At 72.7% G+C, this 230686-nt stretch carries 196 protein-coding genes and 5 pseudogenes (2 of these 201 cut by a window edge); 116 read left to right on the top strand and 85 right to left on the bottom strand.

The features are described from left to right. Positions 1-172, bottom strand: the 5' portion of a protein-coding gene (locus WHN02_RS25140) for a GntR family transcriptional regulator (protein WP_434741125.1). Its footprint begins 56 nt before the window's first position; the window shows 172 of its 228 coding nt (coding positions 1-172); its start codon is at positions 170-172; its stop codon lies off the left edge, out of view. A 311-nt stretch (positions 173-483) separates the two neighbouring features. On the opposite strand from WHN02_RS25140, the gene WHN02_RS25135 reads away from it, so the two are divergent. The 3 genes from WHN02_RS25135 to WHN02_RS25125 all read left to right on the top strand — a co-directional run bounded on the left by WHN02_RS25135 (position 484) and on the right by WHN02_RS25125 (position 2409). Then, on the top strand, positions 484-945 hold the full coding sequence (locus WHN02_RS25135; protein WP_434741124.1) for a hypothetical protein: 462 nt from the start codon (positions 484-486) through the stop codon (positions 943-945). Next, a complete protein-coding gene (locus tag WHN02_RS25130) occupies positions 920-1237 on the top strand; it encodes a hypothetical protein (protein WP_434741123.1) in 318 nt (105 codons plus the stop codon). The genes WHN02_RS25135 and WHN02_RS25130 overlap by 26 nt, the downstream gene beginning before the upstream one ends. Before the next feature lie 197 nt (positions 1238-1434). Next, positions 1435-2409: a zinc-binding dehydrogenase gene (locus tag WHN02_RS25125; protein ID WP_434741122.1), complete on the top strand. Its 975-nt coding sequence runs from the start codon at positions 1435-1437 to the stop codon at positions 2407-2409. Between the two features lie 128 nt (positions 2410-2537). Here WHN02_RS25125 and WHN02_RS25120 read toward each other — a convergent pair whose 3' ends face one another. The 7 genes from WHN02_RS25120 to WHN02_RS25090 form a co-directional block, all read right to left on the bottom strand. Continuing rightward, entirely contained in the window at positions 2538-4187 is a 1650-nt protein-coding gene (locus tag WHN02_RS25120) for a SulP family inorganic anion transporter (protein WP_434741121.1), read from the bottom strand. A 433-nt stretch (positions 4188-4620) separates the two neighbouring features. Next, positions 4621-5313 carry a hypothetical protein gene (locus WHN02_RS25115; protein ID WP_434741120.1) on the bottom strand — a complete coding sequence of 231 codons (693 nt, stop codon included), beginning with the start codon at positions 5311-5313 and terminating at the stop codon, positions 4621-4623. A 170-nt stretch (positions 5314-5483) separates the two neighbouring features. Beyond that, entirely contained in the window at positions 5484-6707 is a 1224-nt protein-coding gene (locus tag WHN02_RS25110) for a S8 family peptidase (RefSeq protein WP_434741119.1), read from the bottom strand. Positions 6708-6821: 114 nt separating this feature from the next. Beyond that, positions 6822-7598 carry a nucleotidyltransferase domain-containing protein gene (locus WHN02_RS25105; RefSeq protein ID WP_434741118.1) on the bottom strand — a complete coding sequence of 259 codons (777 nt, stop codon included), beginning with the start codon at positions 7596-7598 and terminating at the stop codon, positions 6822-6824. Position 7599: 1 nt separating this feature from the next. After that, entirely contained in the window at positions 7600-8070 is a 471-nt protein-coding gene (locus WHN02_RS25100; RefSeq protein WP_434741117.1) for a roadblock/LC7 domain-containing protein, read from the bottom strand. After that, positions 8067-8438, bottom strand: a complete 372-nt coding sequence (locus WHN02_RS25095) for a hypothetical protein (RefSeq protein ID WP_434741116.1) — start codon at positions 8436-8438, stop codon at positions 8067-8069. Before WHN02_RS25095 ends, WHN02_RS25100 begins: the two co-directional genes overlap by 4 nt. A 277-nt stretch (positions 8439-8715) precedes the next feature. Then, entirely contained in the window at positions 8716-9258 is a 543-nt protein-coding gene (locus tag WHN02_RS25090) for an NUDIX hydrolase (protein WP_434741115.1), read from the bottom strand. Positions 9259-9410: 152 nt separating this feature from the next. Here WHN02_RS25090 and WHN02_RS25085 point away from each other — a divergent pair, with 152 nt between their 5' ends. The 3 genes from WHN02_RS25085 (at position 9411) to npdG (ending at position 11520) form a co-directional block, all read left to right on the top strand. Continuing rightward, positions 9411-9614 carry a hypothetical protein gene (locus WHN02_RS25085; protein WP_350899888.1) on the top strand — a complete coding sequence of 68 codons (204 nt, stop codon included), beginning with the start codon at positions 9411-9413 and terminating at the stop codon, positions 9612-9614. 82 nt (positions 9615-9696) lie between these two features. After that, positions 9697-10719: a hypothetical protein gene (locus WHN02_RS25080; RefSeq protein WP_434741114.1), complete on the top strand. Its 1023-nt coding sequence runs from the start codon at positions 9697-9699 to the stop codon at positions 10717-10719. A 102-nt stretch (positions 10720-10821) separates the two neighbouring features. Then, positions 10822-11520, top strand: coding sequence for an NADPH-dependent F420 reductase (npdG, locus tag WHN02_RS25075; protein WP_434741113.1), 699 nt, complete (start codon positions 10822-10824; stop codon positions 11518-11520). A 160-nt stretch (positions 11521-11680) separates the two neighbouring features. On the opposite strand, the gene WHN02_RS25070 is transcribed toward npdG, so the two are convergent. The 4 genes from WHN02_RS25070 to WHN02_RS25055 all read right to left on the bottom strand — a co-directional run bounded on the left by WHN02_RS25070 (position 11681) and on the right by WHN02_RS25055 (position 15670). Continuing rightward, positions 11681-12145, bottom strand: a complete 465-nt coding sequence (locus WHN02_RS25070) for a hypothetical protein (RefSeq protein WP_434741112.1) — start codon at positions 12143-12145, stop codon at positions 11681-11683. Between the two features lie 151 nt (positions 12146-12296). Continuing rightward, complete coding sequence (locus WHN02_RS25065) at positions 12297-12782, bottom strand: hypothetical protein (RefSeq protein WP_434741111.1); 486 nt, start codon at positions 12780-12782, stop codon at positions 12297-12299. Between the two features lie 158 nt (positions 12783-12940). Then, on the bottom strand, positions 12941-13786 hold the full coding sequence (panB, locus tag WHN02_RS25060) for a 3-methyl-2-oxobutanoate hydroxymethyltransferase (RefSeq protein ID WP_434741110.1): 846 nt from the start codon (positions 13784-13786) through the stop codon (positions 12941-12943). Between the two features lie 102 nt (positions 13787-13888). Continuing rightward, the gene (locus WHN02_RS25055; RefSeq protein WP_434741109.1) at positions 13889-15670 is read right to left on the bottom strand and encodes an NAD+ synthase; all 1782 of its coding nucleotides are present in this window, start codon (positions 15668-15670) and stop codon (positions 13889-13891) included. A 250-nt stretch (positions 15671-15920) separates the two neighbouring features. Between WHN02_RS25055 and glnA (WHN02_RS25050) the strand changes: the two genes are divergently transcribed. Both glnA (WHN02_RS25050) and WHN02_RS25045 read left to right on the top strand, forming a co-directional pair. Then, positions 15921-17270: a type I glutamate--ammonia ligase gene (gene glnA / locus WHN02_RS25050; protein ID WP_350897276.1), complete on the top strand. Its 1350-nt coding sequence runs from the start codon at positions 15921-15923 to the stop codon at positions 17268-17270. 358 nt (positions 17271-17628) lie between these two features. Next, positions 17629-20307, top strand: coding sequence for an alpha-amylase family glycosyl hydrolase (locus WHN02_RS25045; RefSeq protein WP_434741108.1), 2679 nt, complete (start codon positions 17629-17631; stop codon positions 20305-20307). A 225-nt stretch (positions 20308-20532) separates the two neighbouring features. On the opposite strand, the gene WHN02_RS25040 is transcribed toward WHN02_RS25045, so the two are convergent. Both WHN02_RS25040 and WHN02_RS25035 read right to left on the bottom strand, forming a co-directional pair. Then, positions 20533-21027, bottom strand: a complete 495-nt coding sequence (locus tag WHN02_RS25040; RefSeq protein ID WP_434741107.1) for a hypothetical protein — start codon at positions 21025-21027, stop codon at positions 20533-20535. Between the two features lie 160 nt (positions 21028-21187). After that, complete coding sequence (locus WHN02_RS25035; protein ID WP_434744061.1) at positions 21188-22063, bottom strand: S66 peptidase family protein; 876 nt, start codon at positions 22061-22063, stop codon at positions 21188-21190. A 278-nt stretch (positions 22064-22341) separates the two neighbouring features. On the opposite strand from WHN02_RS25035, the gene WHN02_RS25030 reads away from it, so the two are divergent. The 4 genes from WHN02_RS25030 to mptB (WHN02_RS25015) all read left to right on the top strand — a co-directional run bounded on the left by WHN02_RS25030 (position 22342) and on the right by mptB (WHN02_RS25015) (position 29424). Continuing rightward, positions 22342-23112 (top strand): type 1 glutamine amidotransferase, encoded by a 771-nt coding sequence (locus WHN02_RS25030; protein WP_434741106.1) that lies wholly within the window; start codon positions 22342-22344, stop codon positions 23110-23112. Positions 23113-23119: 7 nt separating this feature from the next. Further along, positions 23120-26332 carry a bifunctional [glutamine synthetase] adenylyltransferase/[glutamine synthetase]-adenylyl-L-tyrosine phosphorylase gene (locus tag WHN02_RS25025; protein ID WP_434741105.1) on the top strand — a complete coding sequence of 1071 codons (3213 nt, stop codon included), beginning with the start codon at positions 23120-23122 and terminating at the stop codon, positions 26330-26332. Next, complete coding sequence (locus WHN02_RS25020) at positions 26329-27939, top strand: hypothetical protein (protein WP_434741104.1); 1611 nt, start codon at positions 26329-26331, stop codon at positions 27937-27939. The genes WHN02_RS25025 and WHN02_RS25020 overlap by 4 nt, the downstream gene beginning before the upstream one ends. Before the next feature lie 72 nt (positions 27940-28011). Next, on the top strand, positions 28012-29424 hold the full coding sequence (gene mptB / locus WHN02_RS25015) for a polyprenol phosphomannose-dependent alpha 1,6 mannosyltransferase MptB (protein WP_350897284.1): 1413 nt from the start codon (positions 28012-28014) through the stop codon (positions 29422-29424). Here the strand turns inward: mptB (WHN02_RS25015) and WHN02_RS25010 are convergent. Next, positions 29411-30076: an SAM-dependent methyltransferase gene (locus WHN02_RS25010; protein WP_434741103.1), complete on the bottom strand. Its 666-nt coding sequence runs from the start codon at positions 30074-30076 to the stop codon at positions 29411-29413. The genes mptB (WHN02_RS25015) and WHN02_RS25010 overlap by 14 nt on opposite strands. 86 nt (positions 30077-30162) lie before the next feature. On the opposite strand from WHN02_RS25010, the gene mptB (WHN02_RS25005) reads away from it, so the two are divergent. Together mptB (WHN02_RS25005) and WHN02_RS25000 are read left to right on the top strand one after the other, a co-directional pair. Continuing rightward, positions 30163-31680: a polyprenol phosphomannose-dependent alpha 1,6 mannosyltransferase MptB gene (gene mptB, locus WHN02_RS25005; RefSeq protein ID WP_434741102.1), complete on the top strand. Its 1518-nt coding sequence runs from the start codon at positions 30163-30165 to the stop codon at positions 31678-31680. A 494-nt stretch (positions 31681-32174) separates the two neighbouring features. Next, positions 32175-32645, top strand: coding sequence for a hemerythrin domain-containing protein (locus tag WHN02_RS25000; RefSeq protein ID WP_434741101.1), 471 nt, complete (start codon positions 32175-32177; stop codon positions 32643-32645). Between the two features lie 97 nt (positions 32646-32742). Here the strand turns inward: WHN02_RS25000 and glnA (WHN02_RS24995) are convergent, their stop codons facing one another. Then, complete coding sequence (gene glnA, locus WHN02_RS24995) at positions 32743-34167, bottom strand: type I glutamate--ammonia ligase (RefSeq protein WP_434741100.1); 1425 nt, start codon at positions 34165-34167, stop codon at positions 32743-32745. Positions 34168-34394: 227 nt separating this feature from the next. On the opposite strand from glnA (WHN02_RS24995), the gene WHN02_RS24990 reads away from it, so the two are divergent. Continuing rightward, positions 34395-34793: an RDD family protein gene (locus WHN02_RS24990; protein ID WP_434741099.1), complete on the top strand. Its 399-nt coding sequence runs from the start codon at positions 34395-34397 to the stop codon at positions 34791-34793. A gap of 171 nt (positions 34794-34964) precedes the next feature. Here WHN02_RS24990 and WHN02_RS24985 read toward each other — a convergent pair whose 3' ends face one another. The 9 genes from WHN02_RS24985 to lpdA form a co-directional block, all read right to left on the bottom strand. Beyond that, positions 34965-35657, bottom strand: a complete 693-nt coding sequence (locus WHN02_RS24985) for a DUF4191 domain-containing protein (protein WP_350897264.1) — start codon at positions 35655-35657, stop codon at positions 34965-34967. A 120-nt stretch (positions 35658-35777) separates the two neighbouring features. Next, positions 35778-37283, bottom strand: a complete 1506-nt coding sequence (locus WHN02_RS24980) for an NAD(P)/FAD-dependent oxidoreductase (RefSeq protein ID WP_434741098.1) — start codon at positions 37281-37283, stop codon at positions 35778-35780. Between the two features lie 131 nt (positions 37284-37414). Next, on the bottom strand, positions 37415-38455 hold the full coding sequence (gene lipA, locus WHN02_RS24975; protein WP_434741097.1) for a lipoyl synthase: 1041 nt from the start codon (positions 38453-38455) through the stop codon (positions 37415-37417). A 46-nt stretch (positions 38456-38501) separates the two neighbouring features. Further along, positions 38502-39143: a lipoyl(octanoyl) transferase LipB gene (gene lipB, locus WHN02_RS24970; protein WP_434741096.1), complete on the bottom strand. Its 642-nt coding sequence runs from the start codon at positions 39141-39143 to the stop codon at positions 38502-38504. A 48-nt stretch (positions 39144-39191) separates the two neighbouring features. Further along, positions 39192-41009, bottom strand: coding sequence for a DUF2079 domain-containing protein (locus WHN02_RS24965; RefSeq protein WP_434741095.1), 1818 nt, complete (start codon positions 41007-41009; stop codon positions 39192-39194). A 62-nt stretch (positions 41010-41071) separates the two neighbouring features. Then, positions 41072-41971, bottom strand: a complete 900-nt coding sequence (locus WHN02_RS24960; protein WP_434744060.1) for a TIGR01777 family oxidoreductase — start codon at positions 41969-41971, stop codon at positions 41072-41074. Positions 41972-42061: 90 nt separating this feature from the next. After that, positions 42062-43405 carry a low temperature requirement protein A gene (locus tag WHN02_RS24955; protein WP_434741094.1) on the bottom strand — a complete coding sequence of 448 codons (1344 nt, stop codon included), beginning with the start codon at positions 43403-43405 and terminating at the stop codon, positions 42062-42064. Positions 43406-43534: 129 nt separating this feature from the next. Further along, positions 43535-45349: a 2-oxoglutarate dehydrogenase, E2 component, dihydrolipoamide succinyltransferase gene (gene sucB, locus WHN02_RS24950; RefSeq protein ID WP_434741093.1), complete on the bottom strand. Its 1815-nt coding sequence runs from the start codon at positions 45347-45349 to the stop codon at positions 43535-43537. A gap of 63 nt (positions 45350-45412) precedes the next feature. Further along, positions 45413-46843, bottom strand: a complete 1431-nt coding sequence (lpdA, locus tag WHN02_RS24945; protein WP_434741092.1) for a dihydrolipoyl dehydrogenase — start codon at positions 46841-46843, stop codon at positions 45413-45415. Positions 46844-46981: 138 nt separating this feature from the next. On the opposite strand from lpdA, the gene WHN02_RS24940 reads away from it, so the two are divergent. Next, positions 46982-47311 carry a hypothetical protein gene (locus WHN02_RS24940; RefSeq protein ID WP_350897255.1) on the top strand — a complete coding sequence of 110 codons (330 nt, stop codon included), beginning with the start codon at positions 46982-46984 and terminating at the stop codon, positions 47309-47311. 109 nt (positions 47312-47420) lie between these two features. Here the strand turns inward: WHN02_RS24940 and WHN02_RS24935 are convergent, their stop codons facing one another. Further along, on the bottom strand, positions 47421-48989 hold the full coding sequence (locus WHN02_RS24935; protein ID WP_434741091.1) for a leucyl aminopeptidase: 1569 nt from the start codon (positions 48987-48989) through the stop codon (positions 47421-47423). Positions 48990-49150: 161 nt separating this feature from the next. Between WHN02_RS24935 and gcvT the strand changes: the two genes are divergently transcribed. Beyond that, on the top strand, positions 49151-50275 hold the full coding sequence (gene gcvT, locus WHN02_RS24930) for a glycine cleavage system aminomethyltransferase GcvT (protein ID WP_434741090.1): 1125 nt from the start codon (positions 49151-49153) through the stop codon (positions 50273-50275). Positions 50276-50317: 42 nt separating this feature from the next. Here the strand turns inward: gcvT and WHN02_RS24925 are convergent, their stop codons facing one another. From WHN02_RS24925 to WHN02_RS24910, 4 genes and pseudogenes are all read right to left on the bottom strand, one after another. Beyond that, complete coding sequence (locus WHN02_RS24925; RefSeq protein ID WP_434741089.1) at positions 50318-51607, bottom strand: DUF2314 domain-containing protein; 1290 nt, start codon at positions 51605-51607, stop codon at positions 50318-50320. A gap of 67 nt (positions 51608-51674) precedes the next feature. Next, positions 51675-52478 (bottom strand): adenosylcobinamide-GDP ribazoletransferase, encoded by an 804-nt coding sequence (gene cobS, locus WHN02_RS24920; protein ID WP_434741088.1) that lies wholly within the window; start codon positions 52476-52478, stop codon positions 51675-51677. 164 nt (positions 52479-52642) lie between these two features. Next, a pseudogene (locus tag WHN02_RS24915) lies at positions 52643-54625 on the bottom strand (bifunctional adenosylcobinamide kinase/adenosylcobinamide-phosphate guanylyltransferase); the annotation flags it as partial. 53 nt (positions 54626-54678) lie between these two features. Continuing rightward, entirely contained in the window at positions 54679-54891 is a 213-nt protein-coding gene (locus WHN02_RS24910; RefSeq protein WP_434741087.1) for a hypothetical protein, read from the bottom strand. 160 nt (positions 54892-55051) lie between these two features. Between WHN02_RS24910 and WHN02_RS24905 the strand changes: the two genes are divergently transcribed. Both WHN02_RS24905 and WHN02_RS24900 read left to right on the top strand, forming a co-directional pair. After that, on the top strand, positions 55052-55252 hold the full coding sequence (locus WHN02_RS24905) for a hypothetical protein (RefSeq protein WP_350895802.1): 201 nt from the start codon (positions 55052-55054) through the stop codon (positions 55250-55252). After that, positions 55252-56055, top strand: a complete 804-nt coding sequence (locus tag WHN02_RS24900; protein ID WP_434741086.1) for a site-2 protease family protein — start codon at positions 55252-55254, stop codon at positions 56053-56055. The genes WHN02_RS24905 and WHN02_RS24900 overlap by 1 nt, the downstream gene beginning before the upstream one ends. A 103-nt stretch (positions 56056-56158) precedes the next feature. Here the strand turns inward: WHN02_RS24900 and WHN02_RS24895 are convergent, their stop codons facing one another. The 5 genes from WHN02_RS24895 to nadA form a co-directional block, all read right to left on the bottom strand. Then, positions 56159-57157, bottom strand: a complete 999-nt coding sequence (locus WHN02_RS24895) for an aldo/keto reductase family protein (RefSeq protein ID WP_434741085.1) — start codon at positions 57155-57157, stop codon at positions 56159-56161. A 129-nt stretch (positions 57158-57286) separates the two neighbouring features. Beyond that, positions 57287-61996 carry a WG repeat-containing protein gene (locus tag WHN02_RS24890; RefSeq protein ID WP_434741084.1) on the bottom strand — a complete coding sequence of 1570 codons (4710 nt, stop codon included), beginning with the start codon at positions 61994-61996 and terminating at the stop codon, positions 57287-57289. Positions 61997-62451: 455 nt separating this feature from the next. Continuing rightward, a complete protein-coding gene (locus WHN02_RS24885) occupies positions 62452-63048 on the bottom strand; it encodes a DUF3043 domain-containing protein (protein ID WP_434741083.1) in 597 nt (198 codons plus the stop codon). 122 nt (positions 63049-63170) lie between these two features. Beyond that, positions 63171-64580, bottom strand: a complete 1410-nt coding sequence (gene murA, locus WHN02_RS24880; RefSeq protein ID WP_434741082.1) for a UDP-N-acetylglucosamine 1-carboxyvinyltransferase — start codon at positions 64578-64580, stop codon at positions 63171-63173. 200 nt (positions 64581-64780) lie between these two features. Continuing rightward, positions 64781-65974: a quinolinate synthase NadA gene (nadA, locus tag WHN02_RS24875; protein ID WP_434741081.1), complete on the bottom strand. Its 1194-nt coding sequence runs from the start codon at positions 65972-65974 to the stop codon at positions 64781-64783. Positions 65975-66041: 67 nt separating this feature from the next. Here nadA and WHN02_RS24870 point away from each other — a divergent pair, with 67 nt between their 5' ends. From WHN02_RS24870 to WHN02_RS24860, 3 genes are all read left to right on the top strand, one after another. Continuing rightward, a complete protein-coding gene (locus WHN02_RS24870) occupies positions 66042-67181 on the top strand; it encodes a glycerate kinase family protein (protein ID WP_434741080.1) in 1140 nt (379 codons plus the stop codon). A 153-nt stretch (positions 67182-67334) separates the two neighbouring features. Further along, complete coding sequence (gene erpA / locus WHN02_RS24865; RefSeq protein WP_350895795.1) at positions 67335-67706, top strand: iron-sulfur cluster insertion protein ErpA; 372 nt, start codon at positions 67335-67337, stop codon at positions 67704-67706. A gap of 187 nt (positions 67707-67893) precedes the next feature. Further along, the gene (locus WHN02_RS24860; protein WP_434741079.1) at positions 67894-68871 is read left to right on the top strand and encodes a carbohydrate kinase family protein; all 978 of its coding nucleotides are present in this window, start codon (positions 67894-67896) and stop codon (positions 68869-68871) included. A gap of 193 nt (positions 68872-69064) precedes the next feature. On the opposite strand, the gene WHN02_RS24855 is transcribed toward WHN02_RS24860, so the two are convergent. From WHN02_RS24855 to WHN02_RS24840, 4 genes are all read right to left on the bottom strand, one after another. After that, positions 69065-69259 (bottom strand): DUF397 domain-containing protein, encoded by a 195-nt coding sequence (locus WHN02_RS24855; RefSeq protein ID WP_434741078.1) that lies wholly within the window; start codon positions 69257-69259, stop codon positions 69065-69067. Positions 69260-69273: 14 nt separating this feature from the next. Next, positions 69274-70119, bottom strand: a complete 846-nt coding sequence (locus WHN02_RS24850; RefSeq protein WP_434741077.1) for a helix-turn-helix domain-containing protein — start codon at positions 70117-70119, stop codon at positions 69274-69276. Between the two features lie 388 nt (positions 70120-70507). Further along, positions 70508-70741, bottom strand: a complete 234-nt coding sequence (locus WHN02_RS24845; RefSeq protein WP_434741076.1) for a sulfurtransferase TusA family protein — start codon at positions 70739-70741, stop codon at positions 70508-70510. Then, on the bottom strand, positions 70738-71889 hold the full coding sequence (locus WHN02_RS24840; RefSeq protein ID WP_434741075.1) for a cysteine desulfurase family protein: 1152 nt from the start codon (positions 71887-71889) through the stop codon (positions 70738-70740). Before WHN02_RS24840 ends, WHN02_RS24845 begins: the two co-directional genes overlap by 4 nt. Positions 71890-72061: 172 nt before the next feature. Here WHN02_RS24840 and ctaC point away from each other — a divergent pair, with 172 nt between their 5' ends. Together ctaC and WHN02_RS24830 are read left to right on the top strand one after the other, a co-directional pair. Then, complete coding sequence (gene ctaC, locus WHN02_RS24835; protein WP_434741074.1) at positions 72062-73027, top strand: aa3-type cytochrome oxidase subunit II; 966 nt, start codon at positions 72062-72064, stop codon at positions 73025-73027. A gap of 11 nt (positions 73028-73038) precedes the next feature. Then, positions 73039-73464 (top strand): cytochrome c oxidase subunit 4, encoded by a 426-nt coding sequence (locus WHN02_RS24830; RefSeq protein ID WP_434741073.1) that lies wholly within the window; start codon positions 73039-73041, stop codon positions 73462-73464. Between the two features lie 99 nt (positions 73465-73563). Here WHN02_RS24830 and trpD read toward each other — a convergent pair whose 3' ends face one another. The 3 genes and pseudogenes from trpD to WHN02_RS24815 all read right to left on the bottom strand — a co-directional run. Continuing rightward, positions 73564-74610 carry an anthranilate phosphoribosyltransferase gene (gene trpD / locus WHN02_RS24825; RefSeq protein WP_434741072.1) on the bottom strand — a complete coding sequence of 349 codons (1047 nt, stop codon included), beginning with the start codon at positions 74608-74610 and terminating at the stop codon, positions 73564-73566. A 124-nt stretch (positions 74611-74734) separates the two neighbouring features. Further along, positions 74735-75130: a hypothetical protein gene (locus WHN02_RS24820; protein WP_434741071.1), complete on the bottom strand. Its 396-nt coding sequence runs from the start codon at positions 75128-75130 to the stop codon at positions 74735-74737. A gap of 227 nt (positions 75131-75357) precedes the next feature. Continuing rightward, positions 75358-76296, bottom strand: a pseudogene (locus WHN02_RS24815) (cytochrome c oxidase assembly protein); the annotation flags it as partial. A 170-nt stretch (positions 76297-76466) separates the two neighbouring features. Between WHN02_RS24815 and ctaE the strand changes: the two are divergent. The 5 genes from ctaE to WHN02_RS24790 all read left to right on the top strand — a co-directional run bounded on the left by ctaE (position 76467) and on the right by WHN02_RS24790 (position 81593). Continuing rightward, positions 76467-77066: an aa3-type cytochrome oxidase subunit III gene (gene ctaE, locus WHN02_RS24810; RefSeq protein WP_350895785.1), complete on the top strand. Its 600-nt coding sequence runs from the start codon at positions 76467-76469 to the stop codon at positions 77064-77066. Between the two features lie 75 nt (positions 77067-77141). After that, positions 77142-77978, top strand: a complete 837-nt coding sequence (qcrC, locus tag WHN02_RS24805; RefSeq protein ID WP_434741070.1) for a cytochrome bc1 complex diheme cytochrome c subunit — start codon at positions 77142-77144, stop codon at positions 77976-77978. Positions 77979-78045: 67 nt separating this feature from the next. Continuing rightward, positions 78046-79125, top strand: a complete 1080-nt coding sequence (qcrA, locus tag WHN02_RS24800; RefSeq protein WP_434741069.1) for a cytochrome bc1 complex Rieske iron-sulfur subunit — start codon at positions 78046-78048, stop codon at positions 79123-79125. Then, positions 79122-80744 (top strand): cytochrome bc1 complex cytochrome b subunit, encoded by a 1623-nt coding sequence (gene qcrB, locus WHN02_RS24795; RefSeq protein WP_434741068.1) that lies wholly within the window; start codon positions 79122-79124, stop codon positions 80742-80744. Before qcrA ends, qcrB begins: the two co-directional genes overlap by 4 nt. A gap of 162 nt (positions 80745-80906) precedes the next feature. Beyond that, entirely contained in the window at positions 80907-81593 is a 687-nt protein-coding gene (locus tag WHN02_RS24790) for a DUF4142 domain-containing protein (protein ID WP_434741067.1), read from the top strand. A gap of 174 nt (positions 81594-81767) precedes the next feature. On the opposite strand, the gene WHN02_RS24785 is transcribed toward WHN02_RS24790, so the two are convergent. The 5 genes from WHN02_RS24785 to WHN02_RS24765 all read right to left on the bottom strand — a co-directional run bounded on the left by WHN02_RS24785 (position 81768) and on the right by WHN02_RS24765 (position 87274). Next, positions 81768-82055 carry an Lrp/AsnC family transcriptional regulator gene (locus WHN02_RS24785; protein WP_350895780.1) on the bottom strand — a complete coding sequence of 96 codons (288 nt, stop codon included), beginning with the start codon at positions 82053-82055 and terminating at the stop codon, positions 81768-81770. A 68-nt stretch (positions 82056-82123) separates the two neighbouring features. Beyond that, positions 82124-82996, bottom strand: coding sequence for a sugar phosphate nucleotidyltransferase (locus tag WHN02_RS24780; protein WP_434741066.1), 873 nt, complete (start codon positions 82994-82996; stop codon positions 82124-82126). Continuing rightward, positions 82993-83535: an NUDIX hydrolase gene (locus WHN02_RS24775; protein WP_434741065.1), complete on the bottom strand. Its 543-nt coding sequence runs from the start codon at positions 83533-83535 to the stop codon at positions 82993-82995. Before WHN02_RS24775 ends, WHN02_RS24780 begins: the two co-directional genes overlap by 4 nt. A gap of 65 nt (positions 83536-83600) precedes the next feature. Continuing rightward, the gene (locus WHN02_RS24770) at positions 83601-85391 is read right to left on the bottom strand and encodes a RelA/SpoT family protein (RefSeq protein WP_434744059.1); all 1791 of its coding nucleotides are present in this window, start codon (positions 85389-85391) and stop codon (positions 83601-83603) included. Between the two features lie 119 nt (positions 85392-85510). Next, complete coding sequence (locus WHN02_RS24765; protein WP_434741064.1) at positions 85511-87274, bottom strand: DEDD exonuclease domain-containing protein; 1764 nt, start codon at positions 87272-87274, stop codon at positions 85511-85513. A gap of 126 nt (positions 87275-87400) precedes the next feature. Here WHN02_RS24765 and WHN02_RS24760 point away from each other — a divergent pair, with 126 nt between their 5' ends. The 3 genes from WHN02_RS24760 to WHN02_RS24750 all read left to right on the top strand — a co-directional run bounded on the left by WHN02_RS24760 (position 87401) and on the right by WHN02_RS24750 (position 91320). Then, on the top strand, positions 87401-88792 hold the full coding sequence (locus WHN02_RS24760; RefSeq protein ID WP_434741063.1) for an NYN domain-containing protein: 1392 nt from the start codon (positions 87401-87403) through the stop codon (positions 88790-88792). Between the two features lie 147 nt (positions 88793-88939). Then, positions 88940-90199 (top strand): M48 family metallopeptidase, encoded by a 1260-nt coding sequence (locus tag WHN02_RS24755; protein WP_434741062.1) that lies wholly within the window; start codon positions 88940-88942, stop codon positions 90197-90199. Then, the gene (locus WHN02_RS24750; RefSeq protein ID WP_434741061.1) at positions 90196-91320 is read left to right on the top strand and encodes a glycosyltransferase family 4 protein; all 1125 of its coding nucleotides are present in this window, start codon (positions 90196-90198) and stop codon (positions 91318-91320) included. The genes WHN02_RS24755 and WHN02_RS24750 overlap by 4 nt, the downstream gene beginning before the upstream one ends. Positions 91321-91345: 25 nt before the next feature. Here WHN02_RS24750 and WHN02_RS24745 read toward each other — a convergent pair whose 3' ends face one another. The 5 genes from WHN02_RS24745 to WHN02_RS24725 all read right to left on the bottom strand — a co-directional run bounded on the left by WHN02_RS24745 (position 91346) and on the right by WHN02_RS24725 (position 98328). Next, positions 91346-93121, bottom strand: a complete 1776-nt coding sequence (locus WHN02_RS24745) for a putative bifunctional diguanylate cyclase/phosphodiesterase (protein WP_434744058.1) — start codon at positions 93119-93121, stop codon at positions 91346-91348. A gap of 25 nt (positions 93122-93146) precedes the next feature. Continuing rightward, positions 93147-93923 carry an SAM-dependent methyltransferase gene (locus WHN02_RS24740; protein WP_434741060.1) on the bottom strand — a complete coding sequence of 259 codons (777 nt, stop codon included), beginning with the start codon at positions 93921-93923 and terminating at the stop codon, positions 93147-93149. Between the two features lie 202 nt (positions 93924-94125). Further along, entirely contained in the window at positions 94126-94791 is a 666-nt protein-coding gene (locus tag WHN02_RS24735; RefSeq protein WP_012014490.1) for a response regulator transcription factor, read from the bottom strand. Between the two features lie 7 nt (positions 94792-94798). Next, on the bottom strand, positions 94799-96496 hold the full coding sequence (locus WHN02_RS24730) for a sensor histidine kinase (RefSeq protein WP_434741059.1): 1698 nt from the start codon (positions 96494-96496) through the stop codon (positions 94799-94801). A gap of 14 nt (positions 96497-96510) precedes the next feature. Then, complete coding sequence (locus WHN02_RS24725) at positions 96511-98328, bottom strand: AMP-dependent synthetase/ligase (protein WP_434741058.1); 1818 nt, start codon at positions 98326-98328, stop codon at positions 96511-96513. A gap of 153 nt (positions 98329-98481) precedes the next feature. Between WHN02_RS24725 and WHN02_RS24720 the strand changes: the two genes are divergently transcribed. The 6 genes from WHN02_RS24720 (at position 98482) to WHN02_RS24695 (ending at position 103733) form a co-directional block, all read left to right on the top strand. Next, complete coding sequence (locus WHN02_RS24720) at positions 98482-98937, top strand: SRPBCC family protein (RefSeq protein ID WP_434741057.1); 456 nt, start codon at positions 98482-98484, stop codon at positions 98935-98937. 39 nt (positions 98938-98976) lie between these two features. Next, the gene (locus WHN02_RS24715; protein ID WP_434741056.1) at positions 98977-99666 is read left to right on the top strand and encodes a hypothetical protein; all 690 of its coding nucleotides are present in this window, start codon (positions 98977-98979) and stop codon (positions 99664-99666) included. Between the two features lie 73 nt (positions 99667-99739). Beyond that, a complete protein-coding gene (locus WHN02_RS24710; RefSeq protein ID WP_434741055.1) occupies positions 99740-100687 on the top strand; it encodes an ROK family glucokinase in 948 nt (315 codons plus the stop codon). 19 nt (positions 100688-100706) lie between these two features. Then, positions 100707-101417, top strand: coding sequence for an endonuclease/exonuclease/phosphatase family protein (locus WHN02_RS24705; protein WP_434741054.1), 711 nt, complete (start codon positions 100707-100709; stop codon positions 101415-101417). Positions 101418-101520: 103 nt separating this feature from the next. Then, positions 101521-102924, top strand: coding sequence for a flavin-containing monooxygenase (locus tag WHN02_RS24700; RefSeq protein WP_434741053.1), 1404 nt, complete (start codon positions 101521-101523; stop codon positions 102922-102924). A gap of 2 nt (positions 102925-102926) precedes the next feature. Next, a complete protein-coding gene (locus WHN02_RS24695) occupies positions 102927-103733 on the top strand; it encodes an alpha/beta hydrolase (protein WP_434744057.1) in 807 nt (268 codons plus the stop codon). Between the two features lie 41 nt (positions 103734-103774). Here WHN02_RS24695 and WHN02_RS24690 read toward each other — a convergent pair whose 3' ends face one another. The 3 genes from WHN02_RS24690 to WHN02_RS24680 all read right to left on the bottom strand — a co-directional run bounded on the left by WHN02_RS24690 (position 103775) and on the right by WHN02_RS24680 (position 110018). After that, entirely contained in the window at positions 103775-105193 is a 1419-nt protein-coding gene (locus tag WHN02_RS24690; protein WP_434741052.1) for an alpha,alpha-trehalose-phosphate synthase (UDP-forming), read from the bottom strand. Positions 105194-105386: 193 nt separating this feature from the next. Next, positions 105387-106226: a DUF308 domain-containing protein gene (locus tag WHN02_RS24685; protein WP_434741051.1), complete on the bottom strand. Its 840-nt coding sequence runs from the start codon at positions 106224-106226 to the stop codon at positions 105387-105389. A 312-nt stretch (positions 106227-106538) separates the two neighbouring features. After that, a complete protein-coding gene (locus WHN02_RS24680; protein WP_434744056.1) occupies positions 106539-110018 on the bottom strand; it encodes an ATP-binding protein in 3480 nt (1159 codons plus the stop codon). Between the two features lie 115 nt (positions 110019-110133). Between WHN02_RS24680 and WHN02_RS24675 the strand changes: the two genes are divergently transcribed. Next, positions 110134-110400, top strand: coding sequence for a hypothetical protein (locus WHN02_RS24675; protein WP_434741050.1), 267 nt, complete (start codon positions 110134-110136; stop codon positions 110398-110400). Between the two features lie 82 nt (positions 110401-110482). Here the strand turns inward: WHN02_RS24675 and WHN02_RS24670 are convergent, their stop codons facing one another. Then, positions 110483-111175: a Crp/Fnr family transcriptional regulator gene (locus WHN02_RS24670; RefSeq protein WP_434741049.1), complete on the bottom strand. Its 693-nt coding sequence runs from the start codon at positions 111173-111175 to the stop codon at positions 110483-110485. Between the two features lie 372 nt (positions 111176-111547). Here WHN02_RS24670 and WHN02_RS24665 point away from each other — a divergent pair, with 372 nt between their 5' ends. From WHN02_RS24665 to WHN02_RS24635, 7 genes are all read left to right on the top strand, one after another. Next, positions 111548-112045 carry a polyadenylate-specific 3'-exoribonuclease AS gene (locus tag WHN02_RS24665; RefSeq protein ID WP_434741048.1) on the top strand — a complete coding sequence of 166 codons (498 nt, stop codon included), beginning with the start codon at positions 111548-111550 and terminating at the stop codon, positions 112043-112045. Between the two features lie 119 nt (positions 112046-112164). Next, complete coding sequence (locus tag WHN02_RS24660) at positions 112165-112668, top strand: pyridoxamine 5'-phosphate oxidase family protein (RefSeq protein ID WP_434741047.1); 504 nt, start codon at positions 112165-112167, stop codon at positions 112666-112668. A 164-nt stretch (positions 112669-112832) separates the two neighbouring features. After that, entirely contained in the window at positions 112833-113861 is a 1029-nt protein-coding gene (locus WHN02_RS24655; RefSeq protein ID WP_434741046.1) for a 6-phosphofructokinase, read from the top strand. Positions 113862-113902: 41 nt separating this feature from the next. Then, positions 113903-114721, top strand: a complete 819-nt coding sequence (proC, locus tag WHN02_RS24650) for a pyrroline-5-carboxylate reductase (RefSeq protein ID WP_434741045.1) — start codon at positions 113903-113905, stop codon at positions 114719-114721. Between the two features lie 46 nt (positions 114722-114767). Then, positions 114768-115118 carry a DUF2203 domain-containing protein gene (locus WHN02_RS24645; protein WP_350896109.1) on the top strand — a complete coding sequence of 117 codons (351 nt, stop codon included), beginning with the start codon at positions 114768-114770 and terminating at the stop codon, positions 115116-115118. Between the two features lie 225 nt (positions 115119-115343). Beyond that, the gene (locus WHN02_RS24640) at positions 115344-115913 is read left to right on the top strand and encodes a type IV toxin-antitoxin system AbiEi family antitoxin domain-containing protein (protein ID WP_434741044.1); all 570 of its coding nucleotides are present in this window, start codon (positions 115344-115346) and stop codon (positions 115911-115913) included. Beyond that, on the top strand, positions 115910-116887 hold the full coding sequence (locus tag WHN02_RS24635; RefSeq protein WP_434741043.1) for a nucleotidyl transferase AbiEii/AbiGii toxin family protein: 978 nt from the start codon (positions 115910-115912) through the stop codon (positions 116885-116887). The genes WHN02_RS24640 and WHN02_RS24635 overlap by 4 nt, the downstream gene beginning before the upstream one ends. Positions 116888-116905: 18 nt before the next feature. Here the strand turns inward: WHN02_RS24635 and WHN02_RS24630 are convergent, their stop codons facing one another. Next, positions 116906-117925 (bottom strand): DUF4397 domain-containing protein, encoded by a 1020-nt coding sequence (locus WHN02_RS24630; protein WP_434741042.1) that lies wholly within the window; start codon positions 117923-117925, stop codon positions 116906-116908. 352 nt (positions 117926-118277) lie between these two features. On the opposite strand from WHN02_RS24630, the gene WHN02_RS24625 reads away from it, so the two are divergent. After that, entirely contained in the window at positions 118278-119882 is a 1605-nt protein-coding gene (locus tag WHN02_RS24625; RefSeq protein WP_434741041.1) for a glycosyl hydrolase family 18 protein, read from the top strand. Positions 119883-119946: 64 nt separating this feature from the next. Here WHN02_RS24625 and WHN02_RS24620 read toward each other — a convergent pair whose 3' ends face one another. Continuing rightward, positions 119947-120852 (bottom strand): lytic polysaccharide monooxygenase, encoded by a 906-nt coding sequence (locus WHN02_RS24620; protein WP_434741040.1) that lies wholly within the window; start codon positions 120850-120852, stop codon positions 119947-119949. 154 nt (positions 120853-121006) lie between these two features. Between WHN02_RS24620 and WHN02_RS24615 the strand changes: the two genes are divergently transcribed. From WHN02_RS24615 to WHN02_RS24605, 3 genes are all read left to right on the top strand, one after another. Beyond that, on the top strand, positions 121007-121606 hold the full coding sequence (locus tag WHN02_RS24615; protein WP_434741039.1) for a hypothetical protein: 600 nt from the start codon (positions 121007-121009) through the stop codon (positions 121604-121606). Positions 121607-121692: 86 nt separating this feature from the next. Then, the gene (locus WHN02_RS24610; protein ID WP_434741038.1) at positions 121693-123096 is read left to right on the top strand and encodes a class II 3-deoxy-7-phosphoheptulonate synthase; all 1404 of its coding nucleotides are present in this window, start codon (positions 121693-121695) and stop codon (positions 123094-123096) included. Between the two features lie 185 nt (positions 123097-123281). Beyond that, positions 123282-124256, top strand: coding sequence for a threonine aldolase family protein (locus tag WHN02_RS24605; protein ID WP_434744055.1), 975 nt, complete (start codon positions 123282-123284; stop codon positions 124254-124256). A 40-nt stretch (positions 124257-124296) separates the two neighbouring features. Here the strand turns inward: WHN02_RS24605 and WHN02_RS24600 are convergent, their stop codons facing one another. Beyond that, positions 124297-125160, bottom strand: coding sequence for a deoxyribonuclease IV (locus WHN02_RS24600; RefSeq protein WP_434741037.1), 864 nt, complete (start codon positions 125158-125160; stop codon positions 124297-124299). Position 125161: 1 nt separating this feature from the next. Continuing rightward, positions 125162-127138, bottom strand: coding sequence for a Stk1 family PASTA domain-containing Ser/Thr kinase (pknB, locus tag WHN02_RS24595; RefSeq protein WP_434741036.1), 1977 nt, complete (start codon positions 127136-127138; stop codon positions 125162-125164). A gap of 209 nt (positions 127139-127347) precedes the next feature. Between pknB and WHN02_RS24590 the strand changes: the two genes are divergently transcribed. Further along, positions 127348-127737: an Rv2175c family DNA-binding protein gene (locus WHN02_RS24590; protein ID WP_434741035.1), complete on the top strand. Its 390-nt coding sequence runs from the start codon at positions 127348-127350 to the stop codon at positions 127735-127737. A 97-nt stretch (positions 127738-127834) separates the two neighbouring features. Here the strand turns inward: WHN02_RS24590 and WHN02_RS24585 are convergent, their stop codons facing one another. Beyond that, a complete protein-coding gene (locus tag WHN02_RS24585) occupies positions 127835-128917 on the bottom strand; it encodes a polyprenyl synthetase family protein (RefSeq protein ID WP_434741034.1) in 1083 nt (360 codons plus the stop codon). A 138-nt stretch (positions 128918-129055) separates the two neighbouring features. Between WHN02_RS24585 and metF the strand changes: the two genes are divergently transcribed. Then, on the top strand, positions 129056-129967 hold the full coding sequence (gene metF, locus WHN02_RS24580) for a methylenetetrahydrofolate reductase [NAD(P)H] (protein WP_434741033.1): 912 nt from the start codon (positions 129056-129058) through the stop codon (positions 129965-129967). Positions 129968-130010: 43 nt separating this feature from the next. Continuing rightward, complete coding sequence (locus WHN02_RS24575; protein ID WP_434741032.1) at positions 130011-130733, top strand: CDP-alcohol phosphatidyltransferase family protein; 723 nt, start codon at positions 130011-130013, stop codon at positions 130731-130733. A gap of 4 nt (positions 130734-130737) precedes the next feature. Here WHN02_RS24575 and WHN02_RS24570 read toward each other — a convergent pair whose 3' ends face one another. From WHN02_RS24570 to WHN02_RS24540, 7 genes and pseudogenes are all read right to left on the bottom strand, one after another. Beyond that, positions 130738-132225, bottom strand: a complete 1488-nt coding sequence (locus tag WHN02_RS24570; protein ID WP_434741031.1) for a phytoene desaturase family protein — start codon at positions 132223-132225, stop codon at positions 130738-130740. Positions 132226-132235: 10 nt separating this feature from the next. Then, positions 132236-133363: a glycosyltransferase gene (locus WHN02_RS24565; RefSeq protein ID WP_434741030.1), complete on the bottom strand. Its 1128-nt coding sequence runs from the start codon at positions 133361-133363 to the stop codon at positions 132236-132238. 4 nt (positions 133364-133367) lie between these two features. After that, positions 133368-134153, bottom strand: coding sequence for a carotenoid biosynthesis protein (locus WHN02_RS24560; protein ID WP_434744054.1), 786 nt, complete (start codon positions 134151-134153; stop codon positions 133368-133370). A gap of 191 nt (positions 134154-134344) precedes the next feature. Continuing rightward, a pseudogene (locus WHN02_RS24555) lies at positions 134345-134905 on the bottom strand (GNAT family N-acetyltransferase); the annotation flags it as partial. Next, complete coding sequence (locus tag WHN02_RS24550; protein WP_434741029.1) at positions 134902-135681, bottom strand: monooxygenase; 780 nt, start codon at positions 135679-135681, stop codon at positions 134902-134904. The gene WHN02_RS24550 and the pseudogene WHN02_RS24555, both read right to left, overlap by 4 nt. Positions 135682-135811: 130 nt before the next feature. After that, positions 135812-136051 carry a hypothetical protein gene (locus WHN02_RS24545; protein ID WP_434741028.1) on the bottom strand — a complete coding sequence of 80 codons (240 nt, stop codon included), beginning with the start codon at positions 136049-136051 and terminating at the stop codon, positions 135812-135814. Positions 136052-136194: 143 nt separating this feature from the next. Then, on the bottom strand, positions 136195-137199 hold the full coding sequence (locus WHN02_RS24540; protein ID WP_434741027.1) for a trypsin-like serine peptidase: 1005 nt from the start codon (positions 137197-137199) through the stop codon (positions 136195-136197). 800 nt (positions 137200-137999) lie between these two features. Between WHN02_RS24540 and WHN02_RS24535 the strand changes: the two genes are divergently transcribed. From WHN02_RS24535 to WHN02_RS24495, 9 genes are all read left to right on the top strand, one after another. Next, positions 138000-138449, top strand: coding sequence for an SAV_6107 family HEPN domain-containing protein (locus tag WHN02_RS24535; RefSeq protein WP_434741026.1), 450 nt, complete (start codon positions 138000-138002; stop codon positions 138447-138449). 120 nt (positions 138450-138569) lie between these two features. Further along, positions 138570-139313: a hypothetical protein gene (locus WHN02_RS24530; RefSeq protein WP_434741025.1), complete on the top strand. Its 744-nt coding sequence runs from the start codon at positions 138570-138572 to the stop codon at positions 139311-139313. Further along, positions 139310-141022, top strand: coding sequence for a DNA polymerase Y family protein (locus WHN02_RS24525; RefSeq protein WP_434741024.1), 1713 nt, complete (start codon positions 139310-139312; stop codon positions 141020-141022). The genes WHN02_RS24530 and WHN02_RS24525 overlap by 4 nt, the downstream gene beginning before the upstream one ends. Positions 141023-141181: 159 nt before the next feature. Next, positions 141182-144625, top strand: a complete 3444-nt coding sequence (locus WHN02_RS24520; protein ID WP_434741023.1) for an error-prone DNA polymerase — start codon at positions 141182-141184, stop codon at positions 144623-144625. A 162-nt stretch (positions 144626-144787) separates the two neighbouring features. After that, positions 144788-144961, top strand: a complete 174-nt coding sequence (locus tag WHN02_RS24515) for a hypothetical protein (RefSeq protein ID WP_350896085.1) — start codon at positions 144788-144790, stop codon at positions 144959-144961. 52 nt (positions 144962-145013) lie between these two features. Further along, positions 145014-145781 carry a methyltransferase domain-containing protein gene (locus tag WHN02_RS24510; RefSeq protein WP_434741022.1) on the top strand — a complete coding sequence of 256 codons (768 nt, stop codon included), beginning with the start codon at positions 145014-145016 and terminating at the stop codon, positions 145779-145781. Continuing rightward, positions 145778-146935 (top strand): alkaline phosphatase family protein, encoded by a 1158-nt coding sequence (locus tag WHN02_RS24505; protein ID WP_434741021.1) that lies wholly within the window; start codon positions 145778-145780, stop codon positions 146933-146935. The genes WHN02_RS24510 and WHN02_RS24505 overlap by 4 nt, the downstream gene beginning before the upstream one ends. Before the next feature lie 73 nt (positions 146936-147008). Next, positions 147009-148271 carry a DNA polymerase IV gene (locus WHN02_RS24500; RefSeq protein ID WP_434741020.1) on the top strand — a complete coding sequence of 421 codons (1263 nt, stop codon included), beginning with the start codon at positions 147009-147011 and terminating at the stop codon, positions 148269-148271. Between the two features lie 115 nt (positions 148272-148386). Beyond that, a complete protein-coding gene (locus tag WHN02_RS24495) occupies positions 148387-148782 on the top strand; it encodes a DUF3040 domain-containing protein (protein WP_434741019.1) in 396 nt (131 codons plus the stop codon). Positions 148783-149159: 377 nt separating this feature from the next. On the opposite strand, the gene WHN02_RS24490 is transcribed toward WHN02_RS24495, so the two are convergent. Genes WHN02_RS24490 through WHN02_RS24480 form a run of 3 tightly spaced genes read right to left on the bottom strand, consistent with a single transcriptional unit; the run spans position 149160 to position 154038 of the window. After that, the gene (locus WHN02_RS24490; protein ID WP_434741018.1) at positions 149160-151631 is read right to left on the bottom strand and encodes a transglutaminaseTgpA domain-containing protein; all 2472 of its coding nucleotides are present in this window, start codon (positions 151629-151631) and stop codon (positions 149160-149162) included. A gap of 53 nt (positions 151632-151684) precedes the next feature. Then, complete coding sequence (locus WHN02_RS24485) at positions 151685-152983, bottom strand: DUF58 domain-containing protein (RefSeq protein ID WP_434744053.1); 1299 nt, start codon at positions 152981-152983, stop codon at positions 151685-151687. 2 nt (positions 152984-152985) lie between these two features. Further along, on the bottom strand, positions 152986-154038 hold the full coding sequence (locus tag WHN02_RS24480) for an AAA family ATPase (RefSeq protein ID WP_350896078.1): 1053 nt from the start codon (positions 154036-154038) through the stop codon (positions 152986-152988). 551 nt (positions 154039-154589) lie between these two features. On the opposite strand from WHN02_RS24480, the gene leuS reads away from it, so the two are divergent. Then, the gene (gene leuS / locus WHN02_RS24475; protein WP_434741017.1) at positions 154590-157454 is read left to right on the top strand and encodes a leucine--tRNA ligase; all 2865 of its coding nucleotides are present in this window, start codon (positions 154590-154592) and stop codon (positions 157452-157454) included. Positions 157455-157600: 146 nt separating this feature from the next. Here leuS and WHN02_RS24470 read toward each other — a convergent pair whose 3' ends face one another. From WHN02_RS24470 to WHN02_RS24460, 3 genes are read right to left on the bottom strand one after another with little or no spacing between them, the layout of a single operon-like run. Further along, the gene (locus tag WHN02_RS24470; protein ID WP_434741016.1) at positions 157601-158326 is read right to left on the bottom strand and encodes a TVP38/TMEM64 family protein; all 726 of its coding nucleotides are present in this window, start codon (positions 158324-158326) and stop codon (positions 157601-157603) included. Next, positions 158323-159045, bottom strand: a complete 723-nt coding sequence (locus WHN02_RS24465; RefSeq protein ID WP_434741015.1) for a type 1 glutamine amidotransferase — start codon at positions 159043-159045, stop codon at positions 158323-158325. Before WHN02_RS24465 ends, WHN02_RS24470 begins: the two co-directional genes overlap by 4 nt. After that, positions 159035-160282 carry a MurT ligase domain-containing protein gene (locus WHN02_RS24460; protein ID WP_434741014.1) on the bottom strand — a complete coding sequence of 416 codons (1248 nt, stop codon included), beginning with the start codon at positions 160280-160282 and terminating at the stop codon, positions 159035-159037. Before WHN02_RS24460 ends, WHN02_RS24465 begins: the two co-directional genes overlap by 11 nt. 447 nt (positions 160283-160729) lie before the next feature. On the opposite strand from WHN02_RS24460, the gene mraZ reads away from it, so the two are divergent. The 24 genes and pseudogenes from mraZ (at position 160730) to WHN02_RS24340 (ending at position 186596) form a co-directional block, all read left to right on the top strand. Next, positions 160730-161161, top strand: a complete 432-nt coding sequence (gene mraZ, locus WHN02_RS24455) for a division/cell wall cluster transcriptional repressor MraZ (protein ID WP_350896074.1) — start codon at positions 160730-160732, stop codon at positions 161159-161161. Between the two features lie 211 nt (positions 161162-161372). After that, on the top strand, positions 161373-162473 hold the full coding sequence (gene rsmH, locus WHN02_RS24450) for a 16S rRNA (cytosine(1402)-N(4))-methyltransferase RsmH (protein ID WP_434741013.1): 1101 nt from the start codon (positions 161373-161375) through the stop codon (positions 162471-162473). Further along, positions 162470-163072, top strand: coding sequence for a hypothetical protein (locus WHN02_RS24445; protein ID WP_434741012.1), 603 nt, complete (start codon positions 162470-162472; stop codon positions 163070-163072). The genes rsmH and WHN02_RS24445 overlap by 4 nt, the downstream gene beginning before the upstream one ends. A gap of 5 nt (positions 163073-163077) precedes the next feature. Then, the gene (locus tag WHN02_RS24440) at positions 163078-165252 is read left to right on the top strand and encodes a peptidoglycan D,D-transpeptidase FtsI family protein (protein ID WP_434741011.1); all 2175 of its coding nucleotides are present in this window, start codon (positions 163078-163080) and stop codon (positions 165250-165252) included. Between the two features lie 52 nt (positions 165253-165304). Further along, positions 165305-166885: a UDP-N-acetylmuramoyl-L-alanyl-D-glutamate--2,6-diaminopimelate ligase gene (locus WHN02_RS24435; RefSeq protein WP_434741010.1), complete on the top strand. Its 1581-nt coding sequence runs from the start codon at positions 165305-165307 to the stop codon at positions 166883-166885. Beyond that, positions 166882-168285 (top strand): UDP-N-acetylmuramoyl-tripeptide--D-alanyl-D-alanine ligase, encoded by a 1404-nt coding sequence (locus WHN02_RS24430; RefSeq protein ID WP_434741009.1) that lies wholly within the window; start codon positions 166882-166884, stop codon positions 168283-168285. The genes WHN02_RS24435 and WHN02_RS24430 overlap by 4 nt, the downstream gene beginning before the upstream one ends. Further along, the gene (mraY, locus tag WHN02_RS24425) at positions 168282-169415 is read left to right on the top strand and encodes a phospho-N-acetylmuramoyl-pentapeptide-transferase (protein ID WP_434741008.1); all 1134 of its coding nucleotides are present in this window, start codon (positions 168282-168284) and stop codon (positions 169413-169415) included. The genes WHN02_RS24430 and mraY overlap by 4 nt, the downstream gene beginning before the upstream one ends. Positions 169416-169619: 204 nt before the next feature. Then, positions 169620-171105 (top strand): annotated as a pseudogene (locus WHN02_RS24420) (FtsW/RodA/SpoVE family cell cycle protein). Further along, the gene (gene murG, locus WHN02_RS24415; RefSeq protein WP_434741007.1) at positions 171105-172211 is read left to right on the top strand and encodes an undecaprenyldiphospho-muramoylpentapeptide beta-N-acetylglucosaminyltransferase; all 1107 of its coding nucleotides are present in this window, start codon (positions 171105-171107) and stop codon (positions 172209-172211) included. The pseudogene WHN02_RS24420 and the gene murG overlap by 1 nt, the downstream one beginning before the upstream one ends. A 34-nt stretch (positions 172212-172245) precedes the next feature. Next, positions 172246-173736, top strand: a complete 1491-nt coding sequence (gene murC / locus WHN02_RS24410) for a UDP-N-acetylmuramate--L-alanine ligase (protein WP_434741006.1) — start codon at positions 172246-172248, stop codon at positions 173734-173736. Beyond that, positions 173733-174599, top strand: a complete 867-nt coding sequence (locus WHN02_RS24405) for a cell division protein FtsQ/DivIB (protein WP_434741005.1) — start codon at positions 173733-173735, stop codon at positions 174597-174599. The genes murC and WHN02_RS24405 overlap by 4 nt, the downstream gene beginning before the upstream one ends. Before the next feature lie 251 nt (positions 174600-174850). Then, entirely contained in the window at positions 174851-175960 is a 1110-nt protein-coding gene (gene ftsZ, locus WHN02_RS24400; protein ID WP_434741004.1) for a cell division protein FtsZ, read from the top strand. A gap of 9 nt (positions 175961-175969) precedes the next feature. Continuing rightward, on the top strand, positions 175970-176716 hold the full coding sequence (locus tag WHN02_RS24395; protein WP_434741003.1) for a YggS family pyridoxal phosphate-dependent enzyme: 747 nt from the start codon (positions 175970-175972) through the stop codon (positions 176714-176716). Between the two features lie 192 nt (positions 176717-176908). Continuing rightward, positions 176909-177625 carry a cell division protein SepF gene (locus tag WHN02_RS24390; RefSeq protein ID WP_350899661.1) on the top strand — a complete coding sequence of 239 codons (717 nt, stop codon included), beginning with the start codon at positions 176909-176911 and terminating at the stop codon, positions 177623-177625. Positions 177626-177654: 29 nt separating this feature from the next. Then, positions 177655-177957: a YggT family protein gene (locus WHN02_RS24385; protein WP_434741002.1), complete on the top strand. Its 303-nt coding sequence runs from the start codon at positions 177655-177657 to the stop codon at positions 177955-177957. Between the two features lie 49 nt (positions 177958-178006). Further along, positions 178007-178804, top strand: a complete 798-nt coding sequence (locus tag WHN02_RS24380; protein ID WP_434741001.1) for a DivIVA domain-containing protein — start codon at positions 178007-178009, stop codon at positions 178802-178804. A 68-nt stretch (positions 178805-178872) separates the two neighbouring features. Next, positions 178873-179056: pseudogene (locus WHN02_RS24375) on the top strand (hypothetical protein); the annotation flags it as partial. A gap of 1141 nt (positions 179057-180197) precedes the next feature. After that, positions 180198-180554, top strand: a complete 357-nt coding sequence (locus WHN02_RS24370) for a DUF167 domain-containing protein (RefSeq protein ID WP_434741000.1) — start codon at positions 180198-180200, stop codon at positions 180552-180554. 277 nt (positions 180555-180831) lie between these two features. After that, positions 180832-181251 carry a TraR/DksA family transcriptional regulator gene (locus WHN02_RS24365; protein ID WP_350899653.1) on the top strand — a complete coding sequence of 140 codons (420 nt, stop codon included), beginning with the start codon at positions 180832-180834 and terminating at the stop codon, positions 181249-181251. A gap of 48 nt (positions 181252-181299) precedes the next feature. Then, positions 181300-181977 (top strand): signal peptidase II, encoded by a 678-nt coding sequence (gene lspA / locus WHN02_RS24360; protein ID WP_434740999.1) that lies wholly within the window; start codon positions 181300-181302, stop codon positions 181975-181977. Beyond that, entirely contained in the window at positions 181974-182912 is a 939-nt protein-coding gene (locus tag WHN02_RS24355) for an RluA family pseudouridine synthase (protein WP_350899651.1), read from the top strand. Before lspA ends, WHN02_RS24355 begins: the two co-directional genes overlap by 4 nt. Continuing rightward, on the top strand, positions 182893-183699 hold the full coding sequence (locus WHN02_RS24350) for a hypothetical protein (protein ID WP_434740998.1): 807 nt from the start codon (positions 182893-182895) through the stop codon (positions 183697-183699). The genes WHN02_RS24355 and WHN02_RS24350 overlap by 20 nt, the downstream gene beginning before the upstream one ends. A 266-nt stretch (positions 183700-183965) precedes the next feature. Then, a complete protein-coding gene (locus WHN02_RS24345) occupies positions 183966-185627 on the top strand; it encodes an AAA family ATPase (RefSeq protein WP_434740997.1) in 1662 nt (553 codons plus the stop codon). A gap of 27 nt (positions 185628-185654) precedes the next feature. Then, positions 185655-186596 carry a DUF2567 domain-containing protein gene (locus WHN02_RS24340; protein ID WP_434740996.1) on the top strand — a complete coding sequence of 314 codons (942 nt, stop codon included), beginning with the start codon at positions 185655-185657 and terminating at the stop codon, positions 186594-186596. Here the strand turns inward: WHN02_RS24340 and WHN02_RS24335 are convergent. Next, on the bottom strand, positions 186511-187215 hold the full coding sequence (locus WHN02_RS24335) for an LON peptidase substrate-binding domain-containing protein (protein WP_434740995.1): 705 nt from the start codon (positions 187213-187215) through the stop codon (positions 186511-186513). The two genes, WHN02_RS24340 and WHN02_RS24335, sit on opposite strands and share 86 nt — an antisense overlap. A 106-nt stretch (positions 187216-187321) precedes the next feature. Here WHN02_RS24335 and hisD point away from each other — a divergent pair, with 106 nt between their 5' ends. The 7 genes from hisD to priA all read left to right on the top strand — a co-directional run bounded on the left by hisD (position 187322) and on the right by priA (position 192491). Further along, positions 187322-188644: a histidinol dehydrogenase gene (gene hisD, locus WHN02_RS24330; RefSeq protein WP_434740994.1), complete on the top strand. Its 1323-nt coding sequence runs from the start codon at positions 187322-187324 to the stop codon at positions 188642-188644. Continuing rightward, positions 188641-189711, top strand: a complete 1071-nt coding sequence (locus WHN02_RS24325; protein WP_434740993.1) for a histidinol-phosphate transaminase — start codon at positions 188641-188643, stop codon at positions 189709-189711. Before hisD ends, WHN02_RS24325 begins: the two co-directional genes overlap by 4 nt. 46 nt (positions 189712-189757) lie before the next feature. Then, positions 189758-190369 carry an imidazoleglycerol-phosphate dehydratase HisB gene (gene hisB, locus WHN02_RS24320; protein WP_350898164.1) on the top strand — a complete coding sequence of 204 codons (612 nt, stop codon included), beginning with the start codon at positions 189758-189760 and terminating at the stop codon, positions 190367-190369. Positions 190370-190372: 3 nt separating this feature from the next. Further along, positions 190373-190546, top strand: a complete 174-nt coding sequence (locus tag WHN02_RS24315) for a hypothetical protein (RefSeq protein ID WP_434740992.1) — start codon at positions 190373-190375, stop codon at positions 190544-190546. 200 nt (positions 190547-190746) lie between these two features. Continuing rightward, entirely contained in the window at positions 190747-191367 is a 621-nt protein-coding gene (gene hisH / locus WHN02_RS24310; RefSeq protein ID WP_434740991.1) for an imidazole glycerol phosphate synthase subunit HisH, read from the top strand. 37 nt (positions 191368-191404) lie between these two features. Beyond that, positions 191405-191728, top strand: a complete 324-nt coding sequence (locus tag WHN02_RS24305; protein ID WP_434740990.1) for a hypothetical protein — start codon at positions 191405-191407, stop codon at positions 191726-191728. Positions 191729-191765: 37 nt separating this feature from the next. Beyond that, complete coding sequence (gene priA / locus WHN02_RS24300; RefSeq protein WP_434740989.1) at positions 191766-192491, top strand: bifunctional 1-(5-phosphoribosyl)-5-((5-phosphoribosylamino)methylideneamino)imidazole-4-carboxamide isomerase/phosphoribosylanthranilate isomerase PriA; 726 nt, start codon at positions 191766-191768, stop codon at positions 192489-192491. A gap of 224 nt (positions 192492-192715) precedes the next feature. Here priA and WHN02_RS24295 read toward each other — a convergent pair whose 3' ends face one another. After that, complete coding sequence (locus WHN02_RS24295) at positions 192716-193039, bottom strand: ArsR/SmtB family transcription factor (protein WP_434740988.1); 324 nt, start codon at positions 193037-193039, stop codon at positions 192716-192718. Positions 193040-193126: 87 nt separating this feature from the next. Between WHN02_RS24295 and WHN02_RS24290 the strand changes: the two genes are divergently transcribed. The 4 genes from WHN02_RS24290 (at position 193127) to hisF (ending at position 195956) form a co-directional block, all read left to right on the top strand. Further along, positions 193127-193585, top strand: a complete 459-nt coding sequence (locus tag WHN02_RS24290; RefSeq protein WP_434740987.1) for a MarR family winged helix-turn-helix transcriptional regulator — start codon at positions 193127-193129, stop codon at positions 193583-193585. 2 nt (positions 193586-193587) lie between these two features. Continuing rightward, a complete protein-coding gene (locus tag WHN02_RS24285) occupies positions 193588-194013 on the top strand; it encodes an organic hydroperoxide resistance protein (RefSeq protein WP_434744052.1) in 426 nt (141 codons plus the stop codon). A gap of 37 nt (positions 194014-194050) precedes the next feature. Next, complete coding sequence (locus WHN02_RS24280) at positions 194051-195052, top strand: NADP-dependent oxidoreductase (protein ID WP_434740986.1); 1002 nt, start codon at positions 194051-194053, stop codon at positions 195050-195052. 136 nt (positions 195053-195188) lie between these two features. Then, on the top strand, positions 195189-195956 hold the full coding sequence (gene hisF, locus WHN02_RS24275) for an imidazole glycerol phosphate synthase subunit HisF (protein ID WP_434740985.1): 768 nt from the start codon (positions 195189-195191) through the stop codon (positions 195954-195956). Between the two features lie 39 nt (positions 195957-195995). Here hisF and WHN02_RS24270 read toward each other — a convergent pair whose 3' ends face one another. Together WHN02_RS24270 and WHN02_RS24265 are read right to left on the bottom strand one after the other, a co-directional pair. Further along, a complete protein-coding gene (locus tag WHN02_RS24270; RefSeq protein ID WP_434740984.1) occupies positions 195996-196457 on the bottom strand; it encodes a hypothetical protein in 462 nt (153 codons plus the stop codon). A gap of 97 nt (positions 196458-196554) precedes the next feature. Continuing rightward, on the bottom strand, positions 196555-197217 hold the full coding sequence (locus WHN02_RS24265; protein ID WP_434740983.1) for a YczE/YyaS/YitT family protein: 663 nt from the start codon (positions 197215-197217) through the stop codon (positions 196555-196557). Positions 197218-197276: 59 nt separating this feature from the next. Here WHN02_RS24265 and WHN02_RS24260 point away from each other — a divergent pair, with 59 nt between their 5' ends. Both WHN02_RS24260 and WHN02_RS24255 read left to right on the top strand, forming a co-directional pair. Next, positions 197277-198734, top strand: coding sequence for a PLP-dependent aminotransferase family protein (locus WHN02_RS24260; protein ID WP_434740982.1), 1458 nt, complete (start codon positions 197277-197279; stop codon positions 198732-198734). A 59-nt stretch (positions 198735-198793) separates the two neighbouring features. After that, positions 198794-200101, top strand: a complete 1308-nt coding sequence (locus WHN02_RS24255; RefSeq protein ID WP_434740981.1) for a low temperature requirement protein A — start codon at positions 198794-198796, stop codon at positions 200099-200101. An 86-nt stretch (positions 200102-200187) separates the two neighbouring features. On the opposite strand, the gene WHN02_RS24250 is transcribed toward WHN02_RS24255, so the two are convergent. After that, on the bottom strand, positions 200188-202014 hold the full coding sequence (locus WHN02_RS24250) for an AMP-dependent synthetase/ligase (protein ID WP_434740980.1): 1827 nt from the start codon (positions 202012-202014) through the stop codon (positions 200188-200190). Between the two features lie 152 nt (positions 202015-202166). Continuing rightward, positions 202167-202796: a TIGR03085 family metal-binding protein gene (locus WHN02_RS24245; protein ID WP_434740979.1), complete on the bottom strand. Its 630-nt coding sequence runs from the start codon at positions 202794-202796 to the stop codon at positions 202167-202169. A gap of 286 nt (positions 202797-203082) precedes the next feature. On the opposite strand from WHN02_RS24245, the gene WHN02_RS24240 reads away from it, so the two are divergent. The 6 genes from WHN02_RS24240 to WHN02_RS24215 all read left to right on the top strand — a co-directional run bounded on the left by WHN02_RS24240 (position 203083) and on the right by WHN02_RS24215 (position 210399). After that, the gene (locus tag WHN02_RS24240; protein WP_434740978.1) at positions 203083-204987 is read left to right on the top strand and encodes an ABC transporter ATP-binding protein; all 1905 of its coding nucleotides are present in this window, start codon (positions 203083-203085) and stop codon (positions 204985-204987) included. Further along, positions 204984-206783, top strand: coding sequence for an ABC transporter ATP-binding protein (locus WHN02_RS24235; protein ID WP_434740977.1), 1800 nt, complete (start codon positions 204984-204986; stop codon positions 206781-206783). The genes WHN02_RS24240 and WHN02_RS24235 overlap by 4 nt, the downstream gene beginning before the upstream one ends. Before the next feature lie 168 nt (positions 206784-206951). Continuing rightward, the gene (locus WHN02_RS24230) at positions 206952-207698 is read left to right on the top strand and encodes a DUF2470 domain-containing protein (RefSeq protein WP_434740976.1); all 747 of its coding nucleotides are present in this window, start codon (positions 206952-206954) and stop codon (positions 207696-207698) included. A gap of 69 nt (positions 207699-207767) precedes the next feature. After that, a complete protein-coding gene (gene hisI / locus WHN02_RS24225) occupies positions 207768-208211 on the top strand; it encodes a phosphoribosyl-AMP cyclohydrolase (RefSeq protein WP_434740975.1) in 444 nt (147 codons plus the stop codon). Beyond that, positions 208208-209761: an anthranilate synthase component I gene (locus WHN02_RS24220; RefSeq protein WP_434740974.1), complete on the top strand. Its 1554-nt coding sequence runs from the start codon at positions 208208-208210 to the stop codon at positions 209759-209761. Before hisI ends, WHN02_RS24220 begins: the two co-directional genes overlap by 4 nt. 32 nt (positions 209762-209793) lie before the next feature. Next, positions 209794-210399 (top strand): Trp biosynthesis-associated membrane protein, encoded by a 606-nt coding sequence (locus tag WHN02_RS24215; RefSeq protein WP_434744051.1) that lies wholly within the window; start codon positions 209794-209796, stop codon positions 210397-210399. A 34-nt stretch (positions 210400-210433) separates the two neighbouring features. Here WHN02_RS24215 and WHN02_RS24210 read toward each other — a convergent pair whose 3' ends face one another. After that, positions 210434-210676, bottom strand: coding sequence for a hypothetical protein (locus tag WHN02_RS24210; RefSeq protein WP_434740973.1), 243 nt, complete (start codon positions 210674-210676; stop codon positions 210434-210436). Between the two features lie 510 nt (positions 210677-211186). Here WHN02_RS24210 and trpC point away from each other — a divergent pair. Genes trpC through WHN02_RS24185 form a run of 5 tightly spaced genes read left to right on the top strand, consistent with a single transcriptional unit; the run spans position 211187 to position 216480 of the window. Further along, positions 211187-211990 (top strand): indole-3-glycerol phosphate synthase TrpC, encoded by an 804-nt coding sequence (gene trpC, locus WHN02_RS24205; protein ID WP_434744050.1) that lies wholly within the window; start codon positions 211187-211189, stop codon positions 211988-211990. A 58-nt stretch (positions 211991-212048) separates the two neighbouring features. Further along, positions 212049-213305, top strand: coding sequence for a tryptophan synthase subunit beta (gene trpB, locus WHN02_RS24200; protein WP_434740972.1), 1257 nt, complete (start codon positions 212049-212051; stop codon positions 213303-213305). Continuing rightward, entirely contained in the window at positions 213302-214105 is an 804-nt protein-coding gene (trpA, locus tag WHN02_RS24195) for a tryptophan synthase subunit alpha (protein WP_434740971.1), read from the top strand. The genes trpB and trpA overlap by 4 nt, the downstream gene beginning before the upstream one ends. A gap of 48 nt (positions 214106-214153) precedes the next feature. Then, on the top strand, positions 214154-215278 hold the full coding sequence (gene lgt / locus WHN02_RS24190) for a prolipoprotein diacylglyceryl transferase (protein ID WP_434740970.1): 1125 nt from the start codon (positions 214154-214156) through the stop codon (positions 215276-215278). Positions 215279-215295: 17 nt separating this feature from the next. Continuing rightward, a complete protein-coding gene (locus WHN02_RS24185) occupies positions 215296-216480 on the top strand; it encodes an FAD-dependent oxidoreductase (RefSeq protein ID WP_434740969.1) in 1185 nt (394 codons plus the stop codon). Here WHN02_RS24185 and WHN02_RS24180 read toward each other — a convergent pair. Beyond that, positions 216477-217322, bottom strand: a complete 846-nt coding sequence (locus tag WHN02_RS24180) for a GNAT family N-acetyltransferase (RefSeq protein ID WP_434740968.1) — start codon at positions 217320-217322, stop codon at positions 216477-216479. The genes WHN02_RS24185 and WHN02_RS24180 overlap by 4 nt on opposite strands. A 144-nt stretch (positions 217323-217466) precedes the next feature. Here WHN02_RS24180 and gltB point away from each other — a divergent pair, with 144 nt between their 5' ends. Both gltB and WHN02_RS24170 read left to right on the top strand, forming a co-directional pair. After that, complete coding sequence (gene gltB / locus WHN02_RS24175; RefSeq protein ID WP_434740967.1) at positions 217467-222167, top strand: glutamate synthase large subunit; 4701 nt, start codon at positions 217467-217469, stop codon at positions 222165-222167. Then, entirely contained in the window at positions 222160-223668 is a 1509-nt protein-coding gene (locus WHN02_RS24170; RefSeq protein ID WP_434740966.1) for a glutamate synthase subunit beta, read from the top strand. Before gltB ends, WHN02_RS24170 begins: the two co-directional genes overlap by 8 nt. Positions 223669-224298: 630 nt before the next feature. Here WHN02_RS24170 and WHN02_RS24165 read toward each other — a convergent pair. Further along, positions 224299-224898 carry a pyridoxamine 5'-phosphate oxidase family protein gene (locus tag WHN02_RS24165; protein ID WP_434740965.1) on the bottom strand — a complete coding sequence of 200 codons (600 nt, stop codon included), beginning with the start codon at positions 224896-224898 and terminating at the stop codon, positions 224299-224301. 160 nt (positions 224899-225058) lie between these two features. Between WHN02_RS24165 and WHN02_RS24160 the strand changes: the two genes are divergently transcribed. The 3 genes from WHN02_RS24160 to WHN02_RS24150 are packed head-to-tail and all read left to right on the top strand — an operon-like array spanning position 225059 to position 229344. Continuing rightward, positions 225059-225859 carry an SGNH/GDSL hydrolase family protein gene (locus WHN02_RS24160; protein WP_434740964.1) on the top strand — a complete coding sequence of 267 codons (801 nt, stop codon included), beginning with the start codon at positions 225059-225061 and terminating at the stop codon, positions 225857-225859. 33 nt (positions 225860-225892) lie between these two features. Further along, positions 225893-228508 (top strand): FtsK/SpoIIIE domain-containing protein, encoded by a 2616-nt coding sequence (locus WHN02_RS24155; protein ID WP_434740963.1) that lies wholly within the window; start codon positions 225893-225895, stop codon positions 228506-228508. Between the two features lie 2 nt (positions 228509-228510). Next, on the top strand, positions 228511-229344 hold the full coding sequence (locus WHN02_RS24150; protein ID WP_434740962.1) for a hypothetical protein: 834 nt from the start codon (positions 228511-228513) through the stop codon (positions 229342-229344). A 33-nt stretch (positions 229345-229377) separates the two neighbouring features. Here the strand turns inward: WHN02_RS24150 and WHN02_RS24145 are convergent, their stop codons facing one another. Then, positions 229378-230349, bottom strand: a complete 972-nt coding sequence (locus WHN02_RS24145) for an FAD-dependent oxidoreductase (protein WP_434740961.1) — start codon at positions 230347-230349, stop codon at positions 229378-229380. After that, positions 230346-230686 carry the 3' portion of a hypothetical protein gene (locus WHN02_RS24140; protein WP_434740960.1) on the bottom strand. The gene runs 193 nt beyond the window's last position, so only the last 341 of its 534 coding nucleotides appear in the window; its start codon lies beyond the right edge, outside the window; it ends in the stop codon at positions 230346-230348. The genes WHN02_RS24145 and WHN02_RS24140 overlap by 4 nt, the downstream gene beginning before the upstream one ends.

Here is a 230686-nt window from a genome sequence, read left to right as displayed (position 1 = left end):
TGCGTTCGTGCAGCTCCTTGACGGCGCGATACGCGGTGGAGCGGGCGACGTGGTAGATCTCGCCGATCTCGGACACCGACGGCAGCTGGTGGCCACTCGGGTACTCGCCCGAGCGGATCTTGCCTTCGATGTCGTCGGCGACGCGTCGGTAGTGCGGTGGCCTTGTTGCCATGGGTCAGCTCTCCTGGACTTCAGCGGAGATCATGCTTCCAGTCGTTGCTGTCCCGAACAAGCCAGCGAACCGAGCAAGTGACCACAGTGAAAACTTGACTAGAGTGAGACTGTGGATACAGTGGGTATCTGAACACGGTGAGACAGTGAGACGGTTCCCCTGGACTTCAGCAACCCGGGTCGGGGCCGTTCGCCATGCGGCTGCTGATGCAGCCCACCCGATCCGAGGAGAGTGGCCATGTCCTTGCGCGGTGCACACCGCTGGCGCTGCCTGATTCTGTCCATCGTCGAACGGCACCTCGACCCTGACCAGTGCTGTCCCGGGTCCTGTGGACGAGGGGTGGCTGCTCGTTCTCGTACGCCGAATGCGGGGCGGTGGGGGGTGCCTGCGCAGCGGCGGGCGGGCTGTGGGCGTACCCGATGACGGGGTGGGCGGCGTTGCACGGGCCGGAACGGCCGGGGTGGACCTGCGTGACGTGCGGCGATCCGTGGCCGTGCCTGACCCGCAAACGGCAGCTCAAGGAGCTGTGCCGGTGTGACGTGCGGGTGATGCGCAACTATCTTGCGCCCTACCTGGCCGATGCCCGGACGGAGCTGACCGGGCTGACCCCCGAGCAGATGGTCGACCGGTTCCTCGGATGGTGTTCCCGGCCGCTCCGCCCAATCCCCAGCCCCGGAATCGAGACGGCGGCCGAGGCAGTGGGCGGGACCGGGGCAGTCGGGACCGGGGCAGTCGGGGAGGCGGAGGGTGGACGGGACGCCCACGCCGGGTGACGTGGTACGCGTGGGACGCGCCGCCTCGGTGCAGTTTCGTCGACCTCTGACGTTCCGGGTGATCAGGGTGATCGAGGAGTGGTTGACCTATCAGGGGTGGGTGTGGCTGCACGGGTACGCCCTCGACCGGCGGGGGAACGCGGTCGCCAAGCGGGACCTCTTCGTCCGCCCGGCGGGGCTGGAACTGCTGCACCGGCCGGAGCCGCGGCGGGTCCGGCGGACCGATCAGCTTCCCGTCGCCCAGACCCGACGGCCCGTGGCCCCCGCACCACGCCGGACCGCCGGGCGTTGACCTCACCGGGTCCGCGCTAGCCGCACCCCGCCGGACCGTCGGGCATGCCTCGCCGGGTCCTCGTTAGCCGCACCGCGCCGGACCGTCGCCGGGCGTTGACCTCATCCGTGGTTGACGGTGAAGAGTCTCGATCCAGGTGACTGTTCGACGTGTCGGATCGACGTGTCGGCGGGGTGACTCGACGGGAGGAGAAGCGGATGCGGGCTGTGCAGGTGACCCGGTTCGGGGGACCGGAGGTGCTGGTGTCGGCCGAGGTGCCGGAGCCGGTGGCCGGGCCGGGGCAGGTCTTGGTGACGGTGGCCGTGGCGGGGATGTCGTTCGTGGAGACCCAGATCCGGCGGGGGGCCGACAGGTGGCACGCCCGACCGGAGCTGCCGTACGTGCCGGGGTCGGTGGTCGCCGGGCGGGTGACGGCGGTCGGGGCCGGAGTGGAGTCGGGGTGGGTGGGGCGGCGGGTCCTCGCCAACCTCCCGGGACACATGGGTGGGTTCGCCGAGCGGGCGGTGACCGGGGTGGCCGACCTGGCGGTGGTACCGGACGGGTTGGGTCTGCCCGAGGCGGTGGCCCTGCACACCGATGGGAGCGCCGCCCTGGGGTTGGCCCGGGGGGCGGGGATCCGGTCCGGGGAGTGGGTCCTGGTCGAGGCGGCGGCCGGTGGGGTGGGCACCCTGCTGGTCCAGTTGGCCCGGCTGGCCGGGGCGCGGGTCGTCGGGGCGGCCCGGGGTGAGCGCAAACTCGACCTGGTCGGTGAACTGGGGGCGGACGTGACGGTCGACTACTCCGAGCCGGGGTGGACCGACCGGGTCCGCGCCGCGACCGGGGGGACCGGCCCGGACCTCGTCTTCGACGGGGTCGGTGGGGAGATCGGTCGGGCCGCCTTCGAGGTGACAGCGGTCGGCGGCCGGTTCTCGGTGCACGGCGCGGCCAGCGGTCGGCCGACGGTGATCGACCCCGAGGAGGCGCAGCGCCGCCGGATCCAGGTGATCGGGATCGAGCAGCTCCCCGGGTTCGGGCCGAACATGCTGGGGTGGGCGGGGGAGATGATGGCCCTCGCCGTCGACGGGCGGATCCGGCCGGTCGTCGGGCAGACGTTCCCCCTGGACCGGGCCGCCGAGGCGCACGCCTCCATCGAGTCCCGGGCCGGGATCGGCAAGACCCTCCTCCTACTCTGACCCGACCACCCCGCCCCGACTGCCCTGCCCCGCCCGCTCTGCTCCGTCCCGACCACCCCGCCCGCTTCGCGGGGTTGATCAAGGGATTTGCGTCAGATTCCGCGCCGATCATGACGCAAATCCCTTGATCACCGGGGAGGGCGGGGGGAGCGGGGGGAGCGGGGAGGGGCGGGGGAGGTGGGGGTGGGGGAGAGGGGGGTGGGCGGGATTACCTGGACGGGGACGGTGGCCTGGGTGTTGTGGGTCGTCACCCACTGATCGAGGGCGGTGCGGCAGGCGTGGTCGGCGTGACGCAGACCGCGCAGGTCGAGCCGGACGGTGCGGTCGGCGGGAAGCTCGTTCAGGGCGGTGAGGATCGTCGGCAACCGCAGGAAGGTCGCGTTGCCGGTGATCGACACCTCGATGGGTCCGCCATCGGTGGTGGCCTCGTCCTCGGTCGTCGGGCCGAGGCCGGGGGCAGTGCCAGGGCCAGTGCCGCCGAGGCCGGGGCTGGAGCTGGAGTCGAGATCGGGGCCGATCGCGCGGTCGGTGACGGTGACCCGTACGTGGGAGGTCTCCCAGGCCGCCTTGACCACCGCCAGTCCGAGACCGACCAGGACACCTGTGAACATGTCGGTGGTGCCGATCACCACTGCGGTCACCACCAGGATGACCGCCTCCCCCCGGTGCTCCCGCCACAGGTCGGGCAGCTCCCGTACCGGCAGGAGTTTGCAACCGGCGTGGATCAGCACCGCTGCCAACGCCGGGAGGGGGATCAGGCCGATCAGGGTGGGTGCGGCGGCGACGAAGAGGAGCAGCCACAGGCCGTGCAGTACCCGGGATGCCTTGCTGCGCGCCCCGGCCGCCACGTTCGCCGAGCTGCGGACGATCACGGCCGTCATCGGCAGGGCCCCGAGCAGCCCGCAGACGCTGTTCCCGGTGCCCTGGGCGACCAGTTCCCGGTCGAAGTCCGTCCGGGGTCCGGTGTGCAGGCGGTCCACCGCCGCCGCGCTGAACAGGCTCTCCGCCGAGGCGACCAGGGTGAAGGTGACGATGGCGGCCAGCACGCCGAAGCTGGTGAGCTGCTCCCAGTGACCGAACGACGGGGTCATCGCCGCGAGTAGACCCTCCACCTCGATGGTCTGCACCGGAAGGTCGAGGCCGGCGGTCATCCCGGCCGCCACCACCACCGCGACCAGTGCCCCGGGGACCATCCGCAGCGAGGGCAGTCGTCGGCGCAACGCGTCCCACTGGGTCATGACGGCGACGGTGGCCACGCCGACGGTGAGCGCGATCAACGCGGTGGGGCTGGCGACCAGGTCGCCGAGGAGTTCCGGGAGGCCGGTGAACTTGCCCGGCCCGGAGTGCGGGGTGGTGCTGCCGGCGAGGACGTACAGCTGCCCGGCGATCAGCAGCAGACCGATGCCGGCGAGCATGCCCTGGACCACGGCGACCGAGATGGCGCGGAACCACCGGCCCAGGCGGAGCAGTCCGAGGGTGATCTGAAGCAGCCCGCAGGCCAGGACGATGGTGCCGAGCCCGGCCAGGCCGAAGTCGTCCACCGCCTCGGCGACCAGCACCGTCATCCCGGCGGCCGGGCCGCTGACCTGGAGGCTGCTGCCGGGCAGCGCCCCGACCAGCAGGCCGCCGACCACGCCGGTGACCAGCCCCAGTTCAGCCGGTACGCCGGAGGCGACGGCCACGCCGACGCAGAGCGGCAGGGCGACGAGGAAGACGACGATGGACGCGGGCAGGTCGGCGCGGAGCGTACCCCAGTCGGGGCGCGGAAGAGCGAGCATGATCCACCTCCGGAAGGCAGCAGAGTGGGGGGACCCGGAGCACCTCTCCGTCGCCGGGTGGGCGCGTCCGCCTCGTCGTTGAGCCGGAAGGACAGGTGTGGGTCGGGTCCGGCAGACGTCGGTGCCGGCCGGGGGTGGGACGGGAGTCTCGCGCGCTGCCCGGAGGCGACTTGTTCCTGGGTGACAGGTGCCCCGGGCGGTTGGCTGCCCCAGACGACCGGTTCTCCGAAGCGAACGGGTGCTCCGGGCGTCGGTCGTGGGATGCCGTCGACGGCTGGCGGTGCTCGCCCGGATGGTGGTCGGCGAGGCCGGTCCGCTGCTCGGGCGCGTCGTCCCGAGGCGTGGTGCGCCGTCGAACCGGTCGGTGACCGGTACGGGGTGCCGAGGGCGGCGGGGTGCCGTCAGGTCGGCAGGGATCCGGTGGGCGAGCCGGTCAGCAGCGCATCACCTGGGACCGGGACGCGTTCGGTCGGGGCGCTGTGGTCAGTGGACGGCCGTCGGCGTTGCGCCCCCGCTCCCCGGGTACGCCGCACCGGAGTCGGTCCGACGGCGTGGCGGTCGGGTCGGTACGGCGGTCCGGTCCGGGGCCGTACCGCCCGGTGCGGGTGGAGGGTGCGGAGGCCTTGCCGCCGCAGCCGGTGATCAGTCGGACGGTCCGGCCGGGCATCCCGGGGGTGACGTCCGCGCTCGGGCGGTGCCGGGTACCGGTGGCCGTGTCGACGTCGGCCGACCGGCCGGGGGAGTCCTGTTCGACCAGGGCGGGGACGACCGTCGCAATCTCGGAGTGGGTGCCCGAGTCGGTGTCGGTCGTCGTCGTGAGGTCGGCGGTGGGCTCGGCGGCCGTCGGGCTGTCCGGTGCCGGTGTCGACGCCGGGCCGGTGGCCGACGGGGAGGCGGTGGTGGTCGACGGCCAGGCGGAGGTGGTCGACGGGGAGGCGGAGGTGGTCGACGGGGAGGCGGAGGTGGTCGACGGGGAGGCGGAGGTGGTCGACGGGGAGGCGGAGGTGGTCGACGGGGAGGGGGTGGTGTGCTCCGACCCGTGGACGGTGGCGGGGTGGGCGGGGGAGGTCAGGTGGATCAGGAGGACGGCGACGAGCAGTGCGTGGTTGGCGAGGATTCTGCGCACCGCTCACCCCCAGGTCGAGACCGGGGTCGTCTCCCGCACGGCCACGTCGTGTAGTCAAACCCGGGGGTAGGGCGTTCGGTTACGGGCGGTACGCCGCACGGGCGGTCGGATATGGGACGAACGGGTACGGCCCCGGGGAATGCCCCGGGGCCGTCCGTGACCTGTGTGGGTCAGAGGGTGGGCGCGACGTAGAGCAGGCGGTTCGGGGAACCGGTGCCCGGGTTGCTGATCGTGCCGGGGGTGGCGGTGCTGACCAGGTACGAGTGGACCTGGGCCGGGGTCCAGGTCGGGTTCACCTGGAGGACCCGGGCGGCGGCACCGGCCACGTGCGGGGAGGCCATCGACGTGCCGCTGATGCTGTTGGTGGCGGTGTTGCTGGTGTACCAGGCCGACAGGACGGCCGACCCGGGGGCGAAGATGTCGACGCAGGTCCCGATGTTCGAGTACGACGCCCGGGCGCCGTTGCTCTGGGTGGCCCCGACGGTGATCGCGGTGCCGACGGCGGCCGGCGAGGAGTTGCAGGCGTTGGTGTTGCTGTTGCCGGCGGCCACCGCGTAGCTGACGCCGTCGAGGATCGAGTTGGCGACAGCGGTGTTCAGCGACGGGTTGACACCGCCACCGAGGCTCATGTTCGCCACCGCGGCCCGTCCGGGCTGGTGGTGGGTGGTGACCCAGTTGACGCCGCCGACGACACCGGCGATCGTGCCGCTGCCGGCGCAGTTGAGGACCCGGACGCCGATGAGGCGGACGCCCTTGGCGACGCCGTACGTGTTGCCGCCGACGGTGCCCGCGACGTGGGTGCCGTGGCCGTTGCAGTCGGCGGCCGGCAGAGCCCCGTCGACCGCGTCGTAGCCGTCGATCGCCCGGCCGCCGAAGTCGTTGTGGGTGATCCGGATCCCGGTGTCGATGACGTACGCGTCGACCCCGGCACCCGTGCTGTTGTACGTGTAGGAGTTGCTCAGCGGCAGGGCGGTCTGGTCGATGCGGTCCAGGCCCCACGGCGGGTTGGTCTGGGTGGCCTGGATGCTGACGGTGTGGTTCTGCTCGACCCAGTCCACCGCCGGGTCGGCGGCGAGCCGCTTCGCGGCCTTCTCGGTCAGGCGCACCTCGAACCCGTTGAGGGCGCTGCCGTACACCTGGGCGACGGAGCCGCCGTACTTCTTGGCGAGGCTGCTCGAGGAGGTGGTGACAGCTGCCTGTCGGGTGCCGGCGCGGCCTCCGACGGCGCTGTCCTTGAGGACGACGATGTAGCTGTCCGTCACGGCGGTGGCGCCACCGGCCAACCGGACCTCGCCGGTTGCGGGGGCGGCGGACACCGGGGTCCCGATCATCGTGGTCGCCATGGCTGACACGGTCAGTACGCCGAGTGCGGCCAGTCTGCGGGGGAGCGGCATATCTTCTCCTCTGTCCACCGGGCCGGGCCAGGGCGGTGGCCCTGGGGCGTCAGCCCGCGATCCTGGGGAGGAGCCTATCGAAACATCTAAACCTGGGAATATATAAGATTCGGGTCATAGTGTGGGGTCGCCCAGCTCGGCCAGGATCCGGCGCTGGAAGGCGCGGGCGGTGGCCCCGCCCGGCGGCGGTCCGCCCCGACGTGCCGCCACACACTGTTCGAGCAGGTCGGCCGGGTAGCCCTCGCGGATCAGCCGCCGACCGGCGTCGACCTTCGACAGCCAGGTGCCGTGGCGTACGCGGACCAGGGCTCGTGCCGCCCCCAGCACCGCGTCCTCGGCCCCCGGCGCCGGTGCGTCGTCGGGCGGCCCCGGGCGGGCGAGCCACCAGGTGAGCGCGTCGACGAGCAGCCGGTGCAGGTCGGCGGGAGAGACGTCGGCGAAGACCGTCGCGGCCGGCGGCCCGAGGACCGCGTACCCGTGCTGGTGCAGGATGCTGCGGTCCAGGGCGTACCAGAACAGCCCGTCGGCGGCCGGACGGTCGGCCGGGTCGAGGGTGACCCGCGACGGCATGTCCCGCCCGGTGTTCACCTCGAACTCGAACCCGGGATCGGGGGTGCCGGAGCGGGCCACCTCACGGCGGTAGCAGACCAGCTCCAGCCCCCGAGCCGGACAGGGCAGGGCCTCGTGCCGCAGCGCGGCCACCAGGGCGTACCGGGTCGTGGTGTCCAGTGCGCCGACGCTGACCAGCGCAACGTCGACGTCACTGCGTCCCGACTGGTACGCCCCGAGCCCCACCGAACCGGCCGCCCACACCCCGACCAGCTCGTCGCCGAGCAGGTCACCGGCGGTGTCGGCCAGCCTCGTCAGGTAGTCGCCGACCTCCGGGTGCACGTCACTGCTGGGTCAGCAGCGCGGCCAGCCGCTCGGCCACCGGCGGAGCGTGCAGGTGCAGCCGGGCCACGTTGATCGCGTCCTGGCCGACCACGGCCAGCAGCGCCTGGGCGCTCACCGCGTACACGCTGAAGTAGCCTGCCTGGTTGCGGACGGTGGACTGGCTGAACACGCCCTGCCCCAGTCGCAGGCTGACCTGGCGGCCCAGGCCGTAGGTGGTCGCCGCCATCGCGGCCAGGTCGTCGGGGTCGAGGCCGGGCGGTACGTCATGGGTGATGAGCAGCCCGTCCACCCCGCCGAGGACACTCCCCTGGACCCCGGGGATCTGCAGGCGCAGCTCGGCCAACTCCCGGCCGATCGCCGGGTACGGCAACGCCATGTTGCCGGCCAGCGAGGGAGGGAGCCGGGGCGGTGGTGGTGCGTCCAGTCGCTGCGCTGTGCGACGGGGCAGGAAGGTGTCGCCGGTGTTCACAGTTCCAGTTGCTCCTCGATGCTGCGCAACTGATGCCGAGCGAGCGCCAGGTTGGACCGGGTCTTGCTGAGCATCAGGTACAGGAACAGACCCATGCCGGTACGGCTGTGCAGAGGCCGGATGATGTGGTACTGGTTGCCCAGCGTGATCAGCATGTCCTCGATCTCGTCGTTCAGCTTGAGCATCTCGATGGTACGCAGCTTCGCGCGTACCACGTCGGTGTTGCCGGCCGCCGCGACGGTGAGGTCGATCTCCGGTGTCCCACCGGCCACGCCGAGGGTCATTCCACTGTTGTAGTCGACCAGGGCGACGCCGATGGCGCCGTCGATGGTCATGGCGTCCTTGAGAGCGGTGTCGAGGTTGGCCACGTTGCCTCCAGAAGTCGGCTGACGAGTGTGCCTGAGCAGCGTAGAGGGGGTCCGTCGGGGATTCTCCGACGCCCCCGGCGCTGAGGCACAGCGAGAGTTGCACACCACCTGCCGGATTCGCATCTCGTGAGCCCCGAACGGACTGAGCGGATCACGGTGGACGACCGGCGGACGGGTGGGTCCGCCGCTGCGGTGGATGGCCTCCGGCCTGCTGCTTCTGCTAGTGGATCGCCCCCGGCCTGCTGTCCTGCTGTCGGGTCCGGCTCGGCCGTCCCGGCTATCGGATCCGAGCGGCGAACCCGGAACCGGTGCGACGGATGTCGGCGGCGTCCCGACCGCCGTCCGACCCGGCCTCCGCCGGGACGAACCAGGTCGGTCCCTCCTCGGGCAGGGCGTGCTCGATGATGAGCCGGTCGAGAGTGTCCAGGTCGGGAAGGCGCTCCAACGGGAACCACTCGACGGCCTCGGACTCGTCGTCGTTGACCCGGGCGACGCCCGCCAGCAGCCGACACCGCCAGGCCAGGTTCAGGATCTCGCACAGGTCCCCGTTGGGGTACCGGTGGGTGTGCGACACGACACTGGTGAGCCGCTGCGGGGCGACGGTGACCCCGGTCTCCTCCGCGACCTCACGCACCACTGCGGTCGCCGGTTGCTCACCCGGGTCGACGAACCCGCTGATCAGCGACCACCGGCCGTCGTCGGAGCGCTTGCCGAGCAGGATCCTGCCCTCGTCGACGATCACCGCACTGACGCTGGGAACGTAGACGAGTTCGTGGCCGACATGCTTGCGCAGCCCCGCGATGTAGTCCGGTACACCCATCCGTCGACCCTACGTCTGATGATCGACTCTCCGCTGCCCGCTCTTTCGCCGATCCGCCCCGGGACGCCCCTGACCAGGTCTACTGTGGAAGACATCCACGACTTTTCCCGGAACCGGTGGCGGCCGGGCGTCGTGCGGTGCACAGTGATCCCATGAGCGACAGCGGACGTGACGGGAGCTACTTCTGGTGCACCCGACACCACCGGGTCGAGACCGGCGAGGACACCTGTCCCGCGCGACACGTTCTCGGCCCGTACTCCTCTGCCGCCGACGCCGAGAACGCCCTGCAGAACGTGCAGGACCGTAACGAGGCGTGGGAGGCCGAGGACGCCCGTTGGGCCGGGGAGGACGAATAGACGGCGCGGGAGTGCCCGCGTCGAGGAACTCCGTGCTCCGTGCGGAGCCACGCGAGAGCATGTCCCCAAGGAGGGAACCCAGATGGCCGAAGCACAGAAGGCCACCACCCGCCCGGCCGCCGAACGTACGACCCCGACGAAGACCACCACGGCGAAGCGGTCCCCGGGCGGGGCGACCGGTGCGGCCCGGACCACGGCGACGCGTCGGTCCACTACGACGACCACGGCGAAGGCCCCGGCCCGTGCCGGTGCCGCCGGCCGGACCCCGGTGAGGAAGACCACCGCCACGACCGCCCCGGCCGGGAAGACCGCCGCCAGGCGGGCACCGGCGACGAAGACCACCGCCGCGAAGGCCTCCACCCGCAAGGCCACGACTGCGGCGACGGCCCCCACCCGCAAGGCCACCACGGGCTCGGCCCGCAAGGCGACGACCGGCCCGGCCCGCAGTGCGACGACCGGCCCGGCCCGCAAGGCCGCGACCGCGACGAAGTCCTCCGCCCGTACGACGGCGACGGGGTCGGCCCGTAAGACGGCGACCGCCACTGCGGGCTCGGCTCGCAAGGCGGCGACGGCCACGAAGAAGGCGACTGCGGGTCCGGCCCGCAAGGCGACGACGACCGCCACAGGTTCGGGCCGCAAGGCGACGACGGCCGCCACGGGTTCCGGCCGCAAGGCGACGACGGCGACGAAGAAGGCCACCTCGACGGCGGCCCGCAAGACCACAGCGGCGGCGAAGAAGGCCTCGACCGCCGCCCGCAAGGTCACCTCTACGGCGCGGAAGTCCACCACGGGTCGGACCGGTGCGGTGGTGAAGAAGGCCGCCGCCACGACGGCACCGGCGCGCAAGACCACGGCGAAGAAGGCTCCCGCGAAGAAGGCCCCCGCCCGGAAGGCCACCGGCACCTCGACCACCGGTCGGGCTGCGGCGGCGAAGAAGGCGACCCCGACGCGACGCAGCGCCGGTACGGCAGCCGCCCGCAGCACCGCCGGCACCAGTCGCCGCAGCGTGACGGGGACCGGCGGCAACGGCCGGGCACCGGCCGAGCCCACCGCCGCGCGGGTCACCGCCGCCCGGACGACGGCCCGGCGGGCAGCCGCGAGCTGAACCACGGTACGCACGACCGCCGGGACGCCTCCGGCGGCCGTGCGTACCGCGTCGGGGTCAGGTCGCCACCCTCGCGGCGTCGGGCTTTGCGAGGATGCACCAATGGCATACGACGCGAGCACGCTGCCCGACGTGTCCGGACTGACAGTCGGCATCATTGGTGGCACCGGCGACCAGGGGCGGGGGCTCGCCTACCGGTTCGCCCGAGCCGGTCAGACCGTCCTGATCGGCTCCCGTGACGCCGGGCGGGCCGCCGACGCCGCCCGGGAGATCGCCGGACTGCCCGGGGTGGACCCGGGCGCCACGGTCACCGGTGCCGACAACGACGAGGTGGCCCGGCTCAGTGACGTCGTGATCGTCGCCGTGCCGTGGGACGGGCACGAGCCCACCGTCGCCGCCCTCGCCGGACCGCTCGCCGGCAAGATCGTCGTGGACTGCGTGAACCCCCTCGGGTTCGACAAGCAGGGTCCGTACGCCCTCACCGTCGCCGAGGGCAGCGCCGTACAGCAGGCCGCGCGGCTGCTCCCCGACTCCCGGGTCTGCGCGGCGTTCAACCACGTCAGCGCGCCTCTGCTGGCCGACCCGGATCTCGACCGGATCGACCTGGACGTGCTCATCTGCACCGAGGACCGTGAGCTGGTCGGGGTGGTCGCGGCGTTGGCCGCCCGGATCCCCGGGATGCGCGGGGTGTACGCGGGCCGGCTGCGCAACGCCCACCAGATCGAGGCGTTCACCGCCAACCTGATCGCCATCAACAAGCGGTACCGGACGCACGCCGGGATCCGGGTCACCGACCTCTGACCCCGGGCCGGCCCGTCCACCCCGCCCCGCCGGGCCACCCGGATCGGGTCCGGGCGTGCCGCCAGGCCGCGTGGACCGGTCCGGCGGTGCCGCCGGTGCCGTCGTACGCGAAGGGACCCCTCCGACACCACGAGCGGGTGGAGGGGTCCGGCGCGTACCGTCAGAAGTTGGTGGTGACGCCGGCCTTCGCGCAGGCGGTGTTGAGGTCCTTGGCGGCCTTCTCGCCCGCCGTGTCGTCGGCGGCGGCGGCCTGCGGGTCGGCCTCAGCACCCAGCCGGACGACGTGCGTGCTCATCTCCTTGATGGCGGGGGCGACCTCGCTGTCCGGGCCGCCGGCGGCGACCGCGGCGGCCATCCGCTTCTCCATCTCGGTCAGGATCTCCTTGGTCAGCGCCGGGGACGGCTCGCCCTCGGTGGCCATGGCCTCCTTGACGATGCGCTGCTGCATCTCCTGGAAGTCCTTGGAGATCTTCTCGCAGAGCTCCTTGTCGCTCAGCGTCTCGACGGCCGGGGCCGAGGTCGGGGCGGCGGCCGACTCGGCGTCGGTGCTCTCCTCGCCGCCACAGGCGGTGAGGGCCAACAGGGAAAGGGTCAGGGCGACAGGAAACACGCGCAGTCGATTCACGGGCGGGAACACTATCCGGCCCATCGATCGCTGGTCGCGCGGGGTCGCCTCGACGTTCGCGCGGGGTCGCCCCGACGGTTCGCCCAGCCGACGAGGGGCACCGACTCGACTCCACGTCGAGCGGGTGCCCCTCGGGTGACTGGTGGACCGGTCAGAAGTTGACCTCGACCCCTGCCTTCTTGCAGGCGGCGTTGAAGTCCTTGCTGGCCTTGTCGATGGCCGGGGTGTCCATGGCGGTCAACGGGTCGGCGGCCTTCGCCGCCTTCTCGAACTCCGTGACGAACGCCTTCAGGGCGATGACCGCATCGCTGTCGGGGCTGCCACTGGCAACGGTCTCGGCGAGGTCCTTGGCCATCTGGGTCGCCACCGCCTTGGTCGCGTCCACCGACGCGTCGCCCTCGGTCGCCACGACTCGGACGATGGCCTGCTTCATCTCGGTGCCGGTCTTCTGCGCCTTCTCGCAGACCTCCTTGTCGTCGATGGGGTCGACGGCAGGGCTGGCCGGTGCCGGGGAGTCGGCCGAGGTGGAGGCGGTGGTGGGGGTGGCCGCGGCCGGGGTGGCGTCCTCGCCGCCGCAGGCGGTGAGGGTCAACAGGGAAAGGGCCGCTACGGCCGGGAACATGCGCAGTCGGTTCACGGGCGGGACAATATCCGGTTCCACTTCGGATGATCACGCCGGACCGGCGATCCGAGTGTCACCCGCGCCGCCGCGACCCGCCGCGACCCGCCGCGACCCGTGAGAAGGGGCCCCTTCTAGGCCGTGAGCGTTAAGAAGGGGCCCTTCCTTGCACGGGGTCAGAAGGTGTGTTCGGAGGCGGGGAAGTGCCCGCCACGGACGTCGTCGGCGAAGGCGCGGGCCGCCGTCGACAGGGCACCCGCCACGTCGGCGTAGCGCTTGACGAAGCGCGGTGCCCTCCCGGTACGCAGACCGGCCATGTCCTGCCAGACCAGCACCTGGGCGTCGGTCTCCGGACCGGCCCCGATCCCGACGGTGGGGATGGTCAGCTCGGCGGTGACCCGCTTGGCCACCTCGCCCGGGACCATCTCCAGCACCACGGCGAACGCCCCCGCCTCGGCGACCGCACGGGCGTCGGCGAGCACCTCCTCGGCGGCGTCACCGCGCCCCTGGACCCGGTACCCGCCGATGGCGTGCTCACTCTGCGGGGTGAACCCGATGTGCGCCATCACCGGGATGCCGGCCGAGGTGATCGCCTCGATCTGCGCCGCGCAGCGCCGGCCGCCCTCCAGCTTGACGGCGTGACAGCCGCCCTCCTTCATGAACCGTACGGCGGTGCGCAGCGCCTGGGTGGGACCCTCCTCGTACGAGCCGAACGGCAGGTCACCGACGACGAGGGCCTGCCGGGTGGCCCGGACCACCGCCCGGACCAGGGGCAAAAGCTCCTCGACGGTGATCGGGACCGTCGTCTCGTACCCGAAGACGTTGTTCGCCGCCGAGTCACCGACCAGCAGCACCGGCACCCCGGCCGTGTCGAAGATCGACGCCGTGTACTGGTCGTACGAGGTCAGCATCGGCCACTTCTCGCCGCGCTCCTTGGCCGCGACCAGGTCACGGGTACGGACCCGGCGGGTCACCGGACCCCCGTAGAGGGCGGTCACCTCCGGCTGCGTGGGTTCAGTCATGACTGTCTCCTTTCCTCGAGGCCGCTGGCGCGGTCCCCGGGTTCCGTCGCGATCGTCGCACCGGTTCCGGCGTGTTCGACAGGGAGCAGTGCAGGACGTCACTCAGTCGCGTTCGCGCCACCTGTTGGTGATGGGTAGCCGACGGTCCCGACCGAACGCCTTCATCGAGATCTTCGTACCGGGGGCGGACTGGCGGCGCTTGTACTCTGCGGTGTCCACCATCTGCAGGACCCGGTCGATCACCGCCGGGTCGTGACCGGACTCGACGAGCCCGTCCCGCCCCAGGTCGCCGTCGACGTAGCCGATCAGGATCGGGTCCAGGACGTCGTAGTCGGGCAGCGAGTCGCTGTCGAGCTGACCCGGGCTCAGCTCCGCGCTGGGCGGCTTGCCGATGGAGTTCTCCGGGATCGGCGGTGTCTGACCCCGTCGGGTGGCGTCGGCGTTGCGCCACCGGGCCAGCCGCCACACCAGGGTCTTCCACACGTCCTTGATCGGGTTGAACCCGCCGACCGAGTCGCCGTACAGCGTCGAGTAGCCGACCGCCAGCTCGCTCTTGTTGCCGGTGGTCAGGACCAGCGGCCCCTCCTGGTTCGACAACGCCATCAGGATCACCCCGCGTACCCGGGCCTGGAGGTTCTCCACCGCCACCCCGGACAGCGACATGTTGGCCAGGAAGGTGTCCACCATCGGTTGGATCGGCTCGACCCGGTAGTCCAGCCCGGTCCGCTTGGCCAGGTCCGCCGCGTCGTCACGGGAGTGTTCCGAGGAGTGCCGGCTGGGCATGGAGACCCCGATCACCCGCTCCGGGCCGACCGCGTCCACCGCCAGGGCGGCCACCACCGCCGAGTCGATGCCCCCGGAGAGGCCGAGCACCACCGAGGGGAACCGGTTCTTGCGGACGTAGTCGCGCAGGCCCAGCACCAGCGCCTGCCACACCTCCGCCTCGTCGGCCACCGGTTCGACCGTCCCGCCGTGGCAGGCCGGGCCGGTGGGGGCGGGCAGTTCCGCGCTGACGGTGACCCGGTCCACCCGCATCCCGGAGGGCGGTTCCTGACCGGCGGCACCGGCGGGCAGTTCCGCGACGGTCGTGGTCGTCGCCGCCGGGAGTTCCAGGTCCTGGAGGACCAGGTGCTCGACGAACTGGGGGGCGCGGGTGACGAGGGTCCCGTCGGTGTCGACGATCATCGAGTCACCCTCGAAGACCAGCTCGTCCTGGCCGCCGGTCATGTTGACGTACGCGATCGCCGCCCCGGCCTCCTCGGCCCGGCGACGCAGCAGCGGCAGCCGCAGGTCGTCCTTGTTCAGCTCGTACGGCGAACCGTTGACGGAGACCACCAGTCCGACCCCGGCGGTGCGGGCCACCGCGAACGGCCCCCCGGCCTGCCACAGGTCCTCACAGATGGTCAGCGCCACGTCGACCCCGCCGACGCGGACCACGCTGAGGGTGTCCCCGGGCACGAAGTACCGGTCCTCGTCGAAGACGCCGTAGTTGGGCAGGTGGTGCTTGAAGTAGGTGGTGACCACGGTGCCGCCGTGCAGCACGGCGGCGGCGTTGCGTGCCCCCCGCCCCGGCTCGGCGTCCCCGCTGACCTGCGGCGGACCGTCGGCGTCCAGGTAGCCGACGACGACCGCGACGTCCCCGAGGCCGTCGACGGCGAGGTCGGCGGCGAGCCGTTCCAGGGCGGCCTTCGACGCCGCGACGAACGATCGGCGGAAGACCAGGTCCTCGACCGGGTAGCCGGTCAGGGTCATCTCCGGGAACGCGACGAGCTGGGCACCGCCGTCGACGGCCCGTCGGGTCCAGGAGCGGATCAGCTCGGCGTTGCCGGCGAGGTCGCCGACGGTCGGGTTGACCTGGCACAGTGCGAGACGCAGGGTGGGCATGACCCTCATCTTGCCCCAGCCCGCGAGACCAAACATCTCGGTGCGCCGGGGAGTGGGCGACACCGCCACGAGTCGGCTCCCGGCCGCGTCGACCGGACCCGTCCGGGGGGTCCGCGTCGGGGTGGGACACCGCAGGACGGCTCCGCGCGGGGTCGCGTAACGTCTGCGTAACGGGGTCAATGAAGACTGGGCGGTCAGGTCGCGTCGACCGGACCGGTGGCGGACGAGACAGTGTCGCGGAGGAGTGGAAGTGGACCGTCAGCAGGAGTTCGTCCTCCGTACGCTGGAAGAGCGTGACATCCGGTTCGTCCGGCTGTGGTTCACCGACGTGCTGGGCACCCTCAAGAGCGTCTCGGTGGCTCCCGCCGAGCTGGAGTCGGCCTTCGAGGAGGGGATCGGCTTCGACGGCTCGGCGATCGAGGGCTTCGCCCGGGTCTTCGAGTCGGACATGGTCGCCATGCCCGATCCGACCACCTTCCAGGTCTTCCCCTTCGAGGGCGGGGTCAGCGGCGAGAGCGCCCGGATGTTCTGCGACATCCTGCTGCCCGACGGGGGACCCTCCTGGGCCGACCCCCGGCACGTGCTGCGCCGGGCGCTGTCCCGGGCCGCCGACAAGGGGTTCACCTTCTACACCCACCCCGAGATCGAGTTCTACCTGCTGGAGAACGGCCCGGCGGACGGCTCGGTGCCGGTCCCGGTGGACACCGGCGGCTACTTCGAGCACACCACCCACGCGGTGGCCCGGGACTTCCGCCGACAGGGGGTCCTGGCCCTGGAACGGATCGGGATCTCGGTGGAGTTCAGCCACCACGAGGTGGCCCCCGGCCAGCAGGAGATCGACCTGCGGTACGCCGACGCCCTCACCACCGCCGACAACATCATGACCTTCCGGCACGTGGTCAAGGAGGTGGCGCTCTCCACCGGGGTGCAGGCCTCCTTCATGCCGAAGCCCTTCACCGACCAGCCCGGCAGCGGCATGCACACCCACCTGTCGCTGTTCGAGGGGGAACGCAACGTCTTCCACGACGCCGCCGACCCGATGAAGCTGTCGAAGGTGGCGAAGTCCTTCATCGCCGGGCTGCTCATGCACGCCCGGGAGTACACCGCCGTCACCAACCAGTGGGTCAACTCGTACAAGCGGCTCTTCCCACTGGCCCTGCCCGACCGGATCACCGAGAGCCCGGCGTACGTCTGCTGGGGGCACCTCAACCGGTCCGCCCTGATCCGGGTGCCCGCGTACGGCAAGCCCAACTCCGCCCGGGTGGAGGTCCGGTCGCTGGACTCGGCCACCAACCCGTACCTGGCCTTCGCGGTGATGCTCGGTGCCGGTCTCAAGGGCATCGAGGAGGGGTACGAACTCCCGCCGGGCGCGGAGGACGACGTCTGGTCGTTGAGCGCTGCGGAACGCAAGGCGATGGGGTACGAGGCGCTGCCGGAGAACCTCGCCGAGGCGATCGACGTGATGGCCGGTTCGGAGCTGGTCGCCGAGGTGCTCGGGGAGCACGTGTTCGACTTCTTCCTGCGCAACAAGCGGGCCGAGTGGGAGCAGTACCGCCGCGAGGTCACCCCGTTCGAGCGGCAGCGCTACCTGTCCCTGTGACCGCGTAACCGTCCCACCCTGGAAGCGGATCCCCCCCCCACGACCGGATCCGCTCCCTAACCCTGCCCGGACCCGGTACCCCCACCCCCGATCGGTGACCAAGGGGTTTGGGTCACGGGAGCGCCCGTGGTTGACGCAATCCCCTTGATCAACAGGGGAGGCCGGGAGCGGCGGCGGGGTGGGGCGGTGGCGTGGCGGTGTTGGGGGGTGCAAGAAGTTCCAGTGACGATGTGGGATGGGGATCTGGTTTCCAGGCATTCAAGCTGATAACTTCCTGGCACCGCGTTCGCAACTTTTTGCAACGCCTTCAAGGACTTGCGCCCGCCCGTCCCGGTGGGCGTGGGTGTCAGGAGAACCCATGCGGCGGAAGACCACCCCCATCCGTCGCCGGTGGGGAGCCCTCGCGCTCGTCACCGGCGTGGCCGCCAGCCTGCTGCCCGTCACCGCAGCGGCTGCGGCCGACACCGTCACCGTCTACTACCGACCCCCCACGGCCTGGGGGAACTCAGTGAACATCCACTACGGGGTCGACGGGGCGGCCTGGACCCCCGTGCCCGGGGTGGCCATGGAGGCCGCCTGCCCCGGCTGGCGACGCCGGACCGTCGACCTGGGGTCGGCGACCGGTCTCCAGGCCGTCTTCACCAACGGCTCCGGGACCTGGGACAACAACAACGGGGCCAACTACCGGATCGGCACGGGGACTGTCACCGTCTCCGGGGGCACCCTCACCCCGAACGCTCCCGACCCCTGCGCCCCGGTGGTTCCGGACACCACGGCTCCCTCGGTGCCGGGTGGTCTGACCGCCGTCCCCGGCGGCCTGTCGGTCACCCTGACCTGGAATCCCGCCACCGACGACCGGGGAGTCACCGGGTACGAGTTGACCCGGACCGGGGGTGCCACGGGTACGACCACCGTCGTGGTCACCGGCACCCGGCACGTCGCCTACGACCTGGCGCCGCAGACGGCGTACACCTGGCGGGTCTCGGCTGTGGACGCGGCCGGCAACCGGTCGGCGGCGAGCGCACCCGCGACGGCGACCACCGGGGCCGCACCTGCGGTCGGCGGCTCCCCCCTGGGAGGTGACCCCCGGGAGGACAGCATCTACTTCGTGATGACCGCCCGGTTCGCCGACGGGGACGCGGGCAACAACCGGGGCGGCAGCCAGCACGTGCGCTCCGGGAACGCCGCGAACGACGACCCGATGTTCCGGGGGGACTTCAAGGGGCTGATCGACAAGCTGGACTACGTCAAGGCCCTCGGCTTCTCCGCCCTCTGGATCACCCCGGTGGTGCTGAACCGCTCCGACTACGACTTCCACGGGTACCACGGTTGGGACTTCCACCGGGTCGACCCCCGACTGGAGAGCCCCGGGGCCAGCTACCAGGACCTGATCGACGCCGCCCACGCCAAGGGCATCAAGATCTTCCAGGACGTGGTCTACAACCACAGCTCACGGTGGGGGGCCAAGGGCCTCTTCACCCCCACCGTGTACGGCACCCGCGACGCCCAGTGGAAGTGGTACTACGACCAGCCCCAGGCCGGAAAGGAGTACGACCCGCTCCAGGAGCACCAGGGCACCGACCCGGATCTGACCCCGGCCCAGAACGCCCAGGCCAAGGGACGCCCCTACAACGGTGACCTGTGGTCGGCGACCGCCCCCACCGGCAACCGGTGCCTGAACTGGGGCACCCCCACCGGGGGTCGCAGCCCCGAGGGCTACACCCTGTACCACTGCCAGTGGCCCGTCCCGACCAGCAGACTCTTCCCCGCCGACCTGTACCACCAGTGCTGGATCGGCAACTGGGAGGGGGAGGACTCCCGCAGCTGCTGGCTGCACGAGGACCTGGCCGACTTCAACACCGAGAACGAGCGGGTCCAGCAGTACCTGATCGACGTCTACAACAGGTTCATCGACATGGGCGTCGACGGGTTCCGGATCGACACCGCCGTGCACATCCCCCGGGTCACCTGGAACCGGCGCTTCCTGCCCGCCATCCAACAGCACGCGGTGGCCCGGCACGGGGCCAAGGGCAAGGACTTCTACGTCTTCGGCGAGGTCGCCGCCTTCGTCAACGACAAGTGGAACCGGGGCTCGGTCAACCACTCCGCCCAGTTCTTCACCTGGAAGGAGCGCAAGGAGTACAGCGCCGACGACGTCCGCGCCGCCATCGAGCAGTACGACCACGAACAGCTCCTCGGCCCCAGCGGGCAGCCCACCACCGACAACGCCTTCCTGCGCGGCAACAGCTACCACACCCCGGACCGCTCGAAGTTCTCCGGCATGAACGTCATCGACATGCGGATGCACATGAACTTCTCCGACGCCGGCAACGCCTTCGGCAACGGCAAGGACTCCGACGACAGCTACAACGACGCCACCTACAACGTCGTGTACGTCGACAGCCACGACTACGGACCCAACAAGTCCGGGACCCGGTACACCGGGGGCACCGACGCCTGGGCGGAGAACATGAGCCTGATGTGGACCTTCCGGGGTGTCCCCACCCTCTACTACGGCTCGGAGATCGAGTTCCAGAAGGGGGCCCGGATCGACTGCGGGCCGACCTGCCCCCTGGCCACCACCGGCCGGGCGTACTACGGCAGCCACCTCGCCGGCAGCGTCACCGCCAGCGACTTCGGGGTGGTCGGGTCGGCCACCGGGCAGGTCGCCAGGACCCTGGACCAGCCCCTGGTCAAGCACGTGCAGCGGCTCAACCTGATCCGTCGGGCCATCCCCGCCCTACAGAAGGGGCAGTACTCCACCGAGGGGATCAGCGGGTCGATGGCCTACAAGCGCCGCTACACCGCCGGCGGGGTGGACAGCTTCGCCCTGGTCACCGTCTCCGGTGCGGCCACCTTCAGCGGCATCCCGAACGGCCGGTACACCGACGCGGTGACCGGTGAGGTCCGGACCGTCACCAACGGCACCCTCACCGCCTCGGTCAGCGGCAAGGGCAACCTCCGGGTCTACGTCCTGGACCTCCCCGGCAACCCGGCCCCCGGCAAGATCGGCACCACCGGCCCCTACCTCCGATAACCCCCACCCCACCCACCCCCACCTTTCCCCCCGCTGTGCCCCGCCCCCGTTTCGCCCCGCCCCCGTTTCGCCCCGCCCCCGGTGTGCCCCGCCCCCGTTTCGCCCTGTTGACCAAGGGGTTTGAGTCAGGATCCAGCACTGATCTGACGCAAACCCCTTGATCAACGCTCTGGGTGCCGGACGGTGGCGGTGGGTGCTGGTGGGGGTGGGGTGGGGGTGGTGGGGTTAGTTGTCGGTCTTGTTTCCGGGGTGGCCGTTGGGGCCGGGACCCCAGCCGCCGGGGAAGACGCCCGACTCGACCGCTTCGGTGATCGCGTCGGCCTGATCCTGGGTGAGCTTGCCCTCCTCGACCGCCGTGGCCAGCCGCTCCTTCAGCTTCGCCGCCCGGTCCTCGGGGGTGCCGCCGCGCTCACCCCGGCCGGGCCAGTCGCCCCGTTCGGGACGGTCGGCGGCCCGCTGCTCCCGCAGCTTCTCCAGGGCGGCGGTCACCTTGTCGGTCTCCACCCCCAACTCCTTCGCCAGGGACTCGGCGAACTCCGACCGGTGCTCGGCGTGCCGCTGCTCCCGGTCAGTGCCCGGGTCGGCGGTGGTACTGGTGTTCGGGGACGGGCTGGGGTCGTTCTGGGCGAACGCAACGGTCGGGGCCGCGATCCCCACCCCGAGGACGCCGGCCGCGGCCAGGCCCGCCAGGACGTGCTTCTTCGACATGCTGCGGGACATGAACTCCTCCGACTCTCGTTTCGACGCTCCGACTCTCGGTGGCGGTCGGACCGACCCACCGTCACCGACCGTCCTGGGCGCAACCCGTGCCGTCCCTGTCACCCACCTGAGAATCCCGCCCCGGTACGGCAGGCAGGCCGGTCGACGGGGCGCGGGTGGGTCAGGAGACGGCGGGGGCGACCGTCAGGGTGCCGGTGGAGGTGTCGAGGGTGGCGGGGGTGCCGAGGGGGACGGTGAGCTGGCCGTGGCCGTGACCGACCGGGAGCCCGCCGAGGACCGGTACGCCCAGGTCGCCGAGGCGCTCGGTCAGGACGTCGGCGACAGTGGTGTCCCATCCGTCGGTGCAGCGGGTGAACTGCCCCACCGCCACCCCGGCCACCCCGGACAGGGCCCCGCAGCGGCGCAGCTGGGTCACCATCCGGTCGATCTTGTACGGCGGCTCCTGAACGTCCTCGATCAGCAGGACCGCCCCGGTGAGGTCGGGGAGGTCCGGGGTGCCGACCGTGGCGGTCAGCAGGCAGAGGTTGCCGCCGAGGAGGGGGCCGGTGGCCCGACCGGGCACCCGGACCGGGCCGGTCTCGGCGTCCGGGTCGGCGGTGAGGGTCACCTCGGCGGTGGTGGTCAACGCGGCGTGCAGCGACTCCGCCGAACGCAGCGGGGTCCGCTCGTCCAGCCAGGCTGCCCCGGGGCCGTGCACGGTGGCCAGCCGGGCACCCCGCCAGAGCGCGAGTTGCAGGGCGGTGATGTCGGAGAACCCGGCCACCACCTTCGGGTCCCGCCGGACGGCGGCCATGTCGATCAGGTCGACGACCCGCTGCGCGCCGTACCCGCCCCGGATGGCGAGCACCCCCCGGACCGTGGGGTCGGTGAACGCGGTGTTCAGATCGGCGGCCCGGAGGGCGTCCGCGCCGGCCAGGTAGCCGTGCCGGGCGTACGCGTGGGGTGCGAGGACGGGCCGCAGCCCCCAGCCGGTGAGCAGCTCGATGCCCCGGGCGACCCGTTCGGGGCGGCTGGGCCCGGAGGGTGACACCAGCATCACCGTGTCCCCGGGGCGCAGCGCGGGTGGGCGTACCGCCGGAGTGGCGCAGTGATCGGCGGCGACCGGTCCGGTCGCGGCCGGGGCGGGGTGGTCCGGGCTCACAGCGGCCGAGCCTAGTCCGGCTGTCGGCCCGGAGAAGGCGAGAGGGGAACCCTTTTCTACCGCAGGCGTTAACAGGGGACCCTGCCGTGCCCGCGCAGGCGTCGACAGGGACCCCTTCCTCGCCCCGCGACGCGGGGTGAGGGGGAGTGGGGGGACCGGATAGCCTCGACGGTGTGGGAACCGCGTTGGTGATCGAGAACGACCCGAACGACGACCCCCGACGGCTGGGGGAGTGGCTGACCGAGGCCGGCCTCGACCTGCGGGTGGTGCGTCCGCACGCCGGCGACGACCTGCCCGCCGACCTGTCCGGGTACGTCGCCCTGGTGGTGCTCGGCGGCGAGCAGCAGGCGTATCCGGGGCCGGACGGCACGCCGGGGGCACCCTGGTTCCCGGCTGTCGAGGGGCTGCTGCGCAAGGCCGTCCGACACCGCGTACCCACTCTTGCCGTCTGCCTCGGCGCGCAGCTGCTGGCCGGTGCACACGCCGGGTCGGTCGAGCCCAGCCCGGCCGGGCCGGAGATCGGACCCGGTGTGGTCGGCAAGCGGGACGCCGCCGACGGTGACCCGCTGTTCCGGTACGTGCCGTTGATGCCCGACGTGCTCCAGTGGCACACCGACGAGATCACCGAACTGCCGCACGGGGCGACCCTCCTGGCCGCCTCGGCCCGCTATCCGTACCAGGCGTTCCGGATGGGGGACCGGGCCTGGGGGCTCCAGTTCCACATCGAGTGCGACACGGCGATGATCGCGACCTGGGCCGCCGCCGACTCGCAGCTCCTGGCCGACCTCGGGTACGACCCGGAGCTGGTGGTGGCCGCCTGCCACGAGGTGATGGTCGACGTGGAGGAGGTCTGGCAGCCGTTCGCCGCGCGGTTCGCCGCGCTGGCCCTCGGTGAACTGCCCGACGTGGCGGTGCGGCCCACCCTGCCGCTGCTCGGGCACTGAGCCGGCGATGAGCAGACCGAACACCAGGCTCGCTCGCTACGGTTTCGGCACCGCCGAGGGTGAGGACGTGACCCGGGCCGCCGAGCTGCTCGGCCCGGACGGGCTCGACCTGTGGCGTCCCGATGTGCAGGAGCCCGTCGACGAGCACGCCGCCGAGCTGCTGGCCGCGCTCTCCCGGGCCGCCGACCCGGATCTGGCCCTGCGTCAACTGCACCGCATCGTCGAGGCGGAGCGGCGGGCCGAGCCGGACGCGCCGTCGGCGGTCCTGACCGGGATGCGCGACGACCCGGGCCTGCGTCGCCGGGTGGTCGCGGTGTTGGGGGCCTCGTCGGCGCTCGGCGACCACCTGGTCGCCAACCCGGACCACTGGCGGGCGCTCTCCACCGCCGCCGACGGGCTCGCGCCGCCGGCCGACGGCCGCCTGGACCTCGCCCACGATCCCCGCCCCACCGGCCCGGCGGCGACCGGTCCGGCGGGGACCGCAGGCGCCACCGCGCCGTCGACCGGGGCGCAGCCGTCGACGACCGCCCCGTCGACCACCGTGCCGTCGACGGGGGAGCCGACCGACGGGGTGCGGGAGCCCGCCGTCGGGCGGGAACAACCCCGGGTCTCCGGGCACCGACGTGGCGGTCCGACCGGCAGCGGACCCCGCATCGCCGACCTGCGTCGGGCGTACCGCCTGGCCCTGCTGCGGATCGCGGCGGCCGACCTCACCGGCGGTCGGGCCCTCGACCAGACGATGGCGGCGCTCTCCGGGCTGGCCGACGCGACCCTCTCCGCCGCGTACGAGATCGCCGTCGACGAACTGCCCGAGGGGACGCCCCGCCCCCGGCTGGCCGTGGTGGCGATGGGCAAGTGCGGCGGGAACGAGCTGAACTACGTCTCCGACGTGGACGTCATCTTCGTCGCCGCCGACGACGCCGACCTGGCCGCCGGCACCACGGTCGCCACCCGGCTGATCCACGTGTGCGGGCTGGTGGCCTGGCCCGTCGACGCGGCGCTGCGCCCGGAGGGCAACCGGGGGCCGCTGGTGCGTACCCTCGCCAGCCATCTGGCGTACTACCAGCGCTGGGCCCGGACCTGGGAGTTCCAGGCACTGCTCAAGGCCCGGCCGGCCGCCGGGGACCTGCCGGTGGCCAGGGAGTGGCTCGACGCGCTCGCCCCGCTGGTCTGGCGGGCCGCCGAGCGGCCGGAGGCGGTCGAGGACGTCCGGTCCATGCGGAAGAAGATCATCGAGAACATCCCGCCCCGGGAACAGGAACGCGAGATCAAACGCGGTCCGGGGGGACTGCGTGACATCGAGTTCGCCGTACAGCTGCTGCAACTGGTGCACGGGCGCGGCGACGAGGCGCTGCGGGTGACCGGGACGATCCCGGCGTTGCGGGCGTTGGTCGCCGGCGGCTACGTCGGCCGCGCCGACGGGGAGGGCCTGCTGCGGGGATACCGGTTCCTGCGGACCGTGGAGCACCGGCTCCAGTTGCAGGGACTCCGCCGGACCCACACCGTCCCGACCGACCCGGGCGGGTTGCGCTGGCTCGCCGCCGCCCTGGACTACACGGCCGCCACCGGACGCAGCGCCGTCGAGGCGTTCCGCGCCGACTGGGTCGCCCACGCCACCGAGGTACGCCGACTGCACGCCAAGCTCCTCTACCGGCCCCTGCTGGAGGCGGTCGCCCGGGTCCCCGCCGACGGGTTGCGGCTCACCCCGGAGGCGGCCCGCCACCGGCTGGAGATCCTCGGCTTCGCCGACCCGGCCGGGGCCCTGCGTCACCTGGAGCGGCTCACCGGCGGCGTGAGCCGTACCGCAGCCATCCAACGGACCCTCCTGCCGGTGCTGCTCGGCGAGTTCGCCGACGCCCCCGAACCGGACCGGGGTCTGCTCAACTACCGCCAGGTCTCCGACAAACTCGGCAGCACCCCCTGGTACCTGCGGCTGCTGCGCGACTCCGGCCCGGTGGCCCGCCGACTGGCCCGGGTCCTGTCGCTGTCCCGGTACGCCACCGACCTGCTCTCCCGGGAGCCGGAGGCGCTGCGGCTGCTGGCCGAGGAGAGCGAACTCGCCCCCCGCACCCGGGAGGTCCTCTGCGAGGGGTTCGTCGCGGCGGCGGCCCGACACACCGACCCGGTCCAGGCCACCCACGCGGTCCGTGCCCTGCGCCGCCGGGAACTGGTCCGGCTCTCCTGCGCCGACGTGCTCAGCCGAGCCGACGGCATCGCCCCCCGGCCACCGCGCGCCGACGACGCCCCACGTCGCCCCGCCCCCCTGACCGACATCGTCGCCGTCGGCCGCGCCCTCGCCGCGGTCACCGACGCCACCCTCGCCGCCGCCCTGCGCATCGCCCAGGCCGCGAAGCCGGGACCACCCGGACTGCGGTTCGCGGTGATCGGGATGGGCCGCCTCGGCGGGTACGAGTCGAACTACCTCTCCGACGCCGACGTGCTCTTCGTCTACGACCGCCCCGCCGACGTCGAGGAGAGCACCGCCAGCGCCGCCGCCCACGCCGTCGCCGAGGAGCTGCGCCGCCTGCTCGGGATGCCCGCCCCCGACCCTGCGCTGGGGGTCGACGCCGACCTGCGTCCCGAGGGCCGACAGGGCCCCCTGGTCCGCAGTCTCGCCGCCTACTCGTCGTACTACGCCCGCTGGTCGAAGGTGTGGGAGGCGCAGGCCCTGCTGCGGGCCCGGTTCGTCTGCGGCGACGCCGACCTGGGGGCCGAGTTCGAGCGGATGGTCGACCCGGTGCGCTACCCCGACGGCGGGCTCACCCGGGAGCAGGTGGTCGAGATCCGGCGGATCAAGGCCCGGGTGGAGCAGGAACGGCTGCCCCGGGGCGCCGACCCGGCCACCCACACCAAACTCGGCCGGGGTGGACTCGCCGACGTCGAGTGGGCCGTCCAACTCCTCCAGCTCCGGCACGCCGGGGCCGACCCGTCCCTGCGGGGGACCCGTACCCTCGACGCCCTGGCCGCCGCCCGCGACGCCGGCCTCGTCGACGAGGCCGACGCCACCGCGATGGCCGACGGGTGGACCCTGGCCGCGCAGGTCCGCAACGCCCTCATGCTGGTCCGGGGCCGCGACGGCGACCAACTCCCCCGGCACGGCGTGGAGCTGGCCGGGGTGACCCGCATCCTGGGTCGGGACGACCCGGGCGAGTTCCTCGACGAGTACCTGCGCACCGCCCGCCGCTGCCGCACCGCCATGCAACACGTGATGCAAGGATGAGGGGGCAGTCAGAAAACCCTGCGTTGACCGTGGGGTCCGCCGCCGCTACGGCGGCGCTGCTGGGGGTGGCGTTCCTGCTCGCCCCGCCAATGGGCACCGATCTGGCTGCCCAGGTGGCCCGGGCCGACTTCGTCGACCGGTACGGCTCCACTCCGGTCGACCTCGGTTGGTACGGCGGGGTCAACCAGCACGGCTACAGTCTCTTCACCGCTTGGTTGGGCGCGCAGGTCGGGGTACCTCTGCTCGGAGGGATCGCGGCGGTCGGCGCGGCGGCAGCGTTCGGGTGGCTGCTGGTGCGTCACCGAGCCCGCCGGCCTCTTCTCGGCGGCGTGCTCGGTGCAACGGTGCTGGTCGGCAACCTGGTCAGTGGTCGGGTGACCTTCGCCGTCGGGTTGGCCCTCGGCCTCCTGGCGCTCTGCGCAGTGTGCCTGCAGCGTCCCGGGCGGATGCCGCGACTGGCCCTGGCGGCGGTCCTGGCCGCCGCCGCCACCTGGGCCAGTCCGGTCGCCGGGCTGTTCACAGGGCTCGCCGGGGGCGCATTGCTCCTGTCCGGCCTGCGCCGGGAATCGGGCGGGCCGGGACGACGCCTACCGGGAGGATGGCAGGTCGACCGTCCACTCGCCGAGAGCCTGGTGCTCTGCCTGGCGCCCGCCCTCGCGCTGGCCCCGATGGCGCTGCTGTTCGGCAACGGCGGCACGCAGCCCTACTCGCCTGAGTCGATGAAGATCAACGTGGCGGTAGCGGTGGTGGTCTTCTTCCTGCTGCCCCGACGACGTCGGGCGCTGCGCGTGGGCGCGGTCCTCACCATCTTCCTCCTGATGGGTGCCTACTACCTGCCCAGCCCGATCGGCTCCAACGCGCTGCGACTGTCGATGCTGTTCGGGATTCCGCTGGTCGCCGCCTTCGCCGCCCTGCCCCGAACCGTCCTGGCCGGGGTGCTGGCGGCGCTGTTCTGGTGGCAGCCCCCGGTGATGCTCGACGACCTGGGTCGGGCCGGTTCGCCGGAGACCACGGCCGCGTTCCACCGTTCGCTCGCCGACGAACTGTCCCGAAGGCAGCCCGTCGGCCGGGTTGAAGTGGTGCCGCTGCGCGACCACTGGGAGTCGGCGTACCTGCCACCGCAGGTGCCGCTGGCCCGAGGGTGGGAACGGCAGGTGGACACCGCCCGCAACGCCCTGTTCTACGAGGGGACCCTCACCCCCGACCGGTACGCCGAGTGGCTGCGCGCCCGGGCGGTCAGCTATGTGGCACTGGCCCCCGACGCCCCGCTAGACCGGTGGGGGCGGGCCGAGGCGGCGCTGATCGAGACCGGGCTGCCGTACCTACGTGAGGTGTGGCGCAACGACACTTGGCGGTTGTACGTGGTGACCGATCCGACTCCCCTAGTCGCCGCGCCCGGTCGGCTGCTCCACTCCGACCAGTCCGCGATCCGGTTCGCGGTGGACACCCCGGGCCCCGTGCAGATCCGGGTCCGGTGGTCGCGCTGGCTGACCCTGACCGGCCCGCAGGGCTGCGTCATGGCAGAGGGGGACAACGTCACGGTCCGGGCCGAGGCGGCCGGGGAATACCGGCTCGGCAGCTCGCTGCGCCCCTCCGGCCACTGCTGACCGGGTGTGACCGTCGGCGCGGCGGGTGACGCCGCCGCTGCGCCGGTCCGGCGGTGCTGGCAGCATGTTCGAGTGCCTCACCACCTCGTGCGCTGGACCGGCTTCGCCGGTTCCCTCCTGCTCGCCGTGTCGGCGTACCTCGGCGGTGCGTTCCCCTCGGCACCCCTGCGAAGCTCCCCGGTCTCCATCTGGCAGAGCCGGTACGGGCCGATCGTCCTCGTCGCCTGGCTGGTCGGCACCGGCCTGATGGCCTGGGCGTGGTGGTCGCTGCGCAACCGGGAGTTGAAGCCCCGATGGGTGCTGGTCACCGCCGGGCTGTGGTTGTTGCCGCTGCTGGTGGCCCCGCCCTTCGGCACCCGGGACGTGTACGCCTACGCCTGCCAGGGGGCCAGCTTCGTCAACGGGATCAGCCCGTACGAGCAGGGGGTCTCCGCTCTGCCCTGTCCCTGGCTGGACACCGTCTCCTACATCTGGCGGGACACCCCCGCCCCGTACGGGCCGCTGTTCGTCCTGATGGCCGGGGCGGTGGTCGGGATCACCGACTCGTTGACCGCCAGCATCGTGGCGTTCCGGATCATCTGCCTGCTCGGGGTGGTGGCCACCGCGTACGCAGTGCCGCCGCTGGCCCGCCGGTGCGGCGTACCCGTGGGGCGGGCGCTCTGGCTGGTGCTGGCCTGCCCCCTGGTCGCCATCCACCTGGTCGGCGGCCCACACAACGACTCCCTGATGATCGCCCCCCTGGTGGGCGGCCTGGCGGTGGTGGCCAGCCACCCCGGGCGTCGGTGGCCGCTGCTCGGCGGCGGGGTGCTGCTCGGGGTGGCCGTGGCGGTGAAGGTCACCTCGGTGGTGGTGGTGCCGTTCGCCGTCCTCGCGGCGGTCGTCGGTCCGATCACCGTCCGGGCGCTGTTGCGCCACGGGAGCTGGGTCCTCGGCGGGGCGACCCTGACGATGGTCGGGATCACCTTCGCCGGTGGGCTGGACTTCGGCTGGATCGGCGGGTTGACCACCGGTGGGGCCGCCGTCGCCTGGACCTCGCCCCCGACCGCGGTCGGGCAGACCGTCAACTCTGTCGCCCAGCTCTTCGGGGCGAGCATCGAGGCCATCCCGGCGGCCCGGGGGGTCGGCGTGGTCGTGTTGGCTGCGGTGCTGGTGTGGATGTGGTTCCGGGCCTGGCACCAGGACCCGCTGCGCTACGCCGGGCTGGCCCTGGCCGTCACCGTGGCGCTGGCCTCGGTGGTGCACCCCTGGTACTGGACCTGGCCGCTCGCGGTGATCGCCGCCACCACCGTCAGGTCGAACTGGGCGGCCCTGGTGGCGCTGGTCAGTCTCTTCATGATCCTGCCCGACGGGGTGGGCCTGGCCCGGTACACCAAGATTCCCGGGGCCCCGCTGATGACCCTGCTGCTGGTCTTCGGTGCGGTCGCCCTGGTCCGGATGTTCCGGGCCGAGGACCGGCTCCGGGCCGAGCAGGTCACCCGGTCCTGACCCGGCGTACCACCACCCGGTGGTCGACCAGGGTGAACGGCTGCCCGTCCGGGCCGGTCGTCTCCCGGCGGGGGGCGTCCACCCGTTCGGTGACCCATTCGCCCGGGGCCAGGTCGAGGACGGCCAGGGTCTCCTCCGGGGTGGGGAAGACCAGGTCGGGGTGGGCCTGGCGGGCCTGCGGCGGAACCTCGCCGTGCTCGACGATCACCAGCCGGCCGCCGGGGGCCACCGCCCGTGCGGCGGCACGCAGCACCTCCTCCCGGGGGAACTCCAGCCGGGACTGGAGGAACTGGGCGCTGACCAGGTCGAACTCTCCCGGGGGGAAGGTCCGGGTCAGGTCGTGTCGGTGGAACTCGATCCGGTCGGTCACCCCGGCCCGGTCGGCCTCGGCCGCCGACCGGTCCAACGCCGTCGCCGACACGTCGACGGCCGTCACCCGCCACCCCTGCCGGGCCAGCCAGATCGCGTCGCCGCCCTCCCCGCAGCCGAGGTCCAGGGCGCTACCCGGGGGCAGCCCGGTGACCTCCTCGACCAGACGAGCGTTGGGTCGCCCGCTCCACTGCCGTTCCTTCTCGGCGTAGAGCGCGTCCCAGTGCCGCGCGGTCTCCGGGTCGATCGACTCCACCCCGCCGCCGTGGCCTGCGTCCGACATCTCTGTTCTCCCTTGGGTCCAGGTCTTCTCCGAACACTGCGGATCCTGCTCCCAGGCCCCGGAGACCGACAAATAATGTTGCCGGGATGGCAAAGTCATGGGGTGATCGAGAACGGGCCGCCGCCGTGGACGAGCCGGTGACCCGGCCCGGTCCGCCGCCGGTCCGCCACGCCGGGGTCGCCCGGGTGGCGGGTCTGGTCGGGGCGGTCCTGCTCACCGTCGCAGGGTGGCTCGGCGGGGCGTTGCCGGGGACTGCGGCGGACCAGGGGGCCGGGTGGGAGGCGGTCGCTGCCTGGGCAATCGGTACGACAGTGATGGTGGGGGCCTGGTGGGCGCTGCGCGCCGGAGCGCCGTCGACCGGGTGGGCGTACCGGACCGCCGGGCTCTGGCTCCTGCCGCTGCTGGCCGCGCCCCCGCTGGGCAGCCGGGACGTCTACTCGTACGCCTGCCAGGGCTGGGCGTACGCCGCCGGACACGACCCGTACGCGGTGGGGGTGGCGGCGGCCGGGTGCCCGTGGCTCGACTCGGTCGCTCCGCTCTGGCGGGACACCCCCGCCCCGTACGGTCCGGTCTTCCTGCTGATCTCGGCGCTGGCGGCCACCCTCGGCGGTGGCCTGGTCGGCACCCTGGTTCTGCTGCGGCTGTTCGCCGTGGGTGGGGTACTGCTGGCCGCGCTCTGCCTGCCCGGCCTGGCCCGGGCCGCCGGGGTGCCCACCCGCCGGGCGGCCTGGCTGGCGCTGGCCACCCCCCTCGTCGGGGTCCACCTGGTGGCCGGGGCGCACAACGACGCCCTCCTCGTCGGGCTGCTCCTGCTCGGGCTGCTGGTCCTCGTCCGCCACCCCGGCAAGCCGCGCCCCCTGCTGGTCGCCGGGGTGGTGCTCGGGCTGGCTGTGGCGGTCAAGGCGACCGCCCTGGTGGTCCTCCCGTTCGCCGCCCTCGCCGCCGTACTGGGCCGCTACACGGTCCGGGCGCTGCTGCGCGACGCCGGGTGGCTAGCCGCCGGAGTCCTCGCCACCCTGGGCGTCACCTCGCTGGTGTCCGGGCTCGGCCTCGGGTGGGTGCCCGCGCTGACCCGTACCGGAGACTCCGAGCAGTGGACCTCCCCACCGACGGCGGTGGGCTTCGTGATCGACTACGGCCTGGAATCGGTAGGCCGGACCGCCGGGGCGGTCCCGGTGACCCGGTTCGTCGCATTGCTGCTACTCGCCGCCGTCGTCGCGGGGCTCTGGTGGTGGGCCTGGCGGTCCCTGCGACGGTTGGGCGGGGTCCGGCAGCGCGTCCACCGCCTGACCGCCGCCCGGATCCGGGTGTCCCTGCTCGGGGCGGGCCTGGCCCTCGCCGCCACCGTCGCCCTCGCCCCGGTCTTCTACCCCTGGTACGCCACCTGGCCGCTGGCGGTCCTCGCGGTGGTGGCGACCCGGACCACCTGGTTCGTCCTACCCGGCGCGTTGGCCTGCTTCCTCACCCTGCCCGACGGCACCAGCCTGGCCCGGTTCGCCAAGGCCCCCGGCGCGATCGTGATGACCGCGTCGGTGCTGGTGGTGGCGTTCTGGGCGGCCCGCCAGGTCCACCGCATCCGCCGGTCCCGGCGGCCTGCGTCGTGACCCGGCGGCCCGGGTCGTCGCGAGAGATGTCGTCTGTGCTCACAAGCCCTGTCGTCGGTGCTCGCGGGGCATGTCGTCCGCTACTCGCGGACCTGTCGTCCGCTACTCGCGGACAGGGTCGTCCGATGCTCGCAAGGCATTCCGTCCTTCCCCGCCAACATGTCGTCCGCGCTCACTGTGGAGCTGCCCTCACGAACGGGGCGGCCCTGATACCCCCCCGCAGCCGGCTCGGACCGAAGGTCCGGTGCGCGAACTGGCGAGGTGCGAAGGCTCGGGCGGACCGGTGTCGGGTCTTCGGTCCGTTGGCCCGGGCGGCACCAGGGCAGGTCCTCGGTCTGCCGGATCGCGGGGATGAGGGCCGGTTCGGAGGCAGTGCGGCCGGCGGTGGGCTAGCCTGGCCGCAGCGTCGCGTGCCGGTGGCAGGCAGTGCCAGGCATGGAGGCGCCGAATCAGAAGGAGCACGACGATGACGACGTCGTTCCCTTCGCCCTCGTATGGCTGAGGGCGAGCGGGCCAGGCTGGTCGCCTGGAGCAGTGAACTACGCACCGTCCACGAACGGTTGCGCGAAGCCCTCCAGGTCACCCGGGAGGCGTTGCGAAGTGGTGCGGCAGCCGAGCCGGCCACCCGTGATCTGCTGCTGTTCTGTCACGGGTTCTGTGCCGCGCTGACCGGACACCACGAGGGCGAGGACCGCCACCTGTTCCCGGCGATCGCTGCGGCCCACCCCGAACTGGTCGGGACGCTGCGGCAGCTGGAACAGGACCACTCGATGATCGCGTACCTGCTCTCGGGTATGCAGAAGGCCGTGGAGCGGGCCGCGACCCCGGTCGAGATCGACGGTCACCTCGAGGGGATCGCCGCGATCATGGAGAGCCATTTCCGGTACGAGGAGCGCCGGCTCCTGGCCGTACTGGATCGACTCGCCCTGGACGCGGACCCGCGAGACGTCCTGGGGCCGCTGTGACCGACCCCTCGGTGTGACCGACCCCGACCCCTCGGTGTGACCCGGACACGGAGCAGGCCCCCAGGAGATCCTGGGGGCCTGCTCCGGTACGGACCGCTCAGCAGTCGAAGTACATCGCGAACTCGTGCGGGGTCGGGCGCAGGCGGACCGGGTCCACCTCGTTGGCCCGCTTCCAGTCGACCCAGGTGGAGATCAGGTCGGGGGTGAAGACCCCACCGTCGAGCAGGTAGTCGTGGTCGGCCTCCAGCGAGTCGAGCACGGCGGGCAGCGAGCCCGGCACCTGCTTGACGTCGCCCCACTCCTCCGGCGGGAGGTCGTACAGGTCCTTGTCGATCGGCGCCGGCGGCTCGATCTTGCTCTTGATGCCGTCCAGACCGGCCATCATCATCGCCGAGAAGGCGAGGTAGACGTTCGCCGACGGGTCCGGCACGCGGAACTCGACCCGCTTGGCCTTCGGGTTGCTCCCGGTGACCGGGATCCGGGTGCAGGCGGACCGGTTGCGCTGCGAGTAGACCAGGTTGACCGGCGCCTCGAAGCCCGGCACCAGACGACGGTACGAGTTGACCGTCGGGTTGGTGAAGGCCAGCAGCGACGGGGCGTGGTGCAGCAGACCACCGATGTACCAGCGGGCGGTGTCCGACAGGCCGGCGTACCCGGTCTCGTCGTAGAACAGCGGCTCGCCGTTGAGCCAGAGGCTCTGGTGGGTGTGCATGCCCGACCCGTTGTCACCGAAGAGCGGCTTCGGCATGAAGGTCGCGGTCTTGCCGTTCGCCCAGGCCTCGTTCTTCACGATGTACTTGAAGAGCTGGAGCTGGTCGGCGGCGTGCAGCAGGGTCGAGAACTTGTAGTTGATCTCGCCCTGGCCGGCGGTGCCGACCTCGTGGTGCGAACGCTCCACGGTGAAACCGGTGTCGACGAGCCGCCGCACGATGCTGTCGCGCAGGTCGGCGTAGTGGTCGACCGGCGGCACCGGGAAGTAGCCGCCCTTGTACGGGGTCTTGTAGCCGCGGTTGCCACCGACCTCTTCGCGGCCGGTGTTCCAGGCGCCCTCGATCGAGTCGATGTAGTAGAACGACTGGTGCGCGGACGTCTCGTGGCGGATCGAGTCGAAGATGTAGAACTCCGCCTCGGCACCGAAGTACGCGGTGTCGGCGATCCCACTGGCCGCGAGGTAGGCCTCGGCCTTCTTCGCCACGTTACGCGGGTCCCGGGAGTACGCCTCGCGGGTGAACGGGTCGTGGATGAAGAAGTTCAGCGCGAGGGTCTTCTGCGCGCGGAAGGGGTCGATGAAGGCGGAGGCGACGTCCGGGAGCAGGAGCATGTCCGACTCGTGGATCGCCTGGAAGCCGCGGATCGACGAACCGTCGAACGCGAGGCCGTCAGTGAAGAGGTCGTCGTTGACCGACTCGACCGGCAGGTTGAAGTGCTGCATCACGCCGGGCAGGTCACAGAACCGAACGTCGACGAACTTCACGTCCTCGTTCTTGAGGTACCGCAGGAGTTCCTCGGGGTTGGCGAACACACATCCTCCTGGCACTACACGGGGCTTGGCGTCCTGGCGACGGTATGACTGTGCGGTTGCCCGACCATGTCTTGAGTGTTTCTGCCGTGTTACGTCGCTCGCGCACGGTCATCTGCGCCGCTCAGGCGCCGTGGCTTGTCCGTTCCGACGATACCGGTCCCGACCTGGGGCCGCGCCACGACGCCCAGAAGGTTGACCGGTCCGCCACCCGGCTACCCTTGGTCGCTGTGATCTCGCCGCAGCCGTCAGCGTCGTCCGGGGCGGACCAGTCCGCCGTACCGTCCCTCGGTCGCCGGTTCGGTGCTCTGATGATCGACTGGATCCTCTGCCTGCTGGTCTCGTACCTGTTCGCCGATCCCACCCGGGACGCCTGGTCGACAGTCGCCGTCCTGATCGTCGAGTACGGCTTCTTCCTGGGTCTGTTCGGGCAGACCCCGGGCATGTACATCTGCCGGATCGCCTGCGTCTCGTACCCCGACGGGGGTCGGATCGGCATCCCCCGGGCGCTGCTGCGGGGTGCCCTGCTCGCCCTGGTCGTGCCCGCCCTGCTGATGGACGCCGAGCGTCGTGGCCTGCACGACCGCCTCACCCGTTCGGTGATCGTCCCCGCCCCCCGCCGCGCCTGAGCCGGATCGCCCCCCGGCCGCCCCTCGGCCGGATGGCTTCCCGGCCGCATCTCGGCCGGAACGCTCCCTGGCCGCACCTGAGGGGACCGGCCCCGGCCCGGCCGAGGGGGCGTACGCGAAAGCCGGGTCCGTCGGCGACGGACCCGGCTGCGGTGGTGCCGGTCGCGGGGGTCAGCGGCCCCGGGACTGGCGGAACGCACCCTTGGGCGGGCGCATGTTCTTCGGGATCGCGCCCTTGGGCAGCTGCGGGCGGGCGGTGAGCGCCTTGAGCCGCTTGTCGAGGGCGTTGACGTCCTTCCCGCTGAGCGTGCGCGGCAGCCGCATCAGGGTCATCCGCAGCTTCCGGATCGGCAGTTCGCCCTCGTCCTGACCGATCAGGTAGTCGTGCAGGGGGGCGCTGCCGATCACCTTGGCCAGCCGCCGCTTCTCCTGCCCGAGCAGGCCGCGTACCCGCTGGGGGTTGCCCTCGGCGAGCAGGATCACCCCGGGCTTGCCGATGACCAGGTGGACCATGTCCATCTGGGTGGTGGAGCTGACCGCGGGGGTGACCCGCCAGTCACCCCGCATGTTCTCCATGATCTGCGCTGCAGCGCCGGGCTGTCCCTCGGCGGCGTTCATCATCGCCGCGTTGGACCGCAGGTTGAGCACGATCAGCACGGCGAGCAGGGTGAGCAGGATGCCCAGCGGCAGCCAGAGCCAGCCCCAGAGGATCACCGCGACCACGGTGAGCGCGAGCGGGATCAGGATCGCACCGGCCACCAACGGGGCGAACCAGCGGTCCTGTTTGGCGGTGAACCGGAACACCATCCCGATCTGCTTCAGCCGCTGGCCGAACGAGACCTTCTCCTGCGGGGGCTTTGCCATGCGGCTGAGTCTAATGGGCGGGCTGCAAGCCGTTGCCCCGTGCCCGGGGGTACCGCGACCGGCCCGGCCTCCGGTGTCCGGGAGAGGGGAACCCCTCGTGACCGCAGGCGTCGAAGGGGGTCAGGCGGCGGCGCGGCGGGGGAACACGGGAGCTGCCCGACCGGTGCCGTGCCGGCCGTCCCCGGGCCGGGAACGCCCGTCGTCGGACTGCCCCCCGCCCTCCTCGTGGTACTCCTCCTCGACGTTGACCGCCCACACGTCGTGGGTCGTGCCGTCGACGATGTTCGCGGCGGTGAGCATCGCGGTGAGCATGGAGTGGTCCTGGTTGTTGTACCTGTGCATCCCGTTGCGGCCGACCGGGTGCACGTTCGGCACCGCCTCGGCCAGCCACCGACGGATGATGTCGAGTGCCTGCTCGTACCCCTCGTCGTAGACGGGGTAGGCCTTCGGCATCCGGACCACGTACCCGTCGCCGACCACCTCCGGGTCGACGAGGCCGAGCCGCCCCAGCTCGGCGGTGCCCAGGGCGACCAGGTCGGCGTCGTCGGCGCTCCACAGGTCGTCCCCGACGTTGACGAAGTACTCCAGGCCCAGGCAGGTGTAGCCGTCCCGGACCAGGTACGGCGACCAGGCACCGAAGTTCTGGATCCGGCCGACCCGTACCCCCGGGGTGTGCACGTAGATCCAGTTGTCGGGGAACCCGGCGTCGGCCGGCACCACCAGGGCGACGGTGAGGAAGTCCCGGTGGCGCAGTGCGTCGGCGGCGGCGCGTACCTGCGGTGGGGCCGGCGGATCCATGGCCCGGACCAGGTCGGAGATGGGCATGCTGGAGACGACGTGGTCGGCGGTGATCCGCCGGTCGCCGTCCGGGCCGGAGACGGTCACCGCCACCGCCCGCCCGTCGGCCCGGTGCACCCGGCTGGCCCAGGTGTTCATGGTGACCACCCCACCGGCGTCGACGACCCGCTCGGTGCAGCGTTCCCACATCATGCCCGGGCCGTACTTCGGGTACTGGAACTCCTCGATCAGGCTGGTGATCGCGGTGGGGTCCCGGCGGGGGAGCAGGGCGTTGCGGACCGCACCGGCCAACGACAGGTTCTTGATCCGCTGTGCCGCCCAGTCGGCCTGCAACCGGGTCGCCGGCATCCCCCAGACCTTCTCGGTGTACGTCTTGAAGAACATCCGGTACAGCCGGGTGCCGAAACGGGCCGACACCCACCCCTCGAAGTGGCTCTGGTCGGCCGGGGGACGGACCCGGGACCACAGGTACGACCCGACGCACCGGACCGCCTCGACGACGCCGAGGTTGCGCAGCGCGTTACCGGCCCGCAGTGGGTAGTCGAACAGCCGTCCCCGGTAGTGGATGCGACTCATCCGGGGACGCAGCAGGAAGTCCTCGTCCGGCAGGATCTCGTGCCAGAACGCCTCGACCTGTGGAACCTTGGTGAAGAATCGGTGTCCGCCGATGTCGAAGCGCCACCCGTCGCGCTCGACGGTGCGGCTGATCCCGCCCACCACGTCGTCGGACTCGACGACCTCGACTGTGGTTCCGCGCCGGGTCAGCTCGTACGCGGCGGTGAGACCGGCCGGGCCGGCCCCGATGACGACGGTGTGTGTCGAGGGCATGACTAAATTCATCATCTTCGAAACATCCTGGCAACCGTCCGATCGGACAGTGGGATGATCTGCGGCCCCCGGAGCTGGTCGGGCGCGCCACGACGGTCGAGGATTCCCCTCGACCGCCGTGGGTGCGACGCTCAGACCGAGGTGCTCTCCCGCGCCTGCAACGCCTGCTTGTACAGCCGTCCGGCCCGGTACGACGAACGCACCAACGGTCCGCTCATCACCCCGGCGAAGCCGATCTCCTCGGCCTCCTCGCGCAGCTCGACGAACTCCTCCGGCTTGACCCACCGCTCGACGGGGTGGTGCCGAGGGGTCGGGCGGAGGTACTGGGTGACGGTGATCAGCTCGCATCCGGCGTCGTGCAGGTCCTGCAACGCCTGGGAGATCTCGGACCGCTCCTCGCCCATCCCCAGGATCAGGTTGCTCTTGGTGACCAGCCCGGCGGCCCGGGCCTGCCGGATCACGTCCAGGGACCGCTCGTAGCGGAACGCCGGGCGGATCCGCTTGAAGATCCGGGGAACCGTCTCGACGTTGTGGGCGAGCACCTCGGGGCGGGACCCGAAGACCTCGGCGAGCTGCTCGGGCACCGCGTTGAAGTCGGGGATCAGCAGCTCCACCCCGCAGCCGGAGCGCAGGGCGTGGATCTGCCGGACCGTCTCGGCGTACAGCCAGGCACCGCCGTCGGGCAGGTCGTCGCGGGCGACACCGGTGATGGTGGCGTACCGCAGCCCCATCGACGACACCGACTCGGCGACCCGGCGCGGCTCGTCGGCGTCGAACTCGGCCGGCTTGCCGGTGTCGATCTGGCAGAAGTCGCACCGGCGGGTGCACTGGTCACCCCCGATGAGGAAGGTCGCCTCCCGGTCCTCCCAACACTCGTAGATGTTGGGACAGCCGGCCTCCTGGCAGACGGTGTGCAGGCCCTCCCGGGACACCAGGCCGCGCAGCTCGGTGTACTCCGGCCCCATCTTGGCCTTGACCTTGATCCATGGTGGCTTACGTTCGATCGGCGTCTCTGCGTTGCGGGCCTCGATACGCAGCAGGCGTCGCCCCTCCGGTGCCACCGTCGTGGGGCGGCTGGCCTGCTGGGTCGTCGGCGTGGTGTGCTCGATCGTCACGAAACCGAGCCTACGCCGGTCGGTGCCGGTCGATGAACGTCGGGCGACGCCCGTCACCCCGCAGTCTCTGTGACACCAGACACCCCGGGCGTCGGCGGACCGGTCAGACGGCGAGGAGGGTGGGCAGGTGCCGCTCGGCCACCGGGAGCACGTCGGCGACGGTGACCGGGCGGCCCACCTCCGCGCTGATCGAGGTCACCCCGGCGTCGCGGATCCCGCAGGGCACGATCCGGTCGAAGTACGTCAGGTCGCAGTCACAGTTGATCGAGAAGCCGTGCAGGGTGACCCCCCGGGCCACCCGGATGCCGATCGCTGCCACCTTGCGGGCCGGTCCCCGGTCGTCGGCCGGCACCCAGACCCCGCTGCGCCCCTCGATCCGCTCGGTGGCCAGCCCGAACTCCGCGCAGACGTCGATCAGGAACTGCTCGGTACGCCGTACGTAGGCGACCACGTCCACCGGGTCGGGCAACCGCAGGATCGGGTACCCGACGAGCTGCCCCGGACCGTGCCAGGTGATCTTGCCGCCCCGGTCCACGTCGACGACGGGGGTGCCGTCGGACGGCCGGTCCCACGGCTCGGTCCGCTTGCCGGCGGTGTAGACGCTCTCGTGCTCCAGCAACAGGACGGTGTCCGGGGCGTCGCCGGCCACCACCGACTCGTGCAGCCGACGCTGCTCGTCCCAGGCGGCCAGGTAGTCGAGCATCCCGGCGCGGACGGCCGTCAGGCCGGAGGTCGTTGCGGTCACGTCGCCAAGCCTAGTCCGCCACCGGGGCGGGGCCGCCGGTGAGCCGCCTCACGCCGGGACCTGCCAGAGCCAGACGTCGTCGACCCGCTGCGGCTCGCCGAGCAGTGCGGTGGCGGTCCGGCGCAGCGCCTCCACGTCGATCGGGTACTTCGCGCCGTGCACCCGGTCGGGGAGGACCACCACCTCCACCCCCCAGTACCGCAGGTCGGCCCGGGACAGGTCGACGCTGCCCTGCGTGATGATCGGCACCAGACCGGTCCGTCCGGCCTGCTCCATCAGGGTGTCGAAGGTCCGCGGGACCGGACCGATCCGCCCCCGGCCGTCCGGTCCGCCGGGGCCGAGGAAGAAGCCCGAGGGCAGGGCGAACTCCCCCTGCCGGTGGGAGAGGGCGTACGCCTGCCAGCGCTGCCCGTCCGGGGTCACGTCCAGGGTCAGCGGCACCGGGGTCAGCGCCCCGCCCGGGGAGACGTACTCCCGCCACGTGCCGGCGGTGACGAACCTCGGGATCGGCTCCCGCTCGACAGTCAGCAGCGGTACGGGCACCAGTGGGACCAGGGCCACCGCGAGGGCCACCGCCCAGGCGGGACGGGTCCACCGGTGTCGGGTCGGGCGGGTGCGTACCTCGTCGACCAGGTACGCCAGGAGCACCCCGATCACCGGGGCGACCACCAGGGCCAGCCGGGACGGCAGCGCGGCGTTGACCACCGGGAGCGCACCGAGCAGGTCGAAGGGGAGTGGTACGTCGTACCGGTGGCCGTTCCACTTCACCTGCGGCCCCCAGGACAGGACGGCGAAGACCACAGCGGTGACGCCCAGGGCGGTCAGGGTGGCCCGACGGGTCGGCCCCGCCCACCGCCACAGCGCCACGAAGCAGACCACAGTGAGCACCAGCAGCGGCACCCCGAAGAAGGAGTTCTCCTCGGTGGGGTTGGGGGCCAGCGAGGTGTCCCACCCGGCGGCCCCGGCCAGCGACCGCTGCGGGTACGCCCCGAAGGCGGCGATGTCCTCGGCGTGCACGACGGGGTCGAACCCGGTGCCGTGGAACCGTTGCGGCCCGGCGAAGTGCAGCCAGAGCGGGTACGCCAGCAGCGCCCCGGCGGTGACGGTGGTGATGCCCAGTCCCCGCAGGAAGGTGGGCAGCGCCGCCCGGGCCGTCGCCCGACGGGCCGGGTGCAGCGCCCACACCGGTACGAAGACCCCCAGCGCCAGGGCGGTGAAGAAGAGCCCTTCGGCGGCGATGGAGAAGGCTACCGCCACCGTGACGCCGAACAGGATCCCGTTCCGTAGCAGGTGCTCCGGGCGGCGCAGGGCGAACAGCCGCCAGATCAGCAACGGCACCAGCCACCCGGCGGTCCAGTTCAGGTGGGCGTTGGCGTGCGAGACCATGCCGGGGGAGAAGGCCACGAACAGCGCGCCCACCCCGGCGGCCAGCCGGTTGTCCACCAGGCTCCGGGAGAGCAGGAGGTACCAGGCCAGCGCGGTGGCGGCGAGGTTCAGGGTGAGGATCACCAGGAACGTGGCGGGTGGCCCGATCGTGTACGTCAACGGGGCGAAGAGCACCGCGTACACCGTGATCGAGGTGTTGACCGCGAGGTTGACCCCGTCCGGGACGTTGAGCAGGTACGTGAAGAACGGGTTCTCCCCGTGGGTGACGGCGTGCCCGCCGAAGGCCAGCAGCCATTCGAACAGCGCCTGGTCGCTGGAGTTCACAGTGATCGCCCGGGTGTCCGGGCTGCGCCACAGCCCGCTCGTCACCCAACCGGCCAGGGCCAGTGCGACGAGGATCACCACCACGTCCGCCCGCCACCGTGGGCGGGTGGCGGGCGGCGGGGACGGGTCGTTGACCTGTGACGGGGAGGTCGGCACGGAGCGGACGTTACCAACCGGACCTGGACACCCCGGTCAGACCCGGCCGTACGGGCGGGCTCTCAGTCGTGCAGGGCGGCGTGCAGGGCGCCGGGAAGGTCCGGGTGGCGGTAGTCGAATCCGGCACCGCTCAACACCCCGGGCAGTACCCGGGCGCTGGTCAACGCCTCCTGGGCGAACCCGCCGAGGGCGATCTTCAGCGCCACCGCCGGGATCGGGATGATCGCCGGGCGGTGCAGTTGGCGGGCCAGCTCCTTGGTGAAGTCGGCGTTGGTGACCGGAGCCGGACCGACCCCGTTGACCGGCCCGGCGAGGTCGTCCCGGTCGAGCAGGAACGTCACGACGGACAACCAGTCCGTCATGGCGATCCAGGGCAGCCACTGTCGGCCACTGCCCAACCGGCCGGCGATCCCCAGCTTGAACGGCAGCAGTTGCGGCTTGAGCAGGCCACCGTCGCGGTGCAGGGGCAACCCGGTCCGGAGCCGGACCACCCGTACCCCGGCGTCCTCGGCGGGTCGGGTCGCGGCCTCCCACACCCGGCAGACGTCGGCCAGGAAACCGTCACCGGCCGGGGCGTCCTCCTCGACGACCCGGTCCCCGGTGTTGCCGTACCACCCGACGGCGGACGCGTTGACCAGGACCTTCGGCCGGTCGGTGACGGGCAGCCCGGCGATGGTGGAGGCCAGGGTGCCGGTGGTGTCGACCCGGCTGGTCCGGATGACCCGCCGGTAGTCGTCGGTCCACCGCCGGTCACCGACGCCCGCCCCGGACAGGTTGACGACCGCGTCGGCCCCGGCGACGAGCGACGGGTCGAGCTGTCCCCCGGACGGGTTCCACCGCTGTTCGTCGGCGGACCGGGAGGGCCGCCTCACCAGTCGGGTGACCTGGTGCCCGTCGGCGGTGAACCGGTCGGCGAGCCGGGTGCCGAGAAAGCCGGACGCGCCGGCCATGAGGATCCGCATACCCTCATCTTCGGTCACGGCACCGTCGTCGGCCGGCCGACCGGTCGCCTCGACCGACCGAGCCCTCCACGGAACCGCCCGCCCCGCTACTCAGGCCGCCGGTGGGCCGGACTGCGGCGGGTCGTCGTGCCAGCGGGCGCGGATCTCGACCTCACGCCGCTCGTGTTCGATCCGCTCGGCGAAGACCACATCCCGTAGCGCGCGTCGGGCGTCGGCCATCCACACCACCTCCCACGTCACCAGCGCCAGACAGGACGCTGTCACCAGGATCAGGGCGAGCAGCGCCGAGACCCGGAGCCCGACCGGGATCAGGGCCGCGATCAGCAGCACCGTGCCGAGCCTGGCCCAGGTGAGGGTGCGCAGCGTACGGGCCTGGAAGGCCATGTCCCCGAGCAGGTAGCAGATCACCCCGCCGTAGAGCAGCAGCACCCCGGAGGCGTGCGCCTTCGCCCCCGCCAGCAGGGCGGGGTCCAGAAGTACCTTCAGGATCTCCTCGGCCCCCAGGGAGAGCATGATCAGCCCGGCGATCATGGGCAGGAACAGGTAGGCGTAGGCGTCCCGGGCCATCGTCCCCCGGGCCCGTCCGGTGGTGGCGTGCAGGGCGATCCGGGCCGCCGGGCCGACCATGTCGAAGTGCAGCCACCACAGCGTCGCGGCCAGGATGATCCCGATGCTCCCGCCGGTGATGGCCGGCCAGTTCACCGCGGCACCGCCCAGGTTGGTGCTGGTGCCCAGGCCGACGGAGAGCACCGACTCGCCGAGGGCGATCATCAGGATGAGGTCGTACCGCTCGGTCCAGTGTTCGGCCGAGGGGACCGCACCGTGCTCGACCCCGACCAGCAGGCCGGTCGCATACTGGGTCAGGACCACCGCGACCAGGATCCCGTCGCGGGCCAGCGCGCTCCACCCCGAGTCGTCGATCAGCGGGGGCAGGAGCGCGGCGGCGAGCAGCAGGCCGGTGCTGACGAGCAGTTCCGGGGTGAGTTTGTGCAGGTCCCGGCTCTTCCCCGGCTGGTCGCGGGTGACCCGCCCGTACACCCAGAGGTGCACGACCCGGATCACCAGGTAGCTGAGGGCGACGGTGGCCGGCCCCGCCATCCCGGTCTCGTGGGCGACGATCGTCTGCGGTACGGCGAGGGCGAAGGCGAACAGGGCGGCCATCCCGATCACCATGACCACCGGGACGAAGCCCTCGCCGAGCCGGACCCGGGTGGCCACGACGCTGTGCAGGATCCAGATCCACCAGAGCAGGGCGAGGACGAGCAGGCCGTGCAGCAGGGTGTGGGCGGAGACGTCGCTGGCGGCGGCCCGGACGATGATGAAGAACGAGAAGACGAAGACCAGGTCGAAGAAGATCTCGAAGCGGTCCACCCGGGCACCGGGCGCGACGGCCACCGCCGGTCCCAGGCGCCCCCGCCACCGCTCGCCCCCCACGTGATCGAGTCTGTCAGCGGCCGCCCGCCCCGGTGGCCGAATCGGCTTACTCGGGCTACTCCTGCGGTACGACGACGGGCGCCCCGGTCGACATCGACCGGGGCGCCCGCCGTGTGCAGACCGTGACTGTTACAGGCCCAGCTCGGCCTCGAAGTTGCCGCCCTCCAGGCGCTCCTTCACGGCGACCAGGAACCGGGCCGCGTCCGCGCCGTCGATCAGCCGGTGGTCGTAGGACAGGGCCAGGTAGACCATCGACCGGACCGCCACCACCTCGCCCAGGTCCGGGTCGTTGACCACGACCGGGCGCTTCACCACGGCACCGGTACCGAGCATCGCCGCCTGCGGCGACGGCACGATCGGGGTGTCGAAGAGGGCACCCCGGCTGCCGGTGTTGGTCAGGGTGAAGGTCGCCCCGGCCAGCTCGTCCGGGCTGATCTTGTTGGCCCGGGTCCGCTCGGCCAGGTCGGCGATCCGCTTCGCCAGGCCACCCAGGTTCAGGTCACCGGCGTTGTGCACCACCGGCACCATCAGGCCCCGCTCGGCGTCCACAGCGACGCCCAGGTGCTCGGCGTCGGGGTAGGTGATCGTGCCGGCGTCCAGGTCCATGCTGGCGTTGACGATCGGGTACGCCTGGAGCGCCTCGATCGCGGCCAGGGCGAAGAACGGCAGGAAGGACAGCTTCACGCCGTGCCGCTGCTGGAACGACTCCTTGGCCTTCGCCCGCAGCTTCGCCACCCGGGTCACGTCCACCTCGACCACGGTGGTCAGCTGCGCCATCTCGTGCAGCGACTGCTGCATCCGCTTGGCGATGGTGGCCCGGATCCGGGGCAGCTTCTCGGTGGTGCCGCGCTTGGCACTGGGCTGCGGCTTCGCCGCCGGCTTGGCCGGGGCGGCGGTCGGCTGGGCGGCCGGTGCCGGGGCTGCCTTGGCGGCCTTGGCCTTCTCCGCCGCCTCCAGCACGTCCTGCTTACGGATCCGACCGCCCACCCCGGTACCGGAGAGGCCGGCCAGGTCCACGCCGTGCTCGGCGGCGAGCTTGCGCACCAGCGGGGTCACGTACCCACCGGCGTCACCCTCACCGGCCGGAGCGGCCGACTGCTCGGCCTTGGCCGGGGCGGGCGGGGTGGCCGACTGCTCGGCCTTGGCGGGCTGGGCGGCGGTCTCGGCCTCGGCGGACGGCTGGTTGTACGACAGGCCCGGAGTCGGCTCCTCGACCTTCGCCGGCTCCTGCTCGGCGGCCGGCTCCTCCTTCTTCGGCTCCGGCTCGGCCTGCTTCGGCTCGTCCTTCGGCTCCGACTGGGCCGGGGCGGCACCGGCGGCACCGATCACGGCCAGCTCGGCACCGACGTCGGCGGTCTCGTCCTCGGCGACCTTGATCTTCAGGACCGTCCCGGCGACCGGAGAGGGGATCTCCGTGTCGACCTTGTCGGTGGAGACCTCCAGCAGGGGCTCGTCGACCTCGACGGACTCACCGACCTGCTTGAGCCAGCGGGTGACGGTCCCCTCGGTGACGCTCTCGCCGAGGGCCGGCATCTTGACCGGGGTGCCCTCGCCGGAGGACGCCGGGGCGGCCTGGGCGGACGGCTCCTGGACCGCCGACTGCTCCGCCTGCGCCTGCGGCTCGGCGGCAGCCTGCTCGGCCTGCTGCGCCGGAGCCTCCTTCGGCTGCTCCTGCTCGGCGGACGCGCCACCACCGGTGGCCTCGCCCTCACCGGCGATGACGGCCAACTCGCTGCCGACCTCGGCGGTCTCGTCCTCACCGACCACGATCCGGCTCAGCACTCCCGCCGCGGGCGACGGGATCTCCGTGTCGACCTTGTCGGTCGAGACCTCGAGCAGGGGCTCGTCGACCTCGACCGTGTCGCCCTCCTGCTTGAGCCAGCGGGTGACGGTGCCCTCGGTGACGCTCTCGCCGAGCCGGGGCATGGTGACCGATACCGGCATGTTCTTCAGACTCCTTCGTTCCCTGGTGGGGTCATCTCGCCCGTCGCCGGGTGGTGGCTGGGATCAGGCGTGCGCGTGCAGCGGCTTGCCGGCCAGGGCCAGGTGTGCCTCGCCCAGGGCTTCGTTCTGCGTCGGGTGTGCGTGGACGAGCTGCGCGACCTCGGCCGGGTACGCCTCCCAGTTGTAGATGAGCTGCGCCTCCCCGACCAGTTCGCCGACCCGGGCGCCGACCATGTGTACGCCGACCACCGGTCCGTCCTCGAGGCCGACCAGCTTCACGAAGCCGGTGGTCTTGAGGATCTGGCTCTTGCCGTTGCCACCCAGGTTGTAGTTGTAGGTCTTGACCTTGTCGGCGCCGTACTTCTCCTTGGCCTTCGCCTCGGTCAGCCCGACCGAGGCCAGCTCGGGCTCGGAGTAGGTGACCCGGGGGATGCCGATCTCGTCGATCACGGTCGGGTTCTTCCCGGCGATCTCCTCGGCGACGAAGATGCCCTGCTGGAAACCCCGGTGGGCGAGCTGGAGACCGGGGACGATGTCGCCGACGGCGTAGACGTTCGGCACGCCGGTGCGCAGCCGCTCGTCGGTCAGGACGTACCCGCGGTCGGTCTTGACGCCCTGCTCCTCGTACCCGAGGTCGGCGGTGTTGGGACCCCGGCCGACGGCGACCAGGAGCAGCTCGGCCTCGACGGTGTCGCCACCGGCGATGGTGAGCTTGACCCCCTTGTCGGTCTTCTCGACCTTCTCGAAGGGCTTGCCGACCTTGAAGTTGATCTTCCGCTTGCGGAAGGCGCGCTCCAGGGCCTTGGAGGACTCCTCGTCCTCGGCGGCGACCAGCCGGGGCAGCGCCTCGACGATGGTCACGTCCACCCCGAAGGACTTCCAGACGCTGGCGAACTCGACGCCGATCACACCGCCGCCCAGCACGATCGCCGAGGCGGGCACCCGGTCCAGGGTCAACGCGTGGTCGCTCGTGATCACCCGCTCGCCGTCGACCTCCAGGCCCGGCAGGCTCTTGGCGTACGACCCGGAGGCCAGCACCACGTTGCGGCCGGTGTAGCGCTTGCCGTCCACCTCGACGGTGTTCGGGGCGACCAGCTTGCCGGCACCGGAGATCAGTGTGATGTTCTTCGAACCGCCGACGAGGCCCTGCAGGCCCTTGTACAGGCGGGAGACCACCCCGTCCTTGTACGAGTTGACCCCGGCCATGTCGATGCCGACGAGCTCGGCCTTGACGCCGAACTGGGCCGACTCGCGGGTCTGGTCGGCGACCTCCGCCGCGTGCAGCAGCGCCTTGGTCGGGATGCACCCGTTGTGCAGGCAGGTCCCGCCGAGTTTGCCCTTCTCCACCAGGGCGACCTTGAGGTCCAGTTGGGCGGCGCGCAGCGCAGTCGCGTAGCCGCCGCTGCCCCCTCCGAGGATCACTACGTCGAAGGTCGCGTCGTTCGGCTCGCTCACATCCAACTCCCAGGTCGCGTCGCTGCTACGAGGGGGCATGCCAGGTAAACGGGCATACTCGCCTCGGTCATCTTGTCACCACCCGGTCCGGGGCGCGTAGTGAGGTGCCCAACGACACGTCGCCGACACGTACCCTTGGCAAGGTCGTATTGACGTCTGACGGGAGGGATACGACCGGTGGGTCTGTTCCGACGACGCAAGCAGGCGAGACCGGAGAGCCGAGAGCGCGCTGCGGAACGTGCCGACCTGGAGCATCTCGCGGAGTTCGTCCGCAGCCGACGTGGGGTGGAGGCGTTCGTCGAACCGAAGACCACTGTCACCGAGACCACCGTCATCCTGATCGCCGACGACGGCGAGTGGACCCGGCGGCGGATCGACGGGCCGGACGGGGCGCGGCGCTTCGCCTACCAGTTGGCCATCCCGGTCTACGACGTCCGCATCATGGGCTACCCCCAGCGGATGCGTGACTACAACGAACGCCGCAAACGCCGCCCCGACCGCTACTGATCCACGCCCACCCCACCCCGCCGGTGGGGAAGGGCCCCTCGTCGACATCCGGGGGAGGGGAGCGCCCCTGCCCACCACAGGCGTCGACAGGGGCCCTCCCCGCAGGCTGTCAGCCGTTGGTGGCGACGTCCTCGATCAGCCCGAGGAGGGTACGCACCGGAACCCCGGTGCCGCCCTTGGTCAGGTGACCGGTCGGCTCGCCGCTGTGGTAGCTCGGCCCGGCGATGTCGATGTGCGCCCAGGCCACCTCGTCGGTGACGAACTCGCGGAGGAACACCCCACCCTGCAACATGTGCCCGGCCCGATCCATCCCCGCGTTGACCTGCGAGATGTCGGCGACGTCGGAGTCCATTCCCTTGCGGACCTCGTCCGGCAGCGGCATCGGCCAGGCCGGTTCGCCGACGGCGTCCCCGGCGACGCGTACCCGCTCGCACAGCTCGTCGGTGCCCATCACCCCGGAGATCCGCTTGCCCAGGGCGACGACCTGGCCGCCGGTGAGGGTGGAGGTCTCGAAGAGGTAGTCGCAGCCGTCGGCGCAGGCGCGGGCGATGGCGTCGGCGAGGATCATCCGCCCCTCGGCGTCGGTGTTGAGGACCTCCACCTTCTTGCCGTCGAACATGGTGATCACGTCGCCGGGGCGGTACGCGGTCCCCGAGGGCATGTTCTCCGCCATCGGCACGTACGCGGTCACCGCCACCGTCGGCTTCAGCGCGGCCACGGCCAGCATGGTCGCCGCCACGGCCGCCGCCCCGCCCATGTCGGACTTCATCTCCCACATGCCCTGCGACGGCTTGATCGAGATGCCACCGGTGTCGAAGGTGATGCCCTTGCCGACCAGGGCCACCCGCTTGCCGTTGCCCCCGTCCGCCGGGGTGTAACCGATCTTGACCAGGCGGGGCGGGGCCTCGGAGCCCTGGCCGACGGCGAGGATGCCGCCGTAGCCCCCCTCGGTCAGCGCCGCCTCGTCGAGCACCTCGACGGTCAGCCCGGCCTCTCCGGCGGCGGCGGCCACCAGGTCGGCGAAGACCGGGGGACGCTTGTCGTTCGGGGCGGTGTTGACCCAGTCGCGGGCGGTCCGCACCGCCCCGGTCACGGCCAGCGCCCGACCCACCTCGGTCCGGGCGGACGCGTCACCGGCGTCCGGCACCGCCACCAGCACCTCGGCCACCGGGTCACGGCGGGCCGGCTGCGGCCGGGTCTTGTACCCCGCGAACCGGTACCCGCCCAGGAGCGCGCCCTCGGCGACCGCCCGCAGCGCGGCCGGGGCGTCGGCGTCGTCGGGCAGGGGCAGGCTCAACGCCACCTTCTCCGCACCGGCCAACGCCCGTACCGCCGACCCGGCGGCCCGACGCAGCGCCTCCGGCGCGGGCGCGGCACCCGACGGCTCCGGACCGAGCCCGACCGCGGCGACCAGGGGGGCGGTGACGGTGCCCAGGGTGGCCAGCTTGATCACCTCACCCGGCGCCCCGGTCGCCCCGAGCAGCGCCAGGGTCTCGGTCAGCCGACCGTCGAACGCGGCGGCGATGCTCTCCGCGCCACTGGCCAGCAGCAGCGCGGCGGGAGGCCCGCCGACCTGCGGCTCACCGGTCTGACTGTGCACACCGATGACGATCGCGTCGACGGTGAGCTCGGCGGGGTCGGTGTCGACCAGGCTCAAGGTGATGCTGGGCGATGTCAAGGCAACTCCGGGCGGGCCGGGCCGGTCGCGTCGTCGCGTACCGGCGATGGTTTGTCTCTCCGGCGCAACCTACCGCGCCAGGGGACGGACGCGCCCGTCCGCGTACCCGACGGGTCCCGCCGATGCTAACCAGCGCCCCCGCCACGGGTAAGTTGCCACCCATGACCGAGGTGACCCCCGACGCCACCGCGAACCGGCCGCGTCGCTCCCCCCTGCACGACCGGCACACCGCCGCCGGTGCCAAGTTCGCCCCGTTCGGCGGGTGGGAGATGCCCCTGGAGTACGCCGGTGGCGGCGTCCTCGCCGAACACACGGCGGTCCGGGAGGAGGTCGGCGTCTTCGACGTGTCGCACCTCGGCAAGGTGCGGGTCACCGGCGCGGGGGCCGTCGAGTTCGTGAACGCCTGTCTGAGCAACGACCTGGGGCGCATCGGTGCGGGTCAGGCGCAGTACACCCTCTGCTGCGACGAGGCCACCGGCGGGGTGGTCGACGACCTGATCGCCTACCGCCACGCCGACGACCACCTCTTCCTCATCCCGAACGCCGCCAACAGCGCCGAGGTGGTGCGCCGGCTGCGCGCCGCCGCCCCGCCGTCGGTCACCGTCACCGACGAGCACGAGGCGTACGCGGTCCTCGCCGTCCAGGGGCCGGGCTCCGCCGCCCTGGTCGCCGCCCTCGGCCTGCCCACCGTCGACGACTACATGCGCTTCTCCCCGGCCCGGATCGACGGGGTGGAGCTGACTGTGTGCCGCACCGGGTACACCGGTGAACTCGGCTACGAACTGGTGGTGCCGGCGGGGGACGCGGTCGCCGTCTGGGACGCGCTCCTCGCCGCCGAGCCCGCCCCCCGCCCCTGTGGCCTGGCCGCCCGGGACACCCTGCGCACCGAGATGGGCTACCCGCTGCACGGGCAGGACCTGTCGATGGAGATCACCCCGGTCCAGGCCCGGGTCGGGTGGGCGGTGGGCTGGGGCAAGCCGGCCTTCTGGGGCCGCGACGCGCTGGTCGCGGAGAAGGCCGCCGGTCCGAGTCGTACGCTGCACGGGCTGGTGGTGCAGGGGCGCGGCATCCCCCGCCCGGGCATGACCGTACGGGTCGGCGACACGGTGGTCGGGACGGTGACCAGTGGCACCTTCTCGCCCACCCGTCGGGAGGGCATCGCCCTGGCCCTGGTGGACACCGCCGCCGGGCTGTCCGACGGCGACCGGGCCGAGGTCGACATCCGTACCCGCCGCACCGAGGTCCAGCTGACCCGTCCGCCCTTCGTCACGCCGAGTGTGCGCTGACCCGTCCGTCCTTCGTCACGCCGAGCGTGCGCTGACCCGGGGTCAGGGTGTCGGGGGTCGGCCGGAGTCCAGGACGGCCTGGGTCCAGCCGCCCTCCACGACGCCGTCGGGGCCGAGGAGCGCCCAGTCGACGACGTCGGTGACGGCCACGACGACCGGGGCGCCGATGCGTACCGTCGGGTCGGTGGCGGCGTCGCTGACGCTGGCACCGGTGATCCGTTCCGGGTCGTCCCACGAGGTCACGCCGGCCCAGACGTACTCGGGACCCTCGTCGCCGGGGAGCGGGTACTTGACCACCAACTGGGTCTCGGCACCGAGCGCGTCGGCCAGGAGACGGGACCTGACGTCGTCCAGCCCGGCGCGGGCGGTGGCGATCGCCTTCGACATCGCGTCCCGGGGGCGGGAGTAGCGTACGTCCGGCTGGATCCCGGCGAAGAGGGTGGCGCAGGCCGCCGCGTAGTACTGACCGACGGGCCCCGGGTGCCCCGGTGGTGGGAGCAGACTCAGGAACGAGTCGGCCTCCGGGTCGGTGGCCGGGTCCAGTTCCAGCCGGAGCAGCACCGGGGCGGTCGCGCCGTGCTGGTCCGGGTTCCCGTACGCCACGGCGATGTCGTGCCCGGTGACGGTGGCCAACACCGGCAACGGTACGAACGCCGGGACCTCCTCGCCGCCGAGGCCGTCGGTCCAGTCCCGCAGCAGCCGACGGGCCGCCCCGGTCATCACCGCGCCCCAGGCCCGGGTGAGATGGTCGGGGACCCCCTGGGTCTGCAACTCCAGCAGCCCGAACCGGCGCAGCCCCTTCGTGGTGAACCACAGCCCCTCGGCGTCGGAGGAGTACGGCACCAGGATCCAGTCCACCAGTCGGACCCGGCCCTGCTCGTCGGGGAGGGACCGCAGTGCCGCCGCCGGGTCGAGGAACTGGAGGCCGAACACGTCGACGACGTCGGAGTCGGCGGACTCGGCGACCGCCGCAGCCACCGCCCGGGCGGCCCACTCGTGGGCGGGCGGCCACCCCGGCCGGTACTGGGCCTGCACCACCACCAGGTGGGTGGCCGCCGCCAGCCGGGACAGCTGCGCCTCGCCGGCCCCGAAGGCGGCGAGCAGGTCCGGTGGCAGTTCGGGGAACTCCCTGATCGGCCGGGTGTCCACCGACATCAGTGGACTGTCCAGCATCTGCCGTGCCAGCCCGTACACCGGTTCGGGCAGTCGACCCTCCAGCGCGGCCACCGCCGAGGCCGTCCCGACCCGGGGCAGCCCGGCCATGGGCACCAGATAGGTGGCGGTGAGCGACTCCGGCACCGGTACGGGCAGGAAGTCGTCCGTGATGAGCATGTCGTCCCCGATTCTGGGCGCACCGGTGCTGTACGTCCGAAACGCTACCCGGCGCGCCCCGGCCGTCTCACCCGGACAGGAGCAGTCCCAGGTAGACCAGCGTGGTGGTGACCTCAACGGTGGCGCCGAGCACGTCACCGGTGACCCCGCCGAAGCGGCGTACGGCGTGGCGCAGGAGCAGGACCACCACTGCCAGCGCGGCGGCGACGGCGAGGGGCCCCTGCCACGGTCGGCCCGGGACGGCGAGCAGCGCCACAGCCCCCACGGCCAGGGTGCCCACCGTCAGCGCCACCGGCCCGACAGTGCCGGCGACCAGCGCCCCCAGGCCCTCGGTGCGGGCCGCCGGTATCCCGCGTCGACAGGCCACAGTCACCCCCAGCCGGCCTGCCGCGGTGGCCACCACCACCCCGGCGAGGACCGCCGTGGTCGACCGTCCGGCCAGCTCGGCGAGGGACGCCGCCTGCACCAGCAGGACGACCACCAGCGCGACCACCCCGAACGGACCCACGTCCGGTTGACGCATGACCGTCAGGGCGGCCGGACCCCGCCGGTAGGAGCCGAGGGCGTCGACGGTGTCGGCCAGCCCGTCCAGGTGCAGTCCCCGGGTGAGCAGGGCGGCGCAGCCGAGGGTCACCCCGGCTGCGACCAGGGGGGAGACGACCGCGGTGAGGGCGAGCAGCACCCCGGCCAGGACCGCGCCGAGCAGCGCCCCGACGACCGGGGCGGCGGCCATCGCCGTTCCCGCAGTGCCCCTGTCGACCCGTCCGGGGCGTAGCGGCAGCGTGGTGAAGGTGGTGGCGGACAGGCGCAGGCCGTCCGCGAACCGGGAGCCGGGCCGGTCGTCGCCGTCCGGCCCGGTCGGCTCGGGCACCCGGGTCAGCCGCTGCGGCCGGAGGTGCCCGGCACTGCGGCGTCCGTCCCGGCGGCACCCGGGGCAGTGGCGGCCGGAGAGTGCTGCGGCGGGGCGGTCGGCTCGGCGGCACCCGGGGGCGTGGCGGCCGGAGAGGCCTGCGGCGGGGCGGTCGGCTCGGAACCGGTCGGCTCGGAACCGGCCGGTGGGGTGGTGGTCGGCTCGGTGGTGGCCGGTCCCGGTCCGGCCGGCTCCGGCTCGACGAAGGTCGGGTCGTCGCCGTCGCCGTCGCCGTCGGCTTCGGTGTCGGGCTTCGGCGCGTCGGTGTCGGGCCGGTCGCCGCCCGCCTGGCCGTCGGTGCCCGCCTGGCCGTCGGTGGCCTGGTGGTCGGCCGACAGGTCGGCGGCGAGGGCGAGGACCGACCGCAGCAACGGCAGGGCGGTCAGTGCGTTGGCCCCCTCGCCGAGTCCGAGCCTGAGGTCCAGCAGGGGGACCAGGCCGAGGATGTCGGCGGCGAGCCGGACCGCCGGGTGACCACCGACGTCGGCGAGCAGGCACCAGTGCCGCGCCTGCCCGGCCAGGTCCCGGCTGACCATTCCGGCGGCCAGCCCGACCGGCCCGTCGAGCAGCACCGGCATCCGGTGTGCGGCGGCCCCGAGCAGGATTCCGGTGGCCACCGCGATGTCGCCGCCGCCGAGGTCGGCCAGGACCTCCTTGGCCTCGCGGGTGGTCCGGCGGGTGCGGTGCAGCGCGTCCCGGACCGCCGCGCACCGGCGCATCCACGCCCCGTCGTCGATCGTCCCCTCGGCGGTGAGGACCCGGTTCAGCACCACCGGCGGCTCGGCCCCGGCGGTCGCGCCGAGCACGGCGGCGGCGGCCGTGTCGGTGCCTGCCCCGCAGGCCCCCAACACCAGCAGTTGTACGCCGGCCTCGGCGGCCTCCTGCGCCAACTGCCAGCCGAAACGCAGGGCGGCGTCGACGGTCTCGGCGGTCAGCGCGGGCCCCTCCTCGATCGGGGCGGCGGGTGGCACGTCGACGACCTGGAGCGCGACCCCGGACTGGGCGGCCAGTCTGCCCAGCACCCCGGTGCCCTCCTCGGCCTGCTGGGCCCGGCGGGCGGCGTCGCCGGAGACGGCCCCGGCGGAGGAGGCCCCGTCGTGGTCCCCGTTGAGCAGGATGAGCCGGATCTCGTTCCACGGCGCGGGGGTGGGGGTGCCCTGGGTGGCGGCGGCGAAGCCGACCACCCGCTCCAACACGCCCAACCCGGCGCCGGGTACGTCCAGCGTGGACAGCCGCGCCACCGCCTGTGGGCCGGCGTCCTCGTCCGGCATCGGCAGGTCGAGGCCCGGCCCGATGACCGGACCGGGGGTGACCACCGGAAGCGACTGGGTGGTCCCCGTCCAGCTCGGCACCGGCCGGGCCGGTGCGGCGGCCGGGATGACGGGTTCGGGGGCCGCAGTGACGGCCGGGGTGACGGGGAGCTCGTCGACGACCGGGGTGGGGGATTGCGTCGCCGCACCGGTCTGGGCCGCGACGGCGGAAGCGGGGACACCCGGAGCCACGACGGCAGAGGACGGGGCGGCGGAGGACGCGACGGCGGGGGACGGGGCGACCGGGGCGGCGGTCGGCTTCAGCCGACAGGGTTGCCCGGCGACCACCAGGACGACGGTGTCACAGACGTCGGCGACCGCCCGGTTCGTCGACCCCAGGGCGTCGGTGAAGGCCCGCCCGATCGGCGTGGTCGCCACCAACGACAGCCCCACCTCGGGGCTGACCAGGACGACCCGGGCCGGACAGGACCGGATCGCCGCCGCCAGCTCCGCGATCGTGGCGGTGTCGTCGGCCGGCTGGTGGGCCGGGTCGAGCAGCACCGTCACCCAACCGCCCAGGTCGTCGACGATCAGCGTCTCGGACGGCTCGGCGGCGGTCAGCACGTCGGCCAGCCGCCGTGGCTCGTCGGCGGTCTCCTCCGTCCGCCAGCTCCCCGGGCGGCGACCCCGGTGCGCGGCCAGGCGCTGCGCCCACTCGGTGTCCTCCGGGTCGCCCGGGGCGGAGGTGGCCAGATACCGGACAGTCGCCGCGTCACCGATCAGCGACTCGGCGAACTCGGACTTGCCCGAACGGACCCCGCCGAGCACCAGGACCTTGTTCCACCCGTCAACGGACATGTGCGTACCTTAGATCCCACCGGGGCCGACACGCCGCCCAGGTCGGCCGCCGTTCACCGCCGGCCCGGGTCCGGCGCCTGGTACTGGTAGTCGTTCGGATTGACGTCCGCCGGCTTCGGATCCTCCTGCCAGGAGCCCTCCCCGGGCCGGGCGACCAGCGCGTCGACCAGTTCGTCCCGGTCCATCGCCTCGGTCCCCTCGATGCCGCCGCGCGCCGCCATCCGCCGCAGGTCCTCGGTCTCCATGTTCTGCCACGGCTGTCCCATCTCGCCCTCCCGTACCGCGTCGGTCGCTGCGTCCTGCTGCTTCCATACCCGGGTGGGAGCGGGAGAACCCGCACCGGCAGCCGGAGCCTTCCGGGGCTCGGGCCGATACGCTGGCGGGGTTCGTCCCGGCGGGACGGTGAGCGGCGAGGGGAGACGCGGCATGACGTGGAGCTGGCGGTACGAGGGCACTGACGGCGCGACAGTCGACGGACCGGCGGAGTCGTTCCCCAGTCAGGCCGACGCCGAGTCCTGGATCGGCCAGACCTGGCGTGAACTCGCGGCGTCCGGCGTCACCACTGTCACCCTGCTGGAGGAGGACCGTGCCGAGTACCGGATGAGTCTGCTCCCGACGGCCGACTGATGGCGTACGACCGCCCGGGTGTGGAGCCGGAGGTCTTCGGCGTACCCCGGGCGGCGCTGCGGCCCAGCCCGGTCTTCCTGGCCCTGGTCGCGCTCTTCGTGACCTGCGGCGTCCTGGCCTGGAACGAGGTCGGAAACGTCCGCCTGAACGTCTTCGGGTTCGTCGTCGCCGGTTGGCTCGTCTCACTCTGCCTGCACGAGTACGCCCACGCGGTGGTCGCCTTCCGCGCCGGGGACCGGAGCGTGGCCCACCGGGGCTACCTGACGTTGAACCCGTTGAAGTACACCCATCCGCTGCTGTCGGTCGTGCTTCCGGTGGCGGTGGTGCTCCTCGGCGGCATCGGGCTGCCCGGCGGGGCGGTCTGGGTGGACCGGCACTCGATCCCGGGGCGGCTGCGACACACCCTGGTCAGCCTCGCCGGTCCCGCCACCAACGTGCTGTTCACCCTGATCCTGGTGGCGGCCCTGCGGATCGGCACCGGTGCCGGAATCGGCGGGTCGGAGGAGTTCTGGGCGGGGCTGGCCCTGCTGGCGTTCCTCCAGCTGACCGCGAGCGTGCTCAACCTCCTCCCGGTGCCCGGCCTCGACGGCGGCAACATGATCCAGCCGTGGCTGAACCCGCAGTGGCGGCGGATGTACGACCTGTTCGCCCCGTTCGGCTTCATCATGCTCTTCGCCCTGCTGTGGAACCCCCGTCTGGGCGGGTGGTTCTTCGACGGGGTCTTCGCCCTGGCGAACCTGCTCGGCCTCCCCCCGTGGCTGTACGTCGCCGGGCTGGACCTGATCCGCTTCTGGCAGAGCTGACGCGGACCCCCCCCGATGGCCCGGCCGGGCGGTGTCGCACCCTTCACCCGCCGGTGGCCCGGCCGGGCGGTGTGCACCGTCCACCGGCCGGGCCGTACGGGTCTCAGGGACGCTCGGCCGGGCTCTCCGTCTTGGCCGGGTCCCGCTCGGTGATCGGGTCGACGATCTCGTCGATCGCCTTGAGCAGGTCGGCGTCGAGCTTCACCCCGGCCGCCGCGACGTTGCCGTGCACCTGGTCGGGGCGGGAGGCACCGATGATCGCGGACGAGACGTTCGGGTTCTGCAACACCCAGGCGATGGCGAGCTGCGGCATGGTCAGCCCGGCCTGCTCGGCGAGGGGCTTGAGCCGCTGGACCCGGGTCAGCACGTCGTCGTCGAGCCACCGGGCGATGAAACCCGCGCCGGACTTCTCGTCGGTGGCCCGGGAACCGGCCGGTGGCGGCTGCCCCGGCAGGTACTTGCCGGACAGGACCCCCTGGGCCATCGGGGACCAGACGATCTGGCCGAGCCCCAGCTCCTCGCTGGTCGGAATGACCTCGGCCTCGATGACCCGCCAGAGCATCGAGTACTGCGGCTGGCTGGAGACCAGCGGTACGCGCAGCTCCTGGGCGAGTTGGTGGGCCTGGCGGATCTGCGAGGCCTTCCACTCGGAGACGCCGATGTAGTGGGCCTTGCCGGAGTGCACCACGTCGGCGAACGCCGACATCGTCTCCTCCAGCGGGGTGTGGTAGTCGTACCGGTGGGCCTGGTAGAGGTCCACGTAGTCGGTCTGGAGTCGGCGCAGCGACCCGTTGATGGACTCCATGATGTGTTTGCGGGACAGCCCACGGTCGTTGCGGCCGGGACCGGTGGGCCAGAAGACCTTCGTGAAGATCTCCAGCCCCTCACGGCGCTCACTGGACAGCGCCCGGCCGAGGACCTCCTCGGCCCGGGTGCCGGCGTACACGTCGGCGGTGTCGAAGGTGGTGATGCCGGTGTCCAGGGCGGCCCGCACACAGGCGAGTGCCGCCTCCTCCTCGACCTGGGAACCGTGGGTGATCCAGTTCCCGTACGAGATCTCGCTGACCATCAGGCCCGAGCGGCCAAGGTGTCGGAATTCCATGCCTGCGACCCTAGCCCCGGTCGGGCCGACCTTCGACCCACAGCGGCATCACGCGTTCCGGCGACCCGGTGTGGTGGCGCTGCGACACGAGCTCCTCGGCGCCTGGCGGAGGACCGGCGACGGCGCTGGTCAGAGCACCGGTGAGGCGTCGGCGAGCAGTTCGTCGATAGCGGCCACCACCCCGGCCTGGTCCCGGTGGGTCGGTGGGATCAACAGCTCCCCCCGCCGGTCCAGTGCCCCCCACCGGTCACCGTCACCGACCAGGAAGGCGACCGGGTGGATGGCCAGCACCGGATGGGCCGGGGTGAGGACCATCCGGCCGTCGCGGTCCAGCACCCCACGGCGGCCACCGACCACCACCACCGCCAGCCCCTCGTCGCTGAACCCCTCGACCCGACGACCGTCGGAGAACGTGGTGTCGAACCCGTCCAACCGGGTCGGCACCACCAGCTCGCCTTCGGTGTCCACGGCTCCCCAGCCGTTGCCCATCCGCACGATCGCCCGTCCGGCCCGGAACGGGCGGATCTCGTCGAAGCCGTGCGCCACGACGACCTCGCCGTCCGCGTCCACGGCCATCCAGGAACTCGCACCGTCCGTCGAGACCCAGGCCAGCCCGTCACCGAACGGACGAACGTACGGCCAGGTCGACTCCAGCCGGGGCGTACCGGACGGGTCGAGCAGCGTCCACCCCACCGAGTCGGGCCGCCGTGCCCAGGCCAGCCCCTCGTGGAACGGCTGCGCGACGGCGTACTCGGGGTCGATGGCGAACTCGCCGTCCGGGGCGGCGTACCCCCACCGTTCCCGGTCGCCGTCCTGAGCGGGCACCGGGACGCGGGGCTGTTGCAGCAGCTCGTCCCGATCACGTGGGTACGGCCCGAAGTCGTTCTCCTCGGCCCGACGGGCGACCGCGTCCAGGGCCTGACCGATCCGGGAGGTCATCCCGTCGTCGCCGTCGCCGCGCAGGTCCAGTGCCCGCTCGAAGTGGTGGCACGCCTCGATCAGCCGCCCCTGGTCGTAACTGGACCGCCCGGCGTGCTCGTGCAGGGCCGCCCGCAGCCGGTCCGGCAGCTCCGGGGAGTCCGCCTCGGCGAGCAGCCTGTCGGCCTCACCGAACTCGCCCCGCCACCGCAGCACGTTGGCCAGCCGGGCCTGGACCAGGGCGGTCCGACGCAGCTCCCCGGTCGCCTCGGCGTACGTCAACGCCAGTCGCCCGTCGTCGAGGGCGTCGTCGAGGTCACCGAGCAGCCGGGCGGTGACCGCCCGCAGACTGAGCAGCCGGGTACGGGTCCGGTTGTCCAACGCCGTACCGAGTTTCGCGGTGATCTGCCGCCGGATCGTCCACAGCTCGGCCGGGTCGTGCACCACCTCGCGCAGGGTCTCCCCATCGAGTTCCCAGCGGTATCCGCGCAGCGCCGCCTCGGGGTCGGCGTCGGTGGCACCGGACCGCTGCGTCGGTACGGCCGCCGCGCCCTCGCGGCTCTCGTCGGCACCGGGTCCCTCTGGTGACTCCGCCGACCCGGGGGCGGGCGGACCGGAGACCGGCGAGTGCGACGACGCCGGTGGCCCCGAAACCGGTGCCGGTGGTCGTGAGACCGGTGCCGGTGGTCCTGAGGTCGGCCCTGGTGGCGCGGAGACCGGTGCCGGTGGTCCTGAGGTCGGTCCCGGTGGCCCCGAGACCGACGCCGGTGGTCCGGAGACCGGTGCTGGTGGCGCGGAGACGGGTGCCGGTGGTGCGGAGACGGGTGCCGGTGGTGCGGAGACCGGTGCTGGTGGTGCCGAGACCGGTGTCGGTGGCGTGAAGACCGGCGCCGGAGGTGCGGAGATGGGCGCCGGTGGTCCCGACACGGGTACCGGTGGGGCGACGAGCGGTGGGCCGGAGATCGGCCTCGGCGGTGCGGACACCTGTGCCCCCGAGACCGGCGCTGGTGGTCCCGAGACCGGTCCCGGTGGGGCGGAGACCGGTGCTGGTGGTGCGGAGACCGGCGCCGACGACGTGGGAGTCGGCTGGTCCGCCGGGTCGGGGAGGACGGCAGGTGGGGCCGAGACCGGGCGGTGGTCCGTCTGCGCGGGCCGGTCGCCCTCGGACGGCGGGGACGACTCGGAGGTCGGTTCCGGCGGGGTCGGCCGCTTGGGACGGAACCAGGCGTCAGCACCGCTGACCGGGGGCCGGACCGGTGCCGGGGCGGCGGCCCTCCGGTCGTCTGCGGCCGTCGTCTGCGGCGGCGCGTCGTCGGCGGGCGGGGCCTCCGGCTCGGCGTCCGCGTTCTCGGTGCCGCCGTGCCCCCGTCCCGTCCCGGTCGTCCCGGTTGCGCCGGTCGTCCCCGAAGCCTCGGTCGTCCCGGTCACTTCGGGCACCCTGGTCGTCCCGGGAACCCTGGTCGTACCCACCGTCTCGGTCGTCCCCGAGGCCCTGGTCGTACCGGGAGCCCCGGCCGTTTCGGTGGCCGTGGTGGTTTCGGACGCGTCGTCGGGACCGGCCGTCCCGGACGGTCCGTCTGTCCCGGCCGACACGGTGGTCCCGTCCGTCGACACCGACGGTGCCGGGACCGGCGGACGACGGTACTGCTCGTCGGGGTCGACGACCCGGACCGGCTCGTCGGAGTCGGGGCGGGTGGTGCGGTCCGGGCCGACGGTCACCGCAGGGGACACGACCGGCGGTTCCTGCGCCGGTACGCCCGTCCGCGCCGACCGGGACTCGTCGGTCACCGCCCGGTCGTGGGCCGGGACCGGCTCCGGTGCGGCCGGCTCCGGCGCGGGCACCACCGGCGGGCGGGGTGGAACGGGCCGGCGCGGCGGTACGGGCGGCCCCGAGACGGGGCGCTCACGCGGCGGTACGGGCGGTCCGGAGACGGGGCGCTCGCGCGGCGGTACGGGCGGTCCGGAGACGGGGCGCTCGCGCGGCGGTACGGGCGGGCGTTGCGGGGCCTGCTCGGCGGGTTCGAGCGGGGGCACCAGCCGTAGCCGGGGTCCCGAGTCGGCAGGCACCGGTGGCCGGGTCGGCTCGTTCGGCCGGGTCGGCTCGCCCCGGTCCGCCGGAACGGGTGGATGCTCCTGCCGCTGCTCCTGCTGCCACGCGGGTCGGTCGGGGGCGCTCGGCGGGCGCTGGTCGGGTCGGCGACCCTCGTCCGGGCGGATCGGGCCGGGCTCCGGCCAGGGCAGCCGATCGTCACGCCGGGGGGCCGGATGCGCTGCGGCCTCACGGTACGGCTCCGGACGTCGCCGACCCGGCTGCTGGTCAGGACGGAACGGATCCGGCTGCTGGTCGGGGTGCTGATCGGAACGGTACGGACCGGTCTGCTGGTCGGGGCGGTACGGGCCGTCGGCCCGACGGTCCCGGTCGCCGGGGTGGTCCCGTCGGTCTTCCGGGGTCCGTCGGTCGTCGACGTCCCACCTGTCGGCTCCGCCCCGTCGGTCGTCGACGTCCTCCTGACCGGCGTACTCCCAGCTGTCCTGGTCGTCCCAGAGGTCGGGGTCCCGCTGGATGCTGTGGTCCCAGGGGCTCTCTGGGCCCACCGGGCGGGGCACGTCGCTGCGGTCGAGCCGGTGCGGGTGGGCCGCCGGACCGTCCTGGGGGTGAGGACTCCAGACGTGCGGCGGCAGCACGGTGTCGCCGCCCGACCGATCGGGCCGACGGGCGCGGTCGTGCTCCGCCGGGGGCCGTTCGGGGCGGGCCGGTGGCCTGGCGTACCCGTGCCCGGCCCGGCCGTGACCGGCAGCGGGACGGTCGTACCCGGGGCCGGGCCGGTCGTCGTTCGCGGCGGGGCGCCCGTAACCGGAGCCGGGCCGTTCCTGACCGGGGGTGGGGCGCTGGTGTGCAGAGGGGGGTCGCTCGCCGGGGGTGGGGCGTTCGTGTCCGGCGGGGGACCGCCCGTAGACGTTGGCCGGTCGTTCGGGGCCGGGCCGCCCGAAGTCGGCGGCCTGGCGGTCACGGCCCGGGCCGGGCCGGTCGGGGTGAGCGCCGGGCCGGGACCCGAGCCGCTCGTCCGGTTCGGGCACCCAGCCCGGCTCCGGCCTCGGTGCCGGTGAGACGGGGCCGTCGTCGTAGTTGCGGCGTCCGCCGCGGGGGGCCGGTGAGACGGGGCCGTCGTCGTAGTTGCGGCGTCCGCCCCGAGGCGCGGGGGAGACGGGGCCGTCGTGGTGGTCCCGGCGTCCGCCCCGAGGCGCGGGGGAGTCGGGTCGGGACGCGGGGGAGACCGGTCGGGGGGCGGGCGAGACGGGGCGACCGTGATCGGGTCGTTCCGGGCGGCCGTACCACTCTTGGTCCCGGTTCCGGTCCTGGTCCGAGCGGCGGTCCGGGCCTCGGCCGTGGTCGGGTCGGTGCCCGGGGTCGGTCCGCGACGTGTCCCACGCCGGTCCGCCCGGTCGGCGGCCGTCCCGCTCGGGTCCGCCGCGTCGGTGCCCGTCGTCGGGTCGACGGAGGTCGTCGGGGTGCAGCCGGTCGGGTTCGCCGTCCCCGCGCCGCCGTCCCGCCTCCGGCGGAGGTGTCCGACCCCGCTGTCCGGTCGGTTCGGCGTGCGGTCGGCGGTACATGTCCTCGTACCACCGGTCGTCGCGGGGAGCGGGACGCCCGTCCCAGGACGGCGTCGCCGGCTCCTCGGGCTCCTCCTCGTCCCAGACGTAGCCGACCCGGTACGACCCGTCGGACTTGGTCGGGGCCAGGGGCGGCACCTCGGCCCGCCCCCGGACGGCAGCCCGGCCGGTGGGCGGGGGAGCGTACTGCGTGCCGATGTCACCCGGGTAGCGCTGACCCGGGAACTGCGGCTGCCACTCGTTGGTCGGGGCGACCTTCCAGGACGGCTCGGCCGGGTCGCGCCACCGGTCGTAGCCACCGCGACTCATCGGCAGGCCCCGTCGCCGCCCGCGTGGCGCGTCCCGGTGGCGGGCTCGTATCGCTCGCTCACGGCGGTGTCACCTCGTCGGAATATCGTCGCGCTGGGCGGCCGCACCCAACCGGGTCATGTCACGCGTCCGGTGCGGAATGGCTGCGCATGGAGGGTAGCGGCGTGGGCTCGGTCACCGCCACTGTGACGTCGCTGACGGGCCCAAACGTTATCCTACGGATCCGGACATTCACCGCGATAGTCGGATCGTGTTTCCGGCGATACTCGACAAACCGACCCGGCATCGGGGGATCCGGGTACTGCGCGCCCGATCGTCGACGCGGAACGTAGTCGCCGCTCCGCGTTCCGTCGCGCTACCCGGATCCCAGAGGCAGCCCGGATCCCAGAGGTCGGCCGATCCCACCGATCGGCCGGAGCCGGTGACCCCGGCGTTGTGGCACCGATGGGATCGGGTCAGACGGGATCACCGAGGTTGACCCGGGGTTCGGGGGCACGCATCCGGCGGAAGGTGATCGACCGCATGATGGCGTACAGGTAGAGCGAGCCCAGCCGCTGTTGCGTCCGGGGGAAGCGCTCCCGGACCAGCTTCTTGATCTTGCGGGAGATCAGGATCGAGTCGATCACCACGCCGAGGGCGAGCGCCCCCCACAGCAGGTTCGAGACCAGCCGGACGACCGCCGGCATCGCCGCGTTCGACCCGATCAGCACGATCAGCGCACCGCCGAAGAACCAGGTTCCGACGGTACGACGGGAGTCGACGACGTTCCGGGCGAGCAGCCGCTCCGGACCCCGGTCGCGGGGGCCGCCCTCACGGCGGAACTCGGCGGCGGCCTCGGCGCGTACCTGCCGGCGACGCTGCTTCGCCTCCTCCTTCGTCAGCGGCGGGGCCGCCCCACCGGGACGGCGGGCCGCGCCGGGGCGCTTCGGCGTCTCCCGCCCCTTCCCCGGGGTGTGACTACGAGCATGGGTGACTGGCGTCTCGTCGGCCGGCGCGGAGGCGGCGGACTCGTCGACGACGTCGGCGGACTTGCGGCGGAAGAGCGACGGCACGCGGCAAGGGTAGCCAAACGTCCGCGCCCGGTGCACATCGCGGTGCACCGGGCGCGGACGCGGGTCGGTCGGTGGTCTCCTCCCGGCGACCTACGAGGTCACCCGGGTCGGGAGGGGACGGGTCAGGGACGCTCGACGTGGGCACCGAGGTCCGACAACTTCGCCTCGAAGTCCTCGTACCCCCGGTTGATCAGGTCGACGCCGTAGACCCGGGAGGTGCCCTCGGCCGCGAGCGCGGCGATCAGGTGGCTGAACCCGGCCCGCAGGTCCGGGATGACCAGGTCGGCGGCGTGCAGCTTGCTCGGACCGGCGATGACCGCCGAGTGCTTGAAGTTGCGTCGGCCGAACCGGCACGGGGTGCCACCCAGGCAGTCCCGGTAGACCTGGATGTTCGCGCCCATGGTGTTGAGCGCCTCGGTGTAGCCCAGCCGCTGCTCGTACACCGTCTCGTGGACGATCGACAGGCCCCGGGCCTGGGTCAGGGCGACCACCAGGGGCTGCTGCCAGTCGGTCATGAAACCGGGGTGGACGTCGGTCTCCAGGGCGACCGACTTCAGCTCCCCGCCCGGGTGCCAGAACCGGATGCCACCCTCCTGGCCGGGCTGCCCCAGCCGAGGCGGACGGATGTCGGTGACCTCGTACTCGCCCCCGACCGAGCGGAAGATGTTGAGGAAGGTCATCATGTCGGCCTGCTGCGCGCCGAGGACCTCGACGTGCCCCCGGGTGGCCAGCGCCGCCGCCGCCCAACTGGCCGCCTCGATCCGGTCCGGGATCGGCCGGTGGTTGTAGCCGTGCAGCTTCGGCACACCCTGGATCTCGATGACCCGGTCGGTGTGCACCTTGATGATCGCGCCCATCTTCTGCAGGATGCAGATCAGGTCGATGATCTCCGGTTCCACCGCCGCGTTGCGCAGCTCGGTGACGCCCTCGGCCATCACCGCGGTCAGCAGCACCTGCTCGGTGGCGCCGACGCTCGGGTACGGCAGGGAGAACTTGGTCCCGTGCAGGCCGTTCGGCGCGGACAGGTGCAACCCCTCGGGCCGCTTCTCGACGGTCGCCCCGAACTCCCGCAGCGCCTGCAGGTGGAAGTCGATCGGACGGGGGCCGATGTGGCAGCCCCCCAGGTCCGGGATGAAGGCGTGGCCCAGCCGGTGCAGCAGCGGGCCGCAGAACAGGATCGGGATCCGGCTCGACCCGGCGTGCACGTTGATCTGGTCGGTGCTGGCGCTCTCGACGTAGGCCGGGTCGAAGACCAGCTCGCCGTCCTCGTCGCCGTCGGTCACCTTGACCCCGTGCAGGCCGAGCAGCCCGCGGACCACCTCGACGTCCCGGATCCGAGGCACGTCGTACAGCCGGCTGGGGGTGTCACCCAGCAGGGCGGCGACCATCGCCTTGGAAACCAGGTTCTTCGCGCCGCGCACGCGGATCCGCCCTTGGAGCGGACTTCCTCCGTGTACGACCAGGACGTCGTCGGTCAACGCAACCTCCAGCGCGTCGGTGCTGCCGTGTTGGATCGGGCCTGCGATGGACATCGCTACCCGGTAACGCGGCCACGTCAAAAGAAGCCGCCTCGTTTCGTCGCACCCGGCAGCATAGCCCTCGGTGACCACGATGAGTCGGTCACACCGCCTGGGACGGCATGAATGGGTGAAACAGGTGTGTTAACGTACTGGTTTGATCACTCAGGGTTGTGATCCTGCGGGCGGGGTGCAGGTGCCGGCGGGGGTACAGGTTAGAGCGGGGGTGCAGGTGCCGCGCCCGGCAGGGCGAGCATCTGGTCCAGCGCCACCCGGGCGTGGTGGGCGGTGTCCGCGTCGACGGTGATCTGGTTGACCACCCGCCCCGCGACCAGCTCCTCCAGCGCCCAGACGAGGTGCGGAAGATCGATCCGGTTCATCGTCGAGCAGTAGCAGACCGCCCGGTCCAGGAACATGACCTGCTTGTCCGGATGGGCCAGTGCGAGGCGGCGTACCAGGTTCAGCTCGGTCCCCACCGCCCACGCCGAACCGGCCGGGGCGGCCTCGATCGCCTTGATGATGTATTCGGTGGAGCCGACCTGGTCGGCGGCGTTGACCACCTCGTGCCGGCACTCCGGGTGGACCAGGACGTTCACCCCCGGCACCCGACGCCGGACGTCTTCGACGCTGTCGAGGGTGAAGCGACCGTGCACCGAGCAGTGCCCGCGCCACAGGATCATCTTCGCGTCCCGGACCTGCTGGGGGGTCAGCCCGCCGCCCGGCTTGTGCGGGTCGTAGAGCACGCAGTCGTCGAGCGACAGCCCCATCTCCAACACCGCCGTGTTGCGACCCAGGTGCTGGTCGGGCAGGAACAGGACCTTCTCGCCCTGCTGGTACGCCCACTCCAGGGCCCGCTTCGCGTTCGACGAGGTGCAGACCAGGCCGCCGTTGCGCCCGACGAAGCCCTTGATGTCCGCCGAGGAGTTCATGTAGGTGACGGGCACCGTCGAATCGGCCACACCCAGGTCGGTCAGGACGTCCCAGGCCTTCTCGACCTGCGACAGGACCGCCATGTCCGCCATCGAGCACCCGGCCGCCAGGTCGGGGAGGATCACCCGCTGCGCGTCGGTGGTGAGGATGTCGGCGCTCTCGGCCATGAAGTGGACGCCGCAGAAGACGATGTACTCCGCGTCGGGGCGGGCCGCCGCCTCCCGGGCCAGCTTGAACGAGTCGCCGGTGACGTCGGCGAACTGGATCACCTCGTCGCGCTGGTAGTGGTGGCCGAGCACGAAGACCTTCGTGCCCAGGGCCGCCTTCGCGGCCGTCGCCCGGGCCACCAGATCGGGGTCGCTCGGGGCGGGTAGCTCACCGGGACACTCCACGCCGCGCTCGGTGGCAGGATCGCTGCCTCGGCCGAGAAGCAGCAGGGCAGTCGCTGTGTTCGAGGGTTCCACCCAGGTCGAAGTCACCAGCCCATGGTCGCACAGCGGGGCCGCCGTGGAAGTTCCACCAGTGTGTCCTGTCACACTCAATGGCATGCGTGTGCTGCTCTGTCCGGACAAGTTCGCCGGCACCCTGCCGGCCCAGGAGGTGGCCACTGCGGTCGCCGACGGCTGGCGGGAGGTGACCGACGGTGACGAGCTGCTGATCCGGCCGCTGGCCGACGGGGGGCCGGGGTTCGTCGCGGTCCTCGCCGAGGCGCTCGGCGGACGGCGGATCCCGGTGTCGACCGTCGACCCCCTGGGCCGCCCGGCAGCCGGTGAGTTCCTTCTCACCCCCGACGGTTCGACGGCGTACCTGGAGAGCGCCCAGGCGTGCGGGCTGCACCTGCTGACCGTCGAGGAACGCGACCCCAAGGCCACCACCTCGTACGGGCTCGGCCTGCTGATCGCCGCCGCCGTGGAGAGCGGGGCCCGGACGGTGGTGATCGGGCTGGGCGGGTCGGCCACCAACGACGCCGGCGCGGGCATGCTCACCGCCCTGGGCGCGACCCCGCTGGACGAGGCCGGCCTCGCCCTGCCGTACGGGGGTGCCGCGCTGGCCGCCGCAGTGGCCCTGGACGGTACGCCCCGACTGCGCGGGGTCCGGTTGGTCGCCGCCACCGACGTGGACAACCCCCTGCTCGGGCTGCACGGGGCCAGCAGCGTGTACGGCCCGCAGAAGGGGGCCTCCCGTGCCGACGTCCTGCTCCTCGACGCCGCGTTGGAGCGCTTCGCGGGCGTTCTGGAGCGGGATCTTCCGGGCTGTCCGGCACAGCTCGGGCTCCAGCCCGGCGGCGGTGCGGCGGGTGGCCTGGGAGCGGCGGTGCTCGCCCTCGGTGGGCACTGCGAATCCGGCATCGGGCTGGTCACCGGGGCGATCGGGCTCGACGCCGCACTCGACGAGTGCGACCTGGTGATCACCGGGGAGGGCTCCTTCGACCACCAGTCCCTGCGCGGGAAGGTGGTCGCCGGGGTGGCCGGTGCCGCCCGGGACCGGGGGGTCCCCTGCGTGGTGGTCGCCGGTCGGGTCAGCACCGGACGTCGGGAGTCCGCCTCGGCCGGGGTGACCGACGCGTACAGCCTGGTGGAGCACTTCGGCGGGGAGGAGCGCGGCGGCGTCGAGGCGGCCATGGGGCGACCCGCGGAGGGCCTGCGTGAGCTGGGCGCCCGCCTGGCCCGCCAGTGGAGTCGGTGAGCTGTGCCACCGGTCCCCGGACGGTTGTACGTCACGACGGTGACGTCAGCGGGGAGCGGCCTACAATTGCTGTCGGACCGCAGTGGGAATCACTGGACCGGCGGCTGACGTTGGCCAGGACGACCACACCTACGCGTGCAGGGAGAATTCCACGTGACCACGCCAGCGCAGACCGAGTCGACCGAGGCCACGGCCCCGGTATCCGTCGTCCTCACCGACGCCGCGGCGCAGAAGGTCAAGGCCCTGATCGAGCAGGACGAAAGCGGCAATGACCTGCGGCTGCGGGTGGCGGTGCAGCCCGGCGGCTGCTCCGGCCTGCGATACCAGCTCTTCTTCGACGAGCGCTCCCTCGACGGCGACGTCGTCAGCGACTTCGGTGGCGTCGAGGTCGTCGTCGACCGGATGAGCGCCCCCTACCTGGCCGGCGCGACGATCGACTTCGCCGACCGGATCGACGCCCAGGGCTTCACCATCGACAACCCGAACGCGGGCAACTCCTGCGCCTGCGGCGACTCGTTCAGCTGAGTCGACGCCTCCCGCGACACCAGGGCCGACGTCCGTACGGACGTCGGCCCTGGTCGCGTCCGTGACCCGGATCCGGACGCCGGACGACTCCCGACCGGGGGCGGGAGGACGATCCGGCGACCCTCGACCGACCCGCGAGACGGGCCGGTAGGCTGACCCGGCCGTGCCGCCGAACCCGAGGGTTGACATGAAGATCGCCGTGACCGGCTCGATCGCCACCGACCACCTGATGAGCTTCCCCGGTCGCTTCGCCGACCAGTTCATCGCGGACCAACTCGACAAGGTGTCACTCTCCTTCCTCGTCGACGACCTGGTCCTGCGCCGGGGCGGGGTCGCCGCGAACATCGCCTTCGGGATGGGGCAGCTCGGTCTGCGCCCGGTCCTGCTCGGCGCGGTCGGCGCCGACTTCGCCGACTACCGCTCCTGGCTGGAGCGGCACGGCGTGGACTGCGAGTCGGTGCACGTCAGCGAGATCGCCCACACCGCCCGCTTCGTCTGCACCACAGACACCGACATGTGCCAGATCGCCTCCTTCTACGCCGGGGCGATGGCCGAGGCCCGCAACATCGAGCTGGCCCCGGTCGCCGACCGCCTCGGCGGACTGGACCTGGTCCTGGTCGGCGCCAACGACCCGGAGGCGATGCTGCGGCACTCCACCGAGTGCCGGGAGCGGGGGTACGCCTTCGTCGCCGACCCCTCCCAGCAGCTCGCCCGGATGGAGGGCGAGGACGTGGTCGGGCTGATCGAAGGCGCCGACTACCTGATGACCAACGACTACGAGAAGTCCCTGCTGCAGAGCAAGGCCGGGCTGACCGACGACCAGCTCCTCGAACAGGTCAAGATCCGGGTCACCACGCTGGGCAAGCGCGGGGTGGAGATCGTCGGGCGCGACATCGACCCGATCCACGTGCCGATCGCCAAGGAGTCCCGCGTCATGGACCCCACCGGCGTCGGCGACGGCTTCCGCGCCGGTTTCTTCGCCGCCCTCTCCTGGGGTCTGGGGCTGGAGCGCAGCGCCCAGGTGGGCTCGTTGCTGGCCACCCTGGTCCTGGAGACCGTCGGCACCCAGGAGTACCAGGTCCGCCCGGACCTGTTCGTCAAGCGTCTCGCCGAGTCCTACGGTGACGCCGCCGCCGACGAGGTCCGCACCCACCTGCTCGGCTGACCCGCCCCTCTCCGCCGACCGCCCTGCCCGCTGCCCCGCCCTGCTCGGCTGCACGGTCGGAGCCACCCCGCAGGAGATCTTGGAATGAGCTGGCCCCTCTGGGGGCCGAAGTGTTCCAAGATCTCCTGTCGCGGGGAAGCAAGGTCTCCTGTCGCGGGGAAGCAAGGTCTCCTGTCGCGGGGGAGGACGCCGCTCAGCGGGGGTGGGGCACGGCGTGGACGAAGGCCGCCCACTGGCGCGGGGTGAAGATCAGGCTCGGACCCGACCGGTCCTTGCTGTCACGGACCGCCACCAGGTCGGGCAGGTACGCGCACTCGACGCAGTCGCCGTTGTTGGCGCTGCGGCTACTGGTGAACCACTGGGCGGTGGCGAGGGCAGGGGTGTCCACGGCGGCCTCCGGGGTCAAGCGCCGGCGTACTCCCGGATCAACGCGCGCGACTCGGCGGGTGAGAGAGCGACCTGGCGCAGGTTGTCGGAGACCATGCTATAGGTCCGGACCCCGTCCGGATCCTGCACGTACATCGCCCCGTCGAGCAGTTCGGTGTAGGCGATCGGCCGGACGTGGGCGAAGTCCAGGACGACGAACTTGCCCACCGGCGTCGCCGGATGGGACCCGTCCTCCGGTCGGAGCACCTGGACGGTGACGTTCGGCAGTTCGGACATGGCCGCGAGGTGGCGCAGTTGACCTCGCCGGGTCTCGTCACCGTTGACCCGCAGCCGAAGCGCCGCCTCACCGATCACCGCGTGCAGGGTCAACGGCTCGTCGTCGGTGAGCCGCCTCGCCCGGGCCTGCCGGAAGGAGACGAACCGTTCGGCGTGGTCGGGGCGGACGAAGCCGGTGCCCAGGGTCAGCGCCTGGGCGTACTCCTCGGTCTGGAGAAGTCCCGGGATCACCATCGACTCGAAGACGAACGCCCCGTCGGCCAGCCCCTCCAGTCCGACGTACGTCTTGAACCAGTCCGGCATGACGTTGGCCCAGGGTGCCCACCAACTCCGTGCGTCGGAGCGCCCGGCCAGGGCGGTGAGTCGGTCGACCGCGGACTGCTCGGCACCACAGGCGTGCAGGACCGCCGCGATGTCCTCGGGGAACTGCTGGTACCGGCCCATCTCCATGTGCCCGAGCTTCGGTTTGCCGAGGCCGGTGCGCCGGGCGAGTTCACTCAACGACATCGGCACGTCGCGTCGGTAGCGGCTCAGCTCCGCCCCGATCAACCAGCGTAGTGCGGACGGGTCGGTCCGGGTCCCCATCGGTCACCTCCAGTACGAATCGCTCACCGTCATCATGTCGTCACCCCTTTCATTGTGCAAGCTCATCGGCTATACGTATATCTATCCGATCTGCGAGGAGTGATGATGACCGAGCTGACCTGGCCCGAGACGTCGGAAGAACTTCAGCGAGAACTGGACGAACTGGCCCGCGAGTACGCCCCGCGACGCTTCGCCATCTGCGAGGAGTACGACTGCACCCCCCCTCGACGGTGGCGTCTTCGCCTGGGGCCTGGCGTTCGACGACCACACCCTCCTGTGCGGGGACGACCGCCGGTCGATCGGCACCTTCACCCACCCCGAGCAGGCCGTACGCCTGTTCGCCCGGGCCGGTCGACGGCTCCGCCTGCTCTGGCTGGACTGAGCCGCCTCAGTGGGTGCGGCGGACGTCGTAGGCGGGGCCGTCGGGGCCGGTGACGGTGCCGAGGAACTCCTGACCGCGCATCCGGCACCAGGCGGGGAGGTCCACCGCGGCGGCCGGGTCGTCGGCGAGGACCCGGACGACTGTGCCCACCGGCAGGTCGGGGAGTCGACGGGCGACAGCGATCACCGGCAGCGGGCAGCGCTGACCACGACAGTCGAGCAGTTCGGCGGGAGTCGTCACAGCCCCGTCACCCCGGCCTCGGCCCGCAGGTCGGCCACGATCCCCGGCAGGTCGGCCAGGAACCGGTCCACCTCTGCCTCGGTGGTCTCCCGGTGCAGGCTGACCCGGACGTTGCCGTGCGACAGCACCCCCATCGCCTCCAGGACGTGCGACGGGCGCAGCGTCGAGGAGGTGCACGAGGAACCCGAGGAGACGGCGAAGCCCCGCCGGTCCAGGGCGTGCAGCAGCGCCTCCCCGTCGACGTACAGGCAGGAGAAGGTGACCAGGTGGGGGAGACGGTCGGTGGGGTCGCCGACCACCTCGACGTCCGGCACCTCGGCGGCGACCCGGGTCCGGATCCGGTCCACCAGTGTGGTCAGCCGGGCGGCCTGCGTCGCCGCGTCGGCGGTCACCGCCCGCAGGCTCGCCGCCGCCGCCACCACCGCCGGGAGGTTCATCGGCCCCGGGGCTCGTCCCGACTCCCGTTCGTCGGCGGGCCAGGGCGACTCCCAGCGGGTCCCCTTGCGGACCACCAGGAGCCCGACCCCGGCTGGTCCACCCCACTTGTGGGCGCTGGCGGTCAGGATCGACCAGCCCGTCGGTACGGGTACCCGACCCACCAGTTGGGCGGCGTCGACGTGGAGCGGGACGCCGGCGGCGGCGCACTCGGCCCCGGCCGCCTCGACCGGCTGGACGGTGCCCACCTCGTGGCTCGCCCCGATCAGCGTCGCCAACGCCACGCCCGGCGCGGCGACCGCCGTCGACCAGGCGTCGCGGTCCAGTCGACCCCACCGGTCCACCGGTACGCCGACCGCCTCGCCGCCGTCGGCCACGTGCCGCTGCGCGGCGTGCAGGACGGCCGAGTGTTCGATCGCCGAGTGCACCAGGACCCGGCCGACCCGGTGCCGTCCGCGCAGGCCCCCGAGGACGGCGGCGTGGGCTGCGGTCGTACCGCTGGGGGTGAAGGAGAGCTCGTCCGGTCGGACCCCCAGGGTCTGCGCGGTGGCCTCCCGGGCGGCGTCGAGGAGTTGCCGGGCCCGACGGGCCTGGGTGTAGAGCCGGGCCGGGTCGGCCCAACCGTCGTCCAGGGCGGCCAGCAGCGCCTGTCGGGCGACCGGATGCAGGGGCGCGGCGGTGGCCGCGTCCAGGTAGACCGGGGGAGCGCTCACAGGAGGTCACGCTACCGGGCGGAGCCGCCACAAGATCCCCCGACGGGACGGACAACCACCCCCAAGACCGTCCAGTCCCGCTTGGTCGAGTAATCTGCGACCGTCGGTGACGCCTTTGCCGCAGGTGTTCGAGGGGTTCAACCGCCGCGGCGCGCTAGGGAGGCAGGACCAGGTGGTCGCAGGGAATTCGGACGTACGGCCGGTGGCCGTGCGGCACGACGCTTCTCCGGGAGCCGGTCGACGGCGTGGTGCTGGCCGGGTCGCGGGGCTCGGTCTCGGCGCGGTGGCGCTGCTGACCACGCTCACCGGCTGCGACGTCGGTGCGGCGTTCGGCGGCTTCGGCTGGCCGCAGGGGGGCATCACCCCCGAGTCGCAGCGGATGTACGACCTCTGGATCGCCTCCTGCATCGCGGCGCTCGCCGTCGGTGTCTTCGTGTGGGGCCTGATCTTCTGGTGCGTCGTGCGCTACCGCAAGCGGGGCAACACCCTGCCGGTGCAGACCCGGTACAACCTGCCGATGGAGTTCCTCTACACCATCGCGCCGATCCTGATCGTCTCGGTGCTCTTCTACTACACCGCGATCGTGCAGACCGACGTGAACCGGGAGTCGGAGAACCCCGACGTCACCGTCGAGGTCGTCGCCTTCAAGTGGAACTGGCAGTTCAACTACCGCGACGGCCAGGGCGTCGAGGCGAACACCGTGGCGTCGACGCTGGGCACCAGCGAGGTCATCCCGGTGCTGGTCCTGCCGACCCAGCGCTCGATCCGCTTCGAGGAGACCAGCCGCGACGTCATCCACTCGTTCTGGGTGCCGGAGATGCTGTTCAAGCGGGACGTCTTCCCGGGTAACGTCCGCAACACGTTCGAGGTCTCCGAGCTGCGCACCGAGGGGGCGTACGTCGGTCGTTGCGCCGAGCTGTGCGGCAGCTACCACGCCTTCATGAACTTCGAGCTGCGGGTGGTCTCGCCGGAGCGTTACGACCAGTTCCTCGCCGCGAAGCAGGACGGGTCGTCGACGCAGGAGGCCCTCCAGGCCATCGGCGAGGAGCCGTACGCCGTCACCACCCGGCCGTTCGAAACGCGCCGTACGACGAGCAACTTCAACCCGGACAACGCGCCGGCCGGCTCGGGAAGCTGAGGGGTCAACCGATGAAGACCGAGTGGCGGATCTTCCTGATCATCGCCGCCTTCCTGGCCGGCACCGCCGTTCTCTACGGTGCCTGGACGGCGGGGGACGGCGGTGAGGTCGAGTGGATCGGTACCACCGCCCTCACCCTGTCCTTCCTGCTCTGCTCGATGTGCGGCGGCTTCTTCTGGTTCGTGTCCCGCCGTATCGACCTGCGGCCCGAGGACCGTCCCGACGGTGAGATCGCCGACGGCGCCGGGGAGATCGGCTTCTTCAGCCCGGGCAGCTACTGGCCGTTCGCGATCGCCCTGTGCGCGTCGATCACCGGCCTGGGTCTGGTGTTCTGGCAGCTCTGGCTGGTCGGCACGGGCCTGGTCGCGGTGACCCTGGCGACCGCCGCGATGCTCTTCGAGTACTACACCGGCACCCGGCGCACCGCCGAGCACTGAGACGGCGTCGCCGAAGCCCGCCCCCGGTTCGTCCGGTGGCGGGCTTCGGCGTGTGTGCGTCGTGTGGCAAGCCGTCGGACGGGTGTCCGGGGAGCCGGGTCAGGCGGAGGGGGCGAACTCGACCCACCGGTCGAGGACCTTGGCGGCGGCACCGGAGTCGATCGCCTCGGCGGCCCGGGTCAGCCCGGCGCGCAGCACCTCCACGAGGTCCCCGTCGAGGGGACCCTGGGTGGCCAACGCCACCGCCGCGTTGACCAGGACGGCGTCGCGGACCGGCCCCGGCTCCCCGGCGAGCAGCCGCCGGGCCACGTCGGCGTTGTAGGCGGCGTCGGCACCCCGCAGGTCACCGGGGGTGCAGCGGGGTACCCCGAGGTCGACGGCGTCGAGGAGGGCCTCCCGGACGGTGCCGTTCTGGGCCACCCAGATCCGGGTGGGAGCGGCGGTGGTGAACTCGTCGAGCCCGTCCTCGCCCCGCATCACCACGGCGGAGTCCCCCCGGGCGGCGAAGACCCCTGCCATCACCGGGGCCATCCGCCTGTCGAAGCAGCCCACCGCGCCGGAGCGGGGGCGGGCCGGGTTGGTCAGGGGACCGAGGAAGTTGAAGGCGGTGGGTACGCCCAACTCCCGGCGTACCGGACCGGCGTGCCGCATCCCCGGGTGGAACCGGGGGGCGAAGCAGAACCCGATTCCGACCTCGGTGACGCACCGGGCCACCTGCTCGGGGTCGAGGTCCAGCGGAACCCCGAGGAATTCGAGCAGGTCGGCGGTGCCGCAGGAGGAGGAGGCGGCCCGGTTGCCGTGCTTGACCACGCGTACCCCGGCCCCGGCCACCACCAGGGCGGTCATCGTGGAGATGTTGACGGTGTGGGCGAGGTCACCGCCGGTGCCCACCACGTCGAGGGCGGTGGCCCGGACCTCCTCGGGGAGGTCGACCGGGACGGACCGGGTGAGCATCGCCTCGACCAGCCCGCCCAACTCCGCCGAGGTCTCACCCTTGGCGCGCAGCGCCACGGCGAAGCCGGCGATCTGGGCCGGGGCCGCCCCGCCGGACATGATCTCGCCCATCGCCCAGGCGGTGTCGGCGGTGGCGAGTTCTTCGCCCCGCAGCAGCGCGGCGATCAGGTGCGACCAGGTCCGTTCGCCCATGGTGGGCCTCCCGAGCGGGCGTGAGGTGCGGTGTGGTGGCTGGTGCCGGCCGCCGGTCGGGCGTCCGGGGGAGTCCGGCGACGTCGGCCGGTACCGGACCGACCGGGCCTCGCCGTGGGGCGACTCAGGCCGGGGCGTGGGTGCGCAGCAGTTGGGCGACGGTGGCGCCGGTGGTCACCGGGTCGAGCGGGTGCACCAGGGTCGCCTCGACCTCGGCGTACGCCGCGAGCCATCGGTCCGCGGCCCTGGCGATCACCAGGCAGACCGGGGGGGAGTCGTCCCGGTCGTCCTTGACCTGACGGGCCACCCCGATCCCGCCGGCCGGGGACGCCTCCCCGTCGAGCAGCAGGAGGTGGATCTCGTAGGTGTCGACCAGACGGATGCACTCGTCGAACGTGGCGGCCTCGATGAACTCGACCTGGAGGTCGGCCGCGGGCCGGGTGCCGACGGCCAGCCGCATCTGGTCACGGATCCTCTGGTCGTCGCTGTAGAGCAGGACGGTGTAAAGACGATCGCTCATCGCTGGCTGGCTCCCACCTCGTAGCTGCCCGCCGATCGTACCGGTCGGGGTGACCGGCATCGCCCCCGCCCGGGTGCGGGGGGTCAGCCCGCCGTCGGCGCTGTCGGTTCCCCGGCCCTGGCTCCGGCGGGTCGCCCGACCTGCGCCCCGGCGTCCGTCCCGACCTCCGACCCGGGGTCGGTGCCGGCCGGGGCCTCGGGAGAGGTCGCGGCGGGTCCCGGCGGGGGTTCCTGCGCCGCAGCCCGGGCCTCCTGTCTGTCGAGTTCCCGGTCGACGCGGCGGGCCTCCCGCTCGGACTGGCGTACCCACTGGACCACCAGGACCGCGAGCATCGTCACACTGACGAACTCGCCACCGGCCCAGAGGATCCCCCCGGCCAGCACCTGGTCCTCCCACGGGTCGGCCCAGGTGAGGTTGAGGGAGGCGTACCAGTCGCCGCCGAAGAGGGTGCTGCTCTGCATCACGGTGAGGCCGAGCACCGTGTGGAACGGCACCGACAGCAGCATCAACAGCGCCCGACCGGGGTACGGCCACCGGGTGGGCATCGGGTCGAGGCCGAGCAGCGGCCAGAAGAACACGCAGCCGGTCATGATGAAGTGGGCGTGCGTCAGCTCGTGCGCCCAGGTGTGCTCCAGCGTGTACCGGTACAGGTCGGTGAAGTAGAGCACGAACGGGTTGACCACGAAGATGGCGAACGCCACCAGTGGATAGCTGTAGACCTTCGCGACCCGGCTGTGCAGCACCGCCAACAGGCGTCGACGGGGGGCCGGCGGAAGGGTCCGCAGGGCCAGGGTGACCGGCGCGCCGAGGGCCAGGAAGATCGGCGCGATCATGGACAGCACCATGTGCTGGACCATGTGCACCGACAGCAGGGCGGTGTCGTAGGCGTGCAGCCCGCTGACCGTCACCGAGGCGATGCCGCCCAGGCCGGGGCCGATGAAGAAGATCGTCCGGGCCACCGGCCACCTGTCGCCCCGCATCCGCAGGCGGTACACCCCGTAGAGGTAGATCCCGGCGGCGAGGACCAGGCCGAGGGCCAGCCAGCTGTCCAGCCGGGTCTCGGTGAACACGGCGGTGACGGAGAACGGGGGCGGGCCGGGTTCGGCCGGCGCGGCCGTCAGCTCCGGGGTGACGGCGGCTGCCGAACTCGCCGGACCGACGGCCAGGGTCGACACGGCCTGTCGGGCGACGGTGAAGATCGGATCGACGTGCAGCACGCTTTTCAGGCTAGGCCAGGCGAACCGGACGCCCCCCGGCGGGCCTCCAACGGCACGTCAGAGGGACAGGAGGGCGACCCCGCTGATCGCCGATCCCGGTCACGGGCAATAATGACCGCGTGACTGCGGCCCCAGCCATTGACAAGAGCCGGATCCACTCTCTGACGCGCCCCAACATGGTCAGCGTCGGCACGATCGTCTGGCTCTCCAGTGAACTCATGTTCTTCGCGGCGCTCTTCGCGATGTACTTCTCCATCCGCGCGGCGGCGCCCGAGCAGTGGGCGCAACACACGCCCGAGCTCAACATCCCGTACGCGACGACCTTCACGACGATCCTGGTGCTCTCCTCGATCACGTGTCAGATCGGCGTGTTCGCGGCGGAGCGGGGTGACGTGCACGCCCTCCGGCGCTGGTTCACGATCACCTTCGTGATGGGGTTGATCTTCCTCATCGGCCAGGTGAACGAGTACGTGACCCTGGTCAGCCACGGCATCAAGATCAACGCAGACGGGTACGGGTCGGTCTTCTACCTGACCACCGGCTTCCACGGTCTGCACGTCGCCGGTGGCCTGGTCGCCTTCCTCATATTCATGGTCCGGACCACCATGGGCCGGTTCACCCCGGCCCAGGCCACCTCCGCGATCGTCGTGTCGTACTACTGGCACTTCGTGGACGTGGTGTGGATCGGGCTCTACGGCATGATCTACTGGCTGCAGTGATCTTGGCGCGGTCGTCGCGTACCGCGCCGCTGCTCCCCTCCCGAAGCAAGGTCCCACCGGTTAAGGACACAGGTCATGACTTCTGACAACGACCGCCGAGGCGGTCTGCTCGCGCGGCTGCGCCGCGGGCGGTCCGCAGCGCCCAGCAGGGGTCGCCGACGGCTGGGCGCCGCAGTCCGGCTGATCGCCGCCCTGACCCTGGCCGGCGGCGCGTACACGCTCTTCGCCCCCGGCGTGCAGGCGCAGGAGAACCCGCCGCTGACCGGCGCCGCAGCCGAGGGCAAGGCGCTGTTCGACGTGAGCTGTGTGACCTGCCACGGGCGCAACGCGCAGGGCGTCGAGGACCGCGGACCGAGCCTGATCGGGGTGGGTGCCGCCTCGGTCGACTTCCAGGTCAGCAGCGGTCGGATGCCGATGGCCCGCCAGGAGGCCCAGGCGGGACGCAAGCCCCCGGTCTTCACCGACGAGCAGACCCGTCAGCTCGCCCAGTACGTCCAGGAGCTCGGCGGCGGTCCGATCATCCCCGAGGGTGACCTCTCCCGCGGTGCCGACCTGGCCGTCGGCGGAGAGCTGTACCGGATCAACTGCTCCCAGTGCCACGCCTTCTCCGGCGGTGGCGGGGCGCTCTCCTCGGGCAAGTACGCGCCGAGCCTGATGCCGGCCAGCGACCGACAGATCTACGCCGCGATGCTCAGCGGCCCGCAGAACATGCCGGTCTTCGGTGACAACCAGCTCTCGCCGCAGGAGAAGGCGGACATCATCGCCTACATCCAGCAGAGCCTGCAGAACACCCAGGACCCGGGTGGCTTCAACCTCGGGCGGTACGGGCCGTCCACCGAGGGTGTGGCCATCTTCCTGGTCGGGATCGTGGCGCTGGTCTTCGCCGCGCTGTGGATTGCAGGAAAGTCGTGATCAAGCAGATTCGTGGTGGCACTGCCGAGGTGCCGGCTGCCGGCACCGGCCGTAGGGAGGTGACTGCGTGAGCGCCCAGACCCAGACCTCGGCGCCGGGTGAACAGTTCGACGTGAACGACCCCGAGGCGACCCGGTTCGACATCCTGCGGGAAGGCGCTCGTCGGGACGACATCGAGATCGTCCACTACGAGCCGCAGTACGCCCCGGGGAGCAAGGCCGAGCGTCGACTGGTCCGCTTCGTCGTCAGTCTCTTCCTGCTCACCGGCCTGGCCGCGACCGCCTTCCTGGCGATCTACATCTGGTGGCCCTGGGAGTACAGCCTGAGCCAGGGCGGGGACCGGTTCTACACCCCGCTGCTCGGGGTGACCCTGGGCGTCGCGCTGCTCGCACTCGGGTTCGGCATCCTCACCTGGGGCAAGAAGCTGCTGCCCAAGGAGGTGTCGATCCAGGACCGGCACGAGGGCGTGTACTCCGAGGAGGACCGCCGGATCACCGGCGAGACGATGCTCTACATGGCCGACGAGCTGGGGGTGCGCCGGCGTCCGCTGCTGGGCATCTCGCTGCTGGCCGGGCTGGCCCCGGTGGCGGCCGTCGCCGCCGCCCCGATCGTCGGTGGTCTGATCAAGGACCCGCACAAGAGCGGCCAGCTCACCACCACCGGGTTCGCTCCGGCCGACGGGCAGCTGATCCGGTTGATCCGGGAGGACGGCCGTCCGCTGCGTCCGGCCGACATCAGCGCCGGTGGTCAGATCACCGTCTTCCCGGGGGTCAGCCACGGGGTGAGCAACCAGTACGCGAACTCGCCGACCCTGCTGATCCACCTCCGTGAGGAGGACGCGATCAAGTCGCGGGAGGCCAACGACCAGGTCGGCCACAACGACTACATGTGGGGCAACTACGTCGCCTTCTCCAAGATCTGCACGCACGCCGGCTGCCCCGCCAGCCTGTACGAGCAGCAGACCAACAGGCTGCTCTGCCCGTGCCACCAGTCACAGTTCCTGATCACTGACAACGCCAAGCCTATCTTCGGCCCGGCAAGTCGGCGGTTGCCGCAGTTGCCGATCACGGTCGACTCCGAAGGCTTCTTCGTCGCGAAGTCCGACTTCACCGAGATCGTCGGCCCGGACTTCTGGGAGCGTCCATGAAGCGTCGTAAGCTAGACGTCGCCGCGGTACCGGGCAAGGCCGCCCGGGAGCTGGACGACCGGTTCCAGGCAGCGACCCCGCTGCGGAAGCTGCTCAACAAGGTCTTCCCCGACCACTGGTCCTTCCTGCTCGGTGAGATCGCGCTCTTCTCGTTCGTCATCCTCCTGCTCACCGGCGTCTTCCTGACGTTCTTCTACGAGCCGGGGATGACGGAGGTGATCTACAACGGCAGCTACGCGCCGCTGCGTGGCACCCCGATGACTGCGGCGTACGCCTCGACCCTGGACATCTCGTTCGACGTCCGGGGCGGTCTGATCATGCGTCAGATGCACCACTGGGCGGCGCTGCTGTTCATGGCGTCGATCATCGTGCACATGATGCGGGTCTTCTTCACCGGTGCGTTCCGTAAGCCGCGGGAGACCAACTGGATCATCGGTTCGCTGCTGTTCTGGGTCGGGTTCCTGGCCGGCTTCACCGGCTACTCCCTGCCGGACGACGGCCTCTCCGGCACCGGCCTGCGGATCGCCTCGGCGATCATGCTCTCCATCCCGGTGGTCGGCACCTGGGTCACCTCGTCGGTCTTCGACGGGGACTTCCCGGGGACCATCATCATGAGCCGGTTCTTCATCGCCCACGTGCTGCTCATCCCGGGTCTGCTGGTGGCGTTGATCAGCGTCCACCTCGGGCTGGTGTTCAAGCAGAAGCACACCCAGTGGCCCGGTCCCGGCCGGACCAACAACAACGTGGTCGGCGAGCGGATGTTCCCCCGGTACGCGATCAAGCAGGGCGGCTTCTTCATGGTCGTCTTCGGCGTGGTCGCCATGATGGGTGGTCTGTTCCAGATCAACCCGCTCTGGTACTTCGGCCCGTACGAGGCGTGGGTGGTCTCCGCGGCCAGCCAGCCCGACTTCTACGTGATGTTCCTGGACGGGTCCACCCGGTTGATGCCGGCCTGGGAGCTGCACATCCCGATCGGCGACGGATACGTCATCCCACCGCTGTTCTGGCCGACCGTGGTGCTACCGGGGATCCTGGTCGGGCTGTCGCTGTTGTATCCGTTCATGGAGGCTCGGCAGACCAAGGACTACCGCAGCCACAACCTGCTCCAGCGGCCCCGGGACGTTCCGGCCCGCAGCGGTCTCGGCGCGATGGCCCTGACGTTCTACATCATCCTGACGCTCTCCGGGGCGAACGACGTCATCGCCGACAAGTTCCACATCAGCCTGAACGCGATGACCTGGATCGGCCGGGCGGGTCTGCTCCTGCTCCCGCCGTTGGCGTACTACCTGACCTACCGGATCTGTCTGGGTCTGCAACAGCACGACCGGGAGGTTCTGGCGCACGGTGTCGAGACCGGCATCATCCGGCGGCTGCCGGACGGTCGGTTCGAGGAGGTGCACCAGCCCCTCAGCATGGGCCAGGACGGCCACGGCGAGTTGGACTACGCCGGTTGGGTGGTGCCGAAGAAGATGAACCGGCTCGGGGCGCTCGGCCCGGCCATCCGGGGCTTCTTCTACCCGATCGAGAAGCCGGCGGAGGCTCCGGTCTCACCAGGGCATCCGCCCGTGGAGCCGCGTCCCGACCGCGAGAAGATCGGCAGCGGCGACACCCGCCCCTGACCGTCAGCGACACCCCGACGGCGCCCACCGGGACCCATCCCGGTGGGCGCCGCCGTATCCGCGCACCCGGCGGATGGCTCCACCGGGTGGTGGTGCGGGGGATCGCAGGAATATCCCGGGCCAGTGGGGTATCCGTGCGGTCCAACGAAAAGGGGGGGAAACATGTTGGGTCTCAAACGCCTCGGGCTCCTGACCGCCATGGTGGTGGTCGGGATCGCGCCGGCCGCGTCGGCACAGGCTGCGGTGCAGCCGTCGACGCAGGACACCCAGTACCTGCAGGCGGTGCACCAGGTCAACCTGTTCGAGATCGCCTCGGGTGAGCAAGCCCAGGAAAAGGGCCAGAACCAGCAGGTCAAGGACCTGGGTAAGCAGTTCGTGACGGACCACACCGCGCTGGACGAGTCGGTGCGCAACGTCGCCAAGCAGCTCAACGTCGAGCTGCCCAACGAGCCGACCGCCGACCAGCAGGCAGTGCTGGACGAGCTGAACGGTCTCAGCGGCGCCGAGTTCGACAAGGCGTGGGTGACCGCCGAGCTGGCCGGTCACGTCCAGGCGATCCAGGCCACCCAGACGGAGATCTCGCAGGGCTCCGAGCAGTCGGTGGTCCAGCTGGCACAGGACGCACTGCCGGTCCTCCAGACGCACTACGACGCGCTGGTGGCGCTGGCCCAGACCCTGGGCATCCCGGTTCCGCAGGCCAGCGCCAGTGGTACGCCCAGCCCGGGTGCCACCACTGAGGCTCCGGCTCCGGGGGAGACCACCACCGAGGCTCCGGCCCCGGAGGGTACGGTCACCGAGTCCCCGGCGCAGCCGGAGACCACCGAGACCCCGGCACCGGCCCAGAGCTGACGCCCCGGTCGACGTGTGGCCGGCCCACCCCGAACGGGGTGGGCCGGCCATCGCCCTGTCCAGGCGGTGTCAGTCGGCGTCGGCGTCGGCCGGGCCGGGTGGCGAAGGTTGCTTCCCGGGCGGTGTCAGTCGGCGTTGGCCGGGCCGATGGCGAAGGTTGCTTCCCGGGCGGTGTCAGTCGGCGTTGGCCAGGCCGATGGCGAAGGCCTCCTCCAGGTCGTGCTGGGAGTAGGCCCGGAAGGCGATGTGCGACTCGGTGTCGAGCACCCCGGGGACCTTGGAGATGCGACCGGCGATCACCTGGGCGATCTGCTCGAACTCCCGGACCCGGACCACGGCGATCAGGTCGACGTGCCCGGCGACCGAGTAGACCTCGCTGACCCCGGGCAGTGCGGCCAGTGCCTCGGCCACCTCGGGGATGGAGTCGGTGGCGCAGTCGATCAGTACGATCGCGGTGATCACTGGTCCGCCCTTCGTCGTGCCGGTTACGGCCTCGGCGTGGGTGCCGACGCCGTTGACCATGCTAGACGTCACTGCCCGACGGCGACGGTGAGGTCGGCCGACACCCGGATCGCGTCCCGCAGCACCTCGTCGGGGCGGACCGTCGCCCCCGGCCACACGACGGTGTGCAGGACGTCCCCGTCGACCCGGGCCCCCGCCCCGACCACCGACCGGCGGCACCGCCCGGTGACCGTGGCGCTCGGGTCGACGAGGGCGGAGTCCCCGGCGGCGTGCAGGTTGGCGGCGAGGTAGTCGGCGGGGGTCCCGGTGTCGTAGAAGGCCCCCCGGTACGGCACCACACTCAACGACCCGGTCGCCTCGGCCGGTCGCCACACCGCCCGGACCAGGTCGGCGAAGGTGGGGGGCAGGTCCCGGACCAGCCGCCACGGCAGGACGGAGAACCCGACGAAGTGGTGGCCGTCGAAGGTGCCCGGCTCGGTGGGGTTCGGGGCGGGGCGGCCGAGCAGGCGTACGGTCTCGCCGTCCCAGCCGTCGAGGAGGGCGGCGACGTCCGGGCCGGGGTCGGCCTGCGGGTCGGCCAGGTACGCGTCGGCGTTGCCGACCAGGACGCCCCGCCCGCCGATCCAGTCCCGCAGGTTCCCGATCCCCCCGGCGGTGCCGAGCGGGTCGCCCCGTTCCACCGACAGGTGGGCCCGGTCCCCGACCTGCTCCACCACCTGGTCGCCGAGGTAGCAGGCGTTGACCGCCACGGACCGGGGGCCGGTCAGACCCAGCCCGGCGAGCCGGGCCAGGGCCCGGTCCAGCAGGGTGACGTTGCCGACCGGGCAGAGGGCCTTGGGCACCCGCTCGGTGAGGGGACGCAACCTGGTGCCCTCTCCGGCGGCCAGGACCACCGCGCAGACCTCCGGTGGACCGCCGGTGGTGCTCTCGCCCCCGGTCACGGTGTCGTGTCCGGCAGGGGAGGTGGGAAGTTGCCCGCCTCCGGGCCGATGCCGTAGTACCCGAGCAGGCGGGCGGTGGGCCAGCTCAGTCGGGGCAGGTCGTCCAGGGGATGCCAGGCGGCCTCGAAGACCTCGGCCCCGTCGACCTTCAGGGCGGTGGTGGAGGCGGGGACCTCGACCTCGAAGACCATGTCGACCCAGCCCTTGGCGTGCACGATCGCGTTCGGCGTGGCCGGGCGCAGCCGGGTCGGGGGCAGCCGGATCCCGGCCTCCTCGTACAGCTCCCGGGCGGCCCCCACCGCCGGGGGCTCGGCCTTCTCCAGCAGCCCGGCCGGCAGGGTCCAGCTGTGCCCGGGCGGCTGACGCAACATCAACAACCGGCCGGCTCCGTCGGCCTCGGAGTCCCGGACCAGGGTGACCGCCCCGATGACGTACTTCGGGACGGCGAGTCGGACCAGCCGGCGGCGCACCGGGAAGGGCAGCCGGTAGAAGAGCTTGTACCCGAGGGCCCGTCCGGTGGCGCGGGTGCGGGGGATCATGCTCTCAGGCTAGTGGGGGCCCCGCGCCGTCCGGGGGGCCGGGGAGGGTTGCGACCCCCTCGGGGTCACTGCCGGTAGTCGACGAGGTCGATGAGCTGGCGAACCACCTCGTCGGGTTCCACCGTCCGGTCGACGACGGCGACCAGGAGGGTCTCCAGGTCGGGGTAGCCGAGTTCCTCGGAGAGGCGCAGCAGGGGCAGGTCGCTGGCCAGGCCCCGGTCGTGTTGTCGCAGGGCGAGCCCGATGGTGGCCCGACCGAGGCGTACCTTGTCGGCGATCGAGATGCCCGGCTCGGTGTGCTCGGCGAACCACCTGTTGATCTGCATCTGGGCGTGCGGGGACTTGACGAACTCCAGCCACTCCCGGCGTGGACCCCGGGGGGCGGCCTCGGCCTCGAACCCGCTCTGGGACCCGTTCTCGGTGAAGATCTCCACCACGTCGCCCTCGTCCAGTTCGGAGGAGAGCGGGGCCAGTCGGCCGTTGATCCGGGTCGCCAGACAGTGGTCCCCCCGGTCACTGCCCAACTCGTACGCCAGGTCGACCGGGGTGGCTCCGGCCGGCAGGAGCACCTGTCGGCCCTCGGCGAAGACCTGGATCTGGGCCTCGGCGAGGTCACACCGCAGGGATTCGAGGAACTGGGCCGGGTCCGGGGCGTCCTGCTCCCAGTCGAGCACCCGCCGCAGCCAGTCGAGCTGGTCGGCCCGGGCGGCGGCCCGTCCCTTGGCCTTCGGGAACCGGAAGTCGGCGGCGACGCCGTACTCGGCCGACCGGTGCATCTCGGTGGTCCGGATCAGCACCTCGACGGTCCGGTTCACCGGCCCGCAGACGCTCGTGTGCAGGGACCGGTAGAGGTTGTTCTTCGGCGAGGCGATGAAGTCCTTGAAGCGTCCCGGCACAGGGCGCCACACCCCGTGGATCGCGCCCAGGGCGGCGTAACAGTCGGTCGCCGGGCCGTCCACCACGACCTCGATCCGGGGCAGGTCGAACGGGACGCCGTGCCCTCCGGCGACGGTGTCCTTCCAGATCGAGTAGAGGTGTCGGGGGCGGGGGGCGACCTGGGCGGTGACCCGGTCGCGGCGCAGTGCCGCCCTGGCCCGGGCGGCCACGTTGCTCAGGTACGAGTCCCAACCGGGCCGGTCGTGCACGTGCCGGGCGATCCGGGCGTGCTCCTCGGGCTCCAGGTGCAACAGCACCACGTCGTCGAGCTCCCGCTTGAGGGTCTGGATGCCGAGCCGGTCGCAGAGCGGCACCAGCACGTCCAGGGTCTTGCGGGCGATCCGTTCCCGACTGGCCGCCGAGCGGACCCCGAGGGTACGCATGTTGTGCAGCCGGTCGGCCAGCTTGATGATCAGCACCCGGACGTCCTTGCCGGCCGCGATGATCATCTTCCGGGTGGTCTCGGCCTCGGCGGCCTTGCCGTAGAACGCCTTGTCGAACTTGGTCACCCCGTCGACGAGGTGGGCCACCTCGGGGCCGAAGTCGTCGGCGAGGGCCTGGAGGGTGTAGCGGGTGTCCTCCACCGTGTCGTGCAGCAGCGCCGCCACCAGGGTGGTGGTGTCCATGCCCAGGTCGGCGCAGATCTCCGCGACCGCCAACGGGTGGGTGATGTACGGCTCGCCGCTCTTGCGGAACTGCCCCCGGTGCATGTTCTCGGCGATCGAGTACGCCCGACGCAGCACCGACGAGTCGGCGCTGGTGTGGATGCCGCGATGGGTGCGGACCAGGTGGTGGACCGGGTCGGCCTCGTTCGTCGGCCAGGTCAGCAGCGAGCGTAGGCGGCGTGTCAGGGGCAGCTCACCGGGCTGGTTGGACAACGCGCCACCCAGGGCGGCCCCGCGTCCGGCGTCGACGTCCACGTGGGACACCTCCTCACCCCGCTCCGGGTCACCGGACTCCGGTAACCGGAAGCAGGCCCACGAATCGGGCAGGACTGCACTCTCTTAACAGCCTAAGTGAGTCGGGGTCGTCCGAATGGTCACTTGCTCATGGGCGTTCGGTCGAGACTTTGGTGGGATCCGGCGGCCTCCGCCCTGACCAGCAGTTCCCGGAACCGCCCCGCCCCCGCCACCGGGGAGGCCCATCCCGAGGTCATCTCCACCAACCGGGTCTCGGGCCGCTCCAACCAGGACAGGATCCGCTCGGACTCCTCGGCCGTGGCGGCCGGCACCGGGCCGTGGCCGGGTGACACCGTCTCCGCCGTCGCCCGGATCACCTCGAAGGGGCGTCGCGGGTGGACACCGGCCGGACAGACCCCGGCTCCGGCGAGCCGACCGTGCCGGACCAGCGCCAACTCCCAGCCGCCGCCGGGGGCCGGGCGGGCGGCGGCCACCTCGGCGATCCCGGTCAGCGCGGCCAGGCGCTGCATCCGTACCGCCGCCCGCAGGACCGCCACCAGCCGGGACCGGGCCACGCCGGCCTCCTCGTACCGCTGGTCGGCGCTGAGCCGTTCGATCCGGGCCAGCAGCGCCGTCACCACCGGCTGCGGGTCCCCGGTGGTGGCGGTGCGGAACGGGTCGACGGCGCGGTGGGCGTACTCCTGCGGGGTGATCCGATGCTCGCAGGGGGCCGGGCAGCGACCCAGCTCGGCCAGCGCGCACGCCGGGGTGACGGTCCGCAACGACAACCGGTGGGTGCACTGGCGCAGCGCGAGGGCGTCGTGGAACCCGGCCGCCGCCAGTTCCGCGGCCCGTCGGGAACCGAACGGTCCGAGGTAGGCGTCGTCGCCGGGGGAGATCCCCCGGGCCACCGACAACCGGGGGTACGGCCCGTCGGTCAGCTTCAACCAGACCGCCCGTTCCGGGTACTTCGAACGTCGGTTGTACGGCGGTGCGTGGGCGGCGATCAACCGGAGCTCCCGGACCTCCGCCTCCAGGGGGTGCGCGCACTCCACCGCCTCCACCCGCTGCGCGGCGGCGAGCATCTCCGAGATCCGGGCCCGCTTCTCGCCGGCGGTGAAGTAGCTGCGGACCCGGGTGGCGATGTCGCCGGAGGTGCCCACGTAGAGCGGTCGGTCGTCGGCGGCCCGGAAGATGTAGACCCCGGGGACCTTCGGCAGCCCCTCGGCGAGGTGCCGCTTGCGGCGCTGGGTCGGGGTGACCGCCCGGGCGAACTCGATCGCCTCGCCGATGGTGTCCACCCGGTGTCCGCCGAGGCGGGCGATCAGCCCGTGCAGGACGTCGACGGTGGCCTTGGCGTCGTCGAGCGCCCGGTGGGTCGGCTGGGTCGTCGTCCGGAAGTAGGCCGCCAGGGTGCCGAGCTTGCGGTTGGGCACCTCGTCGCGGGTGAGCACCCGTCGGGCCAGGGCGGCGGTGTCCAGGACCCGGGGGTTGGGCCACCGGTGGCCGTGCCGGGCGCAGGCGGCCTTGAGGAACCCGACGTCGTACGGCGCGTTGTGGGCGACCAGGACCGCGTCGCCGAGGAACTCCAGCAGGCTCGGCAACACCTCCTCGACGGGGGGCGCCGGCAGCAGCATGGCCTGGGTGATCCCGGTCAGGACGGTGATGAACGGCGGGATCGGCACGCCCGGGTCGACCAGGGTGGCCAGCACCCCCAGTTCCTCGCCGCCCCGGACCTTCACCGCGCCGATCTCGGTGATGCCACCACCGTCCGGCGCGCCGCCGGTGGTCTCCAGGTCGAGGACCACGAAGGTCGTCGCGTGCAGCGGGAGCGCCGGATCGACCCCGGAGCCGTAGGGGTCGACACCGGCGAGGGTCTGTTGGACGTACTCACCACCTGTCACCTGCGGCACCGTAACGCCCTGGTCCGACACTCCTGCCCCACCGGTCCCGCCGACCCCACAGGTATACGATGAGAGATCGGCTCACTCACCGGGCGGTGGGCCCGGCCCCGGTGGGAGACTTGCCAGATGCCCCTCACCGAGCCTCACGACGACAACCTCGACCCCGACCCGGTCGAGCAGGAGTCGGTGTCCGAGCAGGTGACGGGGGCGCACGAGGCGGAGCCGGTGCTGCCCGAGCCGGTCCGGCAGCGGATCGTCGCCCTGACCGCCACGGTCCTGCCCGGCCTTCCCGGCGACGAGGTGCCGGTGCCGCTGCGCCGGGTGGCGAAGTTCGCCCCGAACCGACGGGCCCGACTCGGTGCCTCGATGATCGCCGCGCAGCTCACCGGCGACCCGCTGTTCCGGCAACGGGTCGCCACCAGGGTCCTCACCGAGGCCGGTGACCTGGGGGCGGCGGTCGTCGAGGGGACCGCCCCGGCCGCGGCCGACCCGGTCGAGGTGGCCGCCCTGGCCTACCTGGCCAGGCCGGCAGGGTGGCGGGACCTGATCGAGTCCAGCGGCGCGGCGGTCCGGGCCGAGTCGGACAGTGCGGCCGTCGCCGAACTGGTCCGGGAGGCCGAACAGCGGGCCAACCGCGCCGAACACGACCGGACCGTGGCCCGGGTCGAGGCGGACAAGCTCCGCGACGAGCTGGCCCGGGTCCGGGAGGAACTGGGTCAGTTGCGCGAGGAGTCCCGGCAGTTGAGCCGTACCCTGCGGGAGACCCAGGGTCGGGAGCGCAAGGCCACCGAGCTGCTCGCCACGGAGCGGGGCCGGGCCACCCGGGCGGCGGCCGACGTCGACGCCGAGCTGCGCCGGGTCCGCGCCCGGCTGGCCGAGGCCGAGGCCGCCGCCGGGGTGGCCAAGGCCAACGCCAAGGAGGCCCGGTCGGTCGACGACGCCCGGCTGTGGCTGCTGCTGGAGACGATCGGACAGGCCGCCGTCGGGTTGCGCCGGGAGCTGGCCCTGGATCCGGTGCTGAAGCTGCCCGCCGACTTCGTGGCCGAGAGCTGCGCCGAGACGACCGGCGCCAACGCGTCGGCGGACACCCGCGCCCGGGACACCGACGACCCCGCCCGGCTGGACCAGCTGCTCGCCCTGCCCCGGGCGCACCTGGTCGTCGACGGGTACAACGTCACCAAACGCGGTTTCGGCGAGATGTCCCTCGAACAGCAGCGCAAGCGGTTGATCACCGGGTTGGGCGGCATCGCCGCGCAGACCGGCGACGAGGTCACAGTGGTCTTCGACGGGGCCGAACGGATCCACGGACTGCCGCCCACCCCACGCGGGGTCCGGGTGCTCTTCTCCCGCAAGGGGGAGACCGCCGACGAACTGATCCGCCGACTGGTGCGCGCCGAACCGTCCGGCCGTCCGGTGGTGGTGGTCTCCTCCGACCGGGAGGTCGCCGACGGGGTCCGCCGACACGGCGCGTACCCGCTGGGGGCGGACTCCCTGCTGCGGCGGTTGGCCCGCTCCTGACCGCCCGACCGGCCCGGGAGTCCGGGTCGTGCGGGGCGTCTCCGGGGCCCGCCCGGCGGGCAATAGGATGGGCGCTCACGGCAGGAGGAGCGGCATGACCCGGGTACGGCGCGACGGTGACGGACCCGTGTCCGGCGGGGTGCCGAGGTGACCCCCCGAGGCTGGGCCCTGCTGACCCTCGCCGGTCTGGTCGTCGCCCTGGCCGTGGTCGCCGTCGTCCTGGTCCCCTGGAACCGGCCACCCGCACCCCGTGCCGACCAGCTCGCCGCCCTGCGGGACCTTCCCGCCGACCAGGTCGCCCACGCCCGTACCTTCCGGGGCGACCTGCGGCCCGGCCGCTACCTCGGGCTCGCCGTCGGGCTCCTGGCCGCCCTGGCGCTCGGGCTCACCCCGCTGGGCAGCCGCCTGATCGACCTGGTCGGGCGCCCCTTCGGCGGACACTGGGTGGCGCAGGCGGTACTCGGCGGGCTGGTGGTGGTCCTGGTCGTCGACCTGGTGACCCTGCCCTTCGCCGCCTGGCGGCACTCGGTCCTGCTGAGGTACGGGCTCAGCACCAACGGCTGGGGTGGCTGGACCGTCGACCTGCTCAAGTCGTACGCGGTCAGCGCGGTGATCGGTGCCGTCGCCCTGCTCGGTTTCTACACCGTCGTCCGGCTGGCCCCCCGGTGGTGGTGGGCGGTCGGCGCGGTCGGGGCGGCCGGTCTGGTGACCCTCCTGTCGTTCGTGTTGCCGGTCCTCGTCGAGCCGGTCTTCAACAGGTTCACCCCGATGGAACCGGGGCCACTGCGGACCGAGTTGACGAACATGGCCGCCCGCGACGGCGTACCGGTGAAGGACGTGCTGGTCGCCGACGCGTCCCGGCGGACCAAGGCGGTGAACGCGTACGTCTCCGGGTTGGGGCCGACGCGGCGGATCGTGGTCTACGACACCCTGCTGCGGGAGGCGACCCCGGCCGAGGTGACGAGTGTGGTCGCCCACGAGTTGGGCCACGCCAAGGACCGCGACGTCAACGTCGGCACCCTGACCGGGGCGTTGGGGGCAGCCGCCGCGGTGATCGCCCTCTACCTGCTCGGGTCGGCCGGCCCCCTGCCCCGACTGGCCGGGGTGGACTCCGTCGCCGACCCCCGTGCCTTCGCCCTGCTGTTCGTCCTGGTCACCCTGGCCGGGCTGGTCGCCGGCCCGGTCCAGGCCGCGGTGTCGAGACGGGTGGAGGCCCGGGCCGACGCCCACGCGCTGGCCCTCACCGGTGACCCGGCGACCTTCGAGGCGATGCAGCGCCGACTGGCCGGGATCAACCTGGCCGACCCCGATCCGCCCCGGTGGGAGTACCTCTGGTCGGCGTCGCACCCGTCCACCGTGGAGCGGATGGCCGCCGCCCGCGCCTATGCCAGGGAGACCGGCCGATGAGCCGTACGCTGCTGATCACCAACGACTTCCCGCCCCGCCCCGGCGGCATCCAGTCGTTCGTGCACAACCTGGCCCTGCACCAGCCCTCCGACTCCGTCGTGGTGTACGCCTCGACCTGGCGGGACGCGGAGAAGTTCGACGCCGACCAGCCGTTCGAGGTGGTCCGCGACCGGACCCGGGTGTTGCTGCCCACCCCGCTGGTGGCCCGCCGGGCCGCCCGCCTGGCCCGCGAGTACGACTGCGACACCGTCTGGTTCGGCGCGGCGGCCCCGCTCGGGCTGCTCGCCGCCGGGCTGCGCCGCCGGGCCGGCATCCGACGGGCGGTGGCCCTGACCCACGGGCACGAGGTGGGCTGGGCGGCCCTGCCCGGCGCCCGTGCCCTGTTACGCCGGATCGGGCGCGGGGTCGACGTCACCACCTACCTCGGGGAGTACACCCGGGTCCGGCTGGACCGGGTCCTGCACGGGCTGACCGACCTGCAACGGCTGGCCCCCGGGGTGGACGTGGAGACGTACCACCCGGACGTGGACGGCGAGCCGGTCCGCCGCCGGCTCGGCCTGGCCGACCGGCCCGTGGTGGTCTGCGTCTCCCGACTGGTGGCCCGCAAGGGACAGGACCAGTTGATCCGGGCGCTGCCGGAGATCCGTCGTCGGGTGCCGGACGCGGCGCTGCTGGTGGTCGGCGGCGGCCCCTACCGGGACACGTTGGCCCGGCTGGCGCGTCAGCACGGGGTGGAACGGGACGTGGTCTTCACCGGGTCGGTCCCGGCGGCGGAGCTGCCCGCCCACTACGCCGCCGGGGACGTCTACGCGATGCCCTGCCGAACCCGCAACCGGGGGCTGGACGTGGAGGGCCTCGGCATCGTCTACCTGGAGGCGTCGGCGACCGGGCTGCCGGTGGTGGCCGGCGACTCCGGCGGGGCGCCCGACGCGGTCCGCGAGGGGGAGACCGGATTCGTGGTCCGGGGTCTGGACGTGGCGCAGCTCGCCGACCGGGTGGCCACCCTCCTCACCGACCGGGACCTGGCCCGCCAGTTCGGGGCGGCCGGCCGGGCCTGGGTGGAGCGCGAGTGGCGCTGGGAGACCCAGGCCCGACGGCTGACCGACCTCCTGGGTCGCTGAGCCGCCGGGCCCCGGGTCGGCGGGGTCAGGGGAGGCGGGCCAGGAGCCGCTCGGGTGGGCCGGGACGGCCGAAGTGCCAGCCCTGCCCGGCGTCGCACCCGATCTCCCGCAGACGTTCGGCCTGGTCGGCCGTCTCCACCCCCTCGGCGGTGACCGTCAGGTCGAGGTCGTGGGCGAGGGCGACGAGCGAGGTGAGGATCCGCTCGTTGGTCCGACCGGCCCGGCCGTCGCCCGGAGACCGCAGCCCGGTGACGAAGGAACCGGCCACCTTCAGCTCGGTCACCGGCAGGTCCCGCAGGTACGCCAGGTTGCAGTAGCCGGTGCCGAAGTCGTCGATGGCGATCCGTACGCCCAGGTCGGCCAGGGTGCGCAGCGCCCGGGCGGGCTCCGCGGCGGTGGTCATCATGGTGCTCTCGGTGATCTCCAACTGGAGCCGGTGCGGTGGCAGGCCGGTCCGTTCCAGCAGGTCCCGGACCTGGTGCACCAGGTCCGGGGTGTGCAGCTGCCGGACCGCCAGGTTGACGCTGACGAACGGTGCCGGTTCGGGCCACTCCCGGGCCTGCCGGCAGGCCTCGGCCAGCACCCAGGCGCCCAGCCGGACGATCAGCCCGGTCTCCTCGGCCAGGCCGATGAAGCTGTCCGGGCCCAGCAGCCCCAACTCCGGGTGCCGCCACCGCACCAGCGCCTCCACGCCGAGCACGGTGCCGTCGCGCAGCGACGTCAGGGGCTGGTAGTCCAGGAAGAACTCCTCCCGGTCCAGCGCGCCGGGCAGCGCGGCGGAGAGGGCGTGCCGGGCCAGTTCGAGGCGGTTGCGTTCCGGGTCGAACAGGGACCACCGGGCCCCGCCGGCCAACTTGGCCCAGTGCACCGTGCTGTCGGCGGCCCGCATCAGCTCACCCGAGGCGGCGTCGACGACCGGCACCTCCACGATTCCGACGCTCGCCGAGACGGTCAGCTCCTGACCGTCGACGAGGGCGGGTCGGCCGACGGTGGCGATCGCCGCCTCGGCGACCTCGACCACGTCGTCGGTGCTCCCGGTCCGTTCCACCAGGATGCCGAACTTGTCCCCGCCGAGCCGGGCGACGAGGTGCCCGCCCAGCGAGTGGCGGAGCCGACGGGCCACCGACACCAGCAGTTGGTCACCCACGCGGTGGCCCAGGGAGTCGTTGACCACCTTGAACCGGTCCAGGTCCAGGAAGCAGACGCCGATGCGTTCGGTGCCCGTCCCGGGGTCGCGGATGACGTCGGTGAGGCGTTCGTGGAACGACGTCCGGTTGGGCAGGCCGGTGAGGGGGTCGTGACCGGCCTGGTGCCGGAACCGGGCCTCGCTCTCGCGCAGCCCCTGTTCGGCCTGGTCCCGGGCCGACAACGCGGCCCGACGCATCTGTTCCTGCTCGTCGAGGGTCCGGTCCCGCAGGGCGTGCGCGAAACCGGTGGCCATCGCCCCGACCAGGCGGGCCAGTCGAGTCTCGGCGTCGGCGGTCTCCATCCCCAGGTCCCGCAGCAGGCGGAGCGCGACGACCTCGACGCTGCGCCCCAGGCCCTCGGGGGCGCAGATGTGGGCGGCCACCAGGTCGGCACCGACCCGGGCACCGGGCCGTACGTCGAAGGGCTCGGCGACCAGGGCCGCCGCCAGTCGTTCGGTGAGCCGACCGAGGAACTCCGTCAACTCGGTGCGGCTCATCGGGATGTAGCTGGTCCCGGTGACCGCCCGGGCCCAGCGGTTGGCGAAGGTCGTGGATCCGGAGGGGACCCCGACGGCCAGGGCGGTGCCGTACCGACTCGCGGTGTGGTCGGCCATCGAGGTCCGCGAGCCCTGCCGAGGGTCAGTCACCGAGACGCCCGACGCCGCCCCGGAAGGCCGCCCGCTCCGCGTCGTCGGCGCCCTCGGTGCACTCGGGGTGCCACTGCGGCACCCAGACCACCCCGGGTTCCACCAGGTCGAAGCCGTCGAAGAGGGCGGCCAGCTCGGCCCGGGTGCGGACGACCAGCGGGTTGTCGGTCAGCTGGTACACCCGCTCGGCCTCGTGCTGCTGCGGACTCTCGTCGTCGGCGTCGTCGCTGACCTGTGACAACACCAGGTGGCTACCGGGCGCGAGCGCGGTCCGCAACGTCCGGAGGATCTCCGCCGGTCGGTCCGAGTCCGGGACGAAGTGCAGCACCGCCACGATCAGTACGGCCACCGGCCGGCTGAAGTCGATCAGCTCGGTGACCTGGGGGTGGGTGAGGATCCGCTCCGGGCGGCGCAGGTCCTCCCGGATGACTGTCGCCCGGTCGTTGTCGGCCAGGATCTCCCGGCTGTGGGCCACCGCGATCGGGTCGACGTCCACGTAGACGACCCGGGAGTCGGGGGCCGCCCCCTGGGCGATCTCGTGCACGTTGCCCACGGTGGGGATTCCGGACCCGATGTCGAGGAACTGTCGTACCCCGGCGTCGATCAGGAACTGCACGGCCCGGCGGAGGAAGGCCCGGTTGGCCTGGGCCATCAGCGGGGCGTCGGGGACCGCTGCCAACACCGCCCGGGCCGCCTCCCGGTCGGCGGCGAAGTTGTGGGAGCCGCCGAGGTAGTAGTCGTACATCCGGGCCACGCTGGGGCGTTCCATGTCGATGGTCTCGGGGCTCCAGTCGGGCCGCCCCGGGCTTGCGTCCGTTTTGCCGATAACGCGAGAATCATCACCTGCGCGGGTCACCCGGGTATTCTGCCCCTCCTGTGCCCGGGTGAGAAGACCGGGAACCCGATCGTCGCCGTCGGTGACGAGGACCCGGCCCGCCGTGGCGGACCGGGTCCTCTGACGCAGTGGCAGATCAGAACTTGGGGGCGTCCGGCGCCTCCAGCAGACCGAGCCGCAGCGCGGTCATCAGCGCCTGTGCCCGGTTCGCGGCACCCAGCTTCTCGTAGAGCTTCGAGATGTGGGTCTTGGCGGTCGACTCGCTGACGAACAGCTGCTTGGCGATCCCCGCGACGCTCATCCCGTCCGCGAGCAGCCGCAGCACCTGCCCCTCCCGGGGGGAGAGCTGCGGACCCGAGGGCGCCAACCGGCGCTTCATCGCCTCGGCCAGGTCCGCGGCGGTGAAGGCGCTGGGGGAGGAGGCGGCGTGCCGGGCGGCGGCCACCACCTCGTCGGCCGGGGCGGTCTTCGGCACGAACGCGCTCGCTCCGGCCTCCAACGCACCGAACAGCTGGTCGTCGCCGGCGTACATGGTGAGGACCACGATCCCCATCGTCGCGCTGGACTTGCGCAGGGCGCGGGTCGCCTCCAGGCCGCTGCCGTCCGGCAGCCGCAGGTCCATGATCACCACGTCCGGCTGGAGGGCCCCGGCCTGGCGTACTCCCTCCGCCGCCGTCGCGGCCTCACCGACGACCTCGAACTGCCGGTCGCGCTCGAAGGCGTGCCGTAGGCCCTTGCGGATCAGGTCGTGGTCGTCGACCAGGAGGACCTTGGTACGGGTGGCCGGTGTCGGAGTGGTCATCCTCGGGTTACTCCCCTTCTGCTGCGGCTGCTGCTGCGCTACCGCGCACGTTATCGCGCCGGGGTGGGGAGCCGACCACCACCGCCACGGTCGTCCCACGGGGTTGCCGTGGCCTGATCTCCAACCGGCCCCGGATACGTTCCGCCCTCTCGGCCATGATCGCAAGACCATAGTGCCCCTCGGCGCGCTGGTCACCGATGCCGTGACCGTCATCCGACACTTCGATCTGCGCGTACGGCGGGTCGACCTCACAGGTGACCCAGAGATTGGACGCCCCGGCGTGCTTGCGCGCGTTCGTCACCGCCTCCTGCGCGATCCGCAACAGTTCGGCCTCGGTGGCCGCCGGCAGTCGGGCCGTGGACTCGTCGAGCGACAGGTGCACCCGCAGCCCGCCGGAGGCGCCCACGGTACGGGCGTACTCGGCGATCGCGGCGGCCAGTCCGCCGTGCCGGTCCACCTCGCTGCGCAGCTCGAACAGGCTCAGCCTCAGCTCCGTGATCACCCGGGTGACCTCGTGGCGCAGGGTACGCAGCGACTCGGCGGTCTCCTCGGCGTCCTCGTGCACGGTGGCCAGGGCGTTGTCGATGCCGTACCCGACCATCACCAGCTCCTGGGCGACCCCGTCGTGGATCTCCCGGGCGAGCCGCTGCCGTTCCTCGTTGGTGGCCAGCGACCGCACCTCGTCGAAGAGCAGCGCCGCCTCCAGCCGCAGCGCCGCCGGGCCGGTCAACGCCGTCACCCGGGACACCACCGGAGCCGGGTACGCCAGCGCGGTGTCGGCCTCCACCACCACCAACCCGACGGTCCGCACCCCGGCGACCAGCGGCACGATCAACGCCGAGACGTCCCCGCCGGTGTGCGAGCGGGCCTGGGAACGGGCGGCGGTGTGCGGCTGCTGGCTGGCCCAGGCGTCGGCGATCGCCGAGTCCGCGTCCAGGGTCGTCTCCCAGTCCACCCGCTCCGCGCCCACCTGGGCGAGGACCACCAGCCGGCCCCCGCCGCTGGCGGACAGGACCGCCGCCCGGTCGGCGCTGGCGACGGTCCGCAACTCCTCCAGCAGGTGCTCGGAGATGCCGCCCGGGTCCAGGGTGGCGCCGGGCAGCTGCCGGGCGACGGTACGGAGCTGGGTCAGCAGGCGGGTCGCCTCGGCGTACGGCTGGGGCTCGGTCGGGGTGCGGGCACGGACCAGCTGCTGCAGGGCGTGGGCGGTGAAGAGCCCCAGCCCGGCCAGCAGCAGCCACTGGCCGCAGACCGCGAGGTAACCGATCTGGAGCAGTTGCCGCTCACCGTCGACGCGGGTGACCACCCCGCAGATCAGCAGGGTGGTGGTGGTGACCCCGAGCAGCACCGCGCCCTCGACGAAGCGGCGGCGCAGCGCGGTGACGGTCACCGGGACCGCCAGGTACGGCAGTACCGCCGAGGCGCCGAGCCCGTCCACCGACCCCCCGAATCCGGCGACGGCGGCGACCTGGCTGGCCGCCAGCCCGAGCACCATCGCCTCGGCGATCCGGCTGAGCGGGGCGAGGAGCCGGTGCTGGGGGGCCAGCAGGGCGGGCACCCCGGCGGCGGCGAGCAACGCCACCCACCACAGCTGGCGGGGGTCACCGGTGGCGAGCAGGGTCAGGGCCGCGACCAGCGCGAGCATCACCAACCGGGCGGTGACGGCCGTGGGGTGAGGGGGGCGGGGGGAGGTGGAGGCGGGCACGTGACGGATCGTAGTCAGCGCCGGTAGATGTCGGCGATCTCCGCCGCGTACTTGTCGTGCACGACCTGCCGCCGCACCTTCATCGAGGGGGTCATCTCCCCGGTCGCCTCGGTGAAGTCGCTGGGCAGGATCGTGAACACCTTGATCGCCTCGGCCCGGGACACCTCCTGGTTGGCGGCGTCGACGGCGCTCTGGATCTCGGCCCGCAGCTTCTCGTCGTCACGCAGGTCCGCCACCGTCGCGTCGGCCGGCAGCCCGGCCGACTCCCGCCACGCCGAGAACGCCTCCTCGTCGATGGTGAGCAGCGCCGACACGAACGGCTGCCGGTCGCCCACCACCACGCACTGGCTGACCAGCGGATGTGCCCGGACCTTGTCCTCCAGGACGGCCGGGGCGACGTTCTTGCCCGCGGCCGTCACGATGATCTCCTTCTTCCGGCCGGTGATGCTGAGGTACCCGTCGGCGTCGAGCTGCCCCAGGTCGCCGGTGCGGAACCAGCCGTCGGAGGTGAGCACCTCGGCCGTGGCCTCCTCGTTGTGCCAGTACCCGCCGAAGATCAGGTCACCGGCGATCAGGATCTCGCCGTCGTCGTCGATGCGGATGGCGACGCCGGGCAGCGGACGGCCCACGGTGCCGATCCGGGTGGCGCCGGGCAGGTTGGCGGCGGCGGCGGGGGAGGTCTCGGTCAGGCCGTACCCCTCCAGGACGGTGACCCCGATGCCGCGGAAGAAGTGGCCGAGCCGGGCACCCAGCGGCGCCCCGCCGGAGATCGCGTCCCGGCACCGTCCGCCCAGCGCCGCCCGCAGCTTGCCGTAGACCAGGCGGTCGAAGAGGGCGTGCTGCAGGCGCAGGCCGAGGCCGGGTCCGCCGGGGGCGTCCTGCGCCTCGCTCCAGGCGATGGCGACCTTCTCCGCCCGGTCGAAGATCCGTCCCTTCCCGGCGGCCTCGGCCTTCTGCCGGGCACCGTTGTGGACCTTCTCGAAGACCCGGGGTACGGAGAGCACGAAGGTCGGCCGGAACCGTTGCAGCTCGGGCACCAGCCGGGTGGGGTCGGGGCAGTGCGCCATGGTGGCCCGGGCCTGCACCACCCCGATCTGGATCAGCCGGGCGAACGCGTGGGCCAGCGGCAGGAACAGCAGGGTGGCGGCCCCGGCGTTGAACAGGTTCGGCAGCACCGGCACCGCGTTGGCGATGTCGGCGTACATGTTGCGGTGGGTCAGGATGCAGCCCTTGGGGCGGCCGGTGGTGCCGCTGGTGTAGATGATGGTGGCCAGGTCGTCGGCGCGCAGCGCGGCGCGGCGCTTCTCCACCTCCACCGGGTCGACCGACTCGCCGGCGGTGACCAGGTCGGTGACCGCGCCCAGGTCGATCTGCCACACCTCGCGCAGGTCGGGGGTGCGGTCCCGGACCCCGGCGACCAGGGCGGCGTGGGCATCGGTCTCCACCACCACGGCGACGGCGCCGGAGTCGGCCAGGATCCAGGCCGCCTGCTCGGCGCTGGAGGTCTCGTAGATCGGCACGGTCACCGCCCCGGACGCCCAGATCGCGTAGTCGAGCAGGGTCCACTCGTACCGGGTGCGGCTCATCAGGGCGACCCGGTCACCGGGGGAGACACCGGCGGCGACCAGTCCACGGGCCACCGCGACCACCTCGTCGCGGAACTGTCGGCAGGTGACGTCGACCCAGGTGGCGTCCGGCCCGTCGGCTCCGGCCGGTTCGGGGCGGACGAACTGGACCGCGTCCGGGGCGGCCTCGGCGTTGGCCCAGACCGGGTCGGTCAGGTCGGCCGAGTCGCCGATGGTGACGACCGGCGGGACGGAGAACTCGCGCACCTGACACTCCCTCGTGCTCGTACGTGGTCCGGTGCCGGGGCGGGGGCGGCCCCGGCTCTCGAGGAAACCTACCTGCCCGAACGGTGCGGGCGGACAGGCAGGCCCGAGGGGTGGCACCGGGCGTGGCCCGGGCGGTACGGGTAGCCTCCCCCCATGGCGGACTCCTCCACCCAGTCGATCGTCGTGGCCGCGTCACCGGCACAGGTGGCGGCGGTGATCTGCGACTTCCCCCGATACCCGGAGTGGACCGAGGCGCTGCGCCGGGCCGAGGTCGTCGAGGAGTACACCGACGGGTACGCCAGTCAGGTGCGGTTCACCGTCGACGCGGGGGTGATGGCCGACGAGTACACCCTGGCGTACGAGTACGCCGAGGACCTGTCCCGCATCGAGTGGCACCTGGTCGAGCCGTCGAAGATGCAGCGCTCCCAGCAGGGGTCGTACGACATCGTCGGCAACCCGGACGGAACCACCACGGTGACCTACACCCTGGCCGTGGAGCTTTCCGTCGGAATGCTCGGGATGCTCCGCCGCAAGGCCGAGAAAATGATCATGGATACGGCGTTGAAGCAGCTCAAGCGCCGGGTAGAGACATCCGGCGCCGCGCAGTGACGCGCCCGACGGCACGTTCGCCACGGTAGGGGGCCCACCATGGGGGGTACGGAACCGGGTTCGGCCCGGGAAGAGGCGGAGCGGCTGGTCGCCACGCTGCTCGCCGCCGCGCGGGTGGCCTCCGCCGGAGCCCGGGGGCAGTCGCCCTGGGGGCCGCTCGGTGGGATGCTCTCGGGTGTCCTCGGTCACAGTGGCGGTCCGGCGGCGGCGCACCGCCAGCCGTCCGGCGGCGGCGGTTTCGCCACCGGTGCGCCGGAATGTTGCGTCTGCCCCCTCTGCCGGGCCATCACCGCCATGCGTGATCCGAGCCCGGAGTTCGCCGAGCGGCTCGCCACCGGCGCCGGTGACCTCGCCGCCGGTGTGGCCAGCATGATGCGCGCCTTCACCGAGTCCGATGATCGACGACCGTCGTCGGACGCCCCCGCCCCGGGGGCCGGGTCCGGGCGGCCCGCCGAAGCCGACCGGCCCGACCGGGCAGAGGGGAAACCGGATCACGTCTGGCGCGAGGCCACCCGCACCGGGCATGATTCTGCCTCGGCACCGGAGCACGACGTCTGGTCCGCCGCGACCCGTGCCGGGGACGAGGCTGCTCGGGTCGCCACCGTACCGCCCGTCGACGGCGATGGGCCAGGCGAGCCGGAGACGGCCCGACCGTCGGTCGACCGCTGCGCGGTGCCCGCCTCGCGGGCCCCGCAGGAGAACGGGGACGCACCGGAGGGCGGGGCCTGACCACCGGACACCCCGCCTCCGACCGGCCCGACCGGCCGGGGGCGGGCAGTACAACGGAAGGGGAGTGGCAGCGGTGACGCTGACCATCGGAGTCGACGTCGGTGGCACGAAGGTGGCGGGCGGTGTCGTCGACGACACCGGCGCGGTCCTCGTGCAGGTCCGACGGGACACCCCGGCCGAGGACGTCGGCAAGACCCGGGACGTCATCATCGAGGTGATCAGCGAGCTGGCCGCCGGCCGGACCGTCGACGCGGTAGGCATCGGCGCGGCGGGTTGGATCGACGCGAGTCGTTCCACTGTGCTCTTCGCCCCCAACCTCGCCTGGCGCGACGAACCGCTGCGCCAGTACGTCAGCGCCGCCGTCGGCCTGCCGGTGATCGTGGAGAACGACGCCAACGTCGCGGCCTGGGCCGAGTTCCGGTACGGGGCGGCCCGCGACGCCGACGACTCGATGGTCATGTTCACCATCGGCACCGGTGTCGGCGGCGGCATCGTCCTCGGCGGCGGGCTGGTCCGGGGCGCCCACGGCATCGCCGCGGAGCTGGGCCACATGCTCACCGTGCCGGACGGACACCAGTGCGGCTGCGGCCGGCTCGGCTGCATCGAGCAGTACGCCAGCGGCAACGCCCTGGTCCGGTTCGCCCGCGCCGGTGCCCGCCAGGAACCGAACCGGGCCGCCGCCCTGCTCGAACTGTCCGGGGGCGACGCCGAGGCGATCACCGGACCGATGGTGACCGCCGCCGCCCAGTCCGGTGACCCGGTCTCCTGCGAGGCGTTCGCCCAGATCGGCCGCTGGCTGGGCACCAGCCTCGCCGACATGGCCCAGATCCTCGACCCCCAGGCCCTGGTCGTCGGCGGAGGGGTGATCGACGCCGGTGACCTGCTGCTCGGCCCGACCCGCCGGTCCTTCGCCGAGGCGCTGGCCCAGCGGGGCCGGCTCCCGGTGGCCGACATCCGCCCGGCCGAGCTGGGCAACAGCGCGGGTGTCATCGGCGCCGCCGACCTGGCCCGCCTCAGCTGAATCGATGGGAGAGAACTCGGTGAACGCGTCGACGGGCGACGGGGTCCGGCTGCGGGTGGTGTCGTACAACATCCACGGTCAGCGCGACGACACGGCCGCGTTGGCCGCCGTGGTCCGGGAGGCCGCGCCGGACGTGGTGATCGTGCAGGAGGGGGCCCGCCGGTTCCGGTGGCGGCAGCGCAACGCGTCGCTGGCCGCCTCGTTCGGCCTGGTCCTGGCCGCCGGCGGGCTGCCGTCGCTGGGCAACGTCCTGCTCACCAGCCTGCGGGTCCGGGTCCGCGACACCCGCGACCGTCGGTTCCCGCTGACCCCCGGTCGGCACCTGCGGGGGGCTGTCTACGCCGACTGCCAGGTCGCCGGGGCCAGGTTCACCCTCGCCGGGTCTCACCTGTCCACCGACCCGGCGGAGCGTCCCGCCCAGGCCGAGTTGCTGCGCAAGGACCTCGCCGAGGCGCGCTGGCCGCTGGTGTTCGGGGCGGATCTCAACGAGGGTCCGGAGGGTCCGGCCTGGCAGACCCTCGCCGACGGGTTCACCGACACGGCGGTGGCGATGGACCGGGCGGACCGGCTCACCTTCTCGTGCACCGACCCGCGCCGCCGCATCGACGCGCTCTTCGTCGACCCCCGGATCACCGTCGTCGACTACGACGTGGTGGACACCCCGCAGACCCGGCGGGCCAGTGACCACTTCCCGATCCTGGTCGACCTCCTGCTACCCGGCGAGGACTGACCCCGGGTCGACGAGACCGCGTGGCGGGGCTGGACAACCGACTCCATTGTGGAGAAGATTTCGCATCGACCGGCCCGAGCGCCGTACAGAAGGAGTCTCTTCGGTGTCCTCCTCCACCGACCACGGCCGCCCCGAGCACGAGACGGCACCCGCACCACCCGCCGGGGGGCGGGCGATCTCCGACCGGGGCGACACCGTCTGCGTGATCGGCGCCGGGGCCAGCGGGCTCGCCGCCCTCAAGAACCTGCGGGAACACGGGTTCGGCGTCGACTGCTACGAACGGGAGACCGGCGTCGGCGGCGCGTGGAACTGGCGACACGACCGGAGCCCGGTGTACGCCAGCACCCACCTGATCTCGTCGCGTCCGCTGACCCAGTTCCCCGACTTCCCGATGCCCGACGACTGGCCGGACTACCCGCACCACGCCCAACTCCTGTCCTACTTCGAGCGCTACGCCGACCACTTCGACCTGCGGTCGCACATCTGGTTCGGCACCGAGGTCGTCCGGGTCGAGCCGGTCGACGGCGACCGGTGGGACGTGACCACCCGCTCCACCGGCGGGTACGGCCCCGAGCGCACCTCCCGGTACGCCGCCGTCCTGGTGGCCAACGGCCACAACTGGTCGCCGAACCTGCCCGGATACGAGGGGTTGGAGCAGTTCCGGGGCGAGGTCATGCACTCCTCGTCCTACAAGGACGCCACCCAGCTGCGCGGCAAGCGGGTGCTCGTGGTCGGCGCCGGCAACACCGGTTGTGACCTGGCCGTCGAGGCCGCCCAGCAGGCCGCCCAGTGTTGGCACTCGACCCGGCGCGGCTACTGGTACGCCCCGAAGTACGCCTTCGGTCGACCGATCGACCAGGTCAACGACACCCTCCTGCGCCTGCGGGTGCCGTTGCGGATGCGACAGTGGCTCTACCACCGGATGCTGCGGTTGACCGTCGGCGACCTGACCCGGTTCGGCCTGCCCCGCCCCGACCACCGGGTGTACGAGACCCATCCGATCGCCAACAGTCAGCTGGTCCACTACGTCGGACACGGCCGGATCACCCCGGTCCCGGACGTCGCCCGGTTCCACTCCACCGCCGTCGAGCTGACGGACGGCCGACGGATCGAACCCGAGCTCGTCGTCTTCGCCACCGGCTACCTGCCGCGTTTCGAGTTCCTCGACCCGACGGTGCTCGGTGGCACCGAGGCCGAGGGGCGCCCCCGGCTCTGGCTCAACGCCTTCGTCCCGGGACGACCGACCCTCGCCGTCGCCGGGCTGGTGCAGTCCGACTCCGGCGTCTTCCCGCTGACGCACTGGCAGACGGTCCTGTTCGCCCGCCTGTTGAAGCTCCGGTCCGAACGCCCCGACCGGGCCGAGGCGTTCGCCGCCCGGGTCCGGGCCGGTGCCGGTCAGCGGTACGCCGGCCGGGTCGTCCCCACCAGTCGGCACTGGTTCGAGGTGGCCCACGTCGACTACCTGCGCGCCCTGCAGCGTGCCCTGCACGAGCTGGAGGCGAAGTGACGATGCAGACCGACCGGGTGCGGGTCGTGCGGGCTCGGGAGTGGGCCGATCCGGTCCGTCCGGCCCGCCGGGAGGTGCGCAGCGCCCAGCCCGAGTTGGAGGAGGGGAAGCCGCCGCTGCTCTTCGTGCCCGGCTTCGGCCACGGGGCGTGGACGTTCGCCGAGCACTGGCTGGGGCACGCCGCGCAGCGGGGGTTCCCGGCGTACGCGCTCAGCCTGCGCGGGCACGGCGAGAGCGAACCGGCACCGGAGGCGACGCTGTCGGCGTACGTCCACGACGTGACCCAGGTGGCGGCGGGGCTGCCGCGCCAGGCGGTGCTGGTGGGGCACGGTGCCGGGGCTCTGGTGGTGGCGCACGCGTTGGCCCGCTACCCGGCCCGGGCGGCGGTCCTGGTGGCTCCGGTCTTCGGCGGCTGGGCAGCCCTCGGGTCAGCGCTGCGGTCCAACCCCGCCGGCACCCTACCGGCGGTCTTCGGCGGTCCGCTGCGCCTGGACCGGCGGCAGCTGTTCGGCCCGGACCTGCCCGAACCGCAGGCCCGCGAGTACGTCTCCCGGCTCGGCCGGGCCGGTCGGCGGGCCCAGTGGCAGCTGCTGACCGCCCCGGAGCCGGAACCGGCGGTGGGTACGCCACCGGTGCTGGTGTTGGGCAGCCCCGACGACCGGGTGGTACCGCCGGCCGCGCTGACCCGGGCGGCGGGCCGGTACGGTGCCGCGCCCCTGCTCTTCCCCGGGATGGGACACGACCTGATGCTCGACGTGCGGTGGCAGGAGCCGATCGACGCGATCCTGGACTGGTTGGGCAAGGGCTGACCGGCCCGGCACCGGTACGGCGGCTGCCGCACCGGTGCCGGTCAGGCGGTGCCGCCGAGCCGGTGCAGCAGGGACCCGTTCTCGTCGAGGGCGCTCAGGTAGGACCGGGCCCAGGCCCGGATGTCGTGTCGGCGCAGGTGCTCCCGCATGCCCCGCATCCGGGTCGTGACGTCGGCGGGGTCGGCCTGCAACGCGGAGAGCAGCCCCTGCTTGAGCCCTTCCAGGTCGTGCGGGTTGACCAGGTACGCCTGGGACAGCTCGGCCGCCGCCCCGGCGAACTCGCTGAGCAGCAGCGCCCCGGTGTCGTCGACCCGGGCGGCCACGTACTCCTTGGCGACCAGGTTCATCCCGTCGCGCAGCGGGGTCACCGCCATCACGTCGGCGACCCGGTAGAGGGCTGCCAACTCGATCCGGTCGAAGGGCTGGGTGAGGTAGTGGATGGCGGGCTCACCCACCCGGCCGAACTCGCCGTTGATCCGACCCACCTCGCGCTCGACCCGGTCCCGCAGGATCTGGTACTGCCCGACCCGCTCCCGACTGGGGACCGCCACCTGCACCAACACCGTGTCGCGGACCTTGATGTGCCCGCTGGCCAGCAGCTCGCTGTACGCGGTCAGCCGCTGCTCGATGCCCTTGGTGTAGTCCATCCGGTCGACGCTGAGGATGACCCGTTCCGGGTCGCCGAGATCCCGACGGAACCGTCGGGCCCGCTCGGCCACCTCCGTCCTCGCCGACAGCGCCGACAGCTCGTCGGTGTCGATCGAGACCGGGAACGCGCCGATGCGTACCACCCGGTCGTCGACGGCGATCCGGCGGTCGGTGGCGGAGACACCGAGCACCTTCGTGGCCAACTGGGCGAAGTTGTGCGCCGCCTGGGCCCGCTGGAACCCGACCAGGTCCGCGCCGAGCATGCCGTGCAGCAGCTCCGCCCGACGGGGCAGCTGCATGAACAGCTCCGGTGGGGGGAACGGCACGTGCAGGAAGAACCCGATCCGCAGGTCGGGGCGGAGCCGCCGGAGCAGGCCCGGCACCAGTTGCAGGTGGTAGTCCTGCACCCAGACGATCGCGCCGGGCTCGGCGACCGCCGCCGTCGCCTCGGCGTACCGCTGGTTGACCCGCTGGTACGCCTCCCACCAGCGACGGTGGTGTTCGGGTTGCTCCACGGCGTCGTGGTAGAGCGGCCAGAGGGTCGCGTTGGCGAACCCCTCGTAGTGGTCGCGCAGGTCGTCCCCGGTCAACGGGACGGTGTGCAGGCGTACCCCGTCCACGTCGGGCAGGCTCGGCGCGGGGCCACTCCCGCCGGCCCAGCCCACCCAGGTGGCGGGGGTCTGTCGGAGCAGGGGGTGCAGGGCGCTCACCAGACCGCCGGGGCTGCGGCGCCACTCGCAGGCGCCGTCGAGCGCCACACTGTCGTCTATGGGGAGGCGCATCGCCACCACCACGAGGGAACTCTGTCGCATCTGGGGGCATTCCGATCAGCCGGGACCGACCGCCCAGAAGGGGGAGCGCCGGGGCAGTCGGTGCGGGAGGGAAGTGACGGACAGCGGAATTCCTACTGACGGTAAGTTACACCACTGTGACCCTCGCCCCCGAGGTGGGCCGCGCGCCGGCGTGCGGCCGGTCGGCGGTGACGCTGCGTCGACCGCCCCGAGGTCAGACGACCGCGCCGTCGTCCGGGTCGTCATCGGCGTCCCCGGGACGCAGTCGCCAGATCAGCGTGACGAACCCGGCGAGTATGCCGGTGAACCCGAGCAGGGTGACCACCGAGCGGTCCACCGGCAGCAGGGTCGGGAAGACGAAGAGCACGAAGCCGAGGACCAGGGCCAACACCCCGACCACTGCGTACTTCGACATCCGGGGCAGCGGGGGTGGCGGCGGGGGGACGTACCGGTCGTCGGTGTCGTCGTCGGGCAGCTGCGCGCCGAAGGTGTCCAGCCCGTCGAGCAGCGACGGCTCGTCGCCCCGGTCCCGGGGACCGACAGAGATCCCGGAGACGTCGGCGGCGTACGGCAGTCGGCGTACGTCGGTGGCGGTCGGGGCGCCCGCGTCCTCGGTGCCGTTGCGGGTCGACGAGCCCGCCACCGGCCCCGGCTCGTCGTCGTCCACGTCCTCGGCCGCCGGCCAGGAGCGCCGCTCGGGTGCCGTGGACTCGTGGTAGCCGGCCACGATCCGGGCCCACTCGGCGTCGACGTCCGGTTCCTGCCGGGAACGCCCCGGCGGGGTCTCGTCGGTGAGTTGGGTGAGGTAGTCGCGGGCGGTGGTCAGGTGGGACCTGTCGACGTAGAGGCGATCGACCGGGCGGGCCGGCACGGTCGTGGTCCGGGTGACCGGGTTCAGGTCGGCGGAGGGTTGCAGGTAGGCGGCGATCCCCCCGGCGGCGAGCACGTCGAGCAGGTGCTCGCCCACGCGCGGATCCACGTCGCCGGCGACGGCGTACTCGCTCGCGTCGAGCCCGTTGTCCCGCCGTCCCCGGCGGGCCCCACCCGATGACACCCGGACATCCTCCTCACCGCGCTTCGCGGCGCGCCCCGCGTCCAGCCCTGCGCATCGACCCACACCCCGTGCCCTGAATCGTGACACGACCGGGCGACTTCCGGGAGTGCCTTGTGTCGCGTCTGCCAAAACTCGACGGGCCCGGATCCGTGCCACCCCGTCTCCCCGGGGAGCACCCGGGTGCCCGACACCGGCCGGGACCGTGACAGGACCCGGAGCCCGACGGCTGCCGGAGCCCGGCGAAGCCCGGTGACACCCGGGGCGGAAGTCCGTTTTGTCGGAATGCCCACGCTAGGTCGTGCGGGTGCCGGGTCACCACCGGTCGGCAGTGGCGAGCCGGACCAGCCCCGGCACGTCGTGGCGGTCGGCGAAGGTCCGTACCCGCAACAGGGCGGCCGTCGCCGCCGCCGGACGACCGGCCGCCGCCAACACCGGCACCGACAGGGCGCTGGTCAGGACCAGATCCGTCACGTCGGCCATCCGGCCGTAGCTGCGCAACGCCCGGCTGAACAGCTCACCGGCGGTCCGTCGATCACCGGCCTCCCCGAGCCGGGTCGCCTCGGCCACCTGCCCCGCCGCCTCGGCCCACGGGGTCATCCGAGGCGCCCGGGTCAGCAGCCGACCCAGCAGCCGGGCGGCCTCCCCGCCGAGCACCGCGGCCACGTGACCCACGGTCGGCACCCACTCGGCGAAGGGGATCATCCGGGTCCGCCGCCAGTCCTCGTCCAACTCGACGAGGAGCCGCAGCGCCTCGACCCGACGCCCCTGCACCGCCCGGCAGAGCGCGGCGTGCGCCAACGTCGAGTGCAGCACCCGGTGGAAACCACTGCGGCGGGCGGCGGACAGGGCCTGCTCCAGGTGCGCGTCCGCCGTCGGGTCCCCGCCGTCGCCCGGCCCGGTCCGCAGCGCCCGCATCCAACCGGAGACCGCCACGATGTGCAGGTCCCACTCCGCTGTCGGGCGGCGGGTCGACTCGTCGGCCAGGCCCAGAGCCGTCGTCCAGTCGCCCGCGTGGTACGACCGGCTCCACTGGTCGTCGAAGCTGGTGGCCAGGCTGTGTCCGCCCGCCGGGTCCAGTGAACGCTCCTCCTCCACCAGCCGCGCCGACCCGGCGAGGTCGCCCTCCTCCTGCAACGCCCAGGCCAGGTTGTGCACCGCCCGCCGTCGACTGGTCAACCGCTCCACCCGGCAGTGCTCGGTGACCTCCGCCAGCTCCCCGTACGCCTCGGGGACCCCGCACAGGTAGCGGGAGACGGCCAGGGTGATCCGGGCGTTGGCCTGGGCCTCCCGCAGTTCGAGCCGTTCGGCGAGGTCGGCGGCGGACCGGGCCGCCGCGCAGGCCGCGTCGGTCTCGGCGTTGAGCATCCGGACCCGGGCCAACTCCAGCAGCGCCTCGGCCTTCTCCCCGGTGTCCGGCAACTCGTCGTAGAGCCCGATCGCCCGGTCCAGACAACGCATCGTCTCGGGCCGGTCCGCCCGACTCCACGCCGCGATCGCCAGCAGGGTCCAGGCCCGGGCGGTGCGCGGCCGGTCCCCGGCCAGGGTCAGCTGGTCGACCAGACGGGCCAGCCGACGCTGCCCGTCCGAGGCCAGGAAGGCGTCCCTGTCGCGGTAGAGCGCCAACTCCGCGTCGAGCAGCTCCAACGCCGGGTCCGGCTCGCCGGTCAGGTCGAGCGCCCGGCCGACCAGGGTGGCCGCGGTGTCCAGCGCCGGCAGCTCGTACGCCCGTCGGGCGGCCCGGTACAGCGCGGCCCGGGCGGGTGCCGTGTACCCGGCCGGGTCCAGCCCGATGGTCCGGGCGATCTCGTGGGCGGTCCACCTGTGGTTGGCCAGGACCTCGGCCAGGTCCTCCTGCCGACCGTCGGCCCGCTGTTCCAACCAGTCCGCGGTACGCCGGTGCCGCTGGACCCGCTCGGCCCGGGGCAACCGCTGGTAGCACACGTCGCGTACCAGGATGTGCCGGAACCGGTACTCCGGCTGCCCCGGCATGCTCGATGCGGGCTGCTCGTGGATCAGGTCCCGGCGTTGCAACCGGGTCAGGGCGCGCTGCACCCACTCCAGCGAACGACCCAGCGCGGTGGCCACCGGCCCCGGCCAGAACTGCACGCCGACGACGGCGGCGGCCTGCAACACCGCCCGGTCGGCCTGATCGAGCAGATCCAACCGGTTGGCGATCACCGCCTGCACGGTCCGGGGGATCTCCGGCCCGGCACCCGGGTCGGGTCGACCCAGCCGGTCGGCGGGACCGAGGAGCCCGCCGTCGAGCAGCATCCGGGCGTACTCCTGGGCGTAGAGCGGGTTCCCGTCGGCGAACTCGATCAGCGGGGCCCGGGCGGTGGCCGGCAACACGGCCTGGCCGAGCAGCAGAGAGTAGAGCGTGTCGATGTCCTCGTCGTGCATCGGGGGCACCGAGATCGACATCGCCCCGCTGATCGTCCCCGTCCAGGCCGGGTGCCGTTCCCGCAGCTCGGGCCGGGCGGTGGCGACGATCAGCAACGGTACGCCCCGGGCCGCCGCGCCGAGCTGCTCGACGAAGGCGAGCATCGCCTCGTCGGCCCAGTGCATGTCCTCGAAGACGAGCACCGTCGGACCGGTGGTGGCCAGGGTGAGCAGGAAACGCCGCCAGGACGCCTCGGCCGCCCCGGGCTGGAGGCGCTCGCCGGGCAGGCCGATCAGCGGGCCGATCACCTCGGCCAGCCGCAGTGGGGACGACCCGGGCAGCTGCCCGAGGCGCTGACGCAGCCGCTCCCGCAGGGCCGCCGGATCGTCGTCGGCGGGCATCCCGACCCACCCCCGGACCACGTCGGCGAGGGCGGCGTACGCGACGTTCTCCCCGAAGGGCGGACACTGGCCGACCAGCCAGGTGACCGGGGGGCCGGGCAGGCTGGCGGCGTGTCGGGCCAACTCCCGCAGGAGTCTGCTCTTGCCCACCCCGGCCGGACCGAAGACGGTCACCAACTGGGCGGTGCCCTCGGTGACGGTACGGTGCAGGGCGCTGACGAGCAGGCCCCGCTCGTGCTCCCGGTCCACCATCGGGGTCAGCTCGCTGGTCCGGGGATCGGGCTGCGGCCGGACCCGGACCGCCAGCCAGATCCGGCTCACCGCCGACCGTCCCCGCAACGTCACCGGCGGCCGGTCGGCGTATTCCATCTCGTGCCGGGTGGCCGAGAAGGTGCTCTCGTCGACCACCACCCCGCCGGGCGGGGCGAGGCCCTGGAGTCGACTGGCGGTGTTGACCACGTCGCCGGTGACGAAGGCCTGTCCGCCGTCGCGGGCGGCGGTGAGGTCGACGAGGGCCTCGCCGGTGGCGACGCCCACCCGGAAGGTCAGCGGCTGCTCACCGGTGGTCTGCCGACCCAGGTTGCGCTGGAGTTCCAGGCCGGCCCGTACGCACCGCAGGGCGTCGTTGTCGGTGGCCACCGGCGCCCCGAACAGCGCCATCACCGCGTCCCCGATGTACTTCTCGACCACCCCGCCGTACTGGTGCACGAGCCGCCGTACGGTGGCGAAGTAGGTCTGTTGCAGGGCACGGGCCTGTTCCGGGTCGGCGCGCTCGGCGTAGGTGGTGAAGTCCACGATGTCGATGAAGAGCACGCTGACGTGTCGACGGTCCTCCTGCACCACCGGTGCCTGCTCACGCAGCGGTTGACCGCAGTTGGTGCAGAAGTTCGCCTCGGTGCCGTTGGGGTGTCCGCAGCTGGCACAGGGGACCACCACGGCACGTCCACAGCCGCCACAGAAGCGGTCGTGGGGGCCGGCCGGCTGGGAGCAGTGTCCGCACTTGAGGTCGATGACCCTGAAGTCCTTTCTGGTCGCTCAGTCAGGTACCCGACGTGCAACAGGACCGTCATGCAGATCGACTGCGATTAGTCTTCCCTACGCAGTGGTTCGTTGTCAGGAGGATGCCGTGCACGTACGACTGTCCACCCCGTGGACCGACCCGCAGGGGACGCTCCGCGCTCGTGGCGAGACCGTCGACGTCGACGCGGTGACGCTGGCCAGACTGGAGGAGCAGGGCATGGTGGAGAACCCGGACGGCCAGTCGGTCGACCCGCAGAAGATAGGTCCCGGTCCCGGTACGCCCCCGGAGAAGATCGGTCCCGGACCCGGTGCCCCGCCGGAGAAGATCGGTCCCGGCCCGGGCGCCCCGCCCGCCGACGGCGCCGGGAAATGACCGACCGGCGTGGACCGGCCGGGCGACGGCCCGCCGGTCCGCGCCGTCGCACCACCTCGAAGGACCGCTCCGACGAGTCGGGTCAGCGGTCGTTCATCCCGGCGCGTCGGCGCAGCGCCGCCACGTCGGTCACCACGATCCGCCGGCCCTCGGTGCGCAGCCAACCACGGCTGGCGAACGATCCGATCGCCTGGTTGACGCTCTGCCGGGAGCCGCCGGCCATCTCGGCGAGCTGGCTCTGGTTCAGTTCGATGGTGATCATCGGAGCCTGGCTCTCCCCGGCCAGCCGGACCAGGGTCTTGGCCACCCGGCCCGGCAGGTCGAGGAAGACGTGATCGGCGTTCTGCTCGGTCAACCGGCGGATCAACGCGCCGAGGGAACGCATCACCGCGTCGAGGATGCGCGGGTTGGAGTGGACCAGCTCCATGAAGGCCGGTCGCGACAGCGCCAGCGCGGCACAGTCCTCGATGGCCTCCGCGGACGCCGACCGGGTGGAGGCGTCCAGGAGGGAGACCTCGCCCAGGACGTCCGGCGGGCGGACCACCGACAGGACCGCGCGCTCGCCGGTCGGGGCCGTCCGGAAGACCGCCACGGCACCGCGCCGGAGCACGATCAGCGACTCACCCGGGTCGTTCTCGACGAAGAGCAGCTGACCCTTGCGGTACGTCCGTGGTACGGCAGCCGCGATCACCCGGTGGCGGACCTCCGGCTCCAGGCCGGCGAACAACTCGACACCCGTGAGCGCGTCACCCGGCTCCGGCAGGCGCATCTCCACGTCCTGACCCCTCCCCGGTAAAGGACCAATTGGCAGCCGGGTGAACCTGACAGCCCCCGGTTCGAGGCGATCTGAACCGGTTCGGCGTCCGGTAGCGTTACACATCAGATCATGACGCCCCGGTCGCTTGCTGTACACCCCTGGAGCCACTTCCGTTACAGCCCCGACCAGCGCCGCGACCCGCAACGACCGTCCGTGTGGGCATTTTCGGACCGACAGTGGTCCGACGGCGGCCGACCGCGTGGGGCGGGCCGACCGACCGGGCCGGTCGGGTCGCCCGAACCGGCGGTCCGGGTGACCCGACCGGTGGGGCGTGGCGAGGTCCGGTACCCGGCGTGCGGACGCCGCCGGGCGTGGACCAGGATGGTCGGGATGGTCTACCGCTACTTCTACGACTGTGAGTTCATCGAGGACGGCACCGTCGTCGACCTCGTCTCGATCGGTGTCGTCGACGAGTACGGCCGCGAGTTCTACGCGGTCTCCACCGAGTTCGACGACTCCCGGGCGGTGCCCTGGGTCCGCCGGAACGTGCTCGACAAGCTGCCATCCCCGGCCGACCGGGCCTGGCGCTCGCGGGAGCGGATCCGCGACGAGCTGTACGAGTTCCTCGTCGAGCCGATCCGGGGGCGTCCCGGCGAGCAGTTGGAGCTGTGGGCCTGGTACGCCGCGTACGACCACGTGGTGTTGGCGCAGCTGTGGGGTGCCATGCCGGCCCTGCCCCGGGAGATCCCCCGGTTCACCAAGGAGCTGCGCCAGCTCTGGGACGACAGGGGGCGGCCGACGCTCCCGGAGGCCGCCTCGGCCCGGCACGACGCGCTCGTCGACGCCCGGCACAACCTCGCCCGGTGGCGGGCGATGACCGGCGGCTGAGCCCGTCCGGTCGACGGGCGACCCGGCCGGTGTCCGAAAAGTTGACCCCTCACAAGTTTGACCACTTCTGCCCTGGGCACCGGTTGGATTTTCGCCGACGACGGAGAAGGGGTCCAGCAATGAGCCAGGAGTCGACAAGCGCCGCCGAGGCTCGCCGCCGAGTCACCGAGATGATCCGGGCGGCGCGGATCTGCATGCTGACCACGACGTCAGTCGATGGTCACCTGGTGAGCAGGCCGATGGGGTTGCAGGAGGCGGAGTTCGACGGGGACCTGTGGTTCTTCACCTCCACCGACTCCGCCAAGGTCCGTCAGCTCCGGGTCAACCCGGAGGTGAACGTGACCTTCGCCGACCAGCAGAACAAGTCCTGGGTCTCGTTGACCGGCACCGCCACCGAGGGGTTCGACAGGGAGCGGGCGGAGTGGCTGTGGAGTCCGCTGCTCAGCGTCTGGTTCCCGGACGGGCTGGACACCCCCGGTCTGACCCTGGTCAAGGTGCACGTCAGTGCCGCGGAGTACTGGGACTCGCCGAGCAGCACCGTGGTCAACCTGCTCGACTTCGCCCGCTCGGCGGTCGCCGGTCGGCCACCGCGCAGCGGTGAGAACGAGTCGGTGCGGTTCTGAGACCTGCTGCCGGTCCCGGGGCGCGCTGTCGGCCGATGGTCAGGGCGACTACAGTTCGAACTGACGGCCCGCCCCGGGCCGGCAACGGCGCCGACGGTCTGACCTGACCCAATATCCTGGGGCAAATCGGGCTTAACCTGATTCCTCAGGAGGATGAGCAGATCATGCGTATCGGCGTGCTCACCGGTGGTGGCGACTGTCCAGGCCTGAACGCGGTCATCCGGGCGGTGGTCCGTAAGGGTGTCGGCACCTACGGTCACGAGTTCGTGGGCTTCCAGGACGGGTGGAAGGGCCCGCTGGAGGGTCACTCCAAGCCCCTGGGTATCGCCGAGGTGCGCGGCATCCTGCCGCGCGGCGGCACCATCCTCGGCTCGTCCCGGACCAACCCGTTCAAGATCGAGAACGGCGTCGAGCGGATCAAGGAGAACCTCGCCGCGCAGGGCGTCGATGCCCTGATCGCGATCGGCGGCGAGGACACCCTCGGTGTCGCCACCAAGCTGCACGAGCTGGGCGTCAACGTCATCGGGGTGCCGAAGACCATCGACAACGACCTCGGTGCCACCGACTACACCTTCGGGTTCGACACCGCTGTCAACATCGCGATGGAGGCCATCGACCGGCTGCACACCACCGCCGAGAGCCACCACCGCACCCTGGTGGTCGAGGTGATGGGCCGGCACGCCGGGTGGATCGCCCTGCACGCCGGTCTGGCCGGTGGCGCGAACGTGATCCTGCTGCCCGAGCGCAAGTTCGACGTGGAGCAGGTGGCGGGCTACGTCAACAAGCGGTTCGACCACCAGTACGCCCCGATCGTGGTGGTCGCCGAGGGCGCCCAGCCGATCGACGGCCAGATGGTCCTGCACAACCAGGAGCTGGACTCCTTCGGTCACGTCCGCCTCGGCGGCATCGGCCAGTGGCTCGCCGAGCAGCTGGAGGCCAAGACCGGCAAGGAGGCCCGGACCGTCGTCCTCGGCCACATCCAGCGCGGTGGCACCCCGACCGCCTTCGACCGGGTGCTCGCCACCCGGCTCGGTCTCCAGGCGATCGACGCCGTGCACGAGGCCGACTGGGGCAAGATGGTCGCGATGCAGAGCACCGACATCGTCCGGGTGCCGCTGGCCGAGGCCACGGCCGAGCTGAAGACGGTTCCCCTGGAGCGGTACGCCGAGGCCGAGGTCTTCTTCGGTAGCTGAGTCGCCGATCAGGTACAGGGCGGACAGGGGGATACGAACCGATGGCGAAATCGGTGCACACCGTCGCGGTGATCGGGGCGGGCAAGATCGGCGAACTGGTCCTCTCCGGGCTGCTCCGCTCGGGTTGGCCGGCCGACCGGCTGCTGGCCACCGCCCGACGACCCGAGCGCGCCGAGGAGCTCGCCTCCCGGTACGGCATCCGGGTGGTCGACAACCACACCGCCGTCGAGACCGCCGAGGTGCTCGCCGTCGCCGTCAAGCCGCAGGACGCCGCCACCCTGCTGGAGGAGATCGGCCCCAAGGTCCCCACCGACAAGCTGGTGATCTCCCTCTGTGCCGGCCTCCCGACCGGCTTCTTCGCCCGTCGGCTCCCCGAGGGCACCCCCGTCGTACGGGTGATGACCAACACTCCGGCCCTGGTGGACGAGGCGATGACCGCCATCTCGGCGGGCGTCCACGCCACCGGTGAGCACCTGGCCCTCGCTGAGGAGATGTTCACCCCGCTGGGCGTGACCATCAGGGTCCCCGAGTCCCAGCAGGACGCGGTGACCGCCCTCTCCGGCTCCGGGCCGGCCTACTTCTACCTGCTGGTCGAGGCGATGGTCGACGCGGGCATCCTGCTCGGGCTGCCCCGGCAGGTGGCACACGAACTGATCGTGCAGACCGCGATCGGCTCGGCGGTGATGCTGCGCGACTCCGGGGAGCACCCGGTGAAGCTGCGCGAGGCGGTCACCTCGCCCGCCGGGACGACCATCTCCGCCGTCCGGGAACTGGAGCGACACGGCGTACGCGCGGCGCTCCTGGCCGCCCTGGAGGCCGCCCGGGACCGGGCCCGGGAGCTGGCTGCCCAGTCCGACTGAGCCGGGGCGGTACCTGCGGCGGTGACCGATACCGCATACTGGCCCGGTGTTCACCCTCGCCCAGGCCCGGTCCCTGGTCTCCACCCTGCGACCCCGGATCGACGAGTTGATCCGGCTCCGGGCCGACCTGACCGAGCTGCGCACCGACCTGGCCGACCACGGCGTCTCCGTGCTCGGCGGGCGTGCCGAGGTCAAGGCCCTGGAGGCGCGGCTGCACGCCGTGCTGGAAGAGCTGAACGGGCACGACATCCAGGTCAAGGGCATCGCCCCGGTCCTGCTCGACTTCCCCGGCGAACGCGACGGCCGAGCGGTGCTCTGGTGCTGGCTGGAGGGTGACTCCGACGTCCGGTGGTACCACCGCGCCGACTGCGGCTTCGCCGGCCGCCGCCCGCTCTGACGTTTCACCGGCCGAGGCGCTGCGGGCGCTCGACAGTGCAGGCCGGCGCAGTGGACGCTGCTCGCCGCCGGGTGCCGACCGGGTGCGGGTCCACCTGCCGGGTCGGATCGTCAGTTTGTCAGATGTCTGAAACGTCAGGAGTTCCCGGAGGAATTCCTGACAGGTTCCTCAGGGGTGTATAGGGTTTCTCTGGTGAGGCGAGGAGGAGAGACCGAGAGGGCGTCCATGCGCTTGTTGCCGGCCACCTTCAGCTACTCGCAGGCTCTGGCCGCCGGACTGACGCGGTGGCGGCTCTACCGGTTGCGAGACCAGGGGCAGATCGAGCCCCTGGGTCGAGGGCTCTACCGGCGCCACGACGCCGAGGCTGCGGACGTCGACCTCGTCGAGCTCGCCCGCCGTGCTCCGCGCTCCACCCTCTGCCTGGCCAGCGCGCTGGCTCGGCATGGTCTCACCGATGAGATCCCCTCCCGTATCGACGTCGCGCTGCCTCGCGGCCGACATCGGCCGGCGACTGCCGTCCCGGTCGCCTGGCACACGTTCGATCCGGGCACCTTCGAGGTCGGCCGCACCGAGTTGCCACTCGATCCGGAGACCTCGATCGGTCTTTACGGCCCCGAGCGCAGCATCATCGATGCCGTTCGCCTCCGGCACCGCGAGGGCTCGGAGCTGGCGTACACGGCTTTGCGTCGGTGGCTGAGACGGAACGGCGCGGCTCCGGCGAAGTTGCTGGCGATGGCTCGATACTTCCCGCAGGCCGAACGCCCCCTCCGAGAGGCTCTGGAGATCCTGCTGTGACCGTGCGCCCGACCCGAGCCACAGTGGCCGGCCGTGCCTACCTCGACCTGCAGAAACTCGCCCGCCGCACCGGCCGGCCCACGGACGAACTGCACCAGGTCTATGCCCTGGAGGGCTTCCTCGCCCGATTGGCCCGATCCCCGTACGCGGACAAGCTCGTCCTCAAAGGTGGCGTGCTGCTGGCCGCCTACGCCGCCCGCCGGCCGACCCGCGATGTGGATCTCCAGGGGCGGTGGATCTCGAACGACGCCGAGCAGGTGCTCGGTATCGTCCGTCGCATCGCCGCCCTGGACCTCGACGACGGCTTGACGCTCGACGCGGCTGACGCAGCGGCGGAAACCATCCGGGACGATGACATCTACGCCGGCGTGCGGGTCAGCCTCAGCGGCCAACTCGCCGCTGCCCGACTGTCCTTCCACGTCGACGTCAACGTCGGCGACCCGATCTGGCCGGAGCCGCAGCCGATCAAGCTGCCGCGCCTGCTCGACGGTGAGATCGCGGTGACGGGCTATCCGCTCTCGATGGTGTACGCCGAGAAGTTGGTGACTGCGTTGCAGCGCGGCGTGGCAAACACCCGTTGGCGCGACTTCGCCGACGTCTACCTGCTGTCGGGCCGACATGACGTCGATGGCGACGAGCTGGCCGCAGCGGTGCAACGGGTGGCCGAATACCGCGAGGTGACGCTCGCGCCGCTGAGCCAGGTCCTCGACGGCTATGCGACGCTCGGCCAGCGGCGCTGGGCCGCCTGGCGGCGCAAGCATCGCCTCGATGATCGATTGCCGCAGAGCCTCGACGAGGTGTTGCAGCGGGTCTTCGCGCTTGCCGACCCCGTGTTGGCAGGTATCCCCGGCGGTCCGGAGGGCCGATCGCGAGCACGCCGTGCGGCACTGGACGAGCTGACAGCTGACGCGGTCGAGATGGGTGTCTACGACGAAGCGATTCGGCGTGGTCGTCAGCCGGCGGACGATCTGTAGGCTCGGTCGGTCGATCGCCTACCGGTGATCCCGGGTGGAGGGTCGGCGGCGGGCTTCGGAGAGCCCTCGCCGTCGCCGAAGGGCCAGCACCCCGACGACCAGCAGGGCAGCGCCCACACCCCCCACCACCCACTGGTACGTCCCGGCGAGCCCTGCCGACCCGTCGGAGCGGTCACCCGCCTCGGCCTGGGGGTCGGCGCTCGGGGTGTGGTCGCCGGCGGCACCGGTTTCGGGGGCCGGTCCGGAGCCGGTGCGGGGACCCCGCAGCCCGAGTCCGCCGGTCTCGGCGTCCACCCCGCCGGTAGCGACGGTCCCGGTGTCCGAGGCGTCCTCGCGGAGTTCGGTGGTCAGTCCGCCCCGCTCGGCGTCGAGGACCAGCAGGGAGTAGACGGCACCGTCGGTGAGGGTGACCCGGGCGTCGGTGCGGGGGCCGTTCGTTCCGCCCAGCCGTAGCCGCCAGGAACCCGGGTCGACCGACCGGTATCCGGTGGTGGTGGCGAACTGGACGCCCTCGGCGATCACCGGTCCGTCGGCGGCGGCGACGTCCAGGACGGGGGCTCGGACGGAGGCCTGGACCACCCGTACCTTCGCCTGTCCGGCGGGTGGGGGGCTGAGGTCGTCGGCGAGGACCCGCAGGCCGAGGTCGGCGTACCGGCCCACCCCGGCGACCGTGTACGCCTTTGCGGCCCGGACCCCCACCTCGGTGGTGAGCACCGGCTTCTCGTCGGCGGGGGCTCCGGCGGCCCGCATCGCCACTGCGTACCGCCCGGGTGGGACGGGCAGGTACGGCGAGACGACTCCGTACCCGACGGCGGGGAAGACCTGCGGCTCGTCGGTGTCGGGCGCGGTGAGGTACACGTCGACGGCGGGGGTGTCGGGGGAGAGGTGGGCCAGTCGGACGTACCCGACGGGCTTCTCCTGCCCGGTCCGCGACGCGGCGGTGGCCGGCGCGACGGGGGTGAGGATGGGCCCCGCCCCGAGCAGCAACGTGGCGACGACGCCGCCGATCCGGCGGGTCGGGGTACGGGGGATACGCATCACGCCTCCGGAGAGCTGTCCAGGGTGCACAGTGGGTAACCAGAGTCCCGTCTGTGGGACTTCGACGCAAGTCGACAGGGAGTCCGACATCCGATCGATCGAGCCGGGGTCGGAGGTCGTCCGGCAGGAGTCGGATTTCCGCTGGTCAGAGTGGATCGGTGCGTGGGTGGGCAGGGAGGGGGAGCGGTGGCGGCGCGAGGCTCCGCCGGGGTTGGCGGTCGGGCCGCTCCCCGCCCGCACCTCCGCGACCTCGGGAGATCGAAGTAGATGCATCTTGACGGAATGGTGAACTGGTGAGTAGCGTCTCACCCTAAATTAGTAAACCTTCCTAACTGTTAGAGGAAGAGGCGTCATGAACAGACCGCTCCGCCGCGCCCTCTGGCTCGGCACCGTGCTGGCGGTGACCGTCGCCCTGATCCCGATGACCTCCGCCTCCGGTGCCGGCTCGGTCACCGCCGCCTTCACCAAGGCACAGGACTGGGGGACCGGTCACGAGACGAAGGTGACCATCACCAACAGCTCGACCAGCACCCTCGCGACCTGGCGCATCGAGTTCCAGCTGCCCGCCGGTACCACGATCGCCAGTTCCTGGGACGCCGACGTGACCGCCAGCGGCAACCGCTACGTGGCGGTCAAGAAGAGCTGGGCCGGCAGTCTCGCCCCCGGTGCCTCGTTCAGCTGGGGTTACAACGGGACCGGGGCCTACCGCGCCCCGGTGACCTGCACCATCAACGGCGCGGCCTGCGGTGGCGGCACCCCGCCGCCCACCACCGCGCCACCGACCACCGCCCCGCCGACCACGCCCCCACCGACGACCCCGCCCCCGACCACCCCGCCGGACCCGAACAAGAAGGTCGTCGGCTACTTCGCGCAGTGGGGCGTCTACGGCCGCAACTACCACGTGAAGAACATCCACACCAGCGGGTCCGCGGGCAAGCTGACCCACATCCTGTACGCCTTCGGCAACACCACCGGGGGTCGGTGCACCATCGGGGACAGCTACGCCGACTACGAGAAGGCGTACACCGCCGCCGACAGTGTCGACGGCGTCGCCGACACCTGGGACCAGCCGCTGCGCGGCAGCTTCAACCAGCTGCGCAAGCTCAAGAAGATGCACCCGCACCTGAAGGTCATCTGGTCCTTCGGTGGTTGGACCTGGTCCGGCGGCTTCACGCAGGCGGCGCAGAACCCGACCGCCTTCGCCGAGAGCTGCTACAACCTGGTCGAGGACCCGCGCTGGGCCGACGTCTTCGACGGCATCGACCTCGACTGGGAGTACCCGAACGCCTGTGGCCTCACCTGTGACGCCAGCGGCCCGGCGGCGTTCAAGAACGTGGTCGGCGCGGTGCGGTCCAAGTTCGGTTCCTCGGCGCTGGTCACCGCCGCCATCACCGCGGACGGCAGCAACGGCGGCAAGATCGACGCCGCCGACTACGCCGGAGCGGCGACCCACCTCAACTGGATCATGCCGATGACGTACGACTACTTCGGCGCGTTCAGCCCGCAGGGACCCACCGCCCCGCACTCCCCGCTGACCTCGTACACCGGTATCCCGCAGCAGGGGTTCTGGTCGGACGCGGCGATCCAGAAGCTCAAGAGCAAGGGCATCCCGGCCAACAAGCTGCTGCTCGGCATCGGCTTCTACGGCCGGGGCTGGACCGGGGTGACCCAGACCGCGCCGGGCGGGACCGCCACCGGGCCGGCACCGGGCACCTACGAGCAGGGCATCGAGGACTACAAGGTACTCAAGAACACCTGCCCGGCCACCGGAACCGTCGGCGGTACGGCGTACGCCAAGTGCGGCAGCAACTGGTGGAGCTACGACACCCCGCAGACCATCGGCGGGAAGATGACGTACGCGAAGAACCAGGGACTCGGCGGAGCCTTCTTCTGGGAGCTCTCCGGGGACACCGGCAACGGTGAACTGATCGGCGCGATCCGCTCCGGTCTGGGCTGATCCGGCCGGCCGCTCGCACCAGGGGCCCCTCGTCGACGGTTTCGCGTCGGCGAGGGGCCCGCTGCTATCCGGCGAGCCAGAGGGCGGGGGTGGTCGGCGGCTCCCACCCGACCAGGGCGGTGTGCGCCTGGCGGCACCGGTACGTCCGGCCGGCGTGGCCGACCTGGTCGCCGACGGCGTACGCGGTCCCCGCCCGCCAGGCCGGAACGCCGGTCGGCGGGGGAGTGGTCGGCGGCGGTGCGGTGGTGGGCGGTGCGGTGGTGGGCGGCGGGGTGGTCGGCGGGGGTGGGGTGGTCGGTGGTGCGGTGGTGGTCGGAGGGGGTGGGGTGGTCGGTGGGGTGCTTCCGAAGGTGACGTCGGAGCAGGTGTAGAAGGCCTCGGGGCTGTCCGAGCGCTGCCAGATCGAGTAGACCAGGTGCCGGCCGGAGCGCTGGGGCACCCGGGCGGTCATCCGGTAGGAGCCGTCGGTGAGCGCGGGGTCGGTGGCGGTGTGGAACACCTCCAGGTCGGCCCAGGTCAGCGGCCGGGTCGGGTCGTACCCGGTCCGGGTCAGGTAGAGCGTGAAGGTGCCTCGGTGCGGGGCCGTGGCGCGGTAGGCGAAGTTCCACGTGCCGCCGGAGGGCAGGGCGGTGGCCGGCCAGTCGGCGCGGGCCAGGTCGAACCCCCGGTACTTGTCGCGGTTGGCGCTGCACAGGCGGCCGTCCGGGATGAGCTGCCGGTGGTTGCCGGCGGCGTTGGCGATGTTCACCTCGTGCCAGTCGTACACCGCCTGGGTGCCGCCGGTGGCCACGGCCGCGCGGCAGGCGGCGGAGTCGGGGGTCTCCGCCCCCTCCAGGAAACAGGTGTACGTCCGGCTGGCCGGCGACTGCATGCTGCCGTGCGCCGTCGCCGAGCCGGTCAGGCCGACGGCCAGCGCGGTGGGGAGGACACCGAGGGTGGTGGCGATCAGGGCCTTGCGACGTCGTCTCATGCCGACCTCCATTGTTAGGAAAGTTAACAAAAAGTGTCCGCCGTCGAGGCGCGCCGATGCAAGTGGGTCGATGTGCCAAACTCGCTGTCACGGAGCGAGTCGGGACGACCCCGTCGCGTCGCTTCGGCCCCAGGCGACACCGACGGGAGGACCGATGCGGGTGGAGACCGGGAGAGCGGCGGCGGCCGTCGCCACGCTCGTGCTGTTGCCCGGCGCGCTCTTCGGGTGCGCCCTCGGCGGGGACGACCCCGACGCCCGGCCGAGCCCCACACCGAGCGAGGACGTCGACGCGAAGTCCCGCGAACGGGTCCAGGCCTACCTCGACGCGATGGTCGCCAAGGACGTCGCAGCCGGGCGCAACCAGCTCTGCACCCCGCTGCACGACACCTTCGACGCGGGCGCCACCGGGCCGAACGGGGACTTCGCCGACCACTTCGAGGTCTCCGACGTCGCCATCACCGACGTCCGACGTGGCCCGCGCGGGCAGCAGGTCGACACCGTACTGACGGTGACGGTGGGCACCAGACAGGTGTCGCGGGCGCTGCAGTTCACCGTCACCCGCAGCGGTGCCGACTGGTGCATCTCCGGTGAGGTGCCGGGCACCCCGAGCCCGCAGGCGTCGGAACCCACGGCGACCGCGAGTCCGCAGGCGTCGGACGCCCCGGCCGCCCCTCCGAAGACCGCCGGCCCGACAGTCGGGACCGCCCCCGACGATCCCGACCTCAACGACGCCCCGGCCCCGCCGCCGAGCTGACCTGCCGGGCTTGTGCGGGTCGTCTCATCTGCCGGAACCGTCCCCCTCGGCGTGGCGATCGGACCCGTTCGCCGTACGCTTTCGACATGCGCCAAGAGTGGCACCAGCTGAGCCATCCCGGGGTGGGCAACCCCGGCCTGCAGACCAGCCGACCGACCGTGGACACCGAGGACGCCGCCCTCGGCCTGGACCGCTGGCGGGACCTGCCCCGGGCACAGACCCCGCCGTGGCCGGACCAGACCCAGGTCGCCGAGGTCTGCCGGGTGCTCGACACCGTGCCCTCGGTCGTCGCCCCGTACGAGGTCGACGAGCTCCGGCAGCGCCTCGCCCTGGTCTGCGAGGGCAAGGCGTTCCTGCTCCAGGGCGGTGACTGCGCCGAGACCTTCGCCGACAACACGGAGAGCCACCTGCTGGCCAACTCCCGCACCCTGCTCCAGATGGCGATCGTCCTCACCTACGGCGCGTCCCTGCCGGTGGTCAAGGTCGCCCGGGTCGCCGGGCAGTACACCAAGCCCCGCTCGCTGCCGACCGACGCCCGAGGGCTCCCCGCGTACCGCGGGGACATGATCAACTCGTTGGAGGCGACCCCGGAGGCCCGGGTCGCCGACCCCCAGCGCATGATCCGGGCGTACGCGAACTCCGCCGCCGCGATGAACATGCTCCGGGCGTACCTCGCCGGAGGGCTGGCCGACCTGCACGCCGTGCACGACTGGAACAAGGGCTTCGTGCGCAACTCCCCGGCCGGAGAGCGGTACGAGGCGATCGCCCGGGAGATCGACCGGGCGATGGCCTTCATCAGGGCCTGCGGGATGACGAACGACGAAGCCCTACGGCGGGTCACCCTCTACTGCTCCCACGAGGCCCTCGCCCTGGAGTACGACCGGGCCCTCACCCGGGTCTCCGACAACCGGGCGTACGGCCTGTCCGGGCACTTCCTCTGGATCGGCGAGCGGACCCGGCAGATCGACGGCGCGCACATCGACTTCATCTCCCGGATCGCCAACCCGATCGGGGTCAAGATCGGTCCGGGGACCAAGCCCGACGAGGCGATCGAGCTGTGCGAGAAGCTCAACCCGGACAACATCCCCGGTCGCCTCACGCTGATCAGCCGGATGGGCAACCACAAGGTGCGCGACGTCCTGCCGGCGATCGTCGCCAAGGTCCACGCGTCCGGTGCCAAGGTGGTCTGGCAGTGCGACCCGATGCACGGCAACACCCACGAGTCGTCGAACGGCTACAAGACCCGGCACTTCGACCGGATCGTCGACGAGGTGCTCGGCTACTTCGAGGTGCACCGGGGCCTGGAGACCCACCCCGGCGGCCTGCACGTCGAGCTGACCGGTGAGGACGTCACCGAGTGCCTCGGCGGCGCGCAGAACATCGCCGACCTCGACCTGCCCGGCCGGTACGAGACCGCCTGCGACCCCCGCCTGAACACCCAGCAGTCGCTGGAACTGGCCTTCCTCGTCGCGGAGATGCTCCGTGGGTGACGCGAGGAGTGAGCTTGCGAGCCCCGCAGTCGGTGCCCGGAGGGGTTGGCACTGTGGGTGACGCGAGGAGTGAGCTTGCGAGCCCCGCAGTCGGTGCCCGGAAAGGCCGGCACTGTGGGTGACGGAAGGATGAGTTTGTGACTGTCGATCTGCGTTCGGACACGGTGACCCGGCCGACCCCGGGGATGCGGGCGGCGATGGCCGGGGCTGACGTCGGCGACGACGTGTACGGCGAGGACCCGACCGTCAACGCGCTGGAGGCCCAGGTCGCGGCCATGTTCGGGCACGAGGCGGCGATGTTCGCCCCGTCCGGGTCGATGGCGAACCAGATCGCCCTGCAACTGCTGGTGTCGCCCGGCGAGGAGCTGCTCTGCGACGCCGACGCGCACGTGGTGACGTACGAGATGGGGGCCGCCGCCGCGTACGGGGGGATCTCCTCCCGGACCTGGTCACCGGCGGGGGCGGACATCGACCCGGTGACGGTGACCGCCATGATCCGCCCGGCGGGCTACCACGCGGTGCCGACCCGGGCGATCGCCGTCGAGCAGACCCACAACCGGAGTGGCGGCGGGGTGATCCCGCTGGACACCCTGCGGGAGCTGCGTCGGGCCGCCGACGACTCCGGGGTCGCCCTGCACTGTGACGGGGCCCGGATCTGGCACGCGCACGTCGCCGACGGCGTCGGCCTGCGGGAGTACGGCCTGATCTTCGACACCCTGTCGGTGTGCCTGTCGAAGGGGCTCGGGGCGCCGATCGGGTCGGTGGTGGTCGGCAGCGCCGAGAGGATCGAGCGGGCCCGGGTGATCCGTAAGCGGATGGGGGGCGGCATGCGTCAGGCAGGTGTGCTCGCCGCCGCCGGCCGGTACGCCCTGGACCACCACGTCGACCGCCTCGCCGAGGACCACGTACGGGCGGCCCGGCTCGCCGAGGCGGTCGCCCCGTTCGGGGTGCTCGCCGCCCCGGTCCGCACCAACCTCGTACCGCTGGACCTGTCCAAGTCGACGCTCGACGCGCCCGCCGTGGGGGCTGCGGCCCGCGCCGAGGGGGTGCTGATCTCGGTCCTCGGGCCGAGCGTCGCCCGTCTCGTCACCCACCTGGACCTCGACGACGCGGGCGTGGAGCACGCGGTCGAGGTGTTGACCCGCATCCTGCGGGGCTGATCCGTCCGGTCCCCGGCGGGATGGGTGTCGCCCCGCCGGGTCAGGGCCGCAGGCGCTTGAGCACCGCGATGTCGGCGGCGTGTCCCTCGTTCCGGTCGCCGCTGGGCGTCTCGACCAGGACCGGCACCCCGGCGGTGGCGGGGTGGGTCATCAGTTCGGCGAAGGCCGGCTCCCCGATGGAGCCCTTGCCGATCGACTCGTGGCGGTCCCGGGTGGAGCCGCAGAGGTCCTTCGAGTCGTTGGCGTGCACCAGGCGCAGCCGTTCGGCCCCGACCGTGGCCACCAACGTGTCCAGGGTCCGGGTCATACCGCCCTCGGCGGCCAGGTCGTGGCCCGCCGCCCAGGCGTGACAGGTGTCGAAGCAGACCCCCATCCAGGGGTGTCGGTCCACAGCGTCCAGGTACGGCCCGAGGTGTTCCACCCGGGAGGCGAGCGACCGCCCGCCGCCCGCGCTCGGCTCGACCAGGAGCCGGGGACCCCCGGTGGCCATCGCCTCGTCCAGCAGCGGCAGGAGCGCGGCCCGGACCTGCAGCATCGCCGCCTCGGCGTGCGAGGCGTCGACGGCGCTGCCGGCGTGGAAGACCACCCCGGCGGCCCCGATCGCGGCTCCCCGACGCAGCCCGTGCGCCAGGGCCTCGGTCGACCTGCGGACCGTCTCGGGGGTGGGGGAGCCGAGGTTCACCAGCAGGCTGGCGTGGATGAACACCGGCAGGCCCCGCTCGGCGCAGCCGGCCCGGAACAGCGCGTCCTGCCGGGGGTCGCCGGGCGGCAGCGCCCAACCCCGGGAGTTGGCCACGTAGACCTGGATCACCTCGGAGTCGATCTCGGCCGCGTACGGCAGCGCCGCCTTGGCCAGGCCACCGGAGGTCGGGGTGTGCGAGCCGACCGGTCTGTGCTCGGACATGTCAGAAGCATCCGATGGTGATCTGGGTGCCCGAGGGCACCTGCGAGTTCTCGCCCGGGTTCTGGAACCGGACCGTGCCGTTCGGGTTGAACTGCACCGCCACCGGGAAGCCCTGACCCTCCAACTGCTGCTTGGCCTCCTGGCAGGGCAGGTCGACCACCCTCGGCACCGCCACCTGCGGTGGCCCCTTGCTGACCTTGAGCTTGACCTTGGCGTCCTTCTCGACCCCGGCCCCGTTCTTCGGGTCCTGGTCGAGGACCTCGTCGCGCGGCTTGTCGGAGTCCGTGTACTCCTCGGTCACTTCGAGGCCGAGGCCGGACAGGGTCGACCGGGCCTCGTTGAGGTTCTTGCCGACCAGGTTCGGCACCGTGATCGGTGCCCGACCCTTGCTGAGGATCACGGTGATCTTCGTGTCCGGTCGGACCTCCTCACCGGCCTTGGGGTCGGTCGCCACGACCACCCCCTCCGGCAGGCTGTCGTCGTACCGGGCTTTGCCCTTCTCGATCACCAGCCGGGCGTTGAGCAGGTCCGTCTCGGCCAGGTCGAAGTCCTTGCCGACCACGTCGGGGACGGGGAAGCTCTCCGGACCGAGGGAGAGGGTGAGGGTGATCCGGCCGCCCTTGAGGACCCGTCCCGCCGAGGCGGGCTCCTGTCGGACCACCCCGTCGCGGGGTACCTCGGGGTGGAACTGCGGATCGTCGTAGACGACGGTGAAGCCGCCCCGCGCGGCCTGCGCCTCCGCCTCCGCCTTGGTCAGCGCGACGAGCTCGGGGGCGACGGTGTAGCGGCCCACCCCGAACCACCAGCCGCCGACGGCGGCCACCAGTCCCAGGACCACGATGACGGCGGCGATGCCCAGCCGGCCCTGCGAGCCGGCGGCGATCTTGGCCCGGACGGCCTGCCACTTCTCACCGAGGCCGCCGGACGGGGCGGCCCGGCGTCGGTGCGGGCGGCTCTCCTGCTCCGGGAGCCGGGCCCAGGTGGGTCGCTGCGTCGGTTGCAGCGCCGCCACCGCCATTGTCGGCTCGGCCATCGGCGGGACGTCGGTGATCCGCCGGATGACAGCCGTCTGGGTGTTCGGGTCGCCCAGGTCCTCCCGGGCCGTCTGCACCTCGGACAGGAGCGCGCCGGCGTCGGTGGGCCGGGCACCGGGCTCCCGCCGGGTGGCCCGTGCCACGAGGTCGTCGACAGCCCGGGGGAGGGCCGGCACCAGTGTCGACGGGGCGGGTACGTCCCGGTCGACGTGCTGCCAGGCGACGTCGACGGGTCGGTTGCCCTCGTACGGCACCCGGCCGGTGACCATCTCGAACAGCACGATCCCGGCGGAGTAGACGTCGCTGCGGGCGTCCGCCCGGCCCTCGGTGACCAGCTCCGGTGCGACGTACGCGACGGTGGCCATCAACTGGTTGCCGCTGGCCTCGTCCGCGCTGGCCTCGACGGCCCGGGCCAGCCCGAAGTCGGCGACCTTCACCACCCCGTCGACCAGGTTGGCGACGCCCCCGGTCGGGGCCTCGGCGACGAGCACGTTCTCCGGTTTGACGTCCCGGTGCACGAGTCCCGCCCGGTGTGCGGCGGTGAGCGCGGCGAGCATCTGCTCGGTGATCGCCAGCGCCTCGTCCGGGTTCAACCGGCGGCGCTCGGCGAGGACCTCACGCAGCGTCCGACCCCTGACGTACTCCATGACCAGGTATGGCAGGCCGTTGTGGATGCCCTGGTCGTAGACGGCGACCACGTTGGGGTGGGTCAGCCGGGCGATCGTCTTCGCCTCGTCGGTGAACCGCCGGACGAATCCGGGACCCCGGTCGCGGGCGTCGGGCGCCTGGGTCGGGTGAATGATCTTGACGGCCACCGTGCGCTCGAGGCGCTCGTCGGTGGCGGTGTAGACGGTCGCCATGCCACCACGGGCCACGCGACTGCGAATGCGGTAGCGCCCGTCGAGCAGCGAGCCCAGGAGTGTGTCGGCGACCTGTGTGTCCATCGGCGAGAAGTGTAAGTCTCCGTAAGGGGAAGGTGGTACAGGATGCTACGCCCCGGGGGCGACATCCGGGGTCCCGACGCGTCCGGGCAGGTCACAGTCGGTACGACAGGTGCGTTCCCGGCGCCGGACGGCCCAGGCCCGACGGCGGCGTGCGGGCTCGTCCGGGGTGCCGATGGCGGCCGGACGGCGGCGCGTGGCAGGGTGATCGGGTGAGTGAACCAGTACCCGCCGACGCCGCCCCGGCCGACTCCGACCTTCCCGGCCCCGCCGACCCCGCCGCGTGGCTGACGCTGCCCGACGTCGCCGAGCGGCTCGACCTGTCGATCAGCAAGGTCCACCAGCTGATCCGGGATCGTGAGCTGCTGGCCTTCCGCCGCGACGGGGTCCGCCGGGTCCCCGCCGACCTGGTCGCCAACCCGACGGTGCGCAAGCACCTGCCCGGGGTGATCCACCTGCTCACCGACGCGGGCTACGACGACGAGGCGATGCTGCGCTGGCTCTACGAGGCCGACGACACCCTCTCCGGCACCCCGGCCGCCGCGCTCGGCGGCCACCAGGCGAGGGAGGTCAAGCGCCGCGCCCAGGCGCTCGGCTTCTGACGACCGGCGGGACCCGGGCCGCCCGTCACCCGCACGTCGACCCCGCCTGCGGCGTGCCTCGGCCGGGTCGGCGTCGGCCGGGCTGTCGCGTACCGGCTCAGTCCGCCCGGCGGGTGGCGGCGATGGCCAGGTCGACCAGGGCCTGGCGGGCCTCGGTGCCGAGGTCGACGGCGGCCAGGGCGGCGAGCGCGGCGTCGGTCAGGGTGACGATCCGCTGCTCGGTGCGCTCCAACGCCCCGCTGGCCACGATCAGCTCCCGCAGCCGGGCCACCCCCGCCTCGCCCAGCGCCGGGTCGCCGAGCCGACCGAGCAGCACCTCCCGGTCGGCGGCGTCGAGCGCCTCGGCCGCCGCCGCGATCAGGTAGGTCCGCTTGCCCTCGCGCAGGTCGTCGCCGGCGGGCTTGCCGGTCTGCGCCGGGTCGCCGAACACCCCCAGGACGTCGTCGCGCAGCTGGAAGGCCTCACCCAACGGCAGCCCGTACGCCGAGTAGGCGGTCCGGACGTCCTCCGGGGCGTCGGCGAGCGCCGCCCCCAGCAGCAGAGGGCGCTCCACCGTGTACTTGGCCGACTTGTACCTGGCGACCTTGCCGGCGCGCTCCAGCGAGGTGTCCCCGGTGGCCTGGGTCAGCACGTCGAGGTACTGCCCGACCGTGACCTCGGTCCGCATCAGGTCGAAGACCGGTCGGGCCCGGGCGGTGGTCTGCGGGGGCAGCCCGGACGAGTGCAGCAACTCGTCCGACCAGACCAGGCAGAGGTCGCCGAGGAGGAGAGCCGCCGCCTCGCCGAAGCCGTCCGGGTTTCCGCCCCAGCCGGAGTCGCGGTGTCGGGTGGCGAACCGCCGGTGCACCGACGGCACCCCCCGCCGGGTCTCCGACCGGTCCATCAGGTCGTCGTGGATCAGCGCGCTGGCCTGGACGAACTCCAGTGCGGCGAGGGCGGTCACCACCTGGTCGGAGTCGGTGCCGCCGGCACCTCGGTAGCCCCAGTAGGCGAAGGCCGGCCGGAGCCGTTTGCCGCCGCCCAGCACGAACGCCTCGATCGCCTCGGCCACCGGGTCGAGGGCGGCGTCGACCCCGGCCATCCAGACCCGCTGGTTGGTCAGGAACTCCGTCAGGGCCTTGTCGATGCGGTGGCGGAGGTCAGCGCGGTCGACGGGGGAAACAGGAGCAGCGTGGGTCACACCCCCGACGCTATCGGGTCCCGGTCGGTCCTGGCGCGTCACCACCCGTGCGACGCGCGGCTCGACCGGCACGGCCGTCGACGGCGGCGGGCGTGGGACGGTCCTGGCGTCGATGGGGATTACGGCTAGAGTCGAGACGTGGCACTCGGTCTTCCCTCGGTCCTTCCCCCGCAACCGGCGATCGGGGAGCTGGTCCGTGCCGGCCAGACCTTCTCGTTCGAGTTCTTCCCACCCAAGACGGAGCAGGGCGAGAAACTACTCTGGCAGGCGATCCGGGAGCTGGAGTCGCTGCGTCCGTCGTTCGTGTCGATCACCTACGGCGCGGGCGGCACGACCCGGGACACCACCGTCGCGGTCACCGAGCGGGTGGCCACCGAGACGACCCTGCTCCCGATGGCCCACCTGACCGCCGTCAACCACTCCGTCGCCGAGCTGCGCAACGTCGTGGGCCGGCTCGCCGGGGTGGGGGTGCGCAACGTCCTCGCGGTCCGGGGCGACCCGCCAGGCGACCCGACCGGGGACTGGGTACGCCACCCCGAGGGGGTGCTCTACGCCGAGGACCTGGTCCGCCTGGTCCGCGAGTCGGGCGACTTCAGCGTCGGGGTGGCCGCCTTCCCCTACAAACACCCCCGGTCGGCGGACGTGGACAGCGACACCGAGCACTTCATCCGCAAGTGTCGGGCCGGTGCCGACTTCGCGGTCACCCAGATGTTCTTCGACGCCGACGACTACCTGCGTCTGCGGGACCGGGTCGCGGCGGCGGGCTGCGACACGCCGATCCTGGCCGGGGTGATGCCGGTCACCCAGATCCGCACCATCGAGCGTTCCGTGCAGTTGTCCGGTGCCCCCTTCCCGACGGCCCTCGCCGAGCAGTTCGACCGGATCCGCGACGACCCGGAGGCGGTCCGGCGGCTCGGCATCGAGCAGGCCAGCGAGATGTGTCGACGACTGCTGGACGAAGAGGTGCCCGGGATCCACTTCATCACCCTCAACCGTTCCACCGCCACCCGGGAGGTCTGGCAGAACCTCCAGGTGGGCAGCCGAGTCTGAGGCTCCGGCCACGCCACCTTCGCCACGCTGCCATAGTTGATCAGTGGTGGGCACCCAGCTGAGTTGGCACGAGTACGCGACCGAGTGGGCGCGGCTGCACGGCGGTTTCGACCCCCGGACGGCGGCGCCGGTGGTCCGTGGCTGGCTGCGCCTGGCCTACCACATCGGGTACGTGTTGGGTCGGCTACGGGTGACCCCCACCGCTGTCACGGCGGCCGGGGTGCTGCTCTGCTTCTGCGTACCGCTGCTCGTGGGACGCCCGGGAGACGGACCGTTCCTCGGCGCGTTCTTCGTGCTCCTCGCCTCGGTGGCCGACAGCGTCGACGGCGCGGTGGCGGTGACGACCCGACGGACCAGCCGGCTCGGATACGTCTACGACTCGGTCGCCGACCGGCTGGGTGAGGTCGCCTGGCTGCTCGCGTTCTGGCTGCTCGGCGCCCCGGGAGCGCTGGTGGTCGCCGGGGGTGCGCTCTCCTGGCTGCACGAGTACGTCCGGGCCCGCGCCGTCTCGGCCGGGATGCGGGAGATCGGCGCGGTGACGGTCGGAGAGCGGCCCACCCGGGTCTGCGTGGCCCTGGTGGGGCTGCTGGTGACCGGGCTGGCCGGGACGATCCAGGCCGATCTGACAGCCGGTACCGCCACCATGGCCGGCGCGGTCTGGGTCCTGCTGGCCGGGTTCGGGTTCGGGCAGCTGCTCTCCGCCGTCCGTCGAGTCCTGCTCGACGCCGACTCCACGCCCCCCGCTCCCGCCCCCACCGGGAAGTGACGCCCTACACCGCCGGGCCGATCTCGGCGGCGACGATCTGCGCGGAGAGGGTGACCATCGGCAGCCCGCCACCCGGGTGGCTGGAGCCGCCGACCAGCCAGAGCCCGTGCACCGGCCCCCGGTTCGCCGGGCGGAGCAGCCCGCCTGCCGTACCGTAGATCGTCCCGCCCGGTGCGCCGGTCCCGGCGGCCAGGTCGGCGGGGGTGCGGATCTCCCGGAACACCACCCGGTCCCGCACGTCGGTACCCCGCTCGGCGAGCACGTCGAGGACCCGGTCCGCGTACGCCTGCGCCAACCCCGGCCGACGCCAGTCCACAGCGCCCGTGGCCGTGCCGTGGCGGGCCGCGTTGACCAGGACGAACCACGCCTCGTGCCCGTCGGGTCGAACCGTCGGGTCGTCGGCCACGGTGACGAAGACTGTCGGGTCGGCGGCCGGTCGGGCCGGTGTCCCGCGCCCCGGGTCACCGAAGACCGCGTCGAACTCGGCGTCGTAGCGGGTGGGGAAGAAGACGTTGTGGTGGGCCAGCCCGGAGTCGCCGCGCACCCCGAGCAGGAGCACGAACCCGGCGAGGCTGCGGTCGGTGAGTCCGGCCAGCCGACGCGGGTCGGGCAGCAGGTCCCGGTAGACGGTGAGGGCGTCGACGTTGGCCACCACCACGTCGGCCGGCAGGGGCGCGGTGACCCCCGCCAGGCGTACCCCGTGGACCCGTCCACCGGCGGCGTCGATCCGGGTGACGGTGGTGCCGGTCTGCACCACCACGCCCAGGTCCAGACAGCGCGACAGCAGCGCGTCGGCGAGGGTGCCCAGCCCACCGCGCAGGTACCACCCACCGAAGGCCAGCTCGGCGTAGGGGACCGCGAGCAGCGCGGCGGGAGCCCGACGCGGGTCGGCGCCGGTGTAGGTGGCGTACCGGTCCAGCATCATCCGCAGCCGGGGTTCGCGCAGGTGCCGTCGGCCCAGCCCGCGCAGGGTCCGACCCGGGGCGATCGCGGCCAGGTCGCCCAGGCGCCACGCCAACCCGGCCAGGTCCCGGGGGGAGTCGACGCGCCGCCGCAGGATGTCCCGCCAGGAGGCGTCCCAGATCCGTGCGGAGCGCTGCCAGAGTCGCTGCCAGTCGGCGACCGCCCGATCCCCGAACGCGACCCCGATCCGCTCGGCGAAGACCTCCGGGTCGGCACAGGAGTCCAGGGTGGGTCCGCTGTCGGCGAAGACGTGCCGCACGATCGGGTCCAGCCCGACCAGGTCGAGGTACTCGTCGAGTTTCGCCCCGGTCGCCTCGAACAGGTCGTGGAAGACCTGGGGGAGGGTCAACAGGCTCGGCCCGGTGTCGAAGTGGAACGACCCGGCCGGGGTGTCGTGGACGTACCGGCCGAGTTTGCCGCCGACCGTCTCGGCCTGTTCGCAGACGGTGACCTCGTGTCCGGCGGCGGCGAGCCGGGCTGCGGTGGCCAGCCCACCCACACCGGCACCGACGACCACGATCCGCGCCATGCCGCGCCTCCTAGGTGACCGGGCGGCCCCGCCAGGACAGCTGCCGCCGCTTCCGCAGATGGTACGACCGGACGAGAAGCAAGCCGAGGACCACGACGGACACCGGGTGTGCCAACGGGTCGGGCCACCACCGTCCACCCGTCGACCGGGCACTGATCATCCGCCCGGCCACCCCGAACAGGTAGCCCGCCCAGGCGGTCACCGCCACCGTCGGCGCACCGGCCAGCACTGCCCCGACCGCCACCACCGGGGGCAGCGTGTAGAGGGCGAGGAGACCGACCAGCACCGCCGCCGCCGCGCCCGGGTGCCCGAAGACGGCCCAGAGCGACTTGCTGTACCCGTCCCGCAGCTGCGCCCAGTTCTCGTACATTCGGCAGGTGGCCAGCCGGGAACCGTCGGCCAGGGCGATCCGTCCGCCGGCGCGCTTGACCGCCCGGGCCAGTTCGACGTCCTCCAGGATCTGGTGCCGGACCGCCGCGTGACCCCCGGCCGCTGTGTAACCGGCCCGGTCCACCACCAGGAACTGGCCGCCCGCCGCTGCCAGCGACGGCCGGGCCGACCGTTCCATCGCGCGCAGCGGCAGGAAGGTCAGCCACAACCACTGCAACAACGGCTGGACCAGCCGCTCGGCCACCGACTCGACCACGATCCGGGGGTACGGCGTCAGCAGGGTGGCCCCGGCCGCGCGCAGCTCACCGACCGCCGCCGCGACCGCGTCCGGGGCGAGCACCACGTCGGCGTCGACGAAGACCAGCACCCCGGCGGTCGGGTCGGCGGAGACCGCCAGTTGGTGACAGGCGTGCGGCTTGCCCAGCCATCCGGGGGGCGGGGCGGCCCCGGTGAGCACCGTGACCCGGGGGTCCCCGCCGGCCACCCGCCGGACCACCTCGGCGGTGCCGTCGGTGGAGCCGTCGTCGAGCACCACGATCCGCAGGTCGGGTACGCCCTGCTGGGCCAGCAACGCCTGGAGACAGGGGGTCACCCGGGTGGCCTCGTCGCGCAGCGGCAGCAGCACCGCCACCGCCTCGGTGGTCCCGCCCGGCGCGGCGGTCGGCCGGCGCAGCCACCGGGTGGCGTTCACCCACGTGTGTGCGGTGAGCGCCGCGACGCCGAGGACCAGGGAGATCAGGACGACCACGGCGTCACCTCGGTGCGCGCCGCGCCCGGGCGAGCAGCACCGTGAGCGGAAGCGCTGTCACCGCCATGCCGACCCCGCCCCAGACCGCCGAGGCGGGCAGGTCGAGGAAGACCGCGTGGGCCAGCACGCTGGAGAAGTACGTCCACAGGTAGAGCGCGTACATCGGGTGGTCCGCCGGTCCGGTCCGGTCGACGTCCGGCCCGGCCAGCGGGCGCAGCGCGGTCATCATCGCGACGGCGAAGAGGAGCCAGCCCAGATAGTTGCTGATCGGGATGCCGGGCAGGCCGGGCAGGGCGGGCGTGGGGTCCAGCCACCGCCAGTGCCCCTCGGCGACCATCTGCGGGTCGAGGAAGAGGTCCCAGGTGGCCAGGCCGACGGTGGCCAGTGCGATCCGGGCCAGCCGCCGTGGCCCGCCCGGGGCGAGACGCCCGGTCAGCCGGACCGCTGCCAACCAGGCCGGCCAGGCCATCCAGGTCCAGGCCAGCGGAATGATCAACGGCACCCCGGCCAGTTTCGGGCCGAGCTGTCCGGAGTAGTCGTAGGTGCCGAAGGGGAAACCGGTGGCCACCCCCAGCGCCTCGATGGCGAACCCGCCGCCGGTGGCCACCGCCACCAGCGCCACGGCCGTCCGGGGACCCCTGGTGAGCAGGGCGTGGGCGACCGAGAGCAGGTAGCCCAACAGCACCGTGGCGACGGTCAGCCGGGCCCGGGTGGTGCCGTCGGTCAGCGGGTAGCAGATCTGGGCCAGGATCAGGGTCCCCAGCAGGAGCCAGGGCAGGTGCCGGCGAATCACGGCGTGACGCTCGGTCCGCGCCCTACGCCGCCGGTCCGGGACTCGGCGGGGGTGGACTCGGCGGGGACGGACCCGGCCACGGCGGCGTCGACCGCAGCGGAGCCGACTGCAGCGGAGCCGACTGCAGCGGAGCCGACCGCAGCAGCGTCGACCGCAGCGGCGTCGGTCGGAGCGACCGCAGCGGCGTCGGCCGGAGCGGACCCCGTCGGGGCGGGCAGCGGCAGGTCCCGGCCGAGCACCCCGAAGGGGCGTTCGTCACCGGGGAACCGGAAGTCGCGCAGGACGTCGGCGAAGCCGAACCGCCGGTACAGTCGCCACGCCCGGGAGCGTTGTTCGTCGGCCTCCGGGGTGGAGAGCAGAGTGGTGCTCCCCGAGGCCAGGGTCAACAGGGCACGCAGCTGCCGGGCCCCCACCCCGTGCCCCTGCGCCGGTGGTCGTACGTGCAGCTCCACCACCTCGAAGCAGTCGGTCAGCCACCGCTGCCGGGCCTCCGGTTCCAGGGCCCGGTGCACCTGGTCGTGCCACCACTGACCGGCGGTGCCCTGGTAGCCGTACCCGAAACCGGCCAGGTGCCCCTCGCGGCTGAGGGTCGCGACGGCGCGGAAGCCGGGCCGCCGGACGTGGGTGGCGATGTAGCCGCGCCGGACCTCCAACAGGTCGGCGCGGTAGTTCATCGCCTCACCGTAGACGGCGACCACGTCGTCCAGCCGTCGGACGAGATCGTCCGGTGTCCACCGCACCAACCTCACGCCTGCCCGCCCTTCGTCTCCTCCACGTCGCCCCCGGCGACCCAACCGAGCACGGTCCGGTCCCCGACGACGTCGCGTATCGCGAACCGCGCGAAGAGCTCCTCGGCGTACCACCCGGCGCTCTCCGTCCGCGTGATCGCGGCGCGATGCTCGGGCTGACGGTACGCGAACCGGACCAGGTCCGCCGGATCGCGCCACACGGTGACGGTGCCCTGCCAACCCACCGGGGCCTCGCCCACCCCGAAGCGTGCGAGCAGGCCCGGGGCGGCGTGCAGGGCGGCGGCCACCGGGGGGACCGCCCGCCAGAAGGTGACCGCCCGGCTCGGTCGGAGTCGGGCCCGGGTGAGGGCCAGGACCGGACCCTCCGACCGACCGCCGGGCGGGTCACCGAACGGACGTCGGCCGGACCACTCGCCGCGACTGGTGAGCGGGCGCAGGTCCACCCGGACCGCCGAGGTGGCGATCCGGGCCCAGGCCAGCCCGACCGGGGAGGTGTCGAACCCGGCGGCGGCGCCGGGGGAGTCCCAGACGGTCAGGGCCGCCCACCGGGTCGGATCGGCGTCGCCGGGTCCGAACCCGGTCCCGGTCCCGGTGCCGAGCAACTTGCCGAACCGTACGCCGTCGACGGCCCGCAACCGGCGCGGGTCCACCGCCATCCGGACCAACGCCCGGGGCAACGCCTTCCGGGGAACCCGCCAGACGTGCAGGGTGACCAGCTCCGCAGGACCCTCCCCGGTGGCCGGGTCCGGTGGGCTGTGCGCGGTGTCGGGGTTCACGCCGTCTCGACGGCGGTGCCGCTCGGGTGTTCCTGCATGACGCCATTCTTCCCGGTGACCCTCGGGTGTTCCCCGCCGGGCGGAACGGGACCGGCGGATCAGGCGCGGTGCGGCGTCTCGCGCGTCGGCGTCAGGGCTCGCGGCCCTCGGGCATCGGGGCGGGGGCGGCGTCACGCATCCGCTCCGGGGTCCAGTGCTCCCCGGCCCCGTCGGGGCGGGCGGGAGACCGGGTCGTCTCGGTGATCCCGGCGGACGCGCCGGGGCCCGAGGCGTGGTCGCCTCCGGCCCGCAGCAGCCCGGCCACCCCGGCGGCACCCCCGAGCAGTGCGACGACAGCGACCCCGGTGAGGATCATGGCTCGACCGGACACGGGACACCTCCTTCAATGTGATCCGCTTTCACGTCATTCGTTCACCATAGCCATTCTGGCACGTGCGGGCGCTCGCCGGAACCGGAACGGGGCGCCCCCGCCGGGGCACCCCGTCTCGTGAATTGTTCTACCGTTTTCCGGTGTCACCAGGTGCGGCTGGCGTACGCCCGGTAGAGCGTACCGACCACCGCGTCGGAAAAGTGCGGAGAACCGATGTACGAAGGGTTGTCCTTGTTGTTGGTGTAACTGGTCACCCCGTGCACGTCACCGATTCTGGTGGTGTTGTCGTATCGGTAGTACCAGGGTCCGCCACTCGATCCGCCGCCCCACGGGCAGCCCATCTCGATCCGGTTGCTGCCGGCGTCGGAGGAGGTGCCGGAGCAGACCCACTGCGCCTCCCCGCCACCCCGGTTGCTCGGGTAGCCGAAGATGTCGTACCGGTAGGTCCGGCCACCGCCGGTGAGCAGCCCGTTTCCGCCGACCGCGTCCACCACCGAGCGGGTGCCGTGGACCAGGGCGACGCCGACGTCGTACTGCCGCTCCCGGGTGTTGATCCACCCGGTCGGGACGGCCAACGTGGACCAGGTCCAGGTGCCGTACGGCTGCGCCCCGTTGCGGTAGGAGGGGACGAACAGCCAGTTCGCGGTGTGCCAGGTCCGTCCGGGGCCGTCGTGCAGGCAGTGCGCGGCGGTGAACACCATGTTGCGGGCGGTGCTGTTGACCACGCTCGCCGAACAGTAGTTGCCCTGGCCGGTGGTGGAGTTGACGAAGAAGATCTTCCCCACGGTGATCGACTCGTTGAGTTGGAGGGCCCGTCGGGCGGCCTCGGCCGGTGCGGCCGCCCCGGTGGCGTGCCGTACCACCGGTCCGGGCCGGGGGAGCGGGGACAGCGTGCCCCCGGGCGGTGCGGCGGTCTCGTCCAGGGGGGTCGCCGCGGTCAGCCGCTGCGGCGTCCAGTAGCGGGCCGGGTCGGCGGTGGTCCCCGTGGTCCGGGTGACCCGGGTGGTGCCGGCCTCCCGCGCGGTGGTCTGAGTCGGCGCGGTGGTGACCGCGGCGGCCGCGCCGGTGGAGAACACCAGCGGTACGACGAAAGCGAAAAAGATCAGCAACCGTCGACCGGTGCTGTTGCGGATCGGAATGTGCTGCACGTCTCCTCCGGTCTTTCAGGGAAATGCGGTGGTCATTTGTCGAGCGATGTCGACAGCGAAGCAGCGCGCCATTATTGGTGTCAACGGAGCATGCGATTTCCGGCCTGTCGTACACCGGACGTGCCTTTCCCCGGGGTCTCTCGGTGCGGTTCTCGATCCACCCGGACGGTCGATCGCGGCCGGGGGCGGCTGTCGGTTGCCCGACCCTGCGGCGGTCCCCAGCCGCCGAGACCCGCTCGGCGTGGGGGTGGGCCGCAGCGCCGGTCGCCCGTCCCCGGTCGCGGGGCCGGCTCGCCCGGGCTCGCTCGTGTGGTGCGGGCGCTGGGTGCCCGTGCCGCAGTGCCCGTCGACCTGGGTTCATCCACCACGCCGGATCGCTCGGCACGTTGCGCTTTCGTCCGCCGAGAGGTGTACTGTCGGCAGTGTTAGAACGGGTGTTCGATTGAGGGTCGAGGTTCGCAGCTTCACCCGAGGTCGAGCACGTTCCGACGACCGGAAGTGGTGTTTCGCGGCACCGGCTTCCGGCGGGCGTGGTTCCGCGGGCCGCGCCAGGTGCCAGGCAGTCGCGAGCCCGGTGCCGTCAAGGCAGGAACGCCACCCGCCGCCCACGACCCCCGGGCGGCGGGTGGCGAACCCGCCGGTACAGCCGGCCGGGTGTGGTGTGGGGAAGCTCCGCACCCGGCCGGTCACCACCACGGCGCGTCTTCCTCCGCGCCGATCGACCCGGTCGTCTCGGCCGACGGTTCCGACGAACCGCCGTCGCCGAGGTGCCCGCATCGACGAACGCGGAGGAGACGACAATGCCTACCAGCCCGGCTCCGGTGCCGACGGTGCCCGCCCACACGCTGCCGCACCGCACTGCGCCCCAGCTTCTCGCGGTGGCCCGACGAGGGTTGGCCGATGCCGCCCAGACCCGCCCCGACGGCCTGCGCTACGCCGCCGCCCACCTGGCCGCCCTGCGCGCGGCGGCTGCCGTCCTCGCCGTCCGCGCCCGCCCCGCACCCACCCGACGTGGCCGGATCACCAGCGTCTGGATCCTGCTCTGCGGTGTCGCCCCCGAGCTGGACGAGTGGGCCGCCTTCTTCGCCGCCGCCGCCGGTAAGCGGGCCGCCGCCGAGGCCGGCATCCCCCGGGTGGTCACCGCCCGGGAGGCCGACGACCTGCTCCGGGCCGCCGAACAGTTCGTCTCCGTGGTGGAGGCGGCGCTGCGGGTGTCCCACCAACCGGCGCTCGACGGCCTCGCCGCGTGAACCCGCCGCCCGGGTGAACCCACCTGCTTGCCCGCCCCCACCGACAGTCATCGGTCGGTGGGGGCGGCGGCACCGACCGACAGAGACCCACACTCGACGGCACGACGGGGGGAAGTTCCGATGGCGGGCCGCATGGTGGTCGGCTCCACCGCGCTCGCCGGCCTGGTGCGTCCGGCGAGCGCGCCGGACCCGGCCGGGAGCCACCGGCTCCTGCCGGTGGCTCCCGAACTCACCGGTCTGCTGCCCAGCCGGGGCCTGCGTCGGGGGAGCACTGTCGCGGTCGCCACCGGTCGACCCCGGGCCGGTGGCGGCACGTCACTGGTGTTGGCCCTGCTCGCCGAGGCGTCCCGGGCCGGATCGTGGTGCGCGGTGGTGGGGGTGCCGACCTTCGGTGTCGGCGCGGCGGCCGAGCTGGGGATCGCCCTGGACCGGTTGGCCCTGGTGCCGGACCCCGGGCCGGAGTGGCCGACCGTCGTCGCCGCCCTGATCGACGGGGTGGACGTGGTGGTCACGGCGGTGCCGGGTTCGGTGGCCCCGTCGGTCGCCGACCGGCTGGCCGCCCGGGCCCGACAACGGGGCAGCGTGCTCGTCCCGTACGGGCGGTGGGACGGAGCCGACGTCACACTGCGGGTGGTCCGGGGGGCCTGGGAGGGGCTCGGCCGGGGGCGGGGAAGGCTGCGGCGACGTGAGGTGACAGTGGCCGCGCGGGGTCGCGGGGCCGCCGCCCGACCCAAGGAGATCAAGATCTGGCTACCCGGGGAGCACCTCACCCGGGTCATTCCCGCGCCGACCGCCGTCCCCGGCCGCCAGGTCGCTTCTGCGGTACGAGCGGGCGGGCAGACGCACCCGGGCGGCGCCGGATGACCGACACACCGTCGCGCATGCTGCTGCTCTGGTGCCCGGACTGGCCGGTGCTGGCCGCCGAGATCGTCGACGGAGTGCCGGCCACCGGCCCGGTCGCCGTCCTCCGCGCCAACCGGGTCCTCGTCTGCTCGGAGCAGGCCCGCGCCGAGGGCGTACGCCGAGGGCTGCGTAAACGGGAGGCGCAGGCACTCTGCCCGCAGTTGACCGTCGTCGAGCACGACCCCGGCCGGGACGCCAGCGCCTTCGAGCCGGTGGTGGCCGCCGTCGAGGACCTGGTCGCCGGGGTCGAGGTGGCCCGGCCCGGGGCCTGTGTGGTGGCCGCCCGAGGTCCCGCCCGGTACCTCGGCGGTGAGGAGGCGGCGGCCGAACAGATCATCGAACACGTCGCACAGACCTGCGCGGTGGAGAGCCAGGTGGGCATCGCCGACGGGGCGTTCGCCGCCGGGCTGGCCGCCCGTACCGGCCGGATCGTCCCGCCGGGGGCGACGCCTCGGTTCCTGGCCGACCTGCCGGTCGAGGCGCTGGGCCGGCCGGCCCTGGCCGACCTGCTGCGCCGGCTGGGGATCCGTACCCTGGGCGGTTTCGCGGCGTTGCCACCCGGCGACGTCCTGGCCCGGTTCGGCTTCGACGGCGCGCTGGCCCACCGGCTCGCCGCCGGTCGGGACCACCGGCCCCTCGCCCCCCGGCAACCCCCGGCCGACCTGACGGTGACCGCCGACTACGACGAGCCGCTCGACCGGGTCGACACCGCGGCCTTCGCCGCCCGGATGCTCGCCGAACGATTCCACGACCGACTCACCGGGCACGGTCTGGCCTGCTCCCGGCTCGGCATCGAGGCGGTCACCGCGCACGGACAGGAACTGCACCGGGTGTGGCGCCACGACGGACTGCTCACCGCCGCCGCCGTCGCCGACCGGGTGCGGTGGCAGCTCGACGGCTGGCTCTCCGGGACCAGCCGTCGGTCGCCGGTGCGCCAGTCCGGCCCGACGGCCGGGATCGTCCGGCTGCGGCTGGTTCCCGACGGGTTGATCGCCCAGGTCGGACTGCAGCCCGGCCTGTGGGGGGAGGCGGGTGAGGAGCAGGCCAGGGCACATCGGGCGCTCAACCGGGTCCAGGGCATCCTCGGCCCGGAGGCGGTGGTCACCGCGGTACTGGGCGGCGGACGTGCCCCGGCAGACCAGGTCCGTCTGGTGCCCTGGGGCGACGAACGGCCCCAGACCGGTTCACCGCGGCCGACCAGCCTGCCCCGGTCGGGGAAGGCCGCCCGGTCGGGGGCCGTCTCCCGGTCGGAAAGCGGGACCCGGTCAGGGAACGTGACCCGTTCGGGGGCGGGGGCCGGGTCGGGGAGCGGAAGGGCGGGCGGTGTGGGCGATCCGGCGATCGCGCCGTGGCCGGGGCGGCTTCCGGCGCCCTCACCGGCGGTGGTGCTGCCGAGCCCGCTCGCCGCGAGCGTCCGGGACGTCGCCGGTCAGCCGGTCGGGGTGAGTGCCCGGCTCCAGCTCACCGCCGCCCCGGCGCAGGTGCTGGTGGACACGGCCAAGCCGGTGGAGATCACCGGGTGGGCCGGCCCCTGGCCGGTGGACGAGCGCTGGTGGGCGCCGGACGAGGGACGTCGACGGGCCCGGTTCCAGGTGAGCCTGGCGGACGGTACCGCCCTGCTCCTGGCGGTGGAGGCCGGTCAGTGGCTGGTGGAGGCGATCTATGACTGAACCTCGACACCGTCCCCCCGCCTCCCGACCCCACCATGTAGATCTTGGAAGGTTCCGGCCCGCCCTCCAGGGGCCGGAACCTTCCAAGATCCAGTCGCGCCCCGGCTCCGGCGATGGTGGGGCGGTCGGAGGCGACGAGCCCGCCGGGGGACCGGTCCGGTGAGCTTCCACAACCCGAAGTTGCCCTGGTCGGAGCTGGAACGGGTGCTCTCCGGCCGCCCCGGCAGAATCAACACCGACGGCGGCGGTACCGGCAGCAGCGGCGGAAACGGTGGCAGCGGCAGCACCGGCGGAAACGGCAGCGGTGGGGGGCGGCATCTGCGCGTGGTGGATCCGCTCGCCGTCGACGCCGACGGCGGGGACGCACCGGCCTGGAGTCGCAGCCGTCAGCCGTACCAACCGCCGGTCGGTCGGTCGGGGGGACCGTCGACCGGGAAGACGGTGCCCTACGCCGAACTGCACGCCCACAGCAACTTCAGTTTCCTCGACGGGGCCAGTCACCCGGAGGAGTTGGCCGAGGAGGCCGCCCGGCTGGGGTTGACAGCCCTCGCCGTCACCGACCACGACGGTTTCTACGGGGTGGTCCGGTTCGCCGAGGCGGCCCGGGAGTTGCACCTGCCCACCGTCTTCGGCGCGGAACTCTCCCTCGGGCTGCCCGGTCGGCCCGACGGGGAACCCGATCCTCCCGGCACCCACCTGCTGCTGCTCGCCCACGGTCACGAGGGGTACGCCCGCCTCGCCCGCACCATCGCCCGGGCGCAGCTGCGGGGTGGGGAGAAGGGGCGCCCGGAGTACGGGGAGGTGGAGGAGATCGCCGCCGAGCTGCGGGACCACGTCCTGGTGCTCACCGGCTGCCGTAAGGGGCACGTACCGGCGGCCCTGCTCACCGAGGGGGTGGAGGCGGCGGCCCGGGAGTTGGACCGGCTCACCGCCCTGTTCGGGGCGGAGATGGTGGCGGTGGAGCTGACCGACCACGGCCATCCGGTCGACGCCGACCGTAACGACGCCCTCGCCGAGGTGGCCACCGCCGCCGGGCTGCCCACAGTGGCCACCAACAACGTGCACTACGCCACCCCGGGACGGCGGCGGCTGGCCACCGCGATGGCGGCGGTCCGGGCCCGGCGCAGTCTGGACGAGATCGACGGGTGGCTGCCTGCCGCCGGCACCGCCCACCTGCGCAGCGGGGCCGAGATGGCGCAGCGGTTCGCCGCGTACCCGGGTGCGGTGGCCCGGGCCGCCGAGTTCGGCGCGGAGCTCGCCTTCGACCTGCAACTGGTCGCGCCGCAGCTGCCTGCCTACCCGGTGCCGGGCGGGCACACCGAGATGAGCTGGCTGCGGCGGCTCACCCTGGAGGGCGCCCGGGACCGGTACGGGCCGCCGGAGGCGCACCCCGAGGCGTACGCGCAGCTGGAACACGAGCTGAACATGATCGAGAGGCTGGGTTTCCCCGGCTACTTCCTGGTGGTGTACGACATCGTCACGTTCTGCCGGGAGCAGGACATCTACTGCCAGGGGCGGGGGTCGGCGGCGAACTCGGCGGTCTGCTACGCGCTGCGGATCACCAACGTGGATGCGGTCCGGCACCGGCTGCTGTTCGAGCGGTTCCTCGCCCCGGAGCGGGACGGCCCGCCCGACATCGACGTGGACATCGAGTCCGACCGTCGGGAGGAGGTGATCCAGCACGTCTACGCCAGGTACGGCCGGGAGCACACCGCCCAGGTCGCCAACGTCATCTCGTACCGGCCCCGGTCGGCGGTGCGGGACGTCGCCAAGGCGTTCGGGTTCTCGCCCGGACAGCAGGACGCCTGGAGCAAACAGATCGACAGGTGGGGTTCGGTGGCGGCAGTGGACGTCGAGGGCATTCCCGAGCAGGTGGTGGCGTACGCCAACGAGTTGCAGACGGTCCCCCGGCACCTGGGCATCCACTCCGGCGGAATGGTGATCTGCGACCGGCCGGTGATCGAGGTGTGCCCGGTGGAGTGGGGGCGGATGCCGGGCCGCAGCGTGCTCCAGTGGGACAAGGACGACTGTGCCGCGGTCGGTCTGGTCAAGTTCGACCTGCTCGGCCTGGGCATGCTCTCGGCCCTGCACTACGGCTACGACCTGATCGGGGCGACCCTCGACCTGGGCGACATGACCCTCGACGACCCCGAGGTGTACGACATGCTCTGCCGGGCCGACTCGGTCGGGGTGTTCCAGGTGGAGAGTCGGGCCCAGATGGCCACTCTGCCCCGGTTGAAGCCACGCGAGTTCTACGACCTGGTGGTGGAGGTGGCGCTGATCCGGCCGGGCCCGATCCAGGGCGGGTCGGTGCATCCGTACATCCGACGCAAGAACGGCCAGGAGCCGGTGACGTACGCCCATCCGTTGATGCGCAACGCGTTGGAGAAGACCCTCGGCGTGCCGCTGTTCCAGGAGCAGCTGATGCAGCTCGCCATCGACCTGGCCGGGTTCGACGCGGCCGGGGCCGACCAGCTGCGCCGGGCGATGGGGTCGAAACGGTCGGTGGAGCGGATGGAGCGGATCGCCGACCGGCTCTACGCCGGGATGGCCGAGCGGGGGATCACCGGCGAGCTGGCCGACGACGTCTACCGCAAGCTCACCGCGTTCGCCAGTTACGGCTTCCCGGAGAGCCACGCGATGAGCTTCGCCTATCTGGTGTACGCCAGCTCCTGGCTCAAGCGCTACCATCCCGGCCCGTTCCTGGCCGCCCTGCTCAACGCCCAGCCGATGGGCTTCTACTCGCCGCAGACCCTGGTCGACGACGCCCGCCGACACGGTGTCGAGGTACGCCGTCCGGACGTCAACGCCAGCGGGGTGGGGGCGACCCTGGAGGCCACCCCGAGCACCCGGTGGGGCGGTCGGCCGGGGGAGCCGCCCCACTCCTGGGGTCTCGGCGGTCCGGTCGTCCGGTTGGGACTGTCCGGGGTGCGGACCCTCGGCGACGAGGTGGCGGAGCGGATCACTGCGGAACGGGCGGCGGGTGGGCCGTACCGGGACATGCCGGATCTGGCCCGGCGGGTCGGCCTGACCGCCGGACAGCTGGAGGCGTTGGCCACCGCGGACGCCTTCGCCGGTTTCGGGTTGACCCGCCGGGAGGCGCTCTGGGCGGCGGGGGCGGCGGCCCAGGACCGGCCGGACCGGCTGGCGGGCACTGTCACCGGGGCCGACGCGCCGATGCTGCCGGGGATGGCGGCGGTGGACCGGCTGGTCGCCGACGTCTGGGCGACCGGGCTCTCCCCGGAGAGCCACCCGGCCCGGTTCGTCCGCGACCACCTCGACGCCGTCGGGGCGGTGCCGATCGCCCGGCTGGGGCGGGTGGAGCCGGGGCGCCGGATCCGGGTCGGCGGGATCGTCACCCACCGGCAACGCCCGGCCACCGCCGGTGGGGTGACCTTCCTGAACCTGGAGGACGAGACCGGGATGCTCAACGTGACCTGTTCGCCGGGGCTGTGGCAGCGGTACCGCCGGGTGGCCCGGACCAGCGCCGCCCTGGTGGTGCGGGGCCGGTTGCAGCGGCACGAGGGGGTCACCAGCCTCACCGCCGACCGGCTCGACGCGATCGAGGCCCCGGTACGTCCGCCCTCCCGGGACTTCCGGTGAACCGCCCGCACCGGTGGCGTCGGCAATGTCACAGCGGTGTTTACCGAAGCGCCTACCAGGAGAGATCCCTGCGTAGGCATCCTGCGGGATCATCTTGATGATCTCGCGGGTACCGGCGAAGATCTGGTAACCCCGTCGCCCGGTGAAAGGAAGAACGACAGGATGGGCAACAACGGCTACAACGGAGTGGCCAACGCGCGGCGTACCCGACTCGTCGCGGGTTGGGTGCCGGTGCACCACTCCGAACCCCGTGAGTACGCGGTCACCGAGGGACCGGTGGCCAACGTCCGGCGTTCCCGCGCCGAGGAGGAGTTCCCCGCCACTGCTCAGGCGTGATCCCCGTCCGGCGCGCCCGGTGGCGGAGGGGGCCCGGCTCATCCCGTCCGGGGTGACTAGGCTCGACCGGGTGGAGCAGACCCGAGACCCGCTCACCGGGCCGCCGTTGACCCCGCGTACCGCCGTGATCTGGTCGGTGCTGCGGGCCGAACTGGACCGCCGCGCCGACACCCGGTTGAGGGTGCTCGACGTCGGCGGCGGCACCGGCGGGTTCGCCGTGCCGCTGGCGCAGGCCGGTCACCAGGTCACCGTCGTCGACGCAAGCCCCGACGCGCTCGCCGCGTTGATCCGCCGGGCCGCCGAGGCCGGGGTCGCCGACCGGATCCACGCGGTACAGGGCGACGGTGACGCCCTCGCCGGGCTCGTCGACCCGGGCAGCGTCGACCTGGTCCTCTGTCATGCGGTGCTGGAGGTCGTCGACGACCCGGCCCCGGTGGTGGCCGCGCTGGTCGCCGCCCTGCGACCCGGTGGCGCGGTGAGCGTCCTGGTCGCCGGCCGGGCCGCTGCGGTGCTCGCCCGGGCCACCGGCGGGCACCTGGACACGGCCGCCGCCCTGGCCGCCGACCCGAACGGCACCACCGGTCCCCGGGACACCCTGCGCCGCCGTTTCGACGCCGACGGCGCCGCCGCGCTGGTGCGGTCCGCCGGGGCGGTGGTCGAGGAGATCCACGGGGTACGCGTCCTGGCCGACCTGTTGCCCGCCGCGGTGGCCGACAGCCAACAGGCCGCCCTGGTCGAGCTGGAACGGGCACTGGCCGGTCGGTCCCCGTACCGGGACTTCGCCGCCGCGCTGCACGTGTTCGCCCGTCGACCGGCATGACCGATCCGCATCCGCTGAGCCGGATCAGTCCCCGGTACTCCGGGGACAGCCTGGCCGACGTGCTCCCCGGGGCGCTGGCCGTGCTCGGGGTCCCGGGTGCGGTGGACCGGCTGGGCCTGTCGCCCCGACTCGCCGGGGTACGCCGGATCGCCGTCCTGCTCGTCGACGGCCTCGGCTGGTACCACCTCCCGGTCGTGGCCCGGCACGCGCCGACCCTCGCCGGTCTGGCCGCCACCGTCGGGCGGCCGATCGTCACCGGCTTCCCGTCCACCACCCCGACCAGCCTGGTCACCCTCGGCACCGGGGCGCCTCCGGGCCGCCACGGGGTCCTCGGCTTCCGGGTCCGGGTGCCCGGCAGCGACCGGGTCCTGTCCCACGTCGCCTGGGCCGACGACCCGGATCCGCTGCGGTGGCAGCCGGTCCCCACCCAGTTGGAACTGGCCCGCGCCGCCGGGGTGGCCACCACCGTCGTCAGCCGCCCCGAGTTCGGGGGCAGCGGCCTGACCCTCGCCGCGAACCGGGGTGGTGACTTCCGGGGCGCCGCCGACCTCGACGCGCTCGCCGTCGAGGTGCTGACCGCGCTCACCGCCGGGTCCGGCCCCACCCTGGTCTCGGCGTACCACCCCGACCTGGACCGGCACGGTCACCTCACCGGCGTGGACTCGGAGCCGTGGCGGACCGCCGCCACCGAGCTGGACGGGCTGCTGGCCCGACTGGTCGACGGGCTTCCGGCCGACGCCGCCCTGCTGGTCACCGCCGACCACGGCCAGCTCGACATTCCGGTCGAGCACCGCTTCGACCTGGACACCGACCCCCGGCTGAGCGCCGGGCTCCGGCTCGTCACCGGCGAACCCCGGGTCCGCTACCTGCACGTGACCCCGGGCGCGGAGGCCGACGTGGTGGCCGCCTGGTCGGCGGTCCTCGGGGACGCCGCCCAGGTCACCACCCGCGCCGAGGCGGTCGCCGCCGGTTGGTTCGGGCCGGTCCCCGAGGAACATCTGGGGCGCATCGGTGACGTGGTGGTCGTCTGCCGGGACACGTACGTGGTGGTGGCGTCGGTCTCCGAGTCGCCGATGGCGGCCCGGCTGGTCGGCTACCACGGTGCGGACACCGCAGCCGAGATGACGGTCCCGCTCCTGGCGATCCGGGGCTGACCCGCCCGCCCTGACGCCGACCGGGCCGGGAACCGGCCGACGTGGTGTCGTACCCGGGGGTTAGCCTGCGGCGATGGGGCGTAGCCAGTCGTTGCCACGCGGTGGGGGTGATCCCCGGTTCGGCCCGGACGCCGACGACACCGGGTGCCCGATCCTGCACGTCGACATGGACGCCTTCTACGCCTCGGTCGAGGTGCGATACCGGCCCGAACTGCGCGGCCGGCCCGTCGTGGTCGGCGGGGTCGGGCCGCGCGGGGTGGTCAGCTCCGCCAGCTACGAGGCCCGGCGGTACGGCGTCCGCAGCGCCATGCCCACCTCGCGGGCCCGGGCGCTGTGCCCCCACGCTGTCTACCTCCCGCCTGACTTCCCCCGGTACACCGCCGCCTCCCGGGCGGTGATGCAGATCTTCCGGGACGTCACCCCGCTCGTCGAACCCCTCTCGCTGGACGAGGCCTTCCTCGACGTGGCGGGAGCGCGTCGACTCTTCGGCCGGCCGGCGGAGATCGCCCGCACCATCCGCGCACGGGTCGTCGCGGACCAGGGACTGACCTGCTCGGTGGGGGTGGGGCCGAGCAAGTTCGTGGCCAAGCTCGGCTCGACCCGCGCCAAGCCGGACGGGCTGCTCGTGGTGCCGGCCGGGCAGGTCCTCGACTTCCTGCACCCGCTGCCGGTGTCGGCGCTGTGGGGGGTGGGGGAACGGTCGGAGCAGAGTCTGCGGCGGCTGGGCCTGGCCACCATCGGTGACCTGGCCGAGGCCCCGTACGGCATGCTCCGGCGGGCGGTCGGTGACGCCGCCGCCGCCCACCTGCGCGACCTGGCCGCCGGGCAGGACCCGCGCCGGGTCAACCCGGAGCAGGTGGAGAAGTCGATCGGGGCCGAGACGACCTTCGAGACCGACGTGACCGACAGGCAGGAGATCCGACGGGTCCTGCTCGCCCTCGCCGACAAGGTGGGTGCCCGGCTGCGCCGGGCCGGCCAGGTGGGGCGGACCGTGTCGGTGAAGGTGCGGATGGCCGACTTCCGCACCGTCAACCGGTCCCGCACCCTCGACGTGTCCACCGACACCGCCCGGGAGGTGTTCGACACCGTATGGGCGTTGTTCACCGCTCTCGACCCGGACGAGCCGATCCGGTTGGTCGGGGTCCGGGTGGAGGGACTCGCCGGTGCCGGGCGGACTCCCCGGCAACTCGCCCTGGGTGCTCCGGAGCGGGGGTGGCGGGAGGCGGAGGCCGCGATGGACGCGGCAGTTGCCCGATTCGGGCGGTCCGTCATAGGTCCGGCCAGCCTGTTGGGCCGGGCCGAACCCCGCCGAAACGAAAATCCGCCCCGGCCATAGGTCGTCCCGCTTTCCGACGCGCGACCCCCCTCGTAGACTGGCGGGTAAGCAGCCGAACGGCTGCCACGGTCTGTCGACCCGTGTGGGCCGACCAACGTGACCGGGGAGGAGTGCCGTGCCACTCTCGGAGCACGAGCAGCGGCTGTTCGAGCAGATCGAGCAGTCGCTCGCCGAGGACCCCAAGTTCGCCTCGGCTGTGCGTGCCAGCGACCCGCGTTTCCATGCGCGGCGTCGCCTGCTCGTCGCTGGCGGTCTGATCATCGCTGGGCTCGCCCTTCTGGTCTACGGGGCGGTCATCAAGACCCCACCGTTGGCGGTGGCGGGCTTCGTGGTGATGTTGGCCTCGGCGGCGTTCGCGGTGCAGTCGCACCGCAAGGGGCAGGCGCCGGACCTGCACGTGGTGGGTGGCACGACGAGCCGCCGACGGCCCCGGGGCCGTACGGGGCGTCGGTCGTCGCTGCTGGACCGCATGGAGGACCGGTGGCGGCAACGCCCGGAAGGGCACCGCTGAGCACGACCCGCCGCTGAGGCGGCGGGTCCGACAGCACGACAGGAGCGGGCACCGGTCGAACCGGTGACCCGCTAGCTGTCGTCGTATCCCCGGTAGCAGCTCACCCCCGGTACCAGCTCACCCCCGGTACCAGCTCACCCCCGGTACCAGCTCACCCCCGGTACCAGCTCACCCCCGGTCGTCCCGTGGAGTGGTCGCCGCCGTCCCACCCGGGCGCGGGTCCCCGGCCCTCGGCCGCCCGACGTCGACGTCGGGTGACCCGGGGGGAGACGGGCGGGTGCGACCCGTCGGGTGCACCCACCCGACGACCCACAGCGTGCAGGGCAACGGGGGCCTCCGGCCCCGCCCAGGTCGGGGCAGGGCCGGAGGACCCCCGGTCAGCGACCGGCCCGACCGGCGAGAAGCCGCCGGGGGTTCCACCGCAACAGCCGTGAGCGAAGCCGACCCGAGCCGGCCACCACCCGGGACGAGGACTCCGCCAGCCCCATCCGCCAGCGCATCAGCACCGACGGCGGGAGGACCGCGGCCACCACCCGGGTCCGCCGGTCGGCCCGTCCGGCCAGCACCCCCCGTACGGTGTCCAGGGCCGGTGGCAGGGGCTCCCCGGTCAGGGGGCTGCGGGCGTACCGGGCACGTTCCTCGGCCCGGCCGAGCAGGCGCACCGCCGAGGTGGCCGACTCGTCACCGGTCAGCGCGTCGGCGGCCAGCCGCTCGGCGGTCACCCGGGGGGTCTCCGACAGGTCCACCCGGACCCGGTAGTCGACAAGGGTGTCCATCAGCTCCTCCCAGGCGGCGTGGGCGTGCGCCCGGGCCCGGTCGTCGTCGATCTCCACCAGCACCGGCCGGCCCCCCTCGACGGGCCCGTCGAGGCTCGCCGGATCCGTCCGCACCGTCGGCCCGACCACAGGTCGACCCCGGTGCCGACGGACCAGCATCCGACGCAGGGCCGGGACCGCCAGCAGCGCGAACGAGGCCAGGACGGCCAGCGTCCACCAGGGCCAGCGGGGGGACTCCTCGGCCGGTGCCGCGCCGGCCGGGTCGAAGCCCTGGTCGACGTCCTCCTCCACCCCACCAGGGGTGTCCACCGGTGCGGAGGCCGCTGGGTCGTCCGGGGTGACCGGGGCGTCGGCCTCCGGGGCCGTCGGCTCCGGAGCGTCGGTGTCCGGAGCCCACTCCGAACGGGTCCACCCCTGGACCCCGTACGTCGGGGTCGCGTCGAAGGGCACCCAGCCGATCCGGTCGAAGTAGACCTCGGTCCAGGCGTGCAGGTTCCGGTTGGTCAGGGTGTACGTGTTGCCGTCCCGGTCACTGCCGTTGGTGAAGCCGAACGCCACCCGGGCCGGGATGCCGGCCGCCCGGACCAGCCAGGCCATCGCGGCGGCGTACTGCTGGCAGAAGCCCACCTTGTTGTTCAGGAAGTCGACGATCTCCTCGCCGCTGGTCCCGCTCTCGGTGGTCAGCTGGTAGGTGAAGCCGTTGTCGGCCGAGAAGTGGTCGTAGACGGCGCGGACCTTGTCGTAGTCGGTCCGGGCACCCTGGGTCAGCTGGGTGACCAGTTCCTCGACCTCGCGGACCTCCGGGGTGACCGTGTACCGGCGGCGCAGGTCGTTCTCGGCCGGCAGCGGCCGGGCCTGACGCAGCACCTGCGGGGTGTAGGTGGACCGGACGTAGTCGAACGAGTACTGCTTGCCCCGGGAGTTCTCCCGGTTGGAGAACAGGACCTGCAGGTCCCGGTCGTAGAACCAGGCCCCGCTGAGCTCCTCGGTACGGATCGGCTCGGCGTACGTGGGCAGCAACGGCATGGTCAGGTTCCGGGTCACCTCGATGGTGGCCCGGTACTGGCGCTGCTCGACGCCGGGCAGGACCTGCCCCCGCGGGTCGGGCAGCTCCTGGTTGACCGGCCGACCGCTGGGGCTGCGCACCCGGAAACCGTCCGACCGCAGGTCGTCGGCGACCCCGTAGCGCAGGTAGAACGGGCTCTCCTCGTTGGTGGTCACCTTCACGAAGTCGGTGACCTGCCCCTGGGTTAGCTGCCCGCTGAGGGAGGCGAACAGGTCGATCCGGCCGGGTGACCCACCCTGGCCGTCACCCCCGGCACCGGCCCCCGTTCCGGTGCTCAGCCGGGTGAGCAACCCGTGGGACATCCCGGGTACGGCGAGCGGCAGGGCCACCGCCACCGCCACACCCACCACGGCCAGGCGGCGGCCCGCGGCGGCCAGGGGAGACGCCTCCCACACGCTGACGTCGCGTCCCTCACCGGTGAACCGGCGGCCGAACCGGCGTACCCGGTCGATGTGGTCGGTGACCAGCAGCCAGAGGTAACCGGTCGCGCCGACCACGAACGGCACGGCGGGGACGCTGTCGACGTAGATCGCCACCGGCACCGAGTAGATGGCCAGCATCGGCAGCCCGGCCAGGGCCGGCTTGCGCAGGCCGACAGCGAGCACGTCCACCAGCACCGCGACCGAGCCGATCCCCAGGACGGCGATGAACAGCAACGGGTCGGTGTCGGGGACCTTCACCCCGTACGAGCGCATGTCCTCCAACGAGGTGGTGAGCAGCTCGCCGAAGTGGGTGAAGGTGGCCGGCGTCGGCACCACGGCGGCCAGGCCGGACCCGGCGGGGAACAGCCAGTTCAACGCCAACAGCAGCCCGGCGAGCATGCCGAGCACCTGCCCCCACAGCGGTACCCGCAGCAGTCGGGTCACCATCGCCGCCGCGGCCACCGCGGCGACGACCACGGCGGACTGGATCAACCACGTCCAGCGTTCGAAGATGGCCGACAGCGGCGCCGACGCGAGCAGCGTCGCCATGGCGGCGACGAAGCCGAGATTTCGGTGCGCGGTCACGCTGGCACTCCGTTCCCCTGATGGATCTCAGGACCTGCCCGACGGGCAGGTCCTCACTTGACGCCCCCGGCCACCGTCTCGGCCATCGCCGCCCGCAGTGCGAACCCCTGCGAGCCCCGGGCGGTCTGCGGCCACAGGGCCGCGAGCTGGTCGCCGTGTCCCACACCGACCACCCGCCACCCGCTCTGGAGCAGGACCAGCGCGGAGGCGTCGTGGGCGTGCGCGGCCTCGGTGCGGGCCCGGTCCGGCAGGCTCAGCCAGGCCGAGCTGTCCAGCAGGAAGCCGACGCAGGTCGCCCCGTTGCCGCGCAACCCGGAGAGCACCTCGGCCTCGGCGGTGTCCAGCGACCCGAGCAGCGCGATGATCAGACCCCCGTCGGAGCGCTGACGGACCCGCTGCACCAGCGTGGTGACCTCGGTGTGCTTGTCGAGCCGGACGTCGGCGAGGTGGTCGAGGAGCAGTCCCTCCCCGGCGCCCTCACCGGCGTCGACGTCCACCCCCGAACCGGTGACCAGGCGCATCTTGTAGCCGGCCTGCCGCAGGTGCACGGCGATGCTCGCGGCGGCCGTGACCGCCCACTCGAAGCTCGCCGCCGGCCCGTCGCCCCGGTGGGCGAAGGCCCGGGTGTCCAGCACCACGGTGGCCCGCGCCTCCCACGGCTGTTCCTCCCGCCGGACCATCAGCTCGCCGGTCCGGGCCGTCGACTTCCAGTGCACCCGGCGGAGGTCGTCACCGCGCCGGTACTCCCGGGTCGCCGCGTCGTCCTCGCCGTGCACCGCCACCGACCGGGACCGGCTCTCGCCGCTGCCGGCGTACTCCCCGGGGAGGCGGATCGACGGCAGCGCGACGACCTGCGGGATCACCGTGAGGTTGTCGGTGCTGGGGAAGGCCCTGGTCAGCTCGCAGAGTCCGAACGGGTCGGTCATCCGGACCACCAGCGGACCGACCTCGTACCGGCCCCGGACGTCGGCCCGGACGGTGTACGCCACCGAGCTGGCCTGGTGTGCCCCGAGCCGTTCCAGCACCACGCGGGGGCGGCTGCCCAACGCGTAGGGCAGCCGGTCCTCCAGCAGGAGGGTGCCGGTGGGCAGGCGGGACATGTTCTGCAACCGCAGCACCACCCGGGAACTCGCCCCGACCGGGACCCGGTGCGGGTCCAGTGACCGGCTGCACGCCAGCTTGTACCGGCTGCGCCCGACGTAGGCGGCCCCCAGCAACGGCAGGACGCCCAGCAGGACGGCCACCCGGAGCAGATCCTTCTCGCCGAGGATCCCGGCGGAGATGGCCGCCGCCACGGCGGCCGCGAGGAAGGAGCGCCCCCGAGTGGTCAGGCCGCGCAGCCCGTCACGCACGGTCACGGCCTCCGGGGTTCGAACGGCGGGCGGCCGTTACCGGCCGCCGGCCGGGTGTCGTACGGCGAACGCTGCCTGTCGTGCGGCAACGGCAGCCGGTGCACCAGGTCGGAGACGATGGCGTCGGTGGTACGCCGGGCCAGCTGGGCGTCCGCGGTCGGGATGATCCGGTGCGCCAGCACCGGTACGGCCAGCACCTGCAGGTCGTCGGGGAGGACGTAGTCCCGGCCCTCCAGGGCGGCCACCGCACGTGCGGTGCGCAGCAGTTGCAGGGTGGACCGGGGGGAAGCGCCCAGGCGCAGCTCGGGGGCCTCCCGGGTGGCGGTGACCAGGTCGATCGCGTACTGCTTGACGGCGTCGGCCACGTGGACGTGACGGACGGTGGCGATCAGCCCCCGGACGGTGGCCGCGTCGGAGACCGCTCGCAGCTCCTGCAACGGATCGACGGCACCGTGCCCGTCCAGCATGGCCAGCTCGGCCTCCGGCCCCGGGTAGCCCATGGCGATCCGGGCGGTGAACCGGTCCCGCTGCGCCTCGGGCAGCGGGTAGGTCCCCTCCATCTCGATCGGGTTCTGGGTGGCGATCACCATGAACGGAGTCTGCAGCTGGTAGGTGACACCGTCGACGGTGACCTGCCGTTCCTCCATGCACTCCAGGAGGGCGGACTGGGTCTTCGGCGACGCCCGGTTGATCTCGTCACCGACGACCAGGTTGGCGAAGACCGCCCCGGGTCGGAACTCGAAGTCGTGCGTCTCCTGGTTGTAGACGCTGACCCCGGTGACGTCACTGGGCAGCAGGTCGGGAGTGAACTGGATGCGCCGTACCGAACAGTCGATGGAGCGGGCGAGCGCCTTGGCCAGCTTGGTCTTTCCCACCCCCGGGACGTCCTCGATCAACAGGTGACCCTCGGCGAGCAGGACGGCCAAGGCGAGTCGCACCGTGGCGGTCTTGCCTTCGATGACCTGTTCGATGTTGGCCACGATGGCTTCGCTGGCGGTGCGGAACTCGTCGTGCGGCAGCAGGCCGCCCACCTCGTCCCAGGTCTGTTGTGTCACGGGCCTCCTCCTCGTCGCCTCCGACAGCAGCTCTGAGCGAGCACAGGACCTTCGTTTCGCGACGTAGAGCCTCGTCTGCCGCAGGATTCACTGGTCTCTCAGGCTAACCATGTTTCGCGCCATCGCCGACTCCCGCAGGTAGACAGCCGGTTACGCCCCGATATTCGCCGGGAAGGGGGATTCCCCCAGGCCCGGCACGGTCCGTGCCCGCCACGGAGTCCGTGACGGCCGGTTGTTCCACGTGCATTCACGGGTCCGGGGCGGTCCCGGTTCAATTCGGATCCGGATGCCCGCCCCGACCACCACTGGCGTCATCGACCCCCGACGTGGTATGCGAGGCGACCTGCGGTCGGAGGCCGGGGTACACTGCCGGACATGGGCGGAGTCTTCCTGCTTCTTACCGGGCCGTGCTGATGCGCTGACCACGCGCGACAGCACGGCGGCCCCTCCTGCGCGGGGGGCTTTTTCGTGTCCGCAGCAGACCTTCCCGACCAGCCTCGCCCGCTCCGGCGGGCCGACCTTCCACCGAAACACCGCGCCGAGGAGACGCCATGAGTGAGGCCGCCGCACCGACGGGCGACACCCCCCCGTACCGGTACACAGCGGAACTGGCCGGCGAGATCGAGCGCCGGTGGCAGGACACCTGGGAGCGGGAGGGCACCTTCCACGCCCCCAACCCCACCGGCCCGCTGGCCGACCCGGACCACCCCCGGGCCGGCGCGGAGAAGCTGTACGTGCTGGACATGTTCCCCTACCCGTCCGGGTCGGGCCTGCACGTCGGGCACCCGCTGGGCTACATCGGCACCGACTGTTACGCCCGGTTCCAGCGGATGGCGGGCCGTAACGTCCTGCACACGATGGGTTTCGACGCCTTCGGGCTCCCCGCCGAGCAGTACGCGGTGCAGACCGGCACCCACCCCCGGACCACCACCGTGGCGAACATCGAGCGGTACAAGGCGCAGCTGCGCCGACTGGGGCTGGCCCACGACGAGCGCCGCTCGGTGGCCACCATCGACACGGACTTCTACCGGTGGACCCAGTGGATCTTCCTGCAGGTCTTCAACTCCTGGTACGACCCGACCGCCGGCCGGGCCCGGCCGATCGCCGAGCTGGTCGCCGAGTTCTCCGCAGGTGAGCGGTCCACTCCGGACGGACGGCCCTGGGCCGAGCTGACCCCGGCGCAGCAGCGGGCGATCGTCGACGACCACCGGCTGGCCTACGTCTCCGAGGCGCCGGTGAACTGGTGCCCGGGGCTGGGCACCGTGCTGGCCAACGAGGAGGTCACCGCCGACGGCCGCTCCGAGCGCGGCAACTTCCCGGTCTTCAAGCGGAACCTGAAGCAGTGGATGATGCGGATCACCGCGTACGCCGACCGGCTCCTGACGGACCTGGACGTCCTGGACTGGCCCGAGCCGATCAAGCTGATGCAGCGCAACTGGATCGGCCGCTCCCAGGGCGCGCACATCTCCTTCCCGATCGCGGCGGGTGCGTCGGCCGTCGAGGACGGGACCCGCATCACCGTCTTCACCACCCGTCCGGACACCGTCTTCGGGGCCACCTACATGGTGCTGGCCCCCGAGCACGAACTGGTCGACGCGCTGGTGCCGACGGCCTGGCCGGAGGGGACGAAGGAGGCGTGGACCGGCGGGCACGCCGGACCCCGGGCGGCAGTCGAGGCGTACCGGAAGGCGGCGGCGGCCAAGACCGACCTGGAGCGGCAGGCGGAGAACCGGGAGAAGACCGGTGTCTTCGTCGGCGCGTACGCCGTCAACCCGGCCACCGGGGCTGAGGTCCCGGTCTTCATCGCCGACTACGTCCTGGCCGGCTACGGCACCGGGGCGATCATGGCGGTTCCCGCCCAGGACGAGCGGGACTGGGAATTCGCGGAGGTCTTCGACCTGCCGATCGTGCGGACGGTGCAGCCCACCGAGGGGTTCACCGGCAAGGCGTTCACCGGTGACGGCCCGGCGATCAACAGCGCCGCCCCGGAACGCGGCCTGGACCTGGACGGACTCGGGGTGGCCGAGGCCAAGGAACGAATCGTGCGGTGGCTGGAGGAGACCGGACACGGCACCGGGGCGATCACCTACCGGCTGCGGGACTGGCTGTTCTCCCGGCAGCGGTACTGGGGCGAGCCCTTCCCGATCGTGTACGACGCCGACGGGGCGGCGATCGCCCTGCCCGAGGAGATGCTCCCGGTCGAGCTGCCCGAGGTTGACGACTTCTCGCCACGGACCTTCGACCCCGGCGACGCCGACAGCGAACCGGAGACCCCGCTGTCGCGTCGCAAGGACTGGGTGGAGGTCGAGCTGGACCTGGGCGACGGGCCGAAGCGGTACACCCGGGAGACCAACGTCATGCCGCAGTGGGCCGGCTCCTGCTGGTACGAGCTGCGCTACCTGGACCCGACCGACTCCGAGCGCTTCGTCGACCCGGAGAACGAGGCGTACTGGATGGGGCCGCGCGGTGAGGGCGACTGCGGCGGCACCGACATGTACGTCGGTGGTGCCGAACACGCCGTGCTGCACCTGCTGTACGCCCGGTTCTGGCACAAGGTCCTGTACGACCTGGGTCACGTGTCGTCGTACGAACCGTTCCGCAGGCTGTTCAACCAGGGCTACATCCAGGCGTACGCGTACACCGACGCCCGGGGCGCGTACCTGCCGGCGGAGGAGGTCGTCGAGGTCGACGGCCGGTTCCTGCACGGCGAGACGGAGGTGCGCCGGGAGTACGGCAAGATGGGCAAGTCGCTGCGCAACGTCGTCACCCCCGACGACATGTGCGCCGCCTACGGGGCCGACACCTTCCGGGTGTACGAGATGTCGATGGGTCCGCTGGAGGTCTCCCGCCCCTGGGAGACCCGGGCGGTCGTCGGGTCGTACCGGTTCCTGCAGCGGGTCTGGCGGGCGGTGGTCGACGAGCAGACCGGCGAGTCCCGGGTCGTCGACGACCCGGCCGACGAGGCCACCCGTCGGCTGCTGCACAAGGTGATCGACGGGGTCCGGGGCGACATGGCCGGGATCCGGTTCAACACCGCCATCGCCAAGCTGATCGAGCTGACCAACGCGGTGACCCGGCTGCCGGCCACCCCGCGTGAGGTGGCCGAGCCGCTGGTGCTGATGCTGGCCCCGTTCGCCCCGCACGTCGCCGAGGAGCTGTGGGGACGGTTGGGACACGCCGGTTCGCTGACCTACGTGGACTTCCCGACCGCCGACGAGGCCCTCCTGGTGGCCGAGACGGTGACCTATCCGGTGCAGGTGAACGGAAAGGTCCGGGGTCGGGTGGAGGTTCCCGCCGACGCCGACGAGTCGACGGTCCGGGCCGCGGCCCTGGAGGCGGTGGCCGCCGTCCTGGCCGGCAAGGAGCCCCGCAAGGTGATCGTGATCAAGGGCCGGATGGTCTCCGTCGTCGCCTGAGGCGAAAGGAAGGGTCCCTTCTTAACGCCTACGGTCGAGGAGGTCGCCCCTCTCACACTCCACGTGCGGGAGGGGCACCGACGGCACGCGGCGGCGGGGCAGACCGGGCACCCGGGTCGGTCGCCCGCAGGTACGACCGGGCGGGGTCAGGCGGGGGCGCGGCGGAGCCGTCGTTCGGCCCGCCACCAGCGGTGGATCAGCACCGCGCTGGCCACCAGGCCGAGGGCGGCCGGGGCGGCGGCGTACCAGTTGACGTCCCCGGGTGAGGTGACCGAGGCACCGACGGCGGCGTACCCGAAGGCGGTCGGGGCGGAGGCCACGACGCTGCCGACCAGATAGGGCAGCAGGCGGGCGCCCGTGGTGCCGTAGCCGTAGCTGACCAGGCCGAACCCGGCGATCGGCAGCAGCCGTACGGTGATCACCCCGACGACGCTCTGTCTGGCGAACCAGTGGTCCAGGCGGGCCAGCCGCCCGCGTACCCGGTCGGCGACGAACTCCCGGCCGAGCAGTCGGCCGACCGCGAACCCGAGGGCGGCGGCGAGCAGGGCCGCCCCGAGGGCGTACCCGCCCCCGACGAGCGGGCCGAACAGGGCACCCGAGGCAAGCGTGACGAAGGTCCGGGGCACCAGCGCGACCAGCAGCACCGCCCCCACCGCGACAGCGGCCACCGGGGCGAGCGGCCCCATCCGGGCGGCCAGGTCGGGCAGCTCACCCGGAGCCGGCAGGGGGACCAGGAACAGCAGCACCCCGAACCCGGCCAGCATCGCCAGCAGCAGTGCGAAGCGGACGGCCGACGGCTCTCCGGCCCACCGCCGGAGGGTGGCGACCAGGGGCGAGGGTCGGCCGAACAGCCGTCGGACCGTCGGGATCACACCCGGGCGGCGGCGGTCACCGCGGCGTGCCGCTCGGAGCGGAGCTGGTCGTGCCACCTGTCGTCGAGCGGCGGGAGCTGGTGCACACCGGTGGCCCACCGCAGCAGCAGGTCGGCCAGGGCGGGGTTGCGGGCCAGCGCCGGCCCGTGCGAGTACGTGCCGAGCAGTTTGCCCCGCCACGCCCCCTCGGTCTGCCCATCGTTGCCGACCCCGGCGGTCACCCGGGCCAGCGGGCTCACCCCGGCGCCGAGGCGGGTACGCCCACCGTGGTTCTCGAAGCCGCTCAACGCCGGTACGCCGAGCCGAGGGTCGATCTCCCCGGCCAGCTCGCCGACGGCCCGGCTGGGACCCCGGTCGGAGGCGAGGTCCAGCAGCTCCAGGCCGGCGTACTGGGTGCCCTTGGCGAAGAAGGAGGTGCCCAGGAGCTGGTATCCGGCGCAGACGCCGAAGACCACCGAACCCTGGGCGGCCGCCCGGTGGAGGTTGCCGTCGGCGAGCAGCCGTTGGGCGCCGAGCGCCTGGGGGCCGTCCTCGCCGCCACCGATGAGGTAGATGTCGGCGGTCGCGGGCAGGCGCTGGTCGGAGCGGACCTCCAGGGTCTCCACCGGCATCCCGCGAAGCCGCGCCCGGCGGGCGAGGATCAGCAGGTTGCCCCGGTCGCCGTAGGTGGAGAGCAGGTCGGGGTAGATCCAGACGATGCGCAGGCTCTCAGTTGACACGGTCCAGCTCCGCTCGGATGTCCTGGAAGGCGGTGTAGTTGGCGATCACTTCCAGGCGTCCCGGCGGAACGGCCCGGATCGCATCGGGGAAGGTCCGGACGTGCTGGAACGGCACATCGTTGACGTCCAGGCGGACGGCCAGGTCGTACGCCCGGTCGCCGGTGATCAGCACCTGTCGGCCACGCAGCGGCGCGAAGTCCACGTCGAACAGCCACGAGGTGTCCAACCCGTCGGGGTCGCGGGCGTTGATGGACAGCAGTGTCGGGGCGTGGTCGGCCATGTCGAAGGCCTCCAGCCAGCTCGCCGGGTTCTTCGCCAGGAGCAGCCGGATGTTGCGTCCGTCCCGGTCCACCTGCGCGTACCTGCCCGCGACGGAGGCGACGCTGCCCAGTTGCAGGACGCCGTCGACGGGGCGTACGCCGAACTCGGCGGCCACGGCCAGGGCGGTGGCGGCGTTGCCGATGTTCACCTTGCCGGGGAGCTGGAGCTGGACCTTGTGCCAGGCACCGGTGGGGTCGACCACCCCGTCGTCCTCGACGATCCAGTTGGGCTCGGGACGCCGCAGCGGGCATCCGCTGCACCACCACTGGATGCCGGAACGCTGGATGGTCGAGCCGCACTCGGGGCAGACCCAGGAGTCGTCGTGCCACCGCTGCCCGGCGCTGAACCAGGTCACGTGCGGTGGGGTGAGGGTGCGGTCGTGCCCGGGCGGGGGAGTGGTCGCCCAGACCACCATCGGGTCGTCGGCGTTGGCCACCACCCGCACCTCCGGGTGCCGCACCAGCGCGGCCCGCCAGAGCTGCGCCATCATGGCGACCTCCTTGGCCCGGTCGAGCTGGTCGCGGGAGAGGTTGAGCAGCGCGACCACGTGCGGCTCGGTCGCCTCCAGCACCTGGGCCAGGTAGTGCTCGTCCACCTCCAACACCGCGTACGGCGTGCTGCCGGCCTTGGCCAGCGCCGAGGTGTGTCCGGTGGGCATGTTGGCGCCGAACGAGTTCGTCGCGACGCGACCGAGGACCCCGACGGCGGCTGCGGCCAGCCGGGTGGTGGTGGTCTTGCCGTTCGTGCCGGAGATGAGGGCGATGGCGCGTCCCGCCGACAGATGGGCGAGCAGGTCCGGGTCGATCTTGAGGCCGATCCACCCGCCGATCACCGAACCGTCGCCGCGCCCCGCTGCCCGCGACAACGCGGCGGCGGTGCGCGACACGGAGCTGGCCACCTTTGCCCGCAAGGGCATTTTCGCGTCCGTCACCCGAGGGAGGTTACCGGACCGGCGCCCTCACCAGATCGCGGCCGACGACGATCCGCCCGACCTGGGGCAAACCATTCCCGCGCCGACTCCCGTCCGGCCTTCCGGTGGTCGCCCCGCCGGCCTCCGCCGGACCCTCCGGTGGTCGCCCCGCAGACCCGCCGGTGGTCGTCCCGCCGAGGTGGAAGGGGGTGGGCGGAATCGATCAATGTCGGAAAGCGGACGGCCCCGCCGGGCGACGCGCCGCCCTCCACTCCGCTCCACCCTTTCTGACGTGCGGTTTTGCTGTCCTGAGTGGCGCGCCACGCGGGCAAATCTGGTTGCAGGTGGAGGGAAGTGGAGTAGAGTGGGGCGCAATGGTGAGGCCGGTAAGGTCCACCGGCCCGGGGGGTCAGCGGCGCCGCGAACGCCGCTCAGGGCGAGGGGGTTGGGCCGGTGTTTCTCGGCACCCACACTCCACGCCTGGACGAGAAGGGTCGGTTGATCCTTCCGGCCAAGTTCCGGGACGAGTTGGCGGGGGGTGTCGTGATCACCAAAGGGCAGGAGCGCTGTCTGTACGGCTTCCCGATGCCCGAGTTCCAGCGGATCGCGGAACAGCTGCACGCCCAACCGATGACGAACAAGGCGGCTCGGTCCTACAGCCGGGTCTTCTTCGCCAGCGCCCACGACGAGGTCCCTGACAAACAGGGCCGCGTCACGATCCCCGCCCACCTGCGGGAGTACGCCGCCCTCGACCGCGATCTGGTGGTCATCGGGGCGAGTACCCGGGTGGAGATCTGGGACCGGGCGGCGTGGGAGAGCTACCTCGCCGAGAGCGAGGACGACTTCGCCGACATCTCGGAGGGGGTGCTGCCCGGCGGTCTGTAGGGCGTGACGGCGCCCGACGACGTACTGCGAGATCTCCAGCCGCTTCGAGTTCCTGGCACCCCTTCCCCGGTGCCAGGCGCGAGATCCGGTCTCCGTGGGAGCCACCTGCGGGCGGACGGGAGCGGATGGGGATCTGGCGGTACGACGCAGGCGCCGTCCGGCAGCAGACGCGCTACACGAACTGAATCAGTGCAACCAGTGGGGGTCCGACATGGGGGAGCTACGCGGCACGCATGTGCCGGTGCTGCTTGAGAGGTGTCTCGAGTTGCTCGCTCCCGCTCTGGACCGGGGTGGGCGGACGGTCCACGTCGACGCGACGTTGGGTCTGGCCGGGCACGCCGAGGCGGTGCTGGCGGCACATCCGGACGCGGTGCTGATCGGTCTGGACCGGGACACCGAGGCTCTCGCCCACGCGCGGGTCCGGTTGGCCCGGTACGCCGACCGGGTGCACCTGGAGCACGCCGTCTACGACGAGCTGCCCGAGGTGCTGGACCGGCTGGGTTACCCCGGCATCGACGGGATCCTGTTCGACCTGGGGGTCTCGTCGCTGCAACTCGACGCGCCCGACCGCGGGTTCGCGTACGCCCAGGACGCGCCGCTGGACATGCGGATGGACCAGACCCGGGGGACGACCGCCGAGGAGGTGGTCAACACCTACCCGCATCCGGATCTGGCGCGGGTGCTGCGGGTCTACGGCGAGGAGAAGTTCGCCGGTCGGATCGCCTCGGCGATCCTCCGGGAACGGGAACGCGGTCCGATCACCTCGTCGGCGCGACTGGCCGAACTGGTCCGCGAGTCCATTCCGGCAGCAGCCCGACGAACCGGCGGTCACCCGGCGAAGAGAACGTTTCAGGCTTTACGGATCGAGGTAAACAGAGAGCTGGCAGCACTGGAGACAGCGCTGCCGGCCGCGCTCGACAAGCTCAACGTGGGCGGCCGCATGGTGGTCCTGTCCTACCACTCGTTGGAGGACAGGCTCACCAAGCAGGCGCTCGCCGACCGGGTCCGCAGTAAGGGTCCGGTCGACCTCCCGGTGGAGCTTCCCGGTGCGGGTCCGACGTTCCGGCTGTTGAGCCGGGGCGCGGAACTGCCCGGGGAGGAGGAGGTCGCCGCGAACCCGCGGGCCGCTTCGGTGCGGCTGCGGGCCGCGGAGCGACTCGACCCGAACGAGGCACAGCGGGGGCGGACCGACCGCGAACGGTCCCGCCGCCGGGTGAAGGCGATGCACCAACCTGGGGCGACCGGGGGAACCGGGCGCAAAGCCCGGCGGTCGGTGCGGGACGGGACGGACGAAGAGGGGGAGGGAACATGAACGTCAACAGGCACGGCCGCCGGAACGACTCCGGCGTCGGGCAGCGCGCACCGCGGTCGGGGGGCCGGACCGCGGCGCAGCGGGCCACGCGGGTGGGGTCGACGTCGGAGTCGCCACGTGCCGCCGGGTCCGGAACTCGCGCCCGGGGGGCGCGCGAGTTCCCCACCCAGGGCAGCGCCGCGCTGCGACCGACGGAGCGGGCCGTGCCGGCCGACGCCGTCCGTACGCCTCGGCTGCGGGTCGCCCCGCCGCCGCCGGTCTCGGTGCCCCGGGCGCCCTTCGCCGCGATGATCGTGGTGTTGGTGGTCGGTGGGGTGCTCGGCATCCTGGTGGTCAACACCAAGATCAACGAGAACGCCTTCCGCCTGGAGAAGCTCCAGCAGCAGCAGATCAAGCTCGACCTCGACCAGCAGGAGCTGGAGAAGGAGATCGCCAAGCAGGAGGCGCCGGGCAACCTGGAGGCCAACGCCCGTAAGCAGGGCCTGGTCGAGTCGACCGACCCGGCGTACATCAGGCTGCCGGACGGGAAGGTCATCGGCGTACCCCGTCCCGCCGACGGCGAGCCGTCGGTCACCAGCCAGCAGGGCGACCGGGGCTGATCGGGATGCCACCGAGGTCGGAGGAACCGCGCCGGGACGCCACAGGCTCCCGGCGCGGTTCGTCGCGGGCGGGCGGCGCGCGTACCGGCGAGCCGACCGGCGGGGGGATCTCCGACGCCCGGGCGTACACCCCCCGGGGGCGCAGCATCCGGGAGGGCGGCGAGCAGCGGCGTACCCCCAGGACCGGCCGCTCCGGCGACCCGTTCCGGCCGGCGTTGCAGGTGCTCGACGGCGGGCGGGCCAACCCCGCCCGTGGTGGTGGCCGCCCGCAGCCCGCGTCGGCAGCCCGGGGTGGGGTGGTCCGGACGGTGCCGACCCGCCCGGACGACGACCTCGACGACGACCTGCCGGCCCCGACCCGACGGCGGCCCGGACCGCGACCGGGCCGTCGCCCGGAGGGCCGGGCCCCACGCCGTCCGGCCCGCAAACCGCGCCGGGCGCCGAAGCTGGCCGACCCGCGTCGTCGGCTGCGGCTGGCCACGGTGCTCACCCTGGCCGTCTTCGCCACCATCGGCGTCCGGCTGGTGGTGCTCCAGGCGGTCGAGACGCCGGCCTGGGCCGGGGGAGGACTCAGCGACCGGTTGGTCCGCATCGACCTCCCGGCACCCCGGGGGGCGATCTACGACCGGTTCGACGCGCCGCTGGCCAACAGCGTCGAGGCCCGGTACGTCTTCGCCGACCCGACCCGGGTCCAGGACCTCCCCGCCACCGCCCAGGCGCTCTCCCCCCTGCTCGGCATCCCGGTCAGCGAACTGGTCGACAGGATGCGGGGGCGGACCCTGGAGAACGGCCAGCCCTCCGAGTTCGTCTACCTGGCGCGGGGTGTACCGATCGACAGGGCCCGGCAGATCATGGCGCTGGAGCTCGACGGCATCGGCGCCCACCGCGACGAGCGGCGCGAGGTGCCCAACGGCGACCTGGCGGCCAACCTGATCGGATTCACCAGCGACGACATGGTGGGGCTGGAAGGGCTGGAGGCCCGCTACGACAACGTCCTGAGCGGGGTGGACGGCCGCCGGGTCTACGAGGCCGGCCGCAACCAGTTGGCCGCCCCGATCCCCGGCGGGTACAGCCAGACCACCGAGGCCGATCCGGGCAGCTCGTTGCAGCTGACAGTCGACCGTGACCTGCAGTTCCGGGTGCAGCGGATCCTCGCCGAGCAGATGGCGAACACCCGGGGCAGCACCGGCGCGGCCGTGGTGTTGGAGATCCCCACCGGCGAGGTGCTGGCCCAGGCCAGCTATCCCGGGTACGACGCGGCGAAGCCGGACGCCAGCAGGCCTGTCGAACGCGACGACGCCGCCACCAGCTTCGTCGTCGATCCCGGATCGGTGCACAAGGCGATCACCTTCGGCGCGGCGCTGGAGGAGGGGGTGATCAAACCGGACACCGCCTTCCCGGTGGCCAACGCCATCCGCAAGGGTGACACCTGGTTCGCCGACACCAAGCCGGCGGGCGGACGGACGATGAGCCTGGCCGGGATGATGGCGTACTCCTCCAACGTGGGCACCATCGAGATCGCCGACAAGCTCGGCCCGGAGAAGCTGATCGAGTACCAGAAGCGCTTCGGCCTGGGGCAACCCACCGGGGTCGGGATGCCGGGGGAGGCGGGCGGTCGGATCCTGCCCGTCGGGGAGTGGAGCGGGTCGTCGCACGGGTCGGTGCCGATCGGGCACAGTGTCGACGCCACCCCGTTGCAGATGGCAGCGGCGTACGCGGCGATCGCCAACAACGGCACGTACGTCCAGCCCAAGCTGGTCAAGCAGACCATCGCCCCGGACGGCACCCGGACCTCGACCCCGGCCGCCAAGACCCACCAGGTGCTCAGCCCGGAGAACGCGGCGGCGCTGCGGACGATCATGGAGGCGGTGACGACCGTCCCGGACGCCACCGGACTCTCCGCCGCGGTGACCGGCTACCGGGTGGCCGGCAAGACCGGAACCGGGTGGCGGCTGGTCGACGGCCGTAAACAGCCTGGCGAGGTGGCCTCGTTCATCGGGATGGCCCCGGCCGACAATCCCCGGTACGTGATCGCGGTCTTCGCGCACACTCCGGGTGGTGGGGGTGGGGCGATCACCGCCCCGGCGTTCAGCGACATGATGCGCTTCACTCTCCAGCACTACCGGGTTCCCCCGTCGACCAGCGACGACGCACCGAAGTTCGTGGTCTATCCCCGCTGACCGGCTCCGCCGCGACATCATCGAAGGGTGGGGACGAACCACCGGGGCGGCTGTGCGGTCGGAACCGGACGACCGGGTAGGGTCTGACGCCGTGCACGGCAATCCACGTCCTCGTAACGTGTCTCCTGTCCGACTCGGCGACCTGACCACCCGGCTCCCGGCAGCGACGCCGGTCGAGTTGGTGACCACCGCGCCCGACGCCGTGGACCGGCCGGTGACCGGGGTGACCCACGCCAGCCAGGAGGTTCGCCCCGGCGATCTCTACGCGGCGCTGCCCGGTGCCAGTCGGCACGGAGCCGAGTTCGCCGCCGCCGCGGCGGCAGCCGGCGCGGTGGCGGCGCTCACCGACCCGGCAGGGGCCTCCGCCGTCGCCGAGGCCGGGCTGCCGGCCCTGGTGGTCGACGACCCTCGCGCGGTGCTCGGTGAACTCGCCTCGGCCGTCTACGGCGACCCGACGGCGCAGCTGACGGTCATCGGGCTCACCGGCACCGCCGGCAAGACCTCCACCGCCTACCTGGTCGAGTCGGGGCTGCGGGCCGCCGGCCACGTCACCGGCCTGATCGGCACCGTCGAGACCCGACTCGGCGACCTGGTGGTCGACAGCGTCCGGACCACGCCGGAGGCGACCGACCTGCACGCCATGCTCGCGGTGGCCCGGGAGCGCGGGGTCACGGCCGTGGTCATGGAGGTCTCCAGTCACGCGTTGGCGATGGGCCGGGTCGGCGGGGTGCGGTTCACCGTCGGCGGCTACACCAACTTCGGCTCCGACCACCTGGACTTCCACGCCGACTCGGCCGACTACTTCGCCGCCAAGGCGCAGTTGTTCGACGGGCGCTGCCAGGTCGAGGTGATCAACCTCGACGACCCGGCACTGCACCCGTTGGTCAAGCCGGCCACCGTCGGCTACTCCGCCGCCGGGGACCCGACCGCCGCCTGGTGGGCCGACGACCTCGACGACGACGGGTACGCCCAGCGGTTCACCGCACACGGCCCCGACGACCTGGTCGTGGCGGCCGGGGTGGCGCTGCCCGGCCGGCACAACGTGGCGAACGCGTTGCTGGCCCTCGCCGCCCTGGTGGCCGCCGGGGTCGACCCGGTCACCGCGGCGAAGGGGGTGGCCGAGTGCGGCGGGGTGCCGGGCCGACTGGAACTGGTCACCGCCGGTCCGGTGCGCGGCGTGGTGGACTACGCCCACAAGCCGGACGCGGTGGTCGCCGCGCTGGCCGCGCTGCGGGAGCTGAGCGCCGGGCGGTTGATCTGCGTGATCGGTGCCGGTGGCGACCGGGACCGGGGCAAACGCCCGGTGATGGGCGAGGCTGCGGCGAAGGGAGCCGACGTGTTGCTGGTGACCGACGACAATCCACGGACCGAGGATCCGGCCGCGATCCGGGCCGAGGTGCTGGCCGGGGCGTACCGGGCCGGCGGGGCGGCGCGGATCGTCGAGGTGCCCGGCCGTCGGGCGGCCATCGACGAGGCGGTACGGCTGGCCGAGCCGGGTGACGTGGTGGCGCTGCTCGGCAAGGGGCACGAACGCGGGCAGGAGATCGGCGGCGAGGTGTTCCCCTTCGACGACCGTACGGAGCTGGCCGACGCGCTGCGGATCCGCTTCGGTGACCTGGCAGGCCGCCGATGATCCCGCTGAGCCTGACCGAGGTCGCCGCCGCCGTCGGTGGCCGGGTGGTGGCCGCCGACGGTGCGACCCGGGTCACCGGGCCGGTGGAGTTCGACTCCCGCAAGGTCGTCCCCGGTGCGCTCTTCGTCGCGTTCCCCGGTGAGAAGGTCGACGGGCACGACTACGCCGCCGTGGCCGTCGCCGCCGGTGCGGTGGCGGTGCTGGGCACCCGAGAGGTGCCCGGGGTGCCGATGGTGCTCGTCGACGACGCGTTGCCGGCGATGGGTCGGCTGGCCCGTGCGGTGGTCGACCGGCTGCCCGGCCTGACCGTGGTGGGGCTGACCGGCTCCTCCGGCAAGACCGGCACCAAGGACATGATCGCGCAGGTCACCGCCCGGCTGGGGGAGACCGTCGCCCCGCCCGGGTCGTTCAACAACGAGCTGGGGCACCCGTACACCGCGTTGCAGGCCGGGCCGACCACCCGTTACCTGGTGATGGAGAAGGGCGCCCGGGGGGTGGGGCACGTGCGCTACCTCTGCGACGTGGTGCCGCCCCGGATCGCCGTGGTGCTCAACGTCGGGGTGGCGCACATCGGCGAGTTCGGCTCCCGGGAGACCATCGCCCTGGCCAAGGGGGAACTGGTCGAGGCGTTGCCCGCCGATGGGTTGGCGGTGCTCAACGCCGACGACCCCCTGGTCGAGGCGATGGGGGGTCGCACCGCCGCCCGGGTTGTCCGGTACGGGGAGGCGGCGCACGCCGACGTCCGGGCCGTGGACGTGACCGGCGACGAGCGGGGACGGTCGGCGTACACCCTGGTCACCCCGGAGGGGAGCGCACCGGTCCGGTTGGCGCTGACCGGCCGACACCAGGTGTCGAACTCCCTGGCGGCGGCGGCTGTCGCCCGTGAACTGGGGATGCCGGTGGCCGAGATCGCCACCGCCCTGGGGGAGCTGCGGCTGGTCTCCGCCCGTCGGATGGACGTCTTCGACGCCGCCGACGGGGTGACGGTGGTCGACGACTCGTACAACGCGAATCCGGCGTCGATGGCGGCGGCGCTGCGGGCGCTGGCCGGTCTGGCCCACGGTCGGCGCAGCGTGGCGGTGCTCGGATACATGGCCGAGTTGGGGCCGTTCGAGCGGGACGGACATCTGGAGGTGGGCCGACTCGTGGCCGACCTCGACATCGACCGGCTACTCGTGGTGGGTGAGCCGGCCGCGCCGATCCATGAGGGCGCGACAGCAGTCAGTGACTGGGGAGGAGAGTCGGTGCTGCTCACCGATCAGGCGGCGGCCGTCGAGGTGCTGCGCAGTGAGCTGAGGCCAGGGGACGTGGTCCTGGTCAAGGGCTCCAGGTACCGCACCTGGGAGGTGGTCGACGCGCTGCGCGCCGATGCCACCGCCGGCGAGGGTGGCCGCGCATGAGGGCGGTCATCGTCGCCATCGGCGTGGCCTTCCTGGTCTCGCTCTTCTGCACCCCGATCGCGATCAGGGTGTTCACCCGGCTCAAGGCCGGGCAACCGATCCGGACCGACGGCCCGCAGATGCACCAGGGGAAGAAGGGCACCCCGACCATGGGCGGCGTGGTGTTCATCCTCGCCACGGTCATCGCGTACGTCGCCGGGCACCTCGCCCTGACCACCCTGCCGGACGCCCAGATCGCCCAGGTCGAGCCGACGGTCACCGCGCTGGTGCTGCTGGGCCTGATGGTCTTCTGCGGCGCGGTGGGGTTCGTCGATGACTTCCTCAAGGTCCGCAAGCGGCACAGCGGTGGTCTGAGCGCCCGGGGCAAGCTGCTCGGGCAGATCCTGGTCGGTGGGGTATTCGGGGTCGTCGCGCTGTACTTCCCGAGCTCGATGACCGACTCCAGCGGGGAGCTGACGAACACCGAGACGGTGGGCAGCACCACGCTGAGCTTCATCCGGGACATCCCGGCGCTGGACGTCACCAAGATCGGCGCGGTGATCATCTTCATCTTCGTGGTGATGGCGGCGACGAACGGGGTGAACCTCACCGACGGTCTCGACGGCCTGGCCACCGGCGCCTCGGTGATGGTGCTCGGCGCGTACGCGGTGATCGCGTTCTGGCAGTACCGGCACTGGTGCGCCGACCCGACGTACACCGCCAACCCGAACAACTACTGCTACACCGTCCGGGACCCGTTGGAGATCGCCCTGATCGCCGGTGCCGCCGCCGGAGCCTGTGTGGGCTTCCTGTGGTGGAACACCTCGCCGGCTCGGATCTTCATGGGTGACACCGGGGCGCTCGGGCTCGGTGGTCTGATCGCCGGGATGGCGATGTCCACCCGTACGCTGCTGCTCCTGATCATCATCGGTGGGCTCTTCGTGATCATCACCATGTCCGTGGTGATCCAGATCATCTCGTTCAAGACCACCGGCAAGCGGGTCTTCCGGATGTCCCCCCTGCAGCACCACTTCGAGCTGGCCGGGTGGAGCGAGGTCAACATCGTGGTCCGGTTCTGGATCATCGCCGGGATCGGGGTGGCGATCGCGTTGGGCCTGTTCTACAGCGACTTCCTCGCCAACATGGGCTGACCCCCGACCGACGGATCCGGGCGGGCCCGCCCGGACCGACGAGAGGTGCCGGAAGGGTCCCTTGTACCACGCGCTGCGTGGACAGGGGGCCCTTCCGTCGTACGGGTTCGACACGCCGAGTCGGGCGTTGGGCGGGTGGCCGTCGGCGGAAGAGGCCATGATGGGCAGGTGGGGGAGGATCGGGGCGTCGACGGGGCGACGGATGTGCGGCAGCGCCGCACCACGGGAGCCGGCCGAGGCTCCGACGCGCCACCACCGTCGCACCCGCTGGACTCGACCGGGCCACTGGCGGCGCTGCGCGGCCTGCTGGCCCGCCCACTGGCCTCGTACTACCTGCTGATCTCCAGCGCCGGTCTGCTGCTGGTGATCGGGTTGACGATGGTCTTCTCCGCCACCAGCGTCCGGGAGTACGCCACCGGTGGCAACGCCTTCGCCGCGCTGACCAAGCAGGCGATGTTCGCCGTCATCGGCATCGGCGCGTTCTGGTTCTGTCAACGGCTGCCCGCCCGCACCTACCGGGCGTTGAGCCGGCCCGCCCTGCTGGTGGCGGTCGGGCTGCTCCTGCTGCTCAACCTGCTGCTGGTGGTGGCCCGGTTGACCAACCAGGAGACGGCGAGGTTCGGTCCCCTGGAGGCCCGGCTGCTCTGGCTGTTCATCGGTGGGATCCAGGTGCAGCCCTCGGAGCTGGCCAAGTTCGCCCTGGTCCTGTGGGGGGCGCACGTCCTGGCCCGCAAGGGCGCGGCGCTGGGCTGGTGGCGGGAGTTGGCGACCCCGCTCTTCCCGGTGGTCGCCCTGCTCTTCGTCCTGGTCGGCTACAACGACGTGGGCACCATGCTCTGCCTGCTGGCGGTGGTGGTCGGGCTGCTCTGGTCGGCCGGGGTCCGGATGCGGGTCTTCGCCACCCTGTCGGTGATCGGGCTGGCCGGGGTGGGGCTGCTCATCGCCGCCGCCTCGCTCGGGGCGGGCTCCGGTGAACGGGGCCAGGAGAACTACCGGCTGGCCCGGCTGACCCTGTTCGTCAAACCGCCCGACGAGTGCTTCGAGCAGGGCTGCTACCAGATGGGACAGGCCCGCAACGCCATCGACAACGGCGGGTGGTTCGGCGTCGGCCTGGGTAAGAGCGTGCTCAAGTGGGACTGGCTGCCCGAGGCGCAGAACGACTTCATCTTCGCCATCGTCGCCGAGGAACTGGGGGTGGTGGGCTGCGCGGTGATCCTCGCCCTCTTCGCGGTGCTCGCCTACACGGGACTGCGGATCGCCCGCCGGGTCGACGACTCCTTCCGCCGGTTGGCCGCCAGTGCGGTCACCGCCTGGCTGGTCGGACAGGCGGTGATCAACATCGGCGGTGTCGTCGGTCTGCTGCCCGTCACCGGGATTCCGCTGCCCTTCATCTCCGACGGCGGAAGTGCCCTGGTCGTGACGTTGGCCGCGATCGGGATGCTGGCGTCGTTCGCCCGCGCCGAGCCGGATGCGGCCCGAGCCCTGCATGCCCGTCCACCGGCCCGATGGGTCCGACTACTCTGGGCCCCGTTGCCGCCGCTCCCCGCCGGGCGTCGCCGGCCGGCGCCGAAGGCTGCCCGGAATCCGGTGCCGAAGGCGCGGACGCGGCGACAGGAGAGCCCCGGCCGCACCGCGCGGCGACCGGCCGACCCGGACCGGCGCCGGGGCGGCGACTGAGAGGAGACGTTGATGGGTCCGCTGCGTTCGGTGGTGCTCGCGGGAGGTGGCACCGGGGGACACATCTACCCGCTGCTCGCCTTCGCCGACTGCCTGCGCCGACACGACCCCGGCGTCCGGATCACCTGTCTGGGCACCCCCAAGGGCCTGGAGAACGAGCTGATCCCGCCGCAGGGCTACGACCTGCGGCAGATTCCGGCGTACCAACTGCCCCGGTCGGTCAACATGAACCTGGTCAAGACCCCGGGTCGGATGTGGACCGCGGCCCGCGCCGCCGGCCGGATCCTGGAGGAGGTGAGCGCCGACGCCGTGGTGGGCTTCGGCGGGTACGTCTCGGTCCCGGCCTACCTCGCGGCGTGGCGACGGGAACTGCCCATCGTCATCCACGAGGTGAACGTGCCACCGGGGGTGGCCAACCGGCTGGGGATGAAGTTCACCAAGAACGTCGCGGTGGGCTTCCCGCACCAGCCGCAGCAGGCCGAGGCGCTGCGCGAGGCCCGGGTGGTGGGGGTGCCGCTGCGTCGGGGGATCGCCGGGCTGGACCGCACCGCCCACGTCGCCTCCGCCCGGGCCCACTTCGGACTCCGCCCCGACCTGCCGGTGCTCTTCGTGGCCGGCGGGTCGCAGGGGGCCCGCTCGATCAACCTGGCGGTCTCCGGGGCGGCCAAGGAACTGGCCCGCAACGGCATCCAGGTGCTGCACGTCATCGGGGCCCGCAACGAGCCGGTGCCGGTCCCGACCGACCTGCCGGTGCCGTACGTGACCCTGCCGTACCTGTCCCAGATGGAGGCCGGGTACGCCGCCGCCGACCTGATGCTCGGCCGGGGCGGGGCGATGACCTGCGCCGAGGTGGCCGCCATCGGGCTGCCCACGATCTACGTGCCCTACCCGCACAGCAACCAGGAGCAGAAGCGCAACGCCCTGCCGGTCGTGGAGGCCGGCGGAGGACTTCTGGTCGACGACGGTGAACTCACCCCGGACTGGGTCGAGCGGACGGTGATCCCGCTGATCCGTGACCCCCGCCGGCTGGCCGCGATGGGCGCGGCAGCGTCCGGGTACGGGCGCCGCGACGGTGACGAGGCGCTGCTGAACTTCGTCTACGAGGCGGTCAACCGGTGAGCGCCGCACCGACCGCGACTGGAAGGTATCCGTCATGAACACCGCGCAGTTCACCCCGGCCGGCACCCTGACCGCCGAAGACCTGGGCGCCATCCACCTGATCGGGGTGGGTGGGGTCGGCATGAGCGGACTGGCCCGGCTCTTCCTCACCAGGGGGCTGCCGGTCTCCGGGAGTGAGCTGCGGGAGTGGCCCTCCCTGGCCGGGATGCGGGCGCTGGGCGGAACGGTCCACATGAGCCACGAGGCGGCCAACCTGGACGGGGTGGACACCGTCGTCTACTCCACGGCGATCCCGCAGGACCACGTGGAACTGGTCGAGGCCCGCCGTCGCGGCCTGCGGGTGCTGCACCGCTCGGAGGCCCTCGCGGCGGCGATGACCGGCCGCCGGGCCGTCGCGGTGGCCGGCACCCACGGCAAGACCAGTACCACCTCGATGGTCACCATGGTCCTGCAACAGGCCAACCAGGACCCGTCCTTCGTCATCGGCGGGGAGATCTCCGAGGTCGGCTCCGGCGCCCACCACGGCACCGGTGAGTACTTCGTGGTGGAGGCCGACGAGAGCGACCGCTCCTTCCTCATCTACCGCCCGTTCGTCTCGGTCGTCACCAACATCGAGGCCGACCACCTCAACACCTACGGCGACCTGGCCACCCTGGAGGCGGCGTTCGCCGAGTTCGCCCGCCTCACCGACCCGGACGGGTTCATCGTCACCTGCGCCGACGACCCCGGTACCCGCCGGTTGGCCGAGACGCTGCGCGCCGAGGGGCGTCGGGTGCACACCTACGGCGAGGCGGACGACGCCGACCTGCGGCTGACCGAGATGGCCTCCTCCGCCCAGGGGGTGCGCTACCTGGCCGAGATCGACGGTCGGCGGCTGGGTGAGCTGCGGATGCCGATGCCGGGGCGGCACATGGCCCTCAACAGCGCCTCGGCGGTGCTGACCGCGTACCTGCTGGGGTTGCCGGTCGAGGCGGCGGAGGCGGCGCTGGGCACGTTCCCCGGGGTGCGACGGCGCTTCGAGCGCAAGGGCGTCGCGGACGGGGTCCTGGTCTACGACGAGTACGCCTACCACCCGACCTCGATGACCCTGGCCCTGCAGACGTTGCGTGAGGTGGCCGCCGACGGACGGCTGATCGTGGTCTTCCAGCCGTACCGGGTCTACCGCACCCGGGACCTGCAGGCCGAGATCGCCGCCGCTCTGGGCATCGCCGACGAACTGGTCCTCCTGGAGGTCTTCGGCCCCGGTGAGCTGCGCGGGCCGGGCGAGGGGTCGGCCGCGCTCGTCGAGGTGGTGCCGTTGCCGGCCGACCGGAAGGTCTTCGTGGACTCCTGGGACGACGCCCCGGTGGAGGTGGCCCGTCGGGCTCGACCGGGCGACGTGGTGGTGACCATGGGCGCGCCGCCGATCTCCCTGATGGGTGACCAGTTGCTCGACGCGCTGCTGGCCCGCACCGGTACCGACGCCGGCCCGACCCCGTCGACCGCCGCGACCGGACCGGACGGCGCGGCGCCCGCCGAGGCATGAGGCAGGGACCGTCCCGGGGTCGACCGGTCGGCCCGGACGGCGCGGGTCGGCGGGGGACCGACAGCGGTGGTGGCCGTCGGGGCACCGAGGGTGCCGGCCCGAGGCGGCCGGCCCGGCGTTGGCAACTGGTCCGGGCCGGCTCCGACGCGGTGCCGGCGTCGACCCGACGGTTCATGGCCCGGGCCCGGCAGCGTCGGGTCCGGGCGGCGCTGCCGTGGGCGGTCGCGGTGGGGCTGGTCACAGTGGCCGGTCTGGTCGCCTGGACGGTGCTCGGCACCGGTCTGTTCGGGGTACGCGAGGTCCGGGTGATCGGCGCCGACCTGGTCACCCCGGTCGAGGTACGCGACGTGGCGGCGGTGCCGGACGACACCCCGCTGGCGCGGGTGGACCTGGCCGCGGTGGCGAGCCGGATCGAGGGGTTGGCCCCGGTGGAGCGGGCCACCGTCACCCGGGACTGGCCGGACGCCCTGGAGGTTCGCCTCGTCGAGCGCACCGGGGTGGCGGTGGTGCCGCAGGGACAGGGGCACGTCGTGATCGACCGTTCCGGGGTGGTGTTCCGTACGGTCGGGGAGCCCCCGCCCGGCCTGCCCGTGGTCCGGGTGGCCGAGCCGGGTCCGGCCGATCCGGGGACCCGGGCGGCGCTGGAGGTGCTCGGTGCCCTGAACCCGGAACTGCGGGAACGGCTGCGCGACGTCCAGGTGGAGGGGCTGGCCCGGATCAGTCTGCGGCTGGCCGACGACCGGACGGTGTTCTGGGGTGACGCCACCCGGGGGGCGGAGAAGGCCCGGGTGGCCGCCGCCCTGCTGGGACAGCCGGCCGAGCGCATCGACGTGAGCGCCCCGGACGTGGTGACGTTCCGGTGAGCTGCCACTGTGGCCTGGTGGGGGTGACCCGTGGCGCTATGCGGACGACACGCCGAGCAGGTGTTTGGCTCATGGCGTGAGGGCGCTTACGTTGCCCCGAAGAGGATCAGTGGTTGACATAGTTGTAAGCCTCTAGTAGAGGGTTAGGGTTCAGCTTTGACCCTTCACGGGGGACAGTTGGTGTCGGCCGCAGGTCTGGCCACGCCGTACCGGGGCGGTGCGAAGCCAATCTCGAAGGGAAAGGACCGGAGATGACACCTCCGCACAACTACCTGGCGGTCATCAAGGTCGTCGGCATCGGCGGCGGTGGGGTCAACGCCGTCAACCGGATGATCGAGGTTGGGCTCAAGGGCGTCGAGTTCATCGCGATCAACACGGACGCGCAGGCGTTGTTGATGAGTGACGCCGACGTCAAGCTCGACGTGGGGCGCGAGTTGACCCGGGGGCTCGGCGCGGGTGCCAACCCCGACGTCGGAAAGAACGCCGCCGAGGACCACCGCGACGAGATCGAGGAGGTGCTCAAGGGCGCCGACATGGTCTTCGTGACCTGCGGGGAGGGCGGTGGCACCGGCACCGGTGGGGCCCCGGTGGTGGCGAACATCGCCCGCAAGCTGGGCGCGCTCACCATCGGTGTGGTGACCCGGCCGTTCTCGTTCGAGGGCAAGCGCCGCCAGGTGCAGGCCGAGGCGGGAATAGAGGAACTGCGTAACCAGTGCGACACGCTGATCGTCATCCCGAACGACAGGCTCCTGGCCCTCGGTGACCGCAACATCAGCATGATGGACGCCTTCCGCACCGCCGACCAGGTGCTCCTCTCCGGTGTCCAGGGCATCACCGACCTGATCACCACGCCGGGTCTGATCAACCTGGACTTCGCCGACGTCAAGAGCGTGATGAGCGGTGCCGGCAGCGCGCTGATGGGCATCGGCAGCGCCAGGGGCGAGAACCGGGCCGTCGAGGCGGCCGAGGCGGCGATCTCCAGCCCGCTGCTGGAGCAGAGCATGGACGGGGCGCGCGGTGTGCTGCTGTCCATCGCCGGCGGCTCCGACCTCGGCCTGTTCGAGATCAACGACGCGGCCCAGCTGGTCACCGACGCGGCCCACCCGGAAGCCAACATCATCTTCGGTGCGGTCATCGACGACGCGCTCGGCGACGAGGTGCGGGTCACGGTGATCGCCGCCGGATTCGACGGTGGGGTGCCGGCGTACAAGACGGCCGAGACGCCTCGCAAGTCCAACCAGAACCAGTCCACCCCGCCGAGTACGCCGCCACCGCCGGCCATGCCCGCGCAGCCCCAGTCGCCGCGCCGGGTGCTCTTCGACGACGTGGACGTGCCGGACTTCCTCAAGAACGGGTCCTGAGCGGCGTCGATGAGTGACGACGACGACACCGGGGGCGGGGGCCGGCGGGCCGAACTCGCCGCCGGTCTGACCCGGGTCCGGGCTCGCATCGACGACGCCTGTGCCGCCGCCGGCCGGGACCGGGACACGGTGACGATGATCGCGGTCACCAAGACCTACCCGGCCGGCGACGTCCTGGCGCTCGTCGGTCTCGGCGTGCACGACGTGGGGGAGAACCGGGACCAGGAGGCGGCGGGCAAGGCCGCCGAGGTGGCGGCGGCCGGGGGGCGGCCCCGCTGGCACTTCGTCGGGCGGTTGCAGCGCAACAAGTGCCGTTCGGTGGTCCGGTACGCCGACGTGGTCCACTCGCTCGACAGCGTCCGGCTCGTCGGTGCCCTCGACACCGCCGCCTCGGCGTACCGGGACCGGCCTCTGGACGTCCTGGTGCAGGTCAGCATCGACGGCGACCCGGCCCGGGGCGGCACCGTCGCGGGCTCCGCCGACCCGGACACCGGGCTGGGACCGGTGGCCGACGCGGTGGCGAAGGCGCAGGGCCTGCGGCTGACCGGACTGATGGCGGTGGCACCCCTGGGGTGGGAGCCGGAGCGGGCCTTCGCCCGGTTGGCGCAGGTCTCGTCGGCGTTGCGCGTCGACCATCCGGAGGCCACCGAGCTGTCCGCCGGAATGAGCGGCGACCTGGAGACCGCGATCGGTCACGGCGCGACACAGGTACGGGTCGGCAGTGCGTTGCTCGGAATGCGTCCCACCCTGCGGTAGCCTGGCTGCGGGAGAAGCAAATTACATCGCTGTTGTTTACGGGGCGGCATTCCGTCGTCAGGGGGCCGCGGCGGGCGGGACGCGAACCGCTCGCCGGGGATTGCCGTTCCGGTCCGATGGGCACCTGTTGCCCATCGCGACACGCGACACGGCATGGGGGCACGTGCCGCACAGCGGACGGAAGGGCGCGGGATGGGTGCACTGCGCAAGGCGGGGGTCTGGCTCGGTCTGGTCGAAGAGGACGACGAGCGGGGCTACGACGACGGTGGCTACGACAAGAGTGGCTACCGCGATTCCCGGTACCGGCAGAGTCGGTACGCCGAGGAGTTCGCCGACGAGGACGACGACGAGGCGGACGACCCGCCCGCCCCGCCACGGCCCCGTGCCGGTGACCGGAGCCGGCTGAGTGAGCGTTCCACCGCCCGGTCGATGGAGACCGAGCGGGGCGAGAGCGACCGCCCCGAGCGGCCCGAGCGGCTGGACCGTTCGGACCGGTCGAGCGTCCGCTCCATCACCAGGTCCGGCGCGGGTGAGACGGCGGGGTCGCTGTCGTACCACACCCGGGACAACCTCGCCCTGGCGCCGCAGGCCCAGCCCCGGGAGCGTCAGGCGGTGGTCGAGGAGGAGCAGCGGTACCAGATCACCACGCTGCACCCCACCACCTACCGGGAGGCCCGGACCATCGGTGAGCACTTCCGCGACGGCGTACCCGTGATCATCAACCTCACCGAGATGGACGAGGCGGACGCGCGTCGCCTGGTGGACTTCGCCGCCGGTCTCGCGTTCGGCCTTCGCGGTACGATCGAGCGCGTGACCAATCGGGTGTTCCTGCTCTCGCCGGCCAACGTCCAGGTCACCGCTGAGGACAAGGCCAAGATCGCAGAGGGCGGGTTCTTCAGCCTCAGTTAGACCCGCCCGACCGAGGGACATCGCCTGCCGTGTTGTCGATCCTGCTGCAAGTCCTCTACCTGATCCTGTACTTCCTCCTGCTCTCCCTGCTCTCACGATTTGTCCTCAGCGCCGTCCTGCAGTACGGTCGCCGCTGGCAACCGGGCCGGGGAGCATCGGCGGGACTGGAAACGGTGTGGAGCGTCACTGATCCGCCCCTGAAGGCGTTGAGGCGTGTGATCCCTCCACTGCGAATTGGTACCGTGAGCATCGACCTGGCTTCCCTTGTGCTCCTGGTTATCCTGATCGTGCTGATGGAGTTCGTGTTGAAGCGGCTGATCCTCGGGCTGTGACCCGCTGGCTCGGCGCGCTACGCGGCCGCAACTGACCCGAGGAGTTTCGATGCCGCTGACCCCGGCCGACGTACACAACGTCGCCTTCAAGAAACCGCCGATCGGCAAGCGGGGGTATGACGAGGAGGAGGTCGACGCCTTCCTGGACGAGGTGGAGCGCGAGCTCGCCCGTCTCATAGAGGAGAACAACGAGCTGCGTGCCCAGGTGGAGCGCGGTGGCCGTGGCGCTCCCGCCGGCCCCGGCGGCGACGCCCGCATGGCGGCCGAGCTCAACGACGTCAAGTCCCAGCTCGACCGGGTGCAGCGCGACAAGGCCGCCGCCGAGCAGGCCGCCCGCGCCATGCAGGCCGAGCTGGAGCAGGTCCGCGCCGCCGGTGGCCCGGCCGTCGCCGGTGACGGCGAGCAGCAGGCGCTGCGGGTGCTGATGATGGCCCAGCGCACCGCCGACGACCACGTCTCCGACGCCCGTCGCGAGGCCGACCAGCTGCTCTCCGAGGCCCGGTCCAAGGCCGAGGAGGTCACCCGCGAGGCGAGGGCCAAGGCCGACGCCCTGGAGCGGGACGCCCGCCAGCGGCACCAGGAGGCCATGGGCGGCCTGGACGCCAAGCGCAGCGCGCTGCAGAAGCACATCGAGGAGCTCAAGCAGTTCGAGCGGGAGTACCGCACCCGTCTCAAGGCGTACCTGGAGAGCCAGCTGCGTGACCTCGACGGTCGCGGCCAGGGGCTGGAGGCCGAGATGACCCGCTCCGAGGGCGGTCGTGCCGTCGGTGGCAACGGTCTCGCCGCCGCCGGTCTCGCCGGTTCCTACGGTGGCGGTCGCTCCGGCGCACTCGAGTCGGGTCGCTGATCCACGGTCGACGGCCGTCGTGGCACGGCCGTCGACCGCCTAGCCGGTCCGGACGCCGGGGGTGACCCTTGCTAGTCGCCAGTCTGCTGCTCATCTTGCTCGCTGTCGTCCTGCTGGTCATCGGGCTCTCCGGTGGGTCGAGTCTCCTCCTGGGCGCCTCGATCGTGGCCAGTCTGTTGGCTGCCGTCGCGCTGGTGGTCGGCGCCCGCCAGGCGGTCGTCACCCGCGCTGCGGCGGACCGGGGGCCTCCACCCCGGGGCGACTCCCCGACCGGCCCGGCGACGGCGTACGACGCGGCGGCCGGTGAGCCGGGGCGCGATCCGTACGACCTCGCCCGCGAATCGGTGCGGGCCGATCCGCTGATCCCGGTCCAGTACGTTCCCGCCGGCCCCGACCGGGAGCCACAGACAACCGACGACGACCCCGGGTGGCGGCAACCGCCCGGGGCGTCGTCGTCCAACGGCCCGTCCGTCGTCGACTTCCCCCCGGCGGTCGACCTGCTCCCGGACCGGGGAACGTCTCCGCCGGGCGACCCCGTCGCCTCAGGTGTCTTCGCCCCGGCCGATCCGACGTCCACCACCGGCGCGTTCCCGCCGGAGAACCCGGTGCTGTTCCCGCCCGACGGCCCGGTGTCCACCCCCGGCCCGGTGTCTACCCCCGGCCCGTTCCCACCGGAGGACCCCGCGTCTGCCTCCGGGCCGGTGGCGCCGAACGATCCGGTCTCCGCTGCCGACCCGTTCCCGCCGGACGATCCTGCGTCGCCCCCCGCTCTGTTCCCTCCGGACGTTCCCGCGTCGGCCCCCGGTCCGCTTCCGCCGGGCGATCCCGTGTCCACCTCCGGGGCGTTCCCGCCGGGCGACCCCGTGTCCACCGGAGCCGCCGATCGCCCGGCCGACCCGCTCGACGGTTCGTCCGGTGAGGTGGACCCGACCCCCACCCCGGCAGCGACCACCACCTCCGTCGACCCGGTGACCCCGGTGGCGGCGGGCTCCACGTCCGTCGGGCCCGACCTCGCCGGATGGGAGCGACAGGGGGAGGTCGAGGAGGTCGACGACGACACCTCCGGGCACGGTCGGTTCGTGGGGGCGCAGCGCGTCGGGTTCGACCCGGATCCCTGGTCGGCGACGCTCGATCCCGGGCCGGTCGAGCCGCCGGACGAGCCGGCCGCCCAGCCCGTCACCCTCGCCGACTCGGCCCTGGTGGCCCGCCTCGACACCGAGGTCCAGGTGGTCGACGGGCGTCCCCGGTACCACCTGGACGACTGCGCGCACCTGTTCGGTCGGGAGTACGAGCCACTGTCGGTCTCCGAGGCGGTGGGGCTGGGCTTCACCCCGTGCGGGCGGTGCTGCCCGGACACCGCGCTGCTCGCCCAGGCCGGTCCCTACTGACCGCGATGTCGACCCGTCCCCGCCGGCCGCCGGACCCTCGACGACCAGAGACGGCCCGTGGCGCCGACGAGGCGTTCCCGATCCCGGTACGGGTGAAGCCCGGCGCGTCGCGGACCCGGGTCGGTGGCCGGTACGACGGCCCGCACGGTCCCGCGCTGGTGGTGGCGGTGCACGCACCCCCGGTGGACGGGCGGGCCACCGAGGCGGCCCGTCGGGCGTTGGCCGAGGCGCTGGGTCTGCGACCGGCGGTGGTGTCGCTGCGGGCCGGTGCCGCCAGTCGGGACAAGCTGTTCCTGGTGGAGCGCCCACCGGTGGGGCTGTCCGATGTGGTCACCCGGCTGCGCGACGGTGTCGACGGCTGAGTGGGTGACCGAGTCGCCGGTTCGGCGAGTACGGGGTCGACCGGGAAGGTTAGCTGCTAGCGTACCTTTTGCCCCGATGAGGGGCTGTTCGCGGCGAGATCATAGTGCGCTGGTGCGGCACGTTGTCGTACCAGGCGTACGTTCCGTATTCTTGCCACTCTCGGGAGTGCACGGCCGACAGTGCCGGGCGCCCCCTTTTCGTACCGGGGGACGCCATGGCGGCGGCCCTCGCAGGCACCGCCGACCGCCGCGGATTTCGTGGCCGAGGGAGCTGACGATGGCGAAGCCAGCCGACACCAGGACCGCCGGGCGCAAGCCGGCGGCCAAGGCCACCCGCAGCACGGCGGAGACCGAGAAGATCCGGGCAGCCCTGGCGGCACGTCGGGACGAACTGACCGCCGAGTACGATCAGACGCTGAGCGAGATCACCGAGTTGCAGCGCGACCGGCTCACCGACTCGGCCGGCGACGACCAGGCCGACACCGGGACGAAGACGTTCGAGCGGGAGCAGGAGATTTCCCTCGCCAACAGCATCAAGGAACGGATCACGCAGGTCGAGCGGGCGCTGGAGCGACTCGACGAGGGCCACTACGGCTGGTGCGAGCGGTGCGGCAACCCGATTCCGGTGGAGCGGCTCGCCGCCTTCCCGTCGGCGACCCTCTGCGTGGCCTGCAAACAGCTGGCGGAGCGGCGGTGAGTCCCGCTCCCCGGTGACCGCACCGCCGAGAGCGTCGATGGGGAGCAGATGAGTTCAGCACCGCCCGCCGAATCCGGCAGGGCCGAGCCCGGGGGCGGCCGGGGCCGTCCCCGGGCGACCGGGGTCCTCTTCGGGCTCGGCCTGTCCCTGCTGGTCGCCGACCAGTTGACCAAGGAGGCGGCGCTGGCCGCCCTGGAGGGCGAAGAGCCGGTACGACTGCTCGGCGGCGCGCTCTACCTCACCCTGGTACGCAACAGTGGGGCAGCGTGGAGCATCGGCTCCGACTACACCTGGGTCTTCCCGCTGATCACCCTCGGGGTGGTGGGTTGGATCACCTGGATGGCGTTCAAGCTGCGGTCGATGCCCTGGGCGATCTCACTCGGTCTGATCCTCGGCGGCGCCCTGGGCAACCTCGGGGACCGGATCTTCCGGGCCCCGGGTCACTTCCTCGGGCACGTGGTCGACATGGTCAGTCTCTTCGACCCGTGGGGTCGGGTCTTCCCGGTGTTCAACCTGGCCGACAGCGCCCTGGTCTGCGGGGTGATCCTGGCGGTGCTGTTGGAGCTGACCGGGCGGCAACGCGACGGCACCCGGATCACCAGCGACCGGGACCGCGCCTCCAAGGGCACCGGTGACGGCGGCGACCCGGCCGCCACCCACGACAGCACCACCCACGACAGCGCCACCGACGGCGGCGACCCGGCGCAGCAGCGGGGGCAGGCATGACGACTTCCGCCCACCGTGACCAGCGGTCCCTGCCCGTCCCGGACGGCCTGGACGGCATGCGCCTGGACCAGGCCGTGTCCCGGCTGCTCGGGCTCTCCCGGACCGCCGCCGCAGCGTTGGTCGACGCCGGGGACGCACTCGTCGACGGGGTCACCCGCCCGAACTCGTACAAGGTGAAGGCCGGTTCCTGGCTGGAGGTCACCCTGCCCGCCCCGGCCACCGCCCCGACGGTGGTGCCGCAGGCGGTGCCGGGTCTGCGGGTGGTGTACGCCGACGACGACATCGTGGTGGTCGACAAGCCGGTGGGGGTGGCCGCCCACCCCAGCCCCGGCTGGACCGGCCCGACGGTGATCGGCGGACTCGCCGCGATCGGGCACACCATCGCCACCAGCGGGGCCGCCGAGCGGCAGGGGGTGGTGCACCGCCTCGACGTCGGCACCACCGGGATCATGGTGGTGGCCAAAAGCGAGACGGCGTACAGCGCGCTGAAGCGGGCCTTCAAGTACCGCGAGGTGGACAAGAGGTACCACGCCGTGGTCCAGGGGCACCTGGACCCGCTCCGGGGCACCGTCGACGCCCCGATCGACAGGCACCCCACCCACGACTACCGGTGGGCGGTGGTCTCCGGCGGCAAGCCCAGCGTCACCCACTACGACACGTTGGAGGCGTTCCCGGCGGCCAGTCTGGTCGACGTCCGACTGGAGACCGGCCGTACCCACCAGATCCGGGTGCACTTCTCCACCCTGCGCCACCCCTGCGTGGGCGACGTCACGTACGGGGCCGACCCGACCCTCTCCGCCCGGCTGCGGCTGCACCGGCAGTGGCTGCACGCGCGGGCACTGAGCTTCGTGCACCCGCGTACGGGCGAGGAGGTCACCTTCGTCAGCGAGTACCCGGACGACCTGGCCGCCGCCCTTGCCCTCCTCCGGGACTGACCCGACCGGCCCGTCCCGGCGACGCCGGCCCCCGGCGCTCGGCGTCGCGGCCCTGGTCTGCGTCGGGGCGGTGCTGGTCGCCGCGGCGGTGACCGGGAACCGGGAGCCGGTGGGGGACCGGACCGTCGGGGAGGTGACCCGGGTCGGCGTACACCACGGTGGGGCGATCCCCGACTACCTGGAGACGGCGGCCGGGGAACTCGCCGCGCCACCGGCCACCCCGGTCCCCGACGCGGCCGGGGCCGGGGAGTGGGCCCTGGTCTCCCTCACCGACTACCTGCCGCCGCAGCGGCTGGCCGAGGTGGTGGGGGATGTCCCGGTGTCGGTGGTCCTCGCCCGGGTGCCGCTCACCGGTCGACAGACCGAGATCGTCCGGATGTCGGCGCTGCGTCTGCCGGACGACGCTGTCGCCGCGATGGCCGAGGTCGCCGAGGGCAAGGACCGGGAGGCGGCCGACCAGCGTGCCCGGTCGGCCGCGCTGACCGGCACCGACGAGGAGCAGGCGCGGCTGCGCCGGGTGTACGACAGCGGGGCCGAGGTGGCCGCCGCCGAGGCGCAGGCCTACCGGTCGGGGTGCGCCTGCCTCTACGCGGTGGTGGTCCGGGCCGCGCGACCGGCGCTGCGGGAGTTGGCGGCCCGTCCGCAGGTCCGGGCGGTCGATCCGGCTCCCGAGGTACGGCGGCTGGACCGGACCGTCTTCACACCCCCGCTGCCGGAGCAGCACGACCTCGCCCGGCCCCCCGCCGACGATCTGCTCGACCCGGTCAGGTCACCCGAACCGTCGTGACTGGTCACACAGTGGACAAGCCGTCCCGTACCGTGGGCGGTTGACCGGTGGTGAAACCGACGGTGACCGGTGGGTCACCGTCGTTCCGGCGGGTGTCCATCGGCCGGTGAACCGCGTGGACCTCGACTAATGTCGGTCGGACGGTGGCCGGACGGTATCCCGGCGGTGATCTCCACGACGAGGAATGTGCGCGTTCCGGTGTGGCCCGAATAGGGTTTGCTTCGTAGCCTGTCAGGCGGGATCCGATTGCGCTGGGAGGGCGAGCCGTGGACGGCAGCGAGACCGGCTGGAGTCGGCAGGCCGAACCAGCACCCCGGTGGCGGGCGCTGCTCGACCGGGCCCGACTCGGGGGTCGGCACGCCGATCCGGCGGAGCACGACCACCGGGTCGACGATCCGCTGCCACCTCCGGAGCCGCTGCCCCGTCGGACCTCGGGTAACGGCCGTGCGGGTCGGGCGGGTGCCGCCACCCGGCCCGCCGACGGCGGGTACGGCGGTGACCTCGGTGGTCGTCCCGACCCCGGCTACCACCCGGACCCCGGCTACCACCCCGACCCCGGCTACCGTCCCGACTCCGGTCGTCTCCCGGAGCCCGGCTACCGTTCCGAGCCCGGCTACCGCTCCGAGCCCGGTCCCGCCCGGGAGTCCGGATACCGTCCCGACCCCGGTCGTCTCCCGGAGCCCGGGTACCGCGGCGAACCGGCCCGCCGGTCGGACCCCGGCTATCCGGCGGAACCCGCCCGTCGACCCGCCCCGCCCCCGTACCCCGACCGGACCCAGCAGGATCGGACGTACCGTTCGGACCAGGGTCGCCCGGACCAGGGTCGCCCGGAGCCGGTGGAGTCCCGGTACTCCGTGCTCGACAACGGCTACCGGCACGAGCCGCCGACGCCTGCGGCCCCGGAGTCCCGGTACGCGTTGCTGGACAACGGCTACCGGCAGCGGGCGTTCCCGCCTCCGGCACCGCCCTCACCCCCGGCACCGGCCCCGGAGATCGCGCCCGCGCCGCCTCCGGCCGTCCCGCCCCCGGCGGTTCCTCCGGCGGCTGTGCCTCCGCCCCGGTCGGACGGGCGGAGTTTCGCCGGCCCCCGCCTGGAGTGGCGTCAGCAGAGCGGCGAGAACGACGTGGACCGGGCCGTCGCCGTGCTCCGGCGTGAGCTGGGCACGCCCCGGGTGCTGGCGTTCGCCAACCCGAAGGGCGGGGTGCACAAGACGACAGCCACCGTCCTGGCCGCCGCCACGGTGGGCAGCGTACGCGGGCGGGGTGTGCTGGCCTGGGACGACAACGAACTGCGCGGCACCCTCGGGTTGCGCGCCGGCAGTGCCCGGCACGCGCGGACCATCAGGCACCTCATCACCGACCTGGCCCAGATCGAGATCCTTGAGGGCGGTGCCCTGCTGGAGCAGCTGGACGACTACCTCCGGCACGCCTCCGACGGCTCGTACGACGTCCTGGCGGGGGAGGAGAGCCCGCGATTCGCCCAACGGCTGGACAAGTACACCGTCCGTCGGGTGCTGGAGCTGCTGCGCCGGACCCACGACGTGGTCTGCGTGGACACCGGGAACAACGTGGAGAGCCCGAACTGGCGGACTGTCATGCAGGCGGCCGACCAACTGGTGGTGACCACCGTCCCCCGGGAGGACGCCGCGTTCAGCGCCGACTGGATGCTCGACCTGCTGCACGAGGTGGGCATGGGGGAGTTGGCGGACAACGCGGTGACCCTGATCTCCTGTCCCACCCCGGGGCGCTCCCAGTTGCAGACCGACCTGGAGAAGCACTTCGCCACCCGGACCCGGGCGGTGGCGGTGGTGCCGTACGACCCGGCGTTGGAGACCGGCTCGTCGATCGAGTACCACCAGCTCCAACCGGAGACCCGGCAGGCCTGGCTGCGGGCCACCTCGGTGATGCTCGAACCGTTCGCCCGCTGACCCCGCGCCACCTGAGAGGATCATCGGGTGAGCCCGGCTGCCTTCGACCCCGATCGTTCCCCCACCGACCACCCCCCGGCCGACGGCCGGACGCCGGTGACCGGACCGGGTGATCCGCCCGTCGCGGTGCCCTTCCCGACGGTCGGCGGACGTCCCGACCCCTACCCGGGTGAACCGCCCGTCGCGGCTGCCCCTCCGACGGTCGGTGGACCCCGCAACCCCTACCTGGACCTGGTACGGGTGCGCCTCGACGAGCCGCGCCTGCCCCTTCCCCGGATGCTGCGGCTGGTCGCGGCGGTGGTGCTGGGGCTGACGGCGTCGGGGGTGCCGCTGGGGCTGCTCTGGGTGCTGCTGGCGCCGGCCACGCCGGTGGTCAGAACCGCGCAGGGGGCGATCTACGCCTCCGCCCAGCCGGAACAGCCGGTCGCCGCGGACGGCTGGTTCAGTCTCCTCGCGCTCGGCCTCGGGATCCTCGCCGCCGGAGTGCTCTGGGTCCTGGTGCGGCCCCTGCGCGGCCCGGTCGGACTGCTGTCCCTGATCGTCGGCGGGCTGGGCAGCACCCTGGTGGCCTGGCAGCTCGGCCGCCGGATCGGCTGGTCGGAATACGAACGGCTGCTGGCCGACGCGCAGGTCGGGCAGACCTTCGAACGCCCGGTCGACCTGCGGGCCGGCGGCGTCGACCTGGTGTTCGGGGTCCTGCCGGTGCCCTACGGCAACATCCTCCTGGTGGCCTTCGGGGCGGCGGTGGCGTACACCCTGCTGGCCGGCTGGTCACGTTGGCCCTCGCTGCACCCCGAACCGGACCCGTACGAGCCGGGACCACCCGCGTTCGGTGACGAACCGGGTCCCTCCGTGTACGGCGGCCGACCGGGACCGGCAGTGCTCAGTTCGGAGTCGACGGGGAACCCAGCTCCCGCAGGGGCACCGGAACCGCCCGGACCTGACGCAGCAGCGCCGCCTCGCGGCTGAGCAGCCGCAGCTCGGCGCGGAGCCGGGCGGCGGTGTCGTCGATGGCGAGCAGCTCCTGCCGGTCGGCCACCGTCAACGCCGCCGTGGCCGCCACCAGGTGGGACAACACCGTCGGATCCTCCGGGAGCTGTTCGGAGAGCTCCTGGTCGTCGGCGCGGACCAGGGTCAGGTACTGCCGGAAGACCGAGATCACCCGGGTGGCGAGCAGGGCCGTCGACTCGTCGGGGTCGGTCGGCTCCGGCAGCCACTGCACCTCGGCGGTCAGGTACGGCGCGGACTCCGCGTCGACGTCGCCCACCCGGAACCGCCGACGTCCGACGGTGACCAGGTCGAACCCGCCGTCGGGCAACTCGGTGACCTGTCGCACCTCGGCGGTGCAGCCCACCTCGTGCAGGGTGACGTCGCCGGCACCGGGCACCGGCCTGCCGTCCGGCCCGGTCGGGGCGACCTCCCAGCCGGCCTGGATGGCCACCACGCCGAACTCACGCGGGGTGCCCTCGGGCAGCTCGACCAGGTGCCGGACCAGGGCACGGTAGCGTTCCTCGAAGATGTGCAGCGGCAGGACCAACCCGGGGAAGAGGACCGTCCCGAGCGGGAACACCGGCAGCCGCGCACTCACGTGTCGAGCCTAGCCCGCCCGACCGGTCCCGGCGTGGCCCGCCTCACGCATCCCGGGAAGCGGGCGGCGCGAGTGGCACGCCCCGCCGCGGCCTAGACTCGCAAGGGTGCTGACTCGGATCGACCTGCGCGGCGGTGTGCGTGACCCCCGCCGCCTGCTACCCCGTGCCCAGCTCGACGTCTCCCAGGCCGTCGAGCGGATCCGCCCCCTCGTCGAGGGGGTCCGGGACCATGGGTATCCGGCGGTCCGGGAGGCCAGCGAACGGTTCGACGGGATCTCCCCGCAGTGCCTGCGGGTCCCCGCCGAGGCGATCACCGCCGCCGAGGCGACCCTCGACCCGGACGTCCGGGCCGCCCTGCTGGAGTCCATCGCCCGGACCCGCAGGGTCCACGCCGACCAGCGCCGCACCGACCACACCACCCAGGTGGTCCCCGGCGGCACCGTCACCGAGCGGTGGCTGCCCGTCGACCGGGTCGGGCTGTACGTCCCCGGCGGGCTGGCGATGTACCCGTCGACGGTCGTGATGAACGTGGTGCCGGCCCAGGCGGCGGGGGTCCGGTCGCTGGTCGTGGCCAGCCCGCCCCAGCAGGAGAACGGCGGGCTGCCCGACGCCCGGGTGCTGGCCGCGTGCGCCCTGCTCGGCGTCGACGAGGTCTACGCCGTCGGCGGTGCCCACGCGGTGGCGATGCTGGCGTACGGCTGTGCCGTCGACGCCGACGCCACCGCGTACTGCGACCCGGTCGACCTGATCACCGGCCCGGGCAACATCTGGGTGACCGCTGCGAAGCGGCTGCTGCGCGGGGTGGTCGGCATCGACGCCGAGGCCGGGCCGACCGAGATCGCCATCCTCGCCGACGACACGGCCGACCCGGTGCACGTCGCAGCCGACCTGATCAGCCAGGCCGAGCACGACCCGCTCGCCGCCAGCGTCCTGGTCACCCCGTCCACGGCGCTCGCCGACGCGGTGGACCGGGAACTGGCCCGGCTGGTGCCGGCGACCAAGCACGCCGACCGGGTCGGCACCGCCCTGCGGGGGGAGCAGAGCGGGACGGTCCTCGTCGACGACCTGGAGGCCGGGCTGCGGGTGGTCGACGCGTACGCCGCCGAACACCTGGAGATCCAGACCGAGAACGCCCGGGAGTGGGCGCTGCGGGTACGCAACGCCGGGGCGATCTTCGTCGGTGCGTACGCGCCGGTCTCGCTCGGCGACTACTGCGCCGGCTCCAACCACGTCCTGCCCACCGGCGGCTGTGCCCGACACTCCTCGGGGCTGTCGGTGCAGTCCTTCCTGCGCGGCGTCCACCTGGTCGAGTACACCGAGGAGGCGCTCCGGGACGTGGCCCCGTACGTGCTCACCCTGGCGGGCGTCGAGGACCTCCCGGCCCACGGCCAGGCGGTGGCCGCCCGGTTCCCGGGAGGACTGTCGTGACCACCCTCGACGACCTGCCGATCCGCGACGACCTGCGGGGGCTGTCGCCGTACGGGGCACCCCAGCTGGACGTCTCGGTCCGGCTGAACACCAACGAGAACTCGTACCCCGTACCGGAGCCGGTGGTCGAGGCGATCGGCAAGGCGCTCGCCGCCGAGCTGCGTGACCTCAACAGGTACCCGGACCGGGACGCGGTGGCGCTCCGCGCCGACCTGGCCGACTACCTGGGACACGGGCTCACCGCCGACCAGGTGTGGGCGGCCAACGGCTCCAACGAGATCCAGCAGCAGCTGTTGCAGGTCTTCGCCGGTCCGGGGCGGACCGCCCTCGGGTTCGTCCCGGCGTACTCGATGCACCCGCTGCTGTCCCTGGGCACCGGGACCCGGTGGGTGCCGGCCCGACGCGGCGTCGACTTCGGGTTGACAGTGGACGAGGCGGTCGGCCAGCTCCGTGAGCACGCCCCGGACCTGGTCTTCCTCTGCTCGCCGAACAACCCCACCGGGACCGCCCTGGACCCTGCCGTGGTCCTCGCGGTGCTCGACGAGGCCCCGGGGATGGTGGTGGTCGACGAGGCGTACGCCGAGTTCGCCCGCGCCGGCACCGTCAGTGCCCTCGCTGTCCTCCCCGACCACCCCCGCCTGGTGGTGACCCGGACGATGAGCAAGGCGTTCGGGTTCGCCGGTGGACGCCTCGGCTACCTCGCCGCCGACCCGGCGGTGGTGGCTGCGGTCCAGCTGGTCCGGCTGCCGTACCACCTCTCCGCGCTCACCCAGGCTGCCGCCCGCGCGGCGCTGGCCCACCGGGACGTCCTGCTCGGCACCGTCGACGCGATCAAGGTCCAGCGGGACCGGATCGTCACCGAGCTGCGGGCCCTGGGGCACCGGGTGGCCGACAGCGACGCCAACTTCGTGCTCTTCTCGGTCGACGGCGACCAGCAGACGGCCTGGCAGACCCTGCTCGACGCCGGTGTCCTGGTCCGCGACGTGGGGCTGACCGGGTGGCTGCGGGTCACCGCCGGCACCCCCGCCGAGACCGACGCCTTCCTCACCGCCGTGCGCAGGCTGTGACGCACATGCCAGTCGAGAACCCCCAGTCACTATCGAAAGGCCAGCGATGAGCCGCACCGCGCGGGTGGAACGGAACACCACGGAGACCAAGGTGCTCGTCGAGATCGACCTCGACGGCACGGGTCGGGCCGAGATCGGCACCGGCGTGGGTTTCTACGACCACATGCTCAACCAGATCGCCCGGCACGGTGGCTTCGACCTGACCGTCCGCACCGACGGCGACCTGGAGATCGACGCCCACCACACGATCGAGGACACCGCGCTGGCCCTGGGTGCCGCCTTCGACCAGGCGCTGGGGGACAAGGCCGGCATCCGCCGGTACGGCTCGGCCACCGTCCCGATGGACGAGGTGCTGGTCCGGGCGGCGGTCGACCTCTCCGGTCGGCCGTACGTGGTGCACGACGAGCCGGCTCTCGCCCCGTACATCGGGTCGGTCTACCCGACCAGCATGACCCGCCACATCTGGGAGTCCTTCGGTCAGGCGGCCCGTCTGACCCTGCACGTGGACGTCCTCCGCGCCGCCCGCCCCGGTGGCAACCCGGACGCCCACCACGTGGTGGAGGCGCAGTTCAAGGCCGTCTCCCGCGCCCTGCGGGAGGCCACCGCCCTGGACCCCCGGTCCGCCGGGGCCATCCCCAGCACCAAGGGAACCCTGTAGCCCATGGACAAGGTGCTGCCGATGCTGTTGTTGGCGTTGGGTGGGGTGCTCGTGGGCGGGGCCTGGTCCCTGCACCGGCAGGGCGCTCCCCGCAGCGGTGTCGTCATCGCCGGGGTGCTCGCCGTCCTGGCCACCGCCGGCGGGGTCCTCTACCTCCTCCCGGGAGACGCGGCATGACCGAGCGGATCGTGGTGGTCGGTCCTCGTGACGGTGCCGGGCGTAGCGAGGTGACGGCATGAGCGAGCGCAGCGAGGGAATCGTGGTGGTTGGTCCTCGTGACGGTGCCGGGCGTAGCGAGGTGACGGCATGAGCGAGCGCAGCGAGGGAATCGTGGTGGTTGGTCCTCGTGACGGTGCCGAGCGCAGCGAGGTGACGGCATGAGTCGGGTGGTGGTGCTGGACTACGGGTCGGGCAACCTCCGCTCGGCCGAGCGGGCGTTGCAGCGGGCCGGGGCGCAGGTGACGGTGACCGACGACCTGTCGGCGGCGGCCGACGCCGACGGACTGGTCGTCCCCGGCGTCGGGGCGTACGCGGCCTGCATGGCCGGGATCCACGAGTTGGGTGCCGGGCCGGTGATCGCCGAGCGGGTCGCCGCCGGACGTCCGGTGCTCGGCATCTGCGTGGGCATGCAGGTGCTCTTCGAGCACGGTGACGAGCACGGGGTGGTGACCAAGGGGCTCGGGCTGCTCCCGGGGGCCGTCACGGCGCTGCCCGCCCGACGGCTGCCGCACATGGGCTGGAACTCCGTGGATCCGGCTCCGGGTTCGACGCTGTTCGCCGGCGTCGCGCCGGACGACCGGTTCTACTTCGTGCACTCGTACGGCGTGGTGGACCCCGGTCCGCTGCACGACTCGGGTGCCGCGGTGACCACCGCCGACCACGGGGTGCCCTTCGTGGCCGCGGTCGAGCGGGGTGCCCTGTCGGCGGCGCAGTTCCACCCGGAGAAGTCCGGGGACACCGGGGCGGCGTTGCTGCGAAACTGGCTGGGCACGCTGTGACCGGTGGATTCGTCGACGTCGTGGGCGTGATCGGCGGGTGAGCAAGGAACGGGCCCGGCTGCGGGCCGTCCGGGAGGCGCAACGGGACCGGGAACGGGCCGTACGCCGTCGACAGGTGGCCCGCCGGGAACGGCGACGGGCGCTGGTGCGGCGGCTCACTCCCCGGTGGCGGCGGCGTCGGACCGGTCGACTGCTGCGGCACACCCGACGTGAGCGGCTCACCATCGGCGCGTCGACCGGGCTCGCGGTGCTCGCGATCTGGGTGTTCGTCGGCCCGTTGGGGCTGCGCCTGGCGCTGATCGCGCTGCTGTTGCTCGTACTCCCGGCGATCGTGGTGATCGCTCTGGACCGTCGTACCTGAGAATCGTCGTACCCGAGAATCAAGGAGAAGAAGACCCGTGAGCCTCACCCTGTTGCCCGCCGTGGACGTCGCCGACGGCCAGGCCGTCCGGCTCGTGCAGGGCGCCGCCGGCAGCGAGACCACCTACGGCGACCCGCTGGAGGCCGCGCTGGCCTGGCAGCGTGACGGGGCGGAGTGGATCCACCTGGTCGACCTGGACGCCGCCTTCGGGCGGGGTTCCAACGCGGAGCTGCTGGCCGACGTGGTGGGCCGCCTCGACGTGGCGGTGGAGTTGTCCGGGGGGATCCGGGACGACGCCTCCCTGCGGGCGGCCCTGGCCACCGGTGCGGCCCGGGTCAACATCGGCACCGCCGCCCTGGAGGACCCCGAGTGGTGTGACCGGATCTGCGGCGAGTACGGCGACCGGGTGGCGATCGGACTGGACGTGCGGGGGCGTACCCTCTCGGCCCGGGGCTGGACCCGCGACGGCGGTGACCTGTACGAGGTGCTGGAGCGCCTGGACAAGGCCGGGGCCTCCCGGTACGTGGTCACCGACATCACCAAGGACGGCACGATGCGGGGGCCGAACCTGGACCTGCTGCGCGAGGTCTGCTCCCGGACCGACGCTCCGGTGATCGCCTCCGGTGGCGTCTCCACCCTCGACGACCTGCGGGCGCTCGCCACCCTGGAGCCGGTCGGGGTGGAGGGGGTCATCGCCGGCAAGGCCCTCTACGCAGGAGCCTTCACCGTCGCCGAAGCCCTGACCGTCCTGGCCCAGCCCTAACCCCCTGCCCTCCCCCCGCTCCCGCACCGTCCCTGTCGCCGTGTTGATCAAGGGGTTTGCGTCACTTCCGGCCGGATCCATGACACAAATCCCTTGATCAACGCAACGGGGCGGGGCGGTGGTCAGGGCCGCCCAGACCCGGGCCGGTGGGTGCGGGTAGTGGCGGGTGAAGTGCAGCACCGGCCCGGCGGGGCCGCTGGTGTCCAGTGTCACCTCGGTGCTCGTCATCTCTGCTCCGATCCGTCGGTGGTGTCGAGGTGGTGTCCGAGGTCGTCGAGGCGTCGGGTCCAGAACCGTCGGTACGGTTCGAGCCAGGTCTCCACCTCGCGGAGCCCTTCCGGCCGGAGTCGGTAACGCCGACTCTGCCGTTCCACGGTCTCGGTGACCAGCCCGGCCTCCCGTAGCACCCGTAGGTGTTTGGAGACGTTGGGCTGGGAGAGGCCGAGGGTGGCGGTCAGCTCCTTGACGACCAGCCCGTCCTCGGTACGCAGGGCGTCCAGGATCAGCCGTCGACTGGGCTCGGCGAGCACTGCGAAGAGGTCCGGCATCCCCTGAGTATGCCTGTGCAGTTATATGACCATCAAGTCATTCAAACTTGTGTTGTGCGCAATTCAATTGCGAGCTACCGTCGAGGCGTGACCGATCATCTGGTGTTGCGTCAGCAGGTCTGCTTCGCCCTCTACGCGGCGCAGCGGGCCCTGACCGACGTCTACCGGCCGATCCTCGACGAGTTCGGGCTGACCTACCCGCAGTACCTGGTCCTCCTGGTGCTGTGGGAGCACGCCGACGGTGTCGAGGCGGACGGCCCGACGGTCTCCGAACTCGGCGCGGCGCTGCGCCTGGACTCCGGCACCCTCTCCCCGCTGCTCAAGCGGCTGGAGGCGGCGGGGCTGGTGGTCCGGCGGCGCAGCGTCCGGGACGAACGGCGGGTCACCGTCCGACTCAGCGACACCGGCCGGGGGCTGCGCGAACAGATGTGCGCCGTGCCCCTGCGGGTGGCCCTCGCCACCGGCCTCACCGAGGCCGAGCTGGTCGGGCTGCGCGACACCCTCAACCGGGTCACGAACACCATCCACCAAGCGAAGGAGCAGTGACGATGCAGGTCCTCTACACCGCCTCCGCACAGGCCACCGGTGACGGCCGGGACGGCCGGGTCCGCACCTCCGACGGCACCGTCGACCTCGACCTCGCCGTACCCAAGGAGATGGGGGGCGCCGGTGACGCCGCCAACCCCGAGCAGCTCTTCGCCGCCGGTTACGCCGCGTGCTTCCACTCGGCGCTGCGCCTGGTCGCCCGGCGGTCCCGGGTCGACGTCACCGGCTCGGTGGTCGAGGCCGAGGTGGGGATCGGCCCCAACGGCAGCGGCGGGTTCGGGCTGGCCGTCACCCTCCTGGTCGACCTGCCGGCCGTCGAGCGGGCCGCCGCCGAGCAACTCGTCGAGCAGGCCCATCAGGTCTGCCCGTACTCCAACGCCACCCGGGGCAACGTGGACACCACCCTGACCGTCCGCGCCGCCGCCTGAGCCGGCCGACCGTCCGACGACCCGAGAGGTAGGCCGCATGACGAGCGTCAACCGTGAGATCCATCTCGCCTCCCGACCCACCGGGTGGCCCACCGCCGAGAACTTCCGGCTGGTGGAGACCCCGGTACCCACCCCGGGGCCGGGGCAGATCCTGGTCCGCAACCGGTACGTCTCCGTCGACCCGTACATGCGGGGGCGGATGAACGACACGAAGTCCTACGTACCTCCCTTCGCCCTCGACGCCCCCCTCGACGGCGGCGCGGTCGGGGAGGTGGTGGCCACCGAGGCCGAGGGGTTCGCCGTCGGGGACCACGTCCTGCACGGCCTGGGGTGGCGGGAGTACGCCCTGCTCGACGCGAAGGCCGCGCGTCCGGTCGATCCGGACCTGGCTCCGCTGGCCGGTTACCTGTCGGTGCTGGGGATGACCGGGCTGACCGCGTACGCCGGGCTGTTGGAGGTGGCCGGGATGAAGCCCGGGGAGACGGTCTTCGTCTCCGCCGCCGCCGGTGCGGTGGGCAGCCTGGTGGGGCAGATCGCCCGGCTCCGGGGGGCCGGACGGGTGATCGGCAGCGCCGGGTCCCCGGCGAAGGTCGACCGGTTGCGGGACCTCGGCTTCGACGCCGCCTTCGACTACCACGACGCCCCGGTGGCCGAGGCGCTGTCCGAGGCCGCCCCGAACGGCATCGACGTGTACTTCGACAACGTCGGTGGCGACCACCTGGAGGCGGCCATCGGGGCGATGCGCCCCCACGGGCGGGTGGCCGTCTGCGGGATGATCGCCCAGTACAACGCCGTCGATCCGCCGGCCGCCCCGCGCAACCTGGCCCAGGTCATCGGCAAGCGGCTCACCCTGCGGGGGTTCCTGGTCTCCGACCACGGACACCTGCGGGACCGGTTTGTCGAGGAGGTGGCCGGCTGGTTGCGGGAGGGCCGGATCTCCCAGGACGAGACGGTCGTCGAGGGCCTGGAGCGGGCACCGGAGGCGTTCCTCGGTCTGTTGCGTGGGGAGAACCTGGGCAAGATGCTGGTCCGGGTGTGAGCCGCCGCCCCCGCTCGCCGTCGGGTGGGCGGGGGCGTCCCACGCCGCCGCCGGTGAGTGTCACGGTGCCGGACCCCGCGTCCGGGGCGGACGGCGGGCCGGAGGCGGTCGGGTACGCAGGAGATAGGCTCGGGGCATGACGGTGGCGGTACGGGTGATCCCCTGTCTCGACGTGGACGCGGGGCGGGTGGTCAAGGGGGTCAACTTCCTCGACCTGCGCGACGCCGGTGACCCGGTGGAGTTGGCTGCGGCGTACGACAGGGCGGGCGCCGACGAGTTGACCTTCCTGGACGTCACCGCCTCCTCCAGTGACCGGGGGACCATGCTCGACGTGGTCCGGCGTACCGCCGAGTCGGTCTTCATCCCGCTCACCGTCGGCGGCGGGGTACGCCAGGTCGCCGACGTCGACACGCTGCTGCGGGCGGGGGCGGACAAGGTCGGGGTGAACACCGCGGCGATCGCCCGCCCGGAGTTGATCGCCGAGATCGCCGACCGGTTCGGCCGTCAGGTGCTGGTGCTCTCGCTCGACGTCCGGCGGGCCCCGGCGGGTACCACCGAGAGCGGGTTCGAGGTCACCACGCACGGCGGCCGTCGCGGCACCGGGATCGACGCGGTGCAGTGGGCGCGGCGCGGCGCGGAGCTGGGGGCGGGGGAGCTCCTGCTCAACTCCATGGACGCCGACGGCACCAAGGCCGGGTTCGACCTGACGTTGATCGGGGCGGTCCGGGAGGTGGTGGAGGTGCCGGTGGTGGCCAGCGGCGGTGCCGGTGAGGTGGCGCACTTCCCGCCCGCGGTGGGGGCCGGTGCGGACGCCGTCCTGGCGGCGAGCGTCTTCCACTTCGGCGAACTGACCGTCTCGCAGGTCAAGGACGCCCTGCGGGGGGCGGGCCACCCGGTCCGCTGACCCGACCGGTACGCCGCTGCGCGACCTGCCGTCGGTCGGTCAGTTCCGTCGGGTGTGCCCCTCGGGGGAGCGTCGGGGTGCCGGGATGGACCTGACGTAGTACTCCTGCACGGCAGCCGCGTGTTCCTCCTCGTGGAGGCTCCACTCGGCCGCGCCGGGGGCACGTCGTCGGCTCAGCACCCCCTGCATCGTGTCGACAGTGGTGCCCAGCCCGGAGCTGGGCCTGGTCCGCCAGAGCTGCTCGCCGTCGGTGGTGATCCGGAACCAGCCGTCGGTGACGCTGACCAGACCGGCCCCGACGAGTCGTCGGACCGCGTCCTCCACCTCGTGCCGTTCGGGGATGGCCTGGTTGAGGTGGTCCGCAGTGGACAGCACGTCGGTCAGGCGTACCCCCTCAGGGCGCCGGGTGGAGGCGGCCCGCCGGTGCCGTCCGGCACCGCTGGCGATCACCAGTGAGACGAAGATCCACGCGTCGCTCCACCGCCATCCGTTCTCCCCCATGCCCCAGATGATGCCCGTCCTCGGCGGCCGAGGAAACACCGTCTTTCGGCCAGTCTGGTCCGGGCAGGTCAGCGGGGGTGGAGGTGGAGGAATGCGGTTACTGACGGTCAGCCAATGTCGGCTCCGGGCGACGGGGCGGCTCGGGGGCGGCCGGCAGGGCCACCGTGAACATCGGGATGAAGACCTGGGCCAGGGGACCGATCGCGAGGGCGTACGCGACGGTGCCGAGGCCGACGGTCCCGCCGAGCAGCCACCCCACGGCCAGGGCGGTGCCCTCGATCACGGTGCGGACCAGCCGCAGCGACCGCCCGGGGTGCCGGGCCACGTATCCGGTCATCAGGCCGTCGCGGGGCCCCGGTCCGAACCGGGCGCCGATGTAGAGCCCGGTGGCCACCCCGTTGCCGACGATGCCCGCCACCAGGAGGGCGATCCGGCCCGGCAGGTTCCCCGGGGTCGGCAGCACGGTCAGGACGAGGTCGACGACCACCCCGATCACCAGGACGTTGCTGACAGTGCCGAGGCCGGGGCGCAGCCGCAGCGGGATCCAGAGCAGCAGGACGGCGATCCCGGTGACGATGGTGGCGACGCCGATGGAGACCCCGGTGAGCCGGGACAGCCCCTGGTGGAAGACGTCCCACGGGTTCAGGCCGAGATCCGAGCGGAGCATCATGGCCATGCTCGTCCCGTACAGGGCCAGCCCCAGGTAGAGCTGGGTGAAACGCCGCACCGGGCGGTACCGGAGATTGCCACTTGCTGACATGCATGCCACTCTAGGGTCCAATTCGTGGGAAGAAAGAGCCAATACCGGAGGGGTGGCGGGTGACGAGTCAGGTCCGAGGAAGCCAATTGGCTCGCCTGCTGGGTCAGTGGCACGCCCTGCCCGGCCGTCGGCGCAGCCCCGACTACGCCGCCCTGGCCGCCGCCGTCCGGGGGCTGCTCGCCGACGGTCGGCTGCCCCTCGGGGTACGCCTGCCCGCCGAACGGGAACTCGCCGAGGCGCTGCAGATCAGCCGTACCACCGTCAGCGCCGCCTACCGGCAGTTGCGCGAGACCGGGCACCTGGCCAGCCGACGCGGCGCGGGTAGCTGGACGATGCTGCCCGGCACCCACCGGGTGGCCACCTCCGGGCTCTGGGCCCCGCTCGACGACCGGGACATGATCGACCTCGGGATCGCCGCCCTGGCCGCCCCGCCGGAGCTGGTACCGGCGGCCCGGGCCGCCGCCGAGGACCTGCCCCGGTACCTCGGGGGTGCGGGCTACCACCCGACCGGCATCATCGAGCTGCGGGAGGCGGTGGCCCAGGGGTACACCGACCGGGGACTGCCCACCCAGGCCGAGCAGATCATGGTCACCAGCGGCACCCAGCACGCCCTGGACCTGGTGCTGCGGCTGATGCTCCCGCCGGGTGGCGGGGCGTTGGTCGAGTCGCCGACCTACCCGAACGGGCTGGCGGCGTTGGCGGCCCGGCGGGCCCGGATCGCCACCCACGGACTGGCCGCCGACGAGGTCGGCTGGGACGGCGAACTCCTGCTGGGCAGCCTCCGGCAGAGCCGACCGAAACTGGCCTACCTGATCCCCGAGTTCCACAACCCGACAGGTCACCTGATGGCGGCCGACCTCCGGGAGAAGCTCGTCGCCACCGCCCACACCGCCGGCACCGACCTGATCATCGACGAGTCGTTCGTGGACCTCCCCCTGGACCGTACGGTGCTGCCGCCGCCCACCGCCGCCTTCGACAGGCACGCCCGGGTGATCACCATCGGTGGGATGAGCAAGCCGTACTGGGGCGGGCTGCGCATCGGGTGGATCCGGGCCTCCGCTCCGCTGGTGCAGCGGCTGGCCGCCGTCCGGGTCGGGATGGACATGTCCAGTCCGGTGCTGGACCAGCTCGTCGCGGTCCACCTGCTGGCTGTCGGCCCGACCATCGTGGCCGCCCGTCGACGCCAGCTCACCGCGCAGCGCGACGTCCTCATCGAGGCGTTGGCCGAGCAGCTGCCCGAGTGGCGGGTGACGGTGCCGCGCGGCGGGGTCACCCTCTGGGCCGAACTGGACGGCCCGGTCTCCAGCGCCCTGGCCCGGGCGGCCGAGGACGTGGGCGTACGCCTGGCCCCCGGCCCCCGGTTCGGGCTGGACGGGACGTTGGAGCGTTTCCTGCGGCTGCCGTTCACCCTGCCCCCCGCCGAGCTGGTGGAGGCGGTCGGCCGGATCGCCGCGGTCCGCTACGACCTGGACCGGGCCACCGCCTCCCGGTGGCGTGACCCGGTGGTCATCGCCTGACGGGGGCCGGTCCACCCGATCCGCTCCGGGCCACCCGCCTCGGCTGACAGACTGCCCGGGTGGGCACAGCGGCCGGGTTCGTGCCGGTCAGGTGGAGCGCGCCGGGCTCGCGGGTCACCCGACTGGAGCTCTTCTACGACCTGGTCTTCGTCTTCGCCTTCCTCAACGTCACCTCGCTGACCGGCTACCACCCCAGCGCCGCCAACGTGTACCGGTGCCTGCTGGTCCTCGGGCTGCTGTGGTGGTGCTGGACCGGGTTCGCCGGGCTCGGCAACATCGTCCGGGCCGACCGGGGGATCCTGCCGGTGGTCGGGTTCGTCACCATCGCCGCGACCTTCCTGCTGGCGTTGAGCGTCCCGGGGGCGTTCCAGGACCGACCGGGCGGACTCAACGGTCCGCTGGTCTTCGCCACCTGCTACTTCCTGGTCCGGGTCTGTCAGCTGTCGGTGTTCGGGTGGGTGGCCCGGGGCGACCCGGCCCGGCTGCGGCGCTGGGCGGTGCTCGCCGGGCTGCCGGTGGTGGCGGCGGCCCTGCTCGTGGCCGCCGCCCTGGTGCCACCCCGGATCGCCCACGGTACGGCCGCCACCACCCTGCAACTGGCCCTCTGGACCGGGGCGCTCCTGCTGGAGTACGGCGCAGGGGTGCGGATCGGGCGGTCGTACTGGGAGGTGGTCTCCGCCGGACACTGGGCGGAACGCCACGCCCTGATGGTGCTGATCGCGCTCGGCGAGTCGATCATCGCCTTGGGGCTCGGGCAACGGTTCCTCGCCGGCATGCTGCCGCTGACCTGGCCGGTGGTGACGGCGGCGGTGACCGGCATCCTGGTCGCCGCGTCGCTCTGGTGGGCGTACTTCGACACCCTGGCCCTCGTCCTGGAACAGGCGCTGCACCGGGCGCGCGACCCGCAGGTGCGGATCGGGCTGGCCCGCGACGTCTACACCTTCGGGCACCTGCCGATCGTCGCCGGGATCATCCTGTTCGCCCTGGGCAGCAAGGACCTTCTGGTGGAGGCGGCCGACCCGTCCGGGCCTCCGTGGGGGGAGCCGCTCGGCGGGTTCTGGATCGCCGTCCTGTACGGCGGGGTCGGCCTGTACCTGCTCGCCCTGGTCGGGTGCAGCCTGCGGGCGGTACGGGTGCTGCGGTGGCGTTCGGTGGTGGCGGTGATCCTGCTGGTCCTGCTCGCCCCGCTGGCCGGGCAGGTGGCGGCCCTGCACGCCCTGGTGCTGCTGGCGTTGGTCTGTGTGGGGCTCGTCATCGCGGGGACCACCGGGGAGGGGACCCGTCGGCACCGGATCCGGCAGGTGGCGTTGGAGGAGCAGCAGGCGGCCGAGGTCGAGGCGAGCCGTTGGCGACGCGAGCACCTGTGACCGGCGACGGTCCTGCACCACCCATCGGTGGGTCGGCCGGATCCGGTTCGCACCGGACCCGGCCGCACGTCCACTACCGGTGCGGATCAGAGCTCGGCGAGGCTGCCCTCGTACATGGTGTCGATCTCCTTGGCGAAGTTGCTCTCCACCCCGCGCCGCTTGATCTTCAACGACGGGGTGATCTCCCCGTCCTCGATGGTGAGGTCCCGGGGGAGGATGGTGACCTTCTTGATGGTCTCCCACCGGTTGAGCTTGGTGTTGAGCTCCGCGACGTACTCCTCGACCATCGCCTTCGCCTGCGGCGAGGTGACGATCTCGGCGTACGGGCGGCCCTCCAGCGGGCCACCGGCAGCCCACCCGGCGATCGCGTCCGGGTCCAGGCTGACCAGCATCGTGCAGTAGTTGCGGGCCTGCCCGATCACCACGGCCTGCGAGGTGTAGGGGCAGACCGCCTTGAACAACCCCTCGATGTGCGACGGGGCGACGTACTTCCCGCCGGAGGTCTTGACCAGGTCCTTCTTCCGGTCGGTGATCCGCAGGTAGCCGTCGGGGTCGAGGCTGCCGATGTCCCCGGTACGGAAGAACCCGTCCTCGGTGAAGGAGGCGGCGGTCTCCTCGGGAAGGTTGTGGTAGCCCCGCATCACCGGTCGGCCCCGCAGCAGCACCTCGCCGTCGGCGTCGATGCGGCACTCCAGGTCGCCCATCGCCGGACCGACGGTGCCGATGCGCTGCTGACCGGGACGGTTGACGAAGTTGCCGGCGCTGGTCTCGGTGAGCCCGTACCCCTCGGAGATGGGCAGGTTGGCGGCGGCGAAGAAGGTGGCGATCTCCGGGCTGAGCGGCGCCGCGCCGGAGACCAGGACCCGGATCCGTCCGCCGAGGCGGGCCTGGAGCTTGCTGAACACCAGCTTCTCGGCGACGGCGTACTTCAGTCGCAGACCGGTGGGCATCGGCTTGCCGGCCTGCTCCAGGGCGACCTTCTCCTTGCCGACCGCCACTCCCCAGGCGAAGATCTTGGCCTTGGCCCCACCGGCGCCCTGGGCGGTGGTGACGGCCTTGTTGTAGACCTTCTCGAAGACCCGGGGGGCACCGCACATCAGCGTCGGACGGATCACGCCGAGCAGGTCGACGAGCTTCTCGACCCGCCCGTCGACGTAGGTGGGCACCCCGACGTGGATCCCCCCGCAGAGCAGGGTCTTGCCGAACGAGTGGGACAGCGGCAGCCACAGGTAGTGCAGGTCGTCGGCGACGAGCAGGCCGGTGTCGGCCTGGACGACCGCCTCCCAGCACCAGCCGCCGTGCAGCAGCTCGACGCCCTTGGGGCGGCCCGTGGTGCCCGAGGTGTAGATCAGGGTGGCCAGGTGCTCGGGGCCGATCCCGGCGATGATCCGGTCCACCAGGTCCGGGTCTGCGGCGAGCGCCCGGGTGCCCTGCTCCTCCAGGTCGGCGAGGGTGAGCTGCGGTACCGTCGCCGCCGGGTCGGGGGTCCCGTCGAAGAGCACCACGTGGGTCAGGGCCGGCAGGTCCCGTCCGGCGATCTTCGCCGCCTGGTCCGGGTTCTCGGCGAACACGATCGAGGAGGCGGAGTCGGCGACGATGAACGTCGCGTCGTCGGGCTCGGTGGTCGGGTAGACGGTGGTGGTGGCCGCCCCGGCGCACATGATGCCGAGGTCGGCGAGGACCCACTCCAGGCGGGTGCCGGCCAGGATGGCCACCGGCTGTTCGGTGCCGACGCCGAGGCCGTGCAGGCCGGCGGCGATCGCCTTGGCCCGCCGAGCCACCTCGTTCCAGGTCAACCAGACCGGCCCCGACCCGTCGGCTGCCGGGTGGGCGTAGGCGTGGCGTTCACCGGTCGCGGCCACGCGCTTGAGGAACATATCGGGAATGGAACGGTACGGTACATCGAGAGTCATCGCTTCGGCCGCCTTCGGGGGTGGAGGCGTGACGGGGGTCACGTCATGTGCGGTGACCGAAAGGGTATTGCGTGACCACGGAATCAGCCAGTCCTGAGCAGGTTCAGGCCGGTCCCGGCAGGGGCCTGCACGACCGTCGGCGGCGGCTCCCGTCAGAATCCCAGGGACGCGGTACGCAGTCGCCCGGCCGCCTCCGGGTCACCGTCGACCTCCACCCGGGACACCCGTTGACGGCCGGAGAAGAAGATCACCAGTTCGCCCGGCGTACCCACCACCTCCACCGGCTCCCCACCGCCCCCGGCCTCGACCTTTCCGTGCCCCGGGGCACGGATGGTCAGCGCGGCGGGGAAGTTTCGCAGTGCGAGCCGGGCCATCGGGGACACCCGCCGCCAGAGCGCCCCCTCCAGACCGGTCGGGAGGTCACGCGGCTCCCACCGCGGCCCGCCCCGGCGGACGTCCTCGTGGTGGATGAAGAACTCCATCGTGTTCGTCACCTCGTCGACCAACGGGTTGCTGACCGGGCTCCACACCGGCGGGCGACGCACCTGGTCGACCAGGGCGGCCCAGTCACCGGCGGCGATCCGTCGGCGCACCCGTTCGCCGTACCCCCGCAGCGGCGGCAGCAGGATCCCGGCCGCCGCGTCCGGACGGCGCTCCCGGACCACCAGGTGCGCGGCGAGGTCCCGGGTCACCCATCCCTCGTTGACCGTCGGCGCGTCGGGACCGACCTCGATCATCAGCTGGGCGAGTGCGGCGCGTTCCGTACGGGCATACCGGGGCATGCCTCGATCGTAGGCCCCCGGACGGTCCACGGCGCGCCGACGAGGCATCGGGCCACCCCCGTCCGGTGGACGGCGCCGGACGCGGTGGCCGCCCGGGTGCACCTGGCGGTGGGCGTCGTCGGGGACGTGGTCGCGGGGGATCGACGGCGCGGCGGGTCGACACGGTCCCCGGCACCCCACCCGGTGGCCGTCCGGGGTGACGGCGGACATATCCCGGGCGGTCGGCGCGGCCGCGCCGCAGCGGTAAGGATGAGGGAAGTACGGGGAACTCACGACGGGGGCGGACGTGGCGAGTAGGACGAGTCGGGACGTACTCCTGCGCGGGCTGAGGGTGCTCGGCCTGGCCATCCGGGAGCAGCCTCGGATCTTCGCGGTGGCGGTCGCCGGCAGCGTGCTGTTCGGGGCCATGGTGATCGCCAGCGCGTTCGTGGTCGGGGCGGTGGTCGGTGACGTGGTGGTCCCCGCGGTCGCCGAGGGATCGGTCGGGGTCGGGGTCCTGGCACTGGCGGCGGCGGCCCTGTTCGGGCTGAGCGTGCTGCGGGTGGTGGGGATCTTCGGTCGCCGACTCGGTGCCGGGTTCATGCAGTTCCGGCTCCAGGCCGCGTACCGCCGCCGGGTGACCCGGCGCTACCTCGACCTGCCGTTGTCCTGGCACCACCGCAACTCCACCGGAACGCTGCTGTCGAACGCCAACTCCGATGTGGAGGCGGCCTGGTACCCGATCGCACCCCTGCCCTTCGCCGTCGGCACGCTGGTGATGCTCGTCGGCGCGATCGTCTCGCTCTTCGTCACCGACTGGGCGCTGGCCCTGGTCGGGTTGGCGGTCTTCCCGGCCCTGTTCACCCTCAACGTGGTCTACTCCCGCCGGATGGCCCCCCGACAGCAGCGGGCCCAACGGCTGCGGGCCGAGGTCTCCGGCATCGCCCACGAGAGCTTCGACGGCGCCCTGGTGGTCAAGACGATGGGCCGGGAGGCGCAGGAGACCGACAGGTTCGCCGCCCGTGCCGGTGAACTCCGCGACGCCCTGATCTCGGTAGGCCGACTGCGCGGGTTCTTCGACCCGATGTTGGAGGCGCTGCCCAGCCTCGGCACCCTGGCCGTGCTGGTGGTCGGCACCGTCCGGCTGCGCCAGGACGCGATCTCCGTGGCCGAACTGGTCAGCGTGGCGTTCCTGTTCACGGTGCTGGCCTTCCCGGTGCGGGCCGTCGGCTGGGTGCTGGCCGAGCTGCCGCGCAGCGTCGCCGGGTGGGACCGGGTCCGTCGGGTCCTCGACGCCACCGGCGGGATGCCCTACGGCGACCGGACCCTGGACCCCCCGGCGGGCACCGCACCCCCGCCGGTCACCCTCACCTTCACCGACGTGCACTTCGGGTACGAGCCGGCCGAGGCGCACCGCCCCGGCGTCCAGGTGCTCGGCGAGGTCGGGTTCACGGTGCCGGCCGGGCGGACCGTGGCCCTGGTCGGGCCGACCGGTTCGGGCAAGTCCACGATCACCTCGCTGGCGGTCCGGCTGGTCGACCCCGATCAGGGGACCGTCGCCCTGGACGGGGTGGACGTCCGGGGGCTGACCTCGGAGTCGCTGGCCCGGACCGTCGCGCTGGTGGCGCAGGTGCCCTTCGTCTTCGACGACACCGTCCGGGCCAACGTCGCCCTGGACCGGCCCGGGATCACCGACGACGAGGTCTGGGCGGCGCTGCGGCTGGCCGAGGCGGACGGGTTCGTCGCGGCCCTGCCCGACGGGCTGGACACCATGGTCGGGGAGCGGGGCACGTCGCTCTCCGGTGGGCAGCGGCAGCGGTTGACCCTGGCCCGGGCGCTGGCCGGCCGTCCCCGCCTGCTGGTCCTCGACGACGCGACGAGCGCCGTCGACCCCCGGGTCGAGGCGGCCATCCTGGCCGGGCTGCGCGCCGGCGGTCCCCGGTCCCCGGCCACCTCGATCCTGGTGGTGGCGTACCGGCGGGCCACCATCGCCCTCGCCGACGAGGTGATCTACATCGAACAGGGTCGGGTCGTTGCCCGAGGCACCCACTCCGAGCTGCTGGCCACCGTCGGCGGGTACGCCGACCTGGTCACCGCGTACGAGCAGGCCGAGGCGGAGGGTGCCCCGGCCGAGGGGGACCCCCCGACACCCCGGCCGTACGACCCGGTGGCCCCGTTGAGCACCGGACTGGAAGTGGAGGTGGACCGGTGAGCGCGACGACGACCACCCCGGGTCGGGAGGTCCCGCCGGAGACCGAGTCGACCTGGCGGACCCTGCGCCGGGGGCTGGCCCTCTCCCCGGAGCTGCGGGTCGGGTTGGCCGCGACGCTGGCCCTGGCGTTGGTCTACATGGTCGGCCGGGTGGCCGTCCCGATCGCCGTCCAGCAGGGCATCGACAGGGGGCTGGCCGCCCCCGGCGGCCCGGACCTGAACGTGGTGGCCACCATCGTGCTGCTCACCGCCGCCGTGCTGGTGGTGACCACCGCCTGCGGGTACCTGATGATGCGTCGGCTCTTCGTGGTCAGCGAGACGGCGCTGGCCAACGTCCGGACCAGGGCGTTCCGGCACGTCCACGACCTGTCCATGCTGCACCAGCAGTCCGAGCGGCGCGGATCCCTGGTCAGCCGGGTCACCAGCGACGTCGACCAGATCACCCAGTTCCTCCAGTGGGGCGGGGTGATCCTGATCGTCAACCTCGGTCAGCTGGTGGTCACCACGGCGGTGATGCTGGCGTACTCCTGGCAGTTGACCCTCGTGGTGTTCGCCGCCTTCGGGCCGGCGGTGCTGATAATCCGGGTCCTCCAGCAGCGCCTCGGCGCCGCGTACGGGGTGGTCCGGCAGCGGATGGGCAACCTGCTGGCCGCGATCGGCGAGAGCGTGGTCGGCGCGGCGGTGATCCGGGCGTACGGCATCTCGGGGCGGACCGCCGGTCGGCTCGACGAGGCCATCGACGGCCAGCGTCGCGCCCAGCAGAAGGCCATCCGGATCAGCGTCCTGGGCAGCTCGGTCGGGGAACTGGCGGCCGGGTTGGCCCTGGCGTCGGTGGTGGTCCTCGGGGTGACCCTGGGGGCGGGCGGCGACCTGTCGGTGGGGCAGATCACCGCGTTCCTGTTCCTGGTGACGCTCTTCATCCAGCCGGTGCAGATCGCCACCGAGGTGCTCAACGAGGCACAGAACGCGATCGCCGGGTGGCGGCGGGTGTTGGACGTGCTGGACGTCACCCCGGACGTGGCGGACCCGGGGGAGCAGGGTCGGGACCTGCCGTCCGGTCCGCTCGACGTCCGGTTCGCCGGGGTCTCGTTCGCCTATCCGGGTGGGGCGCCGGTGTTGCACGACGTGGAGGTGGAGATCGCGGCGAAGAGCCGGGTGGCGGTGGTCGGGGAGACCGGCAGCGGCAAGACGACCTTCGCCAAACTGCTCACCCGGCTGATGGATCCGACCGCCGGGGAGGTGCTGCTGTCCGGGGTGCCGCTGCGACAGGTGCGGTTCCCCTCGCTGCGGTCGCGGGTGGTGATGGTCCCGCAGGACGGCTTCCTGTTCGACGCGACCGTGGGGGAGAACATCCGGTTCGCCCGACCGGACCTGACCGACGAGCAGATCACCGCCGCCTGTTCGGAGTTGGGGTTGGCGGACTGGCTCGACGGGCTCCCGGCGGGGCTGGACACCCCGGTCGGCGAGCGGGGGGAGGCGTTGAGCGTGGGGGAGCGGCAGCTGGTCGCGCTGGCCCGCGCGTACGTCGCCGACCCGGATCTGCTGGTGCTCGACGAGGCGACGAGTGCGGTGGATCCGGCCACCGAGGTCCGTCTGCAACGGACCCTGGACGCGGTGACCCGGGGGCGGACGACGTTGGCGATCGCGCACCGGCTCTCCACCGCGCAGGCGGCCGACGAGGTGATCGTGGTGGACCGGGGGCGGATCGTGCAGCGCGGCCCGCACGACGAGTTGGTGGCCGAGTCGGGTTCGGTCTACGCCCAGCTCTTCGCCTCCTGGTTGGAGCAGACCCGGTGACCGGGTCGTCGGGTGGGGCGCGGTCGGGGCTGCAGCGCGGCCCCGGCGTCGTCGTCCACCGGCTCGTCGGTCGAGGGCAGGAGTCCGGGGCGGACGGAACGTGGACGTGGACGGGGTCGGTGCCCTAGGGTGCGAGTTAGGTAAGCCTAACCTGATTCGGAGGTGCGCGTGCGCCCCAACCCCGCCGAAGTCGTCCGTACGTTGATGGCCGGTCGGCTCCCCGGCCTCGCCCACGTCGCGCACCGCCCCGGTCCGCACCCCGTCCGGCACGTCACCGACCCCGAGGGACGGATGCTGCTGCTGGTGCCGGTGGCCGGCGACCTGGCCGTCGCGCTGGAACCCGGCCCGGCCGGCGACGTCGCTGTCGTCCTGGACGTCCTCGACCTGCCGCCGACCGCCGGGGCCCCCACCCTCGGCCGGGCCTGGGTCTCCGGCTGGGCCACCCGCCTCGACGGCGACGACCGGCTGCTCGCCGCCCTCGACTTCGCAGACACCCTGCCGACCGGGGACCTGCTCGACCTCGGCACCGCGTTCCAGCTCCACCGCTTCGAGGTGGCCGAGGCCCGACTCGAACGCGGCGGCACCGTCCTGCGCATCGACCCCCAGGAGTACGCCGAGGCCGAGCCCGATCCGGTCCACCAGGTCGAGGAGCAGGTCCTCGCCGACCTGGCCGGCCACCACGCCGGGGAGGTCACCGAGTACGTCCGCCGACTGCTCGACCCGAAGCCGCTGACCGGACCGGTCCGGCCGCTGCGGATCGACAGGTACGGCCTGGTCGTCGCGTACGGCCCGCTCGGCGGACGGCACCGGGTCCGGCTCACCTTCCCGCACCCCGTCGGCCACCCCGACGACCTCGCCCGCGCCCTGCACCCGGTGCTCTGCCGGGCCCGGGCCGCCGTCCGGACCCCCGACTGACAGGGTGGACCGGGGCGGGTCCGGGCCGGGTGGCCGGGGGTCGGGGCCGGTGCGGGACAATCTGTCACTGTGCCCGCACCTGACGCGCCGGCCACCGGCGCCCACCCCAGCCCCACCGGTCCGACACCGGGCGAGGCGGCCCACCCGTCCCGCCTCGACCCGGCCGTCGCGGCCCGCCTCAAGCGCGACTCGGACGGCCTGGTCGCCGCCGTGGTCCGGCAGTACGACACCGGCGAGGTGCTGATGGTCGGCTGGATGGACGACGAGGCCCTGCACCGCACCCTGACCACCGGCCGGGCCACCTACTGGTCGCGCAGCCGCCGGGAGTACTGGGTCAAGGGCGACACCTCCGGGCACCACCAGTACGTCCACTCGGTGGCCCTGGACTGCGACGGCGACGCGCTGCTGGTCAGCGTGGACCAGGTCGGGGTGGCCTGTCACACCGGCGAGCGGACCTGCTTCCACACCGACCTGCCGGTCACCGGGAACCCGCAGCGGGAGGCCGGCTCATGACCGACGGCACCGTCAGCCCAGACCTGGACGCCTTCGTCGACCTGGCCGCGCGGTGGCGGGTCGTCCCGGTGGTCCGTCGGCTGCTCGCCGACGCCGAGACCCCCGTCGGCGTCTACCGCAAACTCGCCGGTGGGCCGGGGACCTTCCTGCTGGAGTCCGCCGAGCAGGGCACCGGGACGGCGGGGCTGTCCTGGTCCCGGTACTCCTTCATCGGGGTCCGCAGCAGCGCCACCCTCACCGAACGCGACGGCCGGGCGGCCTGGACCGGTCAGCCCCCCGCCGGGCTGCCCACCGACGGCGACCCGGTGGCGGTGCTCCGGGCCACCGTCGACGCGCTGGCCGGACCCCCACCGGACCCGGACAGCGGGTTGCCGCCACTGACCGGCGGCATGGTCGGCTACCTGGCGTACGACTTCGTCAGGCGCTTCGAGCGGCTGCCCGCCCAGAACCCGGACGACCTGGGCGTACCGGAGATCGGCCTGATGCTCGCCACCGACCTGGTGGTGCTCGACCACTACGAGGGGTCGGCGATCCTGGTCGCCAACGCGGTCCTGCCGCCGCTGGACGCCCCGGGGCGCGCGGCCGAGGTGACCGCCGCGTACCACCACGCGGTGGGGCGGCTGGACGCGATGACCACGGCGCTGTCCCGCCCCATCCCGCCGATGATCTCGACGGTCGAACGTCCACCGGCGGGCGAGGTCGTCGGCCGGACCCCGCAGGGCGGGTACCCGAAGGCGGTGGAGGTCGCCAAGGAGGCGATCCGGGCCGGGGAGTGCTTCCAGATCGTGCTCTCCCAACGGTTCGAACGGGCCACCCACGCCGACCCCCTCGACGTCTACCGGGTGCTGCGCACCACGAACCCCAGCCCGTACATGTACCTGCTGCGGTTCGACGGTTTCGACGTGGTCGGCTCCTCACCCGAGGCGCACCTGAAGGTCAGCGTCGGCGCGGACGGGCGACGGCGGGCGCTGCTGCACCCCATCGCCGGTACCCGTCCCCGGGGCGACACCCCGGCGGCCGACGCCCGGCTCGCCGCCGAACTGCTCGGCGACCCCAAGGAACGCGCCGAGCACGTCATGCTCGTCGACCTGGGCCGCAACGACCTCGGACGGGTCTGTGAACCCGGCACCGTCGAGGTACCCGAGTTCGCCACCATCGAGCGGTACAGCCACGTCATGCACATCGTCTCGACAGTGGTCGGCACGCTCCGCCCGGACCGGAGCGCCTTCGACGCGCTGGCCGCCACCTACCCGGCGGGCACCCTCTCCGGGGCACCGAAGGTCCGCGCCATGGAGATCATCGAAGAGCTGGAACCGGTCCGACGGGGCCTCTACGGCGGGACCGTCGGCTACTTCGGGTTCGGTGGCGACATGGACATGGCGATCGCGATCCGCACCGCCCTGATCCGACACGGTCGGGCGTACGTGCAGGCCGGAGCGGGGGTGGTGGCCGACTCCGATCCGGCCGCCGAGGAGCAGGAGACCCGGAACAAGGCCGCCGCGGTGCTCGCCGCGATCGCCGCCGCCGAGACCCTGCGGCCGGCCCGGTGACCGGCCCCGACCCCACCCCGGACGAGGTGGCGGTGAACCGGCCCGCCCCGGACCCGACACCGTCGACCGGGGCGCAGGCCCCGCCGGGTCGACGCGAGCTGACGTACGCGGTGCTGCTCTGCCTGGCCGGCGCGGGCCTGGCCTTCTGGGCGGCGACCCGGACCTGGTCGGTGGAGGTCACCGCCCGGCCGGTGCCGCTGCCCCCGCTACGCGAGGTCCGGACCGGGGTGGGGCTGGTGCCCTGGGTGCCGGCCCTGGCCCTGGTGGCGCTCGCCGGGGGCGGCGCGATCCTGGCCACCAGGGGCCGGGTCCGCCGGGCGCTGGGCGGGCTGCTCTCCGGTACGGGCGTGGCGGTGGCGGTCGGCGGCGGCTACGGCCTGGTCGCGGGCTTCGGCGGTGAACCGAACCGGCAGTGGCCCGCCCTCTGCCTGGTCGGCGGGGTGCTCGTCGCCGCCGGTGGCCTGTTCACCCTGGCCCGGGGAGCCCGCTGGCCGGCGATGGGCGCCCGGTACGAACGCCGGGCGCACCCGTCCGCGCCACCGCCCCCGGCACCGGAGCAGGCCGGTCCGATGACCGGGCGGCGCACCGTCGAGGCGTGGGACGCGCTGGACCGGGGCGAGGACCCGACGGACCGCTGACCCTCCACGGCGTCGACGCGGGTGTGGACCGGGGTCAGCCGACCGGGTGGTGGCCCCGGCGCTGGGCCCGGGCGGCGACCAGGTCGGCGACCAGCCGGTCCAGTTCGGCGCGCTGGTCGGCGCGGGCCCGGTCGGCGCAGACCGCCGCCCAGGCGTTGCCCCGGGCGGTCCGTACCCGCCCCTCACCGACCACTGCCCGTTCCAGCGTGTGCACCACACCCACGGCGAGCGACGCGACGGTCCGGGAGACGGTGGTCAGCGGCTTTTCGGCGGTCATCTCACACCCCGTACGAGGATCGTTTCGGCGGTGGGCAGGCACGCTACGAGTCTGCCCGGACCCGATGCTGCCGGGCGTACGTTTCACAGCGGTGACCGGCGGATCAACTGTCCTTCGCCGGCCCCGCTCCGACCAGGGGCACCCGGCCTTGATCTTCGTCACACCATCGACGACTCTGCTTCGCGCTGCGGGGTCGGCCGTCGTTGGCGATGATGGTCGGAGGTGATGGGTGGCGGTTGCGTGGCGGTCACACCGGTTGCCGGAGGGCGCTCCCGACCCTGCTCGGGCGTGACGATCGTCGATGGAGGTGGTGGCGCTGTGTGACACCACGTTCACCGGAGGTCGGTCATTATGCCCCAGCCCGTCTCGTGAGTAGCGCCATACCCCCGGCACGTGTCGCCAGGTGGCGCCGCCTAGCATCGGCCCATGACGCCCGGAGAGGGAGGTCCGTTGGTGACTGCTGACCATGCACACGCGGAGGGGGACGGAGCCGCTTCGGCTACCGCGAGCGTGCTCGACGAGATCCTGGCCGGTGTCCGGGAGGACGTGGATCGTCGGCAGGAGCAGGTTCCGCTGGAGCGGATCCGTGAACTGGCCGCCGCCGCACCGCCGCCGCTGGACGCCTACGCGGCGCTGCGTCAGCCCGGGGTGGCGGTGATCGCCGAGGTCAAGCGCTCCTCGCCGTCGAAGGGGCGGCTCGCGGAGATCGCCGACCCGGCCGACCTGGCTGGCCAGTACGCCTCCGGCGGCGCGCGGGTGATCAGCGTGCTGACCGAGGGCCGGTGGTTCGGCGGCTCCCTGGACGACCTGGCCGCAGTGCGGGCCGCCGTCCGGGTGCCGGTGCTGCGCAAGGACTTCGTGGTCTCCAGCTACCAGATCCACGAGGCCCGTGCCCACGGCGCCGACATGGTCCTGCTCATCGTCGCCGCCCTGGAGCAGAACGTCCTCGTCGGGCTCCTGGAGCGGATCGAGTCCCTGGGGATGACGGCGCTGGTCGAGGTGCACACCGAGGAGGAGGCCGACCGGGCCCTGGAGGCGGGTGCACAGGTCATCGGGGTGAACGCCCGGGATCTGCGTACGCTTCAGGTAGACCGGTCCGTCTTCGAGCGGATCGCTCCCGGCCTGCCGAGCAGCGTCGTCAAGATCGCCGAGTCGGGGGTCCGGGGTCCACACGACCTCATCCGGTACGCCTCGGCCGGTGCCGACGCGGTCCTGGTAGGCGAGGGACTGGTCACCCAGAAGAGCCCACGCGAGGCGGTGGCCGAACTGGTCAACGCCGGCAACCACCCGGCCACGCCCCGGCCGGTGCGCTGACGCCGACCGGGTCCGGCCGCACCGGACCCGGTCGACGCACCACGGAGAGGATCACCCGATGAACGCCGACGCCTCGGCGCAGCCGAGCCCCGACTCCGGCTCCCCGCAACCCGACGCCGCCGGTCACTTCGGCCGCTTCGGCGGGCGGTTCGTGCCGGAGGCGCTGGTCGCGGCGCTCGACGAACTGGGCGAGGCGCACCGGACGGCGATGGCCGACGAGGCGTTCCAGGAGGAGTTCACCGGGCTGCTGCGCGACTACGCCGGCACCCCCTCGCTGCTCTACACCGCCGAGCGGTTCTCCGCCGAGGCGGGGGCGAAGGTGCTGCTCAAGCGGGAGGACCTCAACCACACCGGGGCGCACAAGGTGCGTAACGTCCTCGGCCAGGCGCTGCTCACCCGGCGGATGGGCAAGCGACGGGTGATCGCCGAGACCGGGGCGGGGCAGCACGGGGTGGCCACCGCCACCGCCGCCGCCCTGTTCGACCTCGAGTGCGTGGTCTACATGGGCGAGGTGGACACCGAGCGGCAGGCGCTCAACGTGGCCCGGATGCGGATGCTCGGCGCCACCGTCGTGCCGGTCACCACCGGTTCGCGGACCCTCAAGGACGCGATGAACGAGGCGATGCGGGACTGGGTCGCCCACGTCGACGACACGCACTACCTCATCGGTACGGCCGCCGGACCGCACCCGTTCCCCACGCTGGTCCGCGACTTCGTCCGGGGCATCGGCGACGAGGCCCGCCGTCAGTGCCTCGACCTGACCGGCGGCCTGCCGGACGCGGTGACGGCCTGCGTCGGCGGCGGGTCCAACGCACTCGGCATCTTCCACGCCTTCGTCGGCGACCCCGCCGTGCGGCTCTACGGCTTCGAGGCCGGCGGCGACGGGGTCGACACCGACCGGCACGCGGCGAGCATCACCGGCGGCAGTTCCGGGGTGCTGCACGGCTCCCGGACCTACGTCCTGCAGGACGCCGACGGGCAGACGGTCGAGTCGCACTCCATCTCCGCCGGGCTGGACTACCCGGGGGTCGGGCCGGAGCACGCCTGGCTGCACGACACCGGACGGGCGACGTACCTGCCGGTGACCGACAGGGAGGCGATGGCCGCGTTCGAACTGCTCTGCCGGACCGAGGGGATCATCCCCGCGATCGAGAGCGCGCACGCCCTGGCCGGGACCCTCAAGATCGCCCCGAAGCTCGCCGCCGACCTGGGCCGGGAGCCGACGGTGGTGGTCAACCTCTCCGGCCGGGGTGACAAGGACGTCCACACCGCCGGCGAGTACTTCGGCATTCTCGACGGTGAGGTGGCGGCGTGAGCCGGATCGGGGTGGCGTTCGACAAGGCCCGGGCCGACGGACGGGCCGTCCTGATCGGCTGCATGCCGGCCGGGTTCCCCACCGTCGAGGGCAGCATCGCGGCGATGACCGCGATGGTCGAGGCCGGTGTCGACGTGATCGAGGTGGAGATCCCGTACTCCGACCCGGTGATGGACGGACCGGTGATCCAGAAGGCCAGCGACATCGCCCTCGCCGGTGGCGTCCGCGTCCGGGACACCCTGCGCATCGTCGAGGCGGTGGCGGCCACCGGAGCGCCGGTGGTCACCATGACCTACTGGAACCCCGTCGAGCAGTACGGGGTGGACGCCTTCGCCCGTGACCTCGCCGCCGCCGGTGGCACCGGGCTGATCACGCCCGACCTGATCCCGGAGGAGGCCGCCGAGTGGCTGGCCGCCTCGGACGCCCACCATCTCGACCGGACCTTCCTGGTCTCGCCGTCCTCCACCGACGCCCGGCTGGCGATGACGGTCGGGCACTGCCGGGGCTTCGTCTACGCCACCGCGCTGATGGGGGTCACCGGGGCCCGCGAGCAGACCTCGTCGTCGGCGCCGACCCTGGTCTCCCGGGTCCGCGCGGTGACCGACCTGCCGGTCGGGGTGGGGCTGGGCGTGGGCACCGGGGCGCAGGCCGCGGCGGTGGCCGGGTACGCCGACGGTGTCATCGTCGGCAGCGCCCTGATCCGGTGTGTCCTCGATGCCCCTGACCAGGATGCCGGACTGGCCGCGTTGCGCGCCCTCAGCGCCGATCTGGCCGAGGGAGTCCGTAACCCGCAGTCCTGACGGACCGGGGTGCCACCGGGGTGCCGGGCGGCGGTAGCGTGTGCATCCGTGACCGTCGTCTCGCTGAGTCCCCAAGCGGCCCTACCCAGCCCCAGCACAGCCGTCTGGCAGTTGGGTCCGCTGCCGATCCGGGCGTACGCGCTGTGCATCATCATCGGCATCGTCGTGGCCTGCTGGGTCACCGAGCGGCGGCTGCGCCGCCAGGGTGTGGCCCCCGGCGCGGTGCTCGACATCGCCGTGTACGCGGTGCCCGCCGGGATCATCGGCGCCCGGATCTACCACGTGATCACCTCTCCGGAGAAGTACTTCGGCACCGGTGGTGACCCGCTGAAGGCGTTCGCCATCTGGGAGGGCGGCCTGGGCATCTGGGGCGCCGTGGCCGGCGGCGCGGTGGGTGCCTGGTTCGCCGCCAGGCAGCTCGGTATCCCGTTGACGGTGGTGGCCGACGCGGTGGCCCCGGCCCTGCCCCTGGCGCAGGCCGTCGGCCGGATCGGCAACTGGTTCAACAACGAGCTGTACGGCGGTCGTACCACTCTGCCCTGGGGGCTGGAGATCCACCGGATGGACCCGAACGATCCGGGCCGGGCACTCCGCGACGACCAGGGGCAGCCGATCCTCGAACCGGGGCTCTACCACCCGACCTTCGCGTACGAGGCGTTGTGGAACGTCGGCGTCGCCGCGATGGTGTTCCTTCTGGACCGGAAGCTGGGACTGGGCCGTGGTCGGGCGTTCGCCCTCTACGTGATGGGGTACACGGTCGGCCGGTTCTGGATCGAGATGATGCGGACCGACGAGGCCAACACCATCCTCGGCGCCCGGCTCAACGTGTGGACCGCCGCGCTGGTGTTCCTCGGGGCGTTGATCTACTTCCTGCGGGTGCGGGGTCCCCGGGAGTACCTGATGCCGGTCGGGGCGGGCACCCCGAAGTCGAACCCCTCCGGCGGTGACGTCTCCCAGGTCGACCTCTCCGCGAAGGAGGCGGCCGGGTCCGACGCCCCGCAGGGGTACCGGGTGGTCTCCGAGGAGGAGTTCCGCGCGTACCAGGAGACCGGCGGGGCGGATCCGACAGCCGGGACCGGGGACGGGGCGACGACTCCGTCGGACGGGCGGCCCACAGCGGAGAGCGCCGATCCCGACGACCGCGCCGCCGGTCGCGCCGAACGCGACAGCTGAGAGGCGGGGCGGCGGCGATGCGTACCGCGGTGGTGGTCGGTGCCGGATTCGGTGGCCTGTCGGTGGCGGGGGCGCTGGCCGGTGCCGGGTGGCAGGTCACCGTCCTGGAGCGGGCCGACCGGTTCCGCCCGGAGCCCACGGCGGTGGTCCTCTGGCCCAACGGGGTACGCGCGCTGCGGGCGTTGGGTCTCGACGCCGCCCTGACGGCGATCTCGACCCCGTTGGCCGACGGTGGGGTCCGTCGCCCCGACGGGCAGTGGCTGGTGCAGCCGCGACCTGCCGCACGGGAGCGGACGCCGGTGATCGTGCACCGGGAGGACCTGCACGACGCGTTGGTCGCCGGGCTCGGCGACCGGGTGGAACTGCGGACCGGGGTGACCGTCCGGGCGGTCCGGGTGCAGCCGGGGGAGCGCCCGGTGGTGGAGGACGGCCGGAACACCCTCACCGCCGACCTGGTGGTCGCCGCCGACGGTACGGAGAGCGTCCTGCGGCGGCAGCTCGCCCCCGCCGTGAGCGTGACCAGTTCGGGGTGCGCCACCTGGGCGGCGGTGATCCCGTGGTACCGGGCGCCGCAGGTGGCCGTCGACAGCCCGATCGGCGGGGAGGTCCTCGGCGCCGGTTACCGGTTCGTGGTGGCCTCGTTGGGTGAGTACGGCTCGACCCGGCGGGGTGGCATCTACTGGGCGGCCACCGCCGCCGGGGCGTCCCGTCCGGAGCCACCCGAGACCCAGCTGACCCTGCTGCGCCGGTGGTACGCGGGCTGGCCGGCCCCGATCGACGACCTGCTCGACGCCACCGACCCGGCGGCTCTGGTGCAGCACGAGATCCGGGAACTGCGTCCCCAGCCCCGGACGTACTCGTTCCCCTCCGGTCCCGGAGGGGTGGTGCTGCTCGGTGACGCCGCCCACGCCATGCCGCCGCACCTGGGTCAGGGGGCGTGTCTCGCGTTCGAGGACGCGGCGACGTTGCAGAGCCTGGTCCGGGAGATGAGCCTGCCCGACGCGCTCACCGCGTACGACCGGAGTCGTCGGCCCCGCGCGGCGACAGTGGTGCGGCAGACCCGACGGATGTCGGCGGTGCTGCGGACCCGGGGTCGGTTGGCGTTGCGGGCCCGCGACGCCGCCCTGGGTGCCATCACTCCCCGGCTCTGGGGTTCCGCCGCCGAGACCGCGGCCCGGTGGCACCCGCCGAACCAGGGTTAGGGGACCGGCGGGGCGGGTTCGGCGAGGCAGGCGGTGCCGACCTGCCGGAATCCGACGCGTCGGTAGACCCGGGCGACCTCCTCGCTGCCGGCGGAGAGGAGGATCACCTCGGTGCCGCCGTCGCGCAGCGCCCGGGCCAGGGCCGCGGTGACCGCCGCGCCCAGGCCCTGCCGTCGGGCCACCGGCAGGGTGGAGACCCCGGCGATCTCGGCGACCGACCCGACCCGGATGGCCATGCCGCTGGCGAGGGCACCCGCCGTGGGCGTCTCGGCCAGCACGCAGATCCGGCGGCCGTCGGTGATCCGGGCCGCCTCCTCCTCCAGGGCGGCGACGTCCAACTCGGTGACGGCGGCGTCGCGGGTCTGCGGCCCGGCCTCCCCCGGGGCGGTACCCGCCGCCGAGAAACCCACCGCCGCCACGGCACGCCGGGCGGCGACGTCCCCCACGAAGTCCGGCGTGTCAGGTGTGACCAACCGCACGGGTACGTCGCTGAACGTGGCCGGATCGGGTCGGATGTCCGGGTCCAGCACCATCAGCGGTGCCGGCCGGACCCGGAGCCCAGCCGCCCGGGCCACCGTCTGCAGCTCCGGATTCTGCTCGTGCACCCACTCGAAAGCCTCGGGGAGCCCCAGTGACCGTTGTCGGTGACGTACCGTGGTGATGTCGTCCGCCGACACCGGTGCGGTGGTGGCGGGCGCGGGACGGGCGTAGAACGGCCACCCGGGGTCCTCCCGGACGAAGAGGACCAGACCACCGTGCTCCTCGGCTCGGGCGACGTCGCGGGGGACCGCGTCGTAGAACGTCTCGATTCGGGCGATCAGGGCTGCCGGTGCAGGATCCACGGCGCGAGACTACCGTCTCACCTGTTGGAAGTGTGATCAATCTGCACTGGTCTTGCGCGACAGGCCCTAACGTAGACTCAATAGACCCTCCAGGGCCGACGTCGTCCCGACCGTGATCCAACCTGAGTGACGACAGGAGACCCGGTGGCTTTCCCGTACCCGCTCCCCCAGCAGCCCGCCCCCGCCTCGGCCGGCCTCTACGACCCGGCCCAGGAGCACGACGCGTGTGGCGTGGCCTTCGTGGCGGACCTGCACGGCCGGCGTTCCCACCAGGTCGTCGCGGGCGGTCTCGGGGCGCTCTGTCGCCTCGACCACCGGGGTGCCCGAGGCGCCGAGCCGAACACCGGCGACGGCGCCGGAATCATGATCCAGGTGCCGGACGCCTTCCTCCGCGAGGTGGTGGACTTCCCCCTCCCCCCTGCCGGGGAGTACGTCACGGGGCTGGTCTTCCTCCCCGACGACGACGCCGCGGAGGCCCAGGCCCGGCGGGTCGTCGACAAGTACGCCCTGGTCGAGGGGGCCGACCTGCTCGGTTGGCGGGACGTGCCGACCGAGTCCGGCGGCCTCGGCGAGACCGCCCTGGCCGCGATGCCCCGGGTCCGGCAGGTCTTCCTCGCCGCCCACCGGCTCACCGACACCCCGGACGGACCGGCCGGTTCCCCGCTGACCGGGATCGACCTGGACCGGGTCGCGTTCTGCCTGCGCAAGCGGGTCGAGCGGGAGACCGCGGAGCGGGGGGTGCCGGCGTACTTCCCGTCGCTGTCCGGTCGGACCATGGTCTACAAGGGCATGCTCACCCCCGACCAGCTGCCGGAGTTCTTCCCCGACCTGACCGACGAGCGGGTGGCCAGCGCCATCGCCCTGGTCCACTCCCGGTTCTCCACCAACACCTTCCCCTCCTGGCCGTTGGCCCACCCGTACCGGTTCATCGCCCACAACGGCGAGATCAACACCATCCGGGGCAACCGGAACTGGATGCAGGCCCGCGAGGCCCTGCTGCGCACCCCGTCGATCCCCGGCAACATCCGCCGCCTCTTCCCGATCTGCACCCCCGCCGCCAGCGACTCGGCCAACTTCGACGAGGTCCTGGAGCTGCTGCACCTGGCCGGGCGGAGCCTGCCGCACGCGGTGTTGATGATGATCCCGGAGGCCTGGGAGAACGACCCGGCCATGCGGCCGGACAAGCGGGCCTTCTACCGCTTCCACGCCAGCATGATGGAGCCCTGGGACGGCCCCGCCTCGGTCGCCTTCACCGACGGTGAGATCGTCGGCGCGGTGCTGGACCGCAACGGCCTGCGGCCGGGCCGCTGGTGGCGGACCGCCGACGGGCTCGTGGTGCTCGGCAGCGAGGCGGGCGTGCTCGACCTCGACCCGGCCACCGTGGTCGCCAAGGGGCGGTTGCAGCCCGGCCGGATGTTCCTGGTCGACACGGTCAACGGCCGGATCGTCTCCGACTCCGAGATCAAGGCCGAGCTGGCCGCCGAGCAGCCGTACGCCGACTGGCTGCACGCCGGGCTGATCGAGCTGGACGACCTGCCCGCGCGGGAGCACACCGTCTACACCCACGACTCGGTCCGCCGCCGTCAGCAGACGTTCGGCTACACCGACGAGGAGCTGAAGATCCTCCTCGCCCCGATGGCCCGGACCGGGGCCGAGCCGATCGGCTCGATGGGCACCGACACCCCGATCGCCGCCCTGTCCACCCGGCCCCGGCTGCTCTACGACTACTTCCACCAGCTCTTCGCCCAGGTGACCAACCCCCCGCTGGACGCCATCCGGGAGGAGCTGGTCACCAGCCTGGCCTCGACCATCGGCCCGGAGGGCAACCTGCTCGACCCGGGGCCGGCGAGCTGCCGACAGATCGTCCTGCCGCACCCGGTGATCGACAACGACGAGCTGGCGAAGATCCTCTCCATCGACGACGACGGTGACCTGCCCGGGTTCAAGGCGGTACGGGTCTCCGGGCTCTACCGGGTCCGCGACGGCGGGGCCGGCATCCGGGCCCGGCTGACCGAGATCTGTCGGCACGTCTCCGAGGCGATCGAGGACGGCGTCCGCATCCTGGTCCTCTCCGACCGGGACTCCAACTCCCGACTCGCCCCCATCCCGTCGCTGCTGCTCACCGCCGCCGTGCACCAGCACCTGGTCCGCGAGCAGACCCGGACCCAGGTGGCGCTCATCGTCGAGTCCGGCGACTGCCGCGAGGTGCACCACGCGGCAGTGCTCATCGGCTACGGTGCCGCCGCGGTCAACCCGTACCTGGCCTTCGAGTCGGTGGAGGACATGATCTCCACGGGTGGGCTGCCCGGGGTGGAACCGGCCGGTGCCGTGCGCAACTACGTCAAGGCGCTCGGCAAGGGCGTCCTGAAGATCATGTCGAAGATGGGCATCTCCACCGTCTCGTCGTACTGCGGGGCGCAGGTCTTCGAGGCCGTCGGCCTGGACAACAGGCTCGTCGACAGGTACTTCCGGGGCACCCCCAGCACCATCGGCGGAATCGGCCTGGCCGAGATCCACGCCGAGGTCGCCGCCCGCCACTCCCGTGCCTGGCCGGTTCCCGGCACCGAGGCCCCGACCCGCCTGGAGGTGGGCGGGGAGTACCAGTGGCGGCGCGACGGCGAGGTGCACCTGTTCAACCCGGAGACGGTCTTCCTGCTCCAGCACGCCACCCGCAGCCGCCAGTACGACATCTTCCGCCAGTACACCGCCAAGGTCGACGAGTTGGCCGCCCGGGCCGGGTCGCTCCGGGGGCTGTTCGGCGTCCGTACCGACGTCCGTCCGCCGGTGCCGATCGAGGAGGTCGAACCGGTCAGCGAGATCGTCAAGCGGTTCGCCACCGGTGCCATGTCGTACGGATCCATCTCGGCCGAGGCGCACGAGACCCTCGCCATCGCGATGAACCGCCTCGGCGGCAAGTCCAACACCGGGGAGGGCGGCGAGGACGTCGAGCGGCTGCACGACCCGCAGCGCCGCAGCGCGGTCAAGCAGATCGCCAGCGGCCGGTTCGGGGTGACCAGCGAATACCTGGTCAACGCCGAGGACCTCCAGATCAAGATGGCGCAGGGGGCCAAGCCCGGCGAGGGCGGGCAGCTGCCCGGCAACAAGGTCTGGCCGTGGATCGCCCGGACCCGGCACGCCACCCCCGGCGTCGGCCTGATCTCCCCACCCCCGCACCACGACATCTACTCCATCGAGGACCTCGCCCAGCTCGTCCACGACCTCAAGTGCGTCAACCCGGCCGCCCGGGTGCACGTCAAGCTGGTCAGCGAGGTCGGCGTGGGCACCGTCGCGGCCGGGGTGGCCAAGCTCAAGGCCGACGTCATCCTGATCTCCGGCCACGACGGCGGCACCGGGGCGTCCCCGCTGAACTCGCTCAAGCACGCCGGCACCCCCTGGGAGCTGGGGCTGGCCGAGGCCCAGCAGACCCTCCTGCTGAACAAGCTGCGCGACCGGGTCACCGTCCAGGTCGACGGCCAGCTCAAGACCGGTCGGGACGTGGTGATCGCGGCACTGCTGGGCGCTGAGGAGTTCGGCTTCGCCACCGCCCCGCTGATCGTCGCCGGCTGCGTGATGATGCGCGTGTGCCACCTGGACACCTGCCCGGTCGGCATCGCCACCCAGAACCCGGTCCTGCGTGAGCGCTTCACCGGCACGCCCGAGTTCGTGGAGAACTTCTTCCTCTTCCTCGCCGAGGAGGTCCGCGGCTACCTGGCCGAGCTGGGCCTGCGCAGCATCGACGAGGCGATCGGGCGAACCGAACTGCTCGACGTCACCCCGGCCGTCCACCACTGGAAGGCCAAGGGCCTCGACCTGGCCCGGGTGTTGCACCTGCCGGAGCTGCCCGAGGGCGCCTCCCGGCGGGGGATCCGTGCCCAGGACCACGGCCTGGAACTGGCCCTGGACAACGAGTTGATCGCCCTGGCCCAGCCCGCCCTGACCGACCGGGAGCCGGTCCGGGTCGAGGTGGCGGTCCGCAACGAGCACCGCAGCGTCGGTGCCATGCTCGGCGGCGAGGTGACCCGCCGCTTCGGCGGTGCCGGCCTGCCCGCCGACACCATCGAGTTCGTCCTGCGGGGCACCGCCGGACAGTCGTTCGGCGCGTTCCTGCCCGCCGGGGTCACCCTGCGGCTGCACGGCGACGCCAACGACTACGTCGGCAAGGGGCTCTCCGGCGGCCGGCTGGTCGTCCGTCCCGACGCCGCCGCCCCGTTCACCGCCGGGGACGCCCCGGTGGGGGAGCGCGCCGAGGACCAGATCGTCGCCGGCAACACCATCCTGTACGGGGCCACCGCCGGGGAGTTGTTCCTGCGGGGCCGGGTCGGTGAGCGGTTCGCGGTCCGTAACTCGGGGGCGATGACCGTCGTCGAGGGCGTCGGTGACCACGGCTGCGAGTACATGACCGGCGGGACCGTGGTGGTGCTCGGCCCGACCGGGCGCAACTTCGCCGCCGGCATGTCCGGAGGGACCGCGTTCGTGTGGCGGTTGAACGAGCGTCGGGTCAACACCGAACTGGTCGACCTGGCACCGTTGCGCGACGACGAACGCGTCCACCTGCACGAGCTGGTACAGAAGCACTTCGCCGAGACCGACTCGGCGGTCGCCGAGGAGCTGCTCAAGCGGTGGCCCGAGGCGGTCGAGGAGTTCACGGCTGTGGTCCCCCGGGACTACCGCCGGGTGATGGAGATCATGCGGGCCGCCGAAGCCGCCGGCCAGAACGTCGACGACGCGGTGATGGACGCCCTCACGGCACCGGTCGCGTCGGCAACCCAGACCGCCGCGGCCGCACCGGCTGCGCCGGTGCCGTCCGACGTGCGGACGGTGGCCCAGGAGGTGGCTCGTGCCTGACCCGAACGGTTTCCTGCGCTACGACCGGCGGCTGCCCGACCGCCGACCGGTGCCGGTGCGGATCAGTGACTGGCGTGAGGTGTATCCGCCGGCCGGCGAGGAGCTGATCCGGGAGCAGGCCACCCGGTGCATGGACTGCGGCATCCCGTTCTGCCACGACGGCTGCCCGCTGGGCAACCGCATCCCGGACTGGAACGACCTGGTCCGGACCGGTTCCTGGGAATCGGCGGTGGAGACGCTGCACGCCACCAACAACTTCCCGGAGTTCACCGGTCGGCTCTGCCCGGCCCCCTGCGAGGCGGCCTGCGTGCTCGGCCTGGGCGGTCAGCAGCCCGTCACCATCAAGCAGGTCGAGGTGGAGATCGCCAACGCGGCGGTGGACCGGGATCTGCTGACGCCCCGACCGGCACCGGCCCCGACCGGGCGTCGGGTCGCCGTGGTCGGCTCCGGCCCGGCCGGTCTCGCCGCCGCCCAGCAACTGGCCCGTGCCGGTCACGCCGTCACCGTGTTCGAACGCGACGAGGCGATCGGCGGTCTGCTCCGCTTCGGCATCCCCGACTTCAAACTGGAGAAGGAGCACATCGACCGGCGGCTGGCCCAGATGTCCGCCGAGGGGGTGCAGTTCCGTACCGGTGTCGAGGTGGGTGTGGACGTGACCGCCCGGCAGCTCCGCGCGGAGTACGACGCGGTGCTGCTGGCCTGCGGCGCGCTCGCCGGCCGGGACACCCCGGCGACCCCCGGACGGGCGCTGCGCGGGGTGCACCAGGCGATGGCGCACCTGGTCGCGGCGAACAAGGCGGTGGCCGCCGCCGACGAAGGTCAGGCCCCCACCGCCGTGCTGACCGACGGCACCCCGATCGACGCCGCCGGTAAGCACGTGGTCATCATCGGCGGCGGTGACACCGGTGCCGACTGCCTCGGCGTCGCCCACCGGCAGGGCGCAGCCGGGGTGCACCAGCTCGACCTCTACCCCGAGCCGCCGCACGGGCGGGACGCGGCCCGCGACCCGTGGCCGACCTGGCCGTGGGTGCTGCGCAGCTACCCGGCCCACGAGGAGGGCGGCGAGCGGGTCTTCGCCGCCGCGGTGCAGGAGTTCGTCGACGACGGCACCGGCCAGGTACGGGCGGTCCGGATCGCCGAGGTCACCGTGGAGAAGCGCGAGGGCCAGCGGATCGTCACGCCGGTGCCCGGCTCGGAACGGGAACTGCCGGCGGACCTGGTGCTGTTGGCGATCGGCTTCGAGGGCACCGAGCAGCAGCCCCTGCTGGAGCAGTTCGGGGTCACCCGCAACGCCCGGGGTGCCGTCGACGCCCGCCCGGACTGGCAGACCGGGGTCGACGGCGTCTTCGTCGCCGGTGACATGCACCGGGGTGCCTCCCTGATCGTCTGGGCCATCGCCGAGGGACGGGCGGCAGCCGCCGCCATCCACACCCACCTGGGTGGGCACGGCCGCCTCCCGGCCCTGGTCGACCCGGCGAGCCAGCCCCTCGCCGCCCGCTGACCCGGACCTCGCGAATCGGGGGGTCTCGGGCAGGTTCCTGGGTCGGTAGGCGTCGGGCTGGCGGTGATGGGCCGCCGCCCCGGCGCCCGCCCCGATGCGGTCGGCCTGGGGCCAGCCTGCCTTGAGGCGGCGGTCCTAGGCCGGGGGCGGCCTCGGGCCGGCAGACACGACCGGGCAGTGCCGACCACGACCGGCAGCTACGGGTCGACTTCCCGCAGGAGCGCAACGCCAGGGCGCTTCCTGTCCTCGCCCTCGCTCACCCCATCAGCGGGAAGGAACATCCGTCCGAGACTGTGGAACTGCCCCGTTCGTGGGACCGCTGAGGGACTGAGGGAGCTACCCGGTTCATGGACCTCTCGGGGTCTGGGGAGTTATCCCGTTCGTGGGACCGGTCGAGGACCGGTGGGCGTGCCCCGTTCGTGGGGGCAGCTCCACAGCGGGCGCGAGCAATGACCTTCGGTCCGTTGCGATCGGCGGCGGCAGGGGGTCGAGGATGCTGCCATCAGGTGCGCTACCTGCCGATTCGCCGCCAGTCGATGCACCGCCTCCGTAGCTCGGGTACGCCCGCCTGCCGGGTCGGTGGACCGGGGTGGCGAGCGACACCGCAGGGCCAGACGGTCGGGTCGGGGTCTAGGTCGGGGGTGTGGTCGGGGTGGGCGGTAGGGGCAGGGGGAGGCCGGGCAGACCGTCGAGGCTGGTCGCGACGTGGTCCTTGCCGGTGAAGTAGGCGCTCAGCGACTCGTCGTCCTCCCGGGCGAAGCGTCGCCCGTGCAGGTCGCGGTCCGACTCGTAGTGCATCAGGGGTACGGCGTACCCGCAGGTGTCGCGGATGAGGGTGGCCCGGACGACGATGACGGCGCGGAGCCCGTGCCGGCTCGGGTCGAGGTTCGGGAAGTGGGCGAGCAGGGCGGTCCAGCGGGGATCGTCGCGGAACACCGGTTCGCCTCGGCCGTGGATCCTCACGATGTTCGGCGGGCCGTCGAAGGCGCACCACATCAGCGTGATGCGGGAGTTCTCCCGCAGGTGGGCGATGGTCTCCGCGTTGCTGCCCGCGAAGTCGAGGTACGCCACGGTGTGCTCGTCGAGGACGGCGAACGACCCGGTGAGCCCCTTGGGGGAGAGGTTGACAGTGCCGTCAGCGGCCAGGGGAGCGGTGGCCGTGAAGAACAGTGGTTGGGCTTCGATGAACGACCGGAGTCGGCCGGTGATGCTCTCGTAGGTCTTCCCCACGGCACCTCCCGAGGTCGAGCGGGCAGGACACCCATCGTCGCACTCAGCTGTTCCATCTATGGAGATGTTTCGATAGCATTACCGCCTGGTAACAACCTGTTCCGGCGGTGCACGTGTCTGCCGGGGACCCACCACCACCCCCTGTCCGTGGAGGTCCGACATGCTCCACCGCCCCCTGGCCCGTGCCCTGTCCATGTTGGCCGTTCTCGCCACCGCCGCCGTCGGCGCGGTGCTCGTACCCGCCTCCGCGCAGGCCGCCGAGCCGGTGCACTACGTCGCGCTCGGTGACTCGTACTCCTCCGGAGTCGGGGCCGCTCCGTACGAACCGTCGACCTGTCTGCGCAGCCAGAAGTCGTACGCCCCGCTCTGGGCAGCCGCCAACTCTGTCGCCAGCTTCGGCTTCCCCGCCTGCGCCGGGGCGGTCACCTCCGACGTGATCTCCACCCAGGTCGGCTCACTGAGCAGCCGTACCACGATGGTCACCATCACCATCGGGGGCAACGACGCGGGCTTCGTCGACGTCATCACCAGTTGCCGGTTCGGCTCCACCGCCGGCTGCACGAACGCGGTGAACGAGGCCAAGGCGTTCGCCACCGGTACGCTCCCCGGCCGACTCGACCGGACGTACGCCGCGATCCGGGACCGTGCCCCGAACGCCCGACTGATCGTGCTCGGATATCCGCGCCTGTTCGAGACCGGCTCGTGCGGGGCGCTGGCGATGAGCACCCAGAAGCGAACCCTCCTCAACGACGCCGCCGACACGCTCGCCGTGGTCACCGCCGACCGGGCCCGCGCCGCCGGAGCCACCTTCGCCGACACCCGCCCCCAGTTCGCCGGGCACGGGGTCTGCGGGGCCGACCCGTGGATCCGCGACGTCACCGGGGTGATCGAGGCGTACCACCCGAACGCCGCCGGTTACCGCGACGGCTACCTGCCCGCCCTCACCTCGGTCACCGGCTGACCGGCCCCCTGCCGGCGACGGCGTGGCGCTCCCTTGCGGACTGTGCCGGGGTCGCACGGGTCCGTTAGGGTTCGCTGGACCGGTTCGGCAGGTGACAGGGAGAGCGATCGGGTGGGCAGGCTCGCTGCGGCGTACGGACAGGCGGTCATCGCCCACCGGCAGGCCCGTGACCGGTTGGCCGCGGCCCGCCGGGCCCTCGACGACCGGCCGCCGGCCGGGGCGGACGACTGCCGCGACCTGGCGGCGCGGCTGGCCCGCCTCGGTGCCGAACTGGGCACCCCCGCCCCGGGGGCCACCCCGTTGACCAACCGGCCCACCCCGGTCCGCGTCGGTGCGGCGTCCACCCCGGACATCGAGTTCCCCGCGCTGGTGCCGCTCGGCGGGGGACACCACCTGGCGGTCGACGTCGACGCCCGGGACCCCCGCGTCGGTGCCCTGCTGCGCGCCCTCGTCCTGCGGCTGCTCGCCACCGCCCCGGCCGGCTCGATCCGGGTGTGGGGGATCGACACCGCCGCCCTGGGCGCGACCTTCGCCCCACTGCGCCCGCTCGTCGACGCGGGGGTGCTCGACCCGCCGGCGACCACCGAGGCGGAGGTGGCGGCCGGTCTCGACGCTGCCGAACGACACGCCCGCGACGCCCGACACACCGACTCCGGTCAGGTGGAGTTGCTGCTGGTGGTGGCCGCGTCGACGCCCGCCCCCCGGGAATCGGCCCGGCTCGCCGCCCTCACCCACGCCGGTCCCGCCGCCGCGGTGTGTGTGCTCGTCGCCGGGTACCCGCAGCACCGCGCCGGTGACCCGCCGCCGCCGCTCGGGAGCACCACCCACCTGCGCCTGGACGACAGGTGGGCGTACGTGGGCGACCCGCCGGGGCAGCCGTACAGCGCCGACGGGAGTGGGCTGGCCGCTCCGGTCCTGCTCGACGGCGACCCCCCGGCCGCCTCGGTGCAGGCGCTCGCCGAGCACCTCGCCGACACCACCCGCCGTCACGGGGCACTGACCTTCTCCGATCTGTTGCCGACCCGCCGGTGGGCCGAGTCGTCCGGCCCCGGGCTGCGTACCGTCATCGGTCGGGTCCGTCGGGAGCCGGTCACCGTCGCCTTCGACGACGTCACCCCGCACTGGTTGGTGGGCGGCCGGACCGGTGCCGGCAAGACGGTGTTCCTCCTCGACGTCCTCTACAGCCTCGCCGCCCGGTACTCCCCGGCCGAGTTGCAGCTCTACCTGCTCGACTTCAAGGAGGGGGTGAGCTTCGCCGAGTTCGTGCCCACCGGGCGGGACCCGTCCTGGCTGCCGCACGCCCGCGCGGTCGGCATCGAGTCCGACCGGGAGTACGGCGTGGCGGTGCTGCGCGAACTGCGCCGGGAGCTCAACCGGCGGGCCGCCGCGTTGAAACGGCACGGGGTCACCAAACTGGCCGACCTGCCCCGCGACGGCACCCCGACCCCCCGGATCGTGGCGGTGATCGACGAGTTCCACGTGCTGCTGGCCGGCAACGACGCGGTGGCCCGGGAGGCGGTCGACCTGCTGGAGGAGTTGGCCCGCAAGGGCCGTTCGTACGGCGTACACCTGGTCCTGGCCAGCCAGAGCACCGGCGGCATCGAGGCCCTCTACGGCCGGGCGGAGGCGATCTTCGGGCAGTTCCCGTTGCGGGTCGCGCTGCCTGGCGGCTCCGGGGTGCTCGACCCGATGAACGACGCGGCCGGAGCCCTTCCGATCGGCTCCGCCGTGCTGAACACCGCGGCCGGGGAGGCCGGCGCGGACACGGTGATCCGTTTCCCCGACGCGCACGCCGACGCCGGTGCCCTCGCCGCCCTCCGCCACGACCTGTGGGAGTCCCGGCCGTCGGGTTCGCGGCCACCTGCGGTCTTCCGGGGGTACGAGGCGGCGCACGTCGAGGACGATCCGACCTTCGCCGGACTGCGTCCCGGAGGTCGTCGGCCGCTGGCGTTGGTCGGGCGGACCGTCGACGTCGACGGCACCACCGCCCTGTTCACGATGGACGCCACCCCGGGACGGCACCTGGCGGTGGTCGGGACCACGGCGACCGGGGCGGACGTGCTGCGGGCGGCGACCCTGAGCCTGGCCCGGCAGCACACCCCGGGTGACGCCCGGTTCCTGATCGCCCCCCTGGTGGCCGCCGCGGACGAGGCGGCCGACGAGACCGTCGCCGCGTTGGCCGCCGACGGCCACCGGGTGGAGCAGCTCGACGCCGCCGGGTTGCGGGAGGTGATCCCCACCCTCACCGCGCCGGGGTCCGACGCCGGGCGGACGTACCTGGTGGTGTTCGGGGTCGACGCGGCGGGCGGGGCGCTCGGCAGCAGCGACCCGGCGACCTTCCGGTCCGGCTACGACGACCTGCGGTCCCTGCTGCGTCAGGCCTCCGGGCACGGGGTGCACCTGCTCGGCTGGTGGCGTGGGATCCGTCGACTCGCCGAGGACGTGGGGGGTGCGCAGAACCGCGACGACGTGGCCTGCCTGGTGGCGTTGAACGTGCCCGGCGGTGAACTGGGCATGTACCTCGGGGTGCACAACCTGTCCTACACGCCCCGACCCGACCGGGCGTTGCTGGTGGACCGGCACGACCAGCGGACGAAGCTGATAGTGCCGTTCGTCCGGGTGGGACACGAACTGGACGAGGAGCAGTGACGGTGGCCGGCTTCGACGACTACGTGGCCCTGGCCCGCCAGCTCTCCGACCGCCGTCGGGACTCGGCCCGGGAGGCCGCTGTCGACTCCGACCGCCGCCGGGACCTGCACGCCGCCGTGGACCACCTGGACCAGCGGCTCTCCGCCCAGGCCCGGCACCTCGACCACCTCGGTCGGACGCTCGGTGTGCCCCCGCCGCCGATGCCCGACGTCCCGCCGGGTGCCCCGGGCTCCCCGCCCCCGGGACAGCCGGGACTCCCGGCGCCGTCCGGACCCCCGGCACCGCCGGGACCTCCGGTGCCGCCGTCGGAGGCGGGACGCCCGGGGCCGGTGCCGCACCCCGCGTCGGCGGGGGAGTCGTCGGGGCGGGCGTTGTCTGCGGTACGCGGGCCGCAGGTGCCGGCGCAGCGGTCGGCGGCTGTCGACCCGGCCGCCGAACTGGACCTGGCCCGACGCCTGGCCGACGACGCCGACCGGCACGCCCACCAGGCCGAACAGTACGCCCACCGGCCCGCCCTGCTGCCCGGTTGGTCACCGCTGGCCCGGGCGCTGGCCGTCTACACCGGATGCGCTGCCGTCGGCGTGCTGGCGATGCTCGGCCTGGTCCTCGGCAACGGCATCGGGCTGGTCGACGGGTTCACCCTGGGGGCGTGGATGTGTGCGGGGCTTCCCGCACTGTCGTTCTTCGCCGGGTACGTCATCCTCGGCCGGTGGGGCAAGCCCGCGCTGGTCCCCGCCACCGGCCCCCGGTACGTGCACTTCGGTTTCCTGATCTGCTTCGTCCTGGTCCCGGTCGCCTACTGCGCGTACCTGGTGGTGGTCCGGACCCTGCGGTGACCCGTCCCGGACCGGCTGACCGGTCGGGGCGGGTCAGCCGGGGACGGCGAGCCGGGCGACCTCGTCCGCGCACCCCCAGGCGAGGGTGACGCCGGCACCGCCGTGCCCGTAGGAGTGGATCAGTCGTCGTCCGGTGCCGTCGGCCTGTTCGGCCTCCACCCGGGGGCCGCCGTGCCGGGCGGGACGCAACCCGATCCGCTCGCCGAGCACCGGGGCGTCGGCCAACCGTGGCACCAGGGCCACGCACCGGTCCCGGATCGCCCGGGCGGTCGCCGGATCGGGGTCGGTGTCGGACCGTCGCGGGTCGAAGGTGCCGCCGAGCACCACGTCGTGGCGGCGCGGGTGCACGTACGTGATGCCGGCCGGGTCCTGTTCGTCGCGGACCGACGTGGTGAGGCCCGGGTTGGCCACCAGCACCACGTGTCCCCGGACGGGGTGCACCGCCGGGTCGGCGGCGAGGTGACCGGCGGCCAGTCCGGTCGCGTTGACCACCGTGTCGACGGGGGCGGAGCCGGGCGGGGTGAAGGCCTCGGCGAGGTGGGCGACCCGGTGGCGCAGCACCCGGCCGCCCCCGGCGACGACCCGGTCGTGCAGCCAGGCCAGGTACGGCACCATCTCCACAGTCGGAGCGGTGAACCGCAGCTGCGCCGAGTACGGCGGGTCGGCCGGGTGCACCACGAGGTCACCGACGGCCTCGGCCCACCACGGCGGGCGCGGAAACCTGTCGCGTACCAGCATCCGGGTGGGTCGCTGCACCACCCCCGCGACACCGTCGGCGGCCTGCCCGGCGAGGACGGCGTACGTGGTCCGGGCCCAGCGCAGCACCCGGGGGTCCTCGTCGGTGTGGCTCGGATACCAGACGGCGGCGGCCACTGTGGAGACGATCCGGTCGGCGTCGTCGGCGGTGAGCACTGTGACCCGGGCACCCCGCTCCTGCACGCGGAGGGCCGTCGTCAGCCCGATCACCCCGGCCCCGACCACCACCACGTCCGGGCGGGTGGTCACGGGTTCGGCTCGGCGAGGCAGGCGGCCCACAGCCGGTAGGCGTCGGCGGTCAGGTGGGCGGCCCTGCGGGCGAGTCGGTATTCGGTCATCGACCGTTGGGCGTTGCCCCGTTCGGCGGCGATCCGGGCCAGGTCGAAGTGGTCGCCGACGTCGGCGACCAGCCGACGGAGGTCCTGCGCGGCGGCGGCCTCCCGGTCTCGGAGGGTGCCCTGGTGGGTGCCGTCGTCGCCGGTGGGTCCGGGTCGCTCGGTGGTGACCGTGTCGAGGTCGGCCGACGTGCCGTGGCGGATGGCACCGAGTCCGACGAGCGCGGTCAGGTCGTCGGTGACCTGGGTGC

Source organism: Micromonospora sp. SH-82 (assembly GCF_051132485.1).
Taxonomy (GTDB): domain Bacteria; phylum Actinomycetota; class Actinomycetes; order Mycobacteriales; family Micromonosporaceae; genus Micromonospora.
This window is presented reverse-complemented; position numbering and strand designations above follow the sequence as displayed.

What these genes read in the sequence shown, in the direction of transcription:
- WHN02_RS25125 (WP_434741122.1), top strand. Translation starts at nt 1,435, where the DNA reads ATGCGGGCTGTGCAGGTGACCCGGTTCGGGGGACCGGAGGTGCTGGTG.
- WHN02_RS25120 (WP_434741121.1), bottom strand. Translation starts at nt 4,187, where the DNA reads ATGCTCGCTCTTCCGCGCCCCGACTGGGGTACGCTCCGCGCCGACCTG.
- WHN02_RS25110 (WP_434741119.1), bottom strand. Translation starts at nt 6,707, where the DNA reads ATGCCGCTCCCCCGCAGACTGGCCGCACTCGGCGTACTGACCGTGTCA.
- WHN02_RS25090 (WP_434741115.1), bottom strand. Translation starts at nt 9,258, where the DNA reads ATGGGTGTACCGGACTACATCGCGGGGCTGCGCAAGCATGTCGGCCAC.
- WHN02_RS25085 (WP_350899888.1), top strand. Translation starts at nt 9,411, where the DNA reads ATGAGCGACAGCGGACGTGACGGGAGCTACTTCTGGTGCACCCGACAC.
- WHN02_RS25080 (WP_434741114.1), top strand. Translation starts at nt 9,697, where the DNA reads ATGGCCGAAGCACAGAAGGCCACCACCCGCCCGGCCGCCGAACGTACG.
- npdG (WP_434741113.1), top strand. Translation starts at nt 10,822, where the DNA reads ATGGCATACGACGCGAGCACGCTGCCCGACGTGTCCGGACTGACAGTC.
- panB (WP_434741110.1), bottom strand. Translation starts at nt 13,786, where the DNA reads ATGACTGAACCCACGCAGCCGGAGGTGACCGCCCTCTACGGGGGTCCG.
- WHN02_RS25055 (WP_434741109.1), bottom strand. Translation starts at nt 15,670, where the DNA reads ATGCCCACCCTGCGTCTCGCACTGTGCCAGGTCAACCCGACCGTCGGC.
- WHN02_RS25045 (WP_434741108.1), top strand. Translation starts at nt 17,629, where the DNA reads ATGCGGCGGAAGACCACCCCCATCCGTCGCCGGTGGGGAGCCCTCGCG.
- WHN02_RS25040 (WP_434741107.1), bottom strand. Translation starts at nt 21,027, where the DNA reads ATGTCCCGCAGCATGTCGAAGAAGCACGTCCTGGCGGGCCTGGCCGCG.
- WHN02_RS25035 (WP_434744061.1), bottom strand. Translation starts at nt 22,063, where the DNA reads ATGCTGGTGTCACCCTCCGGGCCCAGCCGCCCCGAACGGGTCGCCCGG.
- WHN02_RS25025 (WP_434741105.1), top strand. Translation starts at nt 23,120, where the DNA reads ATGAGCAGACCGAACACCAGGCTCGCTCGCTACGGTTTCGGCACCGCC.
- WHN02_RS25020 (WP_434741104.1), top strand. Translation starts at nt 26,329, where the DNA reads ATGAGGGGGCAGTCAGAAAACCCTGCGTTGACCGTGGGGTCCGCCGCC.
- WHN02_RS25010 (WP_434741103.1), bottom strand. Translation starts at nt 30,076, where the DNA reads ATGTCGGACGCAGGCCACGGCGGCGGGGTGGAGTCGATCGACCCGGAG.
- mptB (WP_434741102.1), top strand. Translation starts at nt 30,163, where the DNA reads ATGGCAAAGTCATGGGGTGATCGAGAACGGGCCGCCGCCGTGGACGAG.
- WHN02_RS25000 (WP_434741101.1), top strand. Translation starts at nt 32,175, where the DNA reads ATGGCTGAGGGCGAGCGGGCCAGGCTGGTCGCCTGGAGCAGTGAACTA.
- WHN02_RS24985 (WP_350897264.1), bottom strand. Translation starts at nt 35,657, where the DNA reads ATGGCAAAGCCCCCGCAGGAGAAGGTCTCGTTCGGCCAGCGGCTGAAG.
- WHN02_RS24980 (WP_434741098.1), bottom strand. Translation starts at nt 37,283, where the DNA reads ATGCCCTCGACACACACCGTCGTCATCGGGGCCGGCCCGGCCGGTCTC.
- WHN02_RS24960 (WP_434744060.1), bottom strand. Translation starts at nt 41,971, where the DNA reads ATGCGGATCCTCATGGCCGGCGCGTCCGGCTTTCTCGGCACCCGGCTC.
- sucB (WP_434741093.1), bottom strand. Translation starts at nt 45,349, where the DNA reads ATGCCGGTATCGGTCACCATGCCCCGGCTCGGCGAGAGCGTCACCGAG.
- lpdA (WP_434741092.1), bottom strand. Translation starts at nt 46,843, where the DNA reads ATGCCCCCTCGTAGCAGCGACGCGACCTGGGAGTTGGATGTGAGCGAG.
- gcvT (WP_434741090.1), top strand. Translation starts at nt 49,151, where the DNA reads ATGACCGAGGTGACCCCCGACGCCACCGCGAACCGGCCGCGTCGCTCC.
- WHN02_RS24925 (WP_434741089.1), bottom strand. Translation starts at nt 51,607, where the DNA reads ATGCTCATCACGGACGACTTCCTGCCCGTACCGGTGCCGGAGTCGCTC.
- WHN02_RS24910 (WP_434741087.1), bottom strand. Translation starts at nt 54,891, where the DNA reads ATGGGACAGCCGTGGCAGAACATGGAGACCGAGGACCTGCGGCGGATG.
- WHN02_RS24905 (WP_350895802.1), top strand. Translation starts at nt 55,052, where the DNA reads ATGACGTGGAGCTGGCGGTACGAGGGCACTGACGGCGCGACAGTCGAC.
- WHN02_RS24900 (WP_434741086.1), top strand. Translation starts at nt 55,252, where the DNA reads ATGGCGTACGACCGCCCGGGTGTGGAGCCGGAGGTCTTCGGCGTACCC.
- WHN02_RS24895 (WP_434741085.1), bottom strand. Translation starts at nt 57,157, where the DNA reads ATGGAATTCCGACACCTTGGCCGCTCGGGCCTGATGGTCAGCGAGATC.
- WHN02_RS24890 (WP_434741084.1), bottom strand. Translation starts at nt 61,996, where the DNA reads ATGAGTCGCGGTGGCTACGACCGGTGGCGCGACCCGGCCGAGCCGTCC.
- murA (WP_434741082.1), bottom strand. Translation starts at nt 64,580, where the DNA reads ATGTCCATCGCAGGCCCGATCCAACACGGCAGCACCGACGCGCTGGAG.
- WHN02_RS24870 (WP_434741080.1), top strand. Translation starts at nt 66,042, where the DNA reads ATGCGTGTGCTGCTCTGTCCGGACAAGTTCGCCGGCACCCTGCCGGCC.
- WHN02_RS24860 (WP_434741079.1), top strand. Translation starts at nt 67,894, where the DNA reads ATGAAGATCGCCGTGACCGGCTCGATCGCCACCGACCACCTGATGAGC.
- WHN02_RS24850 (WP_434741077.1), bottom strand. Translation starts at nt 70,119, where the DNA reads ATGGGGACCCGGACCGACCCGTCCGCACTACGCTGGTTGATCGGGGCG.
- WHN02_RS24830 (WP_434741073.1), top strand. Translation starts at nt 73,039, where the DNA reads ATGAAGACCGAGTGGCGGATCTTCCTGATCATCGCCGCCTTCCTGGCC.
- trpD (WP_434741072.1), bottom strand. Translation starts at nt 74,610, where the DNA reads ATGGGCGAACGGACCTGGTCGCACCTGATCGCCGCGCTGCTGCGGGGC.
- WHN02_RS24820 (WP_434741071.1), bottom strand. Translation starts at nt 75,130, where the DNA reads ATGAGCGATCGTCTTTACACCGTCCTGCTCTACAGCGACGACCAGAGG.
- qcrC (WP_434741070.1), top strand. Translation starts at nt 77,142, where the DNA reads ATGACTTCTGACAACGACCGCCGAGGCGGTCTGCTCGCGCGGCTGCGC.
- qcrB (WP_434741068.1), top strand. Translation starts at nt 79,122, where the DNA reads ATGAAGCGTCGTAAGCTAGACGTCGCCGCGGTACCGGGCAAGGCCGCC.
- WHN02_RS24790 (WP_434741067.1), top strand. Translation starts at nt 80,907, where the DNA reads ATGTTGGGTCTCAAACGCCTCGGGCTCCTGACCGCCATGGTGGTGGTC.
- WHN02_RS24775 (WP_434741065.1), bottom strand. Translation starts at nt 83,535, where the DNA reads ATGATCCCCCGCACCCGCGCCACCGGACGGGCCCTCGGGTACAAGCTC.
- WHN02_RS24760 (WP_434741063.1), top strand. Translation starts at nt 87,401, where the DNA reads ATGCCCCTCACCGAGCCTCACGACGACAACCTCGACCCCGACCCGGTC.
- WHN02_RS24750 (WP_434741061.1), top strand. Translation starts at nt 90,196, where the DNA reads ATGAGCCGTACGCTGCTGATCACCAACGACTTCCCGCCCCGCCCCGGC.
- WHN02_RS24745 (WP_434744058.1), bottom strand. Translation starts at nt 93,121, where the DNA reads ATGGCCGACCACACCGCGAGTCGGTACGGCACCGCCCTGGCCGTCGGG.
- WHN02_RS24740 (WP_434741060.1), bottom strand. Translation starts at nt 93,923, where the DNA reads ATGGAACGCCCCAGCGTGGCCCGGATGTACGACTACTACCTCGGCGGC.
- WHN02_RS24735 (WP_012014490.1), bottom strand. Translation starts at nt 94,791, where the DNA reads ATGACCACTCCGACACCGGCCACCCGTACCAAGGTCCTCCTGGTCGAC.
- WHN02_RS24720 (WP_434741057.1), top strand. Translation starts at nt 98,482, where the DNA reads ATGGCGGACTCCTCCACCCAGTCGATCGTCGTGGCCGCGTCACCGGCA.
- WHN02_RS24715 (WP_434741056.1), top strand. Translation starts at nt 98,977, where the DNA reads ATGGGGGGTACGGAACCGGGTTCGGCCCGGGAAGAGGCGGAGCGGCTG.
- WHN02_RS24695 (WP_434744057.1), top strand. Translation starts at nt 102,927, where the DNA reads ATGCAGACCGACCGGGTGCGGGTCGTGCGGGCTCGGGAGTGGGCCGAT.
- WHN02_RS24690 (WP_434741052.1), bottom strand. Translation starts at nt 105,193, where the DNA reads ATGCGACAGAGTTCCCTCGTGGTGGTGGCGATGCGCCTCCCCATAGAC.
- WHN02_RS24665 (WP_434741048.1), top strand. Translation starts at nt 111,548, where the DNA reads ATGGTCTACCGCTACTTCTACGACTGTGAGTTCATCGAGGACGGCACC.
- WHN02_RS24660 (WP_434741047.1), top strand. Translation starts at nt 112,165, where the DNA reads ATGAGCCAGGAGTCGACAAGCGCCGCCGAGGCTCGCCGCCGAGTCACC.
- WHN02_RS24655 (WP_434741046.1), top strand. Translation starts at nt 112,833, where the DNA reads ATGCGTATCGGCGTGCTCACCGGTGGTGGCGACTGTCCAGGCCTGAAC.
- proC (WP_434741045.1), top strand. Translation starts at nt 113,903, where the DNA reads ATGGCGAAATCGGTGCACACCGTCGCGGTGATCGGGGCGGGCAAGATC.
- WHN02_RS24640 (WP_434741044.1), top strand. Translation starts at nt 115,344, where the DNA reads ATGCGCTTGTTGCCGGCCACCTTCAGCTACTCGCAGGCTCTGGCCGCC.
- WHN02_RS24630 (WP_434741042.1), bottom strand. Translation starts at nt 117,925, where the DNA reads ATGCGTATCCCCCGTACCCCGACCCGCCGGATCGGCGGCGTCGTCGCC.
- WHN02_RS24625 (WP_434741041.1), top strand. Translation starts at nt 118,278, where the DNA reads ATGAACAGACCGCTCCGCCGCGCCCTCTGGCTCGGCACCGTGCTGGCG.
- WHN02_RS24620 (WP_434741040.1), bottom strand. Translation starts at nt 120,852, where the DNA reads ATGAGACGACGTCGCAAGGCCCTGATCGCCACCACCCTCGGTGTCCTC.
- WHN02_RS24615 (WP_434741039.1), top strand. Translation starts at nt 121,007, where the DNA reads ATGCGGGTGGAGACCGGGAGAGCGGCGGCGGCCGTCGCCACGCTCGTG.
- WHN02_RS24610 (WP_434741038.1), top strand. Translation starts at nt 121,693, where the DNA reads ATGCGCCAAGAGTGGCACCAGCTGAGCCATCCCGGGGTGGGCAACCCC.
- WHN02_RS24605 (WP_434744055.1), top strand. Translation starts at nt 123,282, where the DNA reads ATGCGGGCGGCGATGGCCGGGGCTGACGTCGGCGACGACGTGTACGGC.
- WHN02_RS24600 (WP_434741037.1), bottom strand. Translation starts at nt 125,160, where the DNA reads ATGTCCGAGCACAGACCGGTCGGCTCGCACACCCCGACCTCCGGTGGC.
- pknB (WP_434741036.1), bottom strand. Translation starts at nt 127,138, where the DNA reads ATGGACACACAGGTCGCCGACACACTCCTGGGCTCGCTGCTCGACGGG.
- WHN02_RS24570 (WP_434741031.1), bottom strand. Translation starts at nt 132,225, where the DNA reads ATGGCGCGGATCGTGGTCGTCGGTGCCGGTGTGGGTGGGCTGGCCACC.
- WHN02_RS24535 (WP_434741026.1), top strand. Translation starts at nt 138,000, where the DNA reads ATGCCTACCAGCCCGGCTCCGGTGCCGACGGTGCCCGCCCACACGCTG.
- WHN02_RS24530 (WP_434741025.1), top strand. Translation starts at nt 138,570, where the DNA reads ATGGCGGGCCGCATGGTGGTCGGCTCCACCGCGCTCGCCGGCCTGGTG.
- WHN02_RS24525 (WP_434741024.1), top strand. Translation starts at nt 139,310, where the DNA reads ATGACCGACACACCGTCGCGCATGCTGCTGCTCTGGTGCCCGGACTGG.
- WHN02_RS24515 (WP_350896085.1), top strand. Translation starts at nt 144,788, where the DNA reads ATGGGCAACAACGGCTACAACGGAGTGGCCAACGCGCGGCGTACCCGA.
- WHN02_RS24505 (WP_434741021.1), top strand. Translation starts at nt 145,778, where the DNA reads ATGACCGATCCGCATCCGCTGAGCCGGATCAGTCCCCGGTACTCCGGG.
- WHN02_RS24500 (WP_434741020.1), top strand. Translation starts at nt 147,009, where the DNA reads ATGGGGCGTAGCCAGTCGTTGCCACGCGGTGGGGGTGATCCCCGGTTC.
- leuS (WP_434741017.1), top strand. Translation starts at nt 154,590, where the DNA reads ATGAGTGAGGCCGCCGCACCGACGGGCGACACCCCCCCGTACCGGTAC.
- WHN02_RS24460 (WP_434741014.1), bottom strand. Translation starts at nt 160,282, where the DNA reads ATGCCCTTGCGGGCAAAGGTGGCCAGCTCCGTGTCGCGCACCGCCGCC.
- rsmH (WP_434741013.1), top strand. Translation starts at nt 161,373, where the DNA reads ATGGGGGAGCTACGCGGCACGCATGTGCCGGTGCTGCTTGAGAGGTGT.
- WHN02_RS24445 (WP_434741012.1), top strand. Translation starts at nt 162,470, where the DNA reads ATGAACGTCAACAGGCACGGCCGCCGGAACGACTCCGGCGTCGGGCAG.
- WHN02_RS24440 (WP_434741011.1), top strand. Translation starts at nt 163,078, where the DNA reads ATGCCACCGAGGTCGGAGGAACCGCGCCGGGACGCCACAGGCTCCCGG.
- WHN02_RS24430 (WP_434741009.1), top strand. Translation starts at nt 166,882, where the DNA reads ATGATCCCGCTGAGCCTGACCGAGGTCGCCGCCGCCGTCGGTGGCCGG.
- mraY (WP_434741008.1), top strand. Translation starts at nt 168,282, where the DNA reads ATGAGGGCGGTCATCGTCGCCATCGGCGTGGCCTTCCTGGTCTCGCTC.
- murG (WP_434741007.1), top strand. Translation starts at nt 171,105, where the DNA reads ATGGGTCCGCTGCGTTCGGTGGTGCTCGCGGGAGGTGGCACCGGGGGA.
- murC (WP_434741006.1), top strand. Translation starts at nt 172,246, where the DNA reads ATGAACACCGCGCAGTTCACCCCGGCCGGCACCCTGACCGCCGAAGAC.
- WHN02_RS24405 (WP_434741005.1), top strand. Translation starts at nt 173,733, where the DNA reads ATGAGGCAGGGACCGTCCCGGGGTCGACCGGTCGGCCCGGACGGCGCG.
- ftsZ (WP_434741004.1), top strand. Translation starts at nt 174,851, where the DNA reads ATGACACCTCCGCACAACTACCTGGCGGTCATCAAGGTCGTCGGCATC.
- WHN02_RS24395 (WP_434741003.1), top strand. Translation starts at nt 175,970, where the DNA reads ATGAGTGACGACGACGACACCGGGGGCGGGGGCCGGCGGGCCGAACTC.
- WHN02_RS24390 (WP_350899661.1), top strand. Translation starts at nt 176,909, where the DNA reads ATGGGTGCACTGCGCAAGGCGGGGGTCTGGCTCGGTCTGGTCGAAGAG.
- WHN02_RS24380 (WP_434741001.1), top strand. Translation starts at nt 178,007, where the DNA reads ATGCCGCTGACCCCGGCCGACGTACACAACGTCGCCTTCAAGAAACCG.
- WHN02_RS24370 (WP_434741000.1), top strand. Translation starts at nt 180,198, where the DNA reads ATGTCGACCCGTCCCCGCCGGCCGCCGGACCCTCGACGACCAGAGACG.
- WHN02_RS24365 (WP_350899653.1), top strand. Translation starts at nt 180,832, where the DNA reads ATGGCGAAGCCAGCCGACACCAGGACCGCCGGGCGCAAGCCGGCGGCC.
- lspA (WP_434740999.1), top strand. Translation starts at nt 181,300, where the DNA reads ATGAGTTCAGCACCGCCCGCCGAATCCGGCAGGGCCGAGCCCGGGGGC.
- WHN02_RS24355 (WP_350899651.1), top strand. Translation starts at nt 181,974, where the DNA reads ATGACGACTTCCGCCCACCGTGACCAGCGGTCCCTGCCCGTCCCGGAC.
- hisB (WP_350898164.1), top strand. Translation starts at nt 189,758, where the DNA reads ATGAGCCGCACCGCGCGGGTGGAACGGAACACCACGGAGACCAAGGTG.
- WHN02_RS24315 (WP_434740992.1), top strand. Translation starts at nt 190,373, where the DNA reads ATGGACAAGGTGCTGCCGATGCTGTTGTTGGCGTTGGGTGGGGTGCTC.
- hisH (WP_434740991.1), top strand. Translation starts at nt 190,747, where the DNA reads ATGAGTCGGGTGGTGGTGCTGGACTACGGGTCGGGCAACCTCCGCTCG.
- WHN02_RS24295 (WP_434740988.1), bottom strand. Translation starts at nt 193,039, where the DNA reads ATGCCGGACCTCTTCGCAGTGCTCGCCGAGCCCAGTCGACGGCTGATC.
- WHN02_RS24285 (WP_434744052.1), top strand. Translation starts at nt 193,588, where the DNA reads ATGCAGGTCCTCTACACCGCCTCCGCACAGGCCACCGGTGACGGCCGG.
- WHN02_RS24280 (WP_434740986.1), top strand. Translation starts at nt 194,051, where the DNA reads ATGACGAGCGTCAACCGTGAGATCCATCTCGCCTCCCGACCCACCGGG.
- hisF (WP_434740985.1), top strand. Translation starts at nt 195,189, where the DNA reads ATGACGGTGGCGGTACGGGTGATCCCCTGTCTCGACGTGGACGCGGGG.
- WHN02_RS24270 (WP_434740984.1), bottom strand. Translation starts at nt 196,457, where the DNA reads ATGGGGGAGAACGGATGGCGGTGGAGCGACGCGTGGATCTTCGTCTCA.
- WHN02_RS24265 (WP_434740983.1), bottom strand. Translation starts at nt 197,217, where the DNA reads ATGTCAGCAAGTGGCAATCTCCGGTACCGCCCGGTGCGGCGTTTCACC.
- WHN02_RS24250 (WP_434740980.1), bottom strand. Translation starts at nt 202,014, where the DNA reads ATGACTCTCGATGTACCGTACCGTTCCATTCCCGATATGTTCCTCAAG.
- WHN02_RS24245 (WP_434740979.1), bottom strand. Translation starts at nt 202,796, where the DNA reads ATGCCCCGGTATGCCCGTACGGAACGCGCCGCACTCGCCCAGCTGATG.
- WHN02_RS24220 (WP_434740974.1), top strand. Translation starts at nt 208,208, where the DNA reads ATGACCGACGGCACCGTCAGCCCAGACCTGGACGCCTTCGTCGACCTG.
- WHN02_RS24210 (WP_434740973.1), bottom strand. Translation starts at nt 210,676, where the DNA reads ATGACCGCCGAAAAGCCGCTGACCACCGTCTCCCGGACCGTCGCGTCG.
- trpB (WP_434740972.1), top strand. Translation starts at nt 212,049, where the DNA reads ATGAACGCCGACGCCTCGGCGCAGCCGAGCCCCGACTCCGGCTCCCCG.
- WHN02_RS24185 (WP_434740969.1), top strand. Translation starts at nt 215,296, where the DNA reads ATGCGTACCGCGGTGGTGGTCGGTGCCGGATTCGGTGGCCTGTCGGTG.
- WHN02_RS24160 (WP_434740964.1), top strand. Translation starts at nt 225,059, where the DNA reads ATGCTCCACCGCCCCCTGGCCCGTGCCCTGTCCATGTTGGCCGTTCTC.